This is a genomic window from Alkalihalobacillus sp. R86527, from assembly GCF_042466185.1.
In the GTDB taxonomy this organism is placed as follows: domain Bacteria; phylum Bacillota; class Bacilli; order Bacillales; family Guptibacillaceae; genus Guptibacillus.
In genome coordinates, this window is sequence record NZ_JAXHBW010000001.1 from 805,251 (window position 1) to 1,035,936 (window position 230,686).

The 230,686-nt window shown below is 39.7% G+C and carries 230 protein-coding genes, 2 tRNA genes and 6 riboswitches (2 of these 238 only partly in view); of the genes, 172 read left to right on the top strand and 60 right to left on the bottom strand.

Going from position 1 to position 230,686, the window contains the following annotated elements; genetic code table 11:
- The 6 genes from SJY16_RS04080 to SJY16_RS04105 all read left to right on the top strand — a co-directional run.
- A protein-coding gene (locus SJY16_RS04080; protein WP_377887804.1) for a DeoR/GlpR family DNA-binding transcription regulator crosses the window boundary here: on the top strand, positions 1 to 708 show its 3' portion. The gene continues 60 nt to the left of window position 1, outside the view; 708 of the gene's 768 nt are visible here — the last part of the coding sequence; its start codon lies off the left edge, out of view; it ends in the stop codon at positions 706 to 708.
- Between the two features lie 165 nt (positions 709 to 873).
- On the top strand, positions 874 to 1,860 hold the full coding sequence (locus tag SJY16_RS04085; RefSeq protein ID WP_377887805.1) for an LLM class flavin-dependent oxidoreductase: 987 nt from the start codon (positions 874 to 876) through the stop codon (positions 1,858 to 1,860).
- A gap of 100 nt (positions 1,861 to 1,960) precedes the next feature.
- On the top strand, positions 1,961 to 2,311 hold the full coding sequence (locus SJY16_RS04090; protein ID WP_377887806.1) for an IDEAL domain-containing protein: 351 nt from the start codon (positions 1,961 to 1,963) through the stop codon (positions 2,309 to 2,311).
- A gap of 69 nt (positions 2,312 to 2,380) precedes the next feature.
- Positions 2,381 to 2,797 carry an RrF2 family transcriptional regulator gene (locus SJY16_RS04095; RefSeq protein ID WP_377887808.1) on the top strand — a complete coding sequence of 139 codons (417 nt, stop codon included), beginning with the start codon at positions 2,381 to 2,383 and terminating at the stop codon, positions 2,795 to 2,797.
- A 66-nt stretch (positions 2,798 to 2,863) separates the two neighbouring features.
- Positions 2,864 to 3,358, top strand: a complete 495-nt coding sequence (locus SJY16_RS04100; RefSeq protein ID WP_377887809.1) for a Crp/Fnr family transcriptional regulator — start codon at positions 2,864 to 2,866, stop codon at positions 3,356 to 3,358.
- A 90-nt stretch (positions 3,359 to 3,448) separates the two neighbouring features.
- Positions 3,449 to 4,087, top strand: a complete 639-nt coding sequence (locus tag SJY16_RS04105; RefSeq protein WP_377887811.1) for a nitroreductase family protein — start codon at positions 3,449 to 3,451, stop codon at positions 4,085 to 4,087.
- 68 nt (positions 4,088 to 4,155) lie between these two features.
- Here the strand turns inward: SJY16_RS04105 and SJY16_RS04110 are convergent, their stop codons facing one another.
- Positions 4,156 to 5,520 (bottom strand): alanine/glycine:cation symporter family protein, encoded by a 1,365-nt coding sequence (locus tag SJY16_RS04110; RefSeq protein WP_377887812.1) that lies wholly within the window; start codon positions 5,518 to 5,520, stop codon positions 4,156 to 4,158.
- Positions 5,521 to 5,708: 188 nt separating this feature from the next.
- Here SJY16_RS04110 and SJY16_RS04115 point away from each other — a divergent pair, with 188 nt between their 5' ends.
- Together SJY16_RS04115 and SJY16_RS04120 are read left to right on the top strand one after the other, a co-directional pair.
- Positions 5,709 to 6,347 (top strand): SDR family oxidoreductase, encoded by a 639-nt coding sequence (locus SJY16_RS04115; protein ID WP_377887814.1) that lies wholly within the window; start codon positions 5,709 to 5,711, stop codon positions 6,345 to 6,347.
- Between the two features lie 167 nt (positions 6,348 to 6,514).
- Positions 6,515 to 7,924: an alanine/glycine:cation symporter family protein gene (locus tag SJY16_RS04120; protein WP_377887815.1), complete on the top strand. Its 1,410-nt coding sequence runs from the start codon at positions 6,515 to 6,517 to the stop codon at positions 7,922 to 7,924.
- Positions 7,925 to 7,986: 62 nt separating this feature from the next.
- Here SJY16_RS04120 and SJY16_RS04125 read toward each other — a convergent pair whose 3' ends face one another.
- Together SJY16_RS04125 and SJY16_RS04130 are read right to left on the bottom strand one after the other, a co-directional pair.
- Positions 7,987 to 8,637, bottom strand: coding sequence for a class F sortase (locus SJY16_RS04125; protein WP_377887817.1), 651 nt, complete (start codon positions 8,635 to 8,637; stop codon positions 7,987 to 7,989).
- A gap of 62 nt (positions 8,638 to 8,699) precedes the next feature.
- The gene (locus SJY16_RS04130; protein WP_377887818.1) at positions 8,700 to 9,584 is read right to left on the bottom strand and encodes a DUF4349 domain-containing protein; all 885 of its coding nucleotides are present in this window, start codon (positions 9,582 to 9,584) and stop codon (positions 8,700 to 8,702) included.
- Between the two features lie 108 nt (positions 9,585 to 9,692).
- Between SJY16_RS04130 and SJY16_RS04135 the strand changes: the two genes are divergently transcribed.
- Both SJY16_RS04135 and SJY16_RS04140 read left to right on the top strand, forming a co-directional pair.
- Positions 9,693 to 10,769 (top strand): mechanosensitive ion channel family protein, encoded by a 1,077-nt coding sequence (locus SJY16_RS04135; protein WP_377887819.1) that lies wholly within the window; start codon positions 9,693 to 9,695, stop codon positions 10,767 to 10,769.
- 109 nt (positions 10,770 to 10,878) lie between these two features.
- Positions 10,879 to 11,409 (top strand): hypothetical protein, encoded by a 531-nt coding sequence (locus SJY16_RS04140; protein ID WP_377887820.1) that lies wholly within the window; start codon positions 10,879 to 10,881, stop codon positions 11,407 to 11,409.
- Between the two features lie 38 nt (positions 11,410 to 11,447).
- Here the strand turns inward: SJY16_RS04140 and SJY16_RS04145 are convergent, their stop codons facing one another.
- Positions 11,448 to 11,576 (bottom strand): hypothetical protein, encoded by a 129-nt coding sequence (locus tag SJY16_RS04145; RefSeq protein ID WP_377887821.1) that lies wholly within the window; start codon positions 11,574 to 11,576, stop codon positions 11,448 to 11,450.
- Positions 11,577 to 11,800: 224 nt separating this feature from the next.
- Positions 11,801 to 11,977: riboswitch (cobalamin riboswitch) on the top strand.
- Positions 11,978 to 12,108: 131 nt separating this feature from the next.
- Here SJY16_RS04145 and SJY16_RS04150 point away from each other — a divergent pair.
- A complete protein-coding gene (locus SJY16_RS04150; protein WP_377887822.1) occupies positions 12,109 to 14,334 on the top strand; it encodes a ribonucleoside-diphosphate reductase subunit alpha in 2,226 nt (741 codons plus the stop codon).
- Between the two features lie 16 nt (positions 14,335 to 14,350).
- Positions 14,351 to 15,388 carry a ribonucleotide-diphosphate reductase subunit beta gene (locus tag SJY16_RS04155; RefSeq protein WP_377887823.1) on the top strand — a complete coding sequence of 346 codons (1,038 nt, stop codon included), beginning with the start codon at positions 14,351 to 14,353 and terminating at the stop codon, positions 15,386 to 15,388.
- 39 nt (positions 15,389 to 15,427) lie between these two features.
- On the opposite strand, the gene SJY16_RS04160 is transcribed toward SJY16_RS04155, so the two are convergent.
- A complete protein-coding gene (locus SJY16_RS04160) occupies positions 15,428 to 16,489 on the bottom strand; it encodes a DmpA family aminopeptidase (RefSeq protein WP_377887825.1) in 1,062 nt (353 codons plus the stop codon).
- A gap of 221 nt (positions 16,490 to 16,710) precedes the next feature.
- Between SJY16_RS04160 and SJY16_RS04165 the strand changes: the two genes are divergently transcribed.
- Positions 16,711 to 17,430, top strand: coding sequence for a YebC/PmpR family DNA-binding transcriptional regulator (locus SJY16_RS04165; RefSeq protein ID WP_377887826.1), 720 nt, complete (start codon positions 16,711 to 16,713; stop codon positions 17,428 to 17,430).
- Between the two features lie 41 nt (positions 17,431 to 17,471).
- Here the strand turns inward: SJY16_RS04165 and SJY16_RS04170 are convergent, their stop codons facing one another.
- The gene (locus SJY16_RS04170; RefSeq protein ID WP_377892054.1) at positions 17,472 to 17,924 is read right to left on the bottom strand and encodes an NUDIX hydrolase; all 453 of its coding nucleotides are present in this window, start codon (positions 17,922 to 17,924) and stop codon (positions 17,472 to 17,474) included.
- Positions 17,925 to 18,150: 226 nt separating this feature from the next.
- On the opposite strand from SJY16_RS04170, the gene SJY16_RS04175 reads away from it, so the two are divergent.
- A complete protein-coding gene (locus tag SJY16_RS04175; RefSeq protein WP_318246487.1) occupies positions 18,151 to 18,270 on the top strand; it encodes an FbpB family small basic protein in 120 nt (39 codons plus the stop codon).
- A gap of 96 nt (positions 18,271 to 18,366) precedes the next feature.
- Positions 18,367 to 19,008, top strand: a complete 642-nt coding sequence (locus SJY16_RS04180; RefSeq protein WP_377887827.1) for an MOSC domain-containing protein — start codon at positions 18,367 to 18,369, stop codon at positions 19,006 to 19,008.
- 134 nt (positions 19,009 to 19,142) lie between these two features.
- On the opposite strand, the gene SJY16_RS04185 is transcribed toward SJY16_RS04180, so the two are convergent.
- Together SJY16_RS04185 and SJY16_RS04190 are read right to left on the bottom strand one after the other, a co-directional pair.
- Positions 19,143 to 19,415 carry an HU family DNA-binding protein gene (locus SJY16_RS04185; protein WP_224879346.1) on the bottom strand — a complete coding sequence of 91 codons (273 nt, stop codon included), beginning with the start codon at positions 19,413 to 19,415 and terminating at the stop codon, positions 19,143 to 19,145.
- Positions 19,416 to 19,561: 146 nt separating this feature from the next.
- A complete protein-coding gene (locus SJY16_RS04190; protein ID WP_377887828.1) occupies positions 19,562 to 19,720 on the bottom strand; it encodes a Fur-regulated basic protein FbpA in 159 nt (52 codons plus the stop codon).
- Between the two features lie 153 nt (positions 19,721 to 19,873).
- Here SJY16_RS04190 and SJY16_RS04195 point away from each other — a divergent pair, with 153 nt between their 5' ends.
- Both SJY16_RS04195 and SJY16_RS04200 read left to right on the top strand, forming a co-directional pair.
- Entirely contained in the window at positions 19,874 to 20,074 is a 201-nt protein-coding gene (locus SJY16_RS04195) for a hypothetical protein (protein WP_377887829.1), read from the top strand.
- A 10-nt stretch (positions 20,075 to 20,084) separates the two neighbouring features.
- The gene (locus SJY16_RS04200; RefSeq protein ID WP_377887830.1) at positions 20,085 to 20,840 is read left to right on the top strand and encodes a GNAT family N-acetyltransferase; all 756 of its coding nucleotides are present in this window, start codon (positions 20,085 to 20,087) and stop codon (positions 20,838 to 20,840) included.
- 36 nt (positions 20,841 to 20,876) lie between these two features.
- Here the strand turns inward: SJY16_RS04200 and SJY16_RS04205 are convergent, their stop codons facing one another.
- Positions 20,877 to 21,563 carry a TerC family protein gene (locus SJY16_RS04205; protein ID WP_377887831.1) on the bottom strand — a complete coding sequence of 229 codons (687 nt, stop codon included), beginning with the start codon at positions 21,561 to 21,563 and terminating at the stop codon, positions 20,877 to 20,879.
- Positions 21,564 to 22,107: 544 nt separating this feature from the next.
- On the opposite strand from SJY16_RS04205, the gene SJY16_RS04210 reads away from it, so the two are divergent.
- Positions 22,108 to 23,091 (top strand): S8 family peptidase, encoded by a 984-nt coding sequence (locus tag SJY16_RS04210; protein WP_377887832.1) that lies wholly within the window; start codon positions 22,108 to 22,110, stop codon positions 23,089 to 23,091.
- Positions 23,092 to 23,222: 131 nt separating this feature from the next.
- Here SJY16_RS04210 and SJY16_RS04215 read toward each other — a convergent pair whose 3' ends face one another.
- From SJY16_RS04215 to SJY16_RS04245, 7 genes are all read right to left on the bottom strand, one after another.
- A complete protein-coding gene (locus tag SJY16_RS04215) occupies positions 23,223 to 24,065 on the bottom strand; it encodes an ABC transporter ATP-binding protein (protein WP_377887833.1) in 843 nt (280 codons plus the stop codon).
- 9 nt (positions 24,066 to 24,074) lie between these two features.
- Entirely contained in the window at positions 24,075 to 24,869 is a 795-nt protein-coding gene (locus SJY16_RS04220; protein WP_377887834.1) for a hypothetical protein, read from the bottom strand.
- Positions 24,850 to 25,416: an RNA polymerase sigma factor gene (locus tag SJY16_RS04225; RefSeq protein WP_377887835.1), complete on the bottom strand. Its 567-nt coding sequence runs from the start codon at positions 25,414 to 25,416 to the stop codon at positions 24,850 to 24,852. Before SJY16_RS04225 ends, SJY16_RS04220 begins: the two co-directional genes overlap by 20 nt.
- A 13-nt stretch (positions 25,417 to 25,429) precedes the next feature.
- Entirely contained in the window at positions 25,430 to 27,664 is a 2,235-nt protein-coding gene (locus tag SJY16_RS04230) for an ABC transporter permease (protein WP_377887836.1), read from the bottom strand.
- Positions 27,661 to 28,524 carry an ATP-binding cassette domain-containing protein gene (locus SJY16_RS04235; protein ID WP_377887837.1) on the bottom strand — a complete coding sequence of 288 codons (864 nt, stop codon included), beginning with the start codon at positions 28,522 to 28,524 and terminating at the stop codon, positions 27,661 to 27,663. The genes SJY16_RS04230 and SJY16_RS04235 overlap by 4 nt, the downstream gene beginning before the upstream one ends.
- Positions 28,525 to 28,637: 113 nt before the next feature.
- Positions 28,638 to 29,279: a PAQR family membrane homeostasis protein TrhA gene (trhA, locus tag SJY16_RS04240; protein ID WP_377887838.1), complete on the bottom strand. Its 642-nt coding sequence runs from the start codon at positions 29,277 to 29,279 to the stop codon at positions 28,638 to 28,640.
- 75 nt (positions 29,280 to 29,354) lie between these two features.
- Positions 29,355 to 29,534 carry a hypothetical protein gene (locus tag SJY16_RS04245; RefSeq protein WP_377887839.1) on the bottom strand — a complete coding sequence of 60 codons (180 nt, stop codon included), beginning with the start codon at positions 29,532 to 29,534 and terminating at the stop codon, positions 29,355 to 29,357.
- 342 nt (positions 29,535 to 29,876) lie between these two features.
- Here SJY16_RS04245 and SJY16_RS04250 point away from each other — a divergent pair, with 342 nt between their 5' ends.
- The 9 genes from SJY16_RS04250 to SJY16_RS04290 all read left to right on the top strand — a co-directional run bounded on the left by SJY16_RS04250 (position 29,877) and on the right by SJY16_RS04290 (position 39,148).
- The gene (locus tag SJY16_RS04250; RefSeq protein ID WP_377887841.1) at positions 29,877 to 30,212 is read left to right on the top strand and encodes a hypothetical protein; all 336 of its coding nucleotides are present in this window, start codon (positions 29,877 to 29,879) and stop codon (positions 30,210 to 30,212) included.
- A 54-nt stretch (positions 30,213 to 30,266) separates the two neighbouring features.
- Positions 30,267 to 30,527, top strand: a complete 261-nt coding sequence (locus SJY16_RS04255; protein WP_377887842.1) for a DUF2573 family protein — start codon at positions 30,267 to 30,269, stop codon at positions 30,525 to 30,527.
- A gap of 654 nt (positions 30,528 to 31,181) precedes the next feature.
- Positions 31,182 to 32,096 carry a proline dehydrogenase family protein gene (locus tag SJY16_RS04260; protein WP_377887843.1) on the top strand — a complete coding sequence of 305 codons (915 nt, stop codon included), beginning with the start codon at positions 31,182 to 31,184 and terminating at the stop codon, positions 32,094 to 32,096.
- A 190-nt stretch (positions 32,097 to 32,286) separates the two neighbouring features.
- Positions 32,287 to 34,677, top strand: a complete 2,391-nt coding sequence (locus SJY16_RS04265; RefSeq protein WP_377887844.1) for a 3-hydroxyacyl-CoA dehydrogenase/enoyl-CoA hydratase family protein — start codon at positions 32,287 to 32,289, stop codon at positions 34,675 to 34,677.
- Between the two features lie 21 nt (positions 34,678 to 34,698).
- Positions 34,699 to 35,874 carry an acetyl-CoA C-acetyltransferase gene (locus SJY16_RS04270; protein WP_377887845.1) on the top strand — a complete coding sequence of 392 codons (1,176 nt, stop codon included), beginning with the start codon at positions 34,699 to 34,701 and terminating at the stop codon, positions 35,872 to 35,874.
- A gap of 31 nt (positions 35,875 to 35,905) precedes the next feature.
- A complete protein-coding gene (locus tag SJY16_RS04275; RefSeq protein WP_377887846.1) occupies positions 35,906 to 37,690 on the top strand; it encodes an acyl-CoA dehydrogenase family protein in 1,785 nt (594 codons plus the stop codon).
- 213 nt (positions 37,691 to 37,903) lie between these two features.
- Entirely contained in the window at positions 37,904 to 38,263 is a 360-nt protein-coding gene (locus SJY16_RS04280; RefSeq protein ID WP_377887847.1) for an arsenate reductase family protein, read from the top strand.
- Between the two features lie 99 nt (positions 38,264 to 38,362).
- Complete coding sequence (gene gcvH, locus SJY16_RS04285; RefSeq protein WP_377887848.1) at positions 38,363 to 38,749, top strand: glycine cleavage system protein GcvH; 387 nt, start codon at positions 38,363 to 38,365, stop codon at positions 38,747 to 38,749.
- Between the two features lie 150 nt (positions 38,750 to 38,899).
- Complete coding sequence (locus tag SJY16_RS04290) at positions 38,900 to 39,148, top strand: YusG family protein (protein WP_270179941.1); 249 nt, start codon at positions 38,900 to 38,902, stop codon at positions 39,146 to 39,148.
- Between the two features lie 27 nt (positions 39,149 to 39,175).
- Here the strand turns inward: SJY16_RS04290 and SJY16_RS04295 are convergent, their stop codons facing one another.
- Entirely contained in the window at positions 39,176 to 39,682 is a 507-nt protein-coding gene (locus SJY16_RS04295) for a peroxiredoxin family protein (protein WP_377887849.1), read from the bottom strand.
- Positions 39,683 to 39,824: 142 nt separating this feature from the next.
- Here SJY16_RS04295 and SJY16_RS04300 point away from each other — a divergent pair, with 142 nt between their 5' ends.
- The 5 genes from SJY16_RS04300 (at position 39,825) to SJY16_RS04320 (ending at position 43,584) form a co-directional block, all read left to right on the top strand.
- Positions 39,825 to 40,343, top strand: coding sequence for a TraR/DksA C4-type zinc finger protein (locus SJY16_RS04300; RefSeq protein ID WP_377887850.1), 519 nt, complete (start codon positions 39,825 to 39,827; stop codon positions 40,341 to 40,343).
- 95 nt (positions 40,344 to 40,438) lie between these two features.
- Positions 40,439 to 40,768, top strand: coding sequence for a toprim domain-containing protein (locus SJY16_RS04305; protein ID WP_377887851.1), 330 nt, complete (start codon positions 40,439 to 40,441; stop codon positions 40,766 to 40,768).
- Positions 40,769 to 40,844: 76 nt separating this feature from the next.
- On the top strand, positions 40,845 to 41,162 hold the full coding sequence (locus SJY16_RS04310) for a thioredoxin family protein (protein ID WP_377887852.1): 318 nt from the start codon (positions 40,845 to 40,847) through the stop codon (positions 41,160 to 41,162).
- Between the two features lie 344 nt (positions 41,163 to 41,506).
- Entirely contained in the window at positions 41,507 to 42,262 is a 756-nt protein-coding gene (gene sigI / locus SJY16_RS04315) for an RNA polymerase sigma-I factor (RefSeq protein ID WP_377887853.1), read from the top strand.
- Between the two features lie 20 nt (positions 42,263 to 42,282).
- Complete coding sequence (locus tag SJY16_RS04320) at positions 42,283 to 43,584, top strand: anti-sigma factor domain-containing protein (protein WP_377887854.1); 1,302 nt, start codon at positions 42,283 to 42,285, stop codon at positions 43,582 to 43,584.
- A gap of 109 nt (positions 43,585 to 43,693) precedes the next feature.
- Here the strand turns inward: SJY16_RS04320 and SJY16_RS04325 are convergent, their stop codons facing one another.
- The gene (locus SJY16_RS04325) at positions 43,694 to 44,113 is read right to left on the bottom strand and encodes a TlpA disulfide reductase family protein (protein ID WP_377887855.1); all 420 of its coding nucleotides are present in this window, start codon (positions 44,111 to 44,113) and stop codon (positions 43,694 to 43,696) included.
- A gap of 166 nt (positions 44,114 to 44,279) precedes the next feature.
- Positions 44,280 to 44,388, top strand: a riboswitch (SAM riboswitch).
- A gap of 100 nt (positions 44,389 to 44,488) precedes the next feature.
- Here SJY16_RS04325 and metX point away from each other — a divergent pair.
- From metX to SJY16_RS04425, 20 genes are all read left to right on the top strand, one after another.
- Positions 44,489 to 45,559 carry a homoserine O-acetyltransferase MetX gene (metX, locus tag SJY16_RS04330; protein ID WP_377887856.1) on the top strand — a complete coding sequence of 357 codons (1,071 nt, stop codon included), beginning with the start codon at positions 44,489 to 44,491 and terminating at the stop codon, positions 45,557 to 45,559.
- A 15-nt stretch (positions 45,560 to 45,574) separates the two neighbouring features.
- Positions 45,575 to 46,873, top strand: a complete 1,299-nt coding sequence (locus tag SJY16_RS04335; protein ID WP_377887857.1) for an O-acetylhomoserine aminocarboxypropyltransferase/cysteine synthase family protein — start codon at positions 45,575 to 45,577, stop codon at positions 46,871 to 46,873.
- 32 nt (positions 46,874 to 46,905) lie between these two features.
- Positions 46,906 to 47,020: riboswitch (SAM riboswitch) on the top strand.
- Between the two features lie 77 nt (positions 47,021 to 47,097).
- Positions 47,098 to 48,876, top strand: a complete 1,779-nt coding sequence (locus tag SJY16_RS04340) for a PLP-dependent aspartate aminotransferase family protein (protein ID WP_377887858.1) — start codon at positions 47,098 to 47,100, stop codon at positions 48,874 to 48,876.
- 22 nt (positions 48,877 to 48,898) lie between these two features.
- Complete coding sequence (locus tag SJY16_RS04345; protein ID WP_377887859.1) at positions 48,899 to 49,918, top strand: aliphatic sulfonate ABC transporter substrate-binding protein; 1,020 nt, start codon at positions 48,899 to 48,901, stop codon at positions 49,916 to 49,918.
- Between the two features lie 3 nt (positions 49,919 to 49,921).
- Positions 49,922 to 50,752 (top strand): ABC transporter permease, encoded by an 831-nt coding sequence (locus tag SJY16_RS04350; RefSeq protein WP_377887860.1) that lies wholly within the window; start codon positions 49,922 to 49,924, stop codon positions 50,750 to 50,752.
- A 12-nt stretch (positions 50,753 to 50,764) separates the two neighbouring features.
- On the top strand, positions 50,765 to 51,520 hold the full coding sequence (locus SJY16_RS04355) for an ABC transporter ATP-binding protein (protein WP_377887861.1): 756 nt from the start codon (positions 50,765 to 50,767) through the stop codon (positions 51,518 to 51,520).
- Positions 51,517 to 53,169 (top strand): acetate--CoA ligase, encoded by a 1,653-nt coding sequence (acsA, locus tag SJY16_RS04360; RefSeq protein ID WP_377887862.1) that lies wholly within the window; start codon positions 51,517 to 51,519, stop codon positions 53,167 to 53,169. The genes SJY16_RS04355 and acsA overlap by 4 nt, the downstream gene beginning before the upstream one ends.
- A gap of 14 nt (positions 53,170 to 53,183) precedes the next feature.
- The gene (locus SJY16_RS04365; protein WP_377887863.1) at positions 53,184 to 54,389 is read left to right on the top strand and encodes a homoserine dehydrogenase; all 1,206 of its coding nucleotides are present in this window, start codon (positions 53,184 to 53,186) and stop codon (positions 54,387 to 54,389) included.
- Between the two features lie 329 nt (positions 54,390 to 54,718).
- On the top strand, positions 54,719 to 55,624 hold the full coding sequence (ilvE, locus tag SJY16_RS04370; protein ID WP_377887864.1) for a branched-chain-amino-acid transaminase: 906 nt from the start codon (positions 54,719 to 54,721) through the stop codon (positions 55,622 to 55,624).
- 409 nt (positions 55,625 to 56,033) lie between these two features.
- Positions 56,034 to 57,749: an acetolactate synthase large subunit gene (gene ilvB, locus SJY16_RS04375; RefSeq protein WP_377887866.1), complete on the top strand. Its 1,716-nt coding sequence runs from the start codon at positions 56,034 to 56,036 to the stop codon at positions 57,747 to 57,749.
- Positions 57,746 to 58,267, top strand: a complete 522-nt coding sequence (gene ilvN, locus SJY16_RS04380) for an acetolactate synthase small subunit (RefSeq protein ID WP_377887867.1) — start codon at positions 57,746 to 57,748, stop codon at positions 58,265 to 58,267. Before ilvB ends, ilvN begins: the two co-directional genes overlap by 4 nt.
- A 29-nt stretch (positions 58,268 to 58,296) precedes the next feature.
- Positions 58,297 to 59,322, top strand: coding sequence for a ketol-acid reductoisomerase (gene ilvC / locus SJY16_RS04385; RefSeq protein ID WP_377887868.1), 1,026 nt, complete (start codon positions 58,297 to 58,299; stop codon positions 59,320 to 59,322).
- Positions 59,309 to 60,850 carry a 2-isopropylmalate synthase gene (locus SJY16_RS04390; RefSeq protein WP_377887869.1) on the top strand — a complete coding sequence of 514 codons (1,542 nt, stop codon included), beginning with the start codon at positions 59,309 to 59,311 and terminating at the stop codon, positions 60,848 to 60,850. Before ilvC ends, SJY16_RS04390 begins: the two co-directional genes overlap by 14 nt.
- 16 nt (positions 60,851 to 60,866) lie before the next feature.
- Positions 60,867 to 61,973, top strand: a complete 1,107-nt coding sequence (leuB, locus tag SJY16_RS04395; protein ID WP_377887870.1) for a 3-isopropylmalate dehydrogenase — start codon at positions 60,867 to 60,869, stop codon at positions 61,971 to 61,973.
- Between the two features lie 11 nt (positions 61,974 to 61,984).
- The gene (gene leuC, locus SJY16_RS04400) at positions 61,985 to 63,403 is read left to right on the top strand and encodes a 3-isopropylmalate dehydratase large subunit (protein ID WP_377887871.1); all 1,419 of its coding nucleotides are present in this window, start codon (positions 61,985 to 61,987) and stop codon (positions 63,401 to 63,403) included.
- A gap of 12 nt (positions 63,404 to 63,415) precedes the next feature.
- Complete coding sequence (gene leuD, locus SJY16_RS04405) at positions 63,416 to 64,003, top strand: 3-isopropylmalate dehydratase small subunit (protein ID WP_377887872.1); 588 nt, start codon at positions 63,416 to 63,418, stop codon at positions 64,001 to 64,003.
- A complete protein-coding gene (gene ilvA / locus SJY16_RS04410) occupies positions 63,978 to 65,006 on the top strand; it encodes a threonine ammonia-lyase (protein WP_377887874.1) in 1,029 nt (342 codons plus the stop codon). The genes leuD and ilvA overlap by 26 nt, the downstream gene beginning before the upstream one ends.
- 97 nt (positions 65,007 to 65,103) lie before the next feature.
- A riboswitch (SAM riboswitch) is annotated at positions 65,104 to 65,213 on the top strand.
- A 115-nt stretch (positions 65,214 to 65,328) separates the two neighbouring features.
- Positions 65,329 to 66,348 carry a methionine ABC transporter ATP-binding protein gene (locus tag SJY16_RS04415; RefSeq protein ID WP_377887875.1) on the top strand — a complete coding sequence of 340 codons (1,020 nt, stop codon included), beginning with the start codon at positions 65,329 to 65,331 and terminating at the stop codon, positions 66,346 to 66,348.
- Positions 66,341 to 67,009, top strand: a complete 669-nt coding sequence (locus SJY16_RS04420) for a methionine ABC transporter permease (RefSeq protein WP_377887877.1) — start codon at positions 66,341 to 66,343, stop codon at positions 67,007 to 67,009. The genes SJY16_RS04415 and SJY16_RS04420 overlap by 8 nt, the downstream gene beginning before the upstream one ends.
- Before the next feature lie 21 nt (positions 67,010 to 67,030).
- Positions 67,031 to 67,873, top strand: a complete 843-nt coding sequence (locus tag SJY16_RS04425) for a MetQ/NlpA family ABC transporter substrate-binding protein (protein ID WP_377887879.1) — start codon at positions 67,031 to 67,033, stop codon at positions 67,871 to 67,873.
- Positions 67,874 to 67,919: 46 nt separating this feature from the next.
- Here the strand turns inward: SJY16_RS04425 and SJY16_RS04430 are convergent, their stop codons facing one another.
- Positions 67,920 to 68,870, bottom strand: coding sequence for an L-lactate dehydrogenase (locus SJY16_RS04430; protein WP_377887880.1), 951 nt, complete (start codon positions 68,868 to 68,870; stop codon positions 67,920 to 67,922).
- Positions 68,871 to 69,042: 172 nt separating this feature from the next.
- On the opposite strand from SJY16_RS04430, the gene SJY16_RS04435 reads away from it, so the two are divergent.
- The 11 genes from SJY16_RS04435 (at position 69,043) to SJY16_RS04480 (ending at position 80,005) form a co-directional block, all read left to right on the top strand.
- Positions 69,043 to 69,414, top strand: a complete 372-nt coding sequence (locus SJY16_RS04435) for a carboxymuconolactone decarboxylase family protein (protein ID WP_377887881.1) — start codon at positions 69,043 to 69,045, stop codon at positions 69,412 to 69,414.
- Positions 69,415 to 69,684: 270 nt separating this feature from the next.
- Positions 69,685 to 69,825 (top strand): YuzK family famiily protein, encoded by a 141-nt coding sequence (locus tag SJY16_RS20045; protein WP_483860829.1) that lies wholly within the window; start codon positions 69,685 to 69,687, stop codon positions 69,823 to 69,825.
- A gap of 775 nt (positions 69,826 to 70,600) precedes the next feature.
- Entirely contained in the window at positions 70,601 to 71,386 is a 786-nt protein-coding gene (gene sufC / locus SJY16_RS04440; protein ID WP_377887883.1) for a Fe-S cluster assembly ATPase SufC, read from the top strand.
- 18 nt (positions 71,387 to 71,404) lie between these two features.
- Positions 71,405 to 72,712 carry a Fe-S cluster assembly protein SufD gene (gene sufD / locus SJY16_RS04445; protein ID WP_377887884.1) on the top strand — a complete coding sequence of 436 codons (1,308 nt, stop codon included), beginning with the start codon at positions 71,405 to 71,407 and terminating at the stop codon, positions 72,710 to 72,712.
- Positions 72,712 to 73,935: a cysteine desulfurase gene (locus SJY16_RS04450; protein ID WP_377887885.1), complete on the top strand. Its 1,224-nt coding sequence runs from the start codon at positions 72,712 to 72,714 to the stop codon at positions 73,933 to 73,935. The genes sufD and SJY16_RS04450 overlap by 1 nt, the downstream gene beginning before the upstream one ends.
- On the top strand, positions 73,925 to 74,371 hold the full coding sequence (sufU, locus tag SJY16_RS04455) for a Fe-S cluster assembly sulfur transfer protein SufU (RefSeq protein WP_377887886.1): 447 nt from the start codon (positions 73,925 to 73,927) through the stop codon (positions 74,369 to 74,371). Before SJY16_RS04450 ends, sufU begins: the two co-directional genes overlap by 11 nt.
- 101 nt (positions 74,372 to 74,472) lie before the next feature.
- The gene (gene sufB, locus SJY16_RS04460; RefSeq protein WP_377887887.1) at positions 74,473 to 75,870 is read left to right on the top strand and encodes a Fe-S cluster assembly protein SufB; all 1,398 of its coding nucleotides are present in this window, start codon (positions 74,473 to 74,475) and stop codon (positions 75,868 to 75,870) included.
- A 235-nt stretch (positions 75,871 to 76,105) separates the two neighbouring features.
- A complete protein-coding gene (locus SJY16_RS04465) occupies positions 76,106 to 76,918 on the top strand; it encodes an ABC transporter ATP-binding protein (RefSeq protein WP_377887888.1) in 813 nt (270 codons plus the stop codon).
- A 67-nt stretch (positions 76,919 to 76,985) separates the two neighbouring features.
- Positions 76,986 to 77,933 (top strand): iron-hydroxamate ABC transporter substrate-binding protein, encoded by a 948-nt coding sequence (locus SJY16_RS04470; RefSeq protein ID WP_377887889.1) that lies wholly within the window; start codon positions 76,986 to 76,988, stop codon positions 77,931 to 77,933.
- A gap of 24 nt (positions 77,934 to 77,957) precedes the next feature.
- Entirely contained in the window at positions 77,958 to 79,001 is a 1,044-nt protein-coding gene (locus SJY16_RS04475; RefSeq protein WP_377887890.1) for a FecCD family ABC transporter permease, read from the top strand.
- Entirely contained in the window at positions 78,998 to 80,005 is a 1,008-nt protein-coding gene (locus SJY16_RS04480; protein ID WP_377887891.1) for a FecCD family ABC transporter permease, read from the top strand. Before SJY16_RS04475 ends, SJY16_RS04480 begins: the two co-directional genes overlap by 4 nt.
- Positions 80,006 to 80,028: 23 nt before the next feature.
- Here the strand turns inward: SJY16_RS04480 and SJY16_RS04485 are convergent, their stop codons facing one another.
- Positions 80,029 to 81,075 (bottom strand): NAD(P)/FAD-dependent oxidoreductase, encoded by a 1,047-nt coding sequence (locus tag SJY16_RS04485; RefSeq protein ID WP_377887892.1) that lies wholly within the window; start codon positions 81,073 to 81,075, stop codon positions 80,029 to 80,031.
- Between the two features lie 249 nt (positions 81,076 to 81,324).
- Between SJY16_RS04485 and SJY16_RS04490 the strand changes: the two genes are divergently transcribed.
- The 8 genes from SJY16_RS04490 (at position 81,325) to SJY16_RS04525 (ending at position 89,481) form a co-directional block, all read left to right on the top strand.
- On the top strand, positions 81,325 to 82,176 hold the full coding sequence (locus SJY16_RS04490) for a DUF72 domain-containing protein (protein ID WP_377887893.1): 852 nt from the start codon (positions 81,325 to 81,327) through the stop codon (positions 82,174 to 82,176).
- A gap of 14 nt (positions 82,177 to 82,190) precedes the next feature.
- Positions 82,191 to 83,012: a sulfite exporter TauE/SafE family protein gene (locus tag SJY16_RS04495; RefSeq protein WP_377887894.1), complete on the top strand. Its 822-nt coding sequence runs from the start codon at positions 82,191 to 82,193 to the stop codon at positions 83,010 to 83,012.
- 15 nt (positions 83,013 to 83,027) lie between these two features.
- The gene (locus SJY16_RS04500) at positions 83,028 to 84,416 is read left to right on the top strand and encodes a bifunctional metallophosphatase/5'-nucleotidase (RefSeq protein ID WP_377887895.1); all 1,389 of its coding nucleotides are present in this window, start codon (positions 83,028 to 83,030) and stop codon (positions 84,414 to 84,416) included.
- A gap of 74 nt (positions 84,417 to 84,490) precedes the next feature.
- Positions 84,491 to 84,793: a YunC family protein gene (locus SJY16_RS04505; RefSeq protein ID WP_224879228.1), complete on the top strand. Its 303-nt coding sequence runs from the start codon at positions 84,491 to 84,493 to the stop codon at positions 84,791 to 84,793.
- Between the two features lie 101 nt (positions 84,794 to 84,894).
- Positions 84,895 to 85,665, top strand: a complete 771-nt coding sequence (yunB, locus tag SJY16_RS04510; protein ID WP_377887896.1) for a sporulation protein YunB — start codon at positions 84,895 to 84,897, stop codon at positions 85,663 to 85,665.
- 76 nt (positions 85,666 to 85,741) lie between these two features.
- A riboswitch (Lysine riboswitch) is annotated at positions 85,742 to 85,922 on the top strand.
- A 117-nt stretch (positions 85,923 to 86,039) separates the two neighbouring features.
- Complete coding sequence (locus SJY16_RS04515; RefSeq protein WP_377887897.1) at positions 86,040 to 87,617, top strand: Na+/H+ antiporter NhaC family protein; 1,578 nt, start codon at positions 86,040 to 86,042, stop codon at positions 87,615 to 87,617.
- A 231-nt stretch (positions 87,618 to 87,848) separates the two neighbouring features.
- Complete coding sequence (locus SJY16_RS04520; protein ID WP_377887898.1) at positions 87,849 to 89,375, top strand: sodium-dependent transporter; 1,527 nt, start codon at positions 87,849 to 87,851, stop codon at positions 89,373 to 89,375.
- 1 nt (position 89,376) lies between these two features.
- Entirely contained in the window at positions 89,377 to 89,481 is a 105-nt protein-coding gene (locus SJY16_RS04525) for a methionine/alanine import family NSS transporter small subunit (protein WP_377887899.1), read from the top strand.
- A gap of 26 nt (positions 89,482 to 89,507) precedes the next feature.
- Here the strand turns inward: SJY16_RS04525 and SJY16_RS04530 are convergent, their stop codons facing one another.
- Complete coding sequence (locus SJY16_RS04530) at positions 89,508 to 90,497, bottom strand: M23 family metallopeptidase (RefSeq protein ID WP_377887900.1); 990 nt, start codon at positions 90,495 to 90,497, stop codon at positions 89,508 to 89,510.
- A 183-nt stretch (positions 90,498 to 90,680) separates the two neighbouring features.
- On the opposite strand from SJY16_RS04530, the gene lipA reads away from it, so the two are divergent.
- A complete protein-coding gene (gene lipA, locus SJY16_RS04535; RefSeq protein WP_377887901.1) occupies positions 90,681 to 91,568 on the top strand; it encodes a lipoyl synthase in 888 nt (295 codons plus the stop codon).
- A 37-nt stretch (positions 91,569 to 91,605) separates the two neighbouring features.
- On the opposite strand, the gene SJY16_RS04540 is transcribed toward lipA, so the two are convergent.
- A complete protein-coding gene (locus SJY16_RS04540) occupies positions 91,606 to 92,265 on the bottom strand; it encodes a YhcN/YlaJ family sporulation lipoprotein (RefSeq protein WP_377887903.1) in 660 nt (219 codons plus the stop codon).
- 124 nt (positions 92,266 to 92,389) lie between these two features.
- On the opposite strand from SJY16_RS04540, the gene SJY16_RS04545 reads away from it, so the two are divergent.
- A complete protein-coding gene (locus tag SJY16_RS04545) occupies positions 92,390 to 92,695 on the top strand; it encodes a YutD family protein (protein ID WP_377887904.1) in 306 nt (101 codons plus the stop codon).
- 28 nt (positions 92,696 to 92,723) lie between these two features.
- Here the strand turns inward: SJY16_RS04545 and SJY16_RS04550 are convergent, their stop codons facing one another.
- Positions 92,724 to 93,002: a hypothetical protein gene (locus tag SJY16_RS04550; RefSeq protein ID WP_377887905.1), complete on the bottom strand. Its 279-nt coding sequence runs from the start codon at positions 93,000 to 93,002 to the stop codon at positions 92,724 to 92,726.
- 49 nt (positions 93,003 to 93,051) lie between these two features.
- Positions 93,052 to 93,324, bottom strand: coding sequence for a DUF3055 domain-containing protein (locus SJY16_RS04555; protein ID WP_377887906.1), 273 nt, complete (start codon positions 93,322 to 93,324; stop codon positions 93,052 to 93,054).
- A gap of 140 nt (positions 93,325 to 93,464) precedes the next feature.
- On the opposite strand from SJY16_RS04555, the gene SJY16_RS04560 reads away from it, so the two are divergent.
- Together SJY16_RS04560 and SJY16_RS04565 are read left to right on the top strand one after the other, a co-directional pair.
- Positions 93,465 to 93,908 (top strand): DUF86 domain-containing protein, encoded by a 444-nt coding sequence (locus SJY16_RS04560; RefSeq protein ID WP_377887907.1) that lies wholly within the window; start codon positions 93,465 to 93,467, stop codon positions 93,906 to 93,908.
- A gap of 59 nt (positions 93,909 to 93,967) precedes the next feature.
- The gene (locus SJY16_RS04565; RefSeq protein WP_377887908.1) at positions 93,968 to 94,735 is read left to right on the top strand and encodes a TIGR01457 family HAD-type hydrolase; all 768 of its coding nucleotides are present in this window, start codon (positions 93,968 to 93,970) and stop codon (positions 94,733 to 94,735) included.
- A gap of 35 nt (positions 94,736 to 94,770) precedes the next feature.
- On the opposite strand, the gene SJY16_RS04570 is transcribed toward SJY16_RS04565, so the two are convergent.
- Positions 94,771 to 95,217 (bottom strand): phosphatidylglycerophosphatase A family protein, encoded by a 447-nt coding sequence (locus SJY16_RS04570; protein ID WP_377892056.1) that lies wholly within the window; start codon positions 95,215 to 95,217, stop codon positions 94,771 to 94,773.
- A 214-nt stretch (positions 95,218 to 95,431) separates the two neighbouring features.
- Here SJY16_RS04570 and SJY16_RS04575 point away from each other — a divergent pair, with 214 nt between their 5' ends.
- Positions 95,432 to 96,433 carry a protein kinase family protein gene (locus SJY16_RS04575; protein WP_377887909.1) on the top strand — a complete coding sequence of 334 codons (1,002 nt, stop codon included), beginning with the start codon at positions 95,432 to 95,434 and terminating at the stop codon, positions 96,431 to 96,433.
- 42 nt (positions 96,434 to 96,475) lie between these two features.
- Here the strand turns inward: SJY16_RS04575 and SJY16_RS04580 are convergent, their stop codons facing one another.
- Positions 96,476 to 96,700, bottom strand: coding sequence for a NifU family protein (locus SJY16_RS04580; protein WP_224879193.1), 225 nt, complete (start codon positions 96,698 to 96,700; stop codon positions 96,476 to 96,478).
- Positions 96,701 to 96,910: 210 nt separating this feature from the next.
- Between SJY16_RS04580 and SJY16_RS04585 the strand changes: the two genes are divergently transcribed.
- The gene (locus tag SJY16_RS04585) at positions 96,911 to 97,219 is read left to right on the top strand and encodes a DUF1462 family protein (RefSeq protein ID WP_377887910.1); all 309 of its coding nucleotides are present in this window, start codon (positions 96,911 to 96,913) and stop codon (positions 97,217 to 97,219) included.
- Between the two features lie 40 nt (positions 97,220 to 97,259).
- On the opposite strand, the gene SJY16_RS04590 is transcribed toward SJY16_RS04585, so the two are convergent.
- Entirely contained in the window at positions 97,260 to 98,324 is a 1,065-nt protein-coding gene (locus SJY16_RS04590; protein WP_377887911.1) for an NAD(P)/FAD-dependent oxidoreductase, read from the bottom strand.
- A 218-nt stretch (positions 98,325 to 98,542) separates the two neighbouring features.
- Here SJY16_RS04590 and SJY16_RS04595 point away from each other — a divergent pair, with 218 nt between their 5' ends.
- The 15 genes from SJY16_RS04595 (at position 98,543) to SJY16_RS04665 (ending at position 111,662) form a co-directional block, all read left to right on the top strand.
- Positions 98,543 to 98,767: a DUF1450 domain-containing protein gene (locus SJY16_RS04595; protein WP_377887912.1), complete on the top strand. Its 225-nt coding sequence runs from the start codon at positions 98,543 to 98,545 to the stop codon at positions 98,765 to 98,767.
- Positions 98,768 to 98,995: 228 nt separating this feature from the next.
- Positions 98,996 to 100,219, top strand: a complete 1,224-nt coding sequence (locus tag SJY16_RS04600) for a NupC/NupG family nucleoside CNT transporter (protein ID WP_377887913.1) — start codon at positions 98,996 to 98,998, stop codon at positions 100,217 to 100,219.
- A 108-nt stretch (positions 100,220 to 100,327) separates the two neighbouring features.
- Positions 100,328 to 100,567 (top strand): hypothetical protein, encoded by a 240-nt coding sequence (locus tag SJY16_RS04605; RefSeq protein WP_377887914.1) that lies wholly within the window; start codon positions 100,328 to 100,330, stop codon positions 100,565 to 100,567.
- 21 nt (positions 100,568 to 100,588) lie between these two features.
- A complete protein-coding gene (gene dapF, locus SJY16_RS04610; RefSeq protein WP_377887915.1) occupies positions 100,589 to 101,446 on the top strand; it encodes a diaminopimelate epimerase in 858 nt (285 codons plus the stop codon).
- Positions 101,447 to 101,524: 78 nt separating this feature from the next.
- The gene (locus tag SJY16_RS04615; RefSeq protein WP_224879181.1) at positions 101,525 to 101,722 is read left to right on the top strand and encodes an aspartyl-phosphate phosphatase Spo0E family protein; all 198 of its coding nucleotides are present in this window, start codon (positions 101,525 to 101,527) and stop codon (positions 101,720 to 101,722) included.
- 73 nt (positions 101,723 to 101,795) lie between these two features.
- Positions 101,796 to 102,152, top strand: coding sequence for a HesB/IscA family protein (locus SJY16_RS04620; protein WP_224879179.1), 357 nt, complete (start codon positions 101,796 to 101,798; stop codon positions 102,150 to 102,152).
- A 139-nt stretch (positions 102,153 to 102,291) separates the two neighbouring features.
- Positions 102,292 to 103,056, top strand: coding sequence for a sugar phosphate isomerase/epimerase family protein (locus tag SJY16_RS04625; protein WP_377887916.1), 765 nt, complete (start codon positions 102,292 to 102,294; stop codon positions 103,054 to 103,056).
- A gap of 122 nt (positions 103,057 to 103,178) precedes the next feature.
- Positions 103,179 to 104,168: a LacI family DNA-binding transcriptional regulator gene (locus SJY16_RS04630; RefSeq protein WP_377887917.1), complete on the top strand. Its 990-nt coding sequence runs from the start codon at positions 103,179 to 103,181 to the stop codon at positions 104,166 to 104,168.
- Between the two features lie 77 nt (positions 104,169 to 104,245).
- Positions 104,246 to 105,559 carry an ABC transporter substrate-binding protein gene (locus SJY16_RS04635; protein ID WP_377887918.1) on the top strand — a complete coding sequence of 438 codons (1,314 nt, stop codon included), beginning with the start codon at positions 104,246 to 104,248 and terminating at the stop codon, positions 105,557 to 105,559.
- Between the two features lie 67 nt (positions 105,560 to 105,626).
- Positions 105,627 to 106,970, top strand: coding sequence for a carbohydrate ABC transporter permease (locus tag SJY16_RS04640; RefSeq protein WP_377887919.1), 1,344 nt, complete (start codon positions 105,627 to 105,629; stop codon positions 106,968 to 106,970).
- A gap of 28 nt (positions 106,971 to 106,998) precedes the next feature.
- Entirely contained in the window at positions 106,999 to 107,826 is an 828-nt protein-coding gene (locus SJY16_RS04645; RefSeq protein ID WP_377887920.1) for a carbohydrate ABC transporter permease, read from the top strand.
- 28 nt (positions 107,827 to 107,854) lie between these two features.
- Positions 107,855 to 108,574 carry a ThuA domain-containing protein gene (locus tag SJY16_RS04650; RefSeq protein ID WP_377887921.1) on the top strand — a complete coding sequence of 240 codons (720 nt, stop codon included), beginning with the start codon at positions 107,855 to 107,857 and terminating at the stop codon, positions 108,572 to 108,574.
- 21 nt (positions 108,575 to 108,595) lie between these two features.
- Entirely contained in the window at positions 108,596 to 109,624 is a 1,029-nt protein-coding gene (locus SJY16_RS04655) for a Gfo/Idh/MocA family protein (protein ID WP_377887922.1), read from the top strand.
- A 4-nt stretch (positions 109,625 to 109,628) separates the two neighbouring features.
- Positions 109,629 to 110,666 carry a Gfo/Idh/MocA family protein gene (locus SJY16_RS04660; protein ID WP_377887923.1) on the top strand — a complete coding sequence of 346 codons (1,038 nt, stop codon included), beginning with the start codon at positions 109,629 to 109,631 and terminating at the stop codon, positions 110,664 to 110,666.
- 27 nt (positions 110,667 to 110,693) lie between these two features.
- Complete coding sequence (locus SJY16_RS04665) at positions 110,694 to 111,662, top strand: sugar phosphate isomerase/epimerase family protein (RefSeq protein WP_377887924.1); 969 nt, start codon at positions 110,694 to 110,696, stop codon at positions 111,660 to 111,662.
- 53 nt (positions 111,663 to 111,715) lie between these two features.
- On the opposite strand, the gene SJY16_RS04670 is transcribed toward SJY16_RS04665, so the two are convergent.
- Positions 111,716 to 112,537 (bottom strand): SDR family oxidoreductase, encoded by an 822-nt coding sequence (locus SJY16_RS04670; protein ID WP_377887925.1) that lies wholly within the window; start codon positions 112,535 to 112,537, stop codon positions 111,716 to 111,718.
- 589 nt (positions 112,538 to 113,126) lie between these two features.
- On the opposite strand from SJY16_RS04670, the gene SJY16_RS04675 reads away from it, so the two are divergent.
- On the top strand, positions 113,127 to 113,324 hold the full coding sequence (locus SJY16_RS04675) for a hypothetical protein (protein WP_377887926.1): 198 nt from the start codon (positions 113,127 to 113,129) through the stop codon (positions 113,322 to 113,324).
- A 192-nt stretch (positions 113,325 to 113,516) separates the two neighbouring features.
- On the opposite strand, the gene SJY16_RS04680 is transcribed toward SJY16_RS04675, so the two are convergent.
- Positions 113,517 to 114,524 (bottom strand): NAD(P)/FAD-dependent oxidoreductase, encoded by a 1,008-nt coding sequence (locus SJY16_RS04680; RefSeq protein WP_377887928.1) that lies wholly within the window; start codon positions 114,522 to 114,524, stop codon positions 113,517 to 113,519.
- 370 nt (positions 114,525 to 114,894) lie between these two features.
- On the opposite strand from SJY16_RS04680, the gene SJY16_RS04685 reads away from it, so the two are divergent.
- From SJY16_RS04685 to SJY16_RS04705, 5 genes are all read left to right on the top strand, one after another.
- Positions 114,895 to 116,097 carry an NAD(P)/FAD-dependent oxidoreductase gene (locus tag SJY16_RS04685; protein WP_377887929.1) on the top strand — a complete coding sequence of 401 codons (1,203 nt, stop codon included), beginning with the start codon at positions 114,895 to 114,897 and terminating at the stop codon, positions 116,095 to 116,097.
- Positions 116,098 to 116,263: 166 nt separating this feature from the next.
- A complete protein-coding gene (locus tag SJY16_RS04690; RefSeq protein ID WP_377887930.1) occupies positions 116,264 to 116,734 on the top strand; it encodes an NUDIX hydrolase in 471 nt (156 codons plus the stop codon).
- A 139-nt stretch (positions 116,735 to 116,873) separates the two neighbouring features.
- Positions 116,874 to 117,017 (top strand): YuiA family protein, encoded by a 144-nt coding sequence (locus SJY16_RS04695; RefSeq protein WP_377887931.1) that lies wholly within the window; start codon positions 116,874 to 116,876, stop codon positions 117,015 to 117,017.
- 108 nt (positions 117,018 to 117,125) lie between these two features.
- Positions 117,126 to 117,443 (top strand): YuiB family protein, encoded by a 318-nt coding sequence (locus SJY16_RS04700; protein WP_377887932.1) that lies wholly within the window; start codon positions 117,126 to 117,128, stop codon positions 117,441 to 117,443.
- A 113-nt stretch (positions 117,444 to 117,556) separates the two neighbouring features.
- Positions 117,557 to 118,162, top strand: coding sequence for a 3D domain-containing protein (locus SJY16_RS04705; RefSeq protein ID WP_377887933.1), 606 nt, complete (start codon positions 117,557 to 117,559; stop codon positions 118,160 to 118,162).
- Positions 118,163 to 118,199: 37 nt separating this feature from the next.
- Here the strand turns inward: SJY16_RS04705 and SJY16_RS04710 are convergent, their stop codons facing one another.
- Complete coding sequence (locus SJY16_RS04710; protein ID WP_377887934.1) at positions 118,200 to 119,000, bottom strand: cobalamin-binding protein; 801 nt, start codon at positions 118,998 to 119,000, stop codon at positions 118,200 to 118,202.
- Positions 119,001 to 119,010: 10 nt separating this feature from the next.
- On the bottom strand, positions 119,011 to 119,496 hold the full coding sequence (locus SJY16_RS04715) for a divergent PAP2 family protein (RefSeq protein ID WP_377887935.1): 486 nt from the start codon (positions 119,494 to 119,496) through the stop codon (positions 119,011 to 119,013).
- A gap of 91 nt (positions 119,497 to 119,587) precedes the next feature.
- On the opposite strand from SJY16_RS04715, the gene SJY16_RS04720 reads away from it, so the two are divergent.
- The 3 genes from SJY16_RS04720 (at position 119,588) to SJY16_RS04730 (ending at position 122,044) form a co-directional block, all read left to right on the top strand.
- Positions 119,588 to 119,971 (top strand): DUF309 domain-containing protein, encoded by a 384-nt coding sequence (locus SJY16_RS04720; protein ID WP_377887936.1) that lies wholly within the window; start codon positions 119,588 to 119,590, stop codon positions 119,969 to 119,971.
- A gap of 75 nt (positions 119,972 to 120,046) precedes the next feature.
- Positions 120,047 to 121,366, top strand: coding sequence for a Na+/H+ antiporter family protein (locus tag SJY16_RS04725; protein ID WP_377887937.1), 1,320 nt, complete (start codon positions 120,047 to 120,049; stop codon positions 121,364 to 121,366).
- An 81-nt stretch (positions 121,367 to 121,447) separates the two neighbouring features.
- Positions 121,448 to 122,044: a sulfite oxidase-like oxidoreductase gene (locus SJY16_RS04730; RefSeq protein ID WP_377887938.1), complete on the top strand. Its 597-nt coding sequence runs from the start codon at positions 121,448 to 121,450 to the stop codon at positions 122,042 to 122,044.
- 26 nt (positions 122,045 to 122,070) lie between these two features.
- Here the strand turns inward: SJY16_RS04730 and SJY16_RS04735 are convergent, their stop codons facing one another.
- Positions 122,071 to 123,474, bottom strand: coding sequence for an N-acetylmuramoyl-L-alanine amidase (locus SJY16_RS04735; RefSeq protein WP_377887939.1), 1,404 nt, complete (start codon positions 123,472 to 123,474; stop codon positions 122,071 to 122,073).
- Positions 123,475 to 123,572: 98 nt separating this feature from the next.
- Positions 123,573 to 124,157: a YiiX/YebB-like N1pC/P60 family cysteine hydrolase gene (locus SJY16_RS04740; protein WP_377887940.1), complete on the bottom strand. Its 585-nt coding sequence runs from the start codon at positions 124,155 to 124,157 to the stop codon at positions 123,573 to 123,575.
- Positions 124,158 to 124,301: 144 nt separating this feature from the next.
- Here SJY16_RS04740 and SJY16_RS04745 point away from each other — a divergent pair, with 144 nt between their 5' ends.
- Positions 124,302 to 125,036, top strand: coding sequence for a hypothetical protein (locus SJY16_RS04745; protein ID WP_377887941.1), 735 nt, complete (start codon positions 124,302 to 124,304; stop codon positions 125,034 to 125,036).
- A gap of 220 nt (positions 125,037 to 125,256) precedes the next feature.
- Positions 125,257 to 125,397 (top strand): hypothetical protein, encoded by a 141-nt coding sequence (locus SJY16_RS04750; RefSeq protein ID WP_377887942.1) that lies wholly within the window; start codon positions 125,257 to 125,259, stop codon positions 125,395 to 125,397.
- A 67-nt stretch (positions 125,398 to 125,464) separates the two neighbouring features.
- Here the strand turns inward: SJY16_RS04750 and modB are convergent, their stop codons facing one another.
- Together modB and modA are read right to left on the bottom strand one after the other, a co-directional pair.
- A complete protein-coding gene (modB, locus tag SJY16_RS04755; RefSeq protein ID WP_377887943.1) occupies positions 125,465 to 126,127 on the bottom strand; it encodes a molybdate ABC transporter permease subunit in 663 nt (220 codons plus the stop codon).
- 5 nt (positions 126,128 to 126,132) lie between these two features.
- A complete protein-coding gene (modA, locus tag SJY16_RS04760) occupies positions 126,133 to 126,879 on the bottom strand; it encodes a molybdate ABC transporter substrate-binding protein (protein ID WP_377887944.1) in 747 nt (248 codons plus the stop codon).
- A gap of 436 nt (positions 126,880 to 127,315) precedes the next feature.
- Here modA and SJY16_RS04765 point away from each other — a divergent pair, with 436 nt between their 5' ends.
- Positions 127,316 to 127,645, top strand: coding sequence for a hypothetical protein (locus SJY16_RS04765; protein WP_377887945.1), 330 nt, complete (start codon positions 127,316 to 127,318; stop codon positions 127,643 to 127,645).
- A 25-nt stretch (positions 127,646 to 127,670) separates the two neighbouring features.
- On the opposite strand, the gene SJY16_RS04770 is transcribed toward SJY16_RS04765, so the two are convergent.
- Both SJY16_RS04770 and SJY16_RS04775 read right to left on the bottom strand, forming a co-directional pair.
- Positions 127,671 to 128,498 carry an alpha/beta fold hydrolase gene (locus SJY16_RS04770; protein WP_377887946.1) on the bottom strand — a complete coding sequence of 276 codons (828 nt, stop codon included), beginning with the start codon at positions 128,496 to 128,498 and terminating at the stop codon, positions 127,671 to 127,673.
- 178 nt (positions 128,499 to 128,676) lie between these two features.
- Entirely contained in the window at positions 128,677 to 130,017 is a 1,341-nt protein-coding gene (locus tag SJY16_RS04775; RefSeq protein ID WP_377887947.1) for a sodium-dependent transporter, read from the bottom strand.
- Positions 130,018 to 130,317: 300 nt separating this feature from the next.
- Here SJY16_RS04775 and yugI point away from each other — a divergent pair, with 300 nt between their 5' ends.
- Positions 130,318 to 130,731, top strand: coding sequence for a S1 domain-containing post-transcriptional regulator GSP13 (gene yugI, locus SJY16_RS04780; RefSeq protein ID WP_377887948.1), 414 nt, complete (start codon positions 130,318 to 130,320; stop codon positions 130,729 to 130,731).
- A gap of 146 nt (positions 130,732 to 130,877) precedes the next feature.
- Here yugI and SJY16_RS04785 read toward each other — a convergent pair whose 3' ends face one another.
- Together SJY16_RS04785 and SJY16_RS04790 are read right to left on the bottom strand one after the other, a co-directional pair.
- A complete protein-coding gene (locus tag SJY16_RS04785; RefSeq protein WP_377887949.1) occupies positions 130,878 to 132,230 on the bottom strand; it encodes an IS1182 family transposase in 1,353 nt (450 codons plus the stop codon).
- A 126-nt stretch (positions 132,231 to 132,356) separates the two neighbouring features.
- Positions 132,357 to 132,587, bottom strand: a complete 231-nt coding sequence (locus SJY16_RS04790; protein ID WP_377887950.1) for a DUF378 domain-containing protein — start codon at positions 132,585 to 132,587, stop codon at positions 132,357 to 132,359.
- Positions 132,588 to 132,750: 163 nt separating this feature from the next.
- Between SJY16_RS04790 and SJY16_RS04795 the strand changes: the two genes are divergently transcribed.
- The 3 genes from SJY16_RS04795 to SJY16_RS04805 all read left to right on the top strand — a co-directional run bounded on the left by SJY16_RS04795 (position 132,751) and on the right by SJY16_RS04805 (position 136,016).
- Positions 132,751 to 133,914: an iron-containing alcohol dehydrogenase gene (locus SJY16_RS04795; RefSeq protein WP_377887951.1), complete on the top strand. Its 1,164-nt coding sequence runs from the start codon at positions 132,751 to 132,753 to the stop codon at positions 133,912 to 133,914.
- Positions 133,915 to 134,126: 212 nt separating this feature from the next.
- Complete coding sequence (locus SJY16_RS04800) at positions 134,127 to 135,494, top strand: glucose-6-phosphate isomerase (RefSeq protein ID WP_377887952.1); 1,368 nt, start codon at positions 134,127 to 134,129, stop codon at positions 135,492 to 135,494.
- A 111-nt stretch (positions 135,495 to 135,605) separates the two neighbouring features.
- Positions 135,606 to 136,016 carry a YugN-like family protein gene (locus tag SJY16_RS04805; RefSeq protein ID WP_377887953.1) on the top strand — a complete coding sequence of 137 codons (411 nt, stop codon included), beginning with the start codon at positions 135,606 to 135,608 and terminating at the stop codon, positions 136,014 to 136,016.
- Here SJY16_RS04805 and SJY16_RS04810 read toward each other — a convergent pair.
- A complete protein-coding gene (locus SJY16_RS04810) occupies positions 136,007 to 136,999 on the bottom strand; it encodes a potassium channel family protein (RefSeq protein ID WP_377887954.1) in 993 nt (330 codons plus the stop codon). The genes SJY16_RS04805 and SJY16_RS04810 overlap by 10 nt on opposite strands.
- A 121-nt stretch (positions 137,000 to 137,120) precedes the next feature.
- On the opposite strand from SJY16_RS04810, the gene SJY16_RS04815 reads away from it, so the two are divergent.
- Together SJY16_RS04815 and SJY16_RS04820 are read left to right on the top strand one after the other, a co-directional pair.
- Positions 137,121 to 137,429, top strand: coding sequence for a YggT family protein (locus tag SJY16_RS04815; protein WP_377887955.1), 309 nt, complete (start codon positions 137,121 to 137,123; stop codon positions 137,427 to 137,429).
- 246 nt (positions 137,430 to 137,675) lie between these two features.
- A complete protein-coding gene (locus tag SJY16_RS04820; protein ID WP_377887956.1) occupies positions 137,676 to 138,389 on the top strand; it encodes a DUF4386 domain-containing protein in 714 nt (237 codons plus the stop codon).
- Here the strand turns inward: SJY16_RS04820 and SJY16_RS04825 are convergent.
- Entirely contained in the window at positions 138,386 to 138,979 is a 594-nt protein-coding gene (locus tag SJY16_RS04825; protein ID WP_377887957.1) for a Crp/Fnr family transcriptional regulator, read from the bottom strand. The two genes, SJY16_RS04820 and SJY16_RS04825, sit on opposite strands and share 4 nt — an antisense overlap.
- A 184-nt stretch (positions 138,980 to 139,163) precedes the next feature.
- Between SJY16_RS04825 and SJY16_RS04830 the strand changes: the two genes are divergently transcribed.
- The 4 genes from SJY16_RS04830 to SJY16_RS04845 all read left to right on the top strand — a co-directional run bounded on the left by SJY16_RS04830 (position 139,164) and on the right by SJY16_RS04845 (position 140,933).
- The gene (locus tag SJY16_RS04830) at positions 139,164 to 139,343 is read left to right on the top strand and encodes a hypothetical protein (protein WP_377887958.1); all 180 of its coding nucleotides are present in this window, start codon (positions 139,164 to 139,166) and stop codon (positions 139,341 to 139,343) included.
- Positions 139,344 to 139,574: 231 nt separating this feature from the next.
- Positions 139,575 to 139,649 (top strand) — tRNA-Ala (locus tag SJY16_RS04835).
- Positions 139,650 to 139,680: 31 nt separating this feature from the next.
- Positions 139,681 to 139,751 (top strand) — tRNA-Ala (locus tag SJY16_RS04840).
- A 105-nt stretch (positions 139,752 to 139,856) separates the two neighbouring features.
- Complete coding sequence (locus SJY16_RS04845; RefSeq protein ID WP_377887959.1) at positions 139,857 to 140,933, top strand: tyrosine-type recombinase/integrase; 1,077 nt, start codon at positions 139,857 to 139,859, stop codon at positions 140,931 to 140,933.
- A 42-nt stretch (positions 140,934 to 140,975) separates the two neighbouring features.
- Here SJY16_RS04845 and SJY16_RS04850 read toward each other — a convergent pair whose 3' ends face one another.
- Positions 140,976 to 141,554: a hypothetical protein gene (locus SJY16_RS04850; RefSeq protein ID WP_377887961.1), complete on the bottom strand. Its 579-nt coding sequence runs from the start codon at positions 141,552 to 141,554 to the stop codon at positions 140,976 to 140,978.
- A gap of 367 nt (positions 141,555 to 141,921) precedes the next feature.
- Between SJY16_RS04850 and SJY16_RS04855 the strand changes: the two genes are divergently transcribed.
- Positions 141,922 to 142,680, top strand: coding sequence for a hypothetical protein (locus SJY16_RS04855; RefSeq protein ID WP_377887962.1), 759 nt, complete (start codon positions 141,922 to 141,924; stop codon positions 142,678 to 142,680).
- 31 nt (positions 142,681 to 142,711) lie between these two features.
- On the opposite strand, the gene SJY16_RS04860 is transcribed toward SJY16_RS04855, so the two are convergent.
- Positions 142,712 to 142,951 carry a hypothetical protein gene (locus SJY16_RS04860; RefSeq protein ID WP_377887963.1) on the bottom strand — a complete coding sequence of 80 codons (240 nt, stop codon included), beginning with the start codon at positions 142,949 to 142,951 and terminating at the stop codon, positions 142,712 to 142,714.
- Between the two features lie 134 nt (positions 142,952 to 143,085).
- On the opposite strand from SJY16_RS04860, the gene SJY16_RS04865 reads away from it, so the two are divergent.
- Positions 143,086 to 143,925 carry a hypothetical protein gene (locus SJY16_RS04865; RefSeq protein WP_377887964.1) on the top strand — a complete coding sequence of 280 codons (840 nt, stop codon included), beginning with the start codon at positions 143,086 to 143,088 and terminating at the stop codon, positions 143,923 to 143,925.
- A 12-nt stretch (positions 143,926 to 143,937) separates the two neighbouring features.
- Here SJY16_RS04865 and SJY16_RS04870 read toward each other — a convergent pair whose 3' ends face one another.
- From SJY16_RS04870 to SJY16_RS04885, 4 genes are all read right to left on the bottom strand, one after another.
- Entirely contained in the window at positions 143,938 to 144,111 is a 174-nt protein-coding gene (locus tag SJY16_RS04870; protein ID WP_377887965.1) for a hypothetical protein, read from the bottom strand.
- Positions 144,095 to 144,280 (bottom strand): hypothetical protein, encoded by a 186-nt coding sequence (locus SJY16_RS04875; protein WP_377887966.1) that lies wholly within the window; start codon positions 144,278 to 144,280, stop codon positions 144,095 to 144,097. Before SJY16_RS04875 ends, SJY16_RS04870 begins: the two co-directional genes overlap by 17 nt.
- A 13-nt stretch (positions 144,281 to 144,293) precedes the next feature.
- A complete protein-coding gene (locus SJY16_RS04880; protein ID WP_377887967.1) occupies positions 144,294 to 144,548 on the bottom strand; it encodes a hypothetical protein in 255 nt (84 codons plus the stop codon).
- 143 nt (positions 144,549 to 144,691) lie between these two features.
- On the bottom strand, positions 144,692 to 144,985 hold the full coding sequence (locus SJY16_RS04885) for a hypothetical protein (RefSeq protein WP_377887968.1): 294 nt from the start codon (positions 144,983 to 144,985) through the stop codon (positions 144,692 to 144,694).
- Positions 144,986 to 145,419: 434 nt separating this feature from the next.
- Here SJY16_RS04885 and SJY16_RS04890 point away from each other — a divergent pair, with 434 nt between their 5' ends.
- From SJY16_RS04890 to SJY16_RS04905, 4 genes are all read left to right on the top strand, one after another.
- Positions 145,420 to 146,154, top strand: a complete 735-nt coding sequence (locus SJY16_RS04890; protein WP_377887969.1) for a transcriptional regulator — start codon at positions 145,420 to 145,422, stop codon at positions 146,152 to 146,154.
- Between the two features lie 477 nt (positions 146,155 to 146,631).
- Positions 146,632 to 146,874, top strand: coding sequence for a hypothetical protein (locus tag SJY16_RS04895; RefSeq protein WP_377887970.1), 243 nt, complete (start codon positions 146,632 to 146,634; stop codon positions 146,872 to 146,874).
- Between the two features lie 62 nt (positions 146,875 to 146,936).
- Positions 146,937 to 147,275 carry a hypothetical protein gene (locus SJY16_RS04900; protein WP_377887972.1) on the top strand — a complete coding sequence of 113 codons (339 nt, stop codon included), beginning with the start codon at positions 146,937 to 146,939 and terminating at the stop codon, positions 147,273 to 147,275.
- A gap of 266 nt (positions 147,276 to 147,541) precedes the next feature.
- Entirely contained in the window at positions 147,542 to 148,045 is a 504-nt protein-coding gene (locus tag SJY16_RS04905; protein WP_377887973.1) for a hypothetical protein, read from the top strand.
- Between the two features lie 72 nt (positions 148,046 to 148,117).
- Here SJY16_RS04905 and SJY16_RS04910 read toward each other — a convergent pair whose 3' ends face one another.
- Positions 148,118 to 149,038: a hypothetical protein gene (locus SJY16_RS04910; protein WP_377887974.1), complete on the bottom strand. Its 921-nt coding sequence runs from the start codon at positions 149,036 to 149,038 to the stop codon at positions 148,118 to 148,120.
- A gap of 144 nt (positions 149,039 to 149,182) precedes the next feature.
- Here SJY16_RS04910 and hsdR point away from each other — a divergent pair, with 144 nt between their 5' ends.
- From hsdR to SJY16_RS04925, 3 genes are all read left to right on the top strand, one after another.
- On the top strand, positions 149,183 to 152,389 hold the full coding sequence (hsdR, locus tag SJY16_RS04915; RefSeq protein WP_377887975.1) for a type I restriction-modification system endonuclease: 3,207 nt from the start codon (positions 149,183 to 149,185) through the stop codon (positions 152,387 to 152,389).
- A 100-nt stretch (positions 152,390 to 152,489) separates the two neighbouring features.
- Positions 152,490 to 153,920 (top strand): class I SAM-dependent DNA methyltransferase, encoded by a 1,431-nt coding sequence (locus SJY16_RS04920; RefSeq protein ID WP_377887976.1) that lies wholly within the window; start codon positions 152,490 to 152,492, stop codon positions 153,918 to 153,920.
- Positions 153,917 to 155,284, top strand: coding sequence for a restriction endonuclease subunit S (locus tag SJY16_RS04925; RefSeq protein WP_377887977.1), 1,368 nt, complete (start codon positions 153,917 to 153,919; stop codon positions 155,282 to 155,284). The genes SJY16_RS04920 and SJY16_RS04925 overlap by 4 nt, the downstream gene beginning before the upstream one ends.
- A 77-nt stretch (positions 155,285 to 155,361) precedes the next feature.
- Here SJY16_RS04925 and SJY16_RS04930 read toward each other — a convergent pair whose 3' ends face one another.
- On the bottom strand, positions 155,362 to 155,916 hold the full coding sequence (locus tag SJY16_RS04930; RefSeq protein ID WP_377887978.1) for a hypothetical protein: 555 nt from the start codon (positions 155,914 to 155,916) through the stop codon (positions 155,362 to 155,364).
- 402 nt (positions 155,917 to 156,318) lie between these two features.
- On the opposite strand from SJY16_RS04930, the gene SJY16_RS04935 reads away from it, so the two are divergent.
- The 3 genes from SJY16_RS04935 (at position 156,319) to yiaA (ending at position 160,009) form a co-directional block, all read left to right on the top strand.
- Positions 156,319 to 156,774, top strand: a complete 456-nt coding sequence (locus SJY16_RS04935; protein ID WP_377887979.1) for a hypothetical protein — start codon at positions 156,319 to 156,321, stop codon at positions 156,772 to 156,774.
- Between the two features lie 493 nt (positions 156,775 to 157,267).
- Positions 157,268 to 159,235, top strand: a complete 1,968-nt coding sequence (ltaS, locus tag SJY16_RS04940; protein ID WP_377887980.1) for a lipoteichoic acid synthase — start codon at positions 157,268 to 157,270, stop codon at positions 159,233 to 159,235.
- Between the two features lie 303 nt (positions 159,236 to 159,538).
- A complete protein-coding gene (gene yiaA, locus SJY16_RS04945) occupies positions 159,539 to 160,009 on the top strand; it encodes an inner membrane protein YiaA (RefSeq protein WP_377887981.1) in 471 nt (156 codons plus the stop codon).
- A gap of 196 nt (positions 160,010 to 160,205) precedes the next feature.
- On the opposite strand, the gene SJY16_RS04950 is transcribed toward yiaA, so the two are convergent.
- Positions 160,206 to 161,450: an MFS transporter gene (locus tag SJY16_RS04950; RefSeq protein WP_377887982.1), complete on the bottom strand. Its 1,245-nt coding sequence runs from the start codon at positions 161,448 to 161,450 to the stop codon at positions 160,206 to 160,208.
- 243 nt (positions 161,451 to 161,693) lie between these two features.
- Between SJY16_RS04950 and SJY16_RS04955 the strand changes: the two genes are divergently transcribed.
- Positions 161,694 to 162,845: a HesA/MoeB/ThiF family protein gene (locus tag SJY16_RS04955; RefSeq protein ID WP_377887983.1), complete on the top strand. Its 1,152-nt coding sequence runs from the start codon at positions 161,694 to 161,696 to the stop codon at positions 162,843 to 162,845.
- A gap of 571 nt (positions 162,846 to 163,416) precedes the next feature.
- On the opposite strand, the gene SJY16_RS04960 is transcribed toward SJY16_RS04955, so the two are convergent.
- A complete protein-coding gene (locus tag SJY16_RS04960; protein ID WP_377892058.1) occupies positions 163,417 to 164,991 on the bottom strand; it encodes a high affinity choline transporter 1 in 1,575 nt (524 codons plus the stop codon).
- 701 nt (positions 164,992 to 165,692) lie between these two features.
- Between SJY16_RS04960 and SJY16_RS04965 the strand changes: the two genes are divergently transcribed.
- Positions 165,693 to 166,277, top strand: coding sequence for a TetR/AcrR family transcriptional regulator (locus tag SJY16_RS04965; RefSeq protein WP_377887985.1), 585 nt, complete (start codon positions 165,693 to 165,695; stop codon positions 166,275 to 166,277).
- Positions 166,278 to 166,362: 85 nt separating this feature from the next.
- Here SJY16_RS04965 and cudC read toward each other — a convergent pair whose 3' ends face one another.
- Positions 166,363 to 166,914 carry a choline uptake/conversion transcriptional regulator CudC gene (gene cudC / locus SJY16_RS04970; protein ID WP_377887986.1) on the bottom strand — a complete coding sequence of 184 codons (552 nt, stop codon included), beginning with the start codon at positions 166,912 to 166,914 and terminating at the stop codon, positions 166,363 to 166,365.
- Between the two features lie 291 nt (positions 166,915 to 167,205).
- Here cudC and betB point away from each other — a divergent pair, with 291 nt between their 5' ends.
- Complete coding sequence (gene betB, locus SJY16_RS04975; RefSeq protein WP_377887987.1) at positions 167,206 to 168,678, top strand: betaine-aldehyde dehydrogenase; 1,473 nt, start codon at positions 167,206 to 167,208, stop codon at positions 168,676 to 168,678.
- A gap of 149 nt (positions 168,679 to 168,827) precedes the next feature.
- The gene (gene betA, locus SJY16_RS04980; RefSeq protein WP_377887988.1) at positions 168,828 to 170,510 is read left to right on the top strand and encodes a choline dehydrogenase; all 1,683 of its coding nucleotides are present in this window, start codon (positions 168,828 to 168,830) and stop codon (positions 170,508 to 170,510) included.
- Positions 170,511 to 171,332: 822 nt separating this feature from the next.
- Here the strand turns inward: betA and SJY16_RS04985 are convergent.
- Positions 171,333 to 171,782 (bottom strand): Lrp/AsnC family transcriptional regulator, encoded by a 450-nt coding sequence (locus tag SJY16_RS04985; RefSeq protein WP_377892059.1) that lies wholly within the window; start codon positions 171,780 to 171,782, stop codon positions 171,333 to 171,335.
- Positions 171,783 to 172,022: 240 nt separating this feature from the next.
- On the opposite strand from SJY16_RS04985, the gene SJY16_RS04990 reads away from it, so the two are divergent.
- The 16 genes from SJY16_RS04990 to SJY16_RS05065 all read left to right on the top strand — a co-directional run bounded on the left by SJY16_RS04990 (position 172,023) and on the right by SJY16_RS05065 (position 188,860).
- Positions 172,023 to 172,994, top strand: a complete 972-nt coding sequence (locus tag SJY16_RS04990) for a tripartite tricarboxylate transporter substrate binding protein (protein WP_377887989.1) — start codon at positions 172,023 to 172,025, stop codon at positions 172,992 to 172,994.
- A 15-nt stretch (positions 172,995 to 173,009) separates the two neighbouring features.
- Positions 173,010 to 173,495 (top strand): tripartite tricarboxylate transporter TctB family protein, encoded by a 486-nt coding sequence (locus tag SJY16_RS04995; protein WP_377887990.1) that lies wholly within the window; start codon positions 173,010 to 173,012, stop codon positions 173,493 to 173,495.
- 12 nt (positions 173,496 to 173,507) lie between these two features.
- Positions 173,508 to 175,010 (top strand): tripartite tricarboxylate transporter permease, encoded by a 1,503-nt coding sequence (locus SJY16_RS05000; RefSeq protein WP_377887991.1) that lies wholly within the window; start codon positions 173,508 to 173,510, stop codon positions 175,008 to 175,010.
- A 12-nt stretch (positions 175,011 to 175,022) separates the two neighbouring features.
- Positions 175,023 to 176,636, top strand: coding sequence for a gamma-glutamyltransferase (gene ggt / locus SJY16_RS05005; RefSeq protein WP_377887992.1), 1,614 nt, complete (start codon positions 175,023 to 175,025; stop codon positions 176,634 to 176,636).
- Between the two features lie 24 nt (positions 176,637 to 176,660).
- On the top strand, positions 176,661 to 177,227 hold the full coding sequence (locus SJY16_RS05010; RefSeq protein WP_377887993.1) for a chromate transporter: 567 nt from the start codon (positions 176,661 to 176,663) through the stop codon (positions 177,225 to 177,227).
- Positions 177,227 to 177,754: a chromate transporter gene (locus SJY16_RS05015; protein WP_377892060.1), complete on the top strand. Its 528-nt coding sequence runs from the start codon at positions 177,227 to 177,229 to the stop codon at positions 177,752 to 177,754. The genes SJY16_RS05010 and SJY16_RS05015 overlap by 1 nt, the downstream gene beginning before the upstream one ends.
- A 408-nt stretch (positions 177,755 to 178,162) precedes the next feature.
- A complete protein-coding gene (locus SJY16_RS05020) occupies positions 178,163 to 179,182 on the top strand; it encodes a LacI family DNA-binding transcriptional regulator (RefSeq protein ID WP_377887994.1) in 1,020 nt (339 codons plus the stop codon).
- Positions 179,183 to 179,230: 48 nt separating this feature from the next.
- Positions 179,231 to 179,629, top strand: coding sequence for a D-ribose pyranase (gene rbsD / locus SJY16_RS05025; protein WP_377887995.1), 399 nt, complete (start codon positions 179,231 to 179,233; stop codon positions 179,627 to 179,629).
- A 36-nt stretch (positions 179,630 to 179,665) separates the two neighbouring features.
- Positions 179,666 to 181,168, top strand: coding sequence for a sugar ABC transporter ATP-binding protein (locus SJY16_RS05030; protein ID WP_377887996.1), 1,503 nt, complete (start codon positions 179,666 to 179,668; stop codon positions 181,166 to 181,168).
- Complete coding sequence (locus SJY16_RS05035) at positions 181,152 to 182,120, top strand: ABC transporter permease subunit (RefSeq protein ID WP_377887997.1); 969 nt, start codon at positions 181,152 to 181,154, stop codon at positions 182,118 to 182,120. Before SJY16_RS05030 ends, SJY16_RS05035 begins: the two co-directional genes overlap by 17 nt.
- Before the next feature lie 19 nt (positions 182,121 to 182,139).
- Positions 182,140 to 183,093 (top strand): substrate-binding domain-containing protein, encoded by a 954-nt coding sequence (locus tag SJY16_RS05040; protein ID WP_377887998.1) that lies wholly within the window; start codon positions 182,140 to 182,142, stop codon positions 183,091 to 183,093.
- A 9-nt stretch (positions 183,094 to 183,102) separates the two neighbouring features.
- The gene (gene rbsK / locus SJY16_RS05045) at positions 183,103 to 184,026 is read left to right on the top strand and encodes a ribokinase (RefSeq protein ID WP_377887999.1); all 924 of its coding nucleotides are present in this window, start codon (positions 183,103 to 183,105) and stop codon (positions 184,024 to 184,026) included.
- A gap of 524 nt (positions 184,027 to 184,550) precedes the next feature.
- On the top strand, positions 184,551 to 185,117 hold the full coding sequence (locus SJY16_RS05050) for an AAA family ATPase (RefSeq protein WP_377888000.1): 567 nt from the start codon (positions 184,551 to 184,553) through the stop codon (positions 185,115 to 185,117).
- Positions 185,118 to 185,159: 42 nt separating this feature from the next.
- On the top strand, positions 185,160 to 185,894 hold the full coding sequence (locus SJY16_RS05055; RefSeq protein WP_377888001.1) for an alpha/beta fold hydrolase: 735 nt from the start codon (positions 185,160 to 185,162) through the stop codon (positions 185,892 to 185,894).
- A 563-nt stretch (positions 185,895 to 186,457) separates the two neighbouring features.
- Complete coding sequence (locus tag SJY16_RS05060; RefSeq protein ID WP_377888002.1) at positions 186,458 to 187,822, top strand: polysaccharide deacetylase family protein; 1,365 nt, start codon at positions 186,458 to 186,460, stop codon at positions 187,820 to 187,822.
- A gap of 39 nt (positions 187,823 to 187,861) precedes the next feature.
- Entirely contained in the window at positions 187,862 to 188,860 is a 999-nt protein-coding gene (locus SJY16_RS05065) for an LCP family protein (RefSeq protein ID WP_377888003.1), read from the top strand.
- A 108-nt stretch (positions 188,861 to 188,968) separates the two neighbouring features.
- On the opposite strand, the gene katG is transcribed toward SJY16_RS05065, so the two are convergent.
- Entirely contained in the window at positions 188,969 to 191,215 is a 2,247-nt protein-coding gene (gene katG, locus SJY16_RS05070) for a catalase/peroxidase HPI (protein ID WP_377888005.1), read from the bottom strand.
- A gap of 337 nt (positions 191,216 to 191,552) precedes the next feature.
- Between katG and SJY16_RS05075 the strand changes: the two genes are divergently transcribed.
- Positions 191,553 to 194,747: an SNF2 helicase associated domain-containing protein gene (locus tag SJY16_RS05075; RefSeq protein ID WP_377888007.1), complete on the top strand. Its 3,195-nt coding sequence runs from the start codon at positions 191,553 to 191,555 to the stop codon at positions 194,745 to 194,747.
- A gap of 103 nt (positions 194,748 to 194,850) precedes the next feature.
- Here SJY16_RS05075 and SJY16_RS05080 read toward each other — a convergent pair whose 3' ends face one another.
- Positions 194,851 to 195,378 carry a helix-turn-helix domain-containing protein gene (locus tag SJY16_RS05080; RefSeq protein ID WP_377888008.1) on the bottom strand — a complete coding sequence of 176 codons (528 nt, stop codon included), beginning with the start codon at positions 195,376 to 195,378 and terminating at the stop codon, positions 194,851 to 194,853.
- A gap of 164 nt (positions 195,379 to 195,542) precedes the next feature.
- On the opposite strand from SJY16_RS05080, the gene SJY16_RS05085 reads away from it, so the two are divergent.
- From SJY16_RS05085 to SJY16_RS05100, 4 genes are all read left to right on the top strand, one after another.
- Positions 195,543 to 196,847 carry an MFS transporter gene (locus tag SJY16_RS05085; protein ID WP_377888009.1) on the top strand — a complete coding sequence of 435 codons (1,305 nt, stop codon included), beginning with the start codon at positions 195,543 to 195,545 and terminating at the stop codon, positions 196,845 to 196,847.
- Between the two features lie 23 nt (positions 196,848 to 196,870).
- On the top strand, positions 196,871 to 197,851 hold the full coding sequence (locus SJY16_RS05090) for an ornithine cyclodeaminase family protein (protein WP_377888010.1): 981 nt from the start codon (positions 196,871 to 196,873) through the stop codon (positions 197,849 to 197,851).
- 267 nt (positions 197,852 to 198,118) lie between these two features.
- Positions 198,119 to 200,188 carry a right-handed parallel beta-helix repeat-containing protein gene (locus SJY16_RS05095; protein WP_377888011.1) on the top strand — a complete coding sequence of 690 codons (2,070 nt, stop codon included), beginning with the start codon at positions 198,119 to 198,121 and terminating at the stop codon, positions 200,186 to 200,188.
- Between the two features lie 739 nt (positions 200,189 to 200,927).
- Positions 200,928 to 201,770 carry an aldo/keto reductase gene (locus SJY16_RS05100; RefSeq protein ID WP_377888012.1) on the top strand — a complete coding sequence of 281 codons (843 nt, stop codon included), beginning with the start codon at positions 200,928 to 200,930 and terminating at the stop codon, positions 201,768 to 201,770.
- A 283-nt stretch (positions 201,771 to 202,053) separates the two neighbouring features.
- Here the strand turns inward: SJY16_RS05100 and SJY16_RS05105 are convergent, their stop codons facing one another.
- The gene (locus tag SJY16_RS05105; protein ID WP_377888013.1) at positions 202,054 to 202,443 is read right to left on the bottom strand and encodes a hypothetical protein; all 390 of its coding nucleotides are present in this window, start codon (positions 202,441 to 202,443) and stop codon (positions 202,054 to 202,056) included.
- Between the two features lie 232 nt (positions 202,444 to 202,675).
- Here SJY16_RS05105 and SJY16_RS05110 point away from each other — a divergent pair, with 232 nt between their 5' ends.
- From SJY16_RS05110 to SJY16_RS05150, 9 genes are all read left to right on the top strand, one after another.
- Entirely contained in the window at positions 202,676 to 203,062 is a 387-nt protein-coding gene (locus tag SJY16_RS05110) for an ArsR/SmtB family transcription factor (RefSeq protein WP_377888015.1), read from the top strand.
- A gap of 33 nt (positions 203,063 to 203,095) precedes the next feature.
- On the top strand, positions 203,096 to 205,603 hold the full coding sequence (locus SJY16_RS05115) for a heavy metal translocating P-type ATPase (RefSeq protein ID WP_377888016.1): 2,508 nt from the start codon (positions 203,096 to 203,098) through the stop codon (positions 205,601 to 205,603).
- A gap of 91 nt (positions 205,604 to 205,694) precedes the next feature.
- The gene (locus tag SJY16_RS05120) at positions 205,695 to 206,552 is read left to right on the top strand and encodes an AraC family transcriptional regulator (RefSeq protein WP_377888017.1); all 858 of its coding nucleotides are present in this window, start codon (positions 205,695 to 205,697) and stop codon (positions 206,550 to 206,552) included.
- Positions 206,553 to 206,712: 160 nt separating this feature from the next.
- Entirely contained in the window at positions 206,713 to 207,033 is a 321-nt protein-coding gene (locus tag SJY16_RS05125; RefSeq protein ID WP_377888018.1) for a metal-sensing transcriptional repressor, read from the top strand.
- 12 nt (positions 207,034 to 207,045) lie between these two features.
- The gene (locus tag SJY16_RS05130) at positions 207,046 to 209,451 is read left to right on the top strand and encodes a heavy metal translocating P-type ATPase (RefSeq protein ID WP_377888019.1); all 2,406 of its coding nucleotides are present in this window, start codon (positions 207,046 to 207,048) and stop codon (positions 209,449 to 209,451) included.
- Between the two features lie 28 nt (positions 209,452 to 209,479).
- The gene (gene copZ, locus SJY16_RS05135; RefSeq protein ID WP_377888020.1) at positions 209,480 to 209,686 is read left to right on the top strand and encodes a copper chaperone CopZ; all 207 of its coding nucleotides are present in this window, start codon (positions 209,480 to 209,482) and stop codon (positions 209,684 to 209,686) included.
- A 636-nt stretch (positions 209,687 to 210,322) separates the two neighbouring features.
- Positions 210,323 to 210,652, top strand: a complete 330-nt coding sequence (locus SJY16_RS05140; RefSeq protein ID WP_377888021.1) for a four-helix bundle copper-binding protein — start codon at positions 210,323 to 210,325, stop codon at positions 210,650 to 210,652.
- A gap of 134 nt (positions 210,653 to 210,786) precedes the next feature.
- Entirely contained in the window at positions 210,787 to 212,175 is a 1,389-nt protein-coding gene (locus SJY16_RS05145) for a sensor histidine kinase (protein WP_377888022.1), read from the top strand.
- Position 212,176: 1 nt separating this feature from the next.
- Entirely contained in the window at positions 212,177 to 212,851 is a 675-nt protein-coding gene (locus SJY16_RS05150; RefSeq protein ID WP_377888024.1) for a response regulator transcription factor, read from the top strand.
- A gap of 177 nt (positions 212,852 to 213,028) precedes the next feature.
- Here the strand turns inward: SJY16_RS05150 and SJY16_RS05155 are convergent, their stop codons facing one another.
- Entirely contained in the window at positions 213,029 to 213,523 is a 495-nt protein-coding gene (locus tag SJY16_RS05155) for a CBO0543 family protein (protein WP_377888025.1), read from the bottom strand.
- A 357-nt stretch (positions 213,524 to 213,880) separates the two neighbouring features.
- On the opposite strand from SJY16_RS05155, the gene SJY16_RS05160 reads away from it, so the two are divergent.
- From SJY16_RS05160 to SJY16_RS05185, 6 genes are all read left to right on the top strand, one after another.
- On the top strand, positions 213,881 to 214,333 hold the full coding sequence (locus tag SJY16_RS05160) for a MarR family winged helix-turn-helix transcriptional regulator (protein ID WP_377888026.1): 453 nt from the start codon (positions 213,881 to 213,883) through the stop codon (positions 214,331 to 214,333).
- Positions 214,330 to 216,729 (top strand): MMPL family transporter, encoded by a 2,400-nt coding sequence (locus SJY16_RS05165; protein ID WP_377888027.1) that lies wholly within the window; start codon positions 214,330 to 214,332, stop codon positions 216,727 to 216,729. Before SJY16_RS05160 ends, SJY16_RS05165 begins: the two co-directional genes overlap by 4 nt.
- A gap of 138 nt (positions 216,730 to 216,867) precedes the next feature.
- On the top strand, positions 216,868 to 217,023 hold the full coding sequence (locus tag SJY16_RS05170; RefSeq protein WP_377888028.1) for a hypothetical protein: 156 nt from the start codon (positions 216,868 to 216,870) through the stop codon (positions 217,021 to 217,023).
- Positions 217,024 to 217,055: 32 nt separating this feature from the next.
- Complete coding sequence (gene rbsK, locus SJY16_RS05175) at positions 217,056 to 217,955, top strand: ribokinase (protein WP_377888030.1); 900 nt, start codon at positions 217,056 to 217,058, stop codon at positions 217,953 to 217,955.
- Between the two features lie 116 nt (positions 217,956 to 218,071).
- Positions 218,072 to 218,171, top strand: a riboswitch (SAM riboswitch).
- Between the two features lie 293 nt (positions 218,172 to 218,464).
- Entirely contained in the window at positions 218,465 to 219,217 is a 753-nt protein-coding gene (locus tag SJY16_RS05180) for an ABC transporter permease subunit (RefSeq protein WP_377888031.1), read from the top strand.
- Positions 219,218 to 219,230: 13 nt separating this feature from the next.
- Positions 219,231 to 220,253, top strand: a complete 1,023-nt coding sequence (locus SJY16_RS05185; protein WP_377888032.1) for an ABC transporter permease — start codon at positions 219,231 to 219,233, stop codon at positions 220,251 to 220,253.
- Between the two features lie 79 nt (positions 220,254 to 220,332).
- On the opposite strand, the gene SJY16_RS05190 is transcribed toward SJY16_RS05185, so the two are convergent.
- The gene (locus SJY16_RS05190) at positions 220,333 to 221,790 is read right to left on the bottom strand and encodes an aldehyde dehydrogenase family protein (protein ID WP_377888033.1); all 1,458 of its coding nucleotides are present in this window, start codon (positions 221,788 to 221,790) and stop codon (positions 220,333 to 220,335) included.
- A 269-nt stretch (positions 221,791 to 222,059) separates the two neighbouring features.
- Here SJY16_RS05190 and SJY16_RS05195 point away from each other — a divergent pair, with 269 nt between their 5' ends.
- From SJY16_RS05195 to SJY16_RS05210, 4 genes are all read left to right on the top strand, one after another.
- Positions 222,060 to 223,130: an SDR family oxidoreductase gene (locus SJY16_RS05195; RefSeq protein WP_377888034.1), complete on the top strand. Its 1,071-nt coding sequence runs from the start codon at positions 222,060 to 222,062 to the stop codon at positions 223,128 to 223,130.
- Positions 223,131 to 223,557: 427 nt separating this feature from the next.
- On the top strand, positions 223,558 to 224,463 hold the full coding sequence (locus SJY16_RS05200) for a peptidoglycan-binding protein (RefSeq protein ID WP_377888035.1): 906 nt from the start codon (positions 223,558 to 223,560) through the stop codon (positions 224,461 to 224,463).
- 341 nt (positions 224,464 to 224,804) lie between these two features.
- The gene (locus tag SJY16_RS05205) at positions 224,805 to 225,290 is read left to right on the top strand and encodes a GNAT family N-acetyltransferase (protein WP_377888036.1); all 486 of its coding nucleotides are present in this window, start codon (positions 224,805 to 224,807) and stop codon (positions 225,288 to 225,290) included.
- A gap of 195 nt (positions 225,291 to 225,485) precedes the next feature.
- Positions 225,486 to 226,127 (top strand): YczE/YyaS/YitT family protein, encoded by a 642-nt coding sequence (locus SJY16_RS05210; RefSeq protein ID WP_377892063.1) that lies wholly within the window; start codon positions 225,486 to 225,488, stop codon positions 226,125 to 226,127.
- Positions 226,128 to 226,331: 204 nt separating this feature from the next.
- Here SJY16_RS05210 and SJY16_RS05215 read toward each other — a convergent pair whose 3' ends face one another.
- Together SJY16_RS05215 and proB are read right to left on the bottom strand one after the other, a co-directional pair.
- Complete coding sequence (locus SJY16_RS05215; protein WP_377888037.1) at positions 226,332 to 227,600, bottom strand: glutamate-5-semialdehyde dehydrogenase; 1,269 nt, start codon at positions 227,598 to 227,600, stop codon at positions 226,332 to 226,334.
- 52 nt (positions 227,601 to 227,652) lie between these two features.
- Positions 227,653 to 228,795, bottom strand: a complete 1,143-nt coding sequence (gene proB / locus SJY16_RS05220; protein WP_377892064.1) for a glutamate 5-kinase — start codon at positions 228,793 to 228,795, stop codon at positions 227,653 to 227,655.
- Positions 228,796 to 229,234: 439 nt separating this feature from the next.
- On the opposite strand from proB, the gene SJY16_RS05225 reads away from it, so the two are divergent.
- Both SJY16_RS05225 and SJY16_RS05230 read left to right on the top strand, forming a co-directional pair.
- A complete protein-coding gene (locus SJY16_RS05225; protein WP_377888038.1) occupies positions 229,235 to 229,795 on the top strand; it encodes a methyltransferase family protein in 561 nt (186 codons plus the stop codon).
- Positions 229,796 to 229,852: 57 nt separating this feature from the next.
- A protein-coding gene (locus tag SJY16_RS05230) for a DUF2254 domain-containing protein (protein ID WP_377888039.1) crosses the window boundary here: on the top strand, positions 229,853 to 230,686 show its 5' portion. The gene runs 462 nt beyond the window's last position; 834 of the gene's 1,296 nt are visible here — the first part of the coding sequence; it begins with the start codon at positions 229,853 to 229,855; the stop codon falls past the right edge of the window.

The following is a 230,686-nucleotide window of genomic DNA, read 5'->3' on the forward strand; positions in this document are numbered from 1 at the left end:
TCGGTCGAACAGATATGTGAACGTTTTGAGGTTTCAAGAGATACTGCAAGAAGAGATCTTGTTCGATTGGAAGAAGAAGGAGCAGTGACACGTACAAGGGGTGGAGCGGTTCTGCCACAATTACGTCATGAGATTAAATCTTATCAGGATCGATTGTCATTAGTGTCAAAAGAAAAACACCTTATTGGACAGCGAGCTGCTGAATACATAAATCCAGGAGATATTGTCATTCTTGATGCATCTACAACGGTTCAGGCGTGTGCGGAGTATCTCATCCATAAACATGCGGTCATTTTAACGAATTCGATTCATCAGGCTGATATCCTTTCAAGCGGAGAACACTTGGATATTCATCTTCTAGGTGGGAAGCTCGAAAAGGAACATTTCTTCCTTTATGGATCTAGTGTTGTTGAAAAGGTAGCGTCTTATAATGCAGATGTAGCGTTTATCGGAGTAATCGGTATAACGGAACAGGGATTAACGATTGCGCATGAAGAGGACGGTATGGTGAAGCGTAAGATGATTGAACAGGCAAAACATGTTATTGTTCTTGCCGATTCATCGAAATTTGGTCAATCAGAGTTCTTTACGTTTGCCAAATTAGATGATGTTGATGTCATTATTACGGACCAATTGCCTGAACTTGTTTTTCAAGAGATGCTTCATAATCATAGTGTTGAAATCGTGATTGCAGAAGGAACATCATAATTTTCTAGCAACAGCTTAGGCTGTTGGCATATATAATGGACCGGCGTAACCTTATGGGCGTAACGGTCCGTTTTCTTTTTAAGCATATTTATTGGAGTAGATGTATTCACCTGTTATGATTGAACTGTAATAATTAAATTTACACATCAAGGGAGACCTTTATATATGAAATTGAGTGTATTGGATCAATCACCCGTATCAAAGAATAAGACAGCGATTGAAGCTCTAAAAGAAACCACCGAATTAGCAAAAGAAACCGAGAAGCTTGGCTATCATCGTTTTTGGGTATCAGAACATCATAGTACGAAAAGTCTTGCTGGCTCTAGTCCTGAAGTTTTGATTTCTCACTTAGCAGCAAACACAAGTCGTATGAGAATCGGTTCAGGAGGTGTGCTATTACCTCACTATAGTTCGTATAAAGTAGCTGAGAATTTTAGAATGCTTGAATCATTGAACCCTGGTCGAATTGACTTAGGTTTAGGGCGAGCACCTGGTGGAATGCCTAACGTTACGAGAGCATTAGCAGATGGGAACCGAAGAGATATCGATCGATATCCTGAACAAATCGATGAACTTACAAGTTATCTTAAGGGACGCGCCTCTTCCTATAGTGTTCATGCCACACCTCTAGGAGAATCTACGCCTGACATATGGTTACTTGGCTCAAGCGGAGGTAGTGCGAGAATAGCTGCAAACAAAGGGTTATCATTTTCGTTTGCACATTTTATAAACGGGTATGGTGGTACAAACGTAGTAGATAAGTATCGCGAACGTTTTACACCATCAGAATTTAACGACACGCCAAAAACAAACGTTGCTGTGTTTGTGGTGTGTGGTGAAACAGAGGAAGAAGCAGAGTACCTAGCATCGAGTCTTGATCTTGCTATATTACTAATTGAACAAGGTAAATCTGGAACAGGCTTTCCATCACCAGATGAAGCGATGCAATTTCCCTACTCTGTGTTTGATAAAGCACGAATCAGGGAAAATAGAAATCGTATAATTGTTGGCGACCCTAAGCAAGTGAAACAGAAAATCGAAGATCTTTGTGAAATGTACCAAACCGACGAAGTCATCGTGAACACCATTACGTATGATTTTAACGCTAGGTTAAAGTCGTATCGTTTATTAGCGAAAGAGTTCGGTCTATGACTAACCGTTGCTCTTGACAAATTTAACTGTAATAATTAATATTACATTATGCGATGACGCAGTTGGAACACGATAATCTTCCAAATAAGGAGGGAGAATAATGATGAACCAACTTCATCAACGATCTCAATTTACTAAAGGTGAATGGGTGAAAGGAAAATCAGTTCACGATGAATTAGTGAAAGGATTTGTAGATTCAGTAAATGATTACTTAGGTACGATTAAGATATATGTTCATGAATGCGATAACCCAGAGACAGTTGGAAAGGTTATCGAAACATTTCAAAATAGAATTTCAGTGTTAGAAGAACAGGACCTTGAGAAAGACGAGACCTACATTTTGAATCTTATTGACCTTGCTCTTATTACGAAAGATAAAGAGTGGTTCTTAGAACTTTCAGCTCAGCTCAATGAAATTCGGAGTGGGTCTGAAGAAGCGATTGCCTGTTAAAATTTTCTTGCCAGTTACAAAAGGAGTACGATAGGATGGAATTGAAGAAAGTGTTAGGGGGCGCTAAAATTGAATAGTGATTTTACTCTTGCCGTGCATAGCCTGGCTTTATTAGCAATTAAGCCAGGGCAAATGTCAACAAGTGACTATCTTGCGGGCAGTGCTTCGGTCCATCCTGTGCGTATGAGGAAGATTCTTAGTCTATTAAAGAAAAATGGATATATTGTTTCAAAGGAAGGTGCTGGTGGTGGGTTTACATTGGCATGTAAGGTGGAGGATGTTACGCTTGATAAGATTTACTCATTAACGTCGATCGGCTCATTGAAACCTAAGTGCCCAGATGCAAACCAGTATTGTCTCGTAGGAGCGAACTTATCAGTAGTATTAGGTGACATTTTCACAGATGCTGAGGATCACTTAACATCGTTTTTGAAGAAATATACCATTCGTGATATTATACAAAGCCTAAAGCAGAAGCAATTTTAAATAATTGTTTTTGTTTTTGGAATAACTGTAACAAAATATATTCTAATTATTCGGGGGTGAGCAAACATGGGAAGTTTGGCATTGAACAAAAGTGTAAAGAAATTCGAAATAAAAGATTGGAATAAGTTAGAACGATCTGGACGAAAGTTGAAACGGAATGAAGGAAGATTTCTTATTCGACCAAAACACACGAATCGTGATGTTTATATCATTAAACAGGGCTGTGTAGCGATCTATCAGGAAGATGATGAAACGCCTTTAGCCATTCTTGGAGCAGATGATGTCCTTGGAAATCGGTCGATTTTTGTGCACCAGAACTTGTATGCCAAAGCTATAACTGATGTTGAGCTCATACAACTCGATCAAGCATCTTATCGCTCTTTGTATCTGGCATATCCAGAGCTTGCTATTAAATTAACTACAGAGTTATCGAAATTAAAGTTAAAACTTGATTTTCCTGAACAACTTCCAAAATCAATTCTTGCAGTCTTCAAAAAGAACGCAAAGTCATTGTTGAATAAGACGACAACTAAAAAAGGTAGATACTGCCACAATTGCTAAACAATATTATTTTATAACTGTAATTAATTGTGTTACATTATTGTGGTATGATACCTAGAGAGAGATTATAGATGGATAGAAAGGGAGAGAATGATGTCTACACACGTTGAGCAAAAACTAGATGCACTTGAAGTTATGAAGGAACGCCATTCCGTAAGAAAATATGAAAAAGGGTTTAAGATTCCTGATGAGGATATGAACGATATTTTGAACGCTACGATCGAAGCTCCATCATCTTGGAACCTTCAACATTGGAAGTTTCTCGTTATTGAAGATGATGAGAAAAAAGAACAGCTTCTGCCAATTGCTTTTAATCAAAAGCAAGTAGTAGATAGTTCTGCAACAATCGTTATTCTAGGTGACACTGAAGCTAACTTGCATGCGGAAGAGGTTTACGGTCAAGCAGTAGAAAATGGCTACATGGACAATGCAGTGAAGGAAACGTTAGTTAGCCAAATTAACGGTGCGTATGAAAGAGAAGGGTTCGCATACAGTGAAGCTGTGAAAAATAGTTCACTAGCTGCGATGCAACTCATGCTAGCTGCTAAAGCAAAAGGATACGATACGATTCCAATGGGTGGCTTCAATCCACAAGCACTTATCAACGAATTCAATATTCCTTCAAGATATGTACCAATCATGCTTATATCAGTTGGTAAAGCAGCAGCTGAAGCGCATGCATCTGCTCGTTTCCCAGTTGAGCGCGTAGTAATTAAAAATAGTTTTTAATCGGATAGATTGCCCATAAGAAGAAGCTGTCAGCATTTGCTGGCAGCTTTTCCTATACTCACTTATTGTTACATGCCTTGAGAGCGTGCTTCTTGCTTTTCTTCTTTTACCTTTTCAAGGAAACGTTTTGTTTCAGCAACAACCACTCCGGAAAGACCGAGTAGTCCGATTAAGTTTGGTAGTGCCATCAGACCGTTGAAAATATCAGCGAGCAGCCACACGACATTTAGTTTTAATGTTGTGCCGATAAATACTGCTAAAACAAATACTATTCGGTAATACTTGATCGAGGCATCTCCAAAAAGATAAGAGAAGCACTTTTCCCCATAATATGACCAGCCCAATACAGTGGAATATGCAAATAGAATTAACCCGACTGTAACAATTAGTGCTCCTGGGACTCCGAGGAATTTCTCGAAAGTAGCTGTTGTAAGAGCTGCACCATTAAGGTCGCCCATATAAAGGTCACCCATTACGAGTGCAATTCCAGTGATGGAACATACAACAATCGTATCGATAAACACCTGTGTCATTGATACGAGTGCCTGGCGACCAGGATAGTCAGTCTTAGCAGCTGCGGCTGCAATTGGGGCAGACCCTAGACCGGCTTCATTAGAGAAAACACCTCGAGCAACACCATAACGAATCACAGCACCGATTGCACCACCTGCCACTGCTTCACCGCTGAAAGCATCAGAGAAAATTAGCGACACAGCTGCAGGGATAAGGTCTATATTCATAAGTAAAACGATAAGGCCGCCGATCACATAAAAAAGCGCCATAACTGGGACGAAGAATGCTGTAACACGTCCAATGCTTTTAATTCCTCCAAGAATAACGAGGCCCGTGAGAACCATTAAAACAAGGCCTGTAATCCATGGAGCGATTCCGAACGTTGCTACTGCATCTGCAACGGAATTCGACTGAACCATGTTTCCAATTCCAAACGCTGCAAATGCCCCAAAGAATGCAAAGATCATACCAAGCCACTTCATGTTGAGACCTTTATCAAGATAATACATAGGCCCCCCGGACATCTCACCATTCGAATTTACTGTCCGATATTTAACTGCTAGTATAGCTTCTGCATATTTCGTAGCCATTCCGAATAGCGCACTGATCCACATCCAGAGAACAGCACCTGGCCCACCAACGAATACCGCTGTTGCTACACCTGCAATGTTTCCAGTACCGATTGTTGCAGCGAGCGCTGTCATCAATGCCTGGAAATGGGAGATGTCTCCTTCAGAGGATTTATCTTGTTTTCTAGAAAACGCTTGTTTTAATGCAAAAGGTAGCATCGTAAACTGCAAAAATCCTAGACGAAGAGTAAGAAAAATCCCCGTTCCAACCAGGAGGATTAGAAGGGGCCATCCCCACACGAATCCACTAATATTACTTAATACTGATTCCAAAATAAAATCCCCTTTCATATGTAGTTCAATACTAAATATTCTAATAATTCACCGCGAATCCCTTTTAAATTACACAAATCGACTTCATTATCTTTTTTTTAGCAGCCTTTTCGATAAAAAGTTGAAGTTAGAGCGTCCATGTGTTTATTTGCTCTGCTTATGAGGAAAATAACAGAGGTGAAGGCATTTAAAGGAGGAAGATAGTTGTGAAAGTACTCGTAATTGGTGCAAACGGACAAGTTGGTACACATGTTATTAAGAGTCTTGCAGAAAGAGGACACGATCCAGTAGGGATGGTGAGAGATACTGATCAAATAAAAGCGATCGAGGACGCTGGTGGCAAAACTGTACTAGGTGACCTAGAAAAAGATTTCTCCCATGCTATGTACGGATGTGAAGCCGTTGTCTTTGCAGCAGGATCTGGCCCGCACACAGGTGCAGATAAAACGATTTTAATCGACCAGGAAGGTGCGATTAAATCTATTGACGAAGCAAAACGACAAGGAATCAAAAGGTTTGTCTTATTAAGCACTGTAGGCGCCGATTATCCAGAAAAGGGCCCTGATAATATGAAGCCTTATCTCTATGCGAAAAAACGTGCTGATGAGCATTTGAAATCCACAAACTTAACCTATACGATTCTACGTCCAGGAAGACTTTCAGACGAAGCTGCTAACGGACAAATTCGTGCAGCTGAAACGCTTGAAGACAAGTCCGGACAGATTCCACGTGAAGATGTGGCTAACGTACTTGCGGAAATCGTAGAAAATGAAAACACCTTCAATAAAACGTTCGAGATATTAAATGGTGAGATCAACATCAGTGATGCTCTAGGTCAATTATAAAAAGAGAAATCTTTGGAGAGACCCAGTGAGGGTCTCTTTTCTTATGTGAGAAACGAATCGTATAGTTGTGTCTAAAACGGTCATTATCATTGACGTCGAAATCATACTGATGGTAATGTATAAAGGTCGTCAGTTGAAAGCGTTAACACGTTGGAGGAGTAGAGGAAATGGACATCTTAGAACTTCTAAAAATAGTGAATGGATTTCTTTGGGGAGCACCAAGCTTAATTCTTTTGTTTGGTACAGGTGTGTTTTTGACACTGATATTAAAAGGGCTTCAGTTCAGGAAGCTCGGCTATGCATTCAAGCTCGCATTTTCAAAAGAGAAAGCGGAGGATACTTCTGCTGAAGGTGATGTTAGTAACTACAAAGCACTTATGACATCATTGGCAGCTACGATAGGGAATGGAAATATTGCCGGTGTTGCAACAGCGATTACGATTGGGGGGCCAGGCGCTGTATTTTGGATGTGGGTCGTTGGGTTATTTGGAATGGCTACAAAATACGGTGAAGCCCTCCTTGCAATGAAATACCGTGTGAAAAATGATAAAGGTGAGTACGCTGGTGGACCGATGTACTATGTTGAACAAGGTCTTGGGTCAAAGTGGAAGTGGCTTGCCATTTCATTTGCGCTATTCGGTGCAATTGCTTCACTCGGAATTGGGAATAGTGTTCAATCAAACACCATTGCGAGTGTTGTAGGAGAAAGTTTTAATATCGATGGATGGATAACGGGAGCAATTGTAGCAGGACTTACTTCTTTGATCATTTTCGGAGGGGTAAAACGTATCAGCTCAGTAGCCGGTTTTTTTGTGCCGATTATGGCTGTACTCTACATAGTAGGGGCTTTGATCATCATCTTATTAAATGTTGATGCTATAATTCCTGCAATGAAGTTAATCTTCACTTACGCCTTTTCACCAATCTCGGCAGTGGGCGGTTTTTCAGGAGTAATCGTTATGGAAGCTGTGAAATCTGGAGTTTCCAAAGGAATCTTCTCGAACGAAGCTGGTCTTGGGACAGCAGCTCTAATCGCTGGTAATGCAAAAGCAGAACATCCTGTAAGACAGGCGCTTGTAGCGATGACAGGTACATTTATCGTTACAATCATTGTTTGTACGATGACAGCATTAGTGCTACTTATTACTGGATTCTGGGATCCAACAGGAGGAGATCTATCAGGTGTCGTTCATAACTCTGATTTAGAAGCAGGAGCATTGACTACTGCGGCCTTTGGCTCGAGTCTTGGTATGATCGGTGAATATATCGTTACCTTCTCAGTTATCTTCTTTGGTTTTTCTACGATTCTAGGTTGGTATGTATACGGATACAAATGTTTTGAATATTTAGCAGGGACTAAATTTACTACGTATTATGGAATCGTATATATCCTAGCATGCTTTGTTGGAACGATAGCAAACCTGACAACAGTGTGGGCATTTGCTGATATGGCTAATGCACTTATGATGATTCCTAACTTGATCGCTTTGTTACTACTATATAAAGTGATAAAAAGTGAAACAGATGACTATTTCAATCGATACTTAGGTGAAATAGAAGTTAAAAAAGCGAGTTGATCGCATAACAGAAAAGACGCTTCGTCCTATGAAAAGGAGAAGCGTCTTTTTTTATGTTACTACTATTCTACTTTGAGATCAGTGAACACGACGAGGCGTTCTTCATGGGTGCCATGAGACTGACTGAAGTTACCTGTGCACGTGATGAGGTTGAGATTGGCGTCATCCGTTGGTCCAAAGATTTTTTCAATAGGTGCATTCTGAAAAGGGTATCTCTCTTTCCCTGTTACAACGAACGTAAGTGTTTCTCCATCCTTATCGGTTATAAATACTTCATCACCCTCTGATAGATCTTCAAGATGGTAGAAAACAGAGGGTCCTGTTTTGCTATCTACATGTCCTGCTATGACGGAATTTCCGGTTGATCCAGGTTGGAAGCCAGGTTCAAACCATCCGACATTTACGTGATTGGATGGAACACCCATCTGACCGTTTTCCAGTATACCGACATTCTCGACTTTTGCTTCAACCTCAATAGAAGGAATCTCGACAGAAACAGGGATTATGCCTCCCTGACTAGACTCTGGAACTTTATTTGCATTTTCATCGATTGATTGTTTTACGTTGTCATATGCTACATCGGAATCATTTTCAATTTCTACTTTTTTAACTCGTTCTGAATCCGTTTCAGCAGTTGATGAATAGTTATTTGTATAACCAGTAATCAGAAGAAAGATGATTACTGCAGTAACTAGAGACATGACTATTTTCACGGTATCACCTCGTTTGCTCTATAGCGGATTTAATAAGCTAACGATTCGATCGAATGTTTGGATCACTCTTTTCTTCTTTTTTTACGATGACGTAGCAGAAAAAATACGGCTACTAAGGTAAGTGGCACGAGTACTGGCGATAACCCAAAGAGAAATACCACTGTTTTTGAGAAGAAATGAAGGATGCCATTTGCTGTTTTCATAAACAGCTGCTTCGCCTCATCAATCGTACTGTCATCACCTTCGCCTAGAGATGGGACTGTGATTTTACTTTCTTCTAATGAGATCGTAACCGTTGAATAGTCACTCTGATTGTTTAAATACTTCATCCTCCCTTTTAATTGTTCGATTTCTTCTTGTATTTGTGAGAGGTCATTTGAAATAGCCAGTAAATCCTCTGTTTTTTCAGCTTTCTTTAAGAAAGATTCCAACCTACTTTTGACATTTTCTTTTGCTTTAAGCCTTGCTTCTAAATCCACAAATTCTTCTGTTACATCACTGCCTGAAATGGATTTCTCTGGTGTGCCCTTTCCAATTGTTTCAGCTTTATCAAGAAAAGGGTAAAAGTTATTTTGAGGAACCCGTACAGTCATTGAACCATAGTTCGTGTTTTCTTCGGAGAAAGTATTAGCCTCAACAATGTATCCGTTATTTGACTCTAAGAGCTGTTCCAGTCGGTCGGTGGCTTTAGAAAGGTCTTCTACTGTTATGGATAAATTCGCATGAAAGATTACTTTTCGATCTGTCTGAAGTTTTGGCATGTCCATAGCTTTATCCGAAGAAGAGGATTCGCTAGTATCGTTCCCTTTTCCTTCTTCGGCATTTCCAGCCATATCCTCAGTTGCAAATTCAACTCGATCGGCGCTCTCAGACTGGTTTTGTTCTGAGCTGCAAGCTGTAATAAGAAAGATCGATAAGGCGATTACACATATCAATACCTTGTTCATTCCTTTTCCCCCCTCATCCTTTATACAACTAAACGTACTAAGAAAGGGATAGGTTACAAGTCATGGTATGATAATTCGTAACTCTTGCTAAAGGAGGTTATTATTTCTTTGTTTACTTTCTTAGAGAATTCCATTATGAAAGATACCTTGATTACCACAATCGTAATCGTAAGCATCATCCTATTTAGATTCATTGGAAAAGCACTTCTTTTCAAAAGAAAAGGATTTGAAAAGCATGAGAGCAGAGTAGCCGTACTTTCATTTTTGAATTGGGTTGTGTTGTATGCGATTCTTGTTTTCCTATTGCTCTACTATTCCGAGTATGCCTGGATGAGTCAAGAGTTGTTTACGATCGGTGATGTTGAAATATCATTACTTATTATTCTGATCGCATTGTTCATTATTACTCTCGCAAACAGGTTATCGAAGATATTCACCTCATTACTTATGCCTCCTTTGTATGATCACTACAGGTTAGATACAGGTTTGCAATTTACGTTTAATCGAGTTTTTCATTATTCATTAATGGTGATCGCGGTAATTATTAGTTTAACTACAGTTGGAATCGACTTAAGTGCATTGACGATTTTTGCCGGGGTAATCGGTGTTGGAATTGGTTTTGGGATGCAGAACATTGCCAATAATTTCATTTCCGGACTTATTATTTTGTTCGAACGGCCAATTAAAGTAGGGGATCGAGTCATTATCAATGACATCATTGGCGATGTTGAAAAAATAAAAATGCGAGCAACGATTATTCGAACGTTAGATAATGAACGCATCATCATGCCAAACTCATATTTTATTGAAGAGCAAGTTGTAAATCACTCTTACGGAGACAACCGCCTGCGTCTAGTAGTTCCAATCGGTGTCGCCTATGGTTCTGATGTTGAACTGATTCGGGAGTTGCTTCATCAAGTTGCAAAAGAAGAAAAACAAAACTCGATGTATGTACTTGAGAAGCCGAATCCGTTCGTGAACTTTATTGGATTTGGAGACTCATCTTTAGATTTTCAGTTGTTCATTTGGATTTCTTCACCTAAAGCAGCGGTAGAAACGAGAAGCAATCTTAATTTTCGAATCAATAAGGTGCTTGCAGAAAACAATGTTGAAATACCATTCCCACAACGTGATTTGCATGTAAGAAGTGTAAATGAAGCGGTTATAGAACAGCTGAAAAATTAAGCACGAATCAATTTCACATAATTTCACACACTTATCACGAAATTTCTTCCGCAATTATTGTCCATAATGAAGAGTGTAAGGATAATAATTTGAAGGGAGATTGAATGAATTGAAAAAGTGGTTGGTAGGTATTGTAGGATCCGTAGTCATTGCGGGAGGATTAGCCGGAGTTAATGCGAATGCCTCATCTGGAGACGCATTAGTGGATGCTGAGGTAAGTTCTGAGCAAGGACAGCTTGAAAATCATCACCATAAAAGAGGTTTCCATAAGGAAGGAATGGGAAACAAGAAAGAGAATCATGAGTTGATGGGAACGATCTTCCAAAAGCAAGAAAAGCTGATTAATGTGTTGCTCGATAAAAATGCCTCAGCGATTGATGGAGTTGAAGAACTTCAGAGTGAGTTAACAAATGTTAATAAGCAGTTAAATGCACTTCATGAAGAAGCAAAGACTGCTCATGAGAAAATGAAGGCGCAAAAACAACAATGGAAAGATGGCGAGCGACCTGAAATCACTGATGAAGAAAAAGAGGAACTAAAAGCGAAGTTCAGTGAAATGAAAGAAAAGCGAGAAGAAGCCATTGAATTAGCGAAAAAGAAAGACGAAATACTTACTCAATTAATTGAAAAACTAAGCTAATCTCTGAGAGATAGGGTTTCCTATCTCTTTTTGTATGCTCATATTCGTTGTTGTAATAGAAGGTTCATGATTTCCTTGCTTTCCTCTTCACTAAGTAATCCGATTTTACAGCATAATTGTGTATAACCGGCTAGCTTCTTCAGGCATGTATGTGGTTGTTTTCTCATGTTGAGCTCATCTCCTTTTTCCTTAGGGAAACATTTTTAGGTATAAACAATATATGCTGAATGGAAACAAAAGTGTTAGGCAAAACAAAGACTTTATACCCAAAAACGAATAAATGCTTTTTTGTCCTTGTTCGAATTTAGAATGTACGATAAGATAATGGTATCGATATTTAGTGTTTATTCAACGTGTATAATACTACATATAGATTTGTTGAACATTAATTAAATAATGATTGAGTATGCGGTGTCGTATAACGACTTAATAGGGAATCCGGTTAGAATCCGGAGCTGTCCCCGCAACTGTCGTGTGGACGAAGCAAATGCCACTGGATGATGATCCGGGAAGGCTTGCTGAGGAAGAAACACGTAGCCAGTAGACCTGCCTGTACTCAAATCGTTTCTATTCTTCGGGGATTGAGGATGAGAAGTGGCAATAAGGATGCAGGCCATTCCTGGATTTCACCCTTGTCATATTCTCAAGCTCACTCATTGAAGAGTGAGCTTTTTATTTTGTCTAAAAGGAGAGGGTTTTATGAGTTATACGGTTGATCTAGCTGAACATGAAATTATAAAAGAGGCAAAAGGGATTCTGGAACGTTTTTCTTATCTAACTAGTGAAGGATTTTTAAATAAGGTAGTAAACGGAGTTTCAGGAGAAGAGACTGATCAAGATTTAGAGCGAATGTTGGTTTTGCATGCACTCGAGCGAATAACAGCTGAAGAACCAGATTGGACTTTTGTGGCAGCGGCTTTTCATCTTCGTTCCCTGTATAGGAATGCGACTCAAAAACGTGGAGAAGAAGTGGTGTACTGTGAGGGGGCATTCCACCGCTTATTAAAGGCTCTTACAGAACAAGGAATCTACAACTCTGATCTTTTGAAAAGCTATAGTGAAAAGGAAATCGAACAACTTACAGAAATCATTGAGCCAGAACGAGATAGCCTTTTTACGTACATTGGTTTAAGAACACTGGCAGACCGCTACTTAACTAAAGATTACGAGAATAATATTGTGGAAATGCCTCAAGAACGCTTTCTTGTGATTGCGATGTTGCTGATGATGAAGGAACCAGAGAATAATAGATTAGAACTTGTTAAAGAAGCCTACTGGGCAATTTCGAATCTCTATATGACAGTTGCTACACCTACTCTTGCTAATGCTGGGAAAACATATGGACAACTGAGTTCTTGCTTTATCGATACGGTAGATGATAGTTTGCGAGGCATTTATGACAGCAATACCGATGTTGCAACAGTATCCAAAAACGGTGGTGGAATCGGTGCTTATCTTGGAAAGATTAGAGCGAGAGGAAGTGATATTAAAGGGTACAAAGGAAACTCCTCTGGAGTACTTCCTTGGATGAAGCAATTAAACAACACGGCGGTAAGCGTTGATCAGCTGGGACAACGCCAAGGAGCCGTTGCCGTATATCTTGATGTCTGGCATCGAGATATTATTGAATTTCTTGATGCAAAATTAAATAACGGTGATGAACGGATGAGGACGCACGACCTTTTCACGGGAGTTTGCATACCTGATGTATTTATGGAGACTGTCGAACAACGTGATGACTGGCATTTGTTTGATCCTCATGAGGTTCGACAGGTGATGGGCTTTTCACTTGAAGATGCTTACGATGAAGCACAAGGAGATGGTGATTTCAGAAGGGAATATACGCAGTGTGTGAATAGCAAGGAGTTATCTCGTAAAACCATACCAGCGATCGATATTATGAAACGAATCATGAAATCACAATTAGAAACTGGCACTCCATTTATGTTCTATAGAGATGCAGTAAACCGAGCGAATCCGAATAAGCATAAGGGTATGATCTATAGCTCTAACTTATGTACTGAAATTATGCAAAATATGAGCGCGACCACGGTCGAGGAAGAGGTAACAAAGGACGGAAAGATTGTTATCACAAAAACACCTGGTGACTATGTGGTATGCAACCTTTCGAGTGTTAATCTTGGTAAAGCTGTTCCCGCGGGTGTGCTTGAAAGGTTGATTCCAATTCAAGTTCGAATGCTTGATAATGTGATCGACTGCAACACAATCGAAGTTCCACAAGCGCAACTTACAAATGAGAAATATAGAGGAATTGGTCTAGGTACATTTGGGTGGCATCATCTTCTTGCCAAAAACAAATTAGTTTGGGAGTCGGACGAAGCTGTTCAATATGCAGATGAATTATATGAAACGATCAATTTTTTAACGATAGAAGCAAGTATGGAGTTAGCTCAGGAGAAAGGTGCTTACTCGATGTTTGAAGGATCAGATTGGCAGAATGGTGCTTACTTTGAACGAAGGAGGTATCACTGTGAAAAATGGCTAGCACTCAAAGAAAAAGTCCAGAGTAGTGGTCTTCGTAATGCAAACTTATTAGCAGTTGCACCGAATAGTTCTACAAGCTTGATTGCCGGTTCTACTGCCTCGATCGACCCAATTTTTCGGAAAGAATACTCTGAGGAGAAGAAAGATTATAAAATTCCGGTAACTGCACCAGATCTAACACCTGAAACGACCTGGTATTACAAATCTGCATACCATATTGACCAATTATGGAGCATCGAGCAGAACGCCGCTCGACAGCGCCATGTCGATCAGTCGATTTCATTTAACATCTATGTGCAAAATACAGTTAAGGCGAAAGATCTCTTGAACATTCACCTGACAGCATGGAAAAAAGGGTTAAAAACAACATACTACGTCAGAAGCACATCAGTAGATATTGAGGATTGCGAAAGCTGCTGAAGTTAGGAGGAAGATTATGAATACGATTCAGAAAAGGAAAATATATGATCGTACAGCACCTAATCGATCCAGCGGGATTATTAATGGAAAGAGTTCCAATGTACTAAACTGGGATGATACAAGGTTTAGCTGGACTTATCCAATGTATAAGAACATGTTGGGTAATTTTTGGACACCATTCGAAATTAACATGTCACAAGACGTAAAGCAGTGGGAATCTTTATCTAAGGAAGAACAGGAAACGTTTAAGAAAATCATAGGTCTGCTTGCATTTCTTGATTCGATTCAGACAGATTACTCGAGCAAAGTAGCAGATTATTTAACAGACTCTAGTTTATCTGCTCTTATGCAAGTTCTTTCTTTCCAAGAAGTCATTCATAACCAATCCTATAGCTATGTGCTCTCATCGCTTGTGTCTAAGCAGGAACAAGATCGCATTTTCGAGTATTGGAAGCATGATGAAATCTTACTGGAGAGAAATGAATTCATAGCATCAGGTTATGAGAGGTTTGTAGAAAATCCATCTCCTCAAACGTTCTTTGAATCGATTGTTTATGACATCATTTTAGAAGGATTGTTTTTCTATGCAGGATTTGCCTTCTTCTATAACTTAGCGCGTAATCAAAAGATGGTATCGACTTCAACAATGATCAATTATATCAATCGTGATGAACAGCTTCATGTCACCCTTTTTGTGAATATCGTCAAAGAATTATTCAATGAACAGCCTCAACTGAATACAGAGGAAAACCATCGTTTTATTACAGAAACCTTTAAGAAAGCAGCAGAATTAGAGATGAAATGGGGAGAAGAGATCATAGGAAATAGATTTATAGGAATCTCACAAAATGAGCTCAACGATTATATTAAATTTATGACCAATAAACGTGTGAATCAGCTCGGAATTGAGAGGCCTTTCGAAGGCTATCGAGAAAACCCAATGCGTTGGATTAAAGCCTATGCTGATGTGAACTCTGGAAAGAGCGATTTCTTTGAACAGAAATCAAGACAATATACGAAGGTATCTGATGATAATGGATTTGATGAGTTATAGAAGAGAGAAGGGAACCTACTGTGATGGTAGGTTCTTTTCTTATTTTAATTGAATGCCGAACTCCTCCAATAAATCCTTTAGTGCTGGACGTTCATTCCCATCTCGTCCTACCACATGTGTTGCCTGAGTCAACGAATTGAGTACAGCTTCTTCTGTGGCTTCCCCGACTGCTCGAAAAGGAAGATCAATATCTTCTTCATGAATGGTTTTTATCTCCAAAGGCACTGACGACTTCTCATGTGGCACTTTGTTAGCTGTTGAGAAACCGACAATTATTTCACCACTGCCTGTTGTTATGATAGACCCTGTTCTTGATAAGCCTGTAACAGATCGCTTGATGATTCGGTTTAACTGCCGCTCAGAAACAGGAAGGTCTGTGGCTACGATGATCATTACGGAGCCTTTATCTTTTTCTTCCCATTTACTTTGAAGACTAGCTTTAAGCTCTTCACCAATCGCTCTTCCTTTAATTCGTAAATCACGTAAAATACCAAAGTTTGTTATGACCAGAACACCTAATGTGTATGTACCATGTGTCATCTCCATCTTTCTAGATGAAGTGCCTACACCACCTTTTAATGAATAACACAGCATCCCTGTACCTGCTCCGACAGTACCTTCATCCACACTACTCGAAGCGGTAGTGATTGCCTCCTGGACGTGCTCTTTCTTAACGTATTTCGCGCGAATGTTATTCAAAAACATATCATTGCACTCACCAACGATCGGATTGACTGTTCCCGTAGATTTGCCGATTTCGGGGCATTGTTCAAGCATATAATCGAATAGTCCATCCGAAACTGTTCCTATGCTGAGTGTATTTGTTAAAAGGATTGGGGTTTCCAATGTTCCAAGTTCGCTCATTTGAATCGTCCCCAATGATTTTCCGAAACCATTAATTACATGATTTGATGCAATGCATTTTTCTCTGAATGTGTTTCCTTGATGAGGTAGGATCGCTGTTACGCCTGTTTGCATGTCGCCGTTACTAAGAGTGACATGTCCAACAGTAACTCCTCGAACATCAGTTATGGAATTGAGGGGACCTGCCTTTAATTCTCCAATGGATATACCATAATCTCTTAATCTTAGTTTCTGCATCTTACCCCACCTTTCTTATTTCATCATACTCTTAATGTTGTGAAAGGAAAATATGATCAGGTCGTCTATGGAGAAGTGATCGACAACTGGCCGTCTTGATCCACCTATCTAGTTCGTTGAATGTGCTATAATTAATGAAGGAATTGTAAATTTCTATCGGTGATAGTTCATATGCTTTTAATAATAGATAATAAGATTAAGTTGAAAGAGAGTGGAACGAAATGGGACGAAAATGGAATAATATCAAAGAGAAAAAGGCTTCAAAAGATGCAAATACTAGTAGGATTTATGCGAAATTCGGTCGTGAAATATATGTTGCAGCTAAACAAGGCGAGCCAGACCCTGTAGCGAATCAGGCCCTTCGGTTGGTACTCGAACGGGCAAAGACGTACAATGTACCAAAAGCGATCATTGACCGTGCGATTGAGAAAGCAAAAGGTGGATCAGAAGAAAACTATGACAACCTTCGTTATGAAGGGTTTGGACCGAATGGTTCAATGTTGATCGTCGATACGTTAACAAACAATGTGAACCGCACAGCTTCAGATGTGAGAGCTGCATTTGGTAAAAACGGTGGTAATATGGGTGTGACTGGATCTGTCGCATATATGTTTGATCAAACTGCCGTATTTGGTATTGAAGGAAGAACAGCGGATGAACTGCTTGAACTATTAATGGAAGCAGATATTGACGTGAGAGATTTATTAGAAGAAGAAGACGCTGTAATCATCTATGCTGAACCTGATCAGTTCCATGTCGTACAAGAAGCATTAAAAAATGAAGGAATCACAGACTTCACTGTTGCAGAGCTTACGATGCTTGCTCAAAATGAAGTTGAACTTACAGAAGAATCTCAGGAACAATTCGAAAAGCTAGTCGATGTGCTTGAAGATCTTGAAGATGTTCAGCAGGTATACCACAATGTGAATTTAGGTGAGTAAGGAAATAAAGAACAGCCCGACGACTCGTCGGGCTGTTCTTTTTAAAAGGATTTCATGTAATCCAAAATCATTTTTCGATGGCTACCTACCATATTCTCCGGTAGACTAGTAGCTTCAAAAAACTGATAGGACAGACTTTCTTCCTTATTGGCTGTCAGTTCTCCTGTGTAATTTTGAGAATAATAAGCAGCTGTAACGGAGTAAAACATATCACCGTTATCTGCTATGGTGAAGAATTCCTGTCCTGAATACATTTGAAAAAGAGTAAGTGATTCTACAATTAAGCCTGTTTCCTCAAATGCTTCTCGGATAGCAGTTTCTTCTGTAGACTCCCCAGGCTCCATCAACCCACCAGGTAAGCCCCACCGTTCTTTCTTTTCATTTCTCTGTTGTAGAAGGAGCGAGCCCTCTTTATTACAAATAATCACGACTGATCCGACAAGTATTAGTGGTCGTTTTCCAACCAGGCTTCTTAACTCTTCTATATATCCCATCATCAAAACTCCTTCGAAGTGATCTATTACAATTATAAAGGAAAATGTTTGTGATGAAGGTTGCTCTAGCCATATTTCGGAAAGAGAACAAGGTAATAATCCAAAATAAGGCGAATAAACTTAATTATGTGTTAATTTTCATAAAATTTTAACAATTAGTAAACTTACCTTTCGTTATGTTGATGTATAATCGTTAGCATACAGACAAGAAAGTTGGTGGGTTATTGTGAAAAAGCATAAAAAATTAACTTTTAAACAGCTTGTTGAGCAAAATAAAGCAGAACTTCTAAAGAATGAAAAGGAGTTAGCAGAAATAGAAAAGCGCCTAGATGATAAGCATTCATAGGAAAGAGCAGTCCTTTAGAAAGGGCTGCTTTTTCATTTCCCGACAGCTGCGATATGGAAGATTATGCTACGATTAAAGCAGAAGGGGGCTAGGGCAGTGAAAAACCTTTTAAGCGTAAATGTTGGAATGCCAGTTGACATGCAATATCAAGGAAAAATGATGGAATCTGGAATAATAAAGACGTCTACCTATGAACCAGTGTATGTTTCCACTGTTCAGGTAGAAGGGGATGGACAAGCTGATCGCGTTCATCACGGTGGTCCTGAGAAAGCGATATGTGTCTATCCTTATGAGCATTATCCATACTGGGAAGAGAAATTGGACCGAAAACTGTCTCCTGGAGCATTTGGCGAGAATTTCACCGTATCTGGGCTAGATGAAAACGAAGTGAGAATAGGTGATGTCTACCGTATAGGAGAAGTTCTAGTGCAGGTTAGTTTACCTAGAAAGCCTTGCTATAAGCTTGCAAGTAAATTTGGTGTAGAAGATATGGCAAAGCAAGTAACTGAAGTTGGATTTAGCGGGTATTATTTACGAGTCCTTCAAGAAGGTTATGTAACGACTGGTGAAGAAATAAATGTAGACCATAGGCCAGATCATAATGTAACTGTAGCGATGGTCAATCGTTTAACTTACCACGACAGACAGGACCGTACTGGGCTTGAACAAGCAATGTTAGCGAAAGAGCTTTCAGAGGATTGGTATAACAAGCTTAGTAAACAATTAAGTGCGCTCTAAGGCGCGCTTCAAACTTTCTCGATAACCTGAAGCGCGCTTATTATTTTTTTTGCTATTCGATAATAAAAGTAACAAAGTATGCTTATCGTTACCGCAAAAGAAAAACTGGAATCGAATGATTCCAGCTTTATGCGTTAAACGACTTTTTCTTTTAGTGCTTTACCTGGTTTGAAAGCAGGTGTTTTAGAAGCTTGAATGAAAATTTCTTCTCCAGTTTGAGGGTTGCGACCCTTGCGAGCGGAACGCTCTCTTACTTCAAAGTTACCAAAACCAACGAGTTGAACCTTCTCACCTTTAGCAAGTGCCTCAGCAATCGTATCCATCAACGTGTCTATCACTCTTGCAGTATCCTTTTTCGACAGTTCAGCTTTCTCTGCCACAGTGTGTAGTAGTTCTGCTTTATTCATAGTAAATCATCCTTTCTAACTTTGCTAGGTTATCTATCTATGTTTAAAGCTTCGCCATTAAATCCTTAATCTATACATGTTTTTTCTTAATTATTTGTAGATTGGTTAACAAAGAAAAAAAGAGATTCAGTCAGAACCTCTTCAGATTAGTAATTTGAGAGTTGTTTGTACTCTTTTTCAAGGTCTGTCAGTGTGCATTGGTAAAGATGTTGATCAGTAGTGGAGTATGCACCTGCTTCAACCAGCTTTGAAATGTAATAATGCTTTCGTTGTTCAATTGCTTTTCTTAGCTGATTCGCTTCCAAGAGTACACCTCCTTAATGGTTCTTTTTTTTCCCAGTATGTCCTTGATTAATGTATTCTAATCAAAATTTGAATGTGACAATTTAGACAATATACAGGTTCATGATAGGTGTGATGACGAATACATAAGGTAATTGGTAAAAGGAGGAGATCTGATGATCAAAACGTGCTTACTTTGCAAAAAGGAATATGAGATAAAACCAGGCCATCCCCAATACCGTAAACTATTAATCAATAAATCATCTTCATTCACATGTGAAAACTGTAATCGTAATCTGCAGATGGAGGCTTCAGCAACAACTGGGCTTAAACCTGAAGATATTGAAACGAAACATGATAGGATGTTGAAAAAGTAGGTGAAGAACAATGATAGAGAAGGTTGAGGCACTTCAATGGGATTATGAACCATCGTTTGTACCTGAATGTATTCAATTTGTTCAAAAAGAAGACCTAATTATGATAAAAAACTTACGTTCTACTAGTGTCCATGCCAATAGAGTGGTTCGGTACAAGCAGCCTGTTGAGAACATTGCAACGGTTTTTGACTATTTTGAGGAGCGACCATTTTCTTGGTGGGTAAATGGAAACACACATCTCGAATCTAAGCTCGTCGAGCATGGCATGGCACACCATGATACGTATATTGGATTAGCGAGAACACTAGATGAAGTAAGCGTAACACCAGTAAGTTATCGAATAATGAACGTAATGACAGAAGAAGAGGCTTGTCTTCACGCAAAGTTAAGCGCTGAAATTTGGGGGTATGACGAGAGGAGTTTAGAGGCTGCTATTAATGAGAGAATAAGCTATTTAAATCTTCCGGATCGTAGAGGAGGGTTCATTCTCGCATTTGAAAAGGATACGCCCATAGGTTATTCTTCCTATCGTTATAGTCATGATGGCGAGGCCCTTTATATGACAGGAGCTGGGGTACTTCAATCTCACAGGGGGAAAGGCGTTTACCGAAGTATGGTTGAGAATAGACTATTGGAAGCGAAGGAAAAAGGGAGCAGCTTTGCAGTAACACAGGCTAGATTTGGAACGTCGGAGCCTATATTGAGAAAACTAGGATTTCAAGAACATGGAATCTTCAAACAGTACATATGTGATGATAAAGCATAAAAAAAGAGCTCTGATAATTTCAGAGCTCTTTAACGATTAATGTTCACGTGCAACTTCGTGGTTCGATTGAGCTGATTTAAGCTTTCCTGCAAGAAGTATCAATGCAGTTACAATAATCATAAATGCCCATTCAATGAACGTGTTATGGTTGATAAAGTCCCCTATAAAAGGCTCGTGTAGGATCATTTTAGATGCTGTCCATGCAAGAACACCAGCACCGATATAAATAATGACAGGATACTTCTCCATAAGTTTCAGGATAATTGTACTCCCCCATACAACAATAGGGATACTAATGATTAGTCCGAGAATAACGAGTAGGAAATCCCCATTTGCTGCTCCTGCAACTGCGATTACATTATCAAGACCCATAGCAGCGTCAGCGATAATAATCGTTCGGACAGCTGCCCATAAATTCACAGCTGACTTTACATCTTCATCCTCTTCTTCTTCATTCAATAGTTTATAAGCAATCCAGAGTAACACCACTCCACCAATAAGTAGAAGGCCAGGTATTTTTAGTAACCATACAACGAGAAGTGTTGCAACTGATCGAATGACGATCGCACCTAGTGCACCTAACCATATCACTTTCTTCTGCTGTTTCTCAGGCAAGTTCCGAGCAGCCATACCGATTAGAACGGCGTTGTCACCAGCGAGAACAATATCGATCATAACAATGCTAAGCAGAGCCATGAAGAATTCTACTGAAAATAAATCCATGAATACACCTTCCTCATTAAAAAATAGTGATAACAAATAAAAAAATCCTGCCATGACGACGGACAGGATAAGAAAGAAGGGTCCTTTGTCCGGCATTGCGGGCAAAGGTCTCGCTAACAGTCTAATAGACTGCCAGTGTGGCCGGAGAAACAAACGTTTCTCGTCATGACGACCATACTGTGACTAGCTACTCCCCTTTGAAGTTTATATTGTTCAGTACCAGTTTATTATACAATCCTTTATGGTATTGCGCAATGTGAACTTTTGTAATGTAAAAATATAGAGAAGTTTATGAGGTTTATGTAAAAAGGAAAGGTAGAGTCTCTGATATCTGGAATAAACCGATTAAAACAAAACAGTGAAGTAGAAATCGCATAACTACAAATAGAGAGCGCAGTAGCCTTGATGAAAAAACAGCTCGTCTCTTATAGGACAAAGGTAGCACCAGTTTATTGGAAAAAGGAAAGAATTAGCACATATGGGACTGGACAAGAAGACCTCTTTTATCAGATAATTCTGTTAACAGAGCGTGAAGGGGGTACTTATGAACGAAATAAAATTAATTCCATTCGAAGTAAATGAAGTAGTAAGTAAAGCGAAAGAAGCTTATCCAGATGGTGTAGAAATGATTCAGGCTCCTGAGATATGGGAGGAATCAGATCGTGGCAGGAACAGAATAGTGGCTGTTATCGATACGGGTTGTCAGATGGATCATCCTAATCTTCAGTCTAGAATAATTGGTGGGAAGAACTTTACTAAAGATTACAATGCTGATCCAGATAACTACGATGATAATAACGGCCATGGGACTCACGTGGCTGGTACAGTCGCCGCTATACAGGGAGAAGATGGAATCGTAGGAGTGGCTCCAGAAGCAAAGCTCTTAATCGTTAAAGTACTAGATGGTGCAGGAAGCGGTACGTACGAGTCCATCATAAGTGGAATTCGCTATGCGATCGATTGGGAAGGGGCAAACGGTGAAAGAGTTAATGTTATTTCGATGTCTCTAGGAGGTCCATCTGATCTGCCTGAACTTCATGAAGCGATTAAAGATGCTGTCGATCAAAACATATCGGTCGTCTGTGCGGCAGGAAATGAGGGGGATGCAAAAGCAGATACCCCGGAATTTGCTTATCCTGGAGCCTATAATGAAGTAATCGAAGTGGGAGCTGCTTCTTTCAATCGAACACTTGCACCGTTTTCCAATACAAATGATGAAATCGACCTCATCGCTCCAGGTGTAGATATTTTATCTACTTTTCCTGATAACAAATATGCAGTACTTTCTGGAACATCTATGTCAGCACCACATGTTTCCGGAGCGTTAGCGCTCTTAATGAATTTATCAGAGAAAGAATTTAATCGAACACTAACTGAACCTGAGATTTATGCTCAGCTTATCAAACGAACTGTTCCAATCGGATATAGGAATAGCGCAGAAGGAAACGGTCTTCTTGCTCTAAATCTTGTAAACCAACTTGAAGAGCTGTTTAACATCTATACTACGGCTTGGAATTCGAGAGAATAGAATATTTTTTGGCTGTCGAGATTTCTCGACAGCCTTTTTCATGTATTTCTTTTTCAAACAAATGCTATGCGGCGAATTCTTAATTACAAACAAAAACCCTTCTGATGATCAGAAGGGTTTCAATAAGATAGTCACGAGTTATATTTTCGTATAAAGTACGCATCCTCAATGGTAGTAGTAGCGAGTTTGAAGGTATCAAAAGGCTTTGGTTCAGAAATGTATTTAACGAGAACTTCGTCGTTCGACCTCTTCATGTAAGTGATGCGGTTGAAATCAAGTGAGCTGATCTCGTGTTGCTTTACCTGCCCTTCCCAAACGCGAACAGAGTTATCTTTCCATAAAGTAAGTGGTCCATCGAACAGTACCTGTCCTTCACTTAGCCATATGACGTGATCAGCAATTTCTTCCCACTCATTTAAATCATGAGTAGCAACGAGAACAAGCTTATTTTTCCCATAACGTGATAGGAGCGACACTACGTTTTTTCTTTCTTGACTGTCCAAATAATTTAATGGTTCATCAAGAAGGAGGAAGGAAGGTGTACTTAAAAGTGCTTGAGCAATTCCTACACGTTGTTTCATACCTTGAGAAAGAGATTTGATTTTGGTCTTTTTTACCTCTTCAAGGTTCATTGCTTGGATTGACGTTTTCACTGCTTTGTCGGTTGATATGCCTTTTAATTCACTCATATAAGTCAGGAGCTGTCTCGTTTTCATCTCTTCGTACAGTTCTACACCTGTTGGGAGAAAGCCTATTTGCTTCCGGATAAATGGAAGGGCTTCACCAACCGTTTTTCTTCCATAAGTAATACTGCCTTGATGTGGCTTAAGGGCAGTGGCGAGAAGTTGGAGGAAGGTGGATTTTCCAGCGCCGTTCTTACCAACTAAAATCGTGATTCCAGCATTAAGTTGCATATTGGGAATGGTTAGTGAGAAACCTTTTCTGTTGTATTTGACATGGTCAATTGAAATCATTTCATAACCTCACATATATTGAAGGTGTAAACTTTTGCGATAGGATAAAAATAATAAGAGACCTCCTGTGGCAAAGATGATTAAATATGCAACAACTAGAGGAATTTGAGAGACGTGTGAACCGCTAGACAGTTGATGCAAAGAGTATGGCAGTGCGATAAAGGTAAATACCCAACCAGCTAATGCAGAGATAAAGCCAGCTACTACTCCTTTGTGGAACATAATGTAAGCAAGTAATCCTGTTAGAAATAGTAAAGGGGCGATCCATTGTAATAAGAACATGCCTGGCTCAACATAATGGTTCTCCACGATAATAACCATGGTTGAGGCGAAGGCAAAGCTGAAATTCACTCCTAGAACAACGAGTAATTTGCTAAGTAATAAAAGTGCTGGAGGAAATGGTGTGACAGATTCAATCATTCTCATTTCTTTGTTCCAGGATTTGTAACTGTAAAGAATACCGAACAATAAATAGATCGGGACTAGTAAAGGAAAGAAGCTGTCTGGATCAACGCTACCTGAAGTAATCAATGTTAACATCGCGAATATGCCAATACTTATTAGCCAGTAGAGCCAGTGATAAGAACGAAACTGGTTTAAACACTGTTTGAAAAGAGACGGTTTTTCAGGCTCTGTATCGAACTCAAATTCAATTTCATTTGGCTTTAGGTCATCGAAAGAATCTTGAAGGGAGAGTATAAGCTTTTGTGTATCTTCAGACCGTGGTGACGTTGCCATATAAGTTTTGAGTGGTTGTTTCATTTCTTGTTCAAGTTCTTCTAATTCATCTATGTGATCTCGCATGACTAACTTCCTCCTTTCGCCCGATTGATGTCTTAAGTTTCTTTAATGCGTGATAAAGGTTTGATTTAACAGTTCCTAAGGGCATTTCAAGGGTTTCTGCAATTTCCTGATACTTCAGTTCCTGGTAGAATCTTAAAAACACAATCTCTTTCTGGTTCTTAGACAGTTCATCGAGCTTCTCAAGGAATTCTTTTCTCGATTCTTGGCGTTCAAATAATTCTACAACTGATGGATCACCGCTTTGTTGATCTGGTAGTTTATCGATTACTTGTTTCTCAGATTTATAACTTGAGCTTTTCCAGTAGTCTCTACATTGGTTCGTAGCAACCTGGTATAGCCAGGGCTTAATCTTCTCAGGGATTTTCCTAGTTTTCAATTGTGTTAGCAATTTCAGGAATGTGTCCTGTACGACATCCTCTGCTTTTTTTCGGTCACGAAGCATACGCTCTAAGTAGCCCAATAGAGGGGCATGATACCGATGGATCAATGCTTCGAAAGCAGCCTGATTGCCTTTGGACATTCCTACAACTAACTCTTCATCCGTCATGCCCTTTCTCCTTTCACTCTTCAGGTTTCATTACGTCATTCCATTCTTTCATCCAATCTTCAAAGCTAATGAGAGCGACAGGCTCGAGATACAAGTCATACCCGGTTGGATAGCTATTGTCGCTCCAGTGGTTACTGTAAAGCCTATTGAGAACTTCCTTAACTTTTTCTTCTTTCCCTGCGTGCACTGCGTCTTCGATCATATCTAATAGCTTATCAATTTGGATGAGTTCCTTACTGAAATCGTTTTTGTCATATTGATCTGGGATATTCGCGTAGCGTGATCGTGTCTGAAAAGCATCTTCCTCTTTCCCGTGTTCAAGTTCATAAACATAGTTGAAAGAAGCTTTGATCGTACTTGTTATTAAAAGGTTCTTAGGTCTGTCATAGCCGGAGACGAAATTATCTTCATGAAATAAATTTGCGATGACAAAGTTATTTATCGTTTCGCGCTGATTTATGATGTTATTTTCGTTCATGATGTAATTTTGATCGATAAACCCTCTTTGTCTAAAGTAACCACTCCACCTCAATTGATCCAATGGTAAGAAGAATAAATGATGGACGGGCTCTATCTCATCATCCAAAAATTCTTCAAAATAAGTTAGACGTCGGTCTACCTTCTCCATGAATTTCTCGGAATCTTCCCGGCGATAAGGAACAGTTATTAACGTAGTAGGGTAGTGCTTTGATTTAATCTCAGACAAAAAGCCGCTGAATAGATCGAGTCTAGCTGTTGTTCCCGATAGAGTATGATTTTCCCCGGAAGACTGCACGTTTTTAACAGAGCCATAAACGGTGTTCGCGATTCCTGACACCTTCACCTTGAATTCGGAAGGGTGAAGCAAGCCAACATCAGTTCGCGATTCTCCAGTGGAATCCATCAAGTACTGATGTCCTGGTAAAGGGTACCATGCCGTATGTGAAGGCATGACCACCTGGTTGTTTAAAGAGAAAGCAGGATAATACTCCTGACCGACTCGATGTGTCCATAATTTATAAACGCCACTATATATGAATTGAATAGTTGGGTCTTTTATATTGTTTGGAAGCGTGAGAGTAACAAAATCGCCATTCTGTTTGTAAGAAATTGATTTTTGATCGATTTTTACTTCTTTAAGTGAAAAAGTTCGATTAAGTGTAAACTGCAATTCATCTTTACTTTCTAACTCTTCGTGTTGAAGAGTAACGTTTGCTGTTATATCAAGATTAGAATTCGAAGTCTGTTTAAGATCGATGTCAAAGTTCGTAATCGAAAAAAGGCCAGGCTCGTAAACATCTCTTTCCTTGATTGGGAAAGATTCGTGATCTATAGGTGGAAACCACATATAGGGTGAGCGATCGTCCTCACTAAGTGCGAAAGTTGGAGAGCTCTCTTTCATGTTATCAAAAGTTGATAAGCGTTCATTCCATAATTGACTATAAGGAAGGTAGGCAAAGATCGCTCCAAGCAAACTAATAGAGCAGACCACTTTCCAGAGTTTCACGTGTTCATTGGGACGCTTACTATTTAGCACTAGCATCGTCACCATTAATAACATGAAGGAGAAAGAAAGAACGAAAAGTCTTTGCCACTTTATTTCATCCTTCATGATTTCAATTCCCCATACTCCATTTGCCAATATCGAATCCATAAATAAGTACGTTAAGTGAAAAGGTTTGAAGTAGAAATTTCCTGTTCCATTAAGGATATATATTTCCATAAACAAGGTACCAAAAACCCATGCGCAAAAGGCTATGAGGTAAACGAATCGATTTCGAATAATTACTGACAATACTATTCCAAGAGATAGACTGATCAATAATGAAACTTCATATTGAACCACAAAGAAGCTTAGAACATGCGTTGTTACCACACCTGGTATGCCTTGGATGACTGAAAGTGTACTGAACACAATCCCCATCAATATGGTGAATAACGACAGATAGGTCATACCTGCAACAAACTTTGTCGATAAAAATACAAAGTTGGAAACAGGTAAGGCGAGATGCCATTCAAATGAGTCATTTCCTATATCCCGACGCATAAGGTACACACCAATAAGGATACTCAATCCGACTACTAGAATGAAGATTGTAGAATGCGTTGTTCGATAGGCTGAAAGATAAAGGTTATCTGAACCACTAACATTCTCAATGGTCATACTCGTAACTAACCACAATAGAAATAAAATGGGCATGGGAAGCAGTAACCAGTTCTTAAATAAGAATGATAATTCAAATTTCCAGTGTATAAACCATTTCTTCATCTCATGTCCCACTCAATCATGGTCATATATCCTTCTTCGAGCGTAGGATTAACGCTTTCTGCAACTTCAAGAGGTGCTACAGGCGAAAGGGCTCGGAATAAATACCCGTTTTCTATTTGCTTTGTGAATGTGATTTGAAGCCCTCGCAAAGCAGTTGCATGCTCATCAAACAATTCGAACTCCCAGACGAACCCTTCTCCTTTCCGTTGTAGTTCATCAGGGGATCCATGGAAAATGATCTTACCTTCTTTTAGGACAATCAATGTATCACAACTCGCTTCAATATCTTCTACGATATGTGTTGATAAAATGATTGTTTGATCAGATGGAGAATTAGCGATCAATTGCCGGAATCTTAATCGTTCATCGGGATCTAGACCAGAAGAAGGTTCATCAAAAATAATGACATGGGGACTCCCGTACATTGCTTGGGCTATTCCGAGTCTTTGTCTCATACCGTTTGAATATGTTTTGACTTTGGTATGTTGGTAGTCTGTTAAGTTTAATTCCTTTAGTAAACGTGCTTTTTCCTTTTTGTGGTCAACATTCGTATAGCGCTTTAGATTACCTACATAGTCAAGGAACGATGCACCTGTTAGCTGAGGATAAAGTTGAAAATGTTGAGACAAATAGCCAATTTGTTTTCTGACTTTTGTCGTCTCTTTTTGAATAGAAGAACCGTTTATCTTCACCTCACCTGAAGAGGGTCTAGTAACAGTGGAAAGAATTTTTAAAAGAGTAGATTTTCCAGCACCATTTGGTCCGATGAGTCCGACCACTCCACCTTCGATTGAAACAGAAAGGTTTTCTAAAATCGAATTCCTTTTTATTTGCTTTGATAAATTCGTTATCTCGATCACATGACTCCATCCTTTTATTATGTAATTCTACATCTACAACGAGTAAACGATGTGTTTTGTTCAAGCTCAAACAAAAAAAACACCTCTATACGATTATCGTACAGAAGTGCTCTTTAAAGGGGAAGAACATAAAACAAAACACAGAAAAAGTGAGTGATCGTTCCGCCCATTACAAATATGTGCCAAACAGCATGGTGATATTTAAAAGCTCTCCAAACATAAAAGACAGCTCCGACCGTGTAGAGCAAGCCTCCTATGATTAGAAGGATCATGCCGTTCGGATGTAGGTTCTGAAGAAGAGGCCCCCATGCTAGAACGATTAGCCATCCCATAACGACATAAACAATTGTAGAGATGAACAAGAACTTCTTAACAAAGAAAGCTTTGAAAACTGTTCCTGCAATGGCAAGTCCCCAGACTGTGCCAAATAAAGTCCAACCGAGCCATCCCTGGATGACGATAAACAAAAATGGTGTATAAGTTCCAGCAATAAAGAAATAGATTGCAGAATGATCAAGAAATTCGAAGAAATCTTTTGCTTTACCTGGTGGAAAACTATGAACTAAGGTAGAAGCTGTGTAGAGAAGCAGCATAGTCGCTCCAAACAAAGTGAAGCTGACGATGTGCCATGCTGTGCCTTGAAGTGATGCGAATACAATCAGGATGACGAGAGCAGCAAGACTAATTAATGCACCTACACCATGGGTAATATAGTTTGCTCGTTCTTCACCTACTGTAAATGTATGGGTAGTCATGAAAGGCATCATTCCTTTTTATCAGTTATAGGAAGTATACATGATATGCTCCCATCATCAAATAGGTCAATGTAGTTAATTCTTGCTATTTCGCAGTTCTTCCGCTTGCTTTAATAGGTGGTAAGTGAAAAAATCTTTTTCCTGTACTTGTTCATTCACCGCTTCCATAATCGAGAATTCTTCAGCGATCTCTTCACGAACTGAAGCCAATAACTCCTCACTATTTTGCGCGATGAGTTTTTTACGTTCATTCATCCTGTTCCTCTCCTTTTGGTAAAGAATGTTATTATCATTCTCCCATAGGCTGTGAATTTTATTCTATTCTTATGTGATTACAGGTGCAAAATGTTGTAGGATTTGAAAAAATACATGTTTGTACCGTGGTACTTGTCCAACCAATCATACTTTATCAACATAGTATATGATGAGAGTGAGTGGTGGTCCCCCCCTTCGTAAAGCTCACTCTTATGTGACCCATAGTAGAGCCAGAGTTTATCTCTGGTTTTTTTTATTACATAAATTGATTTCGTTTTATGTCCTTTGGACTCTAATAAGAAAGAAGGTTGCTTCGAATAGTGTGTAGAGGAGGTATGTACTTTGCTTGAAATTGTAGAAATGGGTCAAAATCAGCAGGGAAGAGAGTTCACAATTAGAGAACTTATTAAATTAATAGAAGAACATTCTCTCGATCCTGCTTATGAACAAAATGGGAACTTCATATTTCCATATCAACCCGTTCGTGATGCGAAGAGATATGAAGGCTGTAGAGCATTCTTTGGAGATTTTGCGATGATTTCTTGCAGGTTCTTTATCATTACAGATGAAACAGTATTAATTGATGAATTAGTAAAAGTTATTCGAGAAAATCAACAGAGAATAGATTACGCAAGACTAAGAGATGTTCAGGTGAACGGACGAGTCTCGCCTTATTAAAGAAGCCAGCTCTATGCTATAATCGAGAGACACTGTATTGATCGGAGTGATAGCATGAGTCTAGAAACCTTGCAGGAACAAGTTGATGGATTGATGGAAAAATATACAGAACTATTAATTGGGGATAGTACTCCTGAACTAAAAGAAAAAGTGAAACTATGGGCAATGTATACGCATCTATCGAAAACGATGCCTCCACTCGCAAAGCACTGGAACCAGATGTATCCAGATGCCAAAGATGAGTTGAAAGAACTGGTGGCCGAAATTAAACGATTAAATGAAGAAAATCGCAAATCCCAGCAAGATAAAGAGTGAGACACTAGGACATAAACTACCTAGTTTAAGGCTGTCGAGCAAGTCTCGACAGTTTTTTTGTTTTATCTTTTAGCTGGTTTTGCCCCCCTTGCTTCCATGAAAGTGAGGGATTTCCGCTCCAATCAACGTTGTTGTGTGAAGGATTTATACAACCCTTCATCAAAATCCTTTTTAAAAACAACTTAAAGGAATATCATTTGAAACGGTATTTTGACTAATTGATCTTAATAGGACGGAGAATTTTGTTTTATCACAATCTAGTAGGAGTGAATACCGCTTGACTCCCACGTTCGTACTTAGAAAAGCAAGCGGTATTCAAACTCTTAAGGAATAGAGAGCACAAACAGGAACTAGGGCGAAAACTGCCCTAGTTTTTTTGTTTGATGGCAGCCCTGAGTACCCAAATAAAAGAGTTAGCAATATAATAGGTAAAATATGTTTTTTGACCCCATCCTCTTGGGTATGGTTAAAGAAACAGTTAAAAATTAGCAAATATTATTTGCTAGAATTTCTAACAAAAAACGTCTTATTCATAGGATTTCGTGGTAGAATAACACTAAAGGGAGAATATGGCGATTTTTGAGATAATATGCCTGTTTTCACCACAATATATTTTTTATCACGCTTTGAATGCGTTTTCATGGAGGGGTTATTATGGAACAAGTAATGCGTAATTTCTTTTTACACATGGGAAAGAACAAGGTCGCGACAAAAGTTGCTAAGAAATACGGCATGCGATTTGGCGCAGGTAAGTTTGTAGCTGGTGCATCTCTTGATAGCTCTGTTAATGCAATTAAACAATTAAATTCCAAGGGGTTATCCGTAACAATCGATCATCTTGGTGAATTTGTTGATAATGAAGCTGAAGCAACACGAATGACAAAGCACTGTATCGAAGCGATTGAACGCATTGCTGCCGAAGGACTTGATTCTCAACTCTCTCTCAAGCTCACTTCTATGGGGCTTGATATTGACTACCATATGACGCTAAGAAATATGCGCGAGATTCTAAAAGCCGCTGATAAATACGACGTGTTCGTAACGATCGATATGGAAGATTATGAACGTTGTGAAAGAACACTAAACATCTTTACTGAATTAAAGAAAGAATTCGAGAATATCGGAACTGTTTTACAAGCTTATCTATATCGCGTTTCTGAGGATATCGAAAAGCTAAATGAATTATCTCCTAACCTGAGGTTAGTAAAAGGGGCATACAAAGAAGCTCCGACAGTTGCTTTTCCTGCTAAGCGAGATGTTGATATTAATTTCAAGAAAATTATAAAAATGCATTTACTTAATGGAAATTATACTGCAATTGCTACTCACGATGATCAAATTATAGACTATACAAAGAAACTTGCCGAAGAACATAATATTAGTCGCGATCAGTTTGAATTTCAGATGTTATTTGGAATTTGTGTAGATCGTCAGGAACAACTCCTAAAAGAAGGCTATAAAATGAGAGTTTATGTACCGTATGGACAGGATTGGTACGGATATTTCATGAGACGTCTTGCTGAACGTCCTGCGAACGTTGCCTTTGTGCTTAAAGGTATGATGAAGTAAAAATGAGGGCAAATTTTTTTGCCTTCTTTTTTCGCAATGTTTTGATAAATAACTGAGAAGAAAATGGAAAACATTATATTGCTAAATTTCAGAAAATACATTATAGTAAAGACAGAGGAATTGAAAAGTGAATTCGCTTCTTTTTTTGAAACAAAAATGAATGAGCATTCATTCAATAGGGAGGTTCATTATGTCACGCAGCATTCATAAAGTTGCCGTATTAGGAGCAGGAGTAATGGGATCAGGTATCGCTGCACACCTTGCGAATGTTGGTATCCCAAGTATTTTACTAGACGTTGTGCCGAAAGAACCAAACGCGCAAGAAAAAGCTAAAGGGCTTTCCATAGAACATCGATCGGTACGAAATAGACTGTCGGTAGATGCAATCAATAAGCTTAAAAAGCAAAAGCCAGCTCCACTTTCTAAGAAAGAGAACATTCAGCTTATCGAACCAGGGAACATGGAAGACGATATGGAGCGATTAAGTGAAGTGGATTGGATCATTGAGGTTGTTGTTGAGAATTTAGAGATCAAAAAGAAAGTATATGAGAAAGTAGAACAATATAGACGTCCAGGAGCAATTATTAGTTCAAATACTTCGGGAATCTCTGTAGAAGCTATGGCGGAAGGTCGCTCAGATGACTTTAGAAAGCATTTCCTTGGCACTCATTTCTTTAATCCTCCAAGGTATTTGAAGTTATTAGAAGTTATCCCGACGAAAGATACAGATTCTGCTGTTCTTTCTTATATGAAGATATTTGGAGAAGAGACGTTAGGAAAAGGCGTTGTAGAAGCCAAAGATACTCCAAACTTCATTGCAAACCGTATTGGCACATATGGCCTACTAGTTACTGTGAGAGAAATGCTCAATAGAGGATTTTCAGTTGGTGAGGTGGATTCAGTTACTGGTCCACTGATCGGGCGTCCGAAAAGTGCAACGTTTCGAACACTAGATGTCGTCGGGTTAGATACATTTATTCACGTAGCAAAAAATGTGTATGACCAGGTATCAGGTGATGAAAAAGAAGTGTTCAGAACCCCAGACTTCATGGAAAAAATGAATCATAAAGGGTGGATTGGTTCGAAGGCAGGTCAAGGATTCTTCCTCAAGAAAAAAGGTGAAAAAGGAAGCGAAATTCTAGAGTTAAATCCTGAAACACTTGAATATGAACCAAGAAAGAAGCTTAGAACTGGTTCCGTTGAAGCTAGTAAACAAGCAAAATCACAAAGTGACAAATTGAAAGCGGTTGCTTATGCAGAAGACCGCGCTGGAGAATTGGTTTGGAATATTTTAAAACCAGTTTTGCTCTATTCTGCTGAAAAAGCTTACGAAATTGCAGACGATATTCAGGCGATCGACAAGGCAATGAAGTGGGGCTTTGGCTGGGAGATGGGTCCATTCGAAACATGGGACGCTCTTGGACTTGAAAAGTCAGTGGCTAGAATGAAAGAACAAGGTGAAACCATACCAGCTTGGATCGAAGAGATGATCGCAAGCGGCAATACAACGTTTTATAAGCGAGAAGGCGGCAAGAACTTCTTCTTCCATAACGGAGAATACAAGGAAGTTGAGGAAAGTAAGAAGATTATTCATCTTAAAGGGTTAAAGGACCAAAACCGTGTGATTAAGAAGAACACTGGTGCTACTCTTTTAGACCTTGGAGACGGAGTTGCTGGACTTGAATTCCATTCTCCTAACAACGCGATCGGAATGGATATACTCCAAATGATCAATGAAGCGGTCGATGAGACTGAGAAGAACTTTGAAGGTCTTGTCATTGGAAACCAAGGAAGGAATTTCTGTGTTGGGGCAAACGTCGCATATATGTTGATGGAAGCACAAGATGATAACTTTTTTGAAATCGAATTAATCGCAAGGAAGTTCCAACAATCGATGGGACGCATCCGTTATTCCAAGAAACCTGTTGTGGCTGCACCATTTCAAATGACACTAGGTGGAGGGGCGGAGGTTGTGATGCCTGCTGCCGCGATCCAGGCATCATTTGAAACCTATCTTGGTTTAGTTGAAGTAGGAGTTGGACTAATCCCGGGCGGAGGCGGAAACAAAGAGCTTTATCTCAGAAAGCTTGAGCAGGCTGGCGGAAAACCAAACTTGATCGATGTTTCTGCAGATGTATTCGAAACCATTGCGATGGCAAAAGTGTCAACTTCAGCACATGAGGCTTCGGAAATGGGATACATCAGAGATAAAGATGGCATCAGTGTAAATGCTGATCATGTTCTCCATGATGCAAAGAAAAAAGTTCTCTTCCTAGCTGAACAAGGATATCAGCCGCCTGTTTCAAAGAAGATACCAGTTTCAGGTGAAGCAGGGTATGCCGCGATGTTAATGGGAGCGAAAACAATGCAGTGGAGTGGCTATATTTCAGAGCACGATTTGAAGATAGCGAATAAACTCGCACATGTAATCGCTGGCGGTAAAGTGAAAGAAGGAACGCTTGTGGATGAACAGTACCTTCTTGATATTGAACGTGAAGCATTCTTAAGTCTATTAGGTGAACCGAAAACACAAGCAAGAATGCAGCACATGTTGATGAAAGGAAAGCCCCTACGTAACTAGTTTTGGAGGAGGGAAGCAATAATGAAAGAAGCAGTGATCGTGTCTGGTGCCAGAACACCTGTAGGAAAAGCAAATCGTGGAACACTTGCCGAAATGCGCCCTGATGATTTAGGAGCAATAACGGTAGCCGAAACGTTAAAAAGAGCTGGAAATTATGATGGAGACATAGATGATGTCATTATGGGTTGCGCGATCCCTGAGGCAGAACAAGGGTTAAACGTTGCACGTATGATCGGTGCACGAGCTGGTTTAAAAGAAACAGTTCCCGCTATTACTGTAAATAGGTATTGCTCTTCAGGATTACAAACCATCGCATATGCTTCAGAGCGTATTATGTTAGGTCAATCTTCTTCTATTTTGGCAGGAGGCGTTGAATCGATGAGCCTCGTTCCAATGGGAGGACACGTGATCAAACCAAACCCTACACTCGTTGAAGAGAAGCCAGAGTATATTATGGGAATGGGGCATACCGCTGAAGAAGTTGCGAGAAGGTTTGACATAAGTAGAGGAGATCAAGATGCGTTTGCTTTGAGAAGTCATCAGCGCGCTGCGAAAGCGATCAAGGAAGGTAAGTTTGCTGATGAAATCGTACCGGTTGAAGTAACAAAGCGCTGGGTCGACGCTAATCATAAGCTTAAAGAAGAAAAAGTGATGTTTTCACACGATGAAGGAGTCCGTGAAGATACTTCCCTTGAAGTACTTTCGAAACTTCGTCCAGTCTTTAATGTAAGAGGATCAGTAACTGCGGGTAATTCTTCTCAAACGAGCGATGGTGCAGCTAGTGTGCTCGTTATGGACCGAGAAAAGGCCGAGAGTGAAGGATTAAAGCCGATGGCGAAATTCCATTCGTTTGCTGTTGCAGGTGTAGCTCCTGAAATTATGGGTGTAGGTCCTATTGAAGCTATTCCAAAAGCATTGAAACTAGCTGGACTTGAGCTTTCAGATATCGGATTGTTTGAGTTAAATGAGGCGTTTGCTTCACAGTCCATTCAAGTTATCCGTAAATTAGGGCTTGATGAAGACAAAGTGAATGTAAATGGAGGCGCGATTGCGCTGGGTCATCCGTTAGGCTGTACAGGTACAAAGCTTACACTAAGTCTTATTCACGAAATGAAAAGACGTGGAGAGCAGTTCGGTATCGTAACGATGTGTATTGGCGGCGGTATGGGAGCTGCCGGAGTGTTTGAATTATTATAATACATGACCAAATAAAGGGAGGAACACCTGCATGTCTAATACAATGAACAAAACGGTTAAAGGCGGAAGCTTTCTAGTAGAGGATCATCTTGCAGAAGACATTTTTACACCAGAGGATTTTTCTTCTGAACATGTGATGATGGGGAAAACAACTGAAGACTTTATTATTAAAGAAGTTGTTCCTGAGTTAGAAAAGATTGAAAATCATCAATTTGACATTTCACGGAAATTATTAGAAAGAGCTGGAGAACTTGGGCTTCTTGGAGCGGATGTGCCAGAAGAATATGGTGGGCTTGGACTCGATAAAATCAGCTCGTCGGTTATTACGGAGAAGTTCGCTCGAGCACGTTCGTTTTCACTAAGTTATGGTGCTCATGTAGGGATTGGATCCCTGCCAATCGTATTATTTGGTGATGAAGATCAGAAACAGAAGTATCTTCCTGATCTAGCGACTGGAGCGAAAATTGCAGCGTATGCGTTGACTGAACCAGGATCTGGTTCAGATGCGCTTGGTGCCAAAACGACTGCTAAATTAAATGAAGATGGAACACATTATATATTAAATGGCGAGAAACAGTGGATTACGAACTCAGCTTTTGCAGACGTATTCATCGTCTATGCAAAGATTGATGGGGAGCAATTCTCAGCTTTCATTGTTGAACGTGAGTTTGAAGGAGTATCAACTGGCCCAGAAGAAAAGAAAATGGGAATCAAAGGGTCATCAACAAGAACGCTTATCCTTGATGAAGTAGCGGTACCAAAAGAAAATCTACTTGGTGAAGCTGGCAAAGGTCACATCATCGCATTTAATATCCTAAATGTGGGGCGTTATAAGCTAGCTGTTGGAACAATCGGGGCTATGAAGAGAGGCATCGAGCTTTCTGCAAAGTATGCTACAGATCGTAAGCAGTTTAAGACGCCTATCGCCAAATTTACACTGATTCAAGAAAAGCTTGCGAATATGGCGGTAGCAACATATGCAAGTGAGAGCTCAACATACCGTACGGGTGGTCTTTTTGAGAATAAGCTAGGTAACCTTTCTGATGAAGAACAGAAAGATGGTGCCAAGGTGGCAAAAGCCATTGCAGAATATGCGATCGAATGCTCTTTAAATAAAGTATTTGCTTCTGAGGCTTTAGATTATGTCGTAGATGAAGCCGTACAGATTCACGGTGGATATGGATTTATGTCTGAGTATGAAGTAGAGAATATGTATCGAGACTCCCGTATTAACCGCATCTTTGAAGGAACGAATGAAATCAATCGTCTACTTGTACCTGGAACGCTAATAAGAAAAGCGATGAAAGGTGAACTTCCATTGATGGAGAAGGCTACTGCCCTTCAAGAAGAGCTCATGATGTTGATGCCTCAAGAAATTGGGGATGCTCCACTTGAACAGGAGAAGCACCTTGTTGCAATGGCGAAGAAAGTTATGCTAATGGTAGCTGGAACAGCAGTTCAAAAGTATGGAAAGAGTCTTGAAAAAGAACAAGAAGTCCTTTCTAATGTGGCTGACATAATCAGTGAAATCTATTCTATGGAGTCAGCTGTTCTACGTACTGAAAAAGCTATTAATAATACGAGTAGTGATAAGCAGCAGCAAAAGCTTTTACTAACACAAGTTTTCTGTCAAGAAGCGTTCAATCGAATTGAAGCACATGCTAAAGAAACACTTGTGGCTGTTGAAAGTGGAGATACGCTAAGAATGATGATCTCTGCATTACGAAAGCTAACTCGACACACGCCAATCAACGTTATTGCAAAAAAACGTGAGATTGCTGCTAACATTTTGGAACAGCAGCGTTATGCTGTTTAACTAATATTTTTCAAACCCTATTCTCTTAGATTCCCTCTTGATAAAGAGGGATTTTTTTTGGCTGAATTGGCAAGATAAATCTTAGAGTGAAAAAGAGGATTTACACTTTATATGACGAAAGTTGTTTTAGGTGCGTCTTATTTGTTGTCATGAATTCGTATGGTACACTTAGTCTGTACTTACTATTGATCAGTTGCACAAGGAGGAAATGGATTGTCACTTACTTTTTATGCATATCCTAAATGCGGAACGTGCCAGAAAGCAAAGAAATGGTTTCAAAGTAACGAGGTTGCCGTAGATGAAATTCACATCGTCGAAAACCCACCTGCAAAACAGGAACTTGCAGAATTAGTGGAAAAAAGTGAACTCCCTATCAAAAAGTTCTTTAACACTAGCGGAAAGAAATATCGCGAGCTTGGTTTGAAAGATAAAGTTTCTACATCTTCTCAAGATGAGCTATTGGAACTGCTAGCTTCAGACGGTATGTTAATAAAAAGACCTATTGTTACTGATGGGAATAACGTAACGGTTGGATTTAAAGAGGAAGTTTTTGACGAAACTTGGGGACACTAATAGTTGATTAATTAATAATAACTATTATACGATAGTTATTGTAAATAATAATAATAAATACTTACCTTAGTTGAGGGACAGTTCAGGGAGGAATTACTAATGAATTTACCAAAAGATTTCCGTTATTCAGAAGAACACGAATGGGTACAAGTACAAGAAGATGGCAATGTTCGCATTGGAATCACTGATTTTGCACAGTCAGAACTAGGTGACATTGTTTTCGTAGAACTTCCTGAAGAAGGTGACAGCCTTGAAGCTGACGAACCTTTTGGTAGCGTTGAGTCAGTTAAAACAGTATCTGAGCTTTACGCACCTATTTCAGGTAAAGTCATTTCTATTAATGAAGAACTAGAAGACAGTCCTGAGTTTGTAAATGAGTCTCCGTACGAAAAAGCTTGGATGGTTGTTATTGAACCTTCTGATTCTTCTGAGATGGACGAACTTATGACTGCACAAGCTTACGAAGAAATGGTAAGTGCGGACTAATCACCGCTAAATACTTCCAAGTATCATCGGAGGGAATAGTTTCTCCATCATCGCAAACCCTATTGAATACCTGTGTTTCCGTTTCATATTGCCTGTAATTGTTGTGAGGTTAGGTATAAGGAAAGACATTCTAAAAAGGGGATGAATTCGATGAATGATCAGTCTCGTCCTATGGAAAAAATCGACGTAACAAGTAGAGTGCATGGTAAACTCGACCAAAGTTCTATGAACTTGTATTTGAACAAAGAAAAAATCGGTCGAATACTTTTTACGAATCAAGGCAATCAGTATGAATTTGCTGAGGGCTTTGAGTTTGACCAGGATAAGATTTTTCAATATCAACGAGCAATGGAGAAAAACGGCAAGTACGTTGAAGACTGTGACCTCGGATGGTGCTAAAAAAAACGGCCTAATGGCCGTTTTTTTTTATGCTTTGTTTTTACGGATATATTTAATCGTAGTTAGTAATCCATCTGCAGAAGGACGTCCGAATGGACTTGATTGTAAATACTGTGCCATCAATTTTCCTTCATCATCGATAATAAAGATTGCGGGCTCACCGTGCTCACCATGATCTTCATAAGGGTCTTTTTCAGTATGCATGAATACGCCAAATGAATCGATTGCCGCTCGCTCATGATCTTGTAGAACTGGAAAATCAAGACCATGTTTCTTCTTCATTTTGCGTAGCGAATCTAATTCGTCACTCGCAATTGCGATAACATGCACATCAAGATCTTCAAAAGCTGAAATGTTTTGTTGCAACTCTTCCATTTGTTCGTTACAAACAGGGCACCACTCACCTCTAAAGAAAACGAGCATATGCCATCTGTTACTGTCTTCTTCTAAATGCTTATCCAGTTGAAAAAGGCCTCCCTCAGTATCTACGAGAGAAAAAGTTGGTACATTCTGTCCTAAAGATAATTTAGCCACTATACTCACTCCTATTTCAATGTCTTATCCATTGCTTTCCACCTACTGAACATAATAAAACATCATTGGATGGTTTAACGTAATCAAATAACAGGGAAAATAAAATATGGAAAAAGAAAAAGAACCTTTGGAGGGAAAAAATATGACTTTGTCGAATCAAGAAATACAGGGTTTTAAAAAAACCCTTCTTATGCAGAAAAAGGAAATACTTGAGAATGGTTCAGCCGAGCATAAAGAAAATAACGGGCTTGCTGAAGAAACGGGGGATTTAACGTCATATGACAACCATTTTGCTGACCTTGCAACAGAGTTGGATGAAAGAGAGAAAGATATTACAATTGAAGATGCGGCAAGAGAGCGTTTAGAGTTAATCAATACGGCTCTTGATCGCATTCGTGAAGGAAATTATGGGATTTGTGTTGATACAGGAGAACAAATTGATAGAGAGCGTTTGGAAGCTATTCCATATGCGATCCGTACGAAAGAAGCTCAAGATAGACTTGAAGATCGAAAAGAAGGAAATAAATCAGAAACTGAGGCATCGTTTGCCACAGGCGGTGAAAGGGAAGATGCCCGAATTCGGACAGTAGACGATCTACAAGAGGAACACGGGAATTCAACAAGGATTCCGTCCTCAGAAGACGAGCGTTCTGACGACTAGGTAGAATACTTTATAGAAAGTGAAACGATATGCCTTCTTATCCATATACTATAGTAAACGCAGTAGAGACGACAGCTTGAATGGAGAGTTGCGCCATGCATGATAAAGTGATTATTGTAGAAGGTAAGACGGATCGAGATCAGCTACTTAGAATTCTAGATGAACCAGTAGATATTATTTGTACGTACGGTACGATTAGCTTTGATCGACTCGAAGAATTAAGTGAAGATTTGGTCGAAAAGGATGTGTATGTACTCGTCGATGCAGACGAGGCTGGTGAAAAGCTACGAAAACAATTAAAGCAAGAAATTCCTCATGCGGAACATTTGTACATTACGATGCTGCATCGAGAAGTTGCGGAAACACCATTAAATTATTTAAAACGCATTCTACGAGCAGCAAAATTCAAAGTAATGACTGCATAAATAGAAAAGATACATTTCCGGAGTAGGGGCTCACTGAGCTTCCTCTTCGGGTTTATAAATGAAGGAGTATACAGATATGATAGAATTAAACAAAGAGGTTGAGATTGAGAGAGCCCATCAGGAATCAATGTCGGTGCTCTTTTTTTATACGCCTTTTTGTTCGACGTGTAAAATTGCTGAAAGAATGTTAGGTATAGCAATAGAAGCGAACAATTTAAAGGAACAAACGTATAAAGTCAATTTAAATTATTTCCCGAATTTAGCTGAAAAGCTAACGATTCAAAGCGTTCCTGCACTTACAATCTTTAAAAATGGACAAGAGGTCGAAACAATTTTCGCATTTGAGTCAGTCGTTCGTCTGAATTCTTTATTTCATAAGTATAAAGAGAGTTAAATTTATTTGATGAAGTTTGACCAATTCCACCACAGGATACGTTGTTTAAAAAGCGTATTCTCGTAGGGGTTTAACGGGATTAGAATTTGTTGAAAATTGTGCAATATTAATAATGATAAAATATGATAACAGACAGTAAAGAAACAGTAACATTGTCATTAAATTGTATTTTCGTTGCAGCTGATTGAGTGGTATAAATGAATAGAGAGTCGCCATTCGAACATATCGTATGGGGGCGAATTTTATTTTGCATTCTTTTTAAATTTTTAAAAAAACAGACATCTAAGAAAAAAACCTAATAAGCGATCAATGATAAATTGACTGCAAGATGAGAGGTGTATGACATGACAACCATTTCAATCAGCACGAAAATCGGAAAATATAAAAGTAATAATGACAATGTTACATTAGAAGATAAAATTGATAGAATACAGAATGGTGACGAGTTTTTACGAAATAAACTTTTGGAAGACTACCAGCCATTTATAAAGAAAATTACGTCAAAAGTCTGCAATCGATACATTAATCAAATGATGGACGAATTTAGTATTGGTCTATCAGCTTTTAATGAAGCGATGGATCAGTACCAAAGAGGACAAGGTAGTCGTTTTCTTACATTTGCAGATATGGTTATCCGTCGCCGCGTAATCGACTATATCCGTAAAGAAGCACGTCAAAATAAGTACATCTATCTTGAACCAGAAGAGTTGGACGAAGAAGGTAGATTAGAAGATAGCTTTGCTGAACAGAAGGCAGCGCTTGACGTATATGAGATGGATAAACAGCGGGAAGTAAGAATGTATGAAATCGAAGAATACGAACAATTGCTGCAGAAATTCAGCATCACGTTCAAAGTGTTAAGTAAGAATTGTCCAAAACACATAGATGCGAGAGATAATGCGAAATTGATAGCGAAGCTTATCGCGGAGGATTCTACTTTGTCGAGTTATCTTCTCGAAAAAAAACAACTTCCAATAAAAGATTTGCTGTCTCTTGTTTCTTGCAGTCGGAAAACGATCGAACGTAATCGAAAGTATATAATAGCAGTTGCATTAATTTATCTGGGAGGTTTTAATGCACTGAAATCTTATATACAGTAACTGAACGAGGGGGCCAGGGGATGAAAAACGGGGTTATTATGGAGATACGAGGCAGAAAAGCCGTAGTCCTGACACCCGATGGTGAATTTACAACAATCTATCTTAAACGCAATCATAATTTATCAATTGGCTCTGAAATTAAACTTGCACAAAAACCTGAGAAAAATAGAAAAGGTTACTTTATCCCCTCAATGCCAACTATGGCAGGAATGGCGACGATCATTATGCTTTTTGTCATTGTGGCTAGTGTTATTCCAGTCCCGAACAACGATGCAGTGGCTGCCTATGTTAGCTTCGACATCAATCCAAGTATCGAGGTGGGAATCAATTCCGACCTTGAAATTGTAGAGTATCAAGCTTGGAATTCGGACGGTGAAGGGTTGAATTTAGATCAAGATACAAAGAATATGCCGCTAGAAGAGTTTGCAAATATTCTTTTTTCAAAACTTGAAGAAAATGGGTACCTAACTGATAAAGGACAACTACTTATCGTAGCGAGTAATGTTGAAAAAAACAGTCGCTATCAGAAAGTCAAAAGCAAACTAGAAGAAACGATTAACGGTTTAAAGCAAAACGATGTTTTAACAAAACAAGCTGTTGCAATTACAACTATTTTACATGCTGATTATCAAACGCGGAACGAAGCAGTTGAAAAAGGTGTGTCTCCTGGAAAATACATGACGTATTTAGCAGCACAAGATCGTGGAGTCTCGATTACTCTTGAAGATGCTCGTAAGCTCTCTATTAAGAAGTTGGGTGCACTCAACAATAGAGCAACTGCTTCAGAAGATGATGAAGCAGAGCCTACTGAAAACGTTACGTACGATCTAGAAAATAAGATTACTCAGCTTAATGATGAATCTAATAAAGCAGTTACTAGTGAATCAAATAAAAAAAAAGAACAAAGTAAGCAGCGTCCAGTAGTAAAAGAAGACAAAGAACCAATCGGTAAGCTCTCAGATAATGGTCAATCTTCATCTCAACAATCCGTTGACAAAACTGCTAAGAAGCTAAAAGATTCTGAACCACAGGAAACGTCTGTGCAAAAAAAGGATAAAGAAAAGAAAGAAAAAGAAGACAAAAACAATCGTTCTTCGAAGGAAGACCATAAAGATAGAAATGATTACGATGATAAGAAAGACAAAAAAGACAAGAAAGACTACAAAGACAAGCACAAAGATAAACACAAAGAGAAGCACAAAGATAAACATGACAACAAACACGAAGATAAACATGAGGACAAGTACGAAAGCAAACACGATCACCACTCTAATGATAAACGAGAAAGTAAAAAAGAGTGGAAAGATAAAGATAAGCACTGAGAGTAATTTTTTAACTTGTTTGAAAAAGGTTTAACGCTATTATTTTATATTATTAAAAAAGAGTCAGGGAGATCATCTCCCTGGCTCTTGTTGTTCTGTCCAATCGTTATTAAAGCATGATAGTGGGAAGAACTTTGATGATATCCATGAAAGATGCCTGGTCCCCAAACGTCTCTACAATGTTGTGTTGCTTATCGAGAAGCACCGTTGTTGGAACACCTTTACACCCATAGAGATCATACGTTTCTCTCCCTTTGTCTTTTAGTACCGGGAAGGAGAGGTCGTTTTTGATTGCAAATTGTTTACCAGCTTCTTCTGAGCGTTCTCGTCCAGTCACATTGATAGTAAGAAATTCAAGTTTGTCTAAGTCTGCGTGTTCATAAAATTGTTCTTTCATTGGTAGGTCTTTCATACAATCAGGACACCATGATGCCCAAAAGGTAAGCATAACAGGCTTTCCTATATAGTCATCCAAGGAGTATGTTTTATCATTTCGGACCTCTTGTAAAGAAAACGTAGGGGCTTTCACAAAAAGTCTCCTTTCAAATATAGATTTATGGTAACCTTACCAAAATTCACGTTCTAATCAAAACAATTTGTGCGTAGTTTGAATTTGTATAAACTTTCAAAAAAATGTTTGACACTAATGCATTGCCTTGCTAAAATAATACTCAATCAAAGTAATTGAATATTCGTACTTATCTAGAGAGGCGGAGGGACTGGCCCTATGAAGCCCGGCAACCGGCAAACCATTTGGTTTGAAAAGGTGCCAATTCCTGCAGGATTTTTCCTGGAAGATAAGCAGAGCTGATTTAATATAATCGTGCCTCTCTGTCTTTCAGAGAGGCTTTTTTGTTTTTATAAGTAGTTGAAATTGTTATTGCGTGATGGGAGTGAGAGGGAGTTGGGAAAAGAGACGAATTATGAGGAACAACGGGTCTCCATTGGCTCGCTTGTACTTGAATCAGGAAAAGAACTTGAAGAAGTTGAGTTAGCTTACGAACGTGTTGGACCGAAGGAAGCACCAGTCATTCTAGTCTGTCATGCACTAACAGGTAATCAGTATACGGTTGGAAGAAGCGAGGATGGGTGGTGGAAAGGGCTTATCGGTCATCACAAATTTGTGGATACTTCTGAATTTCAGGTAATCACATTTAACGTACTCGGAGGATGTAATGGCTCAACTGGTCCATTATCTCTAAATCCAGCTACAAACCATCCGTATCAGGCAGACTTTCCTTTCGTAAGTGTGAGAGATATGGTCCATTCTCAAAGGAGAGCGCTTGAAGTACTTGGTATTGAACACCTTCACGCAGTGGTCGGTGGATCGCTTGGAGGAATGCAGGTTCTCGAGTGGGGAATTCTTTATCCAGATGTAATGGAGCATCTCGTACCGTTAGCTGTGACCCCCTCTCTAAGCGCATACGGAATTGCGTATAATGCAATTTCGAGGTATGCCATAACGAATGACTCTGAATGGAAAGATGGGTATTACAAGCATACTCACCCACCAGCTGCGGGGCTAGCTACAGCGCGTATGATCGGAATGATTTCGTATCGTACAGATGAAATGTTTCAAAAGAAATTTGGCAGGAGGGAGATCGACAAACCTGAAGAACATACCGAGGCTGCCTACGACGTCGAATCTTATCTCAAATACCAGGGACAAAAGCTTGTTGGCAGGTTTGATGCCAATAGCTACTTATATTTATTAAAAGCAATGGATCACCATGATATAGCTAGAGGAAGAGACAGTATTACACCAATACAGAAGATACGAGCTAACGTTTTAGCCATTAGCTTTAAAGGTGATTTAATTTATCCACCCAAGGATCTTGAAAATATTTTTTGCCTTGAGAGGATGGCACGATTCTATCTCGTCGATACAAAGTATGGTCATGATGGGTTCCTTGTTGAATTTGATAAGTGGGGTCCATTAATTAAAGAGCAGTTAAAAGAACCGTCAAAAATTTGAAGGAGTGGATAAGAGATGGCAGAGAATCGTTATAACTTAGAGACAATTGGAATTCATGGTGGTTTACAGGCTGATCCTGCTACTGGAGCGAGAGCATTACCGATTTATCAAACCAACGCCTATAAATTTGATAACACAGACCATGCAGCAGATTTGTTTGGATTAAAAGAGGAAGGATTTATTTATTCTCGGATTGGTAATCCAACGGTAGGTACACTTGAAGAACGAGTTGCTCAGCTCGAGGGAGGAATAGGAGCTCTTGGGCTTGCGAGCGGGATGGCTGCTATTACGAATGCAATCTTGAATATTGCTAATAGTGGAGATGAAATTGTATCAGCTTCCACTTTGTATGGGGGGACGTACAACCTATTCTCAATAACTCTTCCTAAATACGGCATTAAAACCAACTTTGTTGATCCGAAAGATCCGGAATCATTTCGACATGCTATTACACCTAATACTAAGGCAATCTTTGCTGAAACGATTGGTAACCCTGGACTTCACGTACTCGATATAGAGAAAGTGGCAGAAATTGCTCATGAAGCAGGGATACCGTTGATCGTTGACAACACATTTGCCACTCCTTATTTATGTCGACCAATCGAACATGGTGCTGATATAGTCATACATTCAGCAACGAAGTGGCTTGGGGGGAATGGTTCAACAATGGGAGGACTGATCGTAGATAGTGGAAAATTCGATTGGAACTCATCTAAGTTCCCAGGCTTTATTGAACCAGATCCTTCTTATCACGATATTGTATATGCTGAAGCACTTCCTGAAGCGGCTTTTATTATAAAAGCTCGTGTTCAGCTATTACGAGACACTGGCGCATCATTAAGTCCATTTAACGCTTTTCAGATCGCTTTAGGGATTGAAACACTCCATGTTCGGATGAAAGAACACGTTGCGAACACACGTAAGATCGTAACTTACTTGAAAGAAAATCCCGCGGTTGAGTGGGTAAGCTATCCTGAAGAGGAGAATCATCCTTCAAAGAACCTTGTTGATAAATACTTACCAAAAGGAGCAGGATCGATTGTTGTATTTGGGATAAAAGGTGGGCGTGAAACTGGAGCAGGAATTATTAATTCTGTGAACCTGTGGTCGCATGTTGCAAATGTTGGCGATGCAAAAAGCTTGATCATTCATCCAGCAAGCACAACACACCAGCAGTTGAGTGTAGAAGAATTAACAGCTTCAGGTGTGCGAAATGATTTGATTCGTTTATCGGTAGGTATCGAACATATCGATGATCTTATCGAAGATTTGGATCAGGCCATTTCAAAAGCAAGAATTGAAGCAAGCGTATAACGGTTGAACGAATTCAAAAACTTAATAATTTACTCTTATCGAGAGAGGCAGAGGGACTGGCCCGATGATGCCCGGCAACCTTTAAGCTTATCGCTTAAAAAGGTGCTACTTCCAGCAGAATAGCTACACTATTCTGAGAGATAAGAGGAGGTGAAATCGCCCTCTTCTTATTGAAGAGGGCGATTTTTTTGATAAAACATACAACGAATATTGGAGGGACCTATATGACACAACAATATCAGTTCGACACACTTTCTCTACATGGCGGCCAATCACCTGATCCAACAACTGGATCAAGAGCAGTACCGATTTATCAAACGAGCTCTTACGTTTTTCATGATAGTGAGCACGCTGAACGACTTTTTTCACTGGATGAACCAGGAAATATTTATTCAAGGATAGGAAATCCAACTGTTGATGTTTTTGAAAAAAGGATGGCTCTTCTCGAAGAAGGAGTTGCAGCCGTTGCAACATCTTCCGGGCAGGCAGCGATTGCACTTTCGATATTAAATATTGCGAGTGCGGGAGACGAAATCGTAGCGGCTTCAAACTTATACGGGGGGACATATAATTTGTTTGCGGTCACACTCCCAAGGTATGGCATCAACGTGAAATTCGTCGATCCCACAAACCCGGAAAATTTCAAAGAAGCTATCACGAGTAAAACAAAGGGAATTTTCGCAGAAATCATTGGAAATCCAAGTTTGTCAGTTCTACATGTTGAAAAGGTTTCAGATATTGCGCACGATGCAGGAATTCCATTGATCGTAGATAACACCTTTGCCACTCCATATGCGTGTAAACCTCTTACATTAGGTGCGGATATCGTTGTACATTCTGCGACTAAGTGGATTGGTGGGCACGGGACATCGATTGGAGGTGTAGTCGTAGATGGGGGCCGGTTTGATTGGAACTCCCCGAAGTTTCCTACGTTCACTGAACCAGATGAAAGTTACAACGGGATTCGCTATGCAGTTGATTTTGCGACACTGGCGTTCAGCACAAAATTACGCGTACAACTTCTACGTGATTTTGGTAGTTGCTTAAGTCCTTTCAATGCGTTTCTTCTATTACAAGGACTTGAGACGCTTCATCTTCGAGCAGAGAAGCATCATGAGAATGCACATAAGCTAGCGAACTATTTACAAGATCATCCTGCTGTAGATTGGGTGAGTTATCCAGGCTTACCATCGCATCCTTCTTATAACGATGCAAAAGAGATCCTAACGAATGGCTTCGGAGCAGTCGTTAACTTTGGAATCAAAGGAGGAAAAGAAGCAGGTCGGAAGCTCATCGATCACGTTTCTCTTTGGTCTCATCTTGCTAATGTTGGCGATGCAAAAAGCTTGATCATTCATCCAGCTAGTACGACTCATCAACAGTTAAGTCGAGAAGAGCTGCAGAAAGCAGGAGTGAAAGAGGAGCTTATTCGCCTTTCTGTTGGCGTCGAGGGTGCAGATGATTTAATTTTCGATTTAGATCAATCGCTCCGTAAAGCAACTGGTTTAGAAACTGACACACGTATTGTGGTCAATGATGAAGGTGAAATTCAATGGGCTCTGCAAAGTCCTTATCAGAAAGAGTCGATTAATGGGATAGAAACGCAAAGAAAGAAAACACTTGCTGTCGTAGGTCTTAGTGGGAATGAATCGCGTCCTAGTCACCGATTAGCTAGGAAGATGCAGAGGCTTGGATACAAGATTATACCTGTCAATCCAAAGGCAGACTACATCCTTGGTGAAAAAGCTTATCCAGACTTGAAAAGTGTTCCGGATTTAATAGATGTTGTGCAGGTATTTAGAAGCCCTGAAGCAGCTGTGGAAATAGCAAAAGAAGCAGCCGAGGTTAAACCACGTTTATTCTGGCTTCAAGAAGGCGTGGTATCAGAAAAAGCTGCTCAAATAGCAGCTAATGCAGGTCTACAGGTAGTTCATAATCGATGCACATACAAAGAAGCCCAGAGGCTTAGGGGCACAATTTCAACATATGCATGTGAACTTTGATAAGGGAGAGGGAGAAATCATTATGAAGAGAATTCCATGGATCGATCTAAGAAGTTTGGTAGCACTCTCAATGGTAGTGGTGTTCATTCTAATAAGCGCAGGGTGCTCTTCTTCTGGCGCTACTTCGAGTGAGGATCCAAACGAAATAAGAGTGGATTATGCTTATTATTCACCAACTAGCCTTGTCGTGAAAAAACAAGGACTGCTTGAAGAAGAGTTTAAGGGTGAAGATATCAACATCGAATATGTGTTGAGTCAAGGAAGTAACAAAGCTCTTGAATTCTTGAATAGTAATAGTGTTGATTTTGGCTCTACGGCAGGTGCAGCTGCGCTAATGGCAAAAGCGAAAGGCGCTCCAATTAAGAATGTATATATTTATTCAAAGCCTGAATGGACGGCTTTAGTTACAAATAAGGATTCAGATATTAATAGTGTAAAAGATTTAAAAGGAAAGAAAGTAGCCGCAACTCTCGGCACGGACCCATATATTTTCTTGCTTCGTTCTTTAAGTGAAGTGGGACTAACTCAAGATGATATTGAGCTAGTGAATCTTCAACATGGAGACGGTGCATCTGCGTTAAGTACTGGTCAAGTGGACGCGTGGGCAGGGTTAGATCCTCATATGGCACGCCTTGAACTAGAAACAGAATCAGAACTTTTTTACCGAAATGCAGATTTAAATACGTACGGCTTTTTGAACACGAGGACTGAATTTGCTGAGAAATATCCAGAGCATGTGGAACGTGTGATCAGCGTATACGAGAAAGCTAGAAAATGGGTCATCGATCACCCAGAAGAAGCAGCACAGCTACTAGCTGAAGAAGCTGATATTAAGCTTGAAGTGGCTAAGAAACAATTGGAACGAAACGATTTTTCAAATCCAACTCCTGGTGAAGAACAGAAGAAAGCCATCATTAAAGCAGGAAACGTTCTTCAGAAGAGCGAGATCATTGATCAAGATGCAGATATCGAATCGTTAACAAATGAACTGATCGATCCATCGTTTGCAGAAGAAGTTATTTCAGAATTGAAGGGGGATTAGAAAATGGCAAAACAACATTCAGAAGCGATCCCCTTAAAGGGGATCGTGGGCAAAACTTCGCCGAGGCAATTCAGTTTACATCCGATTCTTATTGGAAGCATCCTCCCCTTGCTTCTGTTAGTCGTTTGGGAGTCTTTAAGTAGATTTGGTGTATTGCCTTCTTATTTACTACCAGCACCCACAGTGATTTTTAGCACGATTGTAGATTTGGGTGCCGATGGCTCTCTTTTTGGACATATCGGAATAACATTATATCGAATTTTCTTAGGCTTTCTTTTAGGTGCAGTAGCGGCATTATTGCTTGGTTCTTTCGTAGGCATTTACCGAAAAGCAGAGCAATTGTTTGATCCGATCATCCAAGCATTTCGTTCGATCCCTTCTCTTGCCTGGGTTCCTCTTTTCATCTTATGGATGGGAATTGCTGAAGCCTCGAAAGTAACGCTGATTGCAGTAGGGGTTTTCTTCCCCGTATATCTGAACGTGGTGAGCGGGATTTTAAGTGTTGATCGTCAGTTGATTGAAGTTGGAAAAATGTATGGATTAAATAGTTATCAGTTAGTCAAACGAATTATTCTACCTGCATCTCTTCCTTCATTCCTTATCGGTCTGAGAAGTGGTTTAGGCCTTGGGTGGATGTTTGTAGTAGCCGCTGAATTAATGGGGGCGAGTCAAGGGTTAGGCTACTTGCTCGTTCTTGGACAAAACACCTACTCTCCAGAGCTTATTATCGCGAGCATCGTTCTCTTTGCATTTCTTGGAAAAGTGAGTGATGCCCTCTTGAAGAAAGTGGAGAACCGATCATTACACTGGCAGGATCGTATGGAACAACGCTGAGGAGGATTCATAATGAGTTTACAAGTACGAAACGTGAGTAAAGAATTCGAAAACCGGAAAGCCATTAGTAACATTTCGTTCAACACAGAGAGTGGCGAAATTATAGGGATACTAGGAACGAGTGGGTGTGGAAAAAGCACATTATTACGAGTGGTCTCAGGACTTGATCCATCGTATACGGGTGATGTGATCATCGATGGTGAAGTTTGCAACCATGTTGATAAGAGAGTCGGATTTATTTTTCAGCAACCTAGGCTCATGCCGTGGTTATCTGTGCTAGACAATGTGTCATTTGGCTTAAAGGGAGAAAAGGAAGAGCAACGATCGAATGCAGCTAGATACCTTGACCTCGTTGGACTTAAAGGAAATGAACAAGATTATCCAAAGCAGCTGTCTGGAGGGATGGCTCAGCGCGTTGCTATTGCGAGAGCGCTTGTTACCTCACCACAATACTTGTTACTAGATGAACCTTTTAGTGCGCTCGATGCATTTACGAAAATGAAGCTACAAGACTTATTGTTAGAAATCTGGGAAGCTTACAAAGCCACTATTTTACTCGTTACTCATGACGTTGAGGAAGCACTCTATCTTTGTGACAGACTTATCATCTTGAAGGGGCAGCCTGGAAGGAAAGAGGAAGAGATAGTGATAGATGAACCACGACCTCGTTCTCGTGGAAGTGCAAAACTCGCAGAGTACAAAGAACATATCTTAGAGAGGTTAGAATTGACTACACCTGTAACCGAGATCGGAGGGGCTAGTATATGAGCATAACACTACCAAAACAAATCTCTTCTCAAGCAAAAGGTACTAATCTAGGAAGGTATGAAGAAGCTTACGCATCGTTTCAGTGGGAAAAGGTAGTAGATCAGTTCATCAGTCATACTGGAAAAATGAATGTTGCATATGAATGCATCGACCGACACGTAGAAAATGGTTACGGAAATAAAACGGCTTTGTATTATGTGAATAGTGATACGAAAACATCGTTAACGTTTGATGAAGTGAAGAACAAGACAGATCATTATGCAACTGTACTCAAAAAGCGTGGGGTAAGAAAAGGGGAAAGGGTTTTTGTTTTTCTTCCTAAAAACCCCGAGTGCTATATCGCCATACTTGCTGTGATTAAATTAGGGGCAATCGCGGCACCGTTGTTTGAAGCATTCATGGAGGAAGCAGTGAAGGATCGAATCGTTGATTGCGATGGGACAGCACTCATAACCAACCAAGAGCTTCAAAAGAGAGTGCCTGCTAATGAAATCCCTACACTAAGTCTGATTCTTACGACGGATGAAATCGAGAATACGCAAGTAGAAGAATGGACTCCTATTGAATGGGCTGATCCTGAAGATGGTTTTTTACTCCACTACACGAGCGGTTCAACAGGGAAACCAAAAGGAGTGCTTCATGCCCATCGTTCGATGATTCATCATTATCAATCGGGAAAGTGGGTTCTTGATATTAAAGATTCAGACGTATATTGGTGCACCTCTCACCCTGGTTGGGTAACTGGAAGTGTTTATGGGTTGTTTGCTCCCTGGTTAAATAAAGCAACGATCGTAATTAATGGAGGACGCTTCAAAGCAGAGGAATGGTATAGATTAATCGATGATTTAGGTGTCACAATCTGGTATAGTGCGCCAACTGCATTTCGGATGTTAATGACAAAAGAAGAGATAGTAGAAAACTATCGTCTAACATCCTTGCGACATATTCTTAGTGTTGGAGAGCCACTGAATCCAGAAGTGATCCAATGGGCAACTCAAGTTTTGGGGCAAAGGATTCACGATACATGGTGGATGACGGAAACGGGCGGTCACCTCATTGTTAACTTCCCAGGTGAAGCGATTAAACCTGGTTCGATGGGACGACCATTTCCAGGGGTAAAGGTTGGGATATTAGATGAGGAAGGAAAGGAATTAGCTGTAGGAACAACAGGTCAGCTTGCGATTCAAGCACCATGGCCAGGATTAATGAAAACAATTTGGAAAAACGAGGAGAAATTCGAAAGCTATTTTCCATATCCGGGATGGTATGTTTCTGGTGACCTTGCTTATAAAGATGAGGAAGGATTTATATTCTTTCAGGGGCGCGATGACGACATGATCAATTCCTCAGGTGAACGAATTGGGCCGTTTGAAGTAGAAAGTCAGTTAATCACTCACCGAGCTGTTGCTGAGGCAGGTGTAGTGGGCAAACCAGATCCACTTAGAGGTGAAATCGTAAAAGCTTACATCACATTAAGACGGGGTTATGAAAGAAACGAGAATCTTCTTGAAGAGATTCGACTCCATGTTAGAAAGAATCTTGCAGCACATGCGGCACCACGAGAAATAGAAGTTCTTGACGACCTACCGAAAACAAAAATAAGCGGAAAGATCTTGAGAAGAGTCTTAAAGGAATGGTCAACACAATAACGGAGGTGAATGGAATGGATACACTGCACGTAGCGCTGATTGGTTTCGGCACAGTTGGTAAAGGTGTATATAAAAGCATTGAAAAACAGCGAGGTCAATTGGAGAGTTTGCTTCAGAAAAAGATTTCAATCGAGGCCATCTTAATTAAAAACGACGAATTAGAACGAGAAGTAGATGAAAACACATTAGTGACGACAGAATTGGAAGAACTATTAAATTTACCGCAGCTTGATATCGTTTTTGAAGCGATTAACGGTGTCGAACCTGCAGAAACCTATTTGTCTAGATTAATAGAAAAAGGCTGTCATATCATTACAGCTAATAAAGAGTTACTTGCAACAAGTGGAAATGACTTAAGGAAATTAGCTGTAAAGCACAATGTTGGTTTAAGGTACGAAGCAGCGGTTGCTGCATCCATTCCGATTTTAAGCACTTTGAGAGAAGGAATCAGAAGTAATCAAGTCAAAGAAATCAGTGGAATATTGAATGGGACTTCTAATTTTATTCTCAATGAATTACAAGAAAAAGAAATCTCATTTGATGAAGCACTTCAGTTAGCTCAGGAGAAAGGCTATGCTGAAGCTGATCCTTCGAATGATATAGATGGCTGGGATGCATTTTATAAGATTCTTATTCTATCTGACATTGTATATGGTCGGCAGCCTAAGTGGGAAAATATAACTAGAAAAGGCATAAGAGATGTCGCAAGTTTTGATATCAAAAAGGCTGAAGCGCTTGGTCTTAGAATAAAACATATAGCTAATCTTAGCCTAATTGCCGGAGAGCCAGTTATTACCGTTGAGTCAGTTGCAATCTCTTCAACTCACCCCTTCTTCAACATTACAGGTGTCAACAATGCTATTAAGGTTTCTGGTAATCTCGCAGGTGATATTACACTCCAGGGACCAGGGGCCGGCGCTGAACCAACTGCTAGCGCAATGATTGAGGATTTACTAAGCATAGATCGAAACAGCTCGGACGCTGTTTGTTATTCTAGACGAGAAAAAGCAGAACGTGAAGATCGGAACTTTATGCTGATTGGAGAGGATGGTGCATTAAGAGACCTTAACTTCCTTCCATCGTCCGAAGAGGGTGCTTACTATGCCACGGGCAATAGAAGCGAGATTGAAGCATCTTTACGTTTGTTTCCTCATGTAAGAATTTATCCTCTTCAAGAAACGGTCGAACATCGCTTTACGTCTCAATTAAAAGTAGTATAGGTATTTCTTCCCCCTCCGAGAGAAAGAGGGGGATTTTACATTCAACCTAATGAAAGCGCTTTAATAAAATTCACAATAAAAAATGTGATGTCATGTAATCTCACTCATGAAAGGGTTGTAAGCGGTTGCAAATAAACAGATATATCTAAATAGTCTAAAAATTTTCAATAAGGGTGTTGACCTTCACATGAAACGGGAGTAATATTGTCCTCAATTACACAAATTATTTAAACAATTCAAACATTCAACAAGGACCTAACTCATATGGTCCTACAAATTAAACTTGATGCTTTAATGCGTCTATTACCAAAAGGAAAGGAGTGAACAAGGTGAGTGAACAATGGATCTACCTTAATGGAGAATTTGTAAAAAAAGAAGATGCCAAAGTATCGGTATATGATCACGGCTTTCTTTATGGTGATGGGGTGTTCGAAGGAATTCGCATGTATGATGGTAATGTTTTCCGTCTGGAAGAACATCTACAACGATTATTCGACTCAGCTCATTCAATCATGCTCAATATAACTTATACGATGGAGGAATTGACTGACATTGTTGTTCAGACATTGAAGAAGAATGAACTTCAGGATGCCTATATTCGTATTGTTGTATCACGAGGCGTGGGAAATCTTGGGCTTGATCCATTCACATGCAGGGAGCCTCAACTGATTGTCATTGCAGAATCACTAGCCTTGTTCCCTAAGCATCTTTACGATACAGGGATTGAAATCGTTACGGTAGCAAGTCGACGAAACCGGTCAGACGTACTAAGTCCAAAGGTTAAATCATTGAACTATTTGAATAATATTTTGGTGAAAATCGAGGCGAACCTCGCAGGTGTAAGTGAAGCCCTCATGCTAAATGATCAGGGCTATGTTGCTGAAGGTTCTGCAGATAATATATTTATTGTGAAAGGTAACGTAATCAAAACACCACCAGGATATGTAGGTGCGCTAGAGGGAATCACGCGAAATGCCATCATGGAACTTGCTAGAGAAAAAGGATATGAAATGCGAGAAGAAACATTTACAAGGCATGATGTTTATGTGGCGGACGAAGTTTTCCTTACCGGAACTGCTGCAGAGGTTATCGCCGTCGTTAAAGTTGACGGTAGAGTAATCGGTGATGGTCGTCCTGGAAACACAACAAATACTCTTCTTAAAGCATTTAGAAACATCGTCACGGTAGATGGAGTGAATGTATACCCATCGAAACGGGATGTTCAAGCAGGGTAATCCCACAATTGAATAAGGAAAATCAATGACGAGGTAAAAGGTACAGGATCGAGTATTTACCAGAGAGCCGGTAGAGGTGGAAGCCGGTACTACTCCCTGCACCGACATCCCCTCTGAGTGCTGATCTGAATGAAGCAACGTAGGATCAGCCAGGTGTTTTACAACACTTGTTATTAAAAAGAACAGCATATGCTGTTACTGAGGTGACATTGAATAGTTGTCACAAATGTAGGGTGGTACCGTGAAGTCTTTTCGCCCCTACGGACCGTGTTAAGCGGCGTGGGGATGAGAAGGCTTTTTTTTATACTTTCACTAACGTAGTAGCAACCTGTTTTCACTGGATAAAGAGCTTGTTGCAAAGCATGCTTATAAGCAAAATTCATTACGAAGCATTGGAGGGATTATCAGTATGCGGGCGAAGGCAAGAAATGAAGCCGAAGCTGTTACGACGGAGATGACCGGAGCGGATATTCTGATCGATTCATTGAAAAAGGAAAATGTTGAAGTGCTGTTTGGCTATCCTGGAGGCGCAGTATTACCGATTTACGACGCACTCTACCGTTCACCGATCAAGCATATCCTTTCAAAACATGAACAAGGTTCCATCCATGCTGCTGAAGGATACGCGAGAGTAAGCGGTAAACCAGGTGTCGTCATTGCAACATCGGGTCCAGGTGCTACTAATCTCGTGACAGGTATTACAGATGCCATGATGGATTCGTTACCAATCGTTATTTTTACAGGTCAGGTAGCGAGCAATGTTATCGGTACAGATGCTTTTCAGGAAGCGGATGTGATGGGAATCACTTCACCGATTACAAAGCATAATTACCAAGTGCGTGATGTGAAGGACCTTCCTAGAATTATTAAAGAAGCCTTTCACATAGCTTCTACTGGTCGTCCGGGTCCAGTTTTAGTTGATATTCCAAAGGATGTATCGAATAAGAAGGTGGCACCGGGTGAGGAGTGCAAAGTAAATCTACCAGGTTATCAACCAACTTTCTCTCCCAATGTATTACAAATTAAGAAACTAGCAGACGCGATTGGAACTGCACAAAAACCGGTCATTTTAGCTGGAGCTGGCGTTCTTCACGCCACTGCCGGTAAAGATCTACTCGCATTTTCAGAAAAGCACCAAATACCAGTAGTCAATACCCTCCTCGGTTTAGGAAGTTATCCAGGAAACCACCCGCTGTTTCTTGGAATGGGAGGCATGCATGGTACGTATACAGCCAACATGGCGTTGTATGAATGTGATTTGCTTATCAGCATAGGAGCGAGATTCGATGATCGGTTAACAGGTAACCTTGATCACTTTGCTAGAAATGCAGTAGTAGCACATATCGATGTGGATCCAGCTGAAATAGGGAAGAACATTCCTACCCAAATACCAATCGTTTCTGATGCAAGAGAGGCGTTGAGGAGTTTACTCGATGTAGAAACAAGAACGCCTGAAACGGACGAGTGGCGGAAACAACTTGCAGAAAAGAATAAACAGTATCCGCTTTGGTACAAAACGCACACAGAAGAATTTTTGCCACAGCGAGTGATCGAGCTCGTTCATAAGCATACAAAAGGAGATGCCATCATCACGACCGATGTGGGGCAACACCAAATGTGGGCAGCTCAATATTATTCTTTTACTGATCCGAACAAATGGGTTACTTCAGGAGGGCTAGGAACAATGGGATTCGGCTTTCCTGCTGCTATTGGCGCACAGCTAGCGTTTCCTGAACAAACAGTTGTTTCACTAACTGGCGATGGCGGTTTTCAGATGACGCTTCAAGAGCTATCTGTTCTTCAAGAGTTAAATCTTCCTGTAAAAGTAGTAATCGTAAACAATCAATCACTTGGAATGGTACGACAGTGGCAGGAAGCCTTCTATGAACAGCGGTATTCTCAGTCTCTTATTCCAATTCAACCTGATTTCGTGAAACTTGGTGAAGCATATGGAATTAAGGCATATCAAGTGCAAACAGAAGAAGAAGCCGAGGCGGTCTTCAGTGAAGCATTTTCACACAGGGATCCTGTATTGATCGATTGCAGGGTTAGTCCTTCTGAAAACGTATATCCAATGATTGCACCTGGGAAAGGTCTTCATGAGATGATCGGGGTGAAACCATGAAACGAATCGTGACGGCTACGGTTATTAATCAAAGTGGTGTGTTGAATCGAATCACCGGATTGATGACCAAAAGACAGTTCAATATAGAGAGCATTACAGTCGGACATACCGAAACAGAAGGTATTTCCAAGATGACATTTGTAGTGAACGTTGAGGGCGATGGAAAGATTGAGCAGTTGATTAAACAGTTAAACAAGCAAGTAGACGTGCTTAAGGTGTCTGATATAACAGACCAGGCAATCGTCGTAAGAGAGCTAGCTCTCATCAAAGTCATTAGTAACGCACAAATCAGAAGCGAATTATCCGGAATTATTGAACCCTTCCGAGCTTCCATCATCGATGTTAGCCGCGAAAACTTAACGGTTCAAGTTACGGGAGACTCAGATAAAATCGAAGCCATCATCGATTTGCTCCGACCATACGGGATCAAAGAGATGGTTCGAACTGGTATCACAGCATTCCCAAGAGGAAGCCAGAGATCTGTAACAGACTTAAAACAGTATTCAATTCTTAATTAATAAACCACATTCAGAAGGGATGGAGAATAATGGCGAAAGTTTACTATAACGGTGATATTAACGAAGGTGTACTGAAAGATAAGAAGATTGCAGTGGTTGGATACGGTTCACAGGGGCATGCACATGCACAGAATCTACGTGAAAGCGGATTTGACGTAACGGTTGGTTTACGCAAAGGACGTTCATGGGACCAGGCATCTGAAGATGGATTCGATGTGAAATCAGTCAAAGAGGCAAGCGAACAAGCTGATGTAGTAATGGTTCTTCTCCCAGATGAACATCAGCCGGATGTTTACAAGGAAGAGATCGAACCAGGTCTGAAAGCAGGTAATGCACTTGTATTTGCTCACGGATTCAATGTTCATTTCAATCAAGTTGTTCCACCTTCAAATGTAGATGTATTTCTAGTTGCTCCAAAAGGTCCTGGACACCTTGTAAGAAGAACATTTGCTGATGGAGCTGGCGTTCCTGCACTATTCGGCGTGTATCAGGACGTAACAGGCGAAGCGAAAGAACTTGCACTAGCTTACGCGAAAGGCATCGGCGGAGCACGAGCTGGCGTTCTAGAAACATCGTTCAAAGAAGAAACAGAAACAGATCTTTTCGGAGAGCAAGCAGTGCTTTGCGGTGGTCTAACGTCACTCGTTAAGGCAGGATTTGAAACCTTAACTGAAGCGGGTTATCAGCCAGAAGTCGCCTACTTTGAATGTTTACATGAGCTGAAACTAATCGTTGATTTGATGTATGAAGATGGTATTGCTGGTATGCGTTACTCAATCTCAGATACAGCTCAATGGGGTGATTTCGTTTCGGGCCCACGCGTTGTCGATGCGGATACAAAGAAACGAATGAAGGATATTCTAGAAGAAATCCAATCAGGAAAGTTTGCAAAAGGGTGGATCTTAGAGAACAAGCTGAATCGACCTGAGTACCATGCGATCAATGAGAAAGAAAAGCAACACCCTATTGAACAGGTAGGGAAAGAACTACGCGCAATGATGCCTTTTGTTAAGCCAAAATCAAAGAAGGAAGTGGTTTCAAGTGCAAAAGATTAATGTATTCGATACGACGCTTAGAGACGGCGAACAGTCAGCAGGTGTCAATCTGAATGCATTAGAAAAGCTCGAAATCGCGAAACAACTCGAAAGGTTAGGAGTCGATATTATGGAAGCGGGTTTTCCTGCCGCTTCCAAAGGTGACTTCCAGGGTGTGAAAAACATAGCTGATACAGTAAGGAATGTATCTGTAACAGGTCTTGCCAGAGCGAATAAGAAAGACATCGATATTGCATGGGAAGCCTTAAAAGGCGGCGCTGACCCAAGATTGCATGTCTTTCTTGCAACATCTCCGATCCACATGACACACAAGCTTAAGAAGACACCTGAGCAAGTGGTAGAAACTGCAGTAGAAGCTGTAAGGTATGCAAAAACGATGTTTCCTAAAGTTCAATGGTCCGCTGAAGATGCATGTCGTTCAGACAGAGCGTTTCTAGCAAAGATCATTACAGAAGTGATCGACGCTGGTGCAAGTGTTATTAATATTCCGGATACAGTCGGTTATCGGAGTCCACAGGAATACGGAGAACTATTTACGTATTTGAAGAAAAACGTTCCTAACATCGATCAAGTTGCTCTTTCTGCACATTGTCATGATGACCTTGGTATGGCTGTAGCTAACTCACTAGCTGCGATTGAATGCGGTGCTACTCAGATTGAAGGAACGATTAATGGAATCGGTGAACGTGCTGGGAATGCTGCGATCGAAGAAGTCGCTGTTGCCCTTCGAATAAGAAATGATTTCTATAACGCTGAGACAAACTTGAAATTGGATGAAATCAAACGAACGAGTACGCTGGTAAGTAAGTTGACTGGTATGGTGGTGCCAGGAAATAAAGCTGTCGTGGGAGCAAATGCATTTGCTCATGAATCAGGTATTCATCAGGATGGCGTTCTTAAGGAGAAATCCACCTATGAAATTATTAGTCCTCAATTAATTGGTGTTCAATCAAATAGTCTTGTTCTTGGTAAGCATTCAGGAAAGCATGCATTCAAAGATAAAGTAAAAGAGTTAGGGTTCGTTCTTGATGAGTCGAAAATCGTAGAGGCTTTCACTAATTTCAAAGATCTTGCTGATAAGAAAAAACACATCACAGAAGAAGATTTAATCACGCTTCTAACTGATATACAGACTGACGAGACAGTTGAGAAATATGAGATTCATAGTATACAGGTACAATATGGTACAGCTAATATTCCGACAGCAACCATTTCAATGAAGTCACCTGATCAATCGATGCTGCAGCAAGCTGGCACAGGTTCGGGGAGTGTTGAAGCAATCTATAATACGCTTGAACAAATGATACCAGGTACGCTACAGCTACAAGACTATCGTTTAAGTTCAGTTGGTGGGGGGCGTGATGCCCTAGCAGAAGTTCATGTTCGTGTCTTGTATAACGGAATTGAATCAAGTGGGCGAGGTACTGCCCAGGATGTACTAGAGGCTTCAGCAAATGCTTACTTGAACGGAGTAAACAGGACGCTCGCTCGTGAAAATTATTTAGTTAAAAAGCAAGCTCACGTATAAAAGGAGGTTAACAAGGATGAAGAAAACAGTTGCGGTATTACCAGGAGATGGAATTGGCACAGAGGTGATGGAGGGAACGATTAAAGTTCTCAATGCCGTAGCAGATCGATTCGGCCATACGTTCGAATTTCAAAAAGGCGTCATTGGTGGCGTAGCTATTGATGAAACAGGTGAACCGTTGCCTAAAGAAACACTTGATATGTGTAAAGGATCTGATGCAGTTCTTTTAGGCGCGGTAGGCGGACCGAAGTGGGATGATCTTCCTGGGAAACTTCGTCCTGAAAAAGGCCTTCTAAAAATTAGAAAAGAGCTTGAGTTGTTTGCAAATCTACGTCCAGTTAAAGCATATGACAGTCTTTTAGATGCATCACCTTTGAAGGAAGAGCGCATCAAAGGTGTCGATATGTTGATCGTACGAGAGTTAACTGGTGGTCTCTATTTTGGTACCCCGAGTGAACGAAGAGAAGGGGGAAATCGCGTAGTGGATACCCTTTCCTATACCCGTGATGAGATCGAACGCATCGTTGACCAGGGATTTCGAGCAGCTAGGAAGCGCAAGAAAAAGCTAACAAGCGTCGATAAAGCCAATGTTCTAGAATCGAGTAGAATGTGGCGTGAAATTGTAAATGAAAAAGCAGCGAATTATCCAGATATTGAAGTAGAGCATATGCTTGTAGATGCTGCAGCGATGAAAATCGTCCAAAACCCAACGCACTTTGACGTAATCGTAACGGAAAACCTTTTCGGAGATATCTTAAGTGATGAAGCTTCTATGATTACAGGATCTTTAGGGATGCTTCCATCAGCAAGTCTTAGAAAAGATGGGTTTGGAATGTATGAACCTGTGCACGGTTCGGCACCTGATATCGCTGGGAAAAACCTGGCGAACCCACTAGCAATGATTCTATCGGCATCGATGATGTTGAATCATTCCTTCAATATGAAAGAAGAATCGGAAGCGATTGACAAGGCTGTTAAAGAAGTACTCGAAGCAGGATTTTTCACTAGTGATCTTGCGAGAAAAGGGAAACGTGGACTTAGTACAGATAGGATGATCAATCAAGTGGTCCTTCAATTGGCTGAAGACAATGCTACGGCTGGAATCATGGAAGCTTATGCGTGATAGAGAGGAGGATGGGTGTGGTGTCAGAAACAATTATTGAAAAAATCTGGAATAAACATATTGTTCATAGAGAAAAAGGTAGTCCAGATTTACTTTATATTGATTTGCATCTTGTGCATGAAGTGACATCTCCGCAGGCTTTTGAAGGCCTGCGGATGAACCAACGGAAGGTTAGACGGCCTGACCTGACTTTTGCAACGATGGATCATAATGTTCCTACTATTGCACGACATATTATTAATGATCCGGTATCAAAAGTACAGATGGAGAAGTTAGAAGAAAATTGTAAGGAATTCGGTGTTGAAATTGCTGATATCAACCATCCAGATCAAGGAATCGTTCATGTAATCGGACCCGAACTTGGTTTAACTCAACCAGGTAAAACGATCGTCTGTGGCGATAGTCATACGTCAACTCACGGTGCTTTCGGAGCCCTTGCTTTTGGCATCGGAACGAGTGAAGTTGAACATGTTCTTTCAACGCAGACCCTATGGCAATCTCCTCCGAAGACGATTGAAGTTCGAGTGAGCGGTCAGCCAGGTGCTGGTGTGACGGCGAAAGATATTATTCTTGCGATCATCGCGAAATTTGGCGTAAATGCAGGGACAGGTGCTGTATTAGAATACACTGGTGAAGCGATTCGAAAGATGTCTATGGAAGAACGAATGACGATCTGCAACATGTCGATTGAAGCTGGTGCTAAGGCTGGATTGATTAGCCCTGATGAGGTAACGTTTGACTATCTAAAGGGGAAAAGGCACGTGCCACAAGGCGAAGCTTTTGAAGATGCTGTAGAAGAGTGGAGAAGCCTCGCGAGCGATGAAGGAGCACAGTACGATGATGTGTTAGAAATACACGCTGATGAAATCGAACCACAGGTAACATGGGGAACGAACCCTTCGATGGGGACTTCAGTTTACGGTAGAGTACCTTTCCCTGAAGATTATGAAGATCCAGGTGATCAGAAGGCGATCGCTCAAGCATTAACATACATGGGTCTAACAGCAGGAATGGCGATACAGGATATCGACATTCAACATGTGTTCATAGGTTCTTGTACAAATTCCCGAATTAGTGATTTAAGGTCAGCAGCGAACATCGTTCGAGGAAGAAAGGTACACAGTCATGTTCGAGCTCTAGTGGTGCCAGGTTCTAAATCTGTTAAAGATATAGCAGAAGCTGAAGGGCTAGATCAAGTGTTTATGGAAGCTGGTTTTGAATGGAGAGAGGCAGGATGTAGTATGTGTCTTGCAATGAATGACGACATCGTACCACCTGGAGAACGATGTGCTTCAACTTCGAATCGTAATTTTGAGGGTCGTCAAGGGAATGGCTCTAGAACGCACCTCGTTAGCCCTGCTATGGCAGCGGCCGCAGCATTGGAAGGTAAGTTCACCGATGCTAGAAAAATGAAGCCGACTGTTGTGTAAAGGAGTGAAAGTATGGAACCAATCAATGAATATACTGGTATCGTTTATCCCCTTGAAAAGGTGAATGTGGACACTGACCAAATCATTCCAAAGCAATTTTTGAAACGAATTGAGAGGCAAGGTTTTGGGCAGTTCTTGTTCTATCATTGGAGGTTTGACGATGATGGAATAGCGCGATCTGACTTCTCATTAAACGAAGAGCAGTATCGATCCTCATCAGTCCTTGTAGCTGGTAAAAACTTTGGGTGTGGATCCTCGAGGGAACATGCGCCATGGGCACTACTAGACTATGGGTTTAGAGTGATTATTGCCCCAAGCTTCGCGGATATTTTCTATAACAATTGCGTCAAAAACGGAATTCTTCCAATCGCGCTTCCACAAGAAGCCATCTCAGAAATGTTCTCAAAAGCATTTGATGGTTATTCATTGACAGTTAATCTTCAAGACCAACTCATACAGGATCAGGAGGGGCTACGTGTAACGTTTGATATTTATCCTTACTGGAAGGAAATGCTGTTAAACGGCTGGGACGAAGTATCACGTACCTTATCCCTCGAACATAAAATTCAGAAGTATGAAAATCAACCTTCAGGAGTGTGAGAAACTTGGGAATTATCAGGAGAAATACAACGTTCATGTCGTAAAAGCAATGGAAAATTTACTTGGAGCCGTCCACAGGACTCCTTTACAACGTTCACATTCACTCAATCGACTAACTGGAAAAGATGTTTATTTAAAGATGGAGAACCTACAGCGTACAGGTTCGTTCAAGCTACGCGGAGCTTATAATAAAGTTTCGAAGTTAACGGATATAGAGGCAGCGAGAGGGATTGTAGCTGCTTCAGCAGGAAACCATGCTCAGGGAGTAGCACTCGCTTCGAAAGGAATCAAATCAAGAATTTTCATGCCGACTCATACTCCGTTAAGTAAGATTGAGGCTACGAAATCATACGGTGCTGAGATTGTTCTTGAGGGCGAGTCCTATCATGAAGCTTTCAAAGCAGCACAAGACGATCAACAGAAACGAGGCGCTACATTTGTACATGCCTTTGATGATGAAGATGTTATGGCTGGTCAGGGGACGATTGCACTTGAAATCATGCAACAGTGTCCTGATCTAGACGGCATTCTAGTTCCGGTTGGCGGTGGCGGTTTATTGGCTGGAATGGCAGTTGCGATCAGAGACTTTTTTCCTCATGTGAAGCTTATCGGTGTTCAAGCTTCTGAAGCCTCAGCCACATGGAATCGTTTCCAGGGATTGGGGACAAGTAAATTGTCTTCAGCAAAGTCGATTGCAGATGGAATCTCTGTGAAAGAACCAGGTCAAAAGACTTATCCGATTATTGAAGAACTAGTCGATGAAATGGTTACTGTGAGCGAAGAAAGCATAGCGTCAGCCATAATCTTTATGCTTCAACGTCAGAAAACCCTTGTCGAAGGAGCGGGAGCGGCTTCAGTTGCAGCACTCTTAAGCGGTGCAATAAAAGGTAAGAGAATAAGCGCGGTCATTAGTGGCGGTAATGCAGATGTAGAGATGATCTCAACTTATAAAAAGCTTTCAGCTGAAGCAAACAATAGAAGCGAAAATCTAAAGGTTATTTAAAAATTCAAACTTTTTACTCATTGATTGACACACTAAAAGTCCCATGCTAGAATTCGATTTAGTACTTAACCAGAGTAACGTGTTAATAACTAAATATCTCTTATTCAGAGAGGTGGAGGGACTGGCCCTGTGAAGCCCGGCAACCAACAAACAACTTGTTTGAGAAGGTGCCAATTCCTGCAAAGCAGTTGCTTTGAGAAATGAGAGGAAGACATCGATTTTCAAGTGCCTTTCTGCTCATAGCGGAGAGGCATTTTTTAATATGAAGACGTGTCAACAACTATGATTCATGGGACATCGTACCTAAAAAGGATGTGTGCAAATGATTGAGTTAAAAGGGATAAAAAAGACCTTCTTTGCAGCTTCTGGCCCAGTGGAAGCGGTGAAGAATACTGATCTTACAATCAAAAAAGGCGAAATTTTCGGAGTAATCGGATATAGTGGTGCTGGTAAAAGTACATTGATCCGAATGTTGAATTTACTAGAGAGGCCGACTGAAGGTAGCGTAACGGTAGATGACAAAGCGTTATCTAAGTTGAAGAAAAAAGATCTTCGATTGGCAAGACAAGAAATAGGAATGATTTTTCAACACTTTAATATTCTCTGGTCACGTACTGTAAAAGAAAATATTGCGTTCCCACTTGAAATATCTGGTGTCCCGAAAGAGAAACGTAAAGCTCGCGTAGCAGAGTTAATCAATCTTGTTGGGCTAACTGGGAGAGAAGATGCTTATCCTTCACAATTAAGTGGTGGGCAAAAGCAACGAGTTGGAATTGCGAGGGCGCTTGCTAACAATCCGAAAGTGTTACTTTGTGATGAAGCAACTTCTGCTTTGGATCCGAAAACAACGGATAGTATTTTAGATTTGCTAAAGAAAATTAATAAAGAGCTTGGGTTAACGATTGTGTTAATCACCCATGAAATGCACGTAATAAGAAAGATTTGTCATCGTGTAGCAGTCATGGAAGGTGGAAATGTTGTGGAAGAAGGACCAGTTCTTGATATTTTTCATCATCCACAGCAGCCGATCACCCGAGACTTCGTTAATCAGTTGAGTGAACCTGAAGAGATGAAAGAGTCGATTACCCATTTAAGTGAAGGAGCGGATGGGACGCTCGTACAATTTACTTTCGTGAAAGGTGCTACTGGCTCACCGCTCGTAACGCAGTTGATTAGAGAATTTCAAATCGAGGTAAACATTATTCAAGGTAAAGTCACCCATACTCAAGATGGACCGTATGGCAAGTTATCCGTCTTACTCAAAGGAGATCAAGCGGCCATCGATAACGCATTGGATTATGCACGAGGGCAAGTGAAAGTTGAGGTGATTCCAAATGCTTAGTTCATTATTTCCTAATGTGCGTTGGGAGGATATGTGGGAAGCATCATTACAAACAATCTATATGACTGCAATATCCGTTTTTGCAACGTTCATTCTCGGCATTGTTCTAGGTCTTCTACTTTTCTTAACTTCAAAAGGAAACACCTGGGAAAACCGGTTTGTTAACGGAATCGTTGCAGGGGTGGTCAATCTGTTTCGTTCGATTCCCTTCATTATATTAATTATTTTACTTATACCGCTATCTGTCTACATTGTTGGAACAATGCTCGGTGCAAATGCAGCATTACCAGCACTTATTGCTGGAGCTGCGCCATTCTATGCTCGAATGGTCGAAATCGCTCTTAGAGAAGTGGATCGAGGCGTCATTGAAGCATCCCAAGCGATGGGCGCAACGAATGGACAGATTATCTTTAAAGTTCTACTTCCTGAAGCGATGCCTGCGTTAATTTCAGGTATTACGGTAACTGCAATCGCGCTAGTCAGTTACACAGCGATGGCGGGTGTCGTTGGGGCTGGTGGCCTTGGAGATCTTGCTTATCTAGACGGTTTCCAAAGAAATAACCCTGATGTAACACTCGTAGCAACAGTATTAATACTCGCAATTGTTGCAGTTCTCCAGGTTATCGGAGATGTAACAACCCGAGCGATGGATAAAAGATAGATAAAAAAGGAGAGAGAAACCATGAAAAAACTATTATTTATTTTGTCAGTTCTTGCTCTTGCAGCACTATCGGCTTGTGGAGGCAATAACGGTGGAAACAGTGAAGGTTCTAGCTCAGAAGATGAAGAAAAGAAGCTAGTTGTTGGAGCATCGAACGTGCCGCATGCTGAAATCCTAGAAAAAGCGCAACCGCTTCTTGAAGAAAAAGGGATCACTCTTGAAATTGAAAGATTCCAGGATTATATTCTACCTAACAAGACACTAGCTAATGGCGAATTAGATGCAAACTACTTCCAAACAGTTCCTTACATGGATCTTCAGATGGAAGAAAATAAAAATTATGATTTTGTTAATGCTGGTGGGATCCACATCGAACCAATCGGCGTGTATTCACAAGAGTACGAAAACCTTGATGCACTTCCAAAAGGTGCAGAAATCATCATGAGTAATTCTGTATCTGACCACGGTCGTATGCTTTCATTATTAGAAGCAAAAGGCTTGATCAAGATCAAAGAAGGTGTTGACCCTACGGATGCGCAAGTAGAGGACATCGCAGAAAATCCTAAAGAACTTAATTTCAAAACAAACGTCGAAGCTTCACTCCTTCCACAGATTTATAAACAAGGTGAAGGCGATGCAGTTATGATCAACACAAACTACGCGATTGATGCTGGCTTAAACCCACAAGAAGACGCAATTGCACGTGAAGGGTCTGACTCTCCATACGTGAATATCATCACTGTAAATAAAGGTGATGAAGATAACGAAGCAGTAAAAACCCTTGTCGAAGTACTTCGATCTGAGGAAATTCAAACATTCATTAAAGAAGAGTATGATGGAGCAGTCGTTCCAGTAAACGAATAAACAAACAAAGGGTTCTCCAACGTGGAGAACCCTTTTTCATGGTCATTTAATCGTGGAGGAGAACAGGTTGCATAGCATCCTTCAGTGTTTTAGCAGAGTGTTTAAGTTTCTCCATTTCACGATCATCAAGCTCAAGCTCGATGACTTTCTTAATTCCGTTTTTGTTTATGATGGCTGGGACGCCGATATAGAGATTATCTAAGCCGTATTCTCCCTCTAAAAGAGAGGAAACAGTAAGGATAGAATTTTCATTTCGAAGAATGGCCTTGGTTAGACGGACAAGTCCCATTGCAATTCCATAATACGTGGCACCTTTACGTTCAATAATATGATAAGCGGCATCCCTGACATCTGCGAATAGCGAATCGAGTTCTGCTTTTCCATTTGGATTATCCTTAATCAAAGAAAGAACAGGTCGGCTTCCGATCGAAGCGTGACTCCAAACTGGCAATTCTGTATCCCCATGTTCACCTAATATATATCCATGGACATTTCTTGAATCAACTTGAAAGTATTCTCCTAATGAATATCGAAACCTCGCTGTATCTAGGATTGTTCCGGAACCAATCACTCTTTCTTTCGGAAGACCTGAGAATTTCCATGTTGCATAGCTGAGTATATCAACGGGATTCGTTGCAACGATGAAGATGCCATGGAACTGGCTAGCCATTATATTCGATACGATTTTCTTGAAAATCACCGTGTTTTTATCGATTAAATCGAGTCGCGTCTCGCCTGGAGCTTGATTCGCTCCTGCGGCGATCACCACGATATCGGCCTCACGACAATCTTCGTACTTACCAGCCCAAATTTTCATTTGTGCCCCAAAAGGCAGACCGTGATTAAGGTCTCTTGCTTCACCTTCGGCTTTATCTTTATTAATGTCGATCAAAACAAGTTCATTCACAACTTCTTGATTGAGTAATGAAAAAGCATAGCTTGTTCCTACGAATCCTGTTCCAATTACTGCAACGCGGCTTGTTTTTCCTTCAAACATTCCACTCACTCCCTTTTTATCTCATAGTTGAAGTGTAACGAACTTCAGTGAGGATACATGTGATGATGCTCACAGTGGCCTTACAGAATTTTCTTTCTATCGTTTTTTTAATGGATAGCTTTGTAGTTGTCTTCTCATACTAACTCTGAATAAAAAGAAGGAGGAATGTGACGTGACGCAAGATCAACAAAATACAAACTTTGCACAAACAGCACTTCATGATTACAAAGAAGGACTTGGGGTATTTACAGAGAAAATGCCTCAAATTGCTAAGAAATATAATGCTTTTACAGAAGCTTGTTTCAAAGCAGGAGCGATTAGTCAAAAAGAAAAGCAGATGATTGCTCTCGGTATATCTATTTTTTCTCAAGACGAGTATTGTATTATTTACCATACAAAAGGGTGCCTTGATCAAGGGTGTACGGAAGAAGAGATTCTTGAAACAGTTGGCGTAACAGCAGCATTCGGCGGTGGGGCTTCAATGAGTCAAGCGGTTACTCTTGTGCAAGAGTGTATAACTGACCTCAATCAAATGAAGCATTAAAAAACGAGTTTCTTCTATTATATATATGCATGGTCCAAAGAGAGTTAGTTGTAAATGGTTGTTAAAAGAAGGAAAGATATGATTTATAGTTTTCAATATATTCAGAACATAGCAGAGAGCGATATTTCCTTTGTAATTCCTTTAAATGGTGTTTGTGGGCTAGCTGATTAAAGTGGTAAATTAAGTAAGTGATTAAATAACGATACTTGAAAGGATTGATTCATTATTAGCCCGTTGCGGTTAAACCACACATCTGAAATGGAAAAGGCAATGTACCAGTCTCACGGGGTAGGCTACGCAGAATATAGCAGAAACTTCAAGAAACGAATGCAAATAGAGCGTGATCGTGACCTGGATTATCGCCAAAGTCTTATGATGGTAAGTGAATTCGACCGTAAGTTGCAAAAGTGAATCAGACATAATACGCCACTAAAAACCAGTCTTTCGACTGGTCAAGCTGTCGAGAAAATCTCGGCAGCTTTTCTGTTTACCTTTAGCAATAAGTAAGAGGGATTTCCGCTCCAGGATGCTCGCTTTCCGGGGGGCGGGCGGTGAGCCTCCTCGTCGCTTACGCTCCTGTGGGGTCTCACCTGTCCCGCTAATCCCCCAGGAGTCGAGCATCCTTCCGCTCCAATCTACGTTATTGTGAGATAAATTAAATCATTTTTCATCAAATCAAGAATCTTTAATAATTAACTTGGATAAAAACGGAAAGGAATATTTTTCTTATTTAATTGGATTCAATAGAACTGGTCGTTATGCTTAGCTTCATCGCCATCTAGTAGGAGTGAATACCGCTTGACTCCCGCGTTCGTCCGCAGGAAAGCAAGCGGTATTCAAACTCCTACGGCCTCGGGAGCACAGGTTAAGGTTGTTCTACAAACTGACCAGTCTTTCGACTGGTTTTTTTAATTGAATAATGAGAATAACATCCGTTGTCTACTGTATGTGGAAATGATACGCTTACTCTTGGGTGCAAACTCTTGTCTGAATAGTGCATAGATTTGTGGTGTACGCTAGGGAAGGACGCCTTTCTCGTTCCTTGATAATAGTTTGGATTTGTTATAAAATTAGAATGAAAATAGATTGAGAATGACTCAGCACACATTCCTTGACATAAACCTTATAGCTAATACAATAAGGAAGGAAGAAGGAATAGTATAAACGTTATTGGAGGTATTCACAAATGGCAGCATCAACTCTTAAGATTGAAAATCTTCATGTTTCCATTGAAGGAAAAGAGATTATCAAGGGGCTAGACCTTGAAATAAATGGTGGCGAAATTCATGCAGTAATGGGTCCGAACGGTACAGGTAAATCTACCCTTGCATCCGCTATCATGGGACATCCGAAATATCAAATCACTGAAGGCAAAGTCTTCCTTGATGATGAAGATGTACTTGAAATGGAAGTTGATGAGCGTGCGAAAGCGGGCCTCTTCCTTGCTATGCAATATCCAAGTGAAGTAAGCGGTGTAACAAACGCTGATTTCCTACGTACAGCGATCAATGCTCGTCGTGAAGAAGGCGATGAAATTTCTCTAATGAAATTCATCAAAAAGCTAGATAGCAAAATGGCTGATCTTGATATGGGCGAAGAATTTGCTCAGCGTTACCTTAATGAAGGATTCTCAGGTGGTGAGAAGAAGCGTAACGAAATTCTTCAGCTTATGATGCTTGAACCAAAGATTGCGGTTCTTGATGAAATTGACTCTGGTCTTGATATCGACGCTCTTAAAGTCGTTTCTAAAGGTGTTAACGCAATGCGTAACGAAGAGTTTGGTTGCTTGATCATCACTCACTATCAGCGTCTTCTAAACTATATTACTCCAGACAAAGTTCACGTAATGATGCAGGGACGCATTGTGAAATCCGGCGGTGCTGAATTAGCTCAGCGTCTTGAAGCAGAAGGTTACGATTGGATTAAAGAAGAACTAGGTATTAAAGACGAAACAGTTGGCCAAGAAGCGTAAGCAGTAAGGAGGATGACAATGTCAGTGGATACGAAGATTGCATTCGATCAAGATTATATTCGGTCTTTTTCAGAGAAGCGACAGGAGCCACAATGGCTTACTCAGCTTCGACTTATGGCACTAGAGAAGTCAACAGACCTTCCTATGCCAAAACCGGATAAGACTAAAATAGATAAATTTAATTTCACTTCGTTTAAGCACGATGTACCTACAGAAGGTATTTCTTCATTGGATGAACTTCCTGAAGATATTAAGGATCTAGTTGCGAAAGACCAGCAATCAGGTAACCTTCTCGTGCATCGTAATTCAACGCCAGTTTTCAATCAGCTTTCTGATGAACTTAAAGATAAAGGTGTTATCTTTACAGACATTCAAACAGCTGTTCAAAACCATAGTGAACTTGTTGAGAAGTACTTCATGAAAGACGTTGTGAAAGTGGATGAACACCGTTTAACAGCACTTCATACAGCACTTCTTAATGGAGGGACGTTCCTATACGTTCCACGCAACGTGGATGTAGAAGTTCCAGTTCAAGCTCTATACTGGCAAGAAGACCCTGAAGCAGGTCTATTCAACCACGTTATTATCGTTGCTGAAGACAACAGTTCCGTAACATACGTAGAGAACTATCTATCTTATTCTCATGACGTTGAATCAGTAGCTAACATTATTGCTGAAGTTCATGTTGGACAGAATGCTCGCGTAACGTTCGGATCAGTTGATAACTTTGCAAAAGGCGTTACTACGTATGTGAACCGTCGTGCGAACGTTGCCCGTGACGGTAACGTTGATTGGGCACTCGCTCAAATGAACGACGGTAATACAGTTTCAACGAACTCGACGAACCTTGTTGGTGATGGTTCTACTGCTGATTCTAAGACTGTTACAATCGGTCGTGGCAATCAGAAGCAGAACTTCACAAATGAGATTTTCCATCATGGTAAAAACTCTGAAGGTGTTCTTCTTGTTCATGGCGTTCAAAAGGATAGTGCAAGTGCGATTTTCAATGGTGTTACGAAAATTGAGCACGGCGCTACGAAATCGAATGGTGACCAGACTCAACGCGTTCTTATGATGAATGAAAAGGCAAGAGGCGATGCGAACCCAATCCTTCTAATCGATGAAGATGATGTTATGGCTGGACACGCGGCATCTGTTGGTAAAGTAGATCCACTTCAACTCTTCTATCTACAAAGTCGCGGAATCAACCGTAAAGAAGCAGAACGTTTAATTATCCACGGATTCCTTGCTCCTGTTATTAACGAACTTCCTATCGAAGGCGTTAAAAACCGTGCGATCGAGGTAACCGAAAGGAAAGTAAATTAATGTTCAATGTCCAGGATATACGCAAGCAGTTTCCCATTTTACATCAAGAGGTAAATGGGAAACCTCTTGTTTATCTTGATAGTGCTGCAACGTCTCAGAAGCCTAACCAAGTCATCGATGCAGTTGAGCGTTATTATAAAGAAATCAATTCAAACGTCCATCGTGGTGTTCATACGTTAGGTACGCATGCTACAGATGCATATGAAGGCGCACGTGAGAAGGTTCGTGAGTTTATCCATGCTTCTTCTACTGAAGAAGTTATCTTTACTCGTGGAACGACTACAGCGCTAAACATGGTTGCATCAAGTTATGGTCGTGCAAACCTTCAGGAAGGTGACGAAGTTGTCATCACTCCGATGGAACACCATAGTAATATCATTCCGTGGCAGCAAGCTGTCAAAGCTACCGGTGCTACACTCAAATATATCCCTCTCCAAAAAGATGGAACGATTTCACTTGAAGATGTGGAAAATACGATAACAGAAAACACGAAAATTGTATCTGTTATGCATGTGTCAAACGTCTTGGGTACGATCAACCCAATTAAGGAAATCGCTGCGATCGCTCACCGTAATGGTGCTGTGATGGTAGTGGATGGTGCGCAAAGTACACCGCATATGAAAATCGATGTCCAGGACCTAGATTGCGACTTTTTCGCATTTTCTGCACATAAAATGTGCGGTCCAACAGGTATAGGAGTTCTATACGGTAAAAAGCATCACCTTGAAAACATGAAGCCGTTTGAATTCGGTGGAGAAATGATTGACTTCGTTGGTCTTTATGACTCGACGTGGAAAGATCTACCGTGGAAGTTTGAGGGAGGAACTCCTATCATTGCAGGAGCTGTCGGCCTTGGTGCTGCAATCGACTTCTTAAACGAGGTCGGTATGGATAACATTAAAGCGCATGAACAGCACCTTGCGAACTATGCAGTGCAACAGATGTCTAAGATTGATGGTGTGCAGGTTTATGGTCCTGATGAACGTGCTGGCGTAGTAACGTTCAACAGTGACGATGTTCATCCTCATGATCTGGCAACAGTGCTCGATACTGAAGGGATTGCAGTTCGAGCAGGACACCATTGTGCTCAGCCACTTATGAAGTGGTTAGAGGTATCAGCTACAGCTCGTGCTAGCTTCTATTTATATAACACTGAAGAAGACGTGGACACTTTTGTAGCAGGTTTACAAAAAGCAAAGGAGTTTTTTGGTCATGTCTTTTAACAATCTTGACCAGTTATATCGACAGGTCATTATGGATCATTACAAAAACCCTAGAAATAAAGGGGAGCTTGAAGAAGGCGACCTGAAAATTAATATGAACAATCCAACATGTGGAGACGCGATTCAGCTTCAGTTGAAAGTGGATGAAGGTAAGATATCAGAGGCGAAGTTTATTGGAGAAGGTTGCTCGATATCTCTAGCATCTGCTTCCATGATGACGGAATCTGTTAAAGGCCTTGAAGTTGATGAAGCACTCCGTATGTCTAAGATCTTCTCTGACATGATGCAAGGAAAAGAGTACAACGATGAAGAATTCGATCTAGGTGACATTGAAGCTCTTCAAGGTGTATCTAAATTTCCAGCTCGTATCAAATGTGCAACACTTTCTTGGAAAGCGATGGAGAAAGGGTTTAAGGAACAGAACGACGAGGCTTAACCCCTTTCCAGGTGTTGTAATAGATGATTATTCATACTAGAATGATGGAAAGAGAACGTAAGCCAAACACTGACATGTGATATGTCTAGGAGGGAAATACTATGGCTAAAAAAATGCCTGAAGTTGGCGATTACCAATATGGTTTTAGTGATAAAGACGTTTCAATTTTCCGCTCACAGCGTGGCTTGACTCCTGATATCGTTAAAGAAATTTCTCGAATTAAGGATGAACCACAGTGGATGCTTGATTTCCGTTTGAAATCTCTTGAAACGTTTTATAGCATGCCTATGCCTCAGTGGGGTGGCGACCTTGCTGATTTAGACTTTGATGAGATTACGTACTACGTAAAGCCTTCTGAGAAGTCCGAAAGATCATGGGATGAAGTACCTGAAGAAATTAAAACAACGTTCGATAAGCTTGGGATTCCTGAAGCTGAGCAAAAATACCTTGCAGGTGTATCTGCACAGTACGAATCCGAAGTTGTTTATCACAACATGCAAGAAGACCTTGAGAACATGGGGATTGTCTTTAAGGACACAGATACTGCTCTTAAAGAAAACGAAGATCTGTTCAGAGAACATTTTGCTAAAACAATTCCTCCAACTGATAATAAGTTCTCTGCTCTTAACTCAGCAGTATGGTCTGGTGGATCATTCATTTACGTTCCAAAAGGAATAAAAGTTGATACACCTCTTCAAGCATACTTCCGTATTAACTCTGAAAATATGGGGCAGTTTGAGCGTACGCTTATTATCGCGGACGAAGGCTCTTCTGTACATTATGTTGAAGGTTGTACAGCTCCTGTTTATACAACGAATTCACTACACAGTGCTGTTGTTGAAATCATTGTTAAGAAGGATGCTTACTGTCGTTATACAACGATCCAAAACTGGGCTAACAACGTTTATAACCTCGTTACAAAACGTGCAGTTGCAGAAGAAAACGCAACGATGGAATGGATCGATGGTAACCTAGGTTCAAAACTTACAATGAAGTATCCAGCCGTTCTTCTCAAAGGTGAAGGCGCACGTGGAATGACACTTTCCATCGCTCTAGCTGGTAAAGGACAGCACCAGGATGCAGGTGCAAAAATGATTCACCTTGCTCCGAATACTTCTTCTACAATCGTTTCTAAATCCATCTCTAAACAAGGTGGTAAAGTAACGTACCGTGGTATCGTACACTTTGGCCGTAAAGCTGAAGGCGCACGTTCAAACGTTGAATGTGACACGCTTATCATGGATAACGAGTCGACTTCTGATACAATTCCTTACAACGAAATCCTTAACGATAACATTTCACTTGAACACGAAGCGAAAGTATCGAAGGTTTCTGAAGAGCAGCTCTTCTATCTAATGAGCCGTGGGGTTTCAGAAGAAGAAGCAACAGAAATGATCGTAATGGGCTTTATCGAGCCATTTACGAAAGAACTTCCAATGGAATATGCGGTAGAAATGAACCGTCTTATCAAGTTCGAGATGGAAGGTTCGATCGGATAAATACAAGTAGGCCCTGGATAAATTCCAGGGTCTTTTTTTATTGGTTTATTTGTTGAATAGAAATGGAGTCAGCGCTTGCAATCCTTTTATACATCGTTAAGAATAGCCACGGACATTTGTAAAATAGGTTGACACTCTTTGTGGTTTCAACTAGAATAAACTATGACATTGATAATCATTTTCATTTAGAAGTGTGCCGTTCTTTACAACGTGAGAATTTCTAAGGAGGGGGAGCATGTCTAGACTATATGCTGAGAATTTAAAGGTTGCTTATGGTGAAAGGGACATCGTGAAGGATTTAAAGATCGAAATTCCAGATAGAGAGATCACGACGATCATTGGCCCAAATGGTTGCGGAAAATCAACCGTTTTAAAAGCGTTATCACGCATTCTCAATCCGAAAGCGGGAACTGTTTGTTTAGATGGTAAAAGCATCAGTAAAGAATCGACAAAGAAAATTGCGCAAAAGATGGCAATTTTACCTCAAGCGCCAGATTCACCTGATGGACTTACTGTTGGAGAACTTGTTTCATATGGTAGATATCCATATCAAAAAGGGTTCGGTAAATTAACGAAAAAGGATTATAACGTGATTGACTGGGCGCTTAGCGTAACAGGTATTCTTGAATATAAGGAACGACCTGTAGATGCTCTTTCAGGTGGCCAAAGACAGCGTGTATGGATCGCAATGGCACTGGCGCAAGAAACAGACATCATCTTGTTAGATGAACCTACAACCTATTTAGACTTGTCTCATCAATTAGAAGTGCTCGAGTTATTGCATCAGTTGAATCGTGATGAAAAGCGTACAATCGTGATGGTCATTCATGATTTAAACCATGCTGCGAGATTCGCTCATCATATGGTTGCAATGAAAGATGGCACGATTGTAAAAGAAGGAAAAGCAGAAGAAGTGATGACGCACAAAGTCCTTTACGACGTTTTCAATATCGATGCTGAGATCGGGGTCGATCCAAGAACTAGAAAGCCAGTATGTCTTACTTACGATCTTGTAAAACGTGAACAGTTTGTAAAGAATTTGGCGTAATCGCCTTTCTTTTTTCTATCATATGAGAATGATTCTTATTATCATACAATACAGGAGGAAGAACAGCATGACAAAAGGATTAAAACAGCTCTTACTGAGCTTAACGGCATTAGTATTCGTATTCGCACTAGCGGCATGTTCTGATAAATCAGAAGGAGAGTCAAGCTCAGAAGAAAAAGGTAATAAGCAAGAGACGAGAACATATGAAGGCGAAAATGGAGAAGTAGAAGTCCCTGCTGAACCAAAACGCGTAGCAATGCTTGCAGCTACATACGCAGGAAACCTATTGAAACTAGGGATAACACCAATCGCTGTAAATGAATATCCAAAAGCAAACAAATTTTATGGTGACAAACTAGATGATGTTGAAGTTGTTACTGCTGATTCTTACGAAAAATTATTAGAACTAAATCCTGATCTAATCATTACATATTCAGATGATAAGAATATAAAGAAATATGAAGAAATCGCACCGACCGTAACGATGGCGTATGATAAATACGATTATATGGAACAACACGTGGAAATTGGTAAGATTGTTGGTAAAGAAGAAGACGCGAAAGCATGGGTAGAAGATTGGAAGAAAAAAGCTGCAAAAGCTCGTGAAAAGGTTAATGCTGCAATCGGTGAAGACAAAACGTTCATGGTCATGGAAGCTTACGGGAAAGACATGTATGTATATGGTGAAAACTGGGGACGTGGAACAGAAGTCATCTATCAAGCTCTTGAATTAAAAGCGCCTAAGAAGTTAAAGGAAGATGTCTTTGGTCCAGGTTGGAAAGCGATCTCTACTGAGGTGATTCCTACATATGCTGGGGATTATATTTTCGTAGGTACTGGAACGGCGAATCCGGACAACTCATTTATGGAGTCAGACGTTTGGAAAGAGCTACCCGCTGTAAAGAATGGGAATGCAATAAAGTTTGATTCAGAATCCTTCTATTTTAATGACCCGATCTCTCTCGAGAAAGAATTGGAGTTTATCGTCGACGAATTAACAAAAAAGAACGAATAGACGTTTCAAAAAGGGATAGTTTCTATGTTCAAAACAAAAATGAGGGTTATTAAAGATGTAAAAGTGTATTCGAGACCTGAGGTAGGAATGACCATCTTATTATTAGGGTGTTTGCTTCTCCTACTAAGTATTGGACTTGCGATCTCAGTTGGAGCTGCACAGATCGATTTCCGTACAGTTTGGGAAGCTATATTAAATTATGATTCTAGCAGAGAAACCGACCGAATTATTGTAAGTCTCCGCTTACCAAGAGAACTTGGAGCTGCGGTGGTCGGGGGTGCGTTTGCAGTTAGTGGTGCGATCATGCAAGGCATGACTCGTAATCCGCTTGCAGATCCAGGCTTACTTGGTTTGAACGCTGGTGCAAGCTTAGCCCTCGCTTGTGTATTTGCTTTTAATATAGGCGCATCTTATTTCACAGTTATGCTCATTTCATTTCTTGGAGCTGGATTTGGTGCGTTGTTAGTATTTGGACTCGGATCGATGAGTAGAGGGGGGCTTTCTCCTATTCGAATCACGTTAGCTGGTGCAGCTGTTTCCGCCCTGCTTTCTTCTTTAGGAGAGGGCGTGGCAATATATTATAAACTCTCACAAGACCTTGCATTTTGGACTGCAGGGGGTGTTTCAGGTACAAACTGGACGCAGTTAAAGATTATTGTTCCTGTTGCCTTGGTAGGAATAATAATAGCCATTATGTTCTCACGACAACTTACAATACTCAGTTTTGGTGAGGACTTAGCAAAGAGTCTCGGACAGCGCACATTACTAACGAAAACGATTTTGATGACCGTTGTATTAATCCTTGCCGGAGCTGCCGTATCACTCGCTGGTGCTATTGCGTTTGTCGGATTGCTCGTTCCTCATATCGTCCGCTTTCTTGTTGGAACAGACTATCGCTGGATTATCCCGTGTTCGGCTATTTTCGGTAGTGTACTTCTAGTGCTGGCTGACACCTTTGCGAGAACTGTAAATGCGCCATACGAAACGCCTGTAGGAGCAGTCGTAGCAATGGTAGGAGTTCCTTTCTTCCTTTATCTCGCTAGAAAAGGGGGGAGGAGCCTATCATGATGAACGCACAGCAGATCAAACGGTTTAGAGTTACCTCGATAACTGCAATAGTCGTTTTATTATTCGCTATTATTGTAAGTATTGGAACAGGTTATGCCCATTTAACACCTAGTGAACTTTTCCGAACGATCATCGGACAAGGGACTCAACGCGAAAATTTGATTCTGTTTCAATTTAGAATGCCGAGGATTTTTGTCGCAGTTCTTGCAGGAATGGGACTCGCAATCTCTGGTGCTATCTTACAGAGTATTACGAAGAACCCACTCTCTGACCCTGGGATTCTAGGCATTAATGCTGGAGCGGGTTTGATGATCGTTGTTTATATCATGTTCTTCTCGATTGAATCCACAAGCTTCTTATATATTCTGCCACTCTTTGCTTTAGCTGGAGGAATAGCAACAGCTGCGATCATCTATGTGATGTCATACATAAAAGGTGAAGGTGTTGAACCAACTCGGCTTGTATTGATTGGGGTTGGTTTAGCGGCGGCTTTATATGGAGCAACACTGGTGTTGTCTACTCGTTTAGATATGGAAGATCATTCGTTCATGGCGAACTGGATGGCAGGTCGTATTTGGGGAGATGACTGGGTATTCGTTCTCTCATTAGCACCGTGGATACTTGTTTTATTTCCGATTGTGCTTATGAAGTCTAACGTGCTGAACACCTTGACTCTTCATGAAAATGTTTCGATCGGTGTTGGGGTAAATATCGGTAAAGAACGAATCTTGTTGATTATCATTGCGGTTGCGCTTGCTTCTGCATCAGTAGCCGTAAGTGGAGGCATCGCATTCGTAGGATTGATGGCGCCGCATATTTCTAGGTCACTTGTTGGACCTCGTCATCAAGCGTTTCTACCGATCACGGCATTATTAGGAGGGATTTTGCTCCTTACTGCCGATACTATTGGACGGGTAATCTTAGACCCTAGCGGAATTCCTGCTGGAATTATCGTGACGATAATAGGAGCACCGTATTTTATGTATTTATTAGCGAAAAAGTAAAGGAGCCCGCAATGGCTCCTTTTTCATATCATCTGTTTGATTAGTTTTCGATTTCTTTCCTTGAAAACCTCATTATGAGATGAAACCATCCCGGCAGCTTGGGCTTCAGGTTCAATAAACTGCTTTGCTTTATTTACCGCATTAGCAGCATCTTGAAATGCTCCAGCGATCAAGTTCAATTTCCCATCGTGCTTTAAAATATCCCCAGCAGCATATAACCCTGGAATCGAAGACTCACTATTGGAATTTCCCTCGATATAAAAACGGTCTGCTAGTTCAATATTTAAGTCACTGTTACCAATAAGCGAAGTATCTTGTTCATAGCCATGATTAATAATAACTTCATCGATTGGGAGATAGGAAATTTCACCTGTAACGTGGTTGGTTAACTCAATTTGTTCGATCGCCTCATGGTTACAGCAAGCGATCAGTTTAGAAATTGACGTGTTAAAAATGCAGTGTGCACAGCTGTCCATAAGTATAGAGACTTGAGCTTCATGCCCCGTAAGTGCTTCTTTTCTATATGTAAGATATACTTTTTTTGCGACAGGAACTAATTCGTTCGCCCAATCGATCGCTGCGTTACCACCACCTGAGATGACGACCGTTTTATCCTTGAAATGTTGAAGCGACTTGATCGTGTAATTCAAGTTAGAAACTTCAAATCTTTCAGCGCCCTGAATAGCTAGCTTTTGTGGTTTTAAAATTCCGCTACCAACTGCGACGATTACAGTTTTAGAATAGTGCTCCTCGCCGTCAGTACTTTTCAAAACAAATATTCCTTCTTCGTTTCTAGTGATGGATTCTACTTTTGTGTTTAGTACTACTTTTGGGTCGAATGTTAAGCCTTGTTCAACCAAAGCCTCGATGAGCTTTGCACCAGGTAATGGTTTGTGTCCACCTACATCCCAAATCATCTTTTCAGGATAGACATGGATTTTGCCTCCCAAATGGGGCTGGAATTCTATGATCTTAACCTTTAATTCTCTTAAGCCACTATAAAACGCAGAGTAAAGCCCTGCAGGTCCCCCTCCAATTACTGTAACATCAAAAACATCATTATTTGGCATTTACAGTCCTCCTGAGAAAGTAAATAGTACTGATTATCATTATCAATTAAAATATATAATAATTGCTGAGATTTTACAATAGATAGATGTTGTTTTAGCTTTTATATTGAACACAAAAAGCGTGTTCTATTTCAAGAGTTCCAATCTCTCCGTTTCTACCCGCTCGTCTCCGCCTTTCATGTCTTTTCTCTTGCTATTTCACCTTCAAAAACAGAAAATAGGGGGAGAGAGGTAGAAGGGAAGGATTTGATGATTTACATAGGTGTTACAGGGTGGGGCGATCATGATGATTTGTATCCTCCTGGTGTAAAGAGCAATGAAAAACTATCGATTTATAGTTCCCATTTCCCAGTGGTGGAAGTGGATTCTTCTTTCTATGCGGTACAACCTATAAGAAATTACGAGAAATGGGCGAATGAGACGCCTGAAGGGTTTCAGTTTGTTGTCAAAGCGTATCAGGGAATGACGGGGCATCAGCGTAGTGAGGTTCCGTTTGAGACGAGAGACGATATGTTTCATGCGTTCAAGGAGTCAATCGTGCCGCTACAACGTTCTGGAAAGCTAGCGATGGTTCTATTTCAGTTTCCCCCGTGGTTTGATGTGAACAAGGATAACGTGAACATCTTGCGAGATTGTAAGCAAAGGATGGGAGACATCCCTTGTGCGGTTGAGTTCAGACACCAGTCCTGGTACCATGAAGCATTCCGTGAGAAAACATTGTCCTTTCTTGAGGAACAGGGCTATATTCATTCCATCTGCGATGAGCCACAAGCTGGAGATGGGTCGATTCCAATCGTGATGGAGACGATTTCTAATAAGGATGTGCTTGTTCGGTTACATGGTAGAAATGTTAATGGGTGGCGGAACCCTGGAAATAACCAGAAGTGGCGAGAGGTTCGCTATTTGTATGATTATGATAAAGAAGAGCTAATGGAATGGAAAGAAAGAATTGAGAAGCTTCGAAAAGAATGTAAGAATGTGACTATACTATTCAATAATAATTCTGGTGGTCATGCGTCAGGGAATGCAAAAGAGATGATTCGAATGCTCGACATTGAGTATTCGAACCTAAATCCAAGACAGCTTGATCTTTTTGATTAATAAGGAGTTCTTTCATGTTAACCTGGATATTATTATTTATTATCGGATTATCTGCCGGTACAATCGGCAGTTTAGTAGGCCTTGGTGGTGGAATCGTTATCGTGCCGGGGCTCTTGATCATTGATAAATATACGGACTGGCTACCGAGTTTGACTCCACAGATGATTGTGGGCAGTTCAATCGTGGTTCTCGTAGCCATCGGTTTATCTTCCACGCTCTCTTACATGAAAAAGAAAACCGTCGATTATAAAAGTGGTGGACTATTCTTTATTGGAAGCGGTCCAGGTGCAATCGCAGGGGCCTGGTTGAATAAATTTATTGCGGTTGATCAATTTTCTATGTATTTTGGGTTATTTATGGTGCTTGTTTCCATATTATTAATGGTAAGGGGTCGTTTACGGCCGTTGAAGTTGAATGGGCGTTTTTCTCGAACGATTACGGATTCGAAGGGAAATGCTAGTGAATATCGATTTTCAGCGACAGTCGCTTTACTCGTTTCATTTATTGTCGGCATCCTTTCAGGATTGTTTGGAATCGGCGGAGGCTCCTTGATGGTTCCCGCTATGATTTTGTTATTCGGTTTTCCGACATCTGTTGCAGTGGCTACATCGATGTTTATGATATTTCTTTCAAGTATAATCGGTACAGCGACTCACCTAGCCCTTGGGAATATTGCAGGGTTTTTGTTAATTGGATTAGTTCCAGGCGCCTGGATTGGGGCGAAATGTGGCTCTTTCATTAATCAGAAACTGTCAGATAATACGATTGTTGTTATATTAAGGTGGATGCTAATTCTCGTCGGGATACGATTGGTCTGGCAGGGAATGACGGGTTAAGAAAGGAAGAGTGTCTTGACTTCAAAAAAGGTACATTTATATTATACGAACGATCTGCACAGTCACTTTGAGAATTGGTCTAAGGTGGCTGGCTATATAAAGGATAGAAAAAGAATTCATGATTACCATGAAGATCGCTACTTATTAGTCGATCTTGGGGATCACGCGGATAAAGTTCACCCAATTACTGAAGGGACGTCAGGAAAAGGGAATGTACATCTTTTAAATAAATTAAATTACGATTATGCAACGATTGGAAATAACGAGGGAATTACATTTTCAAAGGAAGAATTAGATGAGTTATACACGGATGCTGAATTTCAAGTAATCGTTTCAAACTTGTTTCATCCAGATGGCTCTAGACCGACATGGGCAACTCCGTATGTGATCGATGAGCGGGACGGATTCAAGATCGGACTAATCGGTATAACGATCCCCTATGAGCAATTCTATAGCCTTCTTGGCTGGTCAATTCAATCACCTTGGGAAATGCTTCAAGAGGTTGTGGATGAGGTTCGTGAGAAAGCTGATGTGGTTGTATTGATGTCTCACATGGGGCTCGGTAATGACGAGCGGATTGCGAAGGATATAGAAGGAATCGATGTGATTATTGGTTCTCATACCCATCACGTTCTTAAGCATGGTATGAATGTGAACGGAACGTTGATCACACAAGCAGGGAAAAACGGAAACTATGTAGGAGAAGTCGTATTGAAGTACGATTCTGAACGTGGCAAGCTGTTAGAAAAAGAAGCATACGCTATTTCTGTTCGTGATCATAAAGAAGATCAGGCTACTAAAGAGCTATTAGATCGATTAGGAAAGAATGCACAGAATTTGTTGGATGAAGTGGTTTGTCGCCTTGAACAACCCCTAGAAGCAGATTGGTTCAAACGATCTGTTCTTCCGGACGAACTTTCAGCAGCTCTTAGAGAATGGTGTAACGCTGATATTGGGATGATTAATTCTGGTATGCTCCTTGAAGGATTAAGAGAAGGAAAAGTTTCGAGAGAAGACCTTCATCGAATTTGTCCACATCCCGTAAATCCTTGTAAAGTTATCCTAAAAGGAAGTGAGCTGCGTGAAATCATTGCGTATGCCATGTCGGACGAACTCGTGAATTTAAGTTTTAAAGGGCTAGGATTCCGAGGAGAGGTGATGGGCATCATGGCATTCGATGGACTCGAAGTGAAAACCGTCGTAATGGAAGATGGGCTCCATCATGTCACGGAAATTCTCCACAATGGCCATCAGCTATCTCCAGAACAAGAGTATTCAGTGGCAACTGCGGATATGTTCACCTTTGGGAAATTTTATCCGCAAATGAAGCACGCTAGGAAAAAGTACTATTTACCTGAAATGTTAAGGGATCTCCTCGCATGGAGACTAGAGAATAGATATTAATCTTTGATTGTCAAACATGCCTCCGCGCTCATATAAATATAAGGACAATTTGTGAGTCAGGAGGTGGTGAATTCATGATTACTATGACACCCATTATGATCGACGGTCATCCATTTACAGCTATCAGTATGAAGCTACCTAAAACCAACTTCCTTGCTGTTTCAAATGAGAATGGCTACATCATGTGTGGAGCACTGGATATTGCGTTGCTTAATGAAAAGTTAAGTGATCGCAAAATCATTGCTGGTAGAGCAGTTGGTGTAAGGTCCATTGAGCAGTTGCTGGATGCGCCACTAGAATCAGTAACCCTAGAAGCAGAGGCTAGAGGTATCAAAGTAGGAACAATTGGCAGAGATGCGATGCTGAAAATGCTATAAGATAAACCACAGCGAATAAGCTGTGGTTTTCTTTCGGGAAAATATGTCCATACTTCTATCCTTCTTCGCATATACATGTTGAGGAGAAGGGAGGACTTGGCTTGTTCCGAACTCGAAGAAGGTTTATTCGAAAAGGTCCACTTCCTTTTCGATATGTATTTGTTATCTCGTTCATTCTTTTTATATTTATGACTGTTCAGGGGCTATGGATTGTTGAAAAAGGTATTAAGCCTACCCTGATTGAAATCGCTAGAACGGAAACGAACCGAATTGCAACACTTGCGATCAACCAGGCGATTAACAAGAAGATCGTTGAAGAAGCTGATAGTACAGAAGAACTTATCAAAAAAGAAACGGTGAACCAGGTAGATATTGTACAGATTAACCAAAGTGCAGTTAATAAAGTGCTTGCTCAATCTACAGATAAAGTTCAAAAGTTCTTAAAGAGCGTCGAAGATAACTCGATTGATTACTGGGCAGAAGAAAATGGAGTCGAACTTCAAGTAGATGAAGATGTTCCATTAAATAAAGGTATTATTCATAATATCCCAATCGGGCAAGCGTTTAATAATACGCTACTTGCGAACTTCGGTCCCAAAGTTCCAGTTCGATTTACTGCGATTGGAGAAGTGAAGTCTGATATTAAACACAATATCAGACAGGTAGGGATCAATAACACATGGGTTGATATTCGCGTTCATATCGAAGTACATGTGAAAATCGTTATTCCATTTGCAACGGATTCAGATGTTGTTACAACGGATATCCCTGTTATCGCAACCTTCATAAAAGGAGACGTTCCGAATTTCTATAACAATGGGTCAGGAACAGGTTTACCGGATCCTGCAATCGATATAGGAGGAATGGAATAATTTGCGATTGCAGAGCCCATTGAATTAAGATATAATAACAAATTGTATTGAACTAAATAATGTTCCTTATCTTATACGATGAGGTAGAGGAGCAGATACTCATTAGTACATGTTGGGAGAATGACATCCATGATCAGCATCGAAAGGGAGGTCTGCCGAAGCAAAAATAATCGTCACATTATTTTTGTTGGGGCGACATTGAATAAATGTCGAACTGTCATTATGAGGCCCACTTATAATGGAGAACTACTGATCGGGATGGACACTTGACATTGTATCGGTGAAACGGGCAATGATAGGACCATATCCTGTCATAGCCCGTTTTTTGTTTATCCAAAAAAGTAGTAAACCATAACTTACAGAGGATGGTGAATATGGAAAATACGATTTATTCAATTATTCCGCCGCTCGTCGCGTTATTGATGGTAGTGGCAACCAGGAAGGTATTACCTTCACTAGGGGTGGGGATCATCCTTGGTGCGTTAATGATTAATGACTGGAGTATCATGGCTTCATTGAAAGAGATTTATGCAATCGTTAAGGGAATCTTTATTGATTCTGAAAGCGGTGGACTGAATAAGTGGAATATGTATATTATTTTCTTCTTATTACTATTAGGAATGATGACTGCATTCATTTCCATATCGGGCGGAAGTCGTGCGTTTGGTGAATGGGCGATGAAACGAGTGAAAACACGTACTGGCGCTCAAATAGTAACAGCAGTCTTTGGAGTTATTATCTTTATCGATGACTACTTTAATTCACTAGCAGTTGGGAATGTGAGTCGTCCAATTACGGACAGGCACCAAGTATCACGAGCAAAACTTTCTTATATCATCGATTCAACTGCTGCACCAATGTGTATTATCTCTCCGATCTCAAGCTGGGGAGCTTATATTATTGCAATTATAGGTGGCATTCTTACTACACACAGCATCGCTGGTGTTGGAGCTTTAGAAGCATTTATCAAAATGATTCCTATGAACTTATACGCAATCTTTGCACTTGGGATGGTATTCTTCGTTAGTTATTTTGATATTAACTTGAAGTCTATGAAGGTTCACGAGGACCGTGCTCAAAAAACTGGTGAAGTACTCGATCCTTCAAAAGGTGCTGTTCCAGGAGAAACAACAGGATTACCAGAAAGTGAAAAAGGAAAAGTAGCAGATCTCGCTTGGCCGATTATCATGCTAATCGCAGGAACGGTTATCTTTATGGTCGTTACAGGTATTCAAGCGGTGAGTGGAACAGATGCTGGAGTAACGCCACTGACGATCTTCGAAAATACTGATGTAGCAGCTTCACTATTATACGGTGGCCTAATTGGTTTAGGCACTTCTCTCATTTTCTTCTTCTTAAAGAATATGGGAGGTTCTGTTTTTGGCAAAGGGATTGTAGAAGGTATCAAATCGATGCTTCCTGCAGTTTATATCCTTTTCTTTGCTTGGACCTTGATCGAAATCATTGGAACGCTTGGTACAGGTAAGTATTTAGCTGGCCTAGTTGATCAGCATATTGCGATTGGTTTTCTTCCAGCAATTTTATTCTTATTAGCAGGGGTAATGGCATTTGCGACCGGTACATCGTGGGGAACATTCGGAATCATGCTTCCTATCGCAGGGGAAATTGCTGCAGCAACAGATCCGACATATATGCTTCCTGTACTTGCAGCTGTACTTGCAGGAGCGGTTTTTGGGGATCATTGTTCACCGATTTCCGATACTACGATCCTATCGTCTACAGGGGCAGGAAGCCATCATATTGACCACGTGTTAACGCAGCTACCTTACGCAATGATTGTAGCTGGAATAGCGCTCGTCGGTTATCTTGTTCTAGGGTTTACAGGCAGCTCAGTCATTGGGTTACTTGCCACAGCAGTTGTGTTCGCAGTTGTTGTTTACTACCTTAAATCAAAATATGAAAATCGTACGGTTGATGCCGTTAATGATTAATTAAACAGGGGGGACCATCCTCCTGTTTTTTTAATGCCATGCTACAAAAAAGGTGCGTTTTTATCTAATTTTCAACGTTATTTTACAAAATATTAAAAAGATTACTTTGACATGGCCAATAGTACTAGATATACTATAAACAAAATAATCAGAATTTATTTAAAAGTCTAAACCTTTTTCTGGAAGGGGGAATATGGGGAGAAGGTTATAACGTCTAAGGGGGTAATGCATGTGGAAAAACGAGCACAGTGGGGGACAAGAGCTGGATTTATTCTAGCAGCTGTTGGTTCTGCAATCGGACTAGGTAATATTTGGAGATTTCCAGCTGTTGCATATGACAACGGTGGAGGGGCATTTTTTATACCATATTTATTTGCACTAATAACAGCAGGTATTCCAATTCTTATTTTAGAATTCACACTTGGCCATAAGTTCAGAGGTTCTGCTCCGCTTTCATTCTTCAGAATGAATAAGAAAACAGAGTGGCTCGGTTGGTGGGGTGTTATCGTAGCATTTGTAATATCTACGTACTATGCAGTTATTATAGGTTGGGCGATTTCCTATAGTTACTTCGCATTCAATCTAAGCTGGGGATCAGATACTGAAGGTTTCTTATTCAATGATTATCTCAAGCTAACAGTAGATCCTGGACAAACGGGCAGTCTTGTACCAGGAGTATTCATTCCTCTTATTGCTGTATGGGTCATTACACTTGGTGTCCTTCTTGCGGGTGTTAAGAAAGGAATCGAGCGTGCGAACAAAATCTTTATTCCTACATTGATCGTGCTTTTCCTTATTATCGTTATAAGAGCTGTCACTCTTCCAGGTGCTGGTGAAGGCTTAAGTGCATTCTTCACACCTAACTTCGATACGATTATGTCAGGAAGCGTATGGGTAGCAGCATATGGTCAGATTTTCTTCAGTTTATCGATTGCTTTTGCTATTATGATTACGTATTCTAGCTATCTTCCGAAGAAATCTGATATTACGAACAACGCATTTATTACCGGCTTTGGTAACTCGTCATTCGAACTTTTAGCTGGTATCGGGGTCTTCTCTGCACTTGGATTTATGGCTACTCAACAAGGTGTTAGTGTTGATGAAGTTGTAAGTGGTGGAGTAGGACTAGCTTTCGTCGTATTCCCACAGATCATCAATGAGTTCCCAGCGCTGAATGGTTTGTTTGGATTCCTATTCTTCGCATCACTCGTACTTGCTGGATTGTCTTCATTAATTTCAATCTCAGAAACGTACGTTGCAGGTATTTCAGAGAAGTTTGGTATTTCTAGAACGAAAGCTGTACTCTTTGGTGGTGGGGTTGCATCAATTATCTCGATCTTATTCGCCACGCAAGGTGGATTGTTCTTCCTCGATGCAGCAGATTATTTCATTAACCAATTCGGTATCGCATTTGTAGGGCTAGTCGAAGTAGTCGTGGTAGCATGGTTCCTACGTCAGCTTACAGACCTTGAAAATCATGCGAATGGAATTTCTGATATTCCGCTAAACTACTGGTGGAAAGCATGTCTTGGTGTAATAACTCCACTGGTGCTCGGCTATATGATGTTCGACCTTTTCAAAACGAACCTCTATAAAGAATTCGACACCCCAACTGGAAACTATGGTGGATACACAGATGGCTTTATCCTTTATAGTGGATGGTTCGTAGCTGGATTTGCTCTTCTTGTTGGTATCCTATTCAGCGTAAAGAAATGGGATGCAAAAGTAGAACAGGAAAAGTATAAGGAGGTAAGTTAACATGGGTGGAAGCGCAATTTTCATGATGATTGTTGGCATCGTCATTATATGGGGTGGACTTACAGCAAGTATCCTAAACGCTGTAAGAGTCGCTAAGAAACAATAACCCAAAGAAGAACTAACGGAATTCCGTTAGTTCTTCTTTTTATTTATACGCTCTTGTCTTTCCCATAGGCGTAATGAAGGATAAGGGTCGTAGGACCATTCCGTTTTCCCGTTATCTTTATAGATTCCATAATGAAGGTGAGGAGGGAACTTTCCTGCAGTGCCTTTCGGTCCGTATCCGGAGCTGCCCACATATCCGATAACCTGTTCTGGTTGAACAATACTTCCTTTATCGATTCCTTTTTCAAAACCATTTAAATGTGCATAGTAGTGGTAGTTCCCATTGATATCCCGAATTCCGATTCTCCAACCGCCGTAGCGATTCCATCCTTTTGTTTCAACCGTTCCGTAACTTGTTGCTTTCACTGGTACCCCGTATGAAGCAAAAATATCTGTTCCTTCATGAATTCGAAGGCCACCCCAACCGCGACGATCCCCCCATGTGTTTCGATAGCTGTAATTCGCAGTAAGTGGTACTGGGAAGGCGTGTTTTTCAAGTTTTAATGTATTGAATGTTTTGTAGACTAAACAGTTGCTTGTAATTGTTCTAACCGCTTGATCACGTTGATAATAATCCCACAAACCGATGCGAATATCTTCCATGTTTGTTCCGTACTTTTGTAGAAACGAACCGATAGTGAATAGTAAATCTTCATCATCTGTTCGGCTTGCCTTTCCATCTTCGTTTCCATCTAAGGCGATCCCGCCGAAGAAAGAAATCGATTCTGGTGAGGTATCCTCTTTATTAGGATTAGTACCTCCTGCCCATTTTTCAGGCGATATATTGATGGCAATTGCGCCTGGTTCTCTTGGAATATCATTCCGTGATCTTCTGATGCTTCTTTCATATTGATCGATTCCGGCATAGACATACCATGGAAGTTGAGTGATGGTTTCCATTTTATTAAAAAGCATCATACGAGCTTTTCTTAGCTCGTCTTCATTTTGTTCAGTAGCAGAGACAGTCGCAGGGAGTAAGAAAAAAAGTATAAGGATAAGAAAGCTGTATTTTCTCACGATTCTTCTCCTTTCATTAAATGTCGTTATGTATAGTGTGGTTTTCCTGTGATAATTCATTAGGTCTAAATAATGGAAAGGCACTATGGGACAATCGTCATTAGATTCGGACTTTTCCTAGAAACAAGTATATTAGATATGTTATTCTTTAATACAGAAAAGGAATTGGTGGGGTGAATAAACATGACAAAAAAAGAAGAGCATTTGCGTAAACCGGAATGGTTGAAGATAAAATTAAATACGAATGAGAACTACAAAGGTCTTAAGAAGATGATGCGTGAAAAGAATTTACATACTGTATGTGAAGAAGCTCGTTGTCCTAATATTCATGAGTGTTGGGCTGAAAGAAAAACAGCTACATTTATGATTCTTGGTGATGTCTGTACACGTGCTTGCCGTTTCTGTGCGGTTAAGACCGGATTACCGACTGAACTTGACTGGGCTGAGCCGGAGCGAGTTGCAGATTCCGTTGAAATGATGGGTCTTAAACACGTCGTTATTACTGCTGTAGCAAGAGATGACCTTAAAGATGGTGGAGCTGCTGTCTTCGCTGAAACGGTTCGTGCAATCAGAAGAAAGAATCCTTTCTGTTCAATCGAAGTGCTTCCATCAGATATGGGTGGACAATTTGAAGCTCTCAAAACATTGATGGATGCCAAACCAGACATTATGAACCACAATATTGAAACAGTTGAGAGACTGACTCCAAGAGTTCGTGCTCGCGCTAAATATCGCCGTACACTCGAATTCTTACAAAGAGCAAAAGAAATGAACCCTAACATTCCAACGAAATCAAGCATCATGCTTGGTCTAGGTGAGACGAAGGAAGAAATCATTCAAACGCTTGACGATCTACGTGCACATGACGTTGATATCGTAACGCTAGGTCAGTACCTACAACCTTCTAAAAAACATCTAAAGGTTATGAAGTACTGGACTCCACAAGAATTCCTTGAACTAAAAGATATTGCGCTTGAAAAAGGCTTTAAGCATTGTGAGTCTGGCCCGATGGTTCGTTCTTCGTACCATGCAGACGAACAGGTTAATGCTGCAAAAGAAGCAACAAAATAAAGAAAATGAAATCGGCCCTATCAAAGGGCCGATTTTGTTATTTCTTCATCATTTCTTTCCCTTGAATATCGTTTAACTCATCGTTCGACTCACCGATCATTTCACCGTTTTCATTTTCTCCATCACTTACTTTTTTACCTTGTGGTGCTTTTTTCATTTGAGTGATTGTTTGATCGATGCTCTTGTCCATTTCGCCATTTACGGTAGAGCCGCTTTCATAGCGTTCAATTTCAGGAATGATGCCTTCCATATCAGAAACGTAGACATGATAATATCTCGGGATAACCGATAAAGCCGTTTTCTTTACTTGGTCGGCTGTTGCATCGCGATTCTTTGTTGTGGTTTTATAACCGATCAATACTTCTTCATCGGTCACAAGAACAGCAATATCGTGAACATAAGGAAGTTGAATAGCCATCGAACTGATCATATCAGCTAGGCGATCCCGATCGAGGTAGACAACGTTAGACGGTTTTCGTTGCGACTTCATGTTGTTTGTATTTCTTGAATGTCGAACATACCCAAATGCGCCTTTTTTGGATTTGTTTTGTGAATCCGCTGTATTCATTCCGTACTCTTCAGGGTCAGTTTTAATAGGTGTTAAATCCGCGTGGTCGAATGGATCCGTAGCTTCCTCACCCTGACAAGCTGCTAGGCCGAATACAAGCGGGATAATAAGCAAGATTTGCTTTTTCAAAAGATTCACCTCCATATTGTTATCATCACCGATTGTATGATCTTTTTTCCTAGCAATACTTGGACATTTGGAATAAAAAAGGTATGATTATCATAATGAGCCTTATCAAAGTGAGGGAAGTATCATGATAAAAATTAATCAACACTCCTATGAGTTGGTAAAAGAAGAACGAGAAGGTTGGAACGAAGAAGCATTTCAGAATCGTTACAGCGAGATACTCGATAAATATGATTACATCGTCGGTGACTGGGGATATGGCCAACTGAGGTTAAAAGGTTTTTTTGAGGATCGGAACCAGAAAGCCACATTCGATACAAAATTCAGTACAGTTCTTGACTATCTTTATGAATATTGCAATTTCGGTTGCCCTTATTTCGTATTGAGGAAACAAAAGAAAGAAAAGCCGAAAAAGCAATATCAAGAAGCATAACAAAACCCTCCGATAGTGGAGGGTTTTGTTATGCCTTATAAGGCTTTTCAGATTCTCGATCTGGATCATCATGTGGAGGATGCGAGCCAGGATCTTGACGAGGAAGGTCTTGGTGAAGATTTTTGTTTTCGTAGTTAAATGCACTATATGATCGTTGACCTTCTCTCCATGGAGATGTTTTGCCAAGCTTTTTGTTAACTGGTGAACCGTACGGTCCCTCGGGCGTATCCTCAGGAAGAACATAGTTTCTGCCTTTTTCAACATTTGCGAAATCTGTATATGTTTCATCGTCATCGTATGAAAACATGAAAAAACACCACCTTCAACAGGTAGTGTATTCATATTAAAGAAATTTATTAGACGAGCGCGCCGCGAAGAAATTCCCTTAGTTCTTCAGCATCTTCTTCGTTAAGCGTATATGCGTGCTCAAGGTATCCGGGTTCATCAAGATCGTCTTGTCCTACGATCGCAAATTTTCCACCTTGAATATCCAACACGAGGGACTTCCCAAAGAATCTATCGGATTTCACGATGCAGAGGTCAAACCGATGATTGTGTCCCATAAAGCAAACGAACCTAGAATCCGTGCTTTCTTTTTCATCATAGATAAACTGATCATCTTCAATCATATTCGCAACACCCTCTCGCTTTTTATCATTATCATACCAAACTCTGAAGCATTCTCAAATTCCTGGATGTATGCTTTCTCATCTCAGATTATGATAAACTATACTCAGTTCTCATCGTAATAAAGGTAGGGGATAACGATATGTATTTTGTAGATCGAAGGAAAGTCGAGGAACAGCTTGTTTTTCTAGAAAATAACCTTTCGCTTCTAAAGGAAAGCTCTTTTCAAACAGATTTAGAAAAGGTAGCGTTAGAAAGACTTCATCATGTATTTATTGAAAGCATAATTGATGTTGGGAATACAATCATCGACGGATTCATCATGCGGGATCCTGGAAGTTATGAGGATATCATCGAGATTCTTACAGATGAGCGTGTGATCCCTGCAGAAAGCAGCGAAGCTTTAAAACAAGTTGTCCTGATGCGAAAGCCTCTTATGCAGGATTTCACGAATATCGACCATAACGTTCTTGAAGAGAACTTATCGAGCAACTTGAGTGTTCTTGAAGCATTTCCTGAACAAGTCAGAAGATATTTAAACGAAGAGCTTGGTGCTGTTTCAGCTTTCATGCCTGAAGAGTCCTAGTCCGTAACCGCTTTCAAATAGGAAGCGGTTTTTACATTGTTTTAGTGGAGGTAGTGAATATGAAGAAGTATAAAGGCTATTTAATCGATTTAGACGGTACGATGTATCGTGGAACTGAAAAAATTCAAGAAGCAGTAGAGTTTGTCAAAAGACTTGAGGTTGCGCAAATTCCATATTTGTTTGTAACGAATAACTCTTCAAAACGAAAAGAGCAAGTGGCAGAGAAGCTAGTTGACTTCGGTGTGCCATGTACGAGAGACCATGTGTTTACAACGAGTATGGCAACGGCAAGCTATATATCGAATGAAAAACGTGATGCATCTGTATATGTGATTGGAGAAGAAGGGATACGTGATGCCCTTACGGATGAAGGATTGACGCTTCAAGATGAGAATCCAGATTATGTTGTCGTTGGAATTGATCGAGAAATCTCGTATGAGAAACTCGCGAAGGCTTGTCTCGCTGTTCGGAACGGTGCCACATTCATATCCACCAATGGTGATATCGCGATACCGACAGAACGAGGGTTACTTCCAGGAAATGGGTCGCTAACTGCTGTCATCACAGTTTCTACTGAAGTGGAGCCGATCTTTATTGGAAAGCCAGAGGCAGTGATTATGGAACAAGCACTGAAACAGCTTGGAACTGCAAAAGATGAAACTCTTATGATCGGTGATAACTATAGAACTGATATTATGGCTGGCATACAGGCAGGGTTGGATACGCTACTTGTTCACACAGGGGTTACGACGAAAGAGCATTTAGAATTGGTAGACAAGCAGCCCGTTTACACTGTGAATTCATTAGAGGAATGGGAAGTATCGTAAACATGAAAAACGCCCCAATGATGGGGCGTTTCGTATTAAGAATGTTCTGAACGATGGGCAAGGCGGCTTGAAGCAGCGGCGGCGATTGCTCCCACGATATCATCAAGGTACGTGTGACATAGTCCTGATGACTTATCGTTTAACTTTTCGAGAATACCTGGTTTTAATTTATCGATGTATCCGTAGTTCGTAAAACCGATTGAACCGTATACGTTAACGATGGAAAGCGCAATGATTTCATCAACTCCGTACAATCCTTCGTCTTTCATTAAAATATCTTGAAGAGGCTGATCAAGCATGTTCTTTTCAGCTAACTCATCGAGCTGGATGCCAGTAAGTACAGCATTTTGTACTTCTCTTTTTGATAAAACGCGATCAACGTTTGTTCGACACTCTTCCATTTTTAGATTAGGATGATATTTTACTTGCAGGTAATACACCAATTCTGCAATGTCCTCTAATTGGACTCCTCGTTCTTTCAGCTTAGCTCAAGCAGCTTTCTCTACACCATCCATAGGTTTTTCGCCCATTCTTGTCCCACCTAACTTTATAGTAAATTGGTAATGTTGTTGGTTAGTTTTATTAGTATATGGTTAGAAGTTATGAAATATGACAATTCTTAGCACCCATAAATCATACACAAATTGGGCGGTCGGGCATATCTTACATATATATGACGTAATGTGGAGGCGAAATATGCTAGAACGAGAGCTGTTTCACCAGTACGGAATCGTGGTCAATCATGTATACAGAGTGAGCGGTGGATACGTACTTCAGACTGGAGAATTAGGAGAATGCATCTTAAAAAGGGCTGAAGCAGAAAGAGAAGAGGATTTCCCTTGGTATGTACTCATCTCACAATATTTCAATCAACAGAATGAACCTACCCTTCTGCCTGTGCCCTCGAAGAGAGGAAGGTATATAGAAACAATTGGGAACGAAGCGACAACACTTTATCAGCTCCCATTAAAAACAAGGACCATCAGAGAATCAGATGGACACCGTTTAGCTCTTCTTCATAGAAAGGGAGGAAATCTATTAACGAGCTATAGTGAGTTACCGGAAGTTCAGCCATGGCAAATGAGGTGGCAGCGAAGAATCGATCAATTAGAAGCGTATCGCGTTACATTAATGCAACAAGAGCAGCCACTAAGGGAATTTGATACGTTATTTATTGAGACGTTTCCATATTATCTTGGGTTGTCAGAAAATGCGATTCAATACCTTGTTGATGCGGGAATCGATGCTGGGGTGAATCCATTCGAGGTTAGAACATTGGTATTTAGAAGGTATAATGCACAATATATCGGCGATACAGAGTTTCTGTCACCTTCTGAATTTATACTCGATCATCCTGCTAGAGACCTTGCAGAATGGATTCGGTATAAGTTGATTGATGAGAGTGCAGGATTTGATGAGGTGAGATCATTTATTTGGGATTATCATCAGAGAAGGTCCATGAACGCGATGGATTGGAACTTGCTGTACGCACGCATACTTTTTCCGATTTCTTATGTTGAGGCGATCGAACGATATTATAGTGAAGAGAACCTTAAGGAAAAGCAAAAGATTTATCATAGACTACAGAATTATGTAAATCATGAGGGGGACAGAGAAGCTCTTTTTAAAGGGATATTTAGCGAGCTAATCGGCGAGCGTGGAAGTACGATGAGGCAAATCGAATGGTTGACAATATAAGAAATACCCTCCAATAAATTGGAGGGTATGAATGTGTATTTATTAGAAAACCTGTTCAAGTTCAGTCACGCCTGGGACTTCTTCAAGAAGTGCGCGCTCGATTCCTGCTTTTAGAGTAATAGTGGAACTAGGGCAGCTGCCGCACGCTCCCATTAAACGTACCTTTACAACGCCTTCTTCGATGTCTACAAGTTCTACGTCTCCGCCGTCACGTAGGAGGAATGGACGCAGTTTGTTAAGTACATCCTGGACCTGTTCGTGCATCATTCATCGACTCCCTTCATACTTCCATTATACTAATGATTAGCGAAAAAATCTATGTGCTAACGTGGAATGATTATAATTATCATTATAAATTTATCATGCAAAAAGAAGACAAGCAATAACGAATGTAAAAAAGGCTTTTGCTTCTTTTCGTTCTATAGAGATTAAGGTACAATAAAGATATACGATGGTATAGAAAGGGCGTTTTGCATCATGGAAGAAGTGCTTGTTTATGGAGCAGGTGAACGTTGTGCAAGCTGTGTCAATCTCCCATCTTCAGAAGAAACAGCGGATTGGTTACAAGCCGCGTTATCCCGTAAGTATCCGGAACGAAATATATCCGTACGATATATAGATATTTTCTCCGAGCTTGAAGGTACAGAAGCTACTTTTGCACAAAAAGTGGTCGAGGAAGATCTTTTTTATCCTGTGGTTGTGATTCAGCACCAAATTATTTCGGAAGGCAATCCTCGTCTAAAAGATCTATATGCTGTACTTGATAACCATGCTTCTACAGCATAATGAAAATGCCAGTGAGATCATCATCTCACTGGCATTTTTTCTATCCGTTATGGTTTTTGTACATCCAGAGAATACCTGACTTAAGAAGACGAGGGACTCGACCGGTTAGCGGTCTGTTCGCCATCACACCAAATCCGTGCTTGCTTCCGAGGGAGCCAAGTGTTCCTTTGACCTTAATCGGTGGTAATGACGGAAGTGATTCTTGCTTCCATTCTTTTTGAAGGACAAGTGCGATTTGTTCCGCTTGTTCCTCAGCTAGCTGAGCACTAGGAGAATAAGGAAGACTCGCACAATCACCTACAACAAATACGTTGGACTGCTCTGGGATCTTGTGATGCTGATCGAGCACGATGCGCTGCTGAGCATCTTTTTCAACATCAAGGTCACGCACTAGCTGATTAGGCTGGATACCAGCAGTCCAAACGATCGCGTCGCAGTGTACAGGATCTCCATGGTTATAGAGAATGTTCGGTTCAACCGTGGTGATATTCGACTCACTCACAACCGTCACGTTTCTCTCTTCGAACCATGATTGAACATAGTTACCTAAACGATCAGGGAATGCGGAAAGGATGGTTTTCCCTCGATCGAATAGCTTAATCTCAAGGTCAGGGCGGCTTTCATGAAGTTCGCTAGCAAGTTCTACACCGCTCAAACCGCCGCCTACAATCCCTACCACAGATTTCGCACCAAGATTATTCAACACCTCGTATGTTCTTCTAGAAGCATCGATCGTCTGTATACTCATTGTGTGTTCTTTTGCACCAGGGACATTGTGATATTTATCCTCACAGCCTAAGCCAATGACGAGGGAATCGTACGGTAATGATTCATCGTCTTTCAGGTGAACAACATTTTCTGATAAGTCTAATCCAGAAACCTCACCGTATTTAACTTCCAAATTAGGGTGTGATGGAAATTGGACGCGAATATGATGATCGCTTGCTGTTCCAGCCGCAAGAGCATAGTATTCTGTTTTCAAACTATGGTAAGGATTACGATCTACTAGCGTTATCGATACATCTTTTGGTAAATCTTGAGCAAATAATTTTTGAAGAATACGCATGCCTCCATATCCTCCACCTAATAGCACTAGCCTTTTCATAAGAAATTTCCCCTTTGTAAGACAAATTCAATAACGTTGTATCCCTAAAATAGTAAGTGTTAGTAAGTAATATAAAGAAATGAAGGAAGTAGGAAGATACACACGTTATAATATAAGCAATAGTTATTTTCGATCTGCTTAGACAGTTAAAAGTATAGCGAAACTGCTACTTTTCTACAATATGAATTATGAAATGGATTGTAAGGGGGATGCTTGGTTTGCATACAATCGAGTTTTGCAGTGGGAACTTAAGGAACAATAACAAAGTTTGGACAGAACTAGAAAGTTATGGAAATCTGGAGTTAATTGATTATGGGTGCCTTGGGTATTGCGGTAATTGTTATTGCGAATCTTTTGCTTTAGTGAACGGGGTTTTGATGAATTCTACAGATGCTGATCAATTAGTAAAGAAGATTATTTCAGTTCTAGAATTAGAAAAATAAGTACTTTTAATGAAAACGATTTATGTTATAATGACAAAGGTCAAATGAAGTCTGATAGAGAGAGAGACAGGCTTTTTCTTTTGGTTGTTTTGCGAAAAATGTCGAATTTTTCAGAATATGTTTGTAAGCGCTGTATCCAAACTTTTAACTTATATATGCTTTCTTATGGGATAAATTGGGTACGCTAAGCTTATAACTGGTACGAATATTAATTAAGGGGTGTAAAACATGCAAATATTATGGGGTTTGGGCGGTATGGCTATTCTATTTGCCATCGCGTTGATCTTTTCAACGAATCGTAAAGCAATTAACCTTCGCACTGTTTTCGGTGCGCTTGCGATTCAAATAGCATTCGCATTTGTTGTTCTAAAATGGGAAACAGGTAAAATCGCTCTGAAGTGGTTAGCACTTCGAGTACAAGATGTCATTAATTACGCTAATGATGGTATTTCGTTCTTATTCGGTGGTTTAATTGGTAACGAGCAAGTTGGATTTATTTTTGCTTTTCAAGTGTTAACAATTATTATCTTCTTCTCTTCATTAATTTCAGTTCTTTACTATCTTGGAATTATGCAGTGGATCATTCGCCTTCTAGGTGGAGCAATCTCTTGGGCTCTTGGTACGAGTAAGGCAGAGTCACTTTCTGCTACAGCGAATATCTTCGTTGGTCAAACCGAAGCACCATTGGTTGTAAAACCATACTTGGATAAAATGACAAAATCAGAGCTGTTCGCTGTCATGACTGGTGGTCTTGCATCAGTAGCTGGTTCTGTACTAATCGGATACTCACTACTAGGTGTTCCATTGGAATACTTACTTGCAGCAAGCTTCATGGCTGCTCCAGCTGGTCTACTTATGGCTAAACTGATCATACCTGAAACGGAAAAATCAGAAACAGCTGATAAGATCAAGATGGAAAGAAACGAAGATCATGTTAACGTGATCGACGCAGCAGCACATGGTGCATCAGACGGTCTAAAGCTAGCACTTAACGTTGGTGCGATGCTACTTTCTTTCATCGCTTTGATCGCACTTCTTAACGGACTAATCGGTGGAATCGGTGGCATTTTCGGATTTGGTGGAATCACGATCGAACAGATTCTTGGTTACATCTTCTCACCATTAGCGTTCGTAATCGGTGTACCTTGGCAAGATGCTGTACAAGCTGGTAACTATATCGGTCAAAAACTAATTCTTAACGAATTCGTAGCGTTCTCTTCTTTCGGACCGGAAATTAGTAGTGGAAGCCTTTCTGATAAGTCAGTCGCAATCATCAGTTTCGCACTGTGTGGATTTGCTAACTTCTCCTCTCTAGCAATTTTGCTAGGTGGACTTGGTGGACTTGCTCCTAAACGTCGTCCGGAAATTGCTAAATTAGGAATGCGTGCAATCCTTGCTGGTACGCTTGCAAACCTTCTAAACGCAGCGATTGCTGGTATGCTTATTTTTTAACTTGAAGCCTCTTTTAAAGAGGCTTTTTTCTTTTAGCACACGATGATTGTTTTTCGTATGTATTGTTGTATACTTGTTTCAATGACTGAGATGGGGAGGCGAGCACACATGACGAGCTTTAACCATACATTGCCATATGACAGAATGATGGGCGACGTATATGTAAATGAATGCCCTTTTTGTCATAGTGAGAATGTTCTGACTCCTATGACGGAAAGAGACTTTGAACAGGGATTACAAGAGATCAAAACACGATTAGTAATGCCTTGCTGCAATGGGAAAGTTAACATTGTAAAAATAGATAATGATTATTTTTGGACTACACAAGCTGTTCGGAAAAGTAATTAACATATAGAAAGAGTGAAACCATTGCGTGAAATTACTTATACAAAAATGCACGGGTTAGGAAACACCTACATCTACATCGATTTGTTCAAGCAAGAACTACCAGAAGAGCGTTTGTCACAATATGCGATCGATGTCTCAAATGTACATACTGGCATTGGATCTGATGGAATGATCTTAATTTGTCCCTCAAATCGAGCGGATGTAAAGATGAGGATCTTTAATAAAGATGGATCAGAAGGGAAAAACTGTGGCAATGGCTTACGTTGCTTAGCAAAGTACGCATATGAGAACAATATTGTCACAGACAAATCCTTTGAAATTGAAACATTAGCCGGTCTTGTTCATGCCGTTGTCCATGAAGAAAAAGGTGTGGTAGAGTCTGTCACGATCAACATGGGAGTACCACAATGGACAAAAGGAAGTCTTCCGATGGTAGGGAATCCTGATGATGAAGTGATTCAGGAAACGGTCCATTATGAGGAAGAATCTTTCAACATAACAGGGGTTTCAATGGGCAATCCGCATATGGTGATGTTTGTAAATAACATTGAGGAAGCACCCCTTACAACAGCAGGGCCCTACTTTACAAATCATGAACTGTTTCCTGAAAGCATCAACGTAGAGTTCGTTGAAGTGGTATCAAAATCAGAGTTTCATTTCAGGGTATGGGAAAGAGGATCTGGAATCACACAGGCATGTGGAACTGGAGCTTGCGCAGCGGTAGTAGCAGGCGTGTTGAATGATAAAACAGAAAAAGGCACAAACGTAACCGTCCATTTAGCTGGTGGTGACCTTGAAATCACATGGAAAGAAGATAATCATGTAATGATGACAGGACCAGCGACTACAATTGCAACCGGAACGTATTACAGTTGTTAACAAATTTAGATATGTTTGTTAATAAAAGGATATTCATGTAGAATAGAAGGAGGTACTTATAGAGAGGGGACGCAGGCATTGGACGGTATAGAAATGCAGCGATACAATGACGAAATTGAATCTCTACGAACGAAAATGATGCAGACAGCAGTTGCAATGGGCTTAAACCATCCCAAAGTTCTAGAGTACAGTCAAAAGCTTGATGAAAAGCATAATCTGATATTACAGATAAAATACAAAGAGCGCTCTGAAGAAATGAGTGTCTCTGTTCGATAAGGGCCGATTGTTGAGCTCAAAGACTAAGCACTGTATACTAGAAGTAGCATTATGGTGAAATGGAGGGATAAGTATGATCCATTTATCTGAAGCTGCAGCAGCACAGGTAAAAGAAATGATGAAGCAAGAAGAAGGTGACAACCTTTACCTGCGTGTAGGTGTAAAAGGTGGAGGCTGTACTGGCCTAAGCTATGGCATGGGCTTCGATACAGAAATGAACGACGATGATCAATCGCTCGACCCACAACATGGCGTAACGATTATTATGGATAACGAAAGCGCACCTGTCTTAGAAGGTGTTCAGATCGATTATAAACAAAACATGATGGGCGGCGGGTTCACGATTGAAAATCCGAACGCAATCGCATCATGCGGCTGTGGTTCTTCGTTTAAGACAGCGACGAACGCTGGTACGCCGGAGAATTGTTAATAAATATAACCTTCCCTTTTTAGGGAAGGTTTTTTTATTTGGAAAAGGGATTCGATAAATCATCTAGAACACTGAACGTGAAGGGATGGAAAATCTATCTATCCGTTCAGCTATCACTGTAATCTGAAAGGAGTAGGTCATGATGAGTACGATTGGTGTTGGAGTACAGCTTTACACGCTAAGAAATGAATGTGAAAAAGATTTCTTCAAGACATTAGAACGGGTAGCGGGAATCGGATATGAAGGTGTTGAACTTGCTGGTTTATATGGTCGACGCCCAGATGAAGTGAAAGAAAAATTGGATGAGCTAGAATTAGAAGTTGTGGGCCATCATATTCCTTTTGAGCGCATCGAACAGGATCTTGAACAAGTGATCTATGAACAGATGAAGCTTGGAAATACGCGTATCGTTTGTCCGTGGCTCCCACCTGAAATGCGAAATAAAGAGAGCTATGAGCGCGTTGCGAACGTATTACAAGATGCTGTTGGGAAATGTGCTGAACATGGAATGTCCATTTCGTATCATCACCATGATTTTGAACTTGAGAAAGAAATGACAAACTCTACACTCGCTATGATTCTAGATCGTGACGATAGAATTCAAGCAGAATTTGATATTTATTGGCTTGAGAGAGCAGGGCACAATCCGGTTGATTGGTTAAAAGCATACAAACGTCGTACATCAGTTGTTCATTTGAAAGATCGTTCAAATGATGCGAATGAAGATACAGTAATATTAGGAACTGGAAATATTGCGATACAAAAGGTTCTTGAGCAAGGACCGGATAGTAACGTGAAATGGTGGGTTGTTGAACAAGATGAATGTCAGCTAGATCCTATTGAAAGTGTTTCAAGAAGTTACCGCTATTTAAGGAAAATAGAAATGAAAAACAATCAATCGTGAAAATTTTCTAAAAATAGTCTTGAAGGTATAAATAAGATGAGTTACAATGAATGCAATCGATTTCATGAAATCGATTACAAAGAACGGAGGGAGGCTATTGAGCTTTCTGGGGAGGTTAATCAATGGCTACAATTTCAGATGTCGCCAAACAAACTGGACTTTCTAGTGCGACAGTATCTCGCGTCATAAATAACTATCCGCACGTATCGGAAGATAAGCGAAGGCTTGTACATGAAGCGATGAAGGAATTAGGTTATTTTCCTAACACATCTGCAAGAAATCTTAGAAATAGGAAAACAAACCTTGTAGCTGTCCTCATACCGAGACTAACGAACCCATTTTTCACGTCAATCCTTGATGGAATTGAAAAGGTTGCGGAGGAAAAAGGATTCCAATTGCTCATCTGTCAAACAAAGTCTAGCAAGAAAAAAGAATTGGACTTTCTCACGTTATTAAAGACAAAGCAGGTAGATGGTGTTATCTTCACGTCGATTGAAAATGATTGGAGTGAGATTAAACCATATACTGAATCTGGTCCAATCATTCTTTGTAACGAGTATCATCGAGATGCAACAGTACCAATCGTTCGACTTGATCAAGCCTATGGAAGTTATTTAGGTACTCGCCATTTAATTGAGCGGGGCTATAGTAAAATCGCATTTTGCCAAGGTTCGAAAAGCGGTCTTTCAAATGATCGCCGAAATGGGTTTGTAAGAGCACTAACTGAAGCTGGACTTCCACTCAACCAAGAATGGATTTTTCATAATACATACACATTGGAAGATGGCAAGAGAGTGCTTGGAGAGATCATGAACTTACGGGATCGTCCCACAGCGATTTTTACAGGTGGAGATGAAGTGGCTTCAGGGATGGTAAAAGAAGCAAAACGCTATGGTCTTAAGGTTCCTGAAGAACTTGCAATCTTAGGGTTTGATGATCAACCTATCGCTAGTTTGATTGAACCCGAGCTTACAACGATCTGCCAACCAGGAGAAGAGATAGGCTCACGAACAATGTCAGTATTTATTGATTGTTTGAATGGAGAAATTGATCGTAAGCAACAATCGGTAATTGAGCTACCAATTTCACTAGTCAAAAGAAAAACGACATAGTCACTGCGCCATTTTTTGAAATCGATTACAAATATTTTTGTAAACGATTTCAACAACTAAAAGGAGGAACAAATAACATGCATTTTTTGAAAAACAGTAAGCTGCTAACAATCGTAATGGCCCTTATTCTTGTATTATCTGCTTGTGGATCGAACTCCACATCAAGTAACAGCAACTCTAATTCAAGTGATGAAGAAGCAAGTTCTGACGACAAAGAGCAAGTAACACTAGTGTATGCACGTGGTAAGGACGCAACTGGTGCAACTGATGCCATCGTAGAGGAATTCATGAAACAACACCCTAATATCAAAATAGAATTTCGTGAAATGCCTACAGACACTGGGGCACAGCATGATGCTTACGTTACGATGCTTAACGCTGAATCATCTGAAATCGATGTTTTTGATATCGATGTAATCTGGCCAGCTGAATTTGCTCAGGCTGGATATGTACTACCTCTAGATCGCTTTATCCAAAAAGATGGAATCAACATGGAAGACTACAACCAGGGGCCAGTGACAGCAGCAACGTTTAACGGTAAGCAGTGGGCGATGCCGAAATTCATCGATGCTGGTATGCTTTTCTACCGCTCTGATATGGCTTCTGAAGCTCCGAAAAAGTGGGATGACCTTATTGCACAAGCATCTGAGCTTAATGGTCAAGAGGGAACACAATTTGGTTACCTTATGCAAGCAAAGCAATATGAAGGACTTGTTACGAACGCAGTTGAGTTTGTAGCTTCATACGGTGGAGAGTTCATCGATGAGAATGGTGAAGTAGCAATCAACTCACCAGAAGCGATCAAAGGGTTAAGTAAAATGGTCGAAATTGCAAATTCTGATTTCGTGCCAGATAACATTAATACGTTTACAGAAGTAGAATCACATACTGCATTCATCGAAGGACAAGCTCCATTTATTCGTAACTGGCCTTATCAATTTGCTCTTGCTAATGACGAAGAGCAGTCTAAGATTGTTGGAAATGTTGAAGTAGCGCCACTTCCTGAAGGTGATGCTGGTTCAGCAGCTGCCCTTGGTGGTTGGATGGCAGCGATCAATAATTATTCTGAGCACCCTCAAGAAGCATGGGAGTTCTTGAAGTTCATGACTGGTCCTGAAGGACAGAAGATCGATGCAATCGAAGGTTCTCACGCTCCAACACTTCCAGCTCTATTTGACGATAAAGAGATCATTGAAGCGAATCCATTCTTCGGTGAAGAAGGATTCCAAAACGCACTAGAAGGTGCAGTTTCTCGTCCGGTAGCTCCAAACTATCCTGAAATCTCTGAAATTATCCAGATTCACGTATCGAAAGCAATCGCAGGTGAGGAAACTCCTGAAGAAGCAGCAGCTGCGATGGAAAAAGAGATGAATGAAAAGCTAGTTAAGTAAATCTAAATGAACATTAGCCTTCATATTTATTGGAGGCTAATGTCTTTCATAAGAGAGGAGCGGCGGAATGCAACAAACAGATATTGATCCTCATAAACCTATTAAAGTAGACAAGAAGACAAAAAAGAAGAAAAGTGACGCAAAAGTAGGTTACTTACTTGTCGCGCCGGCACTGATTTTAATTCTAGCAATTTCGATTTGGCCCGTTATTCAATCCTTTTACTTTAGTTTATTTGACCTTCGGTTGAATGATCCGACGAAATCTTCCATTCACCTAGACTATCAGCTCGATATGGACCGTTACCTACAGAACTATCCCTTCCTAATCGGGGCGATCGATTCAGAAATGAATAAGGGGAATGCAGCAGGCGAACTTGGTGAGATCAAAGCCACTCTTGAAAACTTGGACAATCGTATTCAAGAAAAGCCAAAAGCTGCTGAAAACTATGACTTGATCAACGAGAAACTCGATAACTTTGAAAACATCCCAGAAGATATGAAATATGTTGAAATTGAAGAGGGTGTCGCTGGTGAGGTTACAACATCAGTGAAAGATATCAACTCTGAACTGAAAGCAATCAATGGGGCTGGAGAGCTTGAACAAGGAGATAAGATCGTCGGGTTAGCTTCTTCTCTCAATGATATCGTTGTAAAGCCGAACTTTATTGGTTTTGATCATTACAAAGATAATTTAAGTGACAAGCGGATGTGGAAAGCATTATGGAACACGGGTGTATTTACGTTCATCTCCGTCCTTGCTGAACTTATTCTAGGACTTGCGATCGCGTTATTGATCAATAAAGCATTCATCGGTCGAGGACTTATCCGCGCAAGTATCTTGATTCCTTGGGCTGTTCCAACCGCCGTAGCCGCATTGATGTGGAAGTTCTTATACGACGGGCAGAATGGGATTGTAGCCAAACTATTCGAAGACGTAGGTCTAGTAGAAAAAATGACCGTCTTATTGACGACTGATACGGGTGCGATGTTCTCTGTTATCTTCGCAGATGTTTGGAAGACAACGCCATACATGGCATTACTTATTCTTGCTGGTTTACAAACGATTCCATCTTCTCTTTATGAAGCCGCTGCAATCGATGGCGCGAATAAATGGAAACAATTCTTAACGGTAACCCTTCCACTTCTAAAGACTAGTATTCTAGTAGCCCTTCTATTCCGTACCTTGGATGCGTTCCGAGTATTTGACTTGATTTATGTATTGACTGGTGGAGGTCCGGCAAACTCAACAGAAACGATATCGATACTCGCTTATAAAGTGATGTTCTCACAAACAAACTTTGGTGAAGGATCAGCACTTTCCGTTATCGTTTTCCTTTGTGTAGCCATCATTTCCGCTATCTTTATTAAATTACTTGGATCTGAATTAATAAAGGACGGTTCTGGAAAATAATGAGTGATCGAGAAGGAGGCCAAGTAAGATGAATAAGAAAGCGGGACCACTGTTTTACGTCTTTTTAGCAGTATTTGTTTTTGTTGTTATGTTTCCATTCTTGTGGATGCTTGCAAGTTCGATTAAGCCACTGTCAGAGCTATTCGGAGAAAAGGCATTTTCTCCTTTTACATCTAATCCGACCTTGCAAAACTATGTATCTGTTTTCGTAGATTATCCATTCTTGCGTTACCTATGGAATAGCTTTGTTGTAGCTGGTATCACTACGGTATATACGGTACTTGTAGCATCGTTCGCAGCGTATGCGATCGCCCGTCTGAACTTCCGTGGCAAGCCGATTATCCTTGGTGTTGTGCTGTCTGTTTCGATGTTTCCACAGATCGCAACGATTTCACCAATTTATATTTTCTTAAAGAACCTTGGTCTTACAAATAGCTACCTTGGTTTGATCATCCCTTATACAACGATCACGCTGCCTCTATCAATCTGGATTCTCGTAACCTTCTTCAGGAAGATTCCGTTTGATTTAGAGGAAGCAGCAAGAATTGATGGTGCGTCACTTTGGCAGACTTATTGGAAGGTTATCATGCCACTTGCTGTGCCTGGGATTTTCACGACTGCGATTCTTGTCTTTATCGCTGCATGGAACGAGTTTTTATTTGCACTAACGATCAATACGGCAGATAAGTATAAAACGGTACCTGTCGGAATTGCGCTATTCCAGGGGCAATTCACGATTCCGTGGGGAGAAGTCTCAGCAGCTACCGTTGTTGTTACGATTCCGCTCGTCATCATGGTACTCATCTTCCAAAGAAGGATTGTATCTGGACTAACATCAGGATCAGTAAAAGAATAGGTAATATAAGAAAAGGAAGTGAAGAGAAATGCTTAACGTAACAGTATGGAATGAGAATCGACATGAACAACAAAATGAAAAAGTAAGAAGTGTCTATCCAAATGGAATACATGGCGCGATTTCGAACTTTTTAAAAGAAGATCATCACGTTACAACAGCAACGCTAGATGATCCAGAACACGGGCTATCTGAAGAAGTTCTCAACAATACGGATGTTTTACTATGGTGGGGACACATCGCACACGAGGAAGTGTCAGATGAGATCGTTGAGAGAATTCACAATCGTGTGTTGGACGGTATGGGCTTGATCGTACTTCACTCTGCTCATTTCTCAAAGATTTTCAAGAAACTGATGGGAACTGGCTGCGATCTAAAGTGGCGTGAAGCAGATGAGAAAGAACGTCTATGGGTCGTGGATCCTTCTCACCCTATCGCTGATGGTCTTGGGGAAAAAATCGAACTAGAGAAAGAAGAAATGTACGGAGAGCATTTTGATATTCCGGCGCCTGATGAGCTTGTTTTCTTGAGCTGGTTCGAAGGCGGAGAGGTATTTAGAAGCGGCTGTACATATAAGCGTGGCCAAGGGAAAATCTTTTATTTCAGACCAGGGCATGAAACGTATCCAACTTACTATAACGAGGAAATTCAGCGCGTGATCCAGAACGCTGTCGTATGGTCTGCGCCTACAAAGCGACCGAAGCCTGTCTACGGAAATGCAAAACCACTCGAAGCCATTACTGCAAAATAAGAGAGAGGTGGAGGAGAAACTATGAAAACATTAAAAATTGGTGTCGTTGGATGTGGAAGCATTGCGAAACATCGTCATCTACCAGAATATGCTGCGAATGAGAATATCCAAATCGTTGCTGTATGCGACATCGTCAAAACAAGAGCGGATGAGATTGCGTCACTTTATGGGGCGACTTCCTACGAACACGCTGAAGAGCTACTTCAAATTGAAGAAATCGATGCGATCAGCGTTTGTACGCCGAACTACTTACATGCTCCAATCTCCATTGCTGCATTAAAAGCAGGGAAGCACGTTCTTTGCGAAAAACCAATGGCAACCTCAAAAGAAGATGCTGAGCTGATGATCGAGACTGCGCGCGAACATGGTAAGAAGCTCATGATTGCTCACAACCAGCGCTTTGTTCCATCACACGCCAAAGCAAAAGCATTGCTTGCTAGTGGAGACCTCGGAAAAGTGTATAGCTTTAGGACTGCTTTTGGACACCCAGGACCAGAGGGCTGGAGCGTTGATGGTAAGGAAAGCTGGTTCTTTGAAAAAGAAAAGGCATTTATTGGAGCAATGGGAGATTTAGGCGTTCACAAAACCGATCTCATTCGCTACGTACTAGGGGAAGAAATCGTAGAAGTAGGCTCGTTTGTAGAAACGAGCGCAAAAGATTTTGCGACGGTGGATGATAACGCAGTTTGTATCTTGAAGTCTGAAAGCGGTATCGTCGGCACGCTTGCTGCAAGCTGGGCGTATACAGCGAGTGAAGATAATTCAACGATCATTTATGCAGAAAAAGCAATCCTACGATTAGAAGATGATCCGGTTAACTCACTTGTCGTTCAATACCAAACAGGTGAGGTCGTGAAATATGAACTTGGTGGGATCCAGACGAACGAAAGCGGTGGACAGTCAAGTTCACAAGTAATCGATCGATTCGTTGATAGCATCATCTCAGATAAAGAAAGCCCTGTTAGTGGAGAGGAAGGAATGAAGTCACTACAAGTTGTACTGGCTGCACTTGAATCAAACGAAACAAAGAAAATCATTAACCTGAGGTGATCACGTGAGTAAATTACGAATGGGCATAATTGGATCTGGCGGGATTGCTCAAGGTCGCCATATTCCAGCATACCAACAACTCTCTGAACAAGTAGAGTTGTTTGGTGTGTATGACGTTGACAATGAAAGAGCAAAAGAAGTTTCACTTTTGTTCAACATACCAAATGTATATGAAGACGTTTCAGATATGCTGAAAGAAGTAGATGCGGTAACGATTTGTACACCGAATAAATTTCATGCGGACCTTGCAATAGAAGCACTTCATGCAGGTGTTCACGTGTTATGTGAGAAGCCGATGGCGATGACGGTGGAAGAGTGTGACCGAATGATCCAAGCGGAAAAAGCATCGGGAAAAATCCTTTCGATCGGTTATCACTATCGGTTTATGAAAGAGCCACGAGCGGCTCGTCAAGTTATCGTAGGAAAGGAAATCGGTGATCCGATGGTAGCGAGAGTACAAGCGCTTCGTCGACGCAAAGTTCCTGGCTGGGGTGTATTTACAAACAAAGAGCTTCAAGGTGGTGGAAGCTTGATCGACTACGGTTGTCACTTCCTCGACCTGAGCATGTGGTTGATGGGGAACCCTAAGCCCGTCGAGGTGACAGGCACCACGTATAACAGGTTGAGTAAAACACCTGAACAAGTGAATTTATGGGGTGGATTTGATCACGAGACGTTCAATGTTGATGATCATGTTACGGCGTATATTAAATTCGATAACAACATTTCACTATTGTTCGAAACATCCTGGTCCGCAAACATTGCGGAAGACAAAGAGTCTGTCAGCATTTCTGGAAGCGACGGAGGGCTCGATGTGTTCCCATTCGAAATAAATAAAGCGCAGTATGGAATGCTTTTGAATAGCAGTAGCCAATGGGTTCCTGGTGAAGACGATCCAGGTTTACCACAAGCGGCGAACTTTGTGAACAGCTGTCTTGGACTTGAAGAGCCGATCGTAAAAGCGGAAGAAGCACGAACCGTTTCCCAAGTAATCGAAGCGATTTATGAAAGTTGTGAAACAGGCAGAAGCGTTCGATTATAACAAAAATGAAAAAGTAGGAGTGAGACGATGAAACTTGGTGTATTTACTGTACTTTTTTCTGATAAATCATTTGAAGAGATGCTAGACCACGCGAAAGCATCTGGGTTGAAAGCTGTTGAGATCGGCACAGGCGGGTATCCAGGTAATGCACACTGTAACCTCGATGAACTGCTTGAGAGCGAGGAAAAGCGTGCTGATTATTTAGAGAAGGTGCAGGCTAGAGGTCTTGAAATCAGCGCATTCAGCTGTCATGGAAATCCGCTTTCTCCAGACAAGGCGTTCGCAGAAGAGTGCCACGAAACGTTTGTAAAAACAGTGAAGCTCGCTTCATTAATGAATGTTTCTGTCGTGAACACATTCTCAGGTACTCCCGGGGATCATGAGGATGCGAAGTTCCCAAATTGGCCAGTAACACCATGGCCAGTGGAGTATTCAGATGTTCTTACATGGCAGTGGGAAGAGAAGCTCGTTCCATACTGGAAAGAGATGGGGCAATTTGCGAAGGATCATAATGTGAAAATTGGACTAGAGCTACACGGTGGTTTCCTCGTTCACACGCCATATACGATGCTGAAGCTTCGTGAACTAACGTGCGACGCAGTCGGTGCAAACCTTGACCCAAGTCATATGTGGTGGCAGGGCATCGATCCAGTCGCAGCGATCAAGATTCTTGGTAAAGAAAATGCTATTCATCATTTCCATGCAAAAGACACCTACATCGATCAGGATAATGTGAACATGCATGGCTTAACGGATATGCAACCATACGGAGAAGTGAAGACCCGTGCGTGGACGTTCCGTTCAGTTGGGTGTGGTCACAGTAACCGAGAGTGGTCGAACATGATGAGTGCTCTACGAACGTATGGCTATGATCATGTAGTCAGTATTGAACACGAAGATCCACTCATGTCGATCGAAGAAGGTTTCCAACGCGCAGTGAGAAACTTGCAATCTGTCTTAATCGAAGAACAGCCAACTGAGATGTGGTGGGCGTAAGTTCTTGAAATAAACACCCCCCGATTCTTTAATAGAGGAACCGGGGGGTGTTTTTATTCAGTTTCTTCTTTCCATTCGTTATCGATCAGCATCTTACCAGGCCACGTATAGGCCATGATTCCGCCATCGGCTGTGATATCTTCGCCAGTTACGTATGAACTATCGTCAGACGCAAGGAAAAGAGCTACCTTAGCCATTTCTTCTGGACGACCTAATCTTCCCATAGGCGTAACCCATTTGTTTGCTTCTCTGAATTTCTTACCCATTTCTTCATCTTTTGAGCCGGCTAATTGATCGATGAGCGGTGTTTCAATCGTACCGGGTGAGATCGAGTTCACTCGAATACCTTCTCTGGCATAATCGATCGCCATCCCTTTAGTAAAGTTCGTAATACCACCTTTTGCAGCGTTATATCCAGATCTGTCGAGGTCAGCTGCTCTTCCTGACATAGATGACGTATTGATGATTGAACCACCATTCTCGCGCATGAGTGGAATTAAGTATTTGCTTGTTAAGAACGTGCCACGCAAGTCCACCGAAATAATACGATCAAACAATTCAGTTGGGTATTCGTGTACCTTGCCACCTTCTTGATCCACACCAGCATTGTTGAACAGCACATCGATCGAACCAAATTCTTCCTTTACTTTATTGGCAAATGCTACGACACTCTCTTCATCAGAAACATCTACGTGATACGTTTTGATTTGAGCGCCTTTGTTATTGCTTTGCTTTGCTGTTTGTTCCATTTCTTCTGTATTAACATCTGCCAACAGGACAGTAGCACCTTCCTTGGCAAAAAGCTCCACCGTCGCTTTCCCAATTCCAGTAGCTCCTCCTGTTACGACAGCGGTTTTGTTTTCAAGTCTCTTCATAATGGTAGCCTCCCTATGTAAACTTAGTAAGGTCTTTTCCCGGTGGGAGGGAGGTGTAATCATGAGAGTGTTTTGGTTTGATGAGGGAATGAGAGGGTTCGCTGATATATTCTTGAAATCGCTGATTAAAGGAGTGTTTTCGCTGATAAAAGTGGAATTGCGCTGATATATCTGAAAATACGCTGATAAACTGAAATTATCGCTGATATGTAACTGCGGAAGAGAAGAGGAGCTTATCATGTAGCTGGTGGGAATGAAAATTAGCTAATAAAATGGAAAAATAGACAATAAGTAGACAAAAGACACCCAGAACTCCCACCATTAAAACTACATTCGCGGATATTTTCTCATTTCCGCGGAAATATCACCATAATTCGCGGATGTTCCGCCTGAAATCGCCTCGATCACTCACCACAATCACCAAGCACCCTATCAGCTCCCCGCCTCATTCCCAATAAATTCTCCGAAAAACGCCCCTTCACTTACATAAAAAGGGAAATACTGGACGTTATGTAAACTTTTTCGCATATCTAGCGCACCCCTCAGGATGATAAAATTAACGTATTATGTAATGAATTTGGGGGGGATCATGGTGTTCTTGTTGAAGATACGTGAGGAGAATTCAGGTCTTTTAGAAACAGAAAGTATTGAGGTTCGCTACCGTGCAAATATTGAATTTAAAAAACGCACATTAGCTTATTCGAATCGATCTGGTCGTTATGAAATATCGTTACATGGCGAATCTGGTGAAACGATATTATCCACTAAAGTTGGGCTAGGCTGGTAAACACTATACATATTGAAAACCCCGTGCCACGGCACGGGGTTTTCGATTTCTTTAATGAGAAGAGTGGAAAAGGTTTTGCTTAACAGATTTCCAATCTGGCATAGGTGTGTGTTTTAAACTTTTGTAAAGGGAGTAGCCTAGAGCTGTGGCCATTACTAGTATGAATAGTATTTCAATCACAATCATCCACCTCTACTTTTTCTTATCGAACAAGCTCGTACTGTGCATCGGCTGTACTTTTGCATCCGGGTCCATGTACGATTTTGCATTGTTAACGGCTGTAGGTGCTTCGCCAAAACCAGAGGCAATTAGCTTAACCTTGCCATCGTATGTAGCGACGTCACCAGCGGCATAGATTCCTGGGATGTTCGTTTCCATCTTGGAGTTAACAACGATCGAATTCTTCTCAATGTTAAGTCCCCATTCTTTAATAGGACCAAGAGAAGAAATGAAACCGTAGTTAACGATGACCGCATCAACGTCTTTTCGAATCTCTTCATCTTCTTTAGCATGTTTAAGAACAACTTGATTGATACGCTCGCCATCACCGATGAATTCGCTAATGTTGTAAGGCGTTTGGATATTAACGGAGGAGTTCATCAATTGCTCCACACTATGTTCATGTGCTCTAAACTTATCACGACGGTGAATAAGCGTGACTTCTTCTGCAATCGGCTCAAGCATATTTGCCCAGTCTACTGCAGAGTCCCCGCCTCCAGCTACTAGAACTTTCTGTCCTGCAAATTTCGTTAAGTCATTCACGAAATAATGGAGGTTCTTGCCTTCATAGTGATCCGCACCCTCAACTTTTAGACGGCGAGGTTGGAAAGCACCGACGCCAGCAGTAATGATTGCTGCGCGTGTGTAGTGTTCTTCCCCAGTATTCGCACGAAGATAAAGCGTGCCATCTTCCATTTGTTTTACTTCCTCAACAGACTGCTCAAGCGCTACTTCTGGATTGAACTGGTCAGCTTGTTCGATCAAGTTATTAACAAGGTCTTGAGCTAGTACTTTTGGAAAGCCAGCTACATCGTAAATATATTTTTCAGGATAGAGAGCGGATAGTTGCCCTCCAAGCTGAGGCATACTTTCTATTATTTTAACGTTTAGCTGACGCATACCACCGTAAAAGGCAGTAAACAGTCCAACTGGACCTCCACCGATTATGGTAATATCGTAAACCTCTTGTTGGTCAGTCATTGTCAGTCCCCCTCATAAATTAATGAACCTTTCATTATTATAATCGTAATAAAAACGGAACTAAACCCCAATCCCGAAAACACCCCTAGAAGTTTTATTATAAGGGTTGAAAAACAAAATAAAAAAGAATATGATTAAAATTGAGCGTCAGAATTGAAGTATTTATGACAATATGCGTGCTAGACTTACATTTTTTTCGATCTAGAACGTGAAATCTTTAACAATGTCTCTTGTTCTTTTCTATTAAAATTTGAATAATGAGGGATAATATCCATAATCATAACGTTTATTGACGTTTCACGAATGGTCAGAACAGGAATTTACTCTGTAATGTCCAAAAAATTTCGGTAAAAAGGTGGATGTGATACAAGTGAGTAGGCCAAAAATCGCAATCCTAGGTGCAGGTTACGGTGGAATGATGACAGCGGTTCGCCTTCAAAAGGAAATGGGAACCAATGAAGTGGAAGTTACGCTTGTAAACAAGCATGACTATCACTACCAAACTACATGGCTTCATGAACCAGCAGCAGGAACAATGCATCACGATAAGACTCGTATTATGATCAATGATGTGATTGATACAAACAAGATCAAGTTTGTACAAGACACTGTTGTAGAAGTTAAGCCAGATGAGAAGCGTGTTATTCTCCAAAATGGCGAACTTGAGTATGATTATCTTGTTCTTTCCCTTGGGTTTGAACCAGCTACATTCGGAATTAAAGGCTTGAAAGAAAATGCATTTAGTATCCGTAGTGTCAACTCTGTTCGTAAAATTCGCGAGCACATTGAATATCAGTTTGCGAGCTATAACAACGAACCAGAACGTCGCGACGATCTTCTAACGATCATCGTTGGTGGTGCTGGCTTTACAGGTATCGAATTTGTAGGTGAACTTGCTGAACGCGTTCCTGAACTTTGTAAAGAGTTCGATATCGACCGCGATCGTGTAAGAATCATTAATGTTGAAGCTTCTCCAACAGTACTACCAGGCTTTGACGAAGAGCTTGTTGAGTACGCAATGAACCTTCTTGAACGTAAAGGCGTTGAGTTCCGTACGAACACAATGATCAAAGAAGTGATGGAAGATGGCGTCGTACTTGGTGAAGACGAAGTAGTGAAATCAGCAACTGTCGTTTGGACAGGTGGTGTTCAAGGTAACTCCATCGTTGCAGACTCTGGCTTCGAAACAAACCGTGGCCGTGTACCTGTTCGCAAAGATCAGCGTACGCCAGATTACGATGATGTATTTGTCGTTGGTGACTGTGCACTTATTATCAATGAAGAAATCAACCGTCCATTCCCACCAACTGCTCAGATTGCTATTCAGGCTGCTGGTGCAGTATCCAAGAACGTCTTGAACCTTGTAAGAGGGAAAGAAACAGAAGGATTTGTTCCAGATATCAAAGGAACAGTTGCTTCACTTGGTAAAGGCGAAGCGATCGGTAAAGTTGGTAACAAGAAGCTTTACGGTACAACTGCATCTGCTATGAAGAAGGTAATCGATAACCGTTACCTATTTATGCTAGGCGGACCAGGGCTTGTATGGAAAAAAGGTAAACTGAAGTTATTCTAAAATGAATCAGCTAAGAGGGCAAAGACGCGACGTCTTTGCCTTCTTTTTTAAGGAATACATAAGGAAAAGCAAAGGCTTTGGAAGCTTTGCTTTTCTATAATAAGGATAGGGGCTATGCTAAAGTTTATGAACGCTTCGTAGAGATTATACCGGGGGGAATGTTCGCTTGAGTAAGAGAGGAAACGTCTGGTTAGGTGCTGCTGGTATTGTTGAAGAAGGCGGTAGCTATTTAGTTGTTAAAAAGAACTATGGTGGTCTGAAAGGACAATGGTCATTTCCAGCTGGCTTTGTTGACCAAGGGGAGACGGTCGATGAAGCAGCAAAACGTGAGGTTTTTGAAGAAACCGGAATTATTGCTGAACCAACGAAAATCGCAGGAATCCGTTCAGGTGTGATCAAAAGTGAAATCAGTGACAACTTAGTTGTGTTTTATATGAAGATGACCGGGGGAGAAGTGAAGGCAGAAGAGGGTGAAATCGCGGAGGCGTGTTTTCTTTCAAAACAAGAGCTTCTTCGTGATCCGAACACGTCTTCCATGATTCCTTATTTCTTAAACAACAAAGAGGATTTCAAGACTGAAATGAACCCGGGAAGTCAATTTGGGTACACAACTTATAAATTATTTCATAATAAGTAAAACCGTTAGAATACAGACGGAATATTCTGATAATTATAGTTGTATTCGCTTACATGAGCAAATTTGGACGTATTTGGGGTTTTTCTTTTTCAACCATTCTTGGTATATTATCAGAAAATTATAAAAAGGAGTGGTTGATGTGAGAAGACAACAAAGAAAAGTAAAGGCAACGGATTGTCCTTACTGCAAGGGGAAGGGGTACTTTCAACTACTTCTTGGTGGATCGGAAACATGCGATAACTGCGGAGGTAGTGGAGCAAAACAAAATCCAACAACAAGCTAAGCGCGTACAGCGCTTAGTTTTTTTGTGCGTCCTATTCGTTCACGGTCTGTTCATTGACTAAATGGACGCAATCCAGTAAACTAACAATGATTAAATGGAGGTGAAAGTATGGCAATTCCACAGCTAATCATCTCGATGCTGCTATTTATTGTATTATTTTTTGGAATCGGATTCTTACTCAATATGCTCCTACGTTCGACGTGGATCATGGCAGTTGTTTATCCGATAATCGTCATTATGATCGTTGATAATGTTCCGTTTTTTAATTATTTTTCTCAGCCGAGCTCATCATTTCAAGCGCTTGGATCTGATTTGATATCTCTAGGGAGTGCAGATACAGTCATATTAATTTCTGGCCTAGTTGGAGCAGTGTTTGCGGGTGTCGCAATTCGCATGTTACGTGTCAGAGGATATCAAATGTTCTAGAAAAGCTTCGCCAGTTCCTGGCAGAAGCTTTTTTTCGTGTGTGGATTTCCATCTGTTTCTGAATAGCTTTGCTTTTCTCTGGACATGAATAGACCATGAGAGGAGTGGAGCGAGTGCGAGTTTTGCTCGTAATGACGAAGGGCTTGTTTTTCACAAGTCTGGTACTAGCAGCCCTACTATCAACTTACTTACTACTATCTGGTGTTCCGTTAAACGATTTAACAAACTGGTTTTTTCCTGATCAAAAAGTATTAACGAGTGAAGAACGCCCGCAAACGCTGAATGACTCACAGGACTGGTCACAGTTTCCTGTCCATACTGTCACAGCTACAGGCTACACAGCGGGTGAAGAATCAACTGGAAAGAATCCCGATCATCCTGCCTACGGTATTACGTTCTCAGGCGTGAAGGTGACGAGAGATTTATATTCGACGATCGCAGCGGATCCAGACAAATTTCCGATTGGTACGATTTTGTTCATACCAGGATATGGGTATGGAGTTGTGGCGGATACGGGAAGTGCGATAACAGGAAATCGGATCGACCTATACTACGATACGGTTAAAGATGTTTATGATGAGTGGGGCAAGAAGACGATCGAAGTTTATATGATTAAAAAAGGAGACGGTTCGCTAACGGAAGACGTGTTGCAGACGTTGAATGAAGACGAATCGATGCAGGTATTCAGACAGCAGCTGTTGAATAAAACATTAGACTAAAAACGACGGAGATCATGATCTCCGTCGTTTGTGTTATTTATGAAAGAAATGGATCTTTTCCATCATAAGCTGGAAAGTAGTCAGGATGTAGAATGGCAGCGAGCTTCACTAAGCCTGTCAGTAAGCGGGGTGACGGTCTACAGTAAAGCCACTCTTCAAGGATGTGGATAGGTGTTTCATCTAGCTCATCCCATCCTTCACGTTTCTTGACAACAACCGGATTCACCTTCTTTTGGTGTACGCCTACCCAGGCGAGGCAAATGTGATCAGGTTTTCTCGTTACGACATCTTTCCAATCGGTTTGAACAGAAGCGAGCTCCACATCTCGGAAGATGTTCTTTGCTCCGGCTAACTCACTGATTTCTGTTAGCCAGTTCGTTTTACCAGGCGTAAAGATCGGTTTAGGCCACCATTCCCAATAGATTTCAGGCTTATTAGGGATCGAACGACTGATCTTTTTATACTCATTGATCATTTGTTGGATGCGGTCAGTAAGCTTAATGGCATCTTCGCGTTTATTTGTTAGCTCGCCTAGCGTCACGAGGTCCTTACAAATATCATCTAGCGAGTTAGGATTCAGAACCGTATAATTCAAATCTAACTTCTCCAGTGCTTCGATATTCTTTTCCATACCAGGAACGCTTAAGGATGCGAGAATGAGGTCAGGTTTTAATTCTTGTACTTTCTCCATGTCGATCGAAAGGTCAGGACCAAGTCTTGGGAGGTCCTGAATCGATTCCGGCCAGTCTGAAAAGTCATCCACCCCCACGAGCTGAGAAGTTAAATCAAGGTACGCACAGAGTTCGGTGTTGCTTGGACAAATTGAAACGATTCTCATAATACCCTCCTTACGAGCCGACTTTAAATAAGTAATAAAGAATAATCGTTGCGATGACGCCGAGTAGTCCACCTACGAAGACTTCGATTGGCTTATGGCCTAGAAGTTCTTTCAGTTCTTCGACTTTCTCACGTTCTTGCTTTTGTTGCCAGCTCTTTGCTTCTTCAATGAACCTGTTGAAGTCCATCATAAGCTGGTTGAGGACGATCGCTTGCTCTCCAGTTTGTCTTCTGACTCCTGTTGAATCAAACATCACGATGATACTAAACATGGCAGCAATCGCAAACACGGGAGAATCGAGCCCGGTTTCAAATGCTACGCCTGTTGCAAGAGCAGTTGTGGCGGCAGAGTGGGAGCTTGGCATGCCTCCTGTTGAATTCATTAACGACCAGTCAATTTGTTTTGTTGCGATAAAATAAATCGGGACTTTTAGGAATTGAGCGAAAAATACGCCGAAAAGTGCAGCCCAAAGTGGGAAGTTAAATAAAATATCCATTGAAGAACCATCTTCCTTTCTCATCTGATTCTACGGGTGATTTACCCGAAGTTCATTTAACTCAATCGAGCGGAAGGGGGCAAGTACTGAAATGAAGTACCCTTATCCACAAGAATATTATGATTTTCTTGTAGCATTTAATGAACAAGAATTTTATCTCTGCCATGATCTTTTAGAAGAGATATGGCTAACAGATCGATCCAACACGTTTATAAAAGGATTGTTGCATTTGTCGGTTGCACATTATCACTATAGTTATGGAAATGTAAAAGGGACAAAGATGATGATGCAATCAGCTCTAGAATATCTTCAACCTTATATCCCAATCCACTGGGAAATCGATGTATGTAAAATCATTGACCATATTGAAAATTGTCAGTCTATTATACCATATTCAAACGCACACACTCTTTTTAATATAAGTGAGCTAGTCTCATTACCAGACTTAATCATCGAGCAGAAAAATGAGATTTGACACGCATTCTCTTTCGTGGTAACTTATTAGTGATTTACCAAACTAAAGCAAATGTTATGAAAGGTTGTTACAAAAATGAACGCTGTTATTATAGCCGTACTCATCATGCTAGGGCTTAGCCTTTTTCGCATACATGTCGTTGTCGCTCTTGTTATCGGTGCAATAGCAGGTGGGCTGTTGGGTGGCATGTCACTTGATGACACCGTTGCCGCATTCACCTCTGGTCTTGGAGGAGGAGCAACAGTTGCCTTGAGCTATGCATTGCTTGGAAGCTTTGCTGTAGGATTATCACGAACTGGGTTACCAGAACTAATGGTTGATAAAGCATTGAAAGTCGTGAATCGTCAAGGTGGAGATCGAAAGAAGGGACTTGCAAAAGTACTTATCTTGTTCATTATCCTATTGATTTCTTGTTTCTCTCAAAACCTTGTACCTGTGCATATCGCATTTATTCCGATTCTTATTCCACCGATTCTACAGGTGCTTAATGAATTAGGAGTTGACCGAAGAGCAGTGGCATCTGTTCTGACATTCGGATTGACTGCACCTTATATCTTATTACCTGCTGGATTCGGGAAGATCTTCCACGGTATTCTTCAATCTAATATGGCTGATAGTGGGATGGACATCGAGCTTTCCTCAATTCCAACTGCTATGCTACTGCCAACCGCTGGACTTGTTGTAGGTCTATTCATTGCGGTATTTATTACGTACAGGAAGCCTAGAACATATAAACAGCTTTCGATTTCTCAAGAACCAGAGGAAGAACGCACGTATTCAAAACGTTCGATCTTCTTTGCATTACTTTCTGTTGTTGTGACACTTGCGGTGCAGCTACCAACTGAATCGATGATCCTCGGTGCTCTCGCTGGTATCATCGTGCTATACATCACGGGTAGCATCCGATTGAAAGAATCAGAAGAGGTTCTAACAGATGGCATGAAGATGATGGCATTTATCGGATTCGTCATGTTAGCTGCTAATGGATTTGCAGAAGTGTTAAGACAATCTGGAGAAGTTGAACAACTTGTAAATCAAGTGTCTGGCATGATTGGCGATAACAAACCGCTCGCAGCGCTATTGATGCTGATCGTCGGATTGTTCATCACGATGGGGATCGGTTCGTCATTTTCCACAATTCCAATCATCGCAGCGATTTATGTGCCTCTCGCGTTGGAACTAGGATTCAGTGACATGGCGACGATTGCTCTAGTAGGAACAGCTGCTGCACTAGGAGATGCTGGGTCACCTGCATCTGATAGTACACTTGGTCCAACCGCCGGGTTAAATGCGGATGGTCAGCACAATCACATTTGGGACACCGTTGTTCCGACATTTCTACACTACAATATTCCGCTCATTCTATTCGGATGGATTGCGATTATGATCTTTTAATGTGAACACAGGGGAGAAGTCTCCTGTGTTTTTGTTATGATTGAAATAGATGGTAATGATGAGAATAGAGGAGGTGCAGGAATGTATTTTGGTAAAGAAAAGGAACAGAACGAAGGGCGAGTACCACCTAACCAAAAGGTAACGTCCGGATGGCCGGTTCTTCATGTTGGGAATGTCCCTTATTATAAAGACGACTTATCGAATTGGGATTTAACGATCGATGGATTAGTTGAACGGCCTGCTGTCTTATCATTTGATGAGTTACTCGCACTCCAAGACGTCGAAAAAGAAAATGATATTCACTGTGTAACAGGATGGTCGAAGCTCGATAATCGCTGGCAAGGAGTTTCCACTCGCGTTCTAGCAGAACACGTAAGCGTTAAAGCTGACGCGAAGTTCGTTATGCTGTTCGCGGAAGAAGGGTGGTCAACGGATCTTCCGATTGAGGATTTCCTCCATGAAACGAGCTTGTTAGCTCATTCCCATAACGGCGAGAGATTGACCCCTGAACATGGTTATCCTTTACGAGCTGTCATCCCCCACCTTTATTTCTGGAAAAGTGCGAAGTGGATTAGAGGCATTCGATTTCAATCTGAGAATGAGCAAGGGTTTTGGGAGCGGAATGGCTATCATATGTATGGGAATCCTTGGAAGGAACAGCGCTTTGCATGGGATTAAAAAAACGCTCGGACCAAGCCGAACGTTTAGATAATGATATCTTTAAGAAGTTTATTCAGTTTTTCGATCGTCATCTCCATCTCGGAAATAGAGGTCTGTACCATTTTCTTGTATAGCGTTAAGATCATTTGTCCGTAGGTGGTGCCAGGCACCGCCCATTTGCCATTCAATGCTTGCCATGTCGTTGCTGAACCTCTGTTTACTAATGAGAAGCGAGGGTCTACGACTTTTTCACCCGCTGGAATCGGTTCTTTCGAACTGTACGCATACAAGTGTTGGATGTGTGCAAGAACACCGTCCGAAGGTGTATCAAACGAAGCCCCTTTTGCTCCTCCACCAGTGGCACCTATGCCAGCATAGTTGTTTTGTTCTGGAGTAACGTCTCCTGTGAAGCGGAAGAAGTTCGTTTCATGCAAAGCTTGAGCAAATGCAATATCACCCCGAATGCCATAACGTTTGCTGTGAACCAAGTAGAGTGCTCCGAGTAATGGTGCTTCAGGGTTTACTGACTTAGCATAATTATTCAGATGTGCGGCAGCTAGCACGCTATCTCCAGGAATCGGATACCCTTTGTCAGGTTCAGGCTCTGGTTCGGGTACAGGCTCAGGCTCTGGTGGGGGTGGTTCTACTGTACCTTCTGTAATGATGAACGAATCGAATCCGCTGGCTTTCAATTTCGCAACGAGCTCCTCTGCATTCGATTTCTCTGAAAAGGCACCTACTTGAACACGATAATAAGTGGTTCCCTTGATGACAATTGTTGTGATAAATGAATCGAAGCCTTTGTCTGCTAAGAGTTTTGCTCTGACTTCTGCATTTTCTTTATCATTAAATGATCCAGCAATAACTTTATAAAGCGCTAGTGATGGTGGTGGCGTCTTTTTTGGTAGATTTAGTGCTTTAGCAGTACCTTCAGCAATTGCCATAGACACATCTTTAATGAAAAGTGAGTCGTTCAGTAGGTTAAGATCTGTATTATTATCGATGAATAATACTTCGATCAACAATGCGTGCATCTTTGTTTCGCGTAACACATGGAAGTTAGCGCGTTTCTTTCCTCGATTGGGAATTTTGTATTTATTGAGAACTGAGGTAGCAATGGTATTGTGAATAACATTTTGGATACGAACAGTTTCTGCTGGAACGGTTCTGTTGTAAATGTAACTCTCAAATCCTCGTCCTCCAGCAGCGTTGTTGTGGATGCTCAGAAAGAAGTCAGCACCCTTTGCATTTGCAAAATCTGTTCGTTGATTTAACGAGACCGTTTTATCAGATGGCCTTGTTAAGCTAATGTCTACTTCATATCTTGATTCAAGTGCAGCTTTTACAAGTAGAGCGATCGTTAGGTTATAAGTCTTCTCAAAAAATCCCTTATATGTTGCACCAGTATCAGACCCTCCATGTCCAGGGTCTATAATAATTCGTTTCAACCTAATCCCTCCATTAACTGTGCATTAATAATAGTATATTATTTCCAAAACAATACGCTTGGACGAAGTGTACAAGTTAGGAGGGAATTAGGCTCTTTTTAGTAGCTTAATTGATAGAGGGCCCGAACAGCTGGTGCTTGTGCGATATGTTCAGGATAAATAAAGCCTCTGCCGTCGTCTGGAAAGAAGAGCCCGGCTTGTTTATAACACTCATGAATAAATTCAGAACATATATATCGATCGTTTGGAATTGATTTTAAATCCCCTATTACGACACTTGCGAGTATCTTAAGGATTTCTTCGTTGTCGTATCGCTTGCCTGAGAGGTCAGCACCTCGTTTGAGCATCGCTTCTGTTCTTGACTGAGATAAGTTCTCTACGTCAGTATGCCTAGCAAGGTATAGATCACCCTGATACGGTCCACCTGAGTTTTTGTAATCATATAGATAGTGAGAGAGAGGGACGATCCTCACTCCATAGCTTTCTACACTTTCCATCATCATCACTCTATCCATCCATCGAAACAAGAGCCCGACATGACTGAATCGGGAATTTGATACTTTTTGAATGATTTTACTTACCGGATAATTTCCGCTACATAATAGGAGATCGGCAGTTAAAATATCCGCTCGGACGCTATCATATTTCTTTGTTGGTACATGATTAAAACGGTCTGATGTCATGAACAAACGCCTCCCTCGAATAATCATCCTCTACAAATGAATTGGATAAATTTTCTTATATCCCTCTTTTTCAATGTGAAAATGTGAAAAACAGTTGTCTAACGCAGGGTACTCCCACTATAGTTAAAGGAGGAGGAGAATGTTATGGACGTATTGAAAATCATAGTAATACTTGCCTTTCTATTTATGTTGTTAAATATTTTTAAACCGTTCATCGGTTCATTATCGAGGAAGCGTGCAGTTCTTTATGCTAGCTTCTGGCTTGTTTTATATTTGCTTGTTTGGGGAGCCCCTGGACTTATCAATTCATCAGATGTTGCTTCAGATGGAAGTGAAGGAAATGTTGATACAGAGGTTCAAAAGCATGATGCGGAAGCATCTCATGAAATGAAAGCAGAAGAAGCGAAGTTGGAAGAAACGATCGACTTTGATACTGAATCGATCGAATTAATCATCGATGTTCCAAGTTTACTCGGGTTATCTCGTGAAGAGTTTCGCTCTCAATTCGGAAAAGAACTTGAGAATAACGGTGAAGATCCTATGGTGATGACCTTCGAGAATGGCGAAGTGACCTTTGAAGATAATGTCGCCAAATCGATGACGTATTACCCTGAAGCCTTACAATATCCTGAAGATAATCGCCTATTACTTGCTAGTCTCGGGTTTGATGTGAAAGAGCTCAAAAAAGGATCAAACCCTTTTGAAAGCCCTGTTACGTTTTACTTAATCGGTGGTTTTTCAGATGTGACGATTTCGGCTGTTGAAGAAGAGGCTACAGACAGATCGATTGAGAAAGTCTATATCAAGAAGGAAGTCTATCCACCGCCAGTTCTTGATGAAGAAAGTGAAGAAGAAGATAAAGATGAGGATCAACACTAAACTCTTCCTGTTTCATTAACAAGTTTAGCACTTTACACTTTGCTGTTCTTTATAAGTTTCATTATAGAAGGGAAGACGTCTCTAAACGAGGAGGCGTCTTTATTTTGTATAAGAGAGTATGTTGTTGGGGAAAGTAATTGAAATAAATTACATGGGAATCTATTCCTTTATTGCGAACTTCAAAGTAAAATGAAATTAGTAACATAAAGGAGGAGTTAGAATGATTGGAAAACCAATTCATTACGATGGCAGCTCTGTCCCCTCTACAAAAACGTCCGCTGAGATCAAACCACCTTTTAGACTAACAGATGAGAGTAGAAAAGTTATTAGTGGAAATCCTTTTCACCAGCAAAATAAATAACGATTAGAAAAGAAAGGTGACAGGCATTTGACCGTCACCTTTCTTTTCATTTCCGTTAAGGTATGTTTTATGTTCTGACGCTTATTCGATAGCTTAGTAGCAACATGACCATCGATATGAGAATGGTAATCGCTACCCATGCCCACGCCAATTCCATCTTCCCTGAATCGATCGCTACGTAAATCGCTGTAGGCATCGTTTGTGTTTTGCCAGGCAGGTTACCGGCGAACATGAGCGTTGCGCCAAATTCCCCTAGTGCTCGAGCAAAGCTCAGAATGATGCCTGATACTAATGCGTTCAATGAGAGAGGAAGCGAGATATTCCATAACACTGTCCATTTCCCACCACCGTCAACACGTGCTGCATCTTCTAAATTAGAGTCGACAGCTTCGAAGCCAATACGAGCGGATTGATACATTAATGGAAACGCCACAACGCTTGAGGCAAGAACCCCAGCTTGCCATGTAAAGACGAGTGGGTGTTGAAACACCATCTCGATCCATCTCCCGACAAGGCTGCTAGCTCCAAATCCAACTAATAGAATAAACCCAACAACGGATGGTGGTAGGACGAGCGGAAGCATAAGGAAGGTATCGACAATACTTTTCCCTCGAAACGTTCGCTTTGCCATGAAGCGACTAACCGCAATCCCAATGATCGTGACGATGAGTGTTGAGACGATAGCAATTTTCAATGAGATAAGTATAGGATCAATAAAAGAAGCTGGCACGTGAATCACTCGTTTCGTTTAAATCCATAGTCTTCGAATACTTGCATCGCTTGATCGCTTTTTAAGTACGTGAAGAATTCCTCTGCAGCTTTAGGTGCGCCTTTTACAACCCCTGCTGGATAGGTTATTGGAGAATCGTTTTCTTGTGGTACTCTAGCAACCATCATAACATCTTCCGAAACCTTGAGATCACTATTATAGGTGATTCCAGCTTCGGCATTACCCGTTTCCACATAGGTAAGAACCTGCCTGACATCTTTCCCATAAACAAGTTTATCCTGTAAATCTCCCCATAAGTTCATTGAAATCAACGCTTGTTTGGCGTACGCACCTGCAGGTACCGTTTCAGGAGTCCCAATTGCGACCCTTTCTATTCCTGAAGATAAAAGGTCATCCCATTTAGTGATTGTTGCGCCTTTTTTGGAAATAAGAACTAACGTATTACTCAAAAGCTCTGTTCGGTATGTTGAGTTCATTTGATTTTCTACAGAGGAAAAATGTTCGTTTGATGCTGATACAAACACATCGATCGGTGCATCCTGTTTGATTTGGTTTGCTAATACCCCTGATGACGCTACGTGCAATGAAATATCGATATTTGGATGAGACTCTTCATAAGAATCAATTGTTTCTTCCATCGCATCACTTAAGCTCGATGCAGTTGCGACCGTAAATGTTTGTCTTGGATCCTCATTTGTTTGACAGCTTGCCAGAATGAGGGGAATGACGACTAGTAAAAAGCGGAATTTCATATGTAAAATCTCCTCGTAGCAATTAATCTTTCATTTATTATAACGAAGATAAATTCTTTTGCATGTGTTATATCATTTTTTTAATTAAGATGGTAGATTTGTTTCTTAGGAGATCAGTTTGTAAACAAGATTTTAAAGGCAAAGAAGAAAAATGGATACATTTAGCGAAGATAATTCGTCATTTCCTTGGAAATAATGACGAATTATATAAGAAAATACCGAATTGCTAGTGTTTCTATATAAGATAACTACTAAAATAGACATAAGATTAATTCGATGTAGTATATATTGCAAACTAATGTTTCTAATTCTACCTCTAGATGCTTCGACATTCATGATAAAATATATGAATATGAGCAAAGAAGGAAGGATGAACGACGGTTAAATCGAATTAGTTTATATGACTCAGCTTCCGTATAATGAGAGAGGGAATAGAATGAAACAAAGACGCATGTTTAGACTGGCGCTAGCTGGAAGTCTTTTAAGTGTCATTGCAGCAGTGCTTTCCAGATTCAATATCATACCTCTATTTCACCTACAAGATCTATCATCTATAATCGCGTTTCTTTTTCCTATTGTTGCGATGGTCGGCTGTTATCTCGTGAGGTCGCGTCCGATCGTCGGGGGATTCTGTTTGTTGGTCTCAGCATTAGGAGGTATCATCTTTTTATCCGTCTTTTATATCATACCCGCTGTATTTCTAATCACGTCAGGCTTTTTGAGTATATTACTTAAGGATGAAACGCAATTGATTACAGACAAGTAAACCGCTCCTGGTAAAGGAGCGGTATTTATTTTGCCAAAAAAGATCGAATCGCATCTGCTGTTTTCTCTGGATGCTCTTCTGAAATTAAATGACCTGTATGTGGAAATACAGTGAGTTCTGCATCAGGTAAATCTTTTTTCATTCGTTCGCCTACCCGTAATGGAACAAGGCGATCGTCTTGTCCCCATATGAGCAGAACTGGGAAGTTTATCTTATTCAGCGTACTTGTTGAAAGATCTTCTTCTCGTTCACGAACCAGCTTGGCAAGAGCGGTGTAAAATCCTTTCTCATTGAAGCTAGTCGTATATCCATCGATCACCTCTTGAGTGAGCAACTTATGGTCGTACACGAGATGCTGGAAGTTCTTTTCGATGTTGATCGAACTCATCCCTATACTTAAACAAAATGGAAAGAACGGAAGATAAGAGCATAGTCTCAGTGGCAACGAAGAAGATTTGATGTAGCTTGAGCTACAAAGAAGAATGAGCTTCTCAACTCGCTCAGGGTGTTGGATACATGTTCTAAGCGCGATTTGACCACCCATGGAATGTCCAATCAAGATTGCTTTCTGGATGTTCAGCCGATCTAACAAATCATTCGTAAGAGCGGCGTACTCGTGAAGGGAGTAATGAATGGAACTGACCTTCTCGCTTTCTCCAAAACCGGGGAGATCAAAGCAAAGAAGGTTGTAGTCGTTATATAATAAAGGGAAGAGCTTTCGGAAGCTAAATGAACATGAAAGAAATCCATGAATAAAAACGAGCGTCTTAGCATGTGGATTCGCCGCATGATAATATTCATAAGAAATCGTCACATTACGTAGATCGATCGTGTTCTTTGACTGTACGAACATCTTCCCTCATTCTCCCTTCTAGTAAGACTCTGTATCATAAGTGTGGCTTAAAACATGACTGATTATGAGCATAAAAAAAAGACGAAGCATACGCTTCGTCATCAATAAGGGGGAATATAGATAGCTTAATAATACTGTTATTGCCATTTAATCCGCCTTCTATACATGTTTTTGTGAATTAATATGAAAGTAGTGATGTGATCAGAACGATCGTAATTGCTGCTGGTACGACATAGCGAATCAACGCGAACCAGATTGGGAAAATGACTTTTCCAATCTTAGAGCTCATCATCACTTCATTTTTGAGGATATCTTTCTTCATCTTTCGTGAAACGAAAATCGAAATTAATAATGCGCCGATTGGCATTAACAGATTACTCGCAAGAAAATCCATCACATCAAAGATTCCTCTTCCAAAAAGAGATACGTCAGCTAACACTCCAAATGAGAGAGCCGAAGGAATCCCAAGGATAAAGACGAAGAATCCTGAGATCCATGCGGCCATTTTCCGATTGCCTTTTCCCTTTGTTACGGTTGCAACGATAATCTCAAGCAATGAAAACGCTGAAGTTAATGTTGCGAATAAAAGAAGTGCCATGAACGTTCCTAAGAAAAGATTACCGAATGCCATCTGATTAAAAACAGCAGGCAATACAGTGAAAATCAGCCCAGGACCGCTCGATGGTTCAAACCCGAAAGAAAATACCGCTGGGAAGATCGCGAGGCCAGCAAGGAACGAAATGAAGATGTTCAAGCCTACAACGGAAAATACAGATCCAGTAATATTCGCTTTCTTATCGAGATAAGAACTGTAAGTCACCATAAGCGATATACCGACGCTCAGTGCAAAGAATGATTGGCCAAGCGCATCGAGCACGCCTCCAGCAGTTAGGTTGGAGAAATCAGGTTGAAGAAAGAATGCTACACCTTCTACTGAGTTCTCAAGCGTCAGAGATCGAATAACAAGTACGATAAAAAGAATAAAAAGTGCTGGCATCATGTATTTACTTGCTACTTCGATTCCTCTCTGGATGCCGAATTGAACAACGGAAATCGTAATCGCGAGAAACGCTGCCTGTGAAAGAAGAGCGGTAGATGGATTACCGATGATAGATTCAAATAAGGTTCCATACACATCATTATCAAGGCCTGTTAATGAACCTGAGAAACTTCTGAGTAAATACGTAAGGACCCATCCACCGATTACGCTGTAAAAAGAAAGGATGATAAATGAAGCGATCACCCCAAGATAACCAAGTGATTTCCATTTAGGGTTTCCAGAAATTTCTTCATAAGATGCTACAGCATCTTTCTGGGAATGTCTTCCTACTACAAACTCTGCAAGAAGCATAGGTGCTCCCACTAAGAAAGTGAAAAGTAAGAAAACGAGGAAGAAAGCTCCTCCGCCATTTGTACCTGCCATATAAGGAAACTTCCAAAGCGCGCCAAGTCCAATTGCTGATCCTGCGGATGCAAGAATGAACCCGAAACGGGAAGACCATTGCTCGTTCGTACTCATATTGTCACCTCAATTGTTATAAGTCGCATTTACACACTATAGCCAACAGTGCAACCAGCGTCAATATCAAAAAATTCTGTTATGATTTACCACTTCGCAGCAAGGCAGCTATGACTGGATTTATAGCCGTTTTTGCTGTTAAAATAGAAGAGAAAAAAGTTTGAGAAACTCGAATGTCTCACTCTTGATATTCCCAATTATGAGCGGTATGATTCTAGTGAGTAGAATTCATGACTTTTGTTTTGGGACGAAATCTGTGTTATACTAGTTAAGTTGAAAAAATTTGTTAGGAGTGTTTTCATGGCAGAACAATATAATGTCGGTGATATCGTAGAAGGGAAGGTAACAGGTATTAAACCTTTTGGTGCATTTGTTGCAATCGATGACCAAAAGCAAGGACTTGTTCACATCTCTGAAATTTCTCACGGCTACGTAAAAGAAATCGAAGAACATCTTTCAGTAGGAGACGAAGTAAAGGTTAAAGTTCTTAACATAGAAGAAGGTTCTGGAAAGATCTCTCTTTCTATCCGTGCTACTCAGCCAAAGCCTGAGAGACCGGAAAAGAAACCTCGTCCAGCTAGTGGCGGTAACAAGAAGCCCCAGCAACAAGCTTCTTCTCCACAAGGCTTCAACACGCTTGAAGACAAGCTTAAAGACTGGTTGAAAGAGTCTAACGACCGTCAAGCTCAATTGAACAAGCGTCTTAAGAAGTAATAACGAACGAAGAAGGCAGCCATTCTGGCTGCCTTCAGCTTGTAGAGGAACCCCAGGTTCTTCTACAAGCTTTTTTTGTTGGTTTGTATTTTGAGGTCGTTTTTTTGAATTTTAATGTTAGTAATATGAAAAAAACTCTCCTTCACCTAGCTCACCCGGTCTAAGTGAAGGGCAATCTTCTTCATATTTTGACAGGCGGCAGTCAGTAACGCTTGTTCTCGCACTTTTTGTTTTCCACGCAAGCGACAATAACGCAGCCCATGCAGTTCTTTTGAATCTGCGAAGCTACGCTCAACCTTCTCTTTTCTCATGCGATAAATCCACTTTCCCTCATTGGAAAGTCGGTTCTGACGAACCTTTTCTTTTGCCCCTTCCCACACATGGCGTGTGATGGTTTTCTGGTGCTTCTGGTTCTCAGTGCACTGTGCCAGAAGAGGACAAGTCTTACATTTCGTGGGGTCCGACTTATAGTGACGATACCCTTCTCGGTCCGTCGTCGCGTACGCCAGTGCCTCACCCTGAGGACAAACATATCGATCGAGGTTTTCATCATATTTGTATTTCCATTTCGGAAGAAATCCTTTTTTACTTTGGTAGCGACGATGAGCGATAACGCCAAATACGTTTCGTTGTTCGAGTCCGTGACAAATAGGGGCTGTTAAGTATCCTGCATCTAGACCGACTGCTTCTACTTTAAAACCGAAGCGTTTTACCTGGCGGTCTAACCGTTGTAAATAAGGTTTGGAGTCGTGAATATTACCTGGAGTAATATGGACGTCGGTAATGATGTTGAATTTCATATCTGTGGTGCGATGATCTAAGTAAAAGAAACCTTCAGGTTTATGTTCTCGATATAAATAACCACTCTCAGGATCAGTATGACTGACTTTGATTTCCTTCGTCTTATTCACCTCCTTCTTTTCTTTTAGAGGCTTTTTTCCATGATCAGACCTGTCCTGTTCCACTGCTTCATTGAGTTCATCTATATAGTCGGCCGTTTCTACATGAACGTCTTTCCTGGAGAACTTTTTCTTATTCGCGCTCGCTTTTAGATGTGTGGAATCGGTGTAGAGAACTCGTCCTGACACCATTCGATGGTTCATAGCCTGGTGGACGACCTCATCAAAAACCTCTTGGAAAATATCCGTTTCATTAAAACGCATTCTGCGATTCCAGCTAATCGTAGAGTGATGGGGTACGGCGTCGGTTAAATTCAATCCGAGGAACCACCGGTACGCGACATTCGTTTGAATTTGACGCTCTAATTCGCGTTCAGAGCGAATGCCGTAAATATATCCAATAAACATCATCTTAAATAATACTAGGGGATCAAGGGATGGACGGCCGTTGTCTTCACAATAATAAGGACGGACTTTTTCAGGGATAAAGGAGAAATCTATGTAGTGGTCGATCTTACGTAATAAGTGGTTATCAGGGACAAGTTCATCAATCGTTACCATTTCTAATTCATTCTGCCGATCTTTCTTAGATTGAAACATTACATCACCGCCTAAAAAGAATCTATCTCTAGCTTAACAAAAGGGTGAAATAAAAAAAGGCAAAAAAAATAGGTTGTCGAGACTTTCTCGACAACCTGAAGGCAGCCATTCTGGCTGCCTTCTTTTTTAGGTTGTGGAACGATTGGATTCTCTTGATAGTTCCTCTGTTGGCTTGAATAATAGTGTTAAACAATAAAGACCACTAAGTCCTACAAGACCATACACGATTCGAGCCAAGGAAGTGTTTTGCCCACCGAAGATGGCTGCTACAAGATCGAACTGGAAGAAACCAATCAGTCCCCAATTAATCGCCCCAATAATAACAAGTGCAAGAGTAATTCGTTGTAGAGTACTCATGATTATACCTCCTTTATCTAGGAAACATAGGTGTTCTTTCTTAAGATAACTCCATTTGCAAATGTTATACCCTTCACAATAAATTTTGCCAAACAGATTTCTTTATTTTAGTACAGAGTTAAGGCATAATAAGACATGATTTAGCTTGAAAGGAGAGACGACATTGAATAACTTTACTTATCAAAACCCAACAAAACTAATCTTCGGCAAAGGGCAACTAGAAGCGCTGAAGACTGAAATACCTCAATACGGCAAGCGTGTGCTAGTCGTTTATGGTGGAGGAAGCATCAAGAAGAACGGTATTTATGATAACGTGATGAATACATTGAAAGAACTTGGCGCAGAGGTTTCAGAACTGAGCGGAGTAGAACCGAACCCACGTCTTACAACTGTACACAAAGGTGTAGAGATCTGTAAGAACGAAGGCATCGATTTCATTCTAGCTGTAGGTGGCGGAAGTGTGATCGACTGCACGAAAGCAATTGCTGCTGGTTCAAAATACGATGGAGACGTGTGGGACTTCGTAACGAAGAAGGCTGCTCCAGAAGCTGCTCTTCCGTTCGGTACGGTGCTAACTCTTGCAGCAACTGGTTCAGAGATGAACCAAGGTTCTGTTATTACAAACTGGGAAACAAACGAAAAGTATGGCTGGGGTCATCCGCTTGTATATCCTCAGTTCTCAATTTTGGACCCTGAACATACGTACTCAGTTCCTCAAGATCAAACGGTATATGGCATGGTAGACATGATGTCTCACGTGCTCGAACAGTATTTCCATCCCGAAACAAATACAGAGCTTCAAGAGAACATGCAGTTCTCCGTGCTTAACACGGTTATGGAAGCAGCTCCAAAGCTTGTTGAAGATCCTAAGAACTACGATCTTCGTGCAACAATTATGCTGAGCGGAACTGTCGCACTGAACCAATCTCTACAAATGGGTGTTCGTGGTGACTGGGCATCTCATAACATCGAGCATGCTGTGTCAGCCGTTTATGACATTCCACACGCTGGCGGACTTGCAATCTTGTTCCCTAACTGGATGAGACACAACCTTGAAGTGAACGTAGGCAAATTCAAGCGTCTTGCTACAAACGTTCTTAACGTGAGTGAAGAAGGGAAGACAGACCGCGATATCGCTCTTGAAGGTATCGATAAGCTTAGCGAATTCTGGAGCAGCCTTGGTGCACCGAATCGCTTAGCTGATTACGACATCGATGATAGCAAGATCGACCTCATGGCAGATCGCGCGATGGCCAATGGCGCTTTCGGTAACTTCAAATCACTTGAACGTGAAGATGTACTGTCGATTTTAAAAGCTTCTCTATAATAAATGTATCTAAGGACCGTTCATTATGAACGGTCTTTGATTTTGGATATTACTTGTGATGAAGGTAGAAATTTGCAGATCAAACGCGATTTTAAAGAAAATTTCAAAGCGTAATCGCTTACATCGATCAGTCTTCTTGATTTAAAATTCTTCTTTCGATAAAGTGAAGATGTACACGTATAGCGAACAAAATTCGATATTGGAGGCTAACAATGACTTCAAAAGTAAGTTTTGATTATTCAAAAGCTTTGTCGTTTGTCGGCGAACATGAAGTAACATACATGGCGGATGCAGTAAAAGCTGCTCATGAAGCACTACATAACCATACAGGAGCTGGAAATGACTTTCTTGGCTGGCTCACACTTCCTCATGACTATGATAAAGAGGAATTTTCTCGCATCGAAAAATCTGCCGAGAAGATCAAATCAGATTCTGATGTACTTCTTGTTGTAGGAATCGGTGGCTCATACCTCGGTGCACGTGCTGCGATCGAGATGTTGAACCATTCTTTCTATAACACCCTTTCAAAAGAAGAGCGCAAAACGCCTCAAGTTTTCTTTGTTGGAAACAACATTAGCTCTACGTACGTGAAAGATCTACTAAGTCTACTAGAAGGAAAAGACGTTTCTGTTAACGTTATTTCTAAATCTGGTACAACGACTGAGCCTGCGATCGCATTCCGTATCTTCAGGAAGTTCCTTGAAGAAAAGTATGGTGTTGAAGAAGCAAGAAGACGCATCTATGCAACAACGGATAAAGAAAAAGGTGCTCTTAAAACACTTGCAGACGAAGAGGGCTATGAAAGCTTCGTCATTCCAGATGACGTTGGCGGACGTTATTCTGTCCTAACAGCTGTCGGTCTCCTTCCGATTGCAGCAAGCGGCATTTCGATTCAAGACATGATGAAAGGTGCTCAAGACGCTGCAGATGATCTTGATTCTCCAGATCTTGCGACTAACCCAGCTTATCAGTATGCGGCAGTTCGTAATGCCCTTTACAACAAAGGCATCAACATCGAGCTTCTTGTGAACTATGAGCCATCTCTTCATTACTTTGCTGAATGGTGGAAGCAGCTCTTTGGCGAAAGTGAAGGGAAAGACAACAAAGGACTATTCCCTGCATCTGTTGATTTCTCAACTGACCTTCATTCAATGGGGCAATACGTTCAAGACGGCCGTCGTAGCCTCTTTGAAACAGTTCTTAACGTTGAGAAAGCACGTCATGAGATCACGATTGAAGAAGATGACAAGAACCTTGATAAACTGAACTACCTAGCTGGTGAAACGATGGATTACGTGAACCAGAAGGCATTCGAAGGGACGATGCTTGCACACACAGATGGTGACGTACCGAATTTAATCGTTAACATCCCTGAGCTTACTCCTTATCACTTCGGTTACCTTGCATTCTTCTTTGAGAAAGCATGTGCGGTATCAGGCTATCTTCTCGGCGTAAATCCATTCGATCAGCCAGGAGTTGAAGCATACAAGAAGAACATGTTCGCTCTTCTAGGAAAGCCAGGCTTTGAAAAAGAAAAAGCTGAGCTTGAAGATCGTTTGAAATCAATGGGAAATGAATAAATCAGTGAAAGAGAGTGCCATCGTGGCACTCTCTTTTGTTTTGTCGTCACATGAATTTCTCCTTGTTTGGATACGATAAACGTAGACTACTTATACAGGGAGGAAGAAACCATGATACCGATGGACTCCGTACTAGAAGGCAAGACGATTGAACTCAGCATTATGGAAGATAAATTACGCCAGCTCGGCTACAGCTATGGAGGTGGTTGGGAATACGACCACGGCTACTTCGATTATAAAATTGATGATGAAGATGGCTACTTATATCTTCGTGTGCCGATTAAAGCTGTGAAAAAAGAACTCGACGCAGACGGTGCGATCGTCCAGATCGGACAGCCATTTATGCTTCATCATATGTATCAGGCTGGCGTCGATCCTGAAGGAAATATCGGGAATATCACTGCTTCATTCAATCAGTTCCAGGAACCCACTGATAAAGATGCTGAAGTCGACGAGAAGTGGCTTAAATTTGGCGAGCGCTATGTGAAACAGCTTGATGCTGCGCTCATGCCTTATGTGTGAATAACAAATAGGCGGTCACCCTCTACGATAGACGTTGAAGGAGAGGGGTTCATCATTAGCTCTGAGCCCCTTTTAACTCCGATCAATAAAATATCGTCTTCGTTCATCCGTTGAGCAGCATCGCAAAATGTTTCACCAACATACCCGGCCGCATTTAGAAACCCTAACTGATTTGGTTTAAGGTGAGCAAGCATCTCAAGAAGCGTCGTAGAGATTCCATGTGAAAAGACGCTGTTGATCATCACCGTACTGATAAGATGCGCACTCTCAATAATTTCATCAGCTCCAGCTCTTCTTGCGTTGGTTATTTGTTCTGGAGATAATATCTCAACGATCGTATACACATCAGGGTTAATTCCTTTCACTGTAAGAAGGGTTAACATCGTCTGCATATCTACTTCAAGCTCGCTTTTATACTGATCCGCCGTGATAAGTACAGTCTTTGCTTCTTTTATATTCGCCTTTTTGAACGTGGCATCTTCTCCAGGATTTCCCCTAATAAAATGAACGCCTTCCTTTTGTAATGGATTCTCTTGTAACGAAAAATCGATCAGGACGATTGACCGTTCCGGCTGATGTTTAAGTAAATAATGAATCGTATGATGGCTTCTGGAATTCCATCCCACAACGATTACATGATTCTGCCGTTCAAAGCGCCGTTCCCCTCTGCTTAACGCTCCTTGCGAAAGGACGAAGCTTGAAGCAAGCTTTGCCATATAAAACGTCATGAATCCAGCCCCAAACATAATAAACACCATGGCAAAAGCTTTTCCTAACGTGGTATCAGGAGAAACATCACCGTACCCGACCGTAGAAGCCGTAACAATTGCCCACCAAATCCCCTCAAAGACATTAGGAAACATCTCTGGTTCCACAAGGTGCATCACAAATCCCATAATGGATAAAATGAGTACAATAAGAAAACCTAACTGTAATATAAGCGGATAGCGCGATATATAATAAATAACATCTCGAAAGTTCAAGCGAACCGTCTCCTTTCTCCTACCCATTATGTCCATAACTTATTGGAAAAAAACGACACGTGTGTGCTCTCCGTTATCAGGGTATAGAAAGGACATGTCTTTAAATAAAGGGTGAAGAAACATGAGAGCACTAGCATCATTCCTCGTATCGCTCGTACGCCTCATCTTTGGCATCATCGAAGCGATTCTAGGAATTCGCATATTGCTGAAACTATTCAGCGCAAATCCAACAGCTCCATTCGTTCAGTGGATCTATGACTTTTCAGAGCCATTATTATATCCATTCCGAAACATCTTTCCAACGACCGAATTTGCCGGACAATATGTGGTTGAATTCTCTGGGGTGTTTGCATTGATTGTCTATAGTATTGTAGGATCACTTATCGTACGATTTGTGGCGATGGGGTTAACGAGTCGGGAAAAAAGGTAGAAAGAAGTAGAAACGTTGGTGAACGGGAACGGTTCTTTTGTTGTATCGAGGATAAGAAAACTTTATTAGTAATAACATAAAATCCCTCTCGCATTAGTGAGAGGGATTTTATTAATGAAATAAAGGCTGGTCAGGTGTTCCAATAGACCAAATTTCACATAACGATCATTCATTGACTTAAGTCAATGAAAGTCTTCCTCAGACAAAATACAATAGGATTATCATCAAAGTCGAGGAGGTTCTTAGATGAAATCAATGAGAACAGCGAATCACAACATGCAACAGAAAGCAGCAGTCTTTTCTGGTGTTGCATTACTCGTCATGACAGTTGCTGCGCTGTTTGCTCAGGGGTATGTCCACAGTTCGTTAGTTATTGACGGAGATGCAATAACGACATTGAAAAATATCCAGGCATCTCAAGTTTTGTTTCGTCTTGAGGTGCTTGGATGGCTCATCATTGTTATTACAGATTTGATCGTATCATGGGGGTTTTATCTGTTCTTGAAGCCGTTCCATCATGGGTACGCATTATTAGCAGGTTGGGTTCGTTTCCTATACACAGCCATTCTAGCCATTGGGGTTTCACATCTTGCGACAGCCAATAGTATTGTACAAAAATCAGTGTTGGATATGTCACCAGACAATCTCCCACAGCAAGCCATGCATTCCATCACAGCTTTTGAAGCAATCTGGTCATTTGGATTAATCATTTTTGGAATTCATCTTATCGCAGTTGGCTTTGTAGCAATGGGTACAAAGAAGATACCGAAAGTGATTAGCATTTTAGTCGTTTTATCGGGCTTCAGCTACTCGTTTCTTCATTTCATGTACAATTTCTTACCGCAACTTGAGAGTTTTACAGGGTTACTAGAATTAATTCTGATGGCCCCCATGGTAATCGGTGAATTAGGATTTGGGATATGGTTATTAGTGAAAGGGAGAAAAGTGACGATGGACTAATCAACAATCCTAAGGTGACTAGCTGACCGTTTCTTAATACGGCTTAAAGATTCTGGCTTGATTCCAAGGTAGCTTGCTAGTTGATACTGGGGAACCCGATCAATTAAATCTGGTCTCTTTTCCATCAAAGCGTGATAGCGCTCTTCTGGTGTCGAAGAGATGAAGGAGGAGAAATCATCCCTAATAGCACCCATATCTTCTTCAATCATTTTGCGAGTCATGATCTCTAACACTGGATGCATGTCGTAAGTTTCCTGCTCAGTAGTTAAATCACCTACAACAAGCGTACAATCTTCTAAGCAGCTAAGAGAGTATGGAGAGGTTTTATCAGGAGCATGTTGATTAAAAATCGTGACACTCTGTTCTTCTGTAAAGAAATTGAACGTATTCTCATTTCCCTTTTCATCGACAGCGTAAAGCCGTACACACCCTTTCAAAACAAAATAGCATTTGTCGGGGACTTCACCTTGATGGAAAAGGATCGTTCCTTTCTTAAACGTAGCAACAGGAACATCGATCACCAGTTTCCCTAATTCTGATTCACTAAGATCAGAAAACCGCTTCATATACTGGATAAGGACATCTTTCATGTGAGTCATCTCCCTTATCAAGGATTTTATTATCATTTAGTATAGCATAAGCGGTGATTGCTAAAGCGGTCTAAACCGCTTGTGTCACTAACGAAGCAAGTTTTCTACAGAAAAAAGAACGTGATGGTTATCATAAGTATTCTTAATGAACAAAGATAGAAGTATAACCTAGGAGGAGATACGTTTGAACCTATTTATATTTATTTCAGTAATCGTTGGTATGACATTTATTTTTCTATATTTTGTACTCCGTTTTGATTTTAAAAAGAAACAATTAGAGGTGGAAGAAACTAAACTAGAGGTTGAAAAGAGAAAGTTAGAACTTAATGAAGAAGCGGAGGTACAAGGAGAAGAGAAGGTATAAAAAGTTGAACAGGATATGAAAAGGGTTTGACTGCAATTTTAACGGGTGCTCTATAAACCCAACAATTAAAGGGCCCTCAATATATATGTTATACATTTGTCATATGTTGAAGGGCTTTTGATATAGAAAACATAAGAATATCTTATTTTCCATATTATAAAAACAAGTTGTTCTCAAATGAAAAGCTATGATAAAATAATTCATGTCGACAGGAAATCGCTGTCATTATACGGGGCATTAGCTCAGTTGGGAGAGCGCTACACTGGCAGTGATAAAGGTCAGCGGTTCGTTGCCCGCTATGCTCCATCGAAAACAAGCAACAACAATTATTTATCATGGGGCTATGGTATAATGGGATTACGCTTGACTGGCAGTCAAGTAATGCGAGTTCGATTCTCGCTAGCTCCATACCTTGATTTAACATCAAAATTAATGATGTAAGGCACTCAACTTTTGAGCGCTACTCAACACTTTTGCTTATTCTAAATTGCGAATAAGAAGGGTGTTTTTTTAATGCAATATTTTGATGAAAAACCGAAAGTTAAAAAACGTCAACCACACAAACGAAAAGATAAAAAAGTCTTGAAGAGTGCCTCCGCTCGAACCATCTTTGAGCAATTCCTCGAATACAAACAAAAACAAAACCTCCGTCCTTCCACATTGAATCAGCACATTGCTACTTTTAAAAACGCAGAAAATTTTCATGCTACAAAAACAGAAAAACCATTATTTTTAAATGATATGAATACCGATTTTTTCAATGATTATGTGTATTGGATGAAACATGAAGCTGTGAAATTTGAAGGACATAAATACAAACCTGAATCTGCTCAAGTCAAAGGTCTTTCAGATGCTTCAATTGAAGGACGTATCAAATATATAAAATCCTTTATTAATTGGTGTGTTAAAAAAGGGCATATCAAACAAAACCCATTCGATAATTTTGAAGGATTTAAAAAAGAAAAACATACAATTGATATACTTACGAGAAATGAAATAAACAGTTTATTGAAAGTAGCCAAATCATATTCCAATAAATCATTCAAACACTTCAGAGATAATGTGCTATTACATTTACTCGTTGATGGAATGTTGCGTATATCGGAAGCATTGACGCTTAGTCCGTCAAATATCGACCATGTGAACAGAACCATAATAATACAAGCTGAACATGCTAAATCACGCAAAGCTCGCATTATACCGTTATCGAATAAAACATATCGACTGTTGACCACGTTACTAGTAGAAAATGAAGCGTTTGAAGGTGAAGTCGATGATTTATTATTCTTATCTTTATCAGGTCGAATATTAAACAAGAATAATATTTTAAGAGATTTTAAAAAGTACGCTCTTGAAGCCAATATCAACAAACGTTTTTATCTTCACTTGATAAGACATAGCGTGGCCACGCATTTTTTAGAAAGTGGAGATGTTGAAAGTTTACGTCAAATATTGGGCCATTCAGATTTAAGAACGGTACTCATGTATTCACACATGGCTGATAAAACCATTCAAGATAAACATGCTAAAAGTGGATTTTTCGGTTCTGATAACATGATAACTCGAAAGCGTGATAACAAACGTAAATAACCGTATGACGAGCACTGTGCCAATCGTGGTACGGTGCTTTTGTTATGTCATGGCAGGCAAATTAACTGATGCCGCATTCAATTCGGCGATAACAGCACGCATAGGTTCAATATCTTTTGGGGTGGTTTTCGTAAAAAGCTCAGAATCCAAATGTTTTTTGCAAATTTCATGAACTGTATCCATGTTTTTGGTTTTAGCAAATGGCAGGACAATCGTTCTGCCATCTTTTAGCAATTTTTTATGTTCATCTACAATTGCTTTTGGGTACTCTGATTTTGATTTATCAGTCGATTTCTTCTTAGGTTGTTTATTAGCTTTGGTTGCATGTTTTTTTTCTGTTTTTTCACCTTTATTCTTCTTAGGTTCCACTGTTTCAACCGTTTCTTTATTAACTTCTGTTTCAACAATTGTTGTGGCGACTTGACGCTCACCATCTATTTCGAGTTTGGCAAGGTTGTCTTCAGATATAAATTTAACTCGTCCTAGACCATCAAGTGTGCGAGTGTGAATCTTTTGCTTGTCGATAGCTTTTTTGACTTTATATAACGAAACCCCAAATAAATTGGTCAACTCAGCTACTTTGTAATATACTTCTTTTCCAACAATAATTCGTTTAATCATTTTAACGCCTCCATAGTTTTTGTTGTTGTTTTGCTATGACCACAGATTACAGCAAAACACGAACATTGTAAAGAGTAAAATACGATAAAGTTATTTAAAAACGAACTATTAACAAATGTTAATAGGTTAATGTTCGTAATTTATATATTGATTTAAAATTTGCATCTTCATAGGTGTAATTTGCCACCTTCGGCATTTAACGATTATCCCACTTCGAATGGTGATGTACGTATAAGTAGCAAAAATTGAATCTGCTGGTATGCAAATGAAGATTTGAGAATCTAGCAAAATATAAAATATTTATAAAACTAGCTTTTGAGAATTGAATTTAATATAATGGAATAAATAGGAAAAAGGGGCTGTTGACTTGGAATCTGAATTTGATGTGAAAATTTTGCTTAAATTCGTTGAACCTCAATTTACTAGAAACACCATGAACGGAGAATTTTATTTTGCAAAAAATAAATATTTCATTGACCTAGAGGAAGAGCAATTTGAAAAAGGAATCGGAGATAGTGAAGAAGGTGTTTGGAGCCAATTAATAAAATCATCTGATTACCAAATATTTATCCCTTTAGAAAACGGTGAAGAGTTTGAGCTTCCATTCGAGAAAGCTTATATTAAACATTCCTACTCGGATTTAAGTAAATTCCCCATATGTTGCTTCGTTTTATTGTCATTAAAAAATGATTTCTTATATAACCCGGATGAAAACAAATTTTATTTGAAACCTGAAATAGAAGAGAAATTGGTGGAACAGTTCCAGGGAAGAGATTTGATTTACATTCATAATCATGATGAATTTATAAATAGAATTGATAAAATCCTTGAAGATAAAGAAATTGGTAGAATGCGTGGCTTGGTAAAATATTTTGATGATAAAAATGAATCACACCCATTACCAATGGATGATTTCGATAAAGACGCACCTAGAACTTTATTATATAAAAGGAAATTTTTTGAGTATCAAAAAGAATTTCGGATAGTGCTTAAAAGACCATTTGAAACTGACCAGATTTTCAATATCGGCAATATGAAAGATATTGCTTTGAATTTGGAAAAAGTAGAAGTTGGTAAAAAACTTCCACTCATTTATTCTTATAAAAGGCAGAATACAAAAGTATAATTTAAAAGACACCCAAGAGGTGTCTTTTAAATTATTTATTGGATTTTTGGATTAAGTCTTTTAATTCTTCTACGCTCATATCTAGAGATTCAGCTACATATTTTTCACCAACTTCTTCTTTCAATTTTTCATATTTCAATTGAAAGTCTTTTTCTGTAATTAGCCCTTTTTCAATAAGTATTTCCAGAACCGCTCTTGAATGAATTTTATTTTCAATTGAAGTTAAACCTAGCTTAGTGAAAATGTCATTAGTCGTAATTTCGTTCATCATTCCACCTCCTATAACATTCTTTATTCTACATATTTTTACAATTACCTTTAAATCTTAATGAAAATATGATAGTTGAATAGTTATTAAGGTTGATATAATGTAAGGATAATTATGGATGAAAAGGAGAAAGGAATATGTATGAAATTATAATAAAAGAGGCGTGTAATGGGTTTTGGTCTTGCTTAACGCCAACCAATTGGATTCAGCTTATAGCTGTGGTTATTGCCATGATGGCAGCTATAGCTTCATGGTTTGCAATTTTTACTCAACAGAGAAATCATAAAAAAAATAAAGAACCAATAATAGTCCCAGGAATAAAAAACGTAGAAGCAACTATAAAAAACATCTTAAGCGATTGGGATGAAGAAGGGAGAGTTCCTAAAAAGTTTTCTAATACTAAATTACCTATTTGGAATTATGGTGGCTCACCAGTATTTAATGTTTCTTATTGTTATTACATAGAAAATATTGATGATTTGGTTGATACCGAAGAAAATGAAATTAGCAGAATTTCAGGCCATTCAATAACCGTTATAAAGAATGAAACTAAAAGAGAAGATAATTACGATTACAGCCTACAAGTTAAATACAGTAATATTGACCAAAAAAAGGGTTCTCATTCTAAGGATATACTCCCTCTTCTAAGAACTGTGGACGTAATAAAACCAAATGAATACTCGGAGATTCTGTTACCCGACTATTTTATTATTATGCTAAATGATTTTTTTATTAATACGCACTTGCAAGATAAAAAACAGCCTATTCTTCAGTTGAAGATTTTCTACGATGATGTAAATTTTCAAGCTTGGGAGCAGCAATTTCGAGTATTTATTCCTGAATCCTTTAGAATGAAAGGTGAAGAATTAACAACTAGTTTTCATTATGAAATAATACAAAAAAAGAAAAAAAGAAAGAGACTGACTATACAAGAAAATGAAAAAAGAATAAAAAAGAAAGCAAGACATCATAAGTAAATGATGTCTTTTCTATTTGCCTTCATAATATTCAACACGTTTTTCTGCTCTTATCTTATTTTCGTCAGCAATCCGTTCCTGTTCAGGGTCAGTAGGAAAGGCAACATCAAACAACAGCATACAATAAGCCATCATTATTGCAACAAAAGCAATATACAATAAAACCGTCTCAGTTTTCTGGGACATATTCTTTTCCACTAAGCTCAGCCAAATTTTTGCGTAGCTCAGGAGAGTCATGAAAGAAATACACTTGGTATCTCTGATTCTTACGATTTCTTGAAGTGTATTCAATATCAAATCCACGTCTGACAAGAGCCATTGCTAAAGACCGTTTGTATATCAATTTAAGCCCCATCAAAACCTCCTCCTTAAATATATTGGAGCATCTGTTCTAGCTTTTGAGCTCCTTTGTAATCATAGAATTTGAGATACGGAACAATGATTTCTGCTTTCTGGTGTGCGATTTCGAATGCTACCATTTCAATATTAACTTCAAGCAATTTCATTTTTTTGACAAAAAATTCAGTCATAGCATAACAATCGCATTCATTCACGTTGTTCTTGATGGTATAGGCGTCACGTAACAACTCAATCACTTGAGGAATCAGTTCACGTTCTAGCATTATTAACACTCCTTTTATTTACATTTATTTACTATTTTACATCACTAAAAAAAGCTGGCAATCTCTTTTTCGTAAATAATTGCAATAAAAAAACTGCCATAGGCAGGTTTAGGCAACGCAATTATTGTTATTCATTAATGCTATTACAGATTAACAAGCTCCTTATTCAAATCCTGAAACTCAACATACCAGAGCCTCCTTACACTGCCTCCTTCTTTCCACTTATTATATCCATGAATTTCTCTGAAATCGTTTAGCCATCTATAACAAGTTGTTTGGGTTCCACAGTTATTTTGCTTATAGATATGAATAAACTTTTTCATTAAATAAATTTCTTTAGCCTTCGGAGTTGAGAGTTTTAATTGCTCATGTTCGAGTTCGGTTAAGTACACCATTGAAAAAAGCTTATCATAATTCACATATATTTTTCCCACCATATAAACCTCCGTGTTATGTAATCTTATTTAACTTTAATTATACTGAAAAAGTTACCATATTAAGAAAATATTATCACAAAGCAGTGCTTAAATAACTAGAAAATTTATTTGAACAAATTCGTTCATTTAGACTTACGTTTTCAAGCAATTCAATACAATGAATGTGAAGTTTCATTTAATGCTTTATCGCTGAAGCTTTTGAATTTAATCAACCAATTAAAGTGAGGGAAACAATATTGAGTTTAAAAAGGATTTTTGAACCTGAAGTAGCAGATTATTTATTAAAAAATGGAGCGAAATTGAAACACATTTTGAGAGACAAAAAAGTTAATACTGCTACTGTTTTTCAATTTGTGCAAAACGAAAGGTTAAATGAATTGTTAGCAAATTATAAACGCTGATAATGATTTAACGGACAAGGGGAAATAACGGACATGAAAATGAAATACGACAAGAAGGAGTTATGTGTAAAAAAGCTTGATAGGATTTCTGTGAAGACGTTTAACGTTCATCAAGATTATTACATCAAAAAGCTAGAGAAAGATTATCAAGTGAATATAGAGACAGGCGCATATGGTAAAAAGTATTATATTTTGGAGCCAAAACAATCCAATACAATATTTTTAACAGATGCTTCACAGAACATCAAATGTCTTAAAAGTAAAGCATTAAAAAACATTGAAGCAGTTCTCAAAGCTGTGTTAATTGATGATGTGTTGCCAGTAATTGATGAAATTGTAACTGCTACTGGCATAAGTAAATCAACTGTACGTCGTACTGTAAGACAAATGTATGATGAAAAAATCTTGTTGGAGCCAGAAACTGAAATAATTAGATTTGAAAATAAATATACAGGTGAAATTCATGAGAGTTGTCGTAAAAAATGGAGTTATATTTATTATGATAATTTAACGAATGGAAAACGAGACATTGTTGATTTTCCTAATATTCATAAAGCTTGGGGAGAAGCGTTCGGTGAGAAAATCCAAGAATTGCAACATATGCACAAAAGTAATTATAATCACAAGCTGGCTCTTAAAACTGCTAGCATTCATGCTTGGAATGAAATCAATATTACTTTTAATTTGGAGAAGGGGAAACGTGCTGAAAGGTGGAATGTGTCTTCAGAATACAAAAACTTGATTAATCGAAAGTACAGTTGCAATTGATTTGTGGCTGTGCTTTTTAATTCTTTCTATCTACATTTTTGAGCTCTCTTATAAGTGTAGTATAAGGAAGCTCATTTTTGTAGAGAGAAGGAATTGAAGTTTTTGATAATAAAAGTGTGTTAAATGTAAAAACAAAAACAATCATCTCCTGAGCAACGAAGTGCGAAGGAAAGGGTTTGGCGTAGCCGAACCTAGGCGAAGGCTGTGCGAGCCCTGCCAGAGGCTACAATAATATTAAAGTGTTAATGAATTATTAAAACCTTTTAGCTCATACTCCCAAGGTCGTATGACCTAGCTCTTAGGTTTGTTCCGCTACGCTTCACAAATCCAGAAGCTGCAACTGTTTCCCCTTTTGGGATTTTGTATTTAAATAGGGTCTTTTGTCTGACTTCAAAAGGTCGTAAGTAAACACATATATTATATAGGCATACTGGAACATACAGCGTATGCCTCATGATTATAAGGAGGAAGAACAATATGCAAGAGCTTGAGGAATTGCAAGAACAAGAAACAAAAAAGATTAGTGCTGATTTATTAAAAACAAGAGTTGAAAGTTTAGATGTGGAAGCAAAAAGTAAAAGGTGGAATCGTACGCAAATGCTAGATTTCATTCTTGAAGAACGTTATGAAAATCCAGCGATTGAAACACCAAAACTTAAATATAATGCACACGATGAGCTGATGATGGAGCTAAATAAAGGTAATAGAAGTGAATATTAATATTCAAATATAAGCCATTTTTGATGGTTCTTTTTTAATTGAAATAAAGGGAGATGACCGTTATGAAGGAAGAAATATTAAATAAAGCGAAGGCTGTTGATGAATTCAATCACATGGAAGAGTTGTTAGCAGCTTTGGAAGGGAATAGTCATTCTAAAATAGTATCTGACCATGAAATACATTATGGGTTTAAAGTGATATTAGATGTTATTGCAAATGATAATACAGTCCAGCGTGATACATTGTTGGCTACAGCATTGTTTATAAAAAGAAACTATGGAGTTATGACTGGATTTAAATATAGATTGAAGAAGCTTAATGCAATTTCGTTGACGGTTAATCATGTTATGTATCGACTAAAACATCAACAAATTAAAGCTATTGAAAATGCTGTTAAATAATACTATTAAATAACAACTTTTTAAATGCCTGAGATGTATACATTAAAATGTAGTGAATAAGCATTTCATTGAGCAGTGTATATATATCTTGACATAATAAAACAGTTAATAATACATCGAATAAATAATATACACAGCTCTAGGCAAGGGATAGCCCCTACCTAGGGTTTTTTATTTGCAAGGGGAACGGAAGGACAGAGGGGAGGTTGGTACAAAAAAAATTTTCTCCCAGCAGTTAGAATTTGACAAAAAGGAAGGGAAATTACATGGCACAGGAGAAACTGCTCAATCAATCTAACAGAAATTTATCGAAAGCACAAAGAGCGGCTCGTGAGGAAGCCGAAAGTCAGGTGGTGACGAATCAAACCACACCCAAACAAAACAACGTTGTAAAAAATAGCAAGCCAATGAGAGCTTTATTTAATCAGCTTAAGAAATACAATGACCACTTCACTGAAGCCGATAGCATTGCGCTTAACACGTTGACTTTCAATCTGTATATGAAAGCCGCTCATGAGGAAGAACTAACCACTATGGACATGCTAGACGACAACTACGAGCGGTTCATGATACGACTGGAGAAGTTCAACAAGCAAATCACTGAAAGCATGAAGCAGTTATGTATACCACTTAATGCTCGATTATCTCTGGCTAATGAAATGACTAAAGTAATTATCGAGGAGAAAAAACTAGCACAAATGGAAGGACCAAAGCAGGAAGAAACTAACCCGCTCTTGGCGGTACTGGAGGCGACTAAGAATGTCAAATAAATCAGTCGAATACGCTACAAAGGTCTTGTCAGGTGAAATCGTAGCATTTATCACTACTTTCGTTATGCGCCATTAATTAATGTTTATTAATATAACGGAGAGTCTTATTGAAATATCTGAATTTTTATTATGCTCACATTCAAAATAAAATAAGTTTTTGTATTCTGTGTATTTAATAATGTGTCGGGGTTTCAGTTTTAGTTTTGTTAAGAAAGTCATTACACCTTCTTTTAACCGTTGTTCTACAAGTTTAATATCGTCATTTTCTTTATTGAATACAATTAGTGATAATTTACTATCGTTGGCTGTAGTGTACCTTTCAAGTAATTGCTCTAAACCGTCATTTACTGAGTACTCTACACCTTTCCAGAGTTTACATTCACCTATAAAGATACTCTCAAAATTTTCGTTTTTTATTAATATATCGGTCTTGCCCTCACCATTAAAAGATTCGCCTGTACCTTTTAAAGCAGGATAAATTGTATTTAAAGTGTTAAGTATAGTGTTTCTTATATCTTCTTCTCCTAAATTTAAGTAAGTTTTTCTTGTAGAAGTCATATTTAGTCCATAATTATGAATATCTATTATAATATTGTCGTATTCAGGGATTGATAAAGATTTTTTTAGGTGTAAATTACGAGTAATTGGTAACCCAATTTCAAAGTCATATTTCGCTTTGTCTATATCTCTACGAAGTTCGTTTTTTACTTCTTTAATATATCCTATTAATTTTGTAATTTTATTTTTAGAATTAATAGGTGTTATTTCCTCCATCTGATATGCAATATTCACTGTATGAACCCCAAAATGTTCAGACTCACCTAACCCCTTAGCGATAATTAATTTTGCAAGCTTGACACTGCACTCATAATAAGCATCTTTGACTTTTTCAGCAGCTTCATAATTATTATCTGCTTTAGCTTTTTCAGCATCATTCAAAATCTCATTAAAGACTTCAACCAATTCATTAAGTTCTTTCAATGGTAATTCCAAATTAACCCTCCTCATTACTGAAATTTTAATACAAAACAGATTGTAAATATAGTGTCCTGTCTCCGCTTAGTGTAATGGTACACCAATTAATGTATATTTCTGGTACAATGTATGCATTAAAGTAATTAATAGGCGGTGATGACAATGAACAGCAACTTTTCTTTTTTGCGTGGAAAGTGGGATGTGCTAGCAAACTTGGGAGAAACAGCTGAGAACAATGTGTTTCAAGACCCACATACAACATTAATGAAGCTACGTTTGTTTGGTGAAACATTGTCCAAATTTATTTTAGCTTTGGAAAATATCCCTGAACCTTATCGAAATACACAAGTAGACCGTATAAATACACTAAGAAAAGAAGGTCTTGTGGAACTAGAATTAATTGATATATTTCAAACACTTCGTCTTAAAGGTAATAAAGCATCGCACGAAGCAGATTACGGTAAAGTCGAGGAAGCAAAAACTCTTTTACATCTTACATTCCGTTTATCATCTTGGTTTATGGAAGTGTATGGTGATTATAGCTTTGAAGAACCTGGATACATAACACCTGAAAACTTGGATTCTATAAATTTAGATTTGCTCCAACAGGAACATGATGAAAAAGTACAAGAACTAGAAAATGAATTAGAAGTTTTAAGACAAAGGGCAAAAACGGAGCACGAAGACGAGAAAAATGAACGGAAGAAAGCATCTCGTAGATTCATGAAACGTCAGCAACTAACAGAAGCAGAAACTCGTTCAATTATTGATGAAAAGCTTCGGACAGCTGGCTGGGAAGTAGATTCAAATTTATTAAATCATTACACCAAAGGAACAACTCCAGAGAAGAATAAAAACATGGCAATCGCAGAATGGAAAGTTAAAGGTGGCAGAGTTGATTACGCTTTGTTTATCGGACTACGTCTTGTAGGTCTCATTGAAGCAAAAGCCAAAAAGAAAAACATTCCTGGTGTTCTGGAAAGTCAAACTAAAGTTTATGCTCAAAATATAATACAAGTTGATGAAGAAATAATTGGTGATAGCTATGGTAAGTATAAAGTGCCATTCTTATATGCTACGAACGGTAGAGCATATTTACAGCAACTTAAAGAGGAATCGGGAATATGGTTTTGGGATTCTCGTAAGCCACTAGAACATGCTCGTACCTTGGAAGGTTGGCATTCACCTGCTGATTTGGAATTACTATTGAGCCAAGACGACAGCGAAGCCAATAAACGTCTTGAAGATGAAGACATAACAAAATTTGATTTAAGAGATTATCAACAGAAAGCCGTTTTAGCAACAGAACAGGCTCTAAAAGAAGGACAAAGGAAAATGCTAGTTGCAATGGCTACTGGGACAGGTAAAACCCGTACAGCTATAGCGCTTATGTATCGTTTAATTAAAACTAAAAAATGTCGCAGAATATTATTCTTGGTTGACCGTAATTCTTTAGGTCAACAGACAGAAGATTCTTTGGTTGATACTAAAGTAGAAGGGCTTTCTTTTACCGATATTTATAATGTAAATACACTTGAGGATGTAACACCAGATATTGAAACAAGAGTTCAAATCGCTACTGTTCAAGGAATGGTAAAACGATTATTTTACAATGATGGCGAGAACATTCCAAGTGTTGGTCAATATGATTTTATTATTGTAGATGAAGCTCATCGTGGTTATTCTGTTGACCGTGAAATGACAGATGAAGAGCTTGAGTTCAAAGACCAAAATGATTATGTGAGCCAATACAGACGTGTAATTGACTTCTTTGACGCAGCTAGTTTAGCATTAACTGCTACACCAGCACTCCATACTTCTGAAATCTTTGGAGAACCAATTTTCAAATATTCTTATAGTGAAGCTGTATTGGATGGATTCTTAGTTGACCATGAACCACCGTATTTATTTCAAACAGAGCTAGCACAAGCAGGTATTAATTTTGAAAAAGATGAAGAAGTCGAAGTTTATGATGTAGACACCTCAGAAATCCAGTTAGAAAAAATAGCTGACGAATTACATTTTGAGGTTGCTCAATTCAATAAGAAGGTTATTACTGAACCTTTCAACAAAGCTATTTTGAACAAGCTTACGGATTACATTGACCCAACGAGTAATGAAAAAACTTTAATTTTTGCTGCTACTGACCAACATGCTGATTTAATTGTACGTTTATTGAAGGAAGCATTTACTGAACGAGGCGATGAGGTAGAAGATGACGCCATAGCTAAAATTACAGGCTATACTTACCACGTAAAAGATGCAATACGGAGATTAAAAAACGAACGATTACCTAATATTGTTGTGACGGTAGATTTATTAACAACAGGTATTGATGTTCCAGCCATTACAAATTTAGTATTCATGAGACGTATTCAATCACGTATCTTATATGACCAAATGTTAGGACGAGCTACTCGTTTATGTCCTGAAATCGGTAAAACTCATTTTAATATCTTTGATGCTGTAGGCATTTACGATAAATTAAAAAGTTATACTGAAATGAAACCAGTCGTTAAGAAACAAAATGACACCATTGGAACATTACACGAAGCGTTTGTAAATGCTACTTCAGAAGAAGAGCAAGCTTTCTTTAAAGACCAATTGGTTGCAAAAATCCAAAGACGTAAACAAAAACTAAACGATACAGCTGAGCAAAAATTCAAGGAATTATCCGATGGAAAAAGCATTGATGAATGGGTAAATAATGTGAAGTTTCATACCCCGCTAGAAGCAAAAAAAGATGCTTTGCTTTTTGAGTTTATTGAAACCTATAGACCATCTGGCGAAAAACGCTATATTTCTAACAAAGAAGATAACGTAGAGCAAGTTGTTCGTGGCTATGGTAAAGGAAACAGCCGTCCTGAGGATTATATTGATGGCTTCGTCAGTTTTATTCGAGAAAATATTAATGAAATTCCAGCGCTTAATCTGGTTTGTACAAAACCTAAGGATTTAACTAGACAAGATTTGAGAGAGCTTATTACCATCCTTGAGACGAAAGGTTTTAAAGAGTCACATCTGCAAACAGCATGGAAACAAACCAAAAACCAAGACATAACAGCTGATATTATTAGTTTTATTCGTCAAGCTGCTTTGGGTGAAGCGCTGGTTGACCACGATACACGTATCAAAAATGCCATGAAGAAAGTCTACTCCCTAAATCAGTGGACACCAAGACAAAAGAAATGGCTTGATAGAATAGAAAAGCAGTTGCTTCAATTTCCAATTTTAGCCCCTAATCCTCAAGAAGCATTTACTGAAGAGCCATTTAAAAGTAACGGGGGCTATAAAACTTTAAAACGGGAATTTGGCGAGGACATTGATACTGTTGTAAAAACAATTAATGATAGCTTATACGTTAGTTGAAATAGTGCCTCTGAAAAGAGGCGCTATTTACGTTATAATAGTAAAGTTCGCTTTATAACAACAAAAATAATATAAACATATTTGTGATGGGGGTAAGTAAATGAACAATCAAGAAATCGTTCAGAAATTATGGAAATTATGTGATGTATTACGTGATGATGGTATTACATATCAAGAATATGTAACTGAACTAACCTATATATTGTTTCTTAAAATGATGAAAGAACAGGAAACTGAAGCTGTTATTCCAGAAGGATACCGATGGGATGATTTAGTACAAAAAGAAGGCGTGGAGCTTAAAAACTTTTATCAAGAATTACTATTGGAATTAGGTAAAAGTGAAAACAAGAAGCTTCAGCAAATTTATATCGATGCTTCAACGAGAATAACTAGCCCTAAAAATTTAGATACAATAATCAAATCTATCGCTTCTCTTGATTGGTATAACGCTAAGGAAGAAGGATTAGGCAACCTTTATGAAGGATTGCTACAAAAAAACGCAAATGAAACAAAATCTGGAGCAGGACAGTATTTTACTCCTCGTGTATTAATTGATTTAATTGTTCAACTTGTTGACCCAAAAGTTGGAGAAAAGTTAAATGACCCGGCAGCAGGAACATTTGGTTTTATGATTTCAGCAGACCAATATTTAAAAAATAAAACAGATGATTATTATGATTTAGACCCACAACAAGCTGAATTTCAAAAGAAGGAAGCATTTACAGGAATGGAGCTTGTACAAGGTACACATCGTCTGGCATTAATGAATGCTTTACTTCATGATATGGAAGGACGTTTGGAACAAGGAGATTCATTATCGGGTAATGGAAAATGGATAAAGAATTTTGATGTGATTTTAACGAATCCTCCGTTTGGTACTAAAAAAGGTGGAGAGCGTGTATCTCGTGATGATTTAACTTTTGAAACATCGAATAAACAACTTAATTTTTTACAGTTAATATATAACGCTTTAAAAGATGATGGAAATGCTCGTGCAGCGGTTGTTATACCAGACAATGTGTTATTTGCTGATGGGGCAGGTACTCAAATTCGTCGTGATTTGATGAATAAATGTAATCTTCATACTATCTTACGTTTACCAACAGGAATTTTCTATGCACAAGGCGTAAAAACAAATGTATTGTTTTTCAAGAAAGGCAAAACAGATATAAATAACACTAAAGATGTTTGGGTGTATGACCTCCGTACAAATATGGATTCATTCGGTAAACGTAATCAGTTAAAAATGTCACATTTTGAAGACTTTATGAAAGCCTATGTGTCTGAAGACCGTTCTAAAATAGAAGATGAACGTTGGAACAATTTCACAAGAGAAGAAATTGCTAAGAAAAACGATAGTTTAGACATTGGATTGATAGCTGATGATTCTTTATCAACTTACGAAAATTTGCCAGACCCAATTGAATCTGCGGAAGAAGCAATTAACAAACTTCAGGAAGCAATGAGTTTATTAGATGAAGTGGTAACTGAATTAAGAGCTATTGAAGAAAACAAGGTGGTAAAAAAATGAGTAAAAAAAAGTCCCTTGAAAAATTAATGGAAGAAGCATTGATATCAGTAGATGAAATGCCTTATCAGTTACCTGGTAATTGGACTTGGAGTAAGTTAGGGAAATTGCTGACTGAAATTCAATATGGATATACCGAAAAATCAACTTTTGAACAGATAGGTCCACATTTTTTAAGAATAACGGATTTAAATGAAGGTATTAATTGGGATAATGTCCCTTACTGTAATATTAATGATAAAGACCTGGAGAAGTATAGGTTAAAAAATAATGATGTTGTTGTTGCTAGGATGGGGTCTGTTGGAAAAAGTCAAATTATAAAAAACCCTGAGTCATCTGTATTTGCATCTTATTTAATTAGGTTAAAAGTAAATAAATCATTAGATGCGGATTACCTATCCATATTTATGAAAAGTCCACTTTATTGGAATCAAATTACAAGTAACAGCAAAGGGACAACTAGAGCGAATATAAACACAAAAGGATTGAAAAATTTAAATGTACCTTTGCCTCCTCTAAATGAACAAAAAAGCATTGTAAAAAAAGTAGAGCGTCTTTTTTTGAAAATTGAAGAAGCTAAACAGTTAATTGAAGAAGCAAAAGAAACATTGGAACTTCGCCGAACAGCTATTTTGGACAAAGCTTTTAATGGCGGTTTCACTCAAAAAAAGCCAAGTTCGAATAACAGAGAATGGAAACATATAAATTTAGAAGAAGCTTGTGAATTAATTTCAGATTGCCCTCATTCTACTCCAAAATATAATGAAGATGGAGAGTATCTTGCTATTAGAAGTTCTGATATATATTTTGGAATTGTAAATACTTCTGATGCTAAAAGAGTAACTGAAGAGGAGTATTGTAAAAGAATAAAAAGGGTTGAACCACAAAAAGAAGACATCATATATTGTAGGGAAGGAAGCGGCGACATAGGTAAGGCAGTTGGTAAAGCGGGTTTACTTATGGATGATGGGGTTTGTTTAGCTCAGAGGGTGGTGCTTTTAAGACCAAACAAAAAGGTGATATTGCCTAAGTATTTCTCATATGTACTTAACTCCCCACTTGTCTTAAAACAAGTAGCTTCAAACATATCTCAGACCACATCCCCAAGAATAAATATGAGTACACTAAAACAACTGAATATACCTTTAGCCCCAATTAAAGAACAGCAAAAAATTGTTGGCATCATTGAAAAAAATCTAGATATTGAAGAAAAAGCAAATGTTTACCATACGATAAATGAGAATTTAGATTTATTGATGCAATCTATACTTTCAAAAGCATTCCGAGGTGAGCTTGGAACAAACGAACCTGAAGAAGAAAGTGCAATTGAACTATTAAAAGAAGTTTTCGAAGAACAAGTAAAATAAGGATTTTAAATTTATAAGCTCATAAATAAGAAACGGAGTTCATTTGGGAACTCCGTTTTTTAATTTATTATATTTGATTATATTGATAACACATAATATTTTGAGCCATTAGCCATTGATAACCATTCAACTTCATAATTTCCTTCAATTATACAAACATCTTTCTTGATACCCGTTGGCTTCATTATTTCGCCATGCAACTGTTTACCATTTCTAAAGTAAGAATATATACCATCCGTTTTTGCTCCTTTATAGAATAGGCTATCTTCTACATATGTGACGGCAAACGTTTGAGTAAAGCCAAGTTCCTTAGTTTGTTCCATGAATTTTATGTCTTTTACAAAGCTAAACATGGATTCAGGGTATTGTCCGTTTTTCGGAAACTTTAATTCGATTGCATATTTCTCAGAAGCATCTTGATTGTAAATAACAATATCAATTTCACTTTTCACACACTTAGCTCCTGGTTGAAAGAATCTTACATTACGTTCAAACTCAACTTTAAAAGGAGAATGTATTTCGTTTCTTAAGAAAATTCCTAGCTCATGCTGTAACGAAAATTCATTATAAATATCCACTTCGTTGTTTTCTACAAGAGTAAAAAATTCATGTATGTACTTCGGTATATTCAATAACAAAAGCCCCTTCCACAAACCATTTTATTCCTTATGATTATATAAGTAATTTTAAGATTTGAAAATGGAACAGCATGTTTATAGTAAAATGGAAGTTTTACAACGTGAATTATTTTAATTTCTTTCATATTATCCTTACGAATTGTTTGGATTCAATATAATAGTATTAAGAATTAACAAGGAGGATTAAATCAGAACTTTAATGTTACTGCTTTTTTCGATTTTCCTTTTGATATTCTTTTTTTACCCCACATATGCTAGAACTCTCCGTTCATTCGGGGAGTTTCTTTTATTATTGCAAAGCTTTTGTATACGTATTTGTAAACATTTACCATGTTGGGTGTTTACCTTACTTTTAAAAACCATTACAATACAATGCTATTATAGGAGGCGATGTTTATGAATAAAAAGAATCATTCATTATATAATCGTTGGAAAAACATAATTGAAAGATGTAATAATCCAAAAAATAAAAATTATAAATATTATGGTGGTAAAGGTATCGTGGTTGATGAAAGGTGGCATGATTTTTGGAATTTCGTTGAAGATGTGGACTTTCATATACTCAATGGTCATTTATTGTATTTAAAAGGTGAATATCATTTGGACAAAGATATTAAAGGTGGACGCATTTATTCATTGGAAAATTGTGTGGTTGTTCCAGCAAAATTTAATATGGATATGACTCGTCATAGCAGAAAAATTATTGCTTTGAAAGATGATAACAAAACGGTGTTTCATTCCATATCAGAAGCTAGTCGCACTTTGAATATGAAACGAACCAATATTATGTATGGATTGAGAAGTGGAAAACCAAATAAATCAACTGGATACAGTTTTAAATATTATGAATAAAAATCTTGAGAAGTGTTGCGCTCATCTATATAATTTTGTTAATAGAATAAATGCAAAAGTGTTGATACATCAAGGTTTTTACGGGGCATTAGTTTAAGCTGGGAGAGGGAAACACTGGCAGTGTAGAGGTCAGCGGTTCGAGCCCGCTATGCTCCATCGATGGAAACCCTTGCGAAAGCAAGGGTTTCTCTTTTATCAACTTAAATTTCTTGTGAAAACTTTATCTCTATTGACTAACATATCCTCACATTCACATGCCAATTCTTATTTAAGTTCAGCTGATAGGTTTTCAAATATCTCAAACGAGGCCAATGGTACTTGAAATCCCCTTAATATACCGCTTTCACTTCCAATTAGCATCAAATCCCTCCCTCACTCCAAATTTGACATTACACCAATATGGGCGTATCATTCTCGTGTATTAACATAAAAACCAATAAATTTACATTTAATTAATAGATCATATTAAGCGGTGAATTCCGCTAGGAGGTTTATGACAGTCATGCGTGAACAATTAAAAGGTCAAATGAATAAGCCGTGGACATTGTTCTTTGGCGTCATTCTATTATTCTGGTTAAAAACCTACACAGTCTATCAAACTGAATTTGAATTGGGTATTAAGAATGGTATTCAATCATTTCTACTCGTGTTAAATCCAATAAGTTCATTATTATTATTCTTTGGTTTTGCATTATTTTTTAAAGAACGTAAACGAGTATGGGCAATCCTTATTATTGATTTCTTACTATCATTTCTACTCTATGCTAATGTCGTTTACTATCGTTTCTTTAATGATTTTATTACGTTGCCAACCGTTATGCACTCGAATGATGCTGGACAATTGAAAGACAGTGCATTCGCTTTAATGCAATTCACAGATGTCTTCTACTTTGTTGATACACTCCTTATTCTTGGATTGATCCTGTTTAAGGTTGTAAAACCGCAAGCACCAGTGAAAAGAAAGAAAATCGCGTTAATCTTTGCTTCAGCAGCAGTCTTTTTTACAGTCAATCTTGGCCTAGCTGAGACCGATCGTCCGGAACTTCTGACACGTTCATTTGATCGTACGTATCTTGTTAAGTATCTTGGACAATTCAATTATCAGATCGTTGATGCGGTTAAAACAATTAAATCAAGTTCACAAAGTGCATTTGCAAGCAGTGATGATTTAACTGATGTAAGAAACTTTGTTGAAGCAAACAGAACGGAACCTAACCCTGACTATTTCGGTAAAGCTGAAGGCATGAATGTGATTTACATTTCACTCGAATCTCTTCAAAGCTTTGTTATTGGAAAAGAAGTTAATGGTAAAGAAGTAACGCCGTTCTTAAATAGCCTGGTTGAAAATCAAAACACGTTCTATTTTGATAACATTTTCCATCAAGTTGGACAGGGAAAAACGTCTGACGCAGAATTCATGATGGCGAATTCTCTTTATCCGTTACCTAGTGGATCCGTAGCAATGGAGAAAGCCCGTAATACGTATCAAGCACAACCGGCCATTCTTGAACAAAAAGGCTATTCAACTGCTTCTCTACATGGGAATGGTAAAACGTTCTGGAACCGTGATGAAATGTATAAGTCATTTGGTATTCAGAAGTTCTTTGATGCAAGCTATTACGATATGAACGAGCAGGATGTTCATAACTACGGTCTTAAAGATAAACCATTCTTTAAACAGTCCATGCCTTATCTTGAAAGCCTAGAGCAACCATTCGAAGCGAAAATGTTGACGCTATCCAATCACTTCCCGTTTACGATGGATGAGGGAGATGTTGATTTCCCTACACCTGAAACAAATGATGGAGTGGTAAATGGCTACTTCCAGACGGCAAAGTACATGGATGAGTCGATCGAACAGTTCTTTAATGACCTGAAAGAGTCTGGTCTTTATGATAATACGATGATCGTTATGTACGGAGATCATTACGGTATTTCAAACAATCACAATAAAGCAATGAGTAAAGTAATGGGGAAAGAAATTACCCCTTACGAACATGCACAACTGCAGCGTGTGCCACTTTTCATTACTGCACCTGGTGTGGAAGGAAAGCAAGTACACCAATACGGTGGACATATGGATGTTAGAGATACTGTTCTACACTTGTTAGGTGTTGAAACTGATAAATTCATTTCATTTGGTTCAGACCTTCTTTCAGAAGATCACCGTGAAATTGTACCGTTTAGAAATGGCGATTTCGTAACACCTGAAGTCACATCTGTTAACGAAAAATGCTATCAGAATCCGACAGGCGAAAAGCTAGATGCTGAAGCATGTGAACAGCCTGGCAAGTTTGTTGAAGAATCTCTCGAACTCTCTGATAAAGTTGTTTACGGAGACTTACTGCGTTTCTATAATCCTGAAGGCTTCAAGCCTGTTAATCGGAATGATTACAATTACACTGTTAATCAAATAGATCCTAAGCAAGAAGATCCTGAACAACAAAAAGAACAGAAGTAATAAAGGGTATAACTAGCTCGAAATGATAAAAAGGTTCCGATCATCGTTCTGATGATTGGGACCTTTTTTAATTATTCCAATTCTATTTTAAAAGATACTTAATTTTATTTATGTTGAGGTGCTAACTGATCCTGCCCCTTAGGTCTGATTTTCTTATTCATATTAGCAAAGAAAATAGATGCTTTCACACTGGATAAAAAACAAAAAATTCACATAATAAATTGAACTAAATATGTAAAAAATTGCTATAATAGTTTTATAGGACAATGTAGGAATCTACATATCGTAAAAAGGGGGCGGATTATGTCTGAGTTGAATGAGAATCCGTTAATGAAGACAGATGAAAAGAAGCCAAAGGTTAAGGTGGAAAGAAAAGAAGGGGAACCAACTGCCGCATTTAAAGGAGCAAGTTGGACAGCTTTGGTAATAGGTGTTTCGGCTTATCTGATAGGCCTTTTCAATGCTGGAATGGAACTTAACGAGAAGGGTTATTACTTTGCAGTGTTGGTTTTCGGGCTGTATGCTGCGGTCTCCCTGCAAAAAGCGGTGAGAGACAAGGAAGAGGATATCCCTGTTTCGGGTATTTATTACGGGCTCAGTTGGTTTGCCGTTATTGTAGCCATTTCGTTGATGGCGATCGGGCTTTATAATGCTGGGAGTATCATCTTGAGCGAAAAAGGGTTCTATGGAATGTCCTTTGTTCTTAGCCTGTTTGCGGCCATTACCATTCAGAAAAATATTCGGGATACGCAGTTGGCTAAAGAAAGAGATTAATACAGGACTTTTCTTTATCTTGGTAAATGAAGTTCTGGGAGCAAGGAGATCTTAATGATTTACTACTTGTTTATCGCTCACAAAAATAAGCACCTCACCAGATGACTCTAAAGTCTAATCATCACGGTAAGGTGCTTATTTTTTAATCCCTTGAATTACTGAATACGAAACTACTAATTTTAAACTGACTTTAATGTTAACCTTCCATACTCTTATCCTGTAATGAGTTTTCAGTAGCTGCCCTATTAGTTGTCGCTATATAAAATAAACAAATACCAATTAAAGAAATCAACAACATAACATATGCCATGATTTGATAATTTAGATAAGAGCTCATAGAAATTAATGAGGAAGACAAAATCACTCCTAAAGACATAATCTGACTGTTAACAGAACTATAATTTGCTGATTGTTCTTTAGGTATTGTGTTTGACAGTTTTACTCTTAAAGCTGGCATAACAACTAACTCAGCCAGGGATGCTATGAACATTGCTATCATTAATATTTTAAAACTATTGAAATATGCCAAACTGAAATATCCTAATGAAAAGACCAATAAAGATATAAGTAAAAAATTTCCTTTGTAAATATGTTTAATGAATTTAAACACTACTAAAGAACCAACTGCCACTATGATCGTATTCTCAGCCTGTAAGAATCCAATTACATTAACACCCTCTAAATTAAACCCTAAAACATTGGTCTCATTAAAGTTGTTTGATATCTTGATACTTAAATAATTACTTAATTGATTCTCAATTAATACAAAACAAAGGCTAGAAAAAGTAATAAGCATAAATTTTCTATTCTTTAATACAGTGCTGTACTTTGAAAAATTTGCGTTAAAACTAAATAAATGAACTTTTTCGTCCTTCTTAACTTCTTTTAAAGTTTCTTCAAAATACACTATTGTAATTAGTCCTATAAGAAGGTAAAGAATTCCACTAATCAATATGCTATAAACAAAATACTTTTCAAACATTAATCCGCCGATAATAACTCCAATTGCTAATCCAACATTAGTTAACCAATACAAAAGGGTGTAAACTTTCTTTCTAGTGTCTATATCTGTTACATCTATAATCATTGCATTGAAGACAGGGGCACTAATTCCTCCACAAAATGTCACTAGTAATAATGTGATATAGATAATATACCCTTCTTGTACATACACTAAATAAATAAATGGACCTATTAACAATCCTATTCCTCTCACTAAATCAGCAAATACTAAGAGATTCTTCCTTCCTTTAATATCAGAAAGTGAACCACTTATATGATTACCTAGCATACTGGATAATACAAATGTCATCATAATAGCTCCAGCTATCAAACTTCCATATACTCCAGCAAAAAAGATTGCGAGAAATGGAGAAAATAAACTAGTACTAAACCTTTCAAATAAATTAAATACGATTCTAATCACTATATTTTTATGCAAAAAATCACTCTTTTCACAATTATTTGACACTTAACGCTCTAAACTATATCATAAAATTAGATAATTTGGAAAGAGGTGGAAATCGATGAATCTAAAAGAGCAAGGCATCCGTTCAATAGAATGTCCAGTGGACCTGATTTCGGGAACAGTTTCCTAAGAGAATTACTTAATAGTAATGTCTTTCCTAGACATTACTATTTTTATTTGACTTTAATGCTTATAGAAAAGGACTGAAAAATTAGTATGAAAATTATTGAGTTTCGCCCTTATATAAAAGTTTATATGAATACAAAAGAAAACGAAGTCTTTCTATCGCGTCCTTTAACTGATGGTGATAAAGGGGATACATATGAATTGGAAGAGCATATTTCATTATTATTTAAGTTGATTCGTGATGCTAAATATACAGAGGAAATAATCATTAATAAAGTCACTAGTCAATTCCCTGGCACTGCTCAAGAAGTTAAAAATACTCTAAGTTTCTTACTGGAAAATAACTATATTAATGTAACTGATAAGGAAATCGAAAGATCTATGATGAAGGAATTAGAAAATTATCAACGCATAATACCTTTATGGTCTGAATTTGAAACACCTTCCCTGACACGATACGAGATTCAAAAGAATTTAATGAATAAAAAAATTGGGGTAATAGGTTGTGGAACCATAGGAACTGGAGTAGTGAGTCAACTTGTATCGTATGGAATTAGCGACTTTGTACTAATGGATAGTGATACTGTTGATCGTACTAATTTAACAAGACAAACATTATTTTCATTAGATGATATTGGTAAGCCAAAAGTAAATGTATTAAAAAAGTTCATTGAAAGTAGGATTGAAAATTCTACAATTAATGCTGTACGACAAACATTTGGTACTGATGAAGAGCTTTCAGTATTTGAGCATGTTGATATAGTGATATTTGCTGCAGATTCTTCTAATTTACAACGAGTTAAATCTGATGAGATAAGAGCGCTAGAAAATATGCTTGAAGACTTTTCAAAAACTCATAATATACCGATTGCCTTTACTGGGGGATACAAGGGGCATACAGGAAGAATATTACCAATAGTACTACCTCAAAAAACACACTCTCTTACTTGTTTAATTAAGAATTTAACGAGTAATTCTAATCATTTAAATTACGACTATGCTATAGATTTAAACAATAATAGTAGTATTTCTTTAAGCTCAACATCAGAAATGAGTAGTATAGTAAGCAGTATTGTATCTTTTGAAATAATTAAATTTTTAAGTGGGGTAATACCTGTTACATTAATGAACAAAGTACTATATGTAGAATTTCAAAAATACACTGTAGATCACATAGTTTTCCCAGAAGAGAATTATAACTGCTTTTGCACAACAAAAAAATTAGATGAAACCGTAATATAATTCGTTAATTAACTAAAAAAAAGAAAATTAAGAATTATTTTACTTTTTTGTCATTTTATTGTACTATGTAATTAGAAATCATTGGAAGGTGGTGTTGGATAATGAAAATCAAAGAAGAAAATATTCGTTCAGTAGAATGCCCTATCGATTTTATCTCAGGCTCAGTTAACTAATTTCAGGAGTACATAAGGGTTTAAAACATCAATCCTTTAATCAAATGGAGTAAAGAAAAAGTTAGAATTATTTCTCTTTTCTTTCATTTAATGTACTGGGTAATTAGAAATCAATGAAAGGGGTTTTGAATAATGAAAATCAAAGAAGAAAATATTCGTTCAGTAGAATGTCCTATCGATTTTATTTCAGGCTCAGTTAACTAATTGCAGAAGTAAAAAAGGGTTCCGCTCATCAATCTTTAGTGATGAGCGGAACCCTTTTTATTTGATTATACTCTTAATGAGGTAGAGCTAGTAAAGTTATGTTAGGTGTTGATTCAAAGCTGTTTGTTAATTAAATCTCCTATAACATCATCCCATCTTCATATACTTAATTATGTCTATAATAAACATCCAGGTTAAGCACTTCTCTCAATCTTCTCATTCCCATTTTTTCTCTCAGCCGGCATTAATAATGGCTTAGGTGGACATGCTTTTTTGGTTAATTTAGATACCACCATAATCGTCACTAGGCCAGCAACCATTGCGAGTGTTCGGAATGGAAAGAGGACAACTCCGTCTTCAATCATTGGATATGGTAGGAATACCGGAAGCCCAATGATTGGCTCTCCACCACCGATTCTAAGAATGAAAGAAACGATTAATCCTGCAATTGATCCGTATTTATTCGCATCTTTAAAGAACAATGCGGTTGTAAGCTGTGGAAATAGAATAACATAAACTAGGTCTGCAGCAAGATACCATAAGGCATAAACACTTTGAACATTTAAAGCAATGATCGTAGCTGCAATTCCAACTAGTATGATTGAACGTTTAATAATCTTCTTAAGTTGATCGCTTGATGCATTTGGTTTGAAAAGTGGACGATATAGATTCCAGGCAGCCATCGAAGATGCTGATAGAATGGAAGAGTCCATTGATGACATAACAGCAGCTGCGAGAGCTCCTAAACCAATCGCTCCTATAATGTCAGGTGTTAAATACTGCAAGACATACGGAAGAATCATAGCTGGGTTATCAGGAGCGTTTACACCAAGGCTTGCCCAATCTGTATCTAATCCGATGGCACCGATAATCACTGCTGGGATCGCTGCGAGAATACACACGAAACCTGCTGAGATTGAAAGCCACATGGCGGTTTTCTCAGTTTTAGCTGAAAGAACACGTTGGAAGTAAACCTGCCACGGAATTCCGCCTAAAATAAGTAGTAAGGCGAAGTCCCACCAGTTCCAATAGGAGTTCCCCCACTCAGGGTCAGTCCATCCATCTAATGGAGGGAATAGATTTGCATAGCTCCCCATGTCCGTTTGGTAATTACTCCACACAGAGCTTAGACCACCAACTTCTGAGAGTGCAAATGGAAGTACCAAGAATAGTCCGATCATAACGGCTAGCATTTGAAATACATCAGTAAATGCAACGGACCACATTCCTCCAACGACCGTGTACGCAATAGCAATGATCGCTGATAGAATAATAGATGTTTGGAAGTCTAATCCTAGAATCGTTCCAAACGTTGTGCCGAGAGCAGTTAAGATCGCACCACTCCAGAAAACTTCCCCTAACAATGCTGGAATGTATAATACACCCGCAACTTTCTTTCCGTAACGCTGTTCGAGTGGATCAATCATCGTCATAAATTCATAGCGACGCATTTTTCTTGCATAGAAAATACCGCCAATAATTAAGCTTAATGCATAACCCCATGGGGCCTGTGCCCATGCTAATCCGAATGAATACGTTGATTCTGCTGTACCTGATATGTATCCGCCGCCGACCCAAGTAGCAGCCATCGTAAACATTGAAATCCACAATGGTAAAGAACGTTTCGCTACCATCATGTCTGAGGCAGACTCGGATTTATTACTAGCCATGAATGCCCCAATATAGTAGATTACCCCGTAGAAGGCGAGCATAGCAATAAATGAACCCCAATTAATATTAGTGTTCGTTGTACCTAAGTAAATAAACATAACGACAATTGCTGCTACAAATATACCTACTTTTAGTAAGTTACCTTTTCGTTCAGTCAAATATCATCATCCTCTCAATTAGTTTTAATTTAAAACCTTTTTCAGGCGTATCCATGCAACGAGACATGTTTATCTCTTTTATTCTTCAATTCGAAGAAATTTAAGTCATATACACAGAATGGGAATATGTATCGATCTTGATGTGGCTATGTGACCTTTCTAGTAAATTATAAAGCGTTTTAATCTACCAGGCCTGTGCTTGTCTTTCACTCCTTTCAAACGTTACACCCTTCTCCGTGCAGAAAATTAAGTTTGTTAAATATTTATTTAACGCATTTAATTATAGATGCTACATGAATCGATTTTCTTTGTCAAATTGGTGTGTGAAGTTCTTGAAAAGCTCTAAACCCTGGCACAAACGGTTTTAAACGTGAGGGGATGAATAAATAAAGCAGAACATGTTGTACTGGAAACGTTAGCTCTATCACTATTAGAAGTATAGAAGAAGGGACACAAAAGGTGGACTGACTTCCTCTGTTTCATCGGTATGGAGGTTTTTTATAAGAGTTCCAACATAAAAGCTTGGTTAACACCTACATGTAGTTTCAAAGTCTGTCTCCTAGTTTAATCCATTTTTACGGTGGAGGAGAAATATAGTATGTTAAGAATGATAGGCTGACAAAAAGTAAGGAGTGAAGAAAATGTCATCCACCCCAATGGTCGAGAAAATCGAAAAAGCTGCGTTACCGTTGTTCGCTAGAAAAGGATTCGATGGTACTTCCTTAGACAAAATAGCTAAAAGTGTTGGAATCAAAAAACCTTCTTTATACGCCCACTTTGATAGCAAAGAAGATCTATTTATAGGTATGCTTCAAAAAGTGAATAGAGATTATCGGGATTTTCTAAAAGAGAGAATAGACCAAAATAGAAACATGACAACAGAGCAACAGATGTATTATTTGTTGAAAGACAACTCTACCTATCTCAAAAATGAAGACCTTGGTCTTTTATTTAAGAGATTTATGCTTTTTCCTTCACTAAAGGTGAATGACACATCTCATGAACAGTTTATTGAATCGGAAAAAGCCTTAACGGAGGTATTGATCGGTATTGTAAAAGTAGGAAAGGAAAAAGGGGATATTAAAGCGAATGAAGATCAGGTAATCGATGCTTACTTATGTTTACTTGATGGTAGTTTCGAACAGCTTTTTTATTATTCAGAAGTAGAGTATGAGGAGCGTCTCAAAAACGCTTGGGGTATTTTCTGGAATGGTATTAAAGGATGATGAAAATAACGGGGGTTGGAACTTTGATAGAACTCGTTAGTCTATGGAACCGTTACTATAGACTAACGAGTTTTTTCATATCCATTTACTCTTGTGGATCTTTCGGTAGAAATTCAAAAATCTTCCCGCTTCTTATACTTTCAACTAAGTCATCCAACCAGCGATAGTATGTTTTGGATTCTTCCAATTGATCGTAGTACGTTTTTGCTTCTGCAACAATTTCTGGTGTGCTGTTGGAATCTTTGATAACTTCTATAAAATCTTCTTGTGCTTCCTCAATGGCTTCCATATTCATTTTCGCTTCGCGTTCCCACATCTGACAATAAAATGCCATAAACGAACGGAAGAAATTCTTCTCTGCTGCATAAGTATGTTTCCTAGAACCGCGAGTGAATGTTTTTTTTACCATCTTGATTTCTTGAAGCCTGCGCACGCTAGTACTCATGCTTGGCTTACTCATGCCGAGTTCTGTACGCATTTCATCAAGAGTCATTTGATCTTTAAAATACATTGTCGCGTATAAGTTTGCCGCAGCAGGTGTTACACCATATAAATCCATCGTCTCTGCAATGGTGCCAATGACTTTATCTTTGGCTTTCTCTATATTCATCTTTGGTCTTTCAGAAGATTCACTCATACAATAGGTCGCTCCTTAACAATAAAGTAAATCGAGTTAAATATTTATAAAATATTCTATATGAACTAATTGTTAACGTGTTCAGAATAAAAGTCAAATACAAGATTTTAATTTAGAAAATTTAAAATTGATATCCTCTACTACACTAGTTATACCCTTCTTAGAAATATTAATTCTTACTGTAGCTATGGCGGATTTTATTTTGACAGTAAAAAAAAGAAGTGTTAACGTTAAGTTTGTTAAATAAATTCTTAATAAAATTAATTTACTTCGACATAGGAGTTGATAGATATGGATCTAAAATTAAAACAATACATAAATGGAAAATGGGTAGACGCGAACTCAGGAAATACGCGTACGATTATTAATCCATTTAACCAGGAAGGAATTGCGGTTGTTCCAGAGGGTGATGAATCTGATGCAAAAGATGCAATCGCTGCAGCAAGAGAAGCATTTGATAACGGAGAATGGGCAACTACTCCTGCCACCGAGCGCGGAGCGATCGTTAGGAAAGTTGCTGAATTCATTGAACGAGATAGAGAAGAACTAGCTCACTTAGAATCGTTGGATACAGGTAAAACAGTAGAAGAAAGCCGTGGAGACATGGATGATATCGCTGGAGTATTTCGTTACTTTGCAGAACTTGCTGATAAAGATGGCGGAGAGCTCATCGATTCTCCAATACCTAACTCGATCAGTAAAGTGGTACGCGAACCAGTTGGTGTTTGTGGTCAAATTACTCCTTGGAATTATCCTTTACTACAAGCTTCCTGGAAGCTAGCTCCTGCGCTTGCGACAGGAAATACATTGATCATAAAGCCAAGTGAAATTACACCGCTCACTCATATTAAAGTATTTGAATTGATGGAAGAAGCGGGAGTGCCTGCCGGTGTTGCAAACCTCGTTCTTGGAGCTGGCGATACTATTGGTGCAGAGCTGTCTCGTAACACAGATGTAGACCTTATTTCTTTCACAGGCGGCATTGTAACCGGAAAGAAAATTATGCAAGAGGCAAGCGTGAATGTGAAGAAACTCGCACTTGAACTTGGCGGAAAAAACCCGAATGTTATCTTTGCTGATGCTGATTTCGATCTAGCAGTCGACCAAGCTCTTAACGGAGTATTCTTCCATGCCGGACAAATTTGTTCCGCTGGTACAAGACTGATTGTAGAAGAAAGCATTCATGATGAGTTCGTACGCGCACTTGTTGAGCGAGTGAAGAAATTCAAGCTTGGGAGCGGATTTGAAGAAGATACACAAATGGGGCCCCTTATTTCAGCAGAACACCTTGCGAAAGTAGAAAAGTATGTAGAAGCAGGAATTCAAGAAGGAGCTACGGTAGCAGTTGGTGGGAAACGCCCAGAAGATCCTGAATTACAACATGGCTTCTTCTACTTGCCTACGATTTTCACAGATTGCACGACAGACATGAGCGTTGTCCAAGAAGAAGGTTTTGGTCCCATTATTACGGTTGAGAAATTCCGTACAGAAGAAGAAGCTATCAAGCTATCAAATGACTCGATCTACGGGCTTGCTGGCGGCGTCTTTACAAACGATATTGCAAAAGCAGAACGCTGTGCAGCGAAAATGCGCATGGGTACGGTTTGGATCAATGAATTTAACCTTTATTTCCCTCACGCACCTTGGGGTGGATTTAAACAGTCTGGTATCGGACGTGAGCTAGGGAAACTCGGCTTGGAAGAATATACAGAATCAAAGCATATCTTCCAGAACCTTAAACCAGAAACAATCAACTGGTTCTAATAGGACGATCAATTTTTAGCGGAAGCCGATGAATCGGCTAAACATACAAACTACTAAACTAATAACGACATGGAATAGGGAAGTAGGGGAATCGGACAATGCTTGTCTGCACACCTTTTTTCCTATTCAACATCAAGGAGGAACAGTGTATGACTGAATCATATGATTACGTAATCGTTGGTGGCGGAAGTGCGGGTTCTGTACTCGGCAACCGTCTAAGTGAAGATGGAAAGAAAAGTGTGCTTGTATTAGAGGCTGGGCGAAGTGATTATTCATGGGACCTTTTGATTCAAATGCCAGCAGCCTTGCCGTTTCCTTCAGGGAAAGACCTTTACGACTGGCAATACGAAACAGACCCTGAGCCATACATGAAGGGGCGAAGCATCCCGCATGCGAGAGGAAAAGTACTTGGAGGCTCTAGTTCCATTAACGGAATGATCTATCAAAGAGGGAATCCAATGGACTATGAACGTTGGGGTGCTGACGATGGCATGGAAAGCTGGAACTTCGCGCACTGTCTTCCATATTTCAAACGCTTGGAAAATGCTCTAGCATCTCCAGATGATGATCTTCGAGGTCATGATGGCCCGATCAAATTAGAACGCGGACCAGCTAAAAACCCACTATTCCAAGCTTTCTTTAATGCGGGCGTAGAAGCTGGTTATTCACGAACTCCTGATGTGAATGGCTTTCGTCAGGAAGGATTCGGACCGTTTGATAAGCATGTGTACAAAGGTCAGCGTCTGTCTGCTTCACGTGCCTATCTACACCCATTTATGGACCGTGAGAACTTGACGGTTAAAACACGATCTTTTGTTTCGAGCATCGACTTCGATGGTAAACGTGCCAAAGGATTGACGTATCGCCGAAATGGAAAAACACATCAAGTTGAAGCAGGTGAAGTGATTCTTTCAGGCGGTGCGATCGCAACACCACAAATGCTTCAACTAGCAGGAATTGGGGACGCTGAACACCTTCGCTCCCTTGATATCGAACCGATCGTTGACCTTCCAGGTGTAGGGGAAAACCTTCAAGATCACCTTGAAGTTTATGTGCAACACACATGTCCAGAGCCTGTTTCTGAACAGCCTAACCTAAGTAAAGCGCGTATGCCTTGGATTGGCTTGCAGTGGATGCTTGGACGAACTGGACCAGCAGCAACCAACCACTTCGAAGGTGGAGGATTCGTTCGTTCAAACGAGGATGTTGACTATCCGAACTTAATGTTCCATTTCCTTCCTGTAGCGGTACGTTACGATGGTCAAAAAGCGGCTACGAAACACGGATTCCAAGTTCATATCGGACCGATGTACTCTGATGCCCGCGGCTCATTGAAAATTCGCTCGAAAGATCCGAAAGAACATCCGAGCATGGTGTACAACTATCTTTCCACTGAACAGGACAAGCGTGAGTGGGTAGAAGCGATTAAAGTTACTCGTGACATTATGTCTCAACCAGCCATGAAGAAATATAATGGTGGCGAAATCTCACCAGGTCCTTCTGTGCAAACTGAGGAGGAAATCCTCGAATGGGTGAAAGAAGATGCTGAGACAGCACTTCACCCATCATGTACGTGTAAAATGGGGCCAGCCACAGATCCGATGGCCGTTATTGATCCGGAAACGATGAAGGTTCATGGAGTTGAAAACCTACGAGTGGTCGATGCATCTGCAATGCCTTATGTGACGAACGGCAATATTCACGCACCTGTATTAATGTTAGCAGAAAAGGCAGCGGATCTTATTCTTGGACGTAAGCCGCTGGATCCAATTGATGCAGACTTCTATCGTCATGGTGTACACCCAGCTGATGCAGGAACTGTAACTGAATAATAGATTAGAGAAATCAGTTATTAATAGAAATGCATAAAAACACCCCCGACAAAGTCATTTGAAATGTCGGGGGTGTTTTCATATCGTGTTCTATTAGGTGTGAAGCTGCTTAAGGACGCTTCAAACCGAAAGCGAGCATCCGGCGGATAACATCGTGATCTCGCGGGTCGCTTAAACTATACTCACCTAGTACACTCAGAGGACTTCCAATCAAGTGGAATTTATTCCATTTGCATGATATTTTCCCAATTATGAATATGTGGTTTTGCCGGTATGCTTTTTGTTCAAACGAGGGGAAGAAGTTGTGAAGACGGCTTAATAGAATTAGTGGGTTGTGTTTAGTGGTACGTCTTAAATATTTGGAAAAAGATGATGATAGTGATGGTGGAAATAATATCAGAGCCTGTTGGATTAGGAATTGAACAGTTGTATAAAGGTGTTAGGGTAAGTGTAACAGCAGGCGCATTAACCAATGACTTTAAAGGTAGCGATTAAGAATGCAAAAGAATTATTAGAAGCCAGTTCTAAGCAAATAGTCCGTTCATGTTAACAAAACTATTAACTGTTTTAATCAAGCACCAGATTCAAACAATATTTTAAACTTACTATAAATGTGAGATGCTTCTTCACTTTTCTATTTGCATTATAATCACTTTTTAGAAACTACTTTTCTTATGATCCAATACTCATTAGAAAAAGTGGTTTTTTTTGTGCTTATATTATATATCGAGCACTAATTAATGGGATAGTGAGTAGACTTTTTTATAACTTACAGACACTATTGAAAATTAGAATAAATGAAACTCAATTAATAATCAATACTTATAATTTATACCCATTTCTGCTTTTAAATCGTTTTAGGATAATGGAACTCTCCACACGTGTAATTCCCTTAACAGAATAAAGCTCTTCATTAATAAAACTCTCGAGCATCCTAAAATCCTCTACTAATACATGCATATGAAGTGTACTAGGTCCTGTCATTTGGTAAATACTCGCTACGTTGGTATTATCAGCTAGATTTTGTGCAACTTCTTGTAGTTTCATCGGTTCAACATCTACTTCAAAAAAGGCAGAAATATTCTGTCCAAACTTTTCAGAGTTAACAACGACAGTGAACTTTTCGATGACCCCCTTATTTTTGAGATTGTTTATCCTATCTTTAACAGCTACCCTTGATAATCCTACTTTTTCGGCTAATTCAACATAAGACAATCTGCCATCTTCTACTAGCTCCTGAATAAGCAGCTTATCTATTTGATCAAACTCCAAATTTTTCATAGTTATCTCCTTTTTATATTACTTTAAATTCATTATATCAAAACACAACGTATTACAAAATATACCTATTCTTTCTTTATGTATGTTAATGATTAAATTACTTATTCATATGAAGGTATTTACCCCATTTTTATTAACTATTGTCATTATTTTGTTGACAATGCTTTATAGATTACTTATTATGTTAGTTAATTCAAAATTGTTTGAATAATAACCCTTAGGAGGATGAAGATGAGAATTCGTGGAATTGTAGGTTTGCTTTTAAGTTTGTTTTTATTGGGAGCTTGTAGTGCTGAGAGCAGTTCGGAAGATCAAGTCGCGGCGTATCCAAAGAAAGCAGTTCAAATTGTCGTACCTTGGGATGCAGGTGGGGATACAGATGCGATTAATAGAGTGATTGCACAAGAGTTGGAAAAGGAACTAGATCAAGATGTCATCGTGAAAAATATCGCCGGTGGCAGTGGAGTGATAGGAGCTCAGGAAGTACTTAATGGAAAACCTGATGGTTACACGCTTTTGGCGGTTCATGATTCAGTAGCTATGTCTGAATTGATGGGACAATCTGAGTTTGGTTATTTTGACTTTCAGCCTATTTCATTGATGACTTCTACATATGATTTAATTGCAACTAATCCAGAGAACCCTTGGGATTCAATGGAGGAAGTAGTGAAAGATGCAGAGCAAAACCCAGAAAGTATTACATATGCTGCTTCAATCGGTTCCACTTCCCAACTAGAACCAGCATTGATTCAAACTGCTTCTGATATCGAGTTTAATATAGTTGGTTACGATGGAACTGCAAAGAGAATGAAGGCTGTTGTTGCCAACGATGTTCATTTAGGAAGTGTTTCAATTGCTGCCGGCAAAGAGTATATGACAGATAATCGTATGAAACCTCTTGGTTATACAGGTGAAGAAAGAAGCGAAGAATTTCCGGATGTTCCAACCTTAAAGGAGCAGGGCATCGATGTAACCTCCGCGGTAAGTAGAGGACTCGTAGCACCAAAAGATACGCCTCAAGAGATTGTAAACAAGCTCAATAGTGCTCTTGAAAATGTGGCGGAAAATGAAGAGTTTCAACAAAGAATGAAAGAATTAGGTAGTGAGGTTAATTTCAAAGGAACGGAAGACTACAAAGCATTCTTGGAAAATAGTGAAGTAGAAATGAAGAACTCTCTAGAAAAAAGTGGTTTATTAGAGTAATAGGAGGACGAGGAAGTGTTAAGTGTAAAGAGGGATCTAATTAATTCACTAGTGATTTTATTGTTTTGTGGACTAGCTTATTATGGGTCTTCAATGATTCCTGAAAGAAGTTTAGGTAAAACCGAGGGAGATTTTTTTCCTAATATTATTATCTTTACGCTCACGTTTTTAAGCTTATTGTTATTGATTAAAAGCATTTATCAGAGTTTTAAGTTGGAAAAAGAAAACAAAAACAATACCATCACTGTAAAAGATAAAATCAAGGAAAATAGGAAAGTAATCATAACGTTTCTACTTTTCGGTTTATATATTTTGGTGATGCCTTATATTGGTTATTTTGTTTCGTCCGTTACCTTTTTGTTTTTACTGTATCTTCTCCTATCTCCTCATAAGAAGAAACTATGGCAAGTTTTCTTAGGGATCTTGGGAGTCACCTATTTGCTTAGCTTTATTTTTCAAAAATTCTTGTTAGTATTTTTGCCTACTGGGGTGTTGTTTTAAAGGGGGATAGAGATGGAAAATATTCTGTTGAGTTTCGAATCCATAATAAATTTTCATACGATAATGATTTTATTATGCGGTGTTATCGCTGGAATCATAGTTGGTAGTATTCCTGGTTTTACAATTACAATGGGCGTTGCATTAACCCTTCCATTCAGTTTTAGTATGGATCCTGTTAATGGCATAGCACTTATGATGGGGGTTCAGGTTGGAGGGAGTGCCGGTGGATTAATCACCTCTTGTCTTTTTGGAATTCCGGGTACACCTTCCTCCGTCGCCACTACATTTGATGGTTATCCAATGGTAAAGAACGGAGAAGCAGGCAAAGCTTTAGCGATTGGGTTGTGGTCTTCTTTCATTGGATCGATTATATCAGGAATTATTCTTATTCTAACCGCTCCAATTCTTGCAGAATGGGCATTAAAGTTTGGACCGTGGGAAATGTTTGCACTCATGTTGTTTGGGATAAGTGCGATTGCAAGCTTAAGCGAAGGTTCCTTGATCAAAGGACTCATTTCGGGGGTGTTAGGAACCTTATTTGCCTTAGTTGGATTAGATCCCTTAACAGCTATCCCGAGATTCACATTTGGATTATCTGAGCTTTTATCTGGTTTTAATTTTCTACCGGTTTTAATCGGAGTATTTGCATTTTCACAATTGATGAATGATATAAAAAACCCTCCGGTGCCTGTACCAGTGAGCAGTACGGCCAATGTTCGTTACCCATTATCACGTGTCATAAAAGACTTATGGACTTCCTTGACGAATGTGCTCCGTTCTAGTTTTGTTGGAACATTCGTCGGAATCCTACCAGCAGCAGGAGGAAGTATAGCAAATATACTAAGTTATGATATTGCAAAGAAGTTTTCCAAAAAATCACATGAGTTTGGCAAAGGGAACAAAGACGGTATTATTGCAGCGGAGTCAGCTAATAATTCTTCAATCGGAGGATCTTTAGTTCCTATGCTCGCCTTTGGTATCCCTGGCGATGCCGTGACCGCCATGATGTTAGGTGCTTTATTAATCCATGGAATACAACCAGGGCCACTACTTATGGAGAATCAGCCTGTATTGGTTTATGGAATATTTGTCTCGTTTTTCCTGGCTGCCATATTAATGTTATTCGTTCAGAGTTATGGCATTAAATTCTTTTTGAAGATCAATCAAGTTCCTCATCACATCCTGATACCCGTAATATTATTGCTTTGTGTTCTAGGTAGCTTTGCAGTGAACAATAGAATATTTGATGTATGGGTACTACTGATTTTTGGGCTTATTGGATACTGGATGAAGGCAAATAAGTTTCCCTTAGCTCCGTTTATACTAGGTATTATTTTGGGACCGATGATTGAAGAGAATTTACGTCAAGCGATTTCAGTTAACTCTGACATAACCGTCTTCTTTAGTCGACCGATATCTGGAATATTAATAATGCTTTCGATTGTGTCCATGGGATATGGCATATACAGCAATATGAAAGTCAAAAAAGACAATCAAATTCAAAAATCCAACTAGGAGTGTTAACAAATGATTACAACGAACTCAACTTCTTACCCTTATGCAGTAACACGTAAGGCTACCTATGCCAAGAATGGAATGGTAGCCACATCACAACCTCTTGCATCACAAGCGGGTCTAGATATCTTGAAAAAGGGAGGTAATGCAATTGATGCTGCAATTGCAACCGCAGCTTGTCTTACAGTGGTAGAACCTACCTCCAATGGTATTGGAGGTGATGCATTTGCGTTGGTATGGACAAAAGGAAAGCTGCATGGTTTAAATGCGAGTGGACGTTCTCCAAAAGGAATTTCTATCGATGCACTTGAAGAGGCAGGGTACGAAGAAATTCCTAAATATGGCTGGGTACCTGTCACTGTTCCTGGGGCACCTGGGGCATGGGCGGAGTTATCTAAACGATTTGGAAAACTTCCTTTAGAAGAGGTTCTCGAGCCCGCTGTCCATTATGCGGAAGAGGGTTTCCCGGTATCCCCGACTTTAGGAAAGTTTTGGGGGAAAGCTTTTCAGAATTTTAAAGAAGGTTTAGATGGAGATTTATTTTCTGAATGGTTCAATACCTTTGCGCCAAAAGGAAGAGCTCCAGAAGTGGGTGAAGTATGGTCTTCACACGATCATGCAGAAACATTACGTTCCATTGGAAAAACGAATGCTGAGTCTTTTTACCGAGGAGAGCTTGCTGAGAAAATTGTTTCCTTTTCAGAACAAAATAAAGGCTATATGACAGCAGAAGATTTAGCTGATTTTCAACCTGAATGGGTTGATCCAATTCGTACTAATTATCGCGGATATGATGTTTGGGAGATTCCACCAAATGGGCAAGGTTTAATTGCATTACAGGCATTAAATATATTAAAGGGATTCGAATTCGTTGCGAAAGATTCGATTAATACTTACCACAAACAAATAGAAGCTATGAAGCTTTCTTTTGCAGATGGTGAAAAACATATTACAGAAGAACAGCGGATGAAGCATGCAACAGAAGAACTATTAAGCGACACGTATGCAGAGGAAAGAAGAAGTCTAATTAATGAAGAAGCATTATTACCTGAAGCAGGTGATCCCGTAATGAGTGGAACGGTTTATCTAGCTGCAGCGGATTCAGAAGGTAATATGGTTTCCTTTATTCAAAGTAATTATATGGGGTTCGGCTCTGGTCTAGTCGTTCCGGGTACTGGAATCGCACTACAGAACAGGGGCCATAACTTTTCGATGGACCGTAAACACGTGAACGCTCTTGAAGGTGGTAAAAAAACCTATCACACCATTATTCCAGGTTTCTTAACTAAAGACGATCAGCCAGTAGGTCCATTCGGAGTTATGGGAGGATTTATGCAACCTCAAGGTCATGTTCAAGTCGTCATGAATACGATTGATTTCGGATTAAATCCACAAGCAGCCCTTGATGCACCGAGATGGCAGTGGATAAAGGATAAAAAAGTAGAGGTAGAAAACACATTTCCCCATCACATTGCACAAGAATTAGCGGAAAAAGGACATGATATCTCTATTCAATTAGAACCTAATAGCTTTGGTCGCGGGCAAATTATTTGGCGAGACCCCCGCTCAGGAGTACTTGTAGGTGGAACAGAGTCTAGAACTGACGGAACTACGGCTTGTTGGTAATAAATAATAAGGAGCCAATCTTCTATGAATGCACATTGGAATTTATTTATAGCGTTCTTTAGAGTTGGAATGCTTGGCTACGGAGGTGGACCAGGTTCGATTCCGCTTATTCATAAAGAAGTAGTCGATAAATACAAGTGGGTAACAGCTGAAGAATTTGGAGACATTTTAGCACTTGGAAATACGTTGCCAGGGCCTATTGCAACTAAACTTGCTGGTTACATCGGCTTTAGGATAAAAGGCTTCTGGGGAATGATAAATGGCGTCCTAGCAACGATTACACCGACTATATTTCTAGCGATTCTTTTGCTTACTTCGTTGTCAAATATCAAAGAATTTGATTGGGTACAGGGCATGACTGCAGCTGTTATTCCGGTAGTAGGTGTGATGCTTGCAGTATTAACTTGGCAATTTATAGAGAAGTCCGGTAAAGGGATGGGATGGATCAAAACGATAACAATGTCTGTCATCATCATGATCGTATTAGAAGTAATCGGTATCCATCCTGGTATTATGATAGCTGTTCTTTTAGCGAGCGCCATCATCCAGAAGGATAGGAAGCAGCAAATACAAAAAGAGGTAAATTCATGATGATCTATTGGAAAATTTTCGTAGCTTTTTTCATTCCTGGCATATTAGGATATGGAGGGGGACCATCGTCTATCCCACTAGTAGAAAATGAAGTCGTTCAACATAATAAATGGATGAACGTTCAAGAATTTAGTGAAGTTCTTGCACTTGGAAATTCATTACCAGGACCAATTGCAACTAAAATGGCAGGCTACATCGGATACGATGTAGCTGGTGTGCCTGGGGCTATTGTTGGTGTATTCGCTACTGTCGCACCTTCCCTCATGTTGATGATTTTTCTGTTAGGTATTCTCTTTAAATATAAGGATTCTCCCAAAGTCAAACGGATGACACTTTACGTGCGACCTGTAATAGCGGTATTGCTTGGTGTAATGGCGTGGAGGTTCTTTTTAGAATCATACATTGGAATCGGTTTATGGCAAACCTTACTATTACTTGTTGTCAGTTACGTATTATTGGAACAGGTGAGGGTACACCCAGCTTTCGTTATCGTAGGGGCATTGGTATATGGTGGATTTTTACTATAGAGTTGCCTTTATTGAAATGATCGATAATATAAAGATCTTTGATCATTAGGAAGCTTTTGATTATGTGACTCAAAAAATTGCGAAATAGGATCTTTAATCAACCACTTCTCTTAACAAAAGAGGAGTGGTTGTTTCTCACGTTAAATAGTAGAGAATCTGTTAAGCTCCTTTTGAAGTAATTAAAACAAACTAAAGAAAACAATGATCGAAATTAACTTTTCAATCATTGTTTTTTTATATCTATTTGTTGGAGTCTCCCTGTAAAATCAAACGATTGTAACCTTAATTCATACTGAAAAGGTAATGATTTTTTTGAAAGCGCTTTTAAAAAAGCATTGTAATCAATTATGAACTGTGTTAATTTTTAATTATTCAAAAATCTAAACGTTTACATTTAGGAGCGAAACGATGAGTCGTAAACCAACTATCGAAGATGTAGCTAGAGTTGCTCAAGTTTCTGTGGCGACTGTTTCCCGTGTTATCAACAAACAGGGTGGCGTTCGAAAACCTACAGAAGAGCGTATTTTAGAAGCTATAAAAGAATTAAAATATGTAAGAAGCGCAGTGGCACGGAGTATGGTGCGAAAAGAGACAAAAACCATCGGTGTCATTATTCCTGATATATGTAACCCGTTCTTTCCTGAAATTATCGCAGGGATCGAACGAAAAGCGATCGATCAAGGGTATTTTACAACGCTCAGTAGTTCGAGCGGTTCAAAAGAGATAGAGAAGAAGATCATCGATCATTTCATCGAACGTGGTGTTGATGGTGTCATCCTTACGACTGCTGATGAGAGTGGTGAACAGATTTCATCGTTAGTAGAAGCAAACATTCCTGTTGTTGCAGTTGACCGAGCAATCAAGAATTTTGATGTGGATACAGTCTTAATTGGAAACCAAGAAGGGGCTTATGAAGCTGTTCAACATTTAATTGAAGAAGGTCATAAGAAGATAGCGATCATTTCTGGCCCACACGATACAACACCAGGATTAGAACGATACAACGGCTATATCAAGGCGTTAAGAGACGCAGGAATTCAGGTGGAAGAACAATGGATAGGCGATGGAGACTTTATGGAACAGAGTGGCTATGACCTAACTAAAAGGTTTTCTGAATTAGAAGATCGACCTACCGCTATCTTTTCTAGTAACAACTTAATGACGATCGGTTGCATGAAAGCATTGAACGATATTGGTTGGAAGCTAGGTCAAGAGGTATCGTTTATCGGTTTCGATGATGTTGAAATCGCGACCTTTTTGAACCCGCAGCTCACAACCGTTTCCCGTCCGATGCGATCACTTGGAGAATTATCCTTTGAGCTACTACTCGATCGATTGAATGCAAAAGAAGAAAAACCAAAGATGAAGCGTCAGTACATATTAACTCCAAAATTAAAAGTAAGAAAATCATGTCAATTTCCAAAATGAAATTTTTTTATATAAAAATCTAAACGTTTACATTTTTAGGAGGAAGTCATGAAAAAGACAGGGATTTTAAATCCAGAGCTAACGAAATTGATTGCAGAAACGGGGCACACCGACACAGTAGTGGTTACGGATGCTGGGCTGCCGTTACCAGAAACAGTTGGAACGAAAGTTGATTTTGCATTAAAAGAAGGGCAGGTTCCGTTTCTAGATTTGCTCGACACGGTGTTAAATGAGCTATCAGTTGAGAAAGTCATTATGGCTGAAGAAATCAGATCGACTAGTCCTGACATGCACGATAACATTCTAAGTCGTTTTCCAAACATTGAGATTCAGTATGTCCCACATGTAGAGTTCAAACGCCAGACAGAAAACGCAAGGGGACTCGTTAGGTCTGGAGAGTTTACCCCATATGCGAATGTCATTCTTGTAGGTGGAGTCGTTTACTAGGTAAGAGATTGTTAAAGTTAAAAGGAGGGGAGTTCGATGAGTCATTTACTAGAAATGCGTGACATTACAAAGTCCTTTGGTAGTATCAAGGTTCTAAAAGGGATAAACCTCTCAGTGAAAGAAGGGGAAATCGTTGCTCTGCTTGGCGAAAATGGAGCTGGTAAATCAACTCTTATGAAGATCCTAGCGGGTGTTCATGAACCTACAAGTGGAGAAATTTACTTAAGCGAAAAGGCAGTGAGTATACATGGTCCCAAGCATTCTCAGGAATTAGGTGTCAGTATTATTCACCAAGAATTTAATCTGATTCCTGATTTAACGGTTGCGGAAAATATTTTCTTAGGTCGTGAGAAACAGAAAATTCGTGGCATCATTCATTGGAACGACATGCATAGAGAAACGAATGAACTGTTAAAGAAAGTCGGTCTCAGCAGATTAGATCCTGCGCAGCTGATTTCTGAATGCTCGATCGCTGAACGTCAATTGATTGAAATCGCAAAAGCATTGTCGTTCAAATCGAGTGTCTTAATCATGGACGAGCCTACGGCAACCCTTAACAACGAAGATACTCAGACGCTCTTGAATCTTATGAAAGCGCTTGCTGAAGAGGGGCTCGGTATCATCTTCATTACACATCGGCTCGAAGAAGTTTCCATCGTAGCTGACCGTATCGTAGTACTTCGTGACGGAGAGTACATAGGATCAGAAGCAGTAGCTAACGTTTCAAAAGATGACATGGTTTCGATGATGGTAGGTCGAGATATTACAGATTTATTCCCAGAGCGAACGATCCCGTCGGATGATGAGGTGTTACAGGTTAAGAACTTAAGTATACGAGAGGGACTTTACGATGTATCGCTCACGGTTCGAAAAGGAGAAGTGCTTGGGGTAGCAGGGTTGATGGGATCTGGAAAATCAGAATTATCCAAAGCGCTGTTCGGTTTACATAAACATCAGACTGGTTCAGTCACGATGATGAATCAAAAAGTGACGACACCGAAGGAAGCCATTGATGCTGGGATTGCACTCGTAACAGATGACCGAAAAAGCGAAGGGGTTATTTTAGATCTTTCTGTTTATGAGAACTTGCTATTGCCGTTTTACCGTCGCATTTCACGCACAGGTATTTTGAAGAAGACGCAAATGGATTCCATCGTATCAAAGTGGATTAAGGATTTGAGGATCAAGGTGCATGCTCCTAACGTTGAGGTGAATACGCTAAGCGGGGGTAACCAGCAAAAAGTTGTCCTAGGCAAATGGTTGCAGATGAATCCTAACCTATTAATCTTAAATGAACCAACACGTGGAATCGATATCGGAGCAAAAACGGAGATCTATAAAATCATTCACGATTTAACGGAAGAGGGGATATCGGTGATCTTGATTTCATCCGAAATGCCAGAACTTCTTGGAATGGCGAATCGCATTATCGTGATGAACGAAGGACGCATCACAGGTGAACTTGATGTAGAAGAAGCTACACAGGAAAAGATATTTTATTATGCAACCAGGGGGGATGACCATGGGAAAACAAGCTGAAGAGAAGTCAACATGGATCAATACACTATTTCTACTCGATAAATACCGCGTTTTAATCATCTTTCTAGCACTTATACTCGTTGCAAGCTTGTTATCAGATGCCTTCTTCACCATGAGCAACTTGCTGAATGTATTAAGGCAGGTCTCGATTGTAGCAATTATCTCAGTCGGTATGACCCTTGTTATCTTGACTGCAGGAATCGATTTATCTGTAGGTTCTGTTATGGCATTTACTGGGGCAGTAGCAGCAGGCGTTATTACTTCAGGAGTGTCGTTCCCAATCGCTATCCTTTTATGTATGGTAATCGGTCTCCTTATGGGGGCTGCGAATGGCTTGATTGTTGCCATTGGGGGTGTTCCATCCTTTATTGCGACTCTCGCAGTCATGGTTATTGCAAGAGGAATGACCCTCGTTTATACACAAGGTAATCCTATTGTTATTAGTGATCCTGGCTTCCGTTTCATTGGAGGAGGATCGATCGCAGGTATCCCGTTCCCAATCGTGTTGATGATCGTAATTTTCATCATCATGTATTGGGTGTTAAAACATACAACATTTGGCCGTTATATTTATGCGATTGGTGGAAATGAAGAGGCGACTCGTTTAGCTGGAATTCCGGTCAACCGAGTGAAAATTATTGTATACGCGTTAGCTGGTCTCTTCTCATCTGTATCAGCTTTGATCTACACGTCACGGTTGATGTCTGCACAGCCTAATGCCGGAATGGGCATCGAACTAGATGCAATCGCAGCCGTTATTATCGGGGGTACACGATTAACTGGTGGTAAAGGTGGCGTGACAGGAACGTTGATAGGAGCTCTGATCATGGGTGTCCTTGATAACATCTTAAATCTTATGAACGTGTCACCGTTCTATCAGGATATCGCAAAAGGTATCGTTATTCTGGTCGCTGTTCTGGTAGATAGTAAATTAGCCAAAATAAAAAAATAAGGAAGCGGGGAATGAAAAGATGAAAAAATGGTTTGGATTGGTACTAGTAGGTTTGTTGATCGCAGCTTTGGCAGCATGTAGTGGAAACGAAGGAACAAGTGGTGACGGTGGAGATGTAGATCCAGACGCATACAAAGTAGGTCTTGCGATGAACACGTTGAACAACCCATTTTTCGTTGATTTAAAAGAAGGTGCAGAGGAAACAGCGAAAGCAGAAGGCATTAACTTGATCGTCAGTGATTCACAAGGCGACCCAGGAAAGCAAATGTCTGAAGTAGAGAACCTTCTTCAACAGGATCTAGATCTTCTTATTCTGAATCCGGTTGATAGTGATGCTGTGGCCCAGGCTGTGAAACTAGCAAATGATAAAGATGTACCGGTTATTACAGTTGACCGCCAAGCGAACGGTGGAGAAGTTGTTTCTCACATCGGTTTCGATGCCCTGAAGTCTGGAACAATCGCAGCAACATATTTGGATGAAGAATTGAATGGCTCAGGAAAAGTAGTTGAAATCCAGGGTATTCTTGGCACAAATGTTGGTCGTGATCGCAGCAAAGGTTTTAATGATTATATGGGTGATGTGGAAGATATTGAAATTATTGCTAAACAATCCGCTAACTTTGACCGTGGTGAAGCATTAACAGTTATGGAAGATATCCTTCAAGCAAACAAAGACATCGATGCTGTTTATGCAGCAAATGATGAAATGGCAATGGGCGCACTTTCCGCAATCGATGCAGCTGGACGTTTGGATGAAATCAAATTAATCGGTACGGATGCAATCGATCCTGCTCAAGACGCTATCCGCGAAGGACGCATGAGTGCAACGATCGCAGAACCACCATATTTCCTTGGTCGCGACAGTGTAAAAACAGCGATTAAAGTAATGGACGGTGAGTCTGTTGAAGAGATGATTCTTCTAGAAAATACACTCGTTACAAAAGACAATGTAGATGAAGTAAAAACAAGGTAGGTGGAACGCATGGTGAATGTAGTGGTGGTTGGGAGCTATGTGGTCGACTTGATGAGTCGCACCCCTCATATGCCAAAACCCGGTGAGACCGTACTCGGCGGTCCTTTCCGGATGGGACCTGGTGGAAAAGGTGGAAACCAAGCTGTTTCCGCCGCTCGCCAGGGAGCAAACGTCACGATGGTTACGAAAGTAGGAAAAGATCTCTTTGGTGAAGATGCCATCCGTAATTTTGAGAATGAAAGAATTATCACAAGTCATGTCACAACTCATGAAACAGAAGCGACTGGCGCTGCATTAATTGCAGTTGATACTGAGAGTGAAAATATGATTGTGGTCGCACTTGGAGCTTGTGGAAAGCTAAGTAGAGACGATGTGATTCAGGCTCAACAGTCTTTCGCAGATGCAGATATCGTTCTCGTTCAGCTTGAAACGTCTCTAGAAGCAATCGAAAGCACGATTACATTAGCGAATGATATGTCCAAACCTATTATTTTGAACCCAGCTCCGTATCAGGAGCTTGATCAAGAATCATTATCCAAGGTTTCCTATATTACCCCGAATGAGACAGAAGCAGAATTTCTAACGGGTGTTAACATTGTGGATGAGAAATCAGTTCATGAAGCAGCGTTAGCATTATCGGATAAAGGAATTCCTAACGTCCTCATCACGCTAGGAAAAAAAGGGTGCTATGTGTACGATGGGAAAGATGGGCGTACCATCCCAGGCTTTGCAGTTGAAGCAATCGATACAACTGGAGCGGGAGATGCATTTAACGGTGCATTTGCAACGTTTATTGCAGAAGGGTATTCACTTGACGATGCTGTTTACAGAGCAAATGCAGTTGCTGCTCTTTCAGTAACAAAACTCGGTACGGCGCCAGCGATGCCACAGAAAGATGAAGTTGATAATTTTCTACAACGTGTTAAAGCGTAGATATATTGAGCCCTCTTGCGATAGCAAGAGGGTTTTCTGGTATGCCTCCTATATTACTGTTCCCTAGTGTTTAGGAGATGAGAAAAAAATTCAAACTGGTTATATATGTTAAAATTGAAAGCGAATAAGAAAGTGAATACAGAAGAATTAGCTTTCTTAAAGACTTATGTATCTAAAAGCTTTAAAGAATTTAACTTCAGAGTGTCGAGAAAGTCTTAAGGACCATCTTTCATGGTTATGGTGGTGATTTCCGCTCCAATCTACATTTAAATGAATGATTACGAGAAAAAACAAAGCTACTAAAACATCGGATAGAGAATGAAAGCACATGCCTACATAGATCATAATCGGTCGGAAAGTTTGTATTGATTGCAACTTAGTAGGAGTCAATACAGCATGACTCTGGGCGTTCGTCCGCAGGAAAGCAATCTGTGTTCTCCTACGGTAGGGGGAGCTCAATGACCATGGTTTCCCTACAAACTGGAATTTAATTTAACACTTTTTTCGAAAATGGAGCTGTAGTCATGAAGAGATTAGCGATTACGACGGTAGGTAAAACCCATAGTGGTAAAACTACATTTGCAAAAGCTTTAGAAAAAAAGTTGAAAAAATCTTTGGTGATGGATCAAGATAATCAAGCGGAGTTTATAAACCGTTTTTATAAGCAGCTACAACCGAAAGAGGGACCTAATACCCTCAAGCATGCCCTCTCAAAGCTGATTGTAGATTATGCAATAAAGCACTCTGATTATCACCTTATCGTATGTAACTCAAATCGTAGCCGGAAAGGTCGCTTCTATCTACTAGAAGAGTTGTTTAATAGAAATGATTTTTATCGCATTATCGTCCATTTTAATATTCCAGATGATGTACTAATGAATCGGGTGAGACAAAGTCAACGTAGCACAAATATAGTTAGAGGAGACTATTCTAATTTTGAAGAAGTGCTTGTTTCCCAACAAGCTGATTCTCTAAAAGAAGATGTAGTCGATCCGGTAGAGGATGAAGCGGATCACCTTTTTGTGATAACAGACAACGAGCAAGTCGATTCTGTTATTCAAAAAATTATTAGTATTGCACAAAAAAGGTAAGAATTTAAGATTGGAATTCAAAGGAAATTAGGAAGTGGTTCGATGACTATGGAGACATTTATAACAGTAAATGATGCTAAAATTTTTGCTAAATTGATTGGTACGAAAAGCATCAAACCGACAGTTGTTATGGACGCGGGATATGGAGATTATTCAAAAGGATGGAAATCAATCGTTTCTGAAGTTGCTTCGTTAACAGAAGTGCTTGTTTATGATAGAGCAGGTTTAGGAAAAAGTGAAGCAAGCTCTAACCCAAGAACTAGCTTAGAGATGGTAAGAGAACTAAAGGAACTCCTCGAGAAAATGCGTATGACTCCTCCCTATCTATTAGTTGGACATTCCTTTGGTGGAGTTAACGTAAGATTGTATGCCAGTATATTTCCAGATGATGTTAGTGGATTACTATTAGTGGACGCTACTCCTGAGGATTATAGAGAAAGGTTTCTTCCTACTATGTCAGAAGAATTTCAAGAAGCCTATAACAATCAATTCACCTTAGAAGGTAATTATGATGAGTTTGGTGAGAGTTTACGTCAATTAAAGGAATACAAAATGCGATTGAGCGTTCCATTAATTGTTCTTTCAGCAGGAAAAAAAGATTACTATTCGGATGAATCACAAAAATTATGGAACCTTTTGCAAGAGGAGACTCTTCAAATTTCCTCTAATAGTGAACGAATCATTGCTGAGAATAGTGCTCATTACATACAAGATGATGAACCATTAATAGTTATAGATGCAATAAAAAGACTATTAGAGCCATTTGAAGAGAATTAATCACTTTGGTTATGAGATGCTTTTAAATCTTAATGATAAAAGAAAAACAAAAATGAAGTTCGAATGAACGTGGACGACTAATTTCAAGAGTATGAGAAGTTAATTATGGCAGCTTATATAAAGTAAGCGAAGAGATTGAAAAGGAAAAGTAGTTCGTCATTTTCGAGTTTCGAGCTTGCATCATAGGAGCTTATCATTCGTTTGATAGGCTTCTTTTTATTAGGCTCTTTTCTCAAATATTGTTGTTTTCAAAAGAATTTTTTTATAGAGAAACACACTGGAATGACTGGAGCGCTCGCCCCGTGCTCCTCTTAGAGCTGTAATGTTTACGAAAAAGAGCCTTTTATTAAATGAATATTGATTTATTTGCATAATTTTGAAATAATTGTAACGTTGAACTGGAATTTTTAGGTATTCAAGGAACTTCAAAGGTATAAGAAATTTCATCTTGAAGGAATGTAACCTGAATTTCTTGTGAGTTTGACCACTGTTACATTGAGGAGCACGTTAGTGTTTCTCTAACACATCTCCACCTTTATAAATATGAAAAGGGATGACAAAGGATGTTGAGAAGATTACCTTTTAGTCGAATAAAATGGCCGGGATGGTTGGTACTTATTTTGATAGGCGTTTTGATCATCATAGGTACTGGTAATTGGCTGGTTAATACTATTGAAAAAAAGAAAGAACAAGCTAATGAGTTAGAAGTATCTAGTATAACCTTTGAGGAAGCAACGGAAAATACAGACCTGTACACAATGATCATCAACACACCTGTTATTGAAGACTCAACAGTAAACGAAGCTATTTCAGTGTGGATTACGGAACAGAAAGAGTCATTTTTATCAGAAGTTGAATCACAAAAAGGTAATCTCGGAGACGGATACCGTGCACATTTAACGATTCAAGCAGATGTTAAACAAGGAACGAATGATACATATCATTTGATTTTCAACTCTTATCGATTAGTAAAAACGGTGACTGGCGAAACACATATAAAAACATTTGCGATTGACTCGAATAATAGAATTATAAAACTAACGGATTTCTTGAATACTAGTGAAAAGCCTTTAAACAAGGTTCGTTCTAGCGTTAGAGAACAATTTCAGAAGAATGAAGCGCTCAAAGTCGATCTACTAGACCAAAAGGTAAATGAAGCTTTAAAAGATCCAAATTCTTGGGATTGGTTGATTAACAAAGATCGTCTTACGCTATATTTCGAAAAATCGAGCCTCACGAAAAATAATAGTGGAACTCTCAAAGTCGATGTACCGCTTAACGTAATAAGCGCCGATATTCAAAAGTACAATGATGGAATTGTTGGAGAAAAATATGTTGCGCTTACTTTTGATGACGGGCCTAGCCGTGAAGTAACGCCAAGGGTGCTCAAAACTCTCAACGACCATGAGGCAAAAGCTACTTTTTTTATGCTAGGAAAACAGGTAGAGAGCTATCCTTCTCTTGCTGAGGAGGTGGCTGAAGCTGGCCATGAAATAGGGAACCATACAGATGATCATATAAATCTAACGAAAATAGGAAAGCCACAATTGGTGAATGAAGTTCAGAAAGCCAGCAAGAAGATACAGGATGCAACTGGTCAAACTCCTATCATCATACGTCCTCCTTATGGGGCAATTAATAAAGAAGTTGAAGAGGTTGCTAAGGATAACGGTTCTTCCCTTGTTCTATGGTCAGTGGACTCATTAGATTGGAAAAGCAAAAACGTTGAAGCGATTAACAAGGTGGTTCAAAGGGAAGTTGTACCCGGGTCTATTATTCTATTACATGATGTTCACCCAACAACAGCGGATGCTTTACCAACGATCTTGACTGCTCTTGAAGAAGAAGGCTATCATTTTTTAACAGTTTCTCAATTGCTTTCTATCCAAGAAAAGTTTAGTGTAGGGCCTTATTATGGGACGACCTAAACTAATCTAAGCTTAATTGAATGATAAAAGGAGAAAGACATGAAAAACAGATTCAAGCATAGAAGACGAAAAAAACTTAAACGGAAAATACGGATCGGAATTTCTATTTTTCTTTTAATAACCCTAAGTGTTGGTGTTTATTTAGCTTTCCAGGTATATCAGACAGCGAAGCAATCTTATAGTGAACTAGATCGTGCAGATGGTATCTCGGAATTAAGAGATACAAAGGTAGACATAGGAAATGAGCCAATCTCGATTCTGCTTCTTGGAATTGAAAATTATTCTTCAGATGGAAAGGGTGGACGAGCGGATACCCAAGTTGTGTTAACCCTCGATCCTGACTCAAAGGCTGTCACTATGACAACCATTCCTAGAGATACGAAAGTTGATATTTCTGGAGAAAAGGTCGGCGATGAGTACGCAGGTAGTCATAAAATAAACGCTGCTTATACTTACGGTTATCTTAGTGATTACGGAGCTCAAACCCTAGCTGTAGAAACAGTAGAAGATTTATTAAATATTCCAATAGATAAATATGTTGCCGTTGATTTTGAAGGATTTCATGATATTGTTGACGCGATAGGCGGAGTGAAGGTAGATGTGAAATATCCTTTCTGGGAAGAGAACTTCTATTCGAACGAACGGGTTTATTTCGAGGAAGGGGTAAGAGAAATGGATGGCGAAGAAGCGCTTGCCTTTGTGAGGATGAGGAAGCGTGATATCAATACTGTATATTCAAGAGATGAACGGCAGAGGCAGTTTATTAAAGCGACTGTTGATGAAGTGAAATCAGCAGGCACGATTTTTGAGATTAATAAGATTTCAAATGTGTTGAAAGAGAATGTTGAAACAAATTTGAAACCTGGGGAAATACTTGCCCTTCAGAGGACGTTCCCATCACTAGGCTCAAAATCTATTGAAACAAAGGAAATCCAAGGAACTACCCCTGATGTAGCCGGCCCTTCATACTTTATACCAGATCCCAGTCAACTAGATATTTTGAAGGAAGAATTAAAAGATTCTCTGAATTTATCATGATACATCCATAGTAAGTTTCAAAATCAATGAAATGAAAAAGAGCTTGGAAAGGCAATTACGCCTCCAAGCTCTTTTCGATTCAACCATCATGATAAGGTACTTTCTTGTTTATGCGTTTTGAGACGTAATGACGTTCTTGTTTGTTTTGAGATCGAAACGGTCAGCATTCATGATTTTAACCCATGCATCAACGAAATCTCTCACAAACTTCTCTTTGTTATCTTCCTGTGCGTATACTTCAACAACCGCACGTAGGACTGAGTTTGAACCAAAGGCGAGGTCTACACGCGAAGCTGTTCTTACAAGCTCGCCTGTTTTGCGATCGCGGCCTTCGTATTCATTAAATTCTTTCGGCTTCCATTCGATACCCATATCGAGTAGATTCACAAAGAAATCGTTCGTAAGCGTTCCAACGTTATTTGTGAATACACCGTGCTTCGAGTTGTTATAGTTTGTTCCTAGAACACGCATTCCACCAATTAGCACAGTCATTTCAGGTGCAGAAAGACCAAGTAATTGTGCTTTATCAACAAGAAGTTCTTCTGGGCTCAACGTGTATTCTTTCTTCTGGTAATTGCGGAAGCCATCTGCCATTGGCTCTAGTACGTCAAAGCTTTCAACGTCTGTTTGCTTCTCCGTAGCATCGCCTCGACCAGGAGAAAATGGAACAGTAATATCGACGCCTGCATCTTTCGCAGCTTTTTCTACAGCTGCGCTACCACCAAGGACAATTAAGTCAGCTAGACTAACGTTCTTATCGAGGTCTTTTCGAATATCTTCATAGACAGATAGTACTCTTGAAAGCTGTTCAGGCTCATTTACTTCCCAATTCTTCATTGGCTCGAGACGAATACGAGCACCGTTTGCACCACCACGATTATCGGACCCACGGAATGTGCTTGCAGAAGCCCAAGCCGTTGTTACAAGCTCACTAGTTGTTAACCCTGAGCTTAGGATCTTAGATTTCAGATCTTCAATTTCTCTGTCTGTTAAGTCGTAATCGACAGTTGGAATTGGATCTTGCCAGATCAAGTCTTCTTGCGGTACTTCAGGTCCGAGGTACCTTGCTTTAGGTCCCATATCACGGTGAAGCAATTTGAACCATGCCCGTGCGAATACATCTGCAAAGTATTCTGGGTCCTGGTGGAAGCGACGTGAAATCTTCTCATAAGTAGGATCTTCACGAAGAGCCATATCAGCAGTTGTCATCATTGTATTTACTTTTAATGCTGGATTTTCAGCATCTGGTGCAAGGTCTTCTTCTTTCGGGTTCACGGGCTTCCACTGATTCGCTCCAGCTGCACTCTTAGTTAGCTCCCATTCGTAACCGAATAGTAAATCATAGTATCCGTTATCCCACTTCGTTGGATTCGCTGTCCAAGCCCCATCGACACCACTTGTAATCGTGTCGCGTCCTTTACCGCTACCGTGAGAGCTCTTCCAACCTAAGCCCTGTTCCTCAATCTCCGCTGCTTCTGGAGCTGCACCAACATGTGCTTCTGCATCTCCTGCACCGTGTGCTTTACCGAACGTATGACCACCAGCTGTTAGTGCCACTGTTTCTTCATCGTTCATTCCCATACGGGCAAACGTTTCTCGAATGTCGCGTGCACTTGCGAGCGGATCTGGATTACCGTTAGGTCCTTCAGGGTTAACGTAAATAAGACCCATCTGTACCGCAGCAAGAGGACTTTCAAGCTCACGATCACCTGAATAACGGTTGTCTTCTAGCCATTCTTTCTCCATTCCCCAATAAATATCTTCTTCTGGGTGCCAAACGTCTTCACGTCCACCGCCAAAACCAAATGTTTTCAAGCCCATGTCTTCAAGCGCAACATTACCTGTTAGGACAAGTAAGTCAGCCCATGAGATCTTGTTTCCGTATTTTTGCTTAATTGGCCACAAGAGTCGGCGTGCTTTATCAAGGTTGGCGTTATCTGGCCAGCTGTTAAGTGGTGCGAAACGCTGTGTTCCAGTAGCTCCACCGCCACGTCCATCACCAGTACGGTATGTACCGGCAGCGTGCCATGACATACGGATGAAAAGTGGTCCGTAGTGGCCGTAGTCAGCTGGCCACCAGTCCTGACTGTTTGTCATCACGTCACGAAGATCCTGTTTCAGTGCATAATAGTCTAGTTTTTCGAATTCTTCTGCGTAATCGAAGTCTTCTCCTAGCGGGTTTGTTTTCTTATCATGTTGATGCAGAATATGAAGGTTCAGTTGGTTAGGCCACCAATCTTTGTTAGTTGTACCAACTTGTGTTGTTGTAATTGCACTTTCCTCTTGTGTTTTCCCATGTGATACAGGGCATTGTCCAGCTGCAGCTTGGCTATCGTGCATTTCGTTTTTATCCATATGTTATTTTCCCTCCTAAAAATGAGTAAAAATCATGATAACGTTTCTTAGATTATAATTATAATAAATTAATAGTCATTTTGAAAGAAAAACGACTCTATTTTTCAAAAAACTTTGTGAGTCTATTAGTATGAGAATTTTTGTTGGATGAGCTTTAAAGTCAAAAGATCCTATGAAAACAGTCTTCAAGTAAGAAGACTAGTGTCATTGAAAGCTGCTAGTGAGCGGGCTAAATAAATGAACATTACCTATGGTAAAATGAGACAAAGAGTTCGATTAGATTCGGTGCACGCTAAATACAAGAACGCCTCAATAATGAAAAGAAGGACGAAGACCCATGGAAATTAACGTAAACAACAAAACGATAATAGAAAAATGCGGTAACCTTTCCTTCAAAAGAGGGGAGGCTTATTATCGTTCGAATAAAGTGAAAATGAATGAATATCGTAAGGACTATTGTGAAGCGACGGTTACTGGAACAGAAGAGTTTCATGTGACGATTGCAAAAGGGTTGGCAGGAGACTATGTGGGTGAATGTAGCTGTCCTTCCTTATTGAATTTTCAAAAAGATTGTCAGCATATTGCAGCGGTGTTAATAGCGATTAAAAATTATCAACAGCGAACGGTTTTACCTGATTCTTCGACAACGCACGGTGAACTGACTGAAGATTTTATGAAGCTTTTCAATGAGAAACCTACAAGAACGAGTGGACAACAACGATTTTTCGAGAATAGAAAACCTCTTGATGTTACGTTTACTTGTAAACCAGTTTCAGTGGGGGACTGTGAGTACTTCCTAGGGATCGAAGTAGAAATAGAACACGAGAAATTGCATCATGTTCGAGACTTTCTTTTGGATATCAAACAAGGAAAGGCGAGCAAACTTTCTACTGGGCTTATGTATGACCCGACGATCCATTACTTTTCAGTGGAAGCAGATGCGATTGTACATCACCTTATCCGAGTTGTCCTGGATGAAGAAGCATTTCTTGAAACAATCGATACGATAGCGGATGGTTTGATCACAGATAGGCTGCTACTCGTTCCACCATCAACGTGGTTGAAGCTTGTTCCACTTTTAACAACTGGATCAGTAGCGAAAATCGAATATAACGGTCAGTTATTTAATAGCATTCAAATAATAGACGAAACGCCACCAATCACCTTTTTATTCGACGAAATACGGGCGGATACCTTCCGGTTAACCATGAAAGGTTTGGAACGAATGCTCATTTTGAAATCATATCGTTCCGTTCTATATGATGGGAAAATGTTTCAATTGGATTGGCAAGACTGTGATCGTTTATTTGAACTTACGCAAATGCTTCCTTCCAATAGTACGAATCATATTCTGATTCCTGACCACCATATCGATCATTTTCTCGAAAAAATCGTTCCAGACTTGAAAAGGATAGGGAACGTTCAGCTATCCCATGCAATCAACCAGCGGTTTTACAAAACGCCACTCACTGCAAAATTATATTTAGATCGGCTGAAGAATCGTTTACTCGCTGGACTAGAATTTCACTACGATGGCATCATGATTCAGCCGCTCGAAAGCAGGGACGCTCCAACAGGTCAGGCTGTTATTCGAGATCGTGATAAGGAAGAAGAAATTCTCACACTCATGGACGAAAGTGGGTTTTCCAAAACCGACGGCGGTTATCATATGCAAAATGAAGCACTCGAATATGATTTTCTTCATCATATCGTTCCAAAGCTGCAAAAGAAGGTACAACTCTATGCGACGACGTCTGTTCGGAATCGACTTGTGAAAAAGGAAAATCATCCTACTATTCGAGTTAAGCATAAAAAGAGGGAACGCACGAACTGGCTGGAATTTAAGTTTGAAATGGATGGGATTTCAGATAATCAAGTTCGAGAGATATTAGAAGCATTAGAAGAAAAGCGGAAATATTACCGACTTCCAAACGGGTCTCTCTTATCGCTTGAAACGAGTGAAATGGAGGAGATCCATCGCTTTCTAACGTCTGTACCACCGCAGGATGAGGATTTTGAAACGACGTTAAATCTCCCGGTCAGAAAGGGTATTCCTCTCCTAAATACAATGGGTGAGGTCGTTCAAAAAGAAGCGTCTGTCAAGAATCTACTAGACGGGTTCTATCATCCTGAACGCCTGGATATTGAAGTGCCAAACGAATTAGAGCACATCTTGCGAGATTATCAGATCACAGGATACAAATGGATGAAAACCTTAGCTAGCTATGGCTTCGGTGGCGTACTAGCTGATGATATGGGACTCGGTAAAACGTTGCAGAGCATCACCTACATCACATCTGAGCTCTCGCCGATTCGTGAGAGCGAGAAATCCGTTCTGATCGTTTGTCCATCTTCGCTCACCTATAACTGGTTACACGAAATCAAGAAGTTTGCGCCAAACCTTCGAGCGATTGTGATCGATGGGAATAAAAAGAACCGAGAAACGTTACAAAAGGATAGTGGAGAAGTAGACGTGTTGATCACATCCTATCCGCTCCTCCGTAGAGATATCAAATGGTATGAGCATCAAACCTTTCATACGGTCTTCTTTGATGAAGCGCAAGCCTTTAAGAATCCCGGTACGCAGACGGCGCGCGCGGTTAAGAAGCTTAGAGCAGACAACAAGTTTGGATTAACAGGCACACCTGTCGAAAATGCCATCGAAGAGCTTTGGTCGATTTATTATGTCGTGTTCCCACAATTATTTGGAGGGCTGAAAGACTATAGTCATTTAACAAGGAAAACCATCGCACGAAGAGTGCGTCCCTTCTTACTTCGTAGAATGAAAGAGGATGTGCTTGCTGAGCTACCTGACAAAATGGAGTCGCTTGAATTAACGGAACTGTTACCTGAACAAAAGAAACTTTATGCTGCCTACTTAGCGAAGCTAAAGACAGATACATTAAAGCACCTGGACAGAGATACGATCCGTAAGAATCGGATTAAAATCTTGGCTGGCTTAACACGACTAAGACAAATATGTTGTCACCCTTCACTGTTCGTAGACGGTTACAAAGGGAGTTCAGCGAAGTTTGATCAGCTGCTCGACATTATCGAAGATTCTCGCCTTTCTGGTAGAAGAGTTTTGATTTTCTCTCAATTCACACAGATGCTTAAATTGATCGGAAGAGAACTCACAATACGAGGGTATCCTTATTTCTATCTTGATGGAGAAACGCCTGCAGAGTCACGGTTAGAAACGTGTAATCGGTTTAACAATGGTGAAAGGAATCTGTTTCTCATCTCTTTAAAAGCGGGAGGTACTGGTCTCAACTTAACTGGAGCAGATACCGTAGTCTTATATGACCTGTGGTGGAACCCTGCAGTCGAGGAGCAAGCAGCAGATCGTACTCACCGCATAGGCCAGGATAAGGTGGTAAACGTCATCAAGCTCGTTGCACGTGGCACGATCGAAGAGAAAATGAATGACCTTCAAGATAAAAAAAGAGAGCTCATCTCAGACATTGTGAATTCTGGTGAGAATGCGCGAACGACATTAACGGAAGAAGATATACGTGATATCTTTTCATAGGCCTTTTGAAAGTAACATCAGATAACCAATTTTATTTTGTATATGAAAATCCCCCTTGCTAGTGCAAGGGGGATTATGTATTTAACCCATATCGCTGTTTGGTTTAGTCTTTGACTCGTTTTGTTTTAGAAGAGATGACTAAAAACTGTACGATGGAGTCTGTATAGTTATACCAATAATGTTTCTTGTTCGCATCAAAGAATATTGTTTCCTGTTCATTAAAACGGTAAAGTTTTTCTTCAATTTCTACGGTTAAAGCCCCTTTTACAACGAATAGAAACTCATGTCCATCATGAGAAAAGGCGTTACCTTCGCTTTCACCAGGCTGTAAAGTTACCAATATAGGAGTGAAAACAGCATCTTCAATACCGTTAGATAAATTTCTGTAATAAAATGGTTTCGAATTTTCTTCTAATCTATTCGAATCGTCCTCACCAAAGAACACTCCTGGATTGACTTGAAGGGCATCAGCGATTTTCTTTAAAGATTCTAATGTGACGCTCGATTTTCCTCTTTCAACTTGCGACAAAAAGCTGATTGATACCCCTGTAATTTCTGCTAACCTCTTCAATGTTAACTTTCTTTGTTTTCTTAATTTCTTTAGAATAACTCCAATTGAATCCTCAGACATAAGCATTCCTCACTCATTGATATCACTATTTATACATTACCCTTAATCTTACATTAGTCTTATCGAGAAAAAAAGAGCGTTGTTGACAGAAAATTCTACTAAATGTAGTATGGTGGTTATAGAATTTGAAGTGTCACTTCAATTATGTATAAGGAGGAAGTTACTTGAACAAGAAACAAACTCGAAAAATCTTAATTGCAAGTTTGGTAGGAAGCTCAATTGAATGGTTCGATTACTTTTTGTATGGAACAGTAGCAGCTTTGGTGTTTAACCAGCTGTTTTTTGTGAATGAGGATCCAACTGTAGGTCTTTTGTTAGCATATGCCTCATTTGCCTTAGCTTTCTTTATTAGACCGTTTGGAGGAGTGGTTTTTAGTCATATTGGAGATAGAATCGGTAGAAAGAAAACACTTGTATTAACTTTGAGTCTGATGGGGGTTGCTACATTTGGAATGGGGTTATTACCAACCTATCAAGCTATTGGCATCTGGGCTCCAATCTTACTGATCACACTTCGTTTAATTCAAGGTCTTGGGATTGGTGGAGAATGGGGTGGAGCACTCCTACTAGCTGTAGAATACTCTCCTAAAGAAAAGCGAGGATTGTTCGGTAGTATTCCCCAAATGGGAGTCACTATTGGTATGTTGATGGGTACGATAGCATTATGGATAATGACATTACTTCCTGATGGCTCCTTCATGACATGGGGCTGGAGAGTACCATTCATCCTGAGTGCGTTACTAGTTATTTTTGGATTATGGATCAGGAAGGGAATTGACGAAACACCAGAATTTAAAAAAGTACAAGAGTCTGGAGACATCCCGAAAGTACCAATCATCGATACGCTGAAGTATCACTGGCGTGAGGTATTGATTGCAATTGGCGCTAAATTCGTAGAGACTGCACCATTCTATATTTTTAGTACATTTATCGTTTCATACGGAACAGTAAACCTAGGTTTTTCTAGAACATCTATTTTAGCTGCAGTTATGATTGCTACAGTTGTAACTACAATTCTAATACCATTTATGGGTAACTTATCTGACACAGTAGGACGTAAGAAACTATACATACTTGGTGCGATAGGTATGGGGCTATTTTCATTTCCTTACTTCTGGATGATTCAACAAGGTTCAGTAGTATTATTAATAATTGCAACCGTCATTAGTTTGGGGATTATTTGGGCACCTATAACTGCAGTTCTAGGAACGTTATTTTCTGAGATATTTGATGCGAAAGTGCGATATACCGGTATCTCTCTTGGGTATCAAATTGGTGCTGCACTAGCTGGTGGAACAGCTCCATTAGTTGCCACTGCATTACTAGCACGTTTTGGTGATTCTTATATACCAGTTGCACTTTATATTATTTTTACGGCACTTGTTTCTCTGATTGCTATTTCTGCAATAAAGGGAACCAGTGAATTACAAAGGAAAAGAAACCTCTCTGTAAATCAGAGTCATGTCTAAACTTGTTTTGGGAGGAAATCGATTTGCTTATTTTAAATGAAAAAGAAATTAAACAATTATATACCATGAGCGATGCAATGCAAGATATTTCATCAATGTTAGCGTCCAAGGGAGAGGGAACAATTAATAATCCACACCGTACAGTCCTAAATTTCCCAGAGCGTGAAGCGTCAGCACTGTACATGCCTAGTGCAGATTTGGTTAGTGAGTTATCAGCAGTGAAAATCGTTACGATTTTTCCAGACAATCCATCGCAAGGAAAGTCCACTACGCAAGGAGTCATGGTAGTGTCTAACGGGACGGATGGAGAACATCTTGCTCTTATGAATGCCTCCTATTTAACAAGATTACGCACGGGTGCTTTAAGTGGAATTGCGACAAAGTTCCTAGCAAAGGAAAATAGCAAAGTATTAACGGTTATCGGTACTGGAGCTATGGCATTTGAACAAGTACTAGCTGTTATGGAAGTAAGACCTATTGATAAGATCTTACTCGTTAATCGAACCCCTGAAAAAGCGCAAAAGTTTGGTGAGAAACTAGCATCTGAGGGGATAAATGTTCCTTTTGAAGTCATACTAGATACCACTTTAGCAGTTAGGGAAGCAGATATCATTTGCTGTGCAACTCGTTCTGATGAGCCAGTCTTTTTGGGAGAAGATGTTCAACCTGGAACTCATGTGAATGGGGTAGGATCTTATATGCCTCATATGAGAGAAGTGGATGAGTACTTTGTAACGCGTGCTAACAAAATTGTGGTTGATGATTTAGAGGGAGTTAAAAAAGAAGCTGGGGAATTGATTCATGCACACAATAACAAGAGCTGGTCCTTTGAAAATGTCTTTTCGCAGCTTGAAGACCTTACGAAAACCAAAAAAGGTCGAAATAATGATGATGACATTACGTTCTTTAAATCAGTAGGTGCTGCATATTTTGATTTAGCAGTCGCAAAGGGTGTATATAAAAAAGCTAAAGAAATGGGTGCAGGGATAGAAGTAGATGTATGACCTTCACGCTTGTAATCTAAACTAAGAAGGTTGAGAAGATTCAAACGCAGTCAATATATATTGACTGCGTTTTGCATTTGTCTAGATTTAGTAATAAAGGATTGTTATATTTGTTAACATTTTTCTTCTTAACTAGACATGCACACAAGCATTCAAGTCCAAGCGGTAATACACATGCTATAAGTGCTATTTGCCTCTATCACGTAGATTGAGTTACTTAATAGAAGCATGTTGTATTCGAGACTTGAAAGAAGGTGTGGAACACGAATGTCAAGAAGAGAAAATCTACCTTTAGGGTTACAAAAACTATTTGAACAGTGGAATAAAAGTGTGAAAGACTACCATGCAGACCTTGTGTCGTTGATGGCGAAAGGGCAGTCTTCATCGTCTGCTAAAACACTTCAAAAAACGCTCTATGTACCACAAGATTTTAAAACGATCACGAAGGCTGTGAAAAAGGCGAATCCTGGGGACACAATACTCGTTTCAAATGGAACGTATCATGAAAGTATTACAGTCCCTTCCGACAAGCCTTCCATTCGTTTTATCGCAATTGGAGACAAGGTGATTTTGGACGGAAGTGGAAAACTAAAACAAGCATTTACATTGATGGCGAATGATGTTGAAGTAAATGGTTTCGTTATTGAAGATTATGTAAAATCAGCAATAGAAGTTACAGGTGTATACGGAGTTAAATTAATCGAAAATACGATTCATGGGGTGAAGGAAGGACACGGCATCCAGTTGGATAAAGGAACTTTCTCTAATCTCATCTGGAAGAATATTATCTCGAGTGCAGGTCATGATGGTATTAATCTTCAATCGAAAAACGTATGGGTCGTTGATAATGCTATCCGTCAGAACGGTCATAATGGCATTCGCATCCAAACGATCGGTAACCATATTGTCGGAAATGTCATTCAGCATAATAGAGGAAGCGGAATACTAGAAGATGAAGGGTTTAATCTTATCTTTGATAATGATATTAGTGAAAATGGAAAAGAAGGTATTGACCTCCCATCTAGTCTTGGTGGCTCAATTACATTAGGAAATAAGGTCGAGAACAATAGAGTCAATGGACTAGCGATGAATACTCCTGGAAATGTAGCGTTAGACAATGATTTCGTAGGGAATAATCGTTCTGGTGTCCATGTAGAAGGAAAGTTAAACGTTCTTGAATTAAACCGATTTATTGAAAATCTAAACGGTATCGTATTAGAAGAGAAAGCAACGAGAAATCTTGTTTTTCGAAACTTTTTCAAACGCAATAGAAAGAATGACCTCGTCGTTAAAAATAGGAAGAATACGATTCTCCAAAACACTCTAAGTAACATGCCACCTCATCACTCACCTCAAGGGACAAATCAATCGAAAAATCAGGTCATCAATGTCCCAAATGACTATGGAACAATCTCTGAAGCAGTGAATGCCTCATCTCCTGGTAGTACGATTTTCGTAGAGAACGGTGTGTATCATGAAGAAGTCACGGTGCCGCTATCAAAGTCCGGTATTCGAATCATCGCTAAAGGGAACCACGTGACACTCGATGGGAAGGACAAATTGAGTGTTGCCTTTGATCTATCATCTAGTATTTTACTCATTCAAGGATTCAAGATTAAGAATTATATCGATAACGGAATTTTTGTGAGAGGCGTAGGTGTTTCACTTGTGGAGAATGACATTAAGAACATTTTAAAAGGAAACGGAATTGAACTTTCTCTCGCATTCTCGACTCTCATATGGCAAAACAACATCTCACATGCACTTGAAGATGGCATTCGAATCAAAGCGATGAACACATGGATCGTCGATAATATGGTTCATGCGAACGGTGGAAACGCCGTTAACTATGAAGGGAATACAACGGTAGGTAGTACCGTTACACGAAATCGTTTTATTTCTAACGGAATGAACGGGATTGCGGACAACGCTGGTTTCAATTTTATATACAATAATGAGATTAAAGAAAATAACAATAATGGTGTTCATGAAATAGCCGGTCTAGGTTCAGGTGCTATTATCGGGAACAAGATCCTAGCCAATATATTAAGTGGTGTAAGACTTAATAATGAAGGCAATCATGTGGCTGGAAATAGTATTCAATTTAACTCACAAAGCGGCGTGTTAGTAGAAACAGGCTTTCATAATTTAGAAGGAAACACCATTTCCGGTAACAAAATGAATGGAGTTGTACTTGAAAAGAAAGCTAGTCATAATCTTTTGCTCAGAAATAAGTTATTTAGAAACATCCCTTATGATGTGAAAGTGGAGAATAGAAATAACAGCTTCATTGAGAATGAGTATGGGAGAAGTGATCCACCTGAAATCTGTGATTAAAACAAAAATAATAGAAAATAACGCTCAGAACTTGTAACGGGATCTGTTTTGAAGTACAAACACGTAATTGTACAAATAAATGGCATCCTAATTCATATCATAAACAACAAATAAATCGCACAAGAAAAACGGTCAGAGACTATTTGCCTCTGGCCGTTTTTTAAAGCTCCGAGATTGTTGAATATAAAGAATTTGTTTTAGCTTTCTTTCTTTTTATACTTTTTAGAATTCAAACACCAATTGAAAACATATAAATTAAAACTCTACTCGTCAATTCCAATTATCTCAAAACGGTTCTAATAAATTTATCTCTTATTTCACAATTCGGAGCCTATCTTTTTAAGATAAGCTCCGAGATACTTGAAGATGGTAAATAACGAATCTTTCTGTCCTAAGTCAAGACCTACCTTCATACTGAAAACTTAAACTAGACATTTATTCAGGACCGTCAGATAATGCAGCCAATAGATTAATATTCTGAAAAATAGTGAAAAGGGAAAAGATTCTGCTTCATTATTTTGATTATGCCAACTTCAAAATTAAACTGCTCTTATCAATTACTGTTAAGACAGCTTATCTGATCTGTTCTAGACAATAATTTAATATCTTTCAACCGACCTCATCTTCCTTCACAAATATATTTATTGTTAATACGCTTACACATGTTTGCATTTTATTGGGAGTGGTAGATTTATAGTGAGATAATAAAGTTGATTATTATTGAAAGGAATGAGCTTTGTTGAAGGAATCAATCCCTGAACTAACGTTGAATGATGGTCTAACTGTACCTGCTATCGGTTTCGGTACTTATAAATTAAATGGAAATGACGGGGCAACTGCGATTAATAGCGCAATTGACGTTGGCTACCGTCTCATCGATACGGCTTACAATTACGAAAATGAAGGAACCGTAGGCGAAGCTATTCGTCGAAGTAGAGTTCCTAGGAATGAGTTGCGCGTCACTTCTAAATTACCAGGTCGCTATCAAGAATATAAGAAAGCCGTTACGGCCATTCAAGAGTCGTTATATAGAGCTAACCTGGATTATTATGATTTGTACCTTATTCACTGGCCGAACCCTAAACAAGGTCTTTATCCAGAAGCATGGCAAGCTTTAATTGACGCTAAGAAATGGGGACTCATTCGCTCGATTGGCGTATGTAACTTCCTTCCGGAGCACTTAGAGCAACTGGAAAAGGAAACAGGCGTAAAGCCAAGCATTAATCAAATTGAACTACACCCCTTCTTCAATCAGGAAGAACAGAGAAGATTTCATCAACAAAATAACATCAAAACACAATCCTGGAGCCCACTAGCTCGTGTAACTGACATTTTAGAAAATGAAACGATCAGTCAAATTGCTAGTCAACATAATAAATCAATCTCTCAGGTGATTTTACGCTGGCATTATCAATTAGGAGCCATTCCGATCCCTAAGTCTTCTTCTCCAGAACGTCAGCATGAGAACCTCTCTATATTTGACTTTTCGTTAAATGAAACAGAAATGGCGATTATGGCTGAATTAACGAAACCAAATGGGCGATTGAAAGATCAAGACCCAGCTACTTATGAAGAGTTTTGAGTTGATTTAAATACTTAATAAGAAAAGGATGCTCTTCAGCAGGGCATCCTCTCTTCTTCACCATGTATTCACTTCTTCAATAAGCCAATCGCCGCTACTTATTCCATGGTTTTTGGTATGGATTTTTCATTTTGGTATTTCCTCATACTTCCCCTCACATTTCCTTAGGTTTCTCTTCTCAATTTCAAATTAATTTTAAACAAATCGAACTTTTCAATAAACTTTACTCTAGTTAACACCACAGAACCCGTTACAAAACTTGAGCGTTTTTCTAATGCCGTAACTATGATAAAGCAATCAACAAACTCAAGAAAAAGGTTACACATGCTATGGGAGTCATCACAAAGCGTTCCTTATTACTTCGCGATAAGAGGTTTGTTAATGTATTGATACCAAGAAATACTGTCATGACCCAAACTAGTGTAGTTGTTGAAGAGAATGGTAACCAACCTATGACATTCGTATGTTGGAGGAAAACCAACCCCATCATTAAAAGAAGCAACGCACTTAACGCACTCCCGATACGCAACTTGGTTGGAAGGATTTTGTGATACCCACCCATCGCATACTCTCCTAAAGGATAGCCAAGGGATAATAACACCTGAAAAATTGCTATGGAAAATAAGATGATGGAAACAACCAGCGATGACAAGAACAAAAAACTGCTCTCCATAGAATCCCCCTTATACTGTTTTTATTTCTCTTCTGCGGTAATCCCGCTCAACTCTACCTTACTATTAACATTATAATGCAGCGATAGAGAGTATAGCCCACTTGTATGAAAGTTACGATAAAAAGGTAAAGCTAGAGACTTCGATCATATTCAAACAATCATTTGAATATTTGTTTTGACTTCATGTAAGGGAGATACTACACTATAAACAAATACTCAAATAATCATTTGAATGAAGGTGAACATAGTGAGTGAAAAGGTAATAAAACGATCTAATAAAGATACATGTGATACATTTTGTTTTGATGAAGAACTTGTACAAAGAGTTCAGCCAGAAATCGAGAAGGTAGAAGGCGTTGAGTTGATTTTCAAAGCGTTATCTGATGCTACAAGAATGAAGATCGCTTATGCGCTAACGTTAGAAAAAGAACTTTGTGTATGTGATGTAGCAAATATCATCGGCTCTACCACTGCCACAGCATCACATCACTTAAGATTACTAAGAAATATGAAGCTGGCCAAATATCGTAAAGAAGGAAAACTTGTTTTCTATTCTTTAGCCGACGATCATGTTCACCAATTGGTTTCTATTGCATTGGTACATGCAAAGCATTCATGAGAGTTGGTGGAGGTTTAGAAAGGAGGTAGGGGTATGAGTGAGGTAGAAAGAAATACGCAATCTGGCTGCTGTTCAGATGACAAAAGCGCCAATCGTAACGAAACAGATGTTGCCAGCTGCTGTGGGCCGAAGAAAGTAGAGGAAACTGTTTCTGCGTGTTGTTCGACGGCTGAAACTGAAAAGAGTTCTTCCTGTTGTCGTTCTGAAGAAAATGAAAGTAGCGGTAGTACATCAGATAAACAAGACACCGTTCAGTATAAAATTAGCGGCATGGATTGCCCTTCTTGTGCAGCAACGATTGAAAAAGGGTTACAGAAGACGAAAGGGATTCGTTCGGTACAGGTCATGTATGGAACTGGGAAGATGGCTGTAGGTGCTGAGAGCGCAGCTGTGTATGAGGATATCCCTAATTACGTTAGGAAGTTAGGCTTTGAAGCAGAGCCAATGCATAAGCCAAAAAACATGCAAACGTATAGGGTTGAAGGGATGGACTGTGGCTCATGCGCCATGACGATTGAAAAACATCTTTCCAAAAATCCCACTGTACACTCGGTCAACGTGAGTTTTTCTACAGGAAACATGCATGTTAATCACTCAACAAATGAAAACGAAATAATAAAAGAAGTGCAAAGAGCAGGTTTTGATGCTTCCTTAGAATCTTCTAGTGAACAAAAGAATGAGAAAACCAAAAGGAAAATTCCGGTTACGACATTAGCTGGAATCTTTCTAGTTCTTGGTTTCATTGGGTCATTTACACCCCTTAACAATGATCTCATTACTGCTCTTTATGCTGCAGCCATCGTTGTAGGAGGATTTAAGCCAGCAAAGAGTGCTTACTATGCTATAAAAAGTGGCTCTCTCGACATGAACGTGCTGATGGCTTCAGCAGCGATTGGTGCCGCCCTTATTGGCGAGTGGTTTGAAGGTGCGACGGTGGTCTTTCTCTTTGCTTTAGGAAATAAGCTGCAAAACAGGTCCATCGAACGTACAAGAGAATCGATCCGAAGCTTAATTAACCTTTCACCTTCAGAAGCATCAGTGAAGAATGGAGGTCAACTGATTCGAAAACGGGTTGAAGACGTGAAAGTGAACGATGTGATCATCGTAAAGCCTGGTGACAAAATCCCGCTAGATGGCGAAATCATTTCAGGTTCATCTAGTGTTAATCAGGCACCGATTACAGGAGAATCGTTACCTGTCGATAAAGCTCAGGGAGATGCGGTGTATGCAGGGACGGTTAATGAAAGTGGTTCATTAGAAGTGACTGTAACGAAACTAGTTGAAGATACAACGATTGCCAAAATCGTTCACCTTGTAGAAGAGGCGCAAGAGAAGAAGGCTCCTACTCAAGCCTTCGTCGATCGATTTGCAAGAGTCTATACACCGATTGTGTTTGGTCTAGCACTTCTTATCATGGTCGTTCCGCCATTAGTAGGTTTCGGAACATGGGGGGAATGGTTGTATAAAGGGCTTGCGTTATTAGTAGTAGCTTGTCCATGTGCTTTGGTCATTTCCACACCTGTTGCGATCGTATCTGCAATCGGAAATGCGGCTAATAATGGCGTATTGATCAAAGGGGGGACGTTCTTAGAAAAAGCTGGCGTCATTAAAGCGATTGCTTTTGATAAGACGGGGACTCTTACAGAAGGTAAACCAAAAGTAACAGAGGTCATAAGCGTTCAACAAAATAAGGAAGAGCTCATCAGCATCGCACGAACGATTGAAGAGCATTCGACGCATCCAATTGCTCAAGCCATTACAACGTACGCAAAGGAACGCGACATTTCTGTTAAAGCTGGAAAATCATTTAAAGCAATACCAGGTAAAGGTGCTCAAGCGACGATTAATGGCATCGACTATTTCGCAGGAAATCCGAAACTGTTTTCTGAAATGACAGTGCCATTAGATGACTTTGAAACACGGATCGGTTCGTTACAAAGTGACGGACACACGCTAGTTGTGATAGGAAATCAAACCACAGTTCTAGGTATCATTGCCGTAGCGGACACCATCCGTGACATAACGGTGCAATCGATACAGAAGTTGAAGCAAGTAGGCTTAGAAGAAATGGTGATGTTGACAGGTGATAATGCCGGAACAGCTAAGAAGATCGCTCATGAAACAGGGGTCGATCGCTACTTTGCTGAATTGCTTCCTGAAGGAAAAGTGTCTTCAATAAAAGCACTACAGAATGAAGGTAAGAGTGTTGCGATGGTTGGAGATGGGATAAACGATGCCCCAGCTCTAGCGACAGCTGACATTGGTATCGCTATGGGTGGTGCCGGAACGGATACAGCTATGGAGACGGCAGACATCGTCCTGATGGCAGATAATCTTGAGAAACTACCTTATACGATTCGATTGAGTCGTCGGGCGTTGACGATTATTAAGCAGAATGTCTGGTTTTCATTAGTGACGAAAGTGGCAGCGCTCATGCTTATCTTTCCTGGATTCCTCACTCTTTGGATGGCAGTTCTAAGTGATACTGGGGCCGCATTACTCGTCATTCTAAACAGTATGAGGTTGTTAAGAAAAGAATAGATTGCTTTAGGTAAACCTGTCATTCCAGAGCATGGAATGACAGGTTTTTATGGTATTGTGTTGGTAAAGTGAGGGTAAGGGAGTGAAGGAGATGACGTTGGTCGAGTCGATGCAAAAGGCGATCGATTTTATGGAAGACCATTTGTTGGAAATGATTACGATAAAGGAAATAGCGAGAGCGGCACATTTGTCCCCTTTTCATTTTCAGCGGATCTTTACGATATTAACCGGAACGACAGTAGCAGAGTACATGCGCCGGAGAAGGTTAACGCTCTCCGCTCAAGAATTACGAAAGAGTGATGATAAAATTATTGATCTCGCTTATAAGTATGGCTACGACACTCCCGAGTCTTTCTCGAAAGCCTTTCGTAAGCAGCATAGTCTATCCCCGAGACAAGCAAGAAAAGCTTCTGGAAAGATAACAGCTTATAATCGCCTGGTCATCCAGGTGAATTTGAAAGGAGCGGAACCGATGCAATACGAAATTGTTGAGAAAGAAGCGTTTCAAGTTGTTGGGGTCAAGAAGGAAATGTCTTGTGCGAACGGAGAGAATCTTCGTCTTATTCCAAAGATGTGGGAAGAAGTGAATGGTGATGGAACTGACCAAACGTTACTAAGGAAAAACGACGGACCGGTAAAAGGGATGTTAGGTATTTGTCTCAGTGATAACGAGCAATCCGATCGTATGGAGTATTGGATTGCTGCTGCTCATGAAGGGGTACCGCCTGAAAACATGAGCAAGCTTGAGATTCCTCGTGGTCGTTGGGCGATTTTTAGCGTTCACGGAGCGATGCCTCACGCCATGCAAGCGGCATGGAAGAAGATTTATTCCGAATGGTTCCCATCGAATGGATATGAAAATGCGGGTGGGCCAGAGCTCGAAGTGTATTCAGAAGGAAATCCAAACAGCGATGACTACCGATCTGAAATCTGGATTCCGGTTAAATAGAATAATGGTGATACTTGCGCGATTCTTCAAAATGAAGAGTCGCGTTTTTATATACAAAACTTTAGAGGAGATTCTAATATGAACATTGACAATCAAACGATTTGACTCATATACCTTATGGGGGTATATTATAGGCAAAAGCAAAAGGGAGCTGGTCTTGATGAGTAATGAGCCCGAACTTTCACCACAGCCAGACAAAAAGCCGACAGAACCTAGGACTGAAGATGAAAAACAACTTTTGCAAAATCGGTTAAAACGTATAGAAGGTCAGATTAGAGGGATACAAAAGATGGTCGGGGAAGATCGGTATTGTGTTGACATTCTTATTCAGATTTCCGCGATACAAGCGGCTTTAGATAAGGTAGGATTTTCATTACTCGAACGACATACGAAAACGTGTGTTGCGAGTGCAATTCAAGAAGGGAACGGCGATGAACATATAGATGAATTGATGAAGGTCATCAAACAATTCACGAAATAAGAAGGTGATGAAATGGTCACGGAAAAACAAGTCTCGTTCAACATCACGGGAATGACATGTGCATCTTGCTCACAAAGAATCGAAAAAGTCCTCAACAAGATGGACGGTGTGGAAGCAAACGTCAACCTGACAATGGAAAAGGCTAGTGTTACCTATAATGAAGAAAAAGTAGAAGCGAATGACATTGTAACTAAAATAGAGAAATTAGGATATGGAGTTCAGAAAGAAAAGGTCGAACTGGACATCCACGGTATGACATGTGCCGCTTGCTCAACAAGGATTGAAAAAGGATTGAACCGCACGAAAGGGGTCGATTCAGCTTCAATAAATTTAACTACTGAATCTGGAATCGTAGAATATCAGCCTGGGGTTGTGACGGTTGACGACGTTATCCAAAAAGTAAAGAAATTAGGGTATGAAGCTGTCGTAAAGGAAGATCGTGAAGAGAAGCGTTCTTACAAAGAGGAAGAAATCAAAAAGAAGAAGATGAAGCTAGGTTTATCGATCTTGCTTTCTTTGCCTCTGCTTTATACGATGATCGCTCATCTTCCGATGGATATTGCACTTCCATTACCAGAATTATTCATGAATCCGCTCTTTCAATTCCTATTAGCTACACCAGTACAATTTTATATTGGCGCACCCTTCTATATGGGGGCTTACAGAGCACTTATTAATAAAAGTGCCAATATGGATGTGCTCGTTGCACTAGGAACGTCTGCTGCTTACTTTTATAGTGTAGTGGAAGGTATTCGATTCTTTGCGACCACAGGTTATAATCCGGAACTGTATTTTGAAACGAGTGCGATCTTGATTACACTCATCCTTGTTGGAAAGTTATTTGAAGATCTCGCTAAAGGGAGAACGACGCAAGCCATTACGAAATTACTAGATCTTCAAGCGAAAGAAGCTAGTGTGATAAAAGATGGTGAAGAAGTGAAAATTCCGGTCGATCAAGTCCAGGTAGGCGATATGATTCTTGTTCGCCCAGGAGAGAAGATCCCTGTAGATGGTTTGATACAAAAAGGGAAATCCTCCGTAGACGAATCGATGATTACAGGTGAATCCATACCGGTTGAAAAGACTGAAGGAGATACTGTCATTGGCTCCACTATCAATGAGAACGGAACGTTGACGATGACTGCAGAGAAGGTAGGGAGTGATACTGCCCTTGCAGGAATCATCAAAATTGTTGAAGAAGCGCAAGGCTCCAAGGCACCAATTCAGAGAATGGCAGATGTTATATCAGGTATCTTTGTTCCAATCGTAGTAGGAATCGCAGTCGTAACATTTCTTGTTTGGTACCTTTGGGTGAACCCTTTCGATTTACCGCAGGCACTTGAGGTTGCAATCGCTGTTCTCGTTATCGCTTGTCCGTGTGCACTCGGACTCGCTACGCCTACTTCCATCATGGTAGGTACGGGGAAAGGTGCTGAAATGGGCGTTCTTTTCAAAGGTGGCGAGTTTTTAGAAGGTACTCACAAAATTGATGCCATCTTATTAGATAAAACGGGAACGATTACGAAAGGGAAACCTGAGGTGACTGACTTCATCGTTGTGGATGGAGAAGACCAAGACGTCTTACCTTACCTCATTGCAGCAGAGAAAGCATCAGAACATCCGCTTGCGCGATCAATCGTCCAATATGGTGAACAAAGGCAAATGAAGGTGAATGAAGCTGACAGCTTTGAGGCCATACCGGGTCACGGTATCTTATCTATGGTCGATGGTAAAAAGGTTCTTGTCGGTACAAGGAAGTTGATGGCTCGTGAGGATATACCATTTAAAGAGTATGAAGAGCAGATGGCTCGCTTCGAAAAAGAAGGAAAAACAGCGATGTTCATCGCCATTGAGCAAAGTGTTAGAGGGATCATCGCCGTAGCTGATACAGTAAAAGAAACATCAAAGAGAGCGATTCAAGAATTACGTGAACTTGGAATCGATGTATATATGCTCACTGGTGATAACAAGAGGACTGCAGAAGCGATTGGGAAACAGGTGAACATCACAGGTATATATGCTGAAGTTCTTCCAGAAGATAAAGCGAATAAGGTATCTGATCTACAGAAAGAAGGAAAGCGCGTTGCCATGGTAGGCGATGGAATTAATGATGCTCCAGCGCTTGCAACTGCTGATATCGGAATGGCGATCGGGACCGGCACGGACGTCGCGATCGAAACAGCAGACGTTACGCTTGTCGGCGGGGATTTAGAACATATCCCTAAAGCGATCAACTTAAGCCGGAAAACAATGAAGAACATTCGCCAGAACTTGTTCTGGGCACTATTCTACAACTCGATTGGAATTCCGATCGCTGCGATCGGACTCTTAGCTCCGTGGGTAGCAGGTGCCGCAATGGCATTTAGTTCTGTATCCGTTGTGACGAACTCACTTCGTTTGAAGCGAGTTAAATTATAAATGTAATCACGTGAAAGGAGAGTTCAATATGGAAAATACAACACTTACCATTAAAGGTATGACATGCAATCACTGCAAAGCTGCAGTAGAAACAGCATTAACAGAGTTAGACGGTGTTAATGGAGTAGAGGTAGATGTCTCGAAAGGAAAAGCAGATGTTTCTTATGAAGCATCTAAAGTATCCGTTTCTGATATGAATGAAGCGGTAGAAGAACAAGGTTATGACGTAGTCTAATTTTATTGGAAGGAAAAGAACGAGGGATTTCCCTCGTTGTCAGGCTGTTGAGAAAGTCTAAGGAATCGGCCAACAAAATAGTGGGGATTTACGCTCCAGGATGCTCGCTTTCCGCGGGGCGGGCATCCTTCCGCTTCAATCTGCTTTAATATGAAGGAATAAACCAAGAATAAACCACCTCAAAATGACGCGCTGAAAAGTTTGTTAGCGTAATAGATCGGAAAGTTTAACTTTGATTGAATGTACTCTAGTAGGAGTGAATACCTCTTGACTCCCGTGGTCCAACGGGCGTTCAAGACTCAGAGTGGACGGTCTTTGTTCGCTTTGAGGCTTGGACGTTCGTCCACAGGAAAGCAAGAGGTATTTAAGCTCCTACGGCATAGGAAGCGTATCATCTAGATTACAACAAGCTTAGAACGAGGGATTCCCCTCGTTCTTTTTTTGGTTTCATTTCAATCAAATGAGTGGACATGCTATTAAAGGAATAACAAATATGAATTCCCTTAATATATGGAGATTTTGTGCATAAATTATGAAATTCATTAATTGGGAAATTTATTGGTAAATGGCGTTTAAAAGGCGCTTGCTTTGGAAAAATACTACAGTGTAATCAATAAATAAGGAGGAATTTTGTTTATGTCACATGAAAAATATGGTTCTGTTATTGAAACGCTACATGAGTGTATGACGGCATGTAACCACTGCTACGATTCTTGTCTAAGAGAAGACGATGTGAACATGATGGCAGAATGTATTCGTCTTGATCGTGAATGCTCAGATATTTGTGGGTATTTAGAACAAGCACTTGTTCGAGGGACACCATTTTCTTCTGAGCTAGCTGAAGTTTGCGCGACGATTTGTGAAGCTTGTGGAAATGAGTGTAAGAAGCATGACCACGAACACTGCCAAAAGTGTGCAGAGGCTTGCTTTACATGTGCACAGGAATGCAGAAAACTTGCTGCTTAATTGATATTCGATATAAGTTTAAATCTGCCCGTTTTAAACGGGCTTTTTTTTTATGAAAATAGATAAGTAAACATCAAGGTGCATAAAATCTCGATATCTTTGTGGTAGGATAAAATGTAAAAAAGGGGCATGACATGCAATTCAAAAGAAAGAATAGATTAGCCACAAAATTAGGGATGTTGTTTCTTACAAGTATCGTTATTTTGGAAAGTGTTCTGTTTGTGGTGCTCTACTTTGGATTTTTAAACGAGCGTGTAAGGGTCGAGACAGATGCTTTAGTTGCCAGAGGAAATAGTCATAGAGACGTTTTGGAGAATCATTTTGATCCAAGTACAAGAGAACATGTGGCTCTGATGGAGTCAGAGGCAGAAACACAAGTCGTAATTACGGATGAACAAAATCATGTTCTTTCACACTCTAACGAAATTACTACAAGCATCACTCATATTATCAAATCAGCTGAGGAGATGAGATCAAAGGGTGGAATTATAGAGGGAGATTGGGGAAGTGCCCCTTTTGTTTCAACTGTTTCACCGATTCGCTCTAAAGGAGAAGTTGTTGGCTATGTTTATATGTTTCTTGATACAGGTGGGATCAGAGATGTTCGGGATAATTTAACGAATCAATTCTTAATCGTGATGGGTTTAGCGTTGTTTCTTACGGTAGTTACGATTATTTATTTATCTCGAATCATAACGAAACCACTCATTCATATGAAAGAAGCAACCCAAAAAATGAGTAGCGGTGAGCACGATGTGTTTTTAAGGGAAGATCGAGACGATGAATTGGGCGAACTGGCAAGAGCCATCCAACGACTATCGAATGATCTGCTTCGATTGAAAAATGAACGAAGTGATTTCCTTGCGAGTATTTCCCATGAGTTAAGAACACCTCTCACTTATTTAAGCGGGTATGCTGAAATTGTAAAACGAGAAAACCTAACGTCAGAGGATCGAAAGCGGTACTTAAATATTATTAAAGAAGAATCTCAAAACCTTACAAACCTTGTGAAAGATTTATTTGATATGGCTAAAATGGACCAAAAAGGATTTATGGTTGAGAAGGAAAAAGTGAAGCTTTGTGAGTTGATCGGTGATGTGAGAGGAAAGGTTATACCAGCTTTCGAAAATAAAGGGATTAGTTTGTATACATATTGTGATAAAGACATCATGATCTCCGTAGATCCAGAAAGATTTTCTCAAGTATTGCTCAATCTATTAGATAACGCGCTCCATTATTCAGAAAAAGGGAAATCTGTACGAATCGAAGCTATTCATCATGAAGAAGACGTGAAGGTGGAAGTGATCGATGAAGGAGAAGGAATCCCAGCAGAAGACCTTCCTTATATTTTTGATCGCTTGTATCGTGTAGACAAATCACGCTCTCGTAAATATGGAGGATCTGGACTTGGACTAGCCATAGCAAAAGAAATTGTTGAGAAACATCATGGGGGCATTTCAGCAAAGAGTGAGTTAGGAAAGGGTACTACGATACAAATAGTCATTCCAGGAGTTGAAAACTAGTATGCAGCGCATCTTAATTGTTGATGATGAAGAACGCATGGTCGATTTGATTTCTCTGTTTTTACTCCCACAAGGGTACACGGTTTTTACGGCAAGTACGGGGTTTGAAGCACTAGATGTTATGAGAAAGGAAGCGATAGAGCTTGTGCTTCTCGATGTCATGATGCCAAAAATGGATGGATGGACGACTTGTAAAGAAATCCGAAACATATCAGATGTTCCAATCATCATGCTAACAGCGAGGGATCAGCCTAATGAAATCGTGAAAGGATTAAAGTTAGGAGCTGACGATTACATTACGAAACCGTTCGATGAAGAAGTCCTTCTTGCAAGAATTGAAGCTGTCTCGAGAAGGCTGAACTCTGTAGATGAGAATACACTGTTTGTAAAAGGACTTACGTGGGATAAGGAGAAGCATAAGGTATCCTTTGAAGGCAAAACCATCACGATGACACCTATAGAATTTAATTTGCTTGGTTTATTTATGAGAAATCCTGAGAAAGTTTTCAGCAGGGAACACCTTATCCAATTGATATGGGGCTTCGACTCAAGCACAGAGGGGCGGACGATCGATTCTCATATTCGTAACCTTCGCGAGAAATGCAGACAGTCAGGTTTTGAGATCGATACGTATTTAGTGACAGTCTGGGGAGTAGGTTATAAGTGGAAGAAGTAGATAAGGGAAAATCGTTGGGCTAATAAATAAAAATATGAAAATCCGCAAAATAACGATCGACTTCTCATATACCTTGAAACTGCCAAATGAGGCAGTTTTTTTATTTCACTAGATTGAGTGTCTTTCGAAAGCAAAATAAATGAGAGCTTTTCCCATGTTGGAAAAGCTCTTATTTGTTTACAAATAATTGAAAATAATCAAATACACCAAAGTAGATATGCAGGAAAGTAAGAGTGCTAAAAGCTTATGAATATGATGGAGACGGACCATGGGGAACATAACGGTTACAAATAATACTGACCATCCAATGTGCCACCCGTTGTGGTACGTAATAATGCTTGTTTGTGTTCCAATCCATTCTATTAATCCAAAAATAAGAATCCACTTGATTGTGTAGAACACTTGTTTCTTAACGCTTGAAGGATAATTAGATAAATACACAAATGCAACGAATGGGTTAATAATCAAATTATGTACGAAGTGAACGTTCATAAGGTTAAAAAGATGATCTTCTTGGAGCTCCCAGAGATGAAAGTGACTATGCGAAATAAATTCATATAAAAAAGAAGCTAAGGATATATAAAGCATAGTGGGATAGTATGACTCCCAGTTTTTCCAATCTCCTTTCATGATAGCAAACAAAAAAACTAAGGCAACAAGGATTAAATTCATATAATCTTCTCCTATTTTTAACGTCATTGCTAGAGTGCTCAATATACTTAAATAAAATACCAAGAATTCCCTTTTAATTGATAAAATGCTTAAAGCTATGTATTTTTAACGATAAAATTCAGCAATAATGCTGCAGAATGTCGAGAAGGACTTAAGGATCATATGCCACGGTAAGGCTGGTGTAATTGACCCTAACCTAGCTAGGAGTCAAGCGGAGTTCTTTTCTTGTACAGTATGGGGAGCTTAATAAACAGGGTTTCCCTACAAACAGCAATAATGGTGAGCTTTTTTTCTTGACTTCTTTGTAGTTTACCCCCTAAACTAAGCAGAGGGAATTAAGTTTAGGGGGTAAACTAATTGGATGAGCGTTTGATAGAAGCAGTCGAATTGTTTGAAGATGTAATGGTATTTGGAACTGAAAGGGTCCTGAAGAATGTGAAAGCAGATGTTTGGCAAGAGTATTCCCTTGAACAGATTCAAGTGCTGAAACTTATTAGTAAGAACGGCCCTCTTACGGCTGGCGTTATTGCAGAGCTTCAAGGAGTTCATAAGAGTGCGATTTCGAATCGGTTGAAGAAGCTTGAAGAGAAAAGCTTGATTGAAATCGTCAAATCAGAAGCAGATCAACGAACGAAGCTTGTTGACTTGACTGAAAAAGGAAAGAAAGTTTTAAAGGAATCCGATGAAGCTGTATACGCATATATTCATGATTTGTTCGCAAATCATGTGAAAGATGATGAACTAGACAATTTCTTAATCATGTTCAGGAAGATTAAATCCATATTGAAGTTAGAGGGGGAAAGGGAATGAATTTTATCATTAAATTTAAGTGGCCAATTACAATTGGCTTGCTAGTGATTACGGCTCTATTGTTCGTAGTAGCTCCAAACCTTACAAAGCAGGCAGAAGACGCAGGTACTTTCCAACTTCCTGATGATGCAGATTCGAAACGTGCAGCTGAGATTCTTAATGATGCAGGAGCGGGAGAAGAAACTATTTCCGTAGTGTATTCCTTTGATAAGACTTTGGATGACACAGCAAAGGAAGAAATCTCTTCTACTGTTAAAGAAATTCAAAAGCTCGGGGAGCCAGTCAGCTCTGTATTAGCACCATTCGCTACTGAAGAACTGGAAGCACAGCTTGTTTCAGAAGATAGGAAAACAGTACTCGTTCCGATTACTGTCGATGGGTCACAAGAAGAAGTGGTTGAACTCGCTAAAACGATTCGAACAGATGTGTTAAATGAACAAAACTCTGTTTACCTCACTGGAGAAGCTATCATTAATCATGATGTGAACTTGAGTGCACAGGAAGGATTGAAACGGACTGAAATTATTACGGTCGTGCTGATTTTTGCACTACTATTAGCAGTCTTTCGCTCACTGGTCACACCGATCATTCCGCTTATGGCTGTTGGGATTACGTACTTGTTGAGTCAATCAATCGTTGCATTCTTTATCGATTGGTTCGGATTTCCTGTATCGAACTATACCCAAATCTTCCTTGTCGCCATTCTCTTTGGGATTGGTACGGATTATTGTATTTTGTTATTGAGTAGATTTAAGGAAGAACTGGGCGCGGGTCAACCTATCAATGATGCGATCGTCCGCACGTATAAAACAGCTGGAAGAACGCTCTATATTAGTGGTCTCGCTGTATTTATCGGGTTTTTCGCGATTGGATTTGCTGATTTTCCAATCTTTAAGTCAGCCGTAGCAGTGGCAGTTGGGATTGCAGTCCTGTTACTTGTGTTGAGTACGGTAATGCCATTCTTTATGGCAACGTTGAAGGAGAAGATGTTTTGGCCTTCGAAGAAAACTGTTTCCCATAATGACAGTAAGCTATGGGGTTGGATGAGCAAGCTATCTGTGAATCGTCCGTTGCTGTCGATGCTTGTGGTCGCGGCGATTACGGTACCACTCTTATTCACGTACGATGATGCTCTTTCGTTCAATACAGTAGATGAAGTAGGGAACAGCTATGAATCTGTTAAAGGCCTAAATGCGATTGAAAGTGGATTCGGTCAAGGAGATTCCTTGCCTGTTCAGGTTCTTCTATCAAGTGATGAAGTGCTGGTTACTGAGGACACCGTTCCTTATGTAGAGAAGCTTAGTGCAGAACTTGTGAAAATCGATGGGGTGGATAGCGTCCGCTCGATCACGAGACCTGCTGGTGAAGTGATTACCGAACTTTATGCGGATTACCAGATTGGTAGAGTTGCGGAAGGTGTTAATCAGGCAGCAGATGGTCTAGATGGAGCTGTTCAGGGACTAGGTCAAGCGCCACAAGCCCAAACGGCACCGCCTAATGCTGATGCACCCCAACAAAATCCTCTAGAAGGATTAAATCAAATCTCTGAAGGGTTACACGCTGCAGGTGACCAGCTTCAGGGAATGAGTGAAACTAAAACGATACGCGACACAGGGTTGTATATTCCGAAAGGTACGCTTGAGAATGAAGAATTTTCACAAGTGATCGATCGATATGCCTTTGGGGAGGAAACAGGTACGAAGCTAGAAGTTATCTTAACGGATAACCCTTACTCACCTGAAGCAATCGATACTGTCGATCGCATTTCAGAAACAACGGAGCGTGTGATTAAAGATACGCCTCTTGAAGATGCTGAAGTTGCAATAGGCGGGGTATCGAGTATCAACCGTGACTTGAGTGACATATCCAATAGTGATTTCACTCAAACGGTAACGATCATGTTGATCAGTTTGTTTGTGGCATTAGCGATTATCTTTAGATCCTTTATTATGCCGCTTTATATGATTGGATCGCTACTACTCACTTATTTCACTTCTGTAGCAGTAGCAGAATGGATCTTTGTTAACGGACTTGGCTATGACGGGATTAGCTGGGCAGTACCATTCTTTGGGTTTGTTATGCTAATCGCCCTTGGTGTCGACTACTCGATTTTCCTATTAGACCGTTTCCGAGAAGAATCAACAAATGGGTTATCTGTTGTGGATGCGATTAAAGTATCGATGTCTAAGATGGGTACCGTTATCATTACGGCTGCGATCATTCTCGCTGGTACGTTTGGAGCGATGGTTCCATCTGGAGTTTTGAGTCTTGTACAGATTGCTACCATCGTTATTACGGGATTACTTTTATACGGACTCATCGTTCTGCCATTACTTATCCCGGCTATGACTGTTTCATTTGGTAATGGGGTTTGGTGGCCTTTTAAGAAAAAGTAATAACTTTAAGCCCGCCCTATTCAATTGGGCGGGCTTTTCTATTATTAGAGGGTACGAAATATTGCGGTTTGGCGCATGGTTTGAAATACTTGGTAAGGAATATAAGTTTTCTATTATTTGAGAAGGAGATAAACGGGTATGGAAGGATTAGGGATTATGATTGTGATGACCATCTTTTTATGGTCACTCACAAAAACCATCGTTAACGTTTCTGAGAAGATCACAGAGAAATTACAAAAACAGAACGATTTATTAGAAGAAATTAAGTATAGTATCAACAACAAAGATACATAATCAGTTAAAAAACGGAGTGAAGGATGAGAGATATGAAGAAGCCGAAAATAGGCGTGATTGGAAGTTCGTCCATGGACCTTGTCGTATCATCCGAGAAACGACCTGGTGCAGGTGAAACAGTACTTGGTGAATCCTTTAAAACCGTTCCAGGTGGAAAAGGGGCGAATCAAGCTGTCGCTGCATCACGTCTTGGTGCAGAAGTTTATATGATTGGATGTGTCGGAGAAGATTTTTATGGTAAACAAATCATAAATAACTTCATACAAAACGGGGTTAAAACCGATTACGTAAGATCCCTTACTGGTATGGAGTCAGGAACAGCTCATATTATTTTAGCTGAGGGTGATAACAGCATCGTTGTCGTTGCAGGCGCAAATAAATATGTCACACCGGACTATATCACAAATACGATATCTTTTTTACGCACATGTGATCTTGTCATGATTCAACAGGAAGTACCAGAAGAAACTGTTGCATACACAGCGCAAATTTGTAAGGAAATTGGCGTGCCGCTTTTGCTCAACCCTGCACCTGCAAGGGAAATCACGAGTACTGTTATTGAGCAAGCCACCTATATTACACCAAATGAACACGAAGCATCGGTCTTGTTCCAACATCTATCTCAAAGTGAAGCGCTGAAACAGTTCGAAAACAAAGTCATGATTACAGAAGGAGCGAATGGTGTTCGTTACTATAACGGTGAAAGAGAGGTTCTCGTGCCTACTTATCCCGTTGAGGTGCTAGACACGACGGGTGCTGGGGATACATTTAATGCTGCTTTCGGTGTAGCAATCGCGGAGGGAAGAGAGATAGAAGAAAGTATCGGTTTTGCAAATCGGGCTGCGTCTCTTTCCGTAACTGGATTTGGCGCACAGGGTGGCATGCCTTTAAGGGAAGATGTTGATAAAATGCTTGGTGGAGGACAAGGGTAGAGGCGTTACGAATCGCTATTAATTCAAAAGTAATTGTTAGAAAAGGTAGTAAACCACCTTGGCATTTCTAAAAGAGGCGCTTATCATATGCTTTAACAATTTAATCATGTAACAACTTCTTATCAAGAGAGACGGAGGGACTGACCCGACGATGTCTCGGCAACCAACGCTCTGCGTATGGTGCCAATTTCAGAGGATTTATTCCGAAGATGAGAAGACGCATCGATTTCGATAGTCATGATTTTGTACTGTCACCCCTTCTTGCTTTTTGAAAGCAGAGGGGCTTTTTATTGTTATTAAATGTATATTTATGTAAAAAATCATGCTAAGATTACTTGTGTTAGGGTTACCAAAACTAATTAAATTGGAGGCGATTACATGAAAATTAGTACTATACATAAAAAGTTGGAACTTCGAATAACTCTATGAGATATATCCGCCAATACATATTAACGATCATTGGATTCATTTTTATAGGGGCACTTCCATTTCTATTTGAAGGAATAAGTATGAATATAACCCTCTACCTTAAAGAGTTAGGAGGATTACTAATCGCAATCTTTAATCCTGCTCAACTTACATATTCGAGCGGTCTAAGTGAGAGGGGTTTATTTCCTTATCTATTTACTCCTGTTAGCTATTCTTTAATCATCTTACTAGGTTCGTTGGTTATTTCGCTAATTGGTGCGGTAATACTAGTCTTACTAGTTTTCCTTCTGAAAAGAGAGGTTTTACATAAAATACGTTACTGGATTTCTATTCTAGAAGGCGTACCAGATATCTTTTTGCTTCTGTTAATACAAGTCCTTGTTGTAAGTCTTTATAAGAAAACAGGTTTTTTATTGTTGAATTTCACTACGATGCCAGGTGAGCAAATTTACTTCTTACCTGTTTTTCTGATGAGTATTTTACCAACACTCTATCTTTTCCGGATGTTGGTTATGGCGTTCGACGAAGAAAGATTTAAAAGTTATGTGGAACTTGCTAGATCAAAGGGCATAGCCTGGAAAACAATAATATTTAAGCATATTTTTCCTAATGTTTTATTAGCTTTATTTAATAATATCAATCAGATTATTTGGATAATGCTTTCGAGCCAACTAATCATCGAATATTTATTAAACAGCAATGGTGTGTTCATGTTTATTTATAATTATCTTTCACCTGAAGTTTTGATGACCTCTTTAATATTGTTATATACTCCTTTGTTTGTGATTTTGCTACTATTTCGGGTGATCCTCAACAAAAGATTACCTTCGTGAGAGGGGAAAAAGAATGAGGAACGCATTTAAGAGTCCTCCATTTTTAATTGGATTCATGTTTATTGCTATATTGCTTTTTAGTAGTATATTGAACGGGTTTATTTATGGAGAAGAAATCATTCAAGAGAACACTAGATACAATAGTGAGGGAGAGGCGATTAGTTCTGCCCCGTTTCCTCCTTCTCTCGCTCACCCTTTAGGTACGGACACAGACGGTTACGATTTGGCTCATATTATTATTCATGGAGCTAAATATACGTTGGGTGCAGCGATATGCGTGAGCATTGGTAGAGTTTTTATTTCATTATTTCTTAGCCTGATTGTGACACTGTATTTTAAGAGATTGAAGCATATCATAAAAGAATTCAGCCAATCATTTAGTTTCATCCCGTCAACACTATTTACCTACTTTATGCTTGTTTCAGTTGTAACGATGAGTATTGATGGTTTCCAGTTTACGTTCTCCGAACAAGTGGTTTTTCAAGTGTTTATTATGACAATCATCTCTATTCCTTCACTCACATTATTTTTAAGTGATGAGATGGATCGGTTTTATACTAAACCGTTTGTTGAAGGAGCAAAAATTCTCGGTGGAAGTCGACTACATGTATTTAAAAATCACATATTTCCCTACATCAAACCTGTATTGTTAGTTTCCTTTGGTCAAAATGTTGTTAATGCTTTATTAATTCTGGCTCACCTTGGAGTCTTAAACTTGTTTTTCGGTGGTACATACATATCTTTTAGCCCATTCACACCTGTTGAGAAAAACTCCATCTCATATGAATGGTCTGGGTTGATCGGGAGTTATCTCCCTTTAGTCGCCACTGACCCATGGATTCCGCTTGTCCCAGTTTTATTTTTTGCATTGAGCAGTATAGCGTTTCAACTATGCATAGTTGGATACCAAACTAGTATGGATTCTAACCAAAATAGGAAGATGTTAAAGACCTCGTGTAAGAATGAACTTAAAGAAAAAGAGAAGCATATTCAGGTTGAAGATTCGGATTTCAAATCTGTTAGGCAAAATGTTTAGGAAAGCGTACTGGATGGATCATGACAAAAAAATTTCACACAAAGAAGCCCTCGAACAACTTCGAGGGCTTCTTAAATACTTATTTAAAAAACGGATACTGACGACGTTCTTGTTGAACAGATATCCACTTCACTGTTGTAAACTTATCTAACGCCCATTCTCCGCCAAATCGACCGAGTCCAGACTCTTTTTCCCCGCCGAATGCCATGTGTGCTTCATCGTTTACGGGCTGGTCGTTGATGTGAACCATCCCTGTTTCGATCTCGTGCGCTACTTGAACGCCACGATTTAAGTCGCGCGAGTGAACGGAACCACTAAGACCATATGGAGAACCATTTGCGATTTCAATCGCTTCTTCTTCTGTGCTGAACTTAATGATCGGGGCTACAGCACCGAAGATTTCATCTTTCGCGATCGGCATATCGTTCGTAACGTTTGTAAGAATCACAGGCTTCATGACGTTGCCTTCAACTTCACCGCCGAGAATTTTTTCAGCTCCTTGTTCAAGAGAAGCGTTAAGAGACTCTTGAATACGTTCCACTGCATCGTTATTGATGAGAGGTCCAACTGCTGTAGTTGCATCAGCAGGGTCGCCCGATTGTAGAGATGCGACTTTTTCTTTGAACGCATTAACAAACTCATCATGAATACTTTCGTGAACAACGATGCGGTTGATCGCCATACAAATTTGTCCTTGGTGAAGGAATTTACCGAATGCTACTGCTTCAGCCGCTTGATCGATATCTGCATCATCAAGAACGATAAAGACGTTGTTCCCGCCAAGCTCTAATGCCGTTTCCTTAATGTGTTTTCCCGTAAGTTCACCGATGTGCTTTCCAACTTCAGTCGAACCAGTGAAAGAAATCAGTTTCGGAATAGGGTGAGTGACAAAGGCATCCCCAATTTCGGAACCGCGCCCAGCCACGACGTTAAGAACGCCTCTCGGTAGTCCTGCTTCCTCAAATAACGCTGCGATCAGAAAGCCTGCTGTAACTGGTGTTTCTGAGGCGGGTTTAAGTACAACAGTATTCCCTGTAGCTAGTGCTGGAGCGACGGAACGCATCGAGAGGTGAAGCGGGAAGTTCCACGGTCCGATTACGCCGATCACTCCTTTAGCGCTCTTATAGATCCGGTTTTCTTTACCTGGAGTATCTGATGGTGCGATTTGACCCTTCATACGATAAGGAAAAGAAGCGGATTCTTTAACGATCCGAGTAGCTGCCGCCCATTCCACATTCGCCTTGATCTTCGTACTGCCAGACTCTTTTACAAGCCAGTCGATGAGTTCTTCCTTCCGTTCGGTCATAATGGCTGCTACTTTATCGAGAATTTGCTGCCGCTTTCCAGGCGTTGTTTGCGCCCAAGATGTTTGTGCTTCTTTTGCAGATTTATATGCCTGATCGAGGTCTTCTTCAGACGCTGATTGTAGTGTGAATAATTCGTCACGAGAAAATGGATTATAATTTGTTACAGTTTTATCACTAGTTCCCGTTACCCATTCCCCATTAATATATTGTTTCGTATATATGTTAGACATTTGAAATCCTCCTTTTAATGTACACTAACGGACGTTCCCCTTCAGGTTTAGGAATAAACTTCACAATATGCAAGAAGGGTATTCCATGTGGTGTTCGGACTGTATCGATCCTTAAACTACTTACATATTACAAAAGACTCTATCCCTCATTAGTAGTTTTCATCTAGTTTCTGATGTTTTATAAACGTATATATGCTAAACTACGAACGGTGAAAGAAATCTTATAAGTGCGACAAATAATATAGAACGTTTGAGTAGGGGGGAACATCATGAATATACTCTTAACAGGTGCCACTGGTTTTCTTGGAAAGCAGCTTACAACCAGGTTATTGAATGAAGGTCATATCGTTTATGCATTGATCCGTAATGAACGAAAAGCTGACCATTTAATAGAGTCGTTATCAACAGCATTACAAAACAAGTTATTCATTATAAAAGGAAACATAGCTGATGAACGTTTGGGCGTATCGGCTGAAACAATCGATCTATTACAAGATAAAATTGATACGGTATATCACATTGCGGCATATCTTTCTTTTGATGATCGTGAACGAGAAAAAACATTTGCTCTCAATGTGAACGGAACAAGAAACGTGCTAGAATTCTCAAAAGAGATTCGAGCAAAGAGTTTCTATCACGTTAGTACCGCTTACACATTAGGCAACCAACTCTTAGGACGTGAAGAGCTCCATCCTAAGGATAATACGTTCGTTAATCCTTATGAAGAAAGTAAATGCCATGCAGAGCACCTTGTGTTTGAATATAATGACTGCTTTAATGTTTCGATCTTTCGACCATCGATTATTATTGGTGACTCCAAAACGGGAGAGGCAGAAACAACGTTTGCTCTTTACGGAGTGATAAGAAGCTTGGAGCTATTAAAGAAGAGGTTGGAACGAAAGCAGGTAACAGAAGAGAAAATCAAATTTCTTTGTACGAAGGAAGCTGCGCAAAACTTAGTACCAGTGGATTATGTAGTTAACGTTTTAACAGTTGCGCTTGACTATGCGAAACACAACACAATCTATCATATTACGAACTCAAATCCTCCCACCAACCAAATCGTATTAGATCTTATACAATCCGCACTTGGTTTCTATCAAGTAGAATTAGTACCGACTGATTATGATGGTGAACTAACGGACCAAGATGTTCGACTGAATCAGCCTATGAAGGTTTTTCATAAGTATTTTGAGAAAACACTAACATTTGATGATTCTAATACTAGGAAACTATTGCAGGACGGTAATGTAGAGAGACTCACTTTGGACAGAGAAATGCTACAAAGAATTATTTCAGGTGGTATAAAGAAACCGTTAAAAGAAAAAGCCATTCGCTAGAATAAATCGTAAAGAGAGGTAGCTCATTCTGAGTTGCCTCTTTTTTAAATAGGAAGGAAACAATGAAATAAATGCCAGCCCTTATTTAAGAAGGTTGTAAAAATAGAGGTAAATGTTACTAAGTCAAAAGTCACCTCGAAGGTAGATGCGTTCGTTGGACTCTTGTTTTTCTTTATTTTGCACCTAGAAACATGGCCGATAAAGTGCGATTTTGACATAATTGTAATAAGTTGTCGCTGTAAATAGTACTTTTTTACCTAATTGTGCAAAGGTTATAAATTCCGTATTAATCTGTCATATTTATGTAACTGACTTGTTACTACACTAAAATGGCTGTGTTATATTTGGCTGTTACTATATGGGACATAGGTGATCAAGACAAAAGAAACACCAAAAATTAATTATATCTCTCAGGAGGAATGTATACATGGTAACTCGTAAAAACATTGTAAGGAACGTTGTTACATCTACAGCACTAGCTGGAATGATGTTTGCTAGCCCGGTAGTTTCAGAGGCTGCTCTAGGAGATCAGACACTTTCTTACGGTGAAAAACACGGCGACGTAGTCGAGTTACAGGATGTACTGTCTGCCAAAGGATATTTCGACTATGATAAATCTACAGGTTATTACGGATCTATAACTGAAGATGCTGTTAAACAATTCCAAGATGCTCATGGTCTTGCTGTTGACGGTATCGCAGGTCCAAATACATTCGCAGCAATAGAAAAAGTTAATCAAGGACAAGCTCATCGCACGCTAATCGCTGGCGATCGAGGTCACCAAGTTTCAAAGCTTCAAGAAGAGCTTGGTGGATATTATAACTATAACGTAGACGGAATCTATGGCCCTATCACAGAGAAAGCGGTTCGTGCTTTCCAAGCTGATAACGGATTAAGCGTTGATGGCATTGCTGGAGCTAATACATGGGCAGCGTTGACAGGTAAGTCTGTAAATTCAACACCAGCATCTACTAAATCTACTACTACTAATCCCACATCTGCTAAGCAAACAAACACAGAAAGCAAATCTTCTGAGCAGAGTGGACAAGAATTTAACGTAGAAGCAACAGCTTACACTGCAAATTGCACAGGTTGTTCAGGGATAACGGCAACAGGAATTAATCTGAAAGAAAATCCAAATCAAAAAGTAATTGCAGTTGATCCAGATGTAATCCCACTAGGTTCAAAAGTATATGTAGAAGGCTATGGTACTGCAGTCGCTGGTGATACTGGCGGTGCAATCCAGGGTAACCGTATAGATCTGTTTATGGCTGATAAGCAAGATGCTCTAAACTTTGGTCGTCAAACAGTCACTGTAAAAGTACTAGATTAATAATCTATATGAATGAAGCCTAACTCTATTGAGTTAGGCTTTTTTTGTGTGAGCAGCACATTTCAATTTATTAGGAAACGTGTACAAGCAAAGAGGACAAGCAAGCGTAAGATAACGTATGAAATGTTTTATTTCAAATTTTTGTTAAGGAGGTTTGATCACTATGGCAGAAATGTTGAAATACATGGTTGAAGACCTATTTAATGGAACGAAAAAAAGAAAGAAGAAAAAGGTACGAGTGAAAGAAGAGAGCTAATAAATACGGGTGTGCTTTCTGGAGTTAATGTAGGCTTTCTGCATTAACTCTTCTTTTATCAGAAGTTATTCGAAAGGAGATTGAAATGGTATATTTACGCGAGCGAAACCCGGTAACAGATGATCCTAAGTTAGTTGGAATTGGGATCGATAATTTCGATGTTCCTGCTGAAAAAATTCAGCGTATTATTAAACAAGCTTATGAAGTTCTCGTCGTATGTGATAAGCACCATCATGTTGTAGGCTTTCTCTCCTATCGATTACGAGTTAATCACATGATTCTTGTGGATTATGTAATGCTTCGTCATGATATACAGGGGAGTGGGATAGCTCGATCGTTGCTCCCGGCTTTTGAGAAGCATATTCGTAGTAATGGCATTACGGCGATCTACGGTCTTGTAGATAAAGAAAACGAGCAGATAGAAAGTTTAAAACGATTAGGATTCGTAGTGAAAGGCACACTATTAACTAACTATATTATTGAAAAGAAGTTGCAAGATTATAAGCCAGAAGTTTCTTTGAAAAGTAATTATGTAAAAAGACTAGCGGCTCCATCCCGATTAAAATATTAATAAGATCATTCGATGGTTTTCCTATATCATTTTGGGAGACCTTTTTTTATAGGAAGAAGGATGATTTTCATTAAAAGGGAAAAAATGTTCAGGAACGATAGGCGTAAAAAACCTAGTTTCCCGGGTGGTTTTTATGTTTTCTTTCTTATGATATAGTTTCTGAGGCTTGGAAACTATGAAAGGAAAGAGGGAGCTATCATGCATGAACGAGTAATTAGATGGAGCTTCTTTTTCGTAGGGTTAGCTATTCTAGGACTTGGTATAGCGATGACAATTAAAGGAAAAGAATTTGGAATCGGTCCCTGGGATGTCTTTCATTATGGACTATATAACCAGTTCGGCCTAACGATTGGAACTTGGTCTATTATTACAGGATTTGTCATACTTGGCTTTACATCGGTTTACACAAAATCTTTGCCTCAAATAGGGGCGTTTCTTAATATGCTTATGCTCGGAGTGTTTATCGATTTATTCTTGTTTATTCTTCCTGATCCTGTATCCCTTGTGGCTCAGGGAGCATTCTATATAGTTGGATTAGTCATACTTGGCTATGGTATTGGGGTTTACGTTGCTTCTGGTCTTGGAGCAGGTCCTAGAGATGGGATTATGCTCTTGATCGTGGAAAAGACAGGCTGGCGTATTGAATGGGTCAGAAATGGTATTGAAGTTATTGTATTATTAGTTGGTTGGGCGCTTGGAGGCCCGGTTGGAGTAGGGAGTGTAATTATCGCATTCATGCTCGGTAAAGTTATTGGGATAGCTCTGCCACAATGTAAATGGTTACTTGCAACCATCCTTTCCTATGATAATAGAAAGCCTACGGCTAACGAGTTATAAAGCAGTCCAATTAATGTTAGTGAAACGAAAGTCCCTCTCAACCATGAGAGGGACTTTCATTGACGTAAGGATTAATATCCATATTCATTTCACGATAAATCAAATCAATGTAACAGGTCCAGCATACAACTTGCCTGACGGTGAAACAACATCATAGTAAAAAAGGATAGCCCTCTTTACAAGGGCTACCCTTCCATTCTTAAGTTATCGGATTTGACCAGTACCAGTCATACAATATTTAATCGTTGTAAGCGCTGGTAGACCCATTGGTCCTCGTGCATGAAGTTTCTGTGTTGAGATACCGATCTCTGCACCGAAACCAAGAGCTGATCCATCTGTAAAGCGAGTAGATGCATTGTGGTATACAGCTGCTGCATCAACAAGGTTACGGAATAGAGAAGCAGATTCTGCATCCTCTGTGATAATTGCTTCAGAATGCTTTGTTCCATACGTTTCAATGTGATCGATTGCTTCTTGTGTACTATCTACTGCTTTAATCGCAATTTCAAGACCAAGGTACTCATTGCTCCAATCGTCTTCATTTGCAAGAACAGCTCCTGCAAACGTATTAACGATATGCTTGTCACCATGAATCTTAATATTGTTATCTTCAAGAGCTTTTGCAAGAAGGTCTTTGTTTTCGCTCAACCATTCTTTATGAACGATAAGCGTTTCAGCAGCGTTACATACCGCCGGACGATCCGTTTTTGCGTTGATCAAGATGTTGATTGCCTTTTCAACGTCAGCTTTCTTATCAAAGTAAATGTGGCAGTTACCAACACCTGTTTCGAGTACAGGTACAGTTGCGTTATTTACTACTGTGTTGATCAATGCTCCGCCTCCACGAGGAATCAGTACATCGATATGCTCTTTCATGGTGAAGAGCTCACTAGTAGCTTTACGATCAGTCGTAGCAATCAACTGAACCGCATCAACAGGAATTTTTGTTTTCGGTAACGCATCGTGAATTACTTTTACGATACCTTTATTAGAATTAAGAGCGTTAGAACCACCTTTTAGAACAATCGCATTTCCAGACTTAAGAGCTAGTCCAGTTGCATCAACCGTTACGTTTGGTCGAGCTTCGTAGATCATACCGATAACCCCAAGTGGTACACGAACTTGTTCTACTTGCATCCCGTTATCAAGATTCCAATCAGAAAGAACTTCACCAACTGGATCTTCAAGTTCTGCTACTTCACGAAGACCGTTCGCAAAGTCTTTCACACGCTCTTCTGTTAAGCGTAGTCGATCCATGAATGCTTCGGTGAATTCTTTTTCCTTACCGCGTTCAAGGTCTTTATTATTTTCTTGTAGAATATAATCCGTTTCTTTTTCAAGCACGTCAGCGATAATCTTAAGCGCTTCGTTCTTTTCCTCAGTCGTAAGCAGGGAAAGCTTCTTAGAAGCCTTCTGAGCCTGCTTTGCCTGTTCTTTTACATTTACTTCTACTGCTGTGTTTAAAGTAGTCATCAAACGCCTCCTGTGAAATTAGTGTTCTCATGTTGGTTTCTACATTTATCTATTATGAGCCGAGTGGAATTGCAAGCTGATCTTGTGATACGAAATCATTAATATGAACAGCTTCTTTTACAGATACATCAATCAATTCAGAAATTTCATCAGATGTGAGTCCTTTAATCATCTTAAGGTGCTTAGAAGAATAATTTGTCACACCAAGACCTATTTCTTCACCATCCATATCTGTTACTTTAACCACTGCACCAGGCTTAAAGTGACCGTGTACATAATGCACACCTATCGGTTGTAAGCTTCTTTCTTCGTCTGAAATTTCGTCTCTTGCTTTATCAGTTACAATAACTTCACCTTCAGGACCAGAATTAAATGCGATCCATTGTTTCTTATTATCAAGTTCTGCGTCTCCTTCAGGTGTGAAGTACGTTCCCCTTGCAGTTTCTTGAACGGCATTATAGATAATTCCTTTTGTAGAAGCATTACCTAAGAATGAGTTTGTACCTGAAGCCATAGCAATCTTAACCGCATCAATCTTCGATCTCATACCACCTGTTCCTACAGAACTGCTTGGTTCTCCAGCAGATTCTTCAATTTCAGGAGTTATCTCCGTTACATGTTCAAGTAGTTCAGCGTCAGGGTTTTTCCTTGGATCGTCACTGAACAGTCCATCTATATCTGAGAGGATGATAAGTTGATCAGCATCAACTAAAGCACCAACTTTAGCAGATAGCGTATCGTTATCTCCAAATTTCAAACGTTCAACTGTTACTGTGTCATTTTCATTAACGATCGGTACAATACCGCGCTCTAATAATACATTAATGGTATTGCGTGCGTTGTTGTATCTTTTTCGATCGGAAAAGTCACTTCTCGTAATCAAGATCTGTGAAGCTGTATAACCATGGGAGATAAAGCGCTCTGAGTAAGCTTCCATCAATAGCCCCTGGCCAATCGATGCGGCCGCTTGTTTTTCAGAAAGAGATGTCGGACGCTCAAGGCAACCAAGTCTGCGATAGCCAGCAGCTACTGCACCTGAAGATACGAGAAGTACTTCGTGTCCTTCATCTTTTAACATTACGATGTCATCGACTAATCGCTCTAGTTTTCTGCGGCTAATGTCTCCGAGTCTGCTCGTAAGTGAGCTGCTTCCAATTTTTATTACGATTCGCTTTTTTCCATCGTCTAGATTCATCATTTCACTCCTATTAACTTACCGTTAAATGTGTTTTTGTCATGTGTCACTGGACAATTTTCTGTAATCAATTCGACTATTCGAGTATAACAAACCGTCATTTCCTGACAATACCAGCTTCCCAAATAGTGCGGATAGATGGAGAATAACTAAGAAAATGGACGATAGGGGCTCTAATCTCTTCTTATATACTCTTAGGAGATGAGACGCTGTCACAACCCTATATATAACTACTGATCCGAGTGCATAATTACCAAATAAACCCAATTTATGCGAGAAGGTGAATATAAGCATCACTCCAATTCAGCGTAATGTAAGGGCTTACATTTGTTCAATTGTATAAATTCCCTGATTTATACAATTGTAAACGTGTGGTTCATTTCCTTCCTTCAAACTTTGGTATACTGCATGTAATACATTTAGAAAAGGATGAAGATAAATGCATGGTTGGGAAATGATTTTCTTCATATTAACCGCTTTTTGGATAGGAGAATTTATTTTTAAGCGAGGAAAAGAACAAATGGAACGAACTACTATGGAAAGAAGATCATTTCGACTAATCTTTTTGATGACATCAATGGCAATTCTTTTTACCGTCATCCTTAGTACCTTCAATATGTTTAGGATGGAAGAATCTCATTTGACGAGAAGTATTGGAATACTAATTTACGGTGGAGGTATATTACTACGGTACTGGGGAATTAAAGAGCTTGGGCAATTTTTCTCAAGAGATGTGATCGTAGAGGAAGAACTTGAATTAGTTAGTTCTGGTCCATATCGTAAACTAAGACATCCCCTTTATACAGGTTTACTACTAATTATGATCGGCTTTCCTATATATATGGGGGTTTGGATGGGAGTAATAGTATCAGCCTTGTTCATAATACCAGTGTTACTGTATAGAATTAGAATTGAAGAAGAGATGATGTCTAAATCGATTGGTGTTAAATATGAGGAATGGGGCAAATCACGAAACCGCCTTATCCCATATATTTATTAGGAATTTTCTCTTGAAAACTTAATGGAATGATTAAACATCATTAGAAAGAGGTACCTCATGAATGAATCTAAAACACATATTAATTTAAGAAACAGTTTTTGGTTTTTACCAGTGGTCTATGGAATTATCTCTGTTATTGTTGTAGGACTAAGTACTTGGATCGATATCGCCTTCGTTTCACAGCTTGGAGGTACGTATTCCAAGCTTTTCCTAGCTTCAGAAAAAATAGCTCAATCCTTGTATGGACCACTAATCACTGCGATTTTAACGATGACCACTATTTCTTTTTCTTCTATTATGGTGGTTTTAACAACTTATTCTTCGCAATTTTCACCTAGGACGCTACAGGACTTTATTTCAGATCGGTTCACTCAGCATGTTTTAGGGATATTTGTAGCTGGTTTCATTTTCGCACTGGTTAATATGCTCTTTTTGACTGGAAAAGATGAGAGACTTTTATTATCGCCCGTGTTAACTGTATTGATTGCGATCGCTTGTTTACTATTCTTTATACTATTCATCCATCACTCCTCTTCTTTTGTTCAGGTGAGCAACCTTATTGAGAAGATCACCAGGGAGTCTATTTCTTTGTTAGATACGAAAGAGGAAATGATCGACGGAGAAAGGTTTGAAGGTTGGGACAGTTGGGAGCAGCTTGAGCTGAGAGAAAGTGATGGTATTCCCATTTACAGTGAAAAGATGGGGTATATCCAAAAGATTCAATTCAATAGTCTTGTGGAAAAAGCAAATCAAGATGACGCTGTCATTAGATTGAACGTTGTAGTAGGTCACTATGTGAAACGAGGCTCTTTACTTGGGACTGTTTGGTTGAATGACAAAAAAACATTCTCAAAGAATAGCTTATTAAACCGAATCGCGATTGGTACAGAG

Bases quoted from the DNA above. Each gene is read 5' to 3' on its own strand.
- SJY16_RS05145 (WP_377888022.1), top strand. From the start codon at position 210,787: ATGCAATTCAAAAGAAAGAATAGATTAGCCACAAAATTAGGGATGTTG.
- SJY16_RS04150 (WP_377887822.1), top strand. From the start codon at position 12,109: ATGAGTTATACGGTTGATCTAGCTGAACATGAAATTATAAAAGAGGCA.
- SJY16_RS04845 (WP_377887959.1), top strand. From the start codon at position 139,857: ATGCAATATTTTGATGAAAAACCGAAAGTTAAAAAACGTCAACCACAC.
- SJY16_RS04505 (WP_224879228.1), top strand. From the start codon at position 84,491: ATGATTACTATGACACCCATTATGATCGACGGTCATCCATTTACAGCT.
- SJY16_RS04100 (WP_377887809.1), top strand. From the start codon at position 2,864: ATGGGAAGTTTGGCATTGAACAAAAGTGTAAAGAAATTCGAAATAAAA.
- ilvN (WP_377887867.1), top strand. From the start codon at position 57,746: ATGAAACGAATCGTGACGGCTACGGTTATTAATCAAAGTGGTGTGTTG.
- ilvC (WP_377887868.1), top strand. From the start codon at position 58,297: ATGGCGAAAGTTTACTATAACGGTGATATTAACGAAGGTGTACTGAAA.
- SJY16_RS04990 (WP_377887989.1), top strand. From the start codon at position 172,023: ATGAGAATTCGTGGAATTGTAGGTTTGCTTTTAAGTTTGTTTTTATTG.
- SJY16_RS04205 (WP_377887831.1), bottom strand. From the start codon at position 21,563: ATGGATTTATTTTCAGTAGAATTCTTCATGGCTCTGCTTAGCATTGTT.
- SJY16_RS05125 (WP_377888018.1), top strand. From the start codon at position 206,713: ATGAGTAATGAGCCCGAACTTTCACCACAGCCAGACAAAAAGCCGACA.
- SJY16_RS04085 (WP_377887805.1), top strand. From the start codon at position 874: ATGAAATTGAGTGTATTGGATCAATCACCCGTATCAAAGAATAAGACA.
- SJY16_RS05040 (WP_377887998.1), top strand. From the start codon at position 182,140: ATGAAAAAATGGTTTGGATTGGTACTAGTAGGTTTGTTGATCGCAGCT.
- SJY16_RS04470 (WP_377887889.1), top strand. From the start codon at position 76,986: ATGACAAAAGGATTAAAACAGCTCTTACTGAGCTTAACGGCATTAGTA.
- SJY16_RS04355 (WP_377887861.1), top strand. From the start codon at position 50,765: ATGAGTTTACAAGTACGAAACGTGAGTAAAGAATTCGAAAACCGGAAA.
- SJY16_RS04225 (WP_377887835.1), bottom strand. From the start codon at position 25,416: ATGACGGATGAAGAGTTAGTTGTAGGAATGTCCAAAGGCAATCAGGCT.
- SJY16_RS04750 (WP_377887942.1), top strand. From the start codon at position 125,257: ATGATTGGAAAACCAATTCATTACGATGGCAGCTCTGTCCCCTCTACA.
- SJY16_RS04130 (WP_377887818.1), bottom strand. From the start codon at position 9,584: ATGAACAAGGTATTGATATGTGTAATCGCCTTATCGATCTTTCTTATT.
- SJY16_RS04745 (WP_377887941.1), top strand. From the start codon at position 124,302: ATGGACGTATTGAAAATCATAGTAATACTTGCCTTTCTATTTATGTTG.
- SJY16_RS05130 (WP_377888019.1), top strand. From the start codon at position 207,046: ATGGTCACGGAAAAACAAGTCTCGTTCAACATCACGGGAATGACATGT.
- SJY16_RS04880 (WP_377887967.1), bottom strand. From the start codon at position 144,548: ATGCTAGAACGTGAACTGATTCCTCAAGTGATTGAGTTGTTACGTGAC.
- SJY16_RS04820 (WP_377887956.1), top strand. From the start codon at position 137,676: ATGAAATCAATGAGAACAGCGAATCACAACATGCAACAGAAAGCAGCA.
- SJY16_RS05185 (WP_377888032.1), top strand. From the start codon at position 219,231: ATGAGGAACGCATTTAAGAGTCCTCCATTTTTAATTGGATTCATGTTT.
- SJY16_RS04210 (WP_377887832.1), top strand. From the start codon at position 22,108: ATGAACGAAATAAAATTAATTCCATTCGAAGTAAATGAAGTAGTAAGT.
- SJY16_RS05200 (WP_377888035.1), top strand. From the start codon at position 223,558: ATGGTAACTCGTAAAAACATTGTAAGGAACGTTGTTACATCTACAGCA.
- SJY16_RS04270 (WP_377887845.1), top strand. From the start codon at position 34,699: ATGAAAGAAGCAGTGATCGTGTCTGGTGCCAGAACACCTGTAGGAAAA.
- SJY16_RS05180 (WP_377888031.1), top strand. From the start codon at position 218,465: ATGAATATAACCCTCTACCTTAAAGAGTTAGGAGGATTACTAATCGCA.
- SJY16_RS05035 (WP_377887997.1), top strand. From the start codon at position 181,152: ATGGGAAAACAAGCTGAAGAGAAGTCAACATGGATCAATACACTATTT.
- SJY16_RS05225 (WP_377888038.1), top strand. From the start codon at position 229,235: ATGCATGGTTGGGAAATGATTTTCTTCATATTAACCGCTTTTTGGATA.
- SJY16_RS05170 (WP_377888028.1), top strand. From the start codon at position 216,868: ATGGAAGGATTAGGGATTATGATTGTGATGACCATCTTTTTATGGTCA.
- SJY16_RS05165 (WP_377888027.1), top strand. From the start codon at position 214,330: ATGAATTTTATCATTAAATTTAAGTGGCCAATTACAATTGGCTTGCTA.
- SJY16_RS04105 (WP_377887811.1), top strand. From the start codon at position 3,449: ATGATGTCTACACACGTTGAGCAAAAACTAGATGCACTTGAAGTTATG.
- SJY16_RS04560 (WP_377887907.1), top strand. From the start codon at position 93,465: ATGTATTTTGTAGATCGAAGGAAAGTCGAGGAACAGCTTGTTTTTCTA.
- SJY16_RS04960 (WP_377892058.1), bottom strand. From the start codon at position 164,991: ATGTTTATTTACTTAGGTACAACGAACACTAATATTAATTGGGGTTCA.
- SJY16_RS04865 (WP_377887964.1), top strand. From the start codon at position 143,086: ATGTATGAAATTATAATAAAAGAGGCGTGTAATGGGTTTTGGTCTTGC.
- SJY16_RS05105 (WP_377888013.1), bottom strand. From the start codon at position 202,443: ATGGAGAGCAGTTTTTTGTTCTTGTCATCGCTGGTTGTTTCCATCATC.
- SJY16_RS04775 (WP_377887947.1), bottom strand. From the start codon at position 130,017: ATGAGTACGAACGAGCAATGGTCTTCCCGTTTCGGGTTCATTCTTGCA.
- SJY16_RS04580 (WP_224879193.1), bottom strand. From the start codon at position 96,700: ATGATGCACGAACAGGTCCAGGATGTACTTAACAAACTGCGTCCATTC.
- SJY16_RS04245 (WP_377887839.1), bottom strand. From the start codon at position 29,534: ATGAATGAACGTAAAAAACTCATCGCGCAAAATAGTGAGGAGTTATTG.
- SJY16_RS05110 (WP_377888015.1), top strand. From the start codon at position 202,676: ATGAAGGTGAACATAGTGAGTGAAAAGGTAATAAAACGATCTAATAAA.
- SJY16_RS05060 (WP_377888002.1), top strand. From the start codon at position 186,458: ATGTTGAGAAGATTACCTTTTAGTCGAATAAAATGGCCGGGATGGTTG.
- SJY16_RS04870 (WP_377887965.1), bottom strand. From the start codon at position 144,111: ATGTCCCAGAAAACTGAGACGGTTTTATTGTATATTGCTTTTGTTGCA.
- SJY16_RS04815 (WP_377887955.1), top strand. From the start codon at position 137,121: ATGAGAGCACTAGCATCATTCCTCGTATCGCTCGTACGCCTCATCTTT.
- SJY16_RS05215 (WP_377888037.1), bottom strand. From the start codon at position 227,600: ATGACTACTTTAAACACAGCAGTAGAAGTAAATGTAAAAGAACAGGCA.
- yugI (WP_377887948.1), top strand. From the start codon at position 130,318: ATGGCAGAACAATATAATGTCGGTGATATCGTAGAAGGGAAGGTAACA.
- SJY16_RS04895 (WP_377887970.1), top strand. From the start codon at position 146,632: ATGCAAGAGCTTGAGGAATTGCAAGAACAAGAAACAAAAAAGATTAGT.
- SJY16_RS04230 (WP_377887836.1), bottom strand. From the start codon at position 27,664: ATGAAGAAATGGTTTATACACTGGAAATTTGAATTATCATTCTTATTT.
- hsdR (WP_377887975.1), top strand. From the start codon at position 149,183: ATGAACAGCAACTTTTCTTTTTTGCGTGGAAAGTGGGATGTGCTAGCA.
- SJY16_RS04335 (WP_377887857.1), top strand. From the start codon at position 45,575: ATGGCAGAGAATCGTTATAACTTAGAGACAATTGGAATTCATGGTGGT.
- SJY16_RS04650 (WP_377887921.1), top strand. From the start codon at position 107,855: ATGCTTAACGTAACAGTATGGAATGAGAATCGACATGAACAACAAAAT.
- SJY16_RS05115 (WP_377888016.1), top strand. From the start codon at position 203,096: ATGAGTGAGGTAGAAAGAAATACGCAATCTGGCTGCTGTTCAGATGAC.
- SJY16_RS05095 (WP_377888011.1), top strand. From the start codon at position 198,119: ATGTCAAGAAGAGAAAATCTACCTTTAGGGTTACAAAAACTATTTGAA.
- SJY16_RS04145 (WP_377887821.1), bottom strand. From the start codon at position 11,576: ATGAGAAAACAACCACATACATGCCTGAAGAAGCTAGCCGGTTATACA.
- SJY16_RS05050 (WP_377888000.1), top strand. From the start codon at position 184,551: ATGAAGAGATTAGCGATTACGACGGTAGGTAAAACCCATAGTGGTAAA.
- SJY16_RS04585 (WP_377887910.1), top strand. From the start codon at position 96,911: ATGGAAGAAGTGCTTGTTTATGGAGCAGGTGAACGTTGTGCAAGCTGT.
- SJY16_RS05150 (WP_377888024.1), top strand. From the start codon at position 212,177: ATGCAGCGCATCTTAATTGTTGATGATGAAGAACGCATGGTCGATTTG.
- SJY16_RS04790 (WP_377887950.1), bottom strand. From the start codon at position 132,587: ATGAGTACTCTACAACGAATTACTCTTGCACTTGTTATTATTGGGGCG.
- SJY16_RS04890 (WP_377887969.1), top strand. From the start codon at position 145,420: ATGAAAATGAAATACGACAAGAAGGAGTTATGTGTAAAAAAGCTTGAT.
- SJY16_RS04860 (WP_377887963.1), bottom strand. From the start codon at position 142,951: ATGATGAACGAAATTACGACTAATGACATTTTCACTAAGCTAGGTTTA.
- SJY16_RS04885 (WP_377887968.1), bottom strand. From the start codon at position 144,985: ATGGTGGGAAAAATATATGTGAATTATGATAAGCTTTTTTCAATGGTG.
- SJY16_RS04425 (WP_377887879.1), top strand. From the start codon at position 67,031: ATGAAAAAACTATTATTTATTTTGTCAGTTCTTGCTCTTGCAGCACTA.
- SJY16_RS04655 (WP_377887922.1), top strand. From the start codon at position 108,596: ATGAAAACATTAAAAATTGGTGTCGTTGGATGTGGAAGCATTGCGAAA.
- katG (WP_377888005.1), bottom strand. From the start codon at position 191,215: ATGGATAAAAACGAAATGCACGATAGCCAAGCTGCAGCTGGACAATGC.
- SJY16_RS04905 (WP_377887973.1), top strand. From the start codon at position 147,542: ATGGCACAGGAGAAACTGCTCAATCAATCTAACAGAAATTTATCGAAA.
- SJY16_RS04305 (WP_377887851.1), top strand. From the start codon at position 40,439: ATGCATGATAAAGTGATTATTGTAGAAGGTAAGACGGATCGAGATCAG.
- SJY16_RS04575 (WP_377887909.1), top strand. From the start codon at position 95,432: ATGCTAGAACGAGAGCTGTTTCACCAGTACGGAATCGTGGTCAATCAT.
- SJY16_RS04420 (WP_377887877.1), top strand. From the start codon at position 66,341: ATGCTTAGTTCATTATTTCCTAATGTGCGTTGGGAGGATATGTGGGAA.
- SJY16_RS04740 (WP_377887940.1), bottom strand. From the start codon at position 124,157: ATGACATCAGACCGTTTTAATCATGTACCAACAAAGAAATATGATAGC.
- SJY16_RS04450 (WP_377887885.1), top strand. From the start codon at position 72,712: ATGTTCAATGTCCAGGATATACGCAAGCAGTTTCCCATTTTACATCAA.
- ggt (WP_377887992.1), top strand. From the start codon at position 175,023: ATGATTACAACGAACTCAACTTCTTACCCTTATGCAGTAACACGTAAG.
- SJY16_RS05155 (WP_377888025.1), bottom strand. From the start codon at position 213,523: ATGAATTTAATCCTTGTTGCCTTAGTTTTTTTGTTTGCTATCATGAAA.
- SJY16_RS04300 (WP_377887850.1), top strand. From the start codon at position 39,825: ATGACTTTGTCGAATCAAGAAATACAGGGTTTTAAAAAAACCCTTCTT.
- SJY16_RS04935 (WP_377887979.1), top strand. From the start codon at position 156,319: ATGAATAAAAAGAATCATTCATTATATAATCGTTGGAAAAACATAATT.
- SJY16_RS04415 (WP_377887875.1), top strand. From the start codon at position 65,329: ATGATTGAGTTAAAAGGGATAAAAAAGACCTTCTTTGCAGCTTCTGGC.
- SJY16_RS04630 (WP_377887917.1), top strand. From the start codon at position 103,179: ATGGCTACAATTTCAGATGTCGCCAAACAAACTGGACTTTCTAGTGCG.
- proB (WP_377892064.1), bottom strand. From the start codon at position 228,795: ATGAATCTAGACGATGGAAAAAAGCGAATCGTAATAAAAATTGGAAGC.
- SJY16_RS05195 (WP_377888034.1), top strand. From the start codon at position 222,060: ATGAATATACTCTTAACAGGTGCCACTGGTTTTCTTGGAAAGCAGCTT.
- SJY16_RS04200 (WP_377887830.1), top strand. From the start codon at position 20,085: ATGATAGAGAAGGTTGAGGCACTTCAATGGGATTATGAACCATCGTTT.
- SJY16_RS04590 (WP_377887911.1), bottom strand. From the start codon at position 98,324: ATGAAAAGGCTAGTGCTATTAGGTGGAGGATATGGAGGCATGCGTATT.
- SJY16_RS04090 (WP_377887806.1), top strand. From the start codon at position 1,961: ATGATGAACCAACTTCATCAACGATCTCAATTTACTAAAGGTGAATGG.
- rbsK (WP_377887999.1), top strand. From the start codon at position 183,103: ATGGTGAATGTAGTGGTGGTTGGGAGCTATGTGGTCGACTTGATGAGT.
- SJY16_RS05030 (WP_377887996.1), top strand. From the start codon at position 179,666: ATGAGTCATTTACTAGAAATGCGTGACATTACAAAGTCCTTTGGTAGT.
- SJY16_RS04675 (WP_377887926.1), top strand. From the start codon at position 113,127: ATGGTGTTCTTGTTGAAGATACGTGAGGAGAATTCAGGTCTTTTAGAA.
- SJY16_RS04545 (WP_377887904.1), top strand. From the start codon at position 92,390: ATGATAAAAATTAATCAACACTCCTATGAGTTGGTAAAAGAAGAACGA.
- SJY16_RS04160 (WP_377887825.1), bottom strand. From the start codon at position 16,489: ATGCAGAAACTAAGATTAAGAGATTATGGTATATCCATTGGAGAATTA.
- sufD (WP_377887884.1), top strand. From the start codon at position 71,405: ATGTCAGTGGATACGAAGATTGCATTCGATCAAGATTATATTCGGTCT.
- SJY16_RS04770 (WP_377887946.1), bottom strand. From the start codon at position 128,498: ATGTTCGTACAGTCAAAGAACACGATCGATCTACGTAATGTGACGATT.
- SJY16_RS05205 (WP_377888036.1), top strand. From the start codon at position 224,805: ATGGTATATTTACGCGAGCGAAACCCGGTAACAGATGATCCTAAGTTA.
- SJY16_RS04725 (WP_377887937.1), top strand. From the start codon at position 120,047: ATGAACGCTGTTATTATAGCCGTACTCATCATGCTAGGGCTTAGCCTT.
- SJY16_RS05065 (WP_377888003.1), top strand. From the start codon at position 187,862: ATGAAAAACAGATTCAAGCATAGAAGACGAAAAAAACTTAAACGGAAA.
- SJY16_RS04255 (WP_377887842.1), top strand. From the start codon at position 30,267: ATGAGTCTAGAAACCTTGCAGGAACAAGTTGATGGATTGATGGAAAAA.
- SJY16_RS04710 (WP_377887934.1), bottom strand. From the start codon at position 119,000: ATGAGAATCGTTTCAATTTGTCCAAGCAACACCGAACTCTGTGCGTAC.
- SJY16_RS04550 (WP_377887905.1), bottom strand. From the start codon at position 93,002: ATGTTTTCATACGATGACGATGAAACATATACAGATTTCGCAAATGTT.
- SJY16_RS04875 (WP_377887966.1), bottom strand. From the start codon at position 144,280: ATGGGGCTTAAATTGATATACAAACGGTCTTTAGCAATGGCTCTTGTC.
- SJY16_RS04925 (WP_377887977.1), top strand. From the start codon at position 153,917: ATGAGTAAAAAAAAGTCCCTTGAAAAATTAATGGAAGAAGCATTGATA.
- SJY16_RS04365 (WP_377887863.1), top strand. From the start codon at position 53,184: ATGGATACACTGCACGTAGCGCTGATTGGTTTCGGCACAGTTGGTAAA.
- SJY16_RS04215 (WP_377887833.1), bottom strand. From the start codon at position 24,065: ATGATTTCAATTGACCATGTCAAATACAACAGAAAAGGTTTCTCACTA.
- gcvH (WP_377887848.1), top strand. From the start codon at position 38,363: ATGAATTTACCAAAAGATTTCCGTTATTCAGAAGAACACGAATGGGTA.
- SJY16_RS04605 (WP_377887914.1), top strand. From the start codon at position 100,328: ATGACGAGCTTTAACCATACATTGCCATATGACAGAATGATGGGCGAC.
- SJY16_RS04345 (WP_377887859.1), top strand. From the start codon at position 48,899: ATGAAGAGAATTCCATGGATCGATCTAAGAAGTTTGGTAGCACTCTCA.
- SJY16_RS05120 (WP_377888017.1), top strand. From the start codon at position 205,695: ATGACGTTGGTCGAGTCGATGCAAAAGGCGATCGATTTTATGGAAGAC.
- acsA (WP_377887862.1), top strand. From the start codon at position 51,517: ATGAGCATAACACTACCAAAACAAATCTCTTCTCAAGCAAAAGGTACT.
- SJY16_RS04265 (WP_377887844.1), top strand. From the start codon at position 32,287: ATGTCACGCAGCATTCATAAAGTTGCCGTATTAGGAGCAGGAGTAATG.
- SJY16_RS04645 (WP_377887920.1), top strand. From the start codon at position 106,999: ATGAATAAGAAAGCGGGACCACTGTTTTACGTCTTTTTAGCAGTATTT.
- SJY16_RS04850 (WP_377887961.1), bottom strand. From the start codon at position 141,554: ATGATTAAACGAATTATTGTTGGAAAAGAAGTATATTACAAAGTAGCT.
- ilvA (WP_377887874.1), top strand. From the start codon at position 63,978: ATGAAAATCAACCTTCAGGAGTGTGAGAAACTTGGGAATTATCAGGAG.
- SJY16_RS04340 (WP_377887858.1), top strand. From the start codon at position 47,098: ATGACACAACAATATCAGTTCGACACACTTTCTCTACATGGCGGCCAA.
- rbsD (WP_377887995.1), top strand. From the start codon at position 179,231: ATGAAAAAGACAGGGATTTTAAATCCAGAGCTAACGAAATTGATTGCA.
- ilvB (WP_377887866.1), top strand. From the start codon at position 56,034: ATGCGGGCGAAGGCAAGAAATGAAGCCGAAGCTGTTACGACGGAGATG.
- SJY16_RS04670 (WP_377887925.1), bottom strand. From the start codon at position 112,537: ATGAAGAGACTTGAAAACAAAACCGCTGTCGTAACAGGAGGAGCTACT.
- sufU (WP_377887886.1), top strand. From the start codon at position 73,925: ATGTCTTTTAACAATCTTGACCAGTTATATCGACAGGTCATTATGGAT.
- SJY16_RS04350 (WP_377887860.1), top strand. From the start codon at position 49,922: ATGGCAAAACAACATTCAGAAGCGATCCCCTTAAAGGGGATCGTGGGC.
- copZ (WP_377888020.1), top strand. From the start codon at position 209,480: ATGGAAAATACAACACTTACCATTAAAGGTATGACATGCAATCACTGC.
- SJY16_RS04565 (WP_377887908.1), top strand. From the start codon at position 93,968: ATGAAGAAGTATAAAGGCTATTTAATCGATTTAGACGGTACGATGTAT.
- SJY16_RS05080 (WP_377888008.1), bottom strand. From the start codon at position 195,378: ATGTCTGAGGATTCAATTGGAGTTATTCTAAAGAAATTAAGAAAACAA.
- SJY16_RS04310 (WP_377887852.1), top strand. From the start codon at position 40,845: ATGATAGAATTAAACAAAGAGGTTGAGATTGAGAGAGCCCATCAGGAA.
- SJY16_RS04320 (WP_377887854.1), top strand. From the start codon at position 42,283: ATGAAAAACGGGGTTATTATGGAGATACGAGGCAGAAAAGCCGTAGTC.
- SJY16_RS04110 (WP_377887812.1), bottom strand. From the start codon at position 5,520: ATGAAAGGGGATTTTATTTTGGAATCAGTATTAAGTAATATTAGTGGA.
- SJY16_RS04515 (WP_377887897.1), top strand. From the start codon at position 86,040: ATGGAAAATACGATTTATTCAATTATTCCGCCGCTCGTCGCGTTATTG.
- SJY16_RS04555 (WP_377887906.1), bottom strand. From the start codon at position 93,324: ATGATTGAAGATGATCAGTTTATCTATGATGAAAAAGAAAGCACGGAT.
- SJY16_RS04185 (WP_224879346.1), bottom strand. From the start codon at position 19,415: ATGAATAAAGCAGAACTACTACACACTGTGGCAGAGAAAGCTGAACTG.
- SJY16_RS05075 (WP_377888007.1), top strand. From the start codon at position 191,553: ATGGAAATTAACGTAAACAACAAAACGATAATAGAAAAATGCGGTAAC.
- SJY16_RS04600 (WP_377887913.1), top strand. From the start codon at position 98,996: ATGCAAATATTATGGGGTTTGGGCGGTATGGCTATTCTATTTGCCATC.
- SJY16_RS05140 (WP_377888021.1), top strand. From the start codon at position 210,323: ATGTCACATGAAAAATATGGTTCTGTTATTGAAACGCTACATGAGTGT.
- yiaA (WP_377887981.1), top strand. From the start codon at position 159,539: ATGTCTGAGTTGAATGAGAATCCGTTAATGAAGACAGATGAAAAGAAG.
- rbsK (WP_377888030.1), top strand. From the start codon at position 217,056: ATGAAGAAGCCGAAAATAGGCGTGATTGGAAGTTCGTCCATGGACCTT.
- SJY16_RS04805 (WP_377887953.1), top strand. From the start codon at position 135,606: ATGATACCGATGGACTCCGTACTAGAAGGCAAGACGATTGAACTCAGC.
- SJY16_RS04170 (WP_377892054.1), bottom strand. From the start codon at position 17,924: ATGGGATATATAGAAGAGTTAAGAAGCCTGGTTGGAAAACGACCACTA.
- SJY16_RS04625 (WP_377887916.1), top strand. From the start codon at position 102,292: ATGATGAGTACGATTGGTGTTGGAGTACAGCTTTACACGCTAAGAAAT.
- ltaS (WP_377887980.1), top strand. From the start codon at position 157,268: ATGACAGTCATGCGTGAACAATTAAAAGGTCAAATGAATAAGCCGTGG.
- SJY16_RS04965 (WP_377887985.1), top strand. From the start codon at position 165,693: ATGTCATCCACCCCAATGGTCGAGAAAATCGAAAAAGCTGCGTTACCG.
- SJY16_RS04195 (WP_377887829.1), top strand. From the start codon at position 19,874: ATGATCAAAACGTGCTTACTTTGCAAAAAGGAATATGAGATAAAACCA.
- SJY16_RS04800 (WP_377887952.1), top strand. From the start codon at position 134,127: ATGACTTCAAAAGTAAGTTTTGATTATTCAAAAGCTTTGTCGTTTGTC.
- SJY16_RS05190 (WP_377888033.1), bottom strand. From the start codon at position 221,790: ATGTCTAACATATATACGAAACAATATATTAATGGGGAATGGGTAACG.
- SJY16_RS04700 (WP_377887932.1), top strand. From the start codon at position 117,126: ATGGCAATTCCACAGCTAATCATCTCGATGCTGCTATTTATTGTATTA.
- cudC (WP_377887986.1), bottom strand. From the start codon at position 166,914: ATGAGTGAATCTTCTGAAAGACCAAAGATGAATATAGAGAAAGCCAAA.
- SJY16_RS04430 (WP_377887880.1), bottom strand. From the start codon at position 68,870: ATGTTTGAAGGAAAAACAAGCCGCGTTGCAGTAATTGGAACAGGATTC.
- SJY16_RS04165 (WP_377887826.1), top strand. From the start codon at position 16,711: ATGGGACGAAAATGGAATAATATCAAAGAGAAAAAGGCTTCAAAAGAT.
- SJY16_RS04665 (WP_377887924.1), top strand. From the start codon at position 110,694: ATGAAACTTGGTGTATTTACTGTACTTTTTTCTGATAAATCATTTGAA.
- SJY16_RS20045 (WP_483860829.1), top strand. From the start codon at position 69,685: ATGTACCAGTCTCACGGGGTAGGCTACGCAGAATATAGCAGAAACTTC.
- SJY16_RS04920 (WP_377887976.1), top strand. From the start codon at position 152,490: ATGAACAATCAAGAAATCGTTCAGAAATTATGGAAATTATGTGATGTA.
- SJY16_RS05000 (WP_377887991.1), top strand. From the start codon at position 173,508: ATGGAAAATATTCTGTTGAGTTTCGAATCCATAATAAATTTTCATACG.
- SJY16_RS04730 (WP_377887938.1), top strand. From the start codon at position 121,448: ATGTATTTTGGTAAAGAAAAGGAACAGAACGAAGGGCGAGTACCACCT.
- SJY16_RS04480 (WP_377887891.1), top strand. From the start codon at position 78,998: ATGATGAACGCACAGCAGATCAAACGGTTTAGAGTTACCTCGATAACT.
- sufC (WP_377887883.1), top strand. From the start codon at position 70,601: ATGGCAGCATCAACTCTTAAGATTGAAAATCTTCATGTTTCCATTGAA.
- SJY16_RS04955 (WP_377887983.1), top strand. From the start codon at position 161,694: ATGAAAATTATTGAGTTTCGCCCTTATATAAAAGTTTATATGAATACA.
- leuD (WP_377887872.1), top strand. From the start codon at position 63,416: ATGGAACCAATCAATGAATATACTGGTATCGTTTATCCCCTTGAAAAG.
- SJY16_RS04495 (WP_377887894.1), top strand. From the start codon at position 82,191: ATGTTAACCTGGATATTATTATTTATTATCGGATTATCTGCCGGTACA.
- SJY16_RS04155 (WP_377887823.1), top strand. From the start codon at position 14,351: ATGAATACGATTCAGAAAAGGAAAATATATGATCGTACAGCACCTAAT.
- SJY16_RS04490 (WP_377887893.1), top strand. From the start codon at position 81,325: ATGATTTACATAGGTGTTACAGGGTGGGGCGATCATGATGATTTGTAT.
- modA (WP_377887944.1), bottom strand. From the start codon at position 126,879: ATGAAATTCCGCTTTTTACTAGTCGTCATTCCCCTCATTCTGGCAAGC.
- betA (WP_377887988.1), top strand. From the start codon at position 168,828: ATGACTGAATCATATGATTACGTAATCGTTGGTGGCGGAAGTGCGGGT.
- SJY16_RS04220 (WP_377887834.1), bottom strand. From the start codon at position 24,869: ATGCGAGATCACATAGATGAATTAGAAGAACTTGAACAAGAAATGAAA.
- SJY16_RS05055 (WP_377888001.1), top strand. From the start codon at position 185,160: ATGACTATGGAGACATTTATAACAGTAAATGATGCTAAAATTTTTGCT.
- SJY16_RS05010 (WP_377887993.1), top strand. From the start codon at position 176,661: ATGAATGCACATTGGAATTTATTTATAGCGTTCTTTAGAGTTGGAATG.
- SJY16_RS04715 (WP_377887935.1), bottom strand. From the start codon at position 119,496: ATGGATATTTTATTTAACTTCCCACTTTGGGCTGCACTTTTCGGCGTA.
- leuC (WP_377887871.1), top strand. From the start codon at position 61,985: ATGGGTGTGGTGTCAGAAACAATTATTGAAAAAATCTGGAATAAACAT.
- SJY16_RS05015 (WP_377892060.1), top strand. From the start codon at position 177,227: ATGATCTATTGGAAAATTTTCGTAGCTTTTTTCATTCCTGGCATATTA.
- sufB (WP_377887887.1), top strand. From the start codon at position 74,473: ATGGCTAAAAAAATGCCTGAAGTTGGCGATTACCAATATGGTTTTAGT.
- SJY16_RS04485 (WP_377887892.1), bottom strand. From the start codon at position 81,075: ATGCCAAATAATGATGTTTTTGATGTTACAGTAATTGGAGGGGGACCT.
- SJY16_RS04825 (WP_377887957.1), bottom strand. From the start codon at position 138,979: ATGAAAGATGTCCTTATCCAGTATATGAAGCGGTTTTCTGATCTTAGT.
- betB (WP_377887987.1), top strand. From the start codon at position 167,206: ATGGATCTAAAATTAAAACAATACATAAATGGAAAATGGGTAGACGCG.
- SJY16_RS04465 (WP_377887888.1), top strand. From the start codon at position 76,106: ATGTCTAGACTATATGCTGAGAATTTAAAGGTTGCTTATGGTGAAAGG.
- SJY16_RS04120 (WP_377887815.1), top strand. From the start codon at position 6,515: ATGGACATCTTAGAACTTCTAAAAATAGTGAATGGATTTCTTTGGGGA.
- SJY16_RS04635 (WP_377887918.1), top strand. From the start codon at position 104,246: ATGCATTTTTTGAAAAACAGTAAGCTGCTAACAATCGTAATGGCCCTT.
- SJY16_RS04525 (WP_377887899.1), top strand. From the start codon at position 89,377: ATGGGTGGAAGCGCAATTTTCATGATGATTGTTGGCATCGTCATTATA.
- SJY16_RS04765 (WP_377887945.1), top strand. From the start codon at position 127,316: ATGAAACAAAGACGCATGTTTAGACTGGCGCTAGCTGGAAGTCTTTTA.
- SJY16_RS04785 (WP_377887949.1), bottom strand. From the start codon at position 132,230: ATGTTTCAATCTAAGAAAGATCGGCAGAATGAATTAGAAATGGTAACG.
- SJY16_RS04475 (WP_377887890.1), top strand. From the start codon at position 77,958: ATGTTCAAAACAAAAATGAGGGTTATTAAAGATGTAAAAGTGTATTCG.
- SJY16_RS05020 (WP_377887994.1), top strand. From the start codon at position 178,163: ATGAGTCGTAAACCAACTATCGAAGATGTAGCTAGAGTTGCTCAAGTT.
- sigI (WP_377887853.1), top strand. From the start codon at position 41,507: ATGACAACCATTTCAATCAGCACGAAAATCGGAAAATATAAAAGTAAT.
- SJY16_RS04620 (WP_224879179.1), top strand. From the start codon at position 101,796: ATGATCCATTTATCTGAAGCTGCAGCAGCACAGGTAAAAGAAATGATG.
- leuB (WP_377887870.1), top strand. From the start codon at position 60,867: ATGAAGAAAACAGTTGCGGTATTACCAGGAGATGGAATTGGCACAGAG.
- SJY16_RS04640 (WP_377887919.1), top strand. From the start codon at position 105,627: ATGCAACAAACAGATATTGATCCTCATAAACCTATTAAAGTAGACAAG.
- SJY16_RS04680 (WP_377887928.1), bottom strand. From the start codon at position 114,524: ATGACTGACCAACAAGAGGTTTACGATATTACCATAATCGGTGGAGGT.
- SJY16_RS04275 (WP_377887846.1), top strand. From the start codon at position 35,906: ATGTCTAATACAATGAACAAAACGGTTAAAGGCGGAAGCTTTCTAGTA.
- SJY16_RS04900 (WP_377887972.1), top strand. From the start codon at position 146,937: ATGAAGGAAGAAATATTAAATAAAGCGAAGGCTGTTGATGAATTCAAT.
- lipA (WP_377887901.1), top strand. From the start codon at position 90,681: ATGACAAAAAAAGAAGAGCATTTGCGTAAACCGGAATGGTTGAAGATA.
- SJY16_RS04260 (WP_377887843.1), top strand. From the start codon at position 31,182: ATGGAACAAGTAATGCGTAATTTCTTTTTACACATGGGAAAGAACAAG.
- trhA (WP_377887838.1), bottom strand. From the start codon at position 29,279: ATGACTACCCATACATTTACAGTAGGTGAAGAACGAGCAAACTATATT.
- SJY16_RS04290 (WP_270179941.1), top strand. From the start codon at position 38,900: ATGAATGATCAGTCTCGTCCTATGGAAAAAATCGACGTAACAAGTAGA.
- SJY16_RS04720 (WP_377887936.1), top strand. From the start codon at position 119,588: ATGAAGTACCCTTATCCACAAGAATATTATGATTTTCTTGTAGCATTT.